227 protein-coding genes, 17 tRNA genes, 3 rRNA genes and 1 riboswitch (2 of these 248 only partly in view) are annotated in these 230,686 nt (G+C 45.2%); of the genes, 76 read left to right on the top strand and 171 right to left on the bottom strand.

All coding sequences use genetic code 11. From position 1 onward, the window contains the following. From THICY_RS04020 to uvrC, 20 genes are all read right to left on the bottom strand, one after another. Window positions 1-172, bottom strand: the 5' end (the start) of a protein-coding gene (locus THICY_RS04020) for a nitrate regulatory protein (protein ID WP_013835328.1). 1,058 nt of this gene lie to the left of the window's left edge; only the first 172 of its 1,230 coding nucleotides appear in the window; the start codon lies at window positions 170-172; its stop codon lies beyond the left edge, outside the window. 97 nt (window positions 173-269) lie between these two features. Continuing rightward, window positions 270-638: a YchJ family protein gene (locus tag THICY_RS04015; RefSeq protein WP_245534985.1), complete on the bottom strand. Its 369-nt coding sequence runs from the start codon at window positions 636-638 to the stop codon at window positions 270-272. Window positions 639-1,023: 385 nt separating this feature from the next. Continuing rightward, window positions 1,024-1,530 carry a hypothetical protein gene (locus tag THICY_RS04010; RefSeq protein ID WP_013835326.1) on the bottom strand — a complete coding sequence of 169 codons (507 nt, stop codon included), beginning with the start codon at window positions 1,528-1,530 and terminating at the stop codon, window positions 1,024-1,026. A gap of 22 nt (window positions 1,531-1,552) precedes the next feature. After that, a complete protein-coding gene (locus THICY_RS04005; protein WP_013835325.1) occupies window positions 1,553-2,950 on the bottom strand; it encodes a hypothetical protein in 1,398 nt (465 codons plus the stop codon). A 1-nt stretch (window position 2,951) separates the two neighbouring features. After that, complete coding sequence (locus tag THICY_RS04000) at window positions 2,952-3,314, bottom strand: hypothetical protein (RefSeq protein ID WP_013835324.1); 363 nt, start codon at window positions 3,312-3,314, stop codon at window positions 2,952-2,954. A 566-nt stretch (window positions 3,315-3,880) separates the two neighbouring features. After that, entirely contained in the window at window positions 3,881-4,258 is a 378-nt protein-coding gene (locus THICY_RS03995) for a hypothetical protein (protein ID WP_013835323.1), read from the bottom strand. A gap of 17 nt (window positions 4,259-4,275) precedes the next feature. Next, a complete protein-coding gene (locus THICY_RS03990) occupies window positions 4,276-4,479 on the bottom strand; it encodes a hypothetical protein (RefSeq protein WP_013835322.1) in 204 nt (67 codons plus the stop codon). A 35-nt stretch (window positions 4,480-4,514) separates the two neighbouring features. Further along, on the bottom strand, window positions 4,515-5,360 hold the full coding sequence (locus THICY_RS03985) for a hypothetical protein (RefSeq protein WP_013835321.1): 846 nt from the start codon (window positions 5,358-5,360) through the stop codon (window positions 4,515-4,517). 2 nt (window positions 5,361-5,362) lie between these two features. After that, window positions 5,363-5,668, bottom strand: coding sequence for a hypothetical protein (locus tag THICY_RS03980; protein WP_013835320.1), 306 nt, complete (start codon window positions 5,666-5,668; stop codon window positions 5,363-5,365). A gap of 171 nt (window positions 5,669-5,839) precedes the next feature. Next, a complete protein-coding gene (locus THICY_RS08750; RefSeq protein ID WP_013835318.1) occupies window positions 5,840-6,013 on the bottom strand; it encodes a hypothetical protein in 174 nt (57 codons plus the stop codon). Between the two features lie 15 nt (window positions 6,014-6,028). After that, window positions 6,029-6,232 carry a hypothetical protein gene (locus tag THICY_RS03970; RefSeq protein ID WP_013835317.1) on the bottom strand — a complete coding sequence of 68 codons (204 nt, stop codon included), beginning with the start codon at window positions 6,230-6,232 and terminating at the stop codon, window positions 6,029-6,031. Between the two features lie 75 nt (window positions 6,233-6,307). Beyond that, window positions 6,308-6,823 carry a helix-turn-helix domain-containing protein gene (locus THICY_RS03965; protein WP_013835316.1) on the bottom strand — a complete coding sequence of 172 codons (516 nt, stop codon included), beginning with the start codon at window positions 6,821-6,823 and terminating at the stop codon, window positions 6,308-6,310. Further along, window positions 6,823-7,932: a tyrosine-type recombinase/integrase gene (locus tag THICY_RS03960; protein ID WP_013835315.1), complete on the bottom strand. Its 1,110-nt coding sequence runs from the start codon at window positions 7,930-7,932 to the stop codon at window positions 6,823-6,825. Before THICY_RS03960 ends, THICY_RS03965 begins: the two co-directional genes overlap by 1 nt. A gap of 137 nt (window positions 7,933-8,069) precedes the next feature. Further along, window positions 8,070-8,156: transfer RNA gene (locus tag THICY_RS03955), tRNA-Leu, on the bottom strand. 43 nt (window positions 8,157-8,199) lie between these two features. Further along, window positions 8,200-8,273 (bottom strand) — tRNA-Cys (locus tag THICY_RS03950). Window positions 8,274-8,278: 5 nt separating this feature from the next. Next, window positions 8,279-8,354, bottom strand: a tRNA-Gly gene (locus THICY_RS03945). Between the two features lie 95 nt (window positions 8,355-8,449). Next, complete coding sequence (pgsA, locus tag THICY_RS03940; protein ID WP_013835314.1) at window positions 8,450-9,004, bottom strand: CDP-diacylglycerol--glycerol-3-phosphate 3-phosphatidyltransferase; 555 nt, start codon at window positions 9,002-9,004, stop codon at window positions 8,450-8,452. A gap of 84 nt (window positions 9,005-9,088) precedes the next feature. Continuing rightward, complete coding sequence (locus tag THICY_RS03935; RefSeq protein WP_013835313.1) at window positions 9,089-10,018, bottom strand: MOSC domain-containing protein; 930 nt, start codon at window positions 10,016-10,018, stop codon at window positions 9,089-9,091. Further along, window positions 10,006-10,578: a DUF1415 domain-containing protein gene (locus THICY_RS03930; RefSeq protein ID WP_013835312.1), complete on the bottom strand. Its 573-nt coding sequence runs from the start codon at window positions 10,576-10,578 to the stop codon at window positions 10,006-10,008. The genes THICY_RS03935 and THICY_RS03930 overlap by 13 nt, the downstream gene beginning before the upstream one ends. Beyond that, on the bottom strand, window positions 10,575-12,422 hold the full coding sequence (gene uvrC, locus THICY_RS03925; RefSeq protein WP_013835311.1) for an excinuclease ABC subunit UvrC: 1,848 nt from the start codon (window positions 12,420-12,422) through the stop codon (window positions 10,575-10,577). The genes THICY_RS03930 and uvrC overlap by 4 nt, the downstream gene beginning before the upstream one ends. Window positions 12,423-12,491: 69 nt before the next feature. Between uvrC and THICY_RS03920 the strand changes: the two genes are divergently transcribed. The 4 genes from THICY_RS03920 to THICY_RS03905 are packed head-to-tail and all read left to right on the top strand — an operon-like array spanning window position 12,492 to window position 16,567. Further along, on the top strand, window positions 12,492-13,490 hold the full coding sequence (locus THICY_RS03920) for a S49 family peptidase (protein ID WP_013835310.1): 999 nt from the start codon (window positions 12,492-12,494) through the stop codon (window positions 13,488-13,490). 37 nt (window positions 13,491-13,527) lie between these two features. Beyond that, a complete protein-coding gene (locus tag THICY_RS03915; protein WP_013835309.1) occupies window positions 13,528-13,812 on the top strand; it encodes a peptidylprolyl isomerase in 285 nt (94 codons plus the stop codon). 42 nt (window positions 13,813-13,854) lie between these two features. After that, window positions 13,855-16,038: a RelA/SpoT family protein gene (locus tag THICY_RS03910; RefSeq protein ID WP_013835308.1), complete on the top strand. Its 2,184-nt coding sequence runs from the start codon at window positions 13,855-13,857 to the stop codon at window positions 16,036-16,038. Then, on the top strand, window positions 16,025-16,567 hold the full coding sequence (locus THICY_RS03905) for a DUF2062 domain-containing protein (protein WP_013835307.1): 543 nt from the start codon (window positions 16,025-16,027) through the stop codon (window positions 16,565-16,567). The genes THICY_RS03910 and THICY_RS03905 overlap by 14 nt, the downstream gene beginning before the upstream one ends. On the opposite strand, the gene pgl is transcribed toward THICY_RS03905, so the two are convergent. The 20 genes from pgl to THICY_RS03805 form a co-directional block, all read right to left on the bottom strand. Then, complete coding sequence (pgl, locus tag THICY_RS03900) at window positions 16,534-17,238, bottom strand: 6-phosphogluconolactonase (protein WP_013835306.1); 705 nt, start codon at window positions 17,236-17,238, stop codon at window positions 16,534-16,536. The two genes, THICY_RS03905 and pgl, sit on opposite strands and share 34 nt — an antisense overlap. Next, window positions 17,222-18,721 carry a glucose-6-phosphate dehydrogenase gene (zwf, locus tag THICY_RS03895; RefSeq protein WP_013835305.1) on the bottom strand — a complete coding sequence of 500 codons (1,500 nt, stop codon included), beginning with the start codon at window positions 18,719-18,721 and terminating at the stop codon, window positions 17,222-17,224. Before zwf ends, pgl begins: the two co-directional genes overlap by 17 nt. A gap of 2 nt (window positions 18,722-18,723) precedes the next feature. Then, window positions 18,724-20,172 (bottom strand): decarboxylating NADP(+)-dependent phosphogluconate dehydrogenase, encoded by a 1,449-nt coding sequence (gene gnd / locus THICY_RS03890; protein WP_013835304.1) that lies wholly within the window; start codon window positions 20,170-20,172, stop codon window positions 18,724-18,726. A gap of 135 nt (window positions 20,173-20,307) precedes the next feature. Beyond that, window positions 20,308-20,383: transfer RNA gene (locus THICY_RS03885), tRNA-Glu, on the bottom strand. A gap of 53 nt (window positions 20,384-20,436) precedes the next feature. Further along, window positions 20,437-20,512: transfer RNA gene (locus tag THICY_RS03880), tRNA-Gly, on the bottom strand. Between the two features lie 2 nt (window positions 20,513-20,514). Next, window positions 20,515-20,590 (bottom strand) — tRNA-Glu (locus THICY_RS03875). A gap of 23 nt (window positions 20,591-20,613) precedes the next feature. Next, window positions 20,614-20,689: transfer RNA gene (locus tag THICY_RS03870), tRNA-Ala, on the bottom strand. 40 nt (window positions 20,690-20,729) lie between these two features. Further along, window positions 20,730-22,262 (bottom strand): ABC transporter substrate-binding protein, encoded by a 1,533-nt coding sequence (locus THICY_RS03865; RefSeq protein WP_013835303.1) that lies wholly within the window; start codon window positions 22,260-22,262, stop codon window positions 20,730-20,732. A gap of 11 nt (window positions 22,263-22,273) precedes the next feature. Beyond that, on the bottom strand, window positions 22,274-23,608 hold the full coding sequence (locus THICY_RS03860; RefSeq protein WP_013835302.1) for a TolC family outer membrane protein: 1,335 nt from the start codon (window positions 23,606-23,608) through the stop codon (window positions 22,274-22,276). A gap of 1 nt (window position 23,609) precedes the next feature. Beyond that, window positions 23,610-24,092, bottom strand: coding sequence for a CYTH domain-containing protein (locus THICY_RS03855; protein ID WP_013835301.1), 483 nt, complete (start codon window positions 24,090-24,092; stop codon window positions 23,610-23,612). Then, on the bottom strand, window positions 24,077-24,895 hold the full coding sequence (locus THICY_RS03850; RefSeq protein WP_013835300.1) for a 3'-5' exonuclease: 819 nt from the start codon (window positions 24,893-24,895) through the stop codon (window positions 24,077-24,079). Before THICY_RS03850 ends, THICY_RS03855 begins: the two co-directional genes overlap by 16 nt. 24 nt (window positions 24,896-24,919) lie before the next feature. After that, window positions 24,920-25,816 carry a cysteine synthase CysM gene (cysM, locus tag THICY_RS03845; protein WP_013835299.1) on the bottom strand — a complete coding sequence of 299 codons (897 nt, stop codon included), beginning with the start codon at window positions 25,814-25,816 and terminating at the stop codon, window positions 24,920-24,922. Between the two features lie 9 nt (window positions 25,817-25,825). Further along, window positions 25,826-26,752 (bottom strand): prenyltransferase, encoded by a 927-nt coding sequence (locus THICY_RS03840; RefSeq protein WP_013835298.1) that lies wholly within the window; start codon window positions 26,750-26,752, stop codon window positions 25,826-25,828. Beyond that, complete coding sequence (locus tag THICY_RS03835; protein WP_013835297.1) at window positions 26,739-27,578, bottom strand: hypothetical protein; 840 nt, start codon at window positions 27,576-27,578, stop codon at window positions 26,739-26,741. The genes THICY_RS03840 and THICY_RS03835 overlap by 14 nt, the downstream gene beginning before the upstream one ends. Window positions 27,579-27,584: 6 nt before the next feature. Continuing rightward, on the bottom strand, window positions 27,585-28,457 hold the full coding sequence (rluB, locus tag THICY_RS03830; protein WP_245534983.1) for a 23S rRNA pseudouridine(2605) synthase RluB: 873 nt from the start codon (window positions 28,455-28,457) through the stop codon (window positions 27,585-27,587). Between the two features lie 21 nt (window positions 28,458-28,478). After that, a complete protein-coding gene (gene scpB / locus THICY_RS03825) occupies window positions 28,479-29,081 on the bottom strand; it encodes an SMC-Scp complex subunit ScpB (protein ID WP_013835295.1) in 603 nt (200 codons plus the stop codon). After that, complete coding sequence (locus THICY_RS03820) at window positions 29,078-29,923, bottom strand: segregation and condensation protein A (protein ID WP_013835294.1); 846 nt, start codon at window positions 29,921-29,923, stop codon at window positions 29,078-29,080. The genes scpB and THICY_RS03820 overlap by 4 nt, the downstream gene beginning before the upstream one ends. 3 nt (window positions 29,924-29,926) lie before the next feature. Continuing rightward, window positions 29,927-30,589 carry a site-2 protease family protein gene (locus tag THICY_RS03815; protein ID WP_013835293.1) on the bottom strand — a complete coding sequence of 221 codons (663 nt, stop codon included), beginning with the start codon at window positions 30,587-30,589 and terminating at the stop codon, window positions 29,927-29,929. Then, window positions 30,586-31,209, bottom strand: a complete 624-nt coding sequence (locus tag THICY_RS03810; protein WP_013835292.1) for an L-threonylcarbamoyladenylate synthase — start codon at window positions 31,207-31,209, stop codon at window positions 30,586-30,588. Before THICY_RS03810 ends, THICY_RS03815 begins: the two co-directional genes overlap by 4 nt. Before the next feature lie 21 nt (window positions 31,210-31,230). Then, window positions 31,231-32,079 carry a PHP domain-containing protein gene (locus THICY_RS03805; protein WP_013835291.1) on the bottom strand — a complete coding sequence of 283 codons (849 nt, stop codon included), beginning with the start codon at window positions 32,077-32,079 and terminating at the stop codon, window positions 31,231-31,233. 97 nt (window positions 32,080-32,176) lie between these two features. Between THICY_RS03805 and THICY_RS03800 the strand changes: the two genes are divergently transcribed. From THICY_RS03800 to THICY_RS03780, 5 genes are read left to right on the top strand one after another with little or no spacing between them, the layout of a single operon-like run. Further along, the gene (locus tag THICY_RS03800) at window positions 32,177-32,764 is read left to right on the top strand and encodes a septation protein A (protein ID WP_013835290.1); all 588 of its coding nucleotides are present in this window, start codon (window positions 32,177-32,179) and stop codon (window positions 32,762-32,764) included. 29 nt (window positions 32,765-32,793) lie between these two features. Further along, the gene (locus THICY_RS03795; RefSeq protein ID WP_013835289.1) at window positions 32,794-33,084 is read left to right on the top strand and encodes a YciI family protein; all 291 of its coding nucleotides are present in this window, start codon (window positions 32,794-32,796) and stop codon (window positions 33,082-33,084) included. Next, entirely contained in the window at window positions 33,081-33,542 is a 462-nt protein-coding gene (gene lexA, locus THICY_RS03790) for a transcriptional repressor LexA (RefSeq protein ID WP_013835288.1), read from the top strand. The genes THICY_RS03795 and lexA overlap by 4 nt, the downstream gene beginning before the upstream one ends. Window positions 33,543-33,590: 48 nt before the next feature. Continuing rightward, a complete protein-coding gene (locus tag THICY_RS03785) occupies window positions 33,591-34,097 on the top strand; it encodes an asparaginase domain-containing protein (RefSeq protein WP_013835287.1) in 507 nt (168 codons plus the stop codon). Window positions 34,098-34,120: 23 nt separating this feature from the next. Further along, window positions 34,121-35,032, top strand: coding sequence for a DMT family transporter (locus tag THICY_RS03780; RefSeq protein ID WP_013835286.1), 912 nt, complete (start codon window positions 34,121-34,123; stop codon window positions 35,030-35,032). 107 nt (window positions 35,033-35,139) lie between these two features. Here the strand turns inward: THICY_RS03780 and yjgA are convergent, their stop codons facing one another. From yjgA to smc, 4 genes are read right to left on the bottom strand one after another with little or no spacing between them, the layout of a single operon-like run. Beyond that, a complete protein-coding gene (yjgA, locus tag THICY_RS03775; RefSeq protein WP_013835284.1) occupies window positions 35,140-35,685 on the bottom strand; it encodes a ribosome biogenesis factor YjgA in 546 nt (181 codons plus the stop codon). Further along, the gene (gene ligA, locus THICY_RS03770) at window positions 35,669-37,792 is read right to left on the bottom strand and encodes an NAD-dependent DNA ligase LigA (protein WP_013835283.1); all 2,124 of its coding nucleotides are present in this window, start codon (window positions 37,790-37,792) and stop codon (window positions 35,669-35,671) included. Before ligA ends, yjgA begins: the two co-directional genes overlap by 17 nt. Before the next feature lie 16 nt (window positions 37,793-37,808). Next, window positions 37,809-38,786: a cell division protein ZipA gene (locus tag THICY_RS03765; protein WP_013835282.1), complete on the bottom strand. Its 978-nt coding sequence runs from the start codon at window positions 38,784-38,786 to the stop codon at window positions 37,809-37,811. Then, a complete protein-coding gene (gene smc / locus THICY_RS03760; protein WP_013835281.1) occupies window positions 38,783-42,295 on the bottom strand; it encodes a chromosome segregation protein SMC in 3,513 nt (1,170 codons plus the stop codon). The genes THICY_RS03765 and smc overlap by 4 nt, the downstream gene beginning before the upstream one ends. Before the next feature lie 88 nt (window positions 42,296-42,383). Here smc and THICY_RS03755 point away from each other — a divergent pair, with 88 nt between their 5' ends. After that, on the top strand, window positions 42,384-43,682 hold the full coding sequence (locus tag THICY_RS03755; RefSeq protein WP_013835280.1) for an FGGY-family carbohydrate kinase: 1,299 nt from the start codon (window positions 42,384-42,386) through the stop codon (window positions 43,680-43,682). A gap of 12 nt (window positions 43,683-43,694) precedes the next feature. Next, a complete protein-coding gene (locus THICY_RS03750; protein WP_013835279.1) occupies window positions 43,695-44,045 on the top strand; it encodes a HopJ type III effector protein in 351 nt (116 codons plus the stop codon). A 93-nt stretch (window positions 44,046-44,138) separates the two neighbouring features. Here THICY_RS03750 and THICY_RS03745 read toward each other — a convergent pair whose 3' ends face one another. Both THICY_RS03745 and THICY_RS03740 read right to left on the bottom strand, forming a co-directional pair. Next, window positions 44,139-46,031, bottom strand: coding sequence for a SurA N-terminal domain-containing protein (locus THICY_RS03745; protein ID WP_013835278.1), 1,893 nt, complete (start codon window positions 46,029-46,031; stop codon window positions 44,139-44,141). A 36-nt stretch (window positions 46,032-46,067) separates the two neighbouring features. Next, window positions 46,068-46,847, bottom strand: a complete 780-nt coding sequence (locus THICY_RS03740; protein ID WP_013835277.1) for an HAD family hydrolase — start codon at window positions 46,845-46,847, stop codon at window positions 46,068-46,070. 228 nt (window positions 46,848-47,075) lie between these two features. Here THICY_RS03740 and dksA point away from each other — a divergent pair, with 228 nt between their 5' ends. From dksA to THICY_RS03720, 4 genes are read left to right on the top strand one after another with little or no spacing between them, the layout of a single operon-like run. Further along, the gene (dksA, locus tag THICY_RS03735) at window positions 47,076-47,504 is read left to right on the top strand and encodes an RNA polymerase-binding protein DksA (RefSeq protein WP_013835276.1); all 429 of its coding nucleotides are present in this window, start codon (window positions 47,076-47,078) and stop codon (window positions 47,502-47,504) included. Continuing rightward, a complete protein-coding gene (gene gluQRS, locus THICY_RS03730) occupies window positions 47,497-48,396 on the top strand; it encodes a tRNA glutamyl-Q(34) synthetase GluQRS (protein ID WP_013835275.1) in 900 nt (299 codons plus the stop codon). Before dksA ends, gluQRS begins: the two co-directional genes overlap by 8 nt. After that, complete coding sequence (locus THICY_RS03725) at window positions 48,393-50,015, top strand: bifunctional aminoglycoside phosphotransferase/ATP-binding protein (RefSeq protein WP_013835274.1); 1,623 nt, start codon at window positions 48,393-48,395, stop codon at window positions 50,013-50,015. The genes gluQRS and THICY_RS03725 overlap by 4 nt, the downstream gene beginning before the upstream one ends. Before the next feature lie 48 nt (window positions 50,016-50,063). Then, complete coding sequence (locus THICY_RS03720; protein ID WP_013835273.1) at window positions 50,064-51,869, top strand: single-stranded-DNA-specific exonuclease RecJ; 1,806 nt, start codon at window positions 50,064-50,066, stop codon at window positions 51,867-51,869. 27 nt (window positions 51,870-51,896) lie between these two features. On the opposite strand, the gene thrC is transcribed toward THICY_RS03720, so the two are convergent. From thrC to alaC, 4 genes are read right to left on the bottom strand one after another with little or no spacing between them, the layout of a single operon-like run. Beyond that, window positions 51,897-53,375 (bottom strand): threonine synthase, encoded by a 1,479-nt coding sequence (thrC, locus tag THICY_RS03715; RefSeq protein ID WP_013835272.1) that lies wholly within the window; start codon window positions 53,373-53,375, stop codon window positions 51,897-51,899. A 10-nt stretch (window positions 53,376-53,385) separates the two neighbouring features. After that, on the bottom strand, window positions 53,386-54,408 hold the full coding sequence (locus THICY_RS03710; RefSeq protein ID WP_013835271.1) for a phosphoglycerate mutase: 1,023 nt from the start codon (window positions 54,406-54,408) through the stop codon (window positions 53,386-53,388). A gap of 3 nt (window positions 54,409-54,411) precedes the next feature. Then, window positions 54,412-55,728, bottom strand: coding sequence for a homoserine dehydrogenase (locus THICY_RS03705; protein ID WP_013835270.1), 1,317 nt, complete (start codon window positions 55,726-55,728; stop codon window positions 54,412-54,414). A gap of 1 nt (window position 55,729) precedes the next feature. Then, a complete protein-coding gene (gene alaC / locus THICY_RS03700; RefSeq protein WP_013835269.1) occupies window positions 55,730-56,926 on the bottom strand; it encodes an alanine transaminase in 1,197 nt (398 codons plus the stop codon). Window positions 56,927-57,066: 140 nt separating this feature from the next. On the opposite strand from alaC, the gene THICY_RS03695 reads away from it, so the two are divergent. Further along, on the top strand, window positions 57,067-57,438 hold the full coding sequence (locus THICY_RS03695) for an Mth938-like domain-containing protein (protein ID WP_013835268.1): 372 nt from the start codon (window positions 57,067-57,069) through the stop codon (window positions 57,436-57,438). A gap of 22 nt (window positions 57,439-57,460) precedes the next feature. On the opposite strand, the gene THICY_RS03690 is transcribed toward THICY_RS03695, so the two are convergent. The 3 genes from THICY_RS03690 to surE are packed head-to-tail and all read right to left on the bottom strand — an operon-like array spanning window position 57,461 to window position 59,505. After that, complete coding sequence (locus tag THICY_RS03690) at window positions 57,461-58,039, bottom strand: YqaA family protein (RefSeq protein ID WP_013835267.1); 579 nt, start codon at window positions 58,037-58,039, stop codon at window positions 57,461-57,463. After that, window positions 58,036-58,749, bottom strand: coding sequence for a protein-L-isoaspartate(D-aspartate) O-methyltransferase (locus THICY_RS03685; RefSeq protein ID WP_013835266.1), 714 nt, complete (start codon window positions 58,747-58,749; stop codon window positions 58,036-58,038). The genes THICY_RS03690 and THICY_RS03685 overlap by 4 nt, the downstream gene beginning before the upstream one ends. A gap of 9 nt (window positions 58,750-58,758) precedes the next feature. Next, a complete protein-coding gene (gene surE, locus THICY_RS03680; RefSeq protein WP_013835265.1) occupies window positions 58,759-59,505 on the bottom strand; it encodes a 5'/3'-nucleotidase SurE in 747 nt (248 codons plus the stop codon). 56 nt (window positions 59,506-59,561) lie between these two features. Between surE and THICY_RS08590 the strand changes: the two genes are divergently transcribed. Continuing rightward, window positions 59,562-60,131 carry a Smr/MutS family protein gene (locus THICY_RS08590; protein ID WP_013835264.1) on the top strand — a complete coding sequence of 190 codons (570 nt, stop codon included), beginning with the start codon at window positions 59,562-59,564 and terminating at the stop codon, window positions 60,129-60,131. Here the strand turns inward: THICY_RS08590 and THICY_RS03670 are convergent. From THICY_RS03670 to THICY_RS03645, 6 genes are all read right to left on the bottom strand, one after another. Next, window positions 60,128-60,496, bottom strand: a complete 369-nt coding sequence (locus THICY_RS03670; protein ID WP_013835263.1) for an FtsB family cell division protein — start codon at window positions 60,494-60,496, stop codon at window positions 60,128-60,130. The genes THICY_RS08590 and THICY_RS03670 overlap by 4 nt on opposite strands. 12 nt (window positions 60,497-60,508) lie before the next feature. Beyond that, window positions 60,509-61,795, bottom strand: coding sequence for a phosphopyruvate hydratase (gene eno, locus THICY_RS03665; RefSeq protein WP_013835262.1), 1,287 nt, complete (start codon window positions 61,793-61,795; stop codon window positions 60,509-60,511). 59 nt (window positions 61,796-61,854) lie between these two features. After that, window positions 61,855-62,694 carry a 3-deoxy-8-phosphooctulonate synthase gene (kdsA, locus tag THICY_RS03660; RefSeq protein ID WP_013835261.1) on the bottom strand — a complete coding sequence of 280 codons (840 nt, stop codon included), beginning with the start codon at window positions 62,692-62,694 and terminating at the stop codon, window positions 61,855-61,857. Window positions 62,695-62,696: 2 nt separating this feature from the next. Continuing rightward, window positions 62,697-64,328, bottom strand: a complete 1,632-nt coding sequence (locus THICY_RS03655) for a CTP synthase (protein ID WP_013835260.1) — start codon at window positions 64,326-64,328, stop codon at window positions 62,697-62,699. Window positions 64,329-64,452: 124 nt separating this feature from the next. Further along, complete coding sequence (tilS, locus tag THICY_RS03650) at window positions 64,453-65,715, bottom strand: tRNA lysidine(34) synthetase TilS (RefSeq protein WP_013835259.1); 1,263 nt, start codon at window positions 65,713-65,715, stop codon at window positions 64,453-64,455. Then, a complete protein-coding gene (locus tag THICY_RS03645; protein WP_013835258.1) occupies window positions 65,696-66,652 on the bottom strand; it encodes an acetyl-CoA carboxylase carboxyltransferase subunit alpha in 957 nt (318 codons plus the stop codon). The genes tilS and THICY_RS03645 overlap by 20 nt, the downstream gene beginning before the upstream one ends. Window positions 66,653-66,771: 119 nt before the next feature. On the opposite strand from THICY_RS03645, the gene THICY_RS03640 reads away from it, so the two are divergent. Continuing rightward, the gene (locus THICY_RS03640) at window positions 66,772-67,521 is read left to right on the top strand and encodes a DUF481 domain-containing protein (RefSeq protein ID WP_013835257.1); all 750 of its coding nucleotides are present in this window, start codon (window positions 66,772-66,774) and stop codon (window positions 67,519-67,521) included. A gap of 58 nt (window positions 67,522-67,579) precedes the next feature. On the opposite strand, the gene ycaO is transcribed toward THICY_RS03640, so the two are convergent. After that, window positions 67,580-69,316, bottom strand: a complete 1,737-nt coding sequence (gene ycaO, locus THICY_RS03635) for a 30S ribosomal protein S12 methylthiotransferase accessory factor YcaO (RefSeq protein WP_013835256.1) — start codon at window positions 69,314-69,316, stop codon at window positions 67,580-67,582. 178 nt (window positions 69,317-69,494) lie between these two features. On the opposite strand from ycaO, the gene THICY_RS03630 reads away from it, so the two are divergent. Continuing rightward, window positions 69,495-69,785 carry a hypothetical protein gene (locus THICY_RS03630; protein ID WP_013835255.1) on the top strand — a complete coding sequence of 97 codons (291 nt, stop codon included), beginning with the start codon at window positions 69,495-69,497 and terminating at the stop codon, window positions 69,783-69,785. Here the strand turns inward: THICY_RS03630 and THICY_RS03625 are convergent. The 6 genes from THICY_RS03625 to THICY_RS03600 form a co-directional block, all read right to left on the bottom strand. Next, window positions 69,775-70,230, bottom strand: coding sequence for a YcgN family cysteine cluster protein (locus THICY_RS03625; RefSeq protein ID WP_013835254.1), 456 nt, complete (start codon window positions 70,228-70,230; stop codon window positions 69,775-69,777). The genes THICY_RS03630 and THICY_RS03625 overlap by 11 nt on opposite strands. Continuing rightward, window positions 70,230-70,907, bottom strand: coding sequence for a TIGR01621 family pseudouridine synthase (locus THICY_RS03620; RefSeq protein ID WP_013835253.1), 678 nt, complete (start codon window positions 70,905-70,907; stop codon window positions 70,230-70,232). The genes THICY_RS03625 and THICY_RS03620 overlap by 1 nt, the downstream gene beginning before the upstream one ends. Before the next feature lie 67 nt (window positions 70,908-70,974). Beyond that, entirely contained in the window at window positions 70,975-72,744 is a 1,770-nt protein-coding gene (gene lpdA, locus THICY_RS03615) for a dihydrolipoyl dehydrogenase (protein WP_013835252.1), read from the bottom strand. A 15-nt stretch (window positions 72,745-72,759) separates the two neighbouring features. Further along, window positions 72,760-74,106, bottom strand: a complete 1,347-nt coding sequence (gene aceF / locus THICY_RS03610; RefSeq protein WP_013835251.1) for a dihydrolipoyllysine-residue acetyltransferase — start codon at window positions 74,104-74,106, stop codon at window positions 72,760-72,762. 27 nt (window positions 74,107-74,133) lie between these two features. Further along, window positions 74,134-76,797 carry a pyruvate dehydrogenase (acetyl-transferring), homodimeric type gene (aceE, locus tag THICY_RS03605; RefSeq protein WP_013835250.1) on the bottom strand — a complete coding sequence of 888 codons (2,664 nt, stop codon included), beginning with the start codon at window positions 76,795-76,797 and terminating at the stop codon, window positions 74,134-74,136. A gap of 216 nt (window positions 76,798-77,013) precedes the next feature. Then, on the bottom strand, window positions 77,014-77,502 hold the full coding sequence (locus THICY_RS03600; protein WP_013835249.1) for an RNA pyrophosphohydrolase: 489 nt from the start codon (window positions 77,500-77,502) through the stop codon (window positions 77,014-77,016). Between the two features lie 142 nt (window positions 77,503-77,644). Between THICY_RS03600 and THICY_RS03595 the strand changes: the two genes are divergently transcribed. Beyond that, window positions 77,645-78,304 carry a histidinol-phosphatase gene (locus tag THICY_RS03595; RefSeq protein ID WP_013835248.1) on the top strand — a complete coding sequence of 220 codons (660 nt, stop codon included), beginning with the start codon at window positions 77,645-77,647 and terminating at the stop codon, window positions 78,302-78,304. Between the two features lie 9 nt (window positions 78,305-78,313). Here the strand turns inward: THICY_RS03595 and THICY_RS03590 are convergent, their stop codons facing one another. Beyond that, on the bottom strand, window positions 78,314-78,829 hold the full coding sequence (locus THICY_RS03590) for a flavodoxin (RefSeq protein ID WP_013835247.1): 516 nt from the start codon (window positions 78,827-78,829) through the stop codon (window positions 78,314-78,316). 181 nt (window positions 78,830-79,010) lie between these two features. After that, entirely contained in the window at window positions 79,011-79,616 is a 606-nt protein-coding gene (ampD, locus tag THICY_RS03585) for a 1,6-anhydro-N-acetylmuramyl-L-alanine amidase AmpD (RefSeq protein WP_013835246.1), read from the bottom strand. A gap of 59 nt (window positions 79,617-79,675) precedes the next feature. Here ampD and nadC point away from each other — a divergent pair, with 59 nt between their 5' ends. Then, window positions 79,676-80,527 (top strand): carboxylating nicotinate-nucleotide diphosphorylase, encoded by an 852-nt coding sequence (gene nadC / locus THICY_RS03580; RefSeq protein ID WP_013835245.1) that lies wholly within the window; start codon window positions 79,676-79,678, stop codon window positions 80,525-80,527. A gap of 8 nt (window positions 80,528-80,535) precedes the next feature. Here the strand turns inward: nadC and pgeF are convergent, their stop codons facing one another. Next, window positions 80,536-81,357, bottom strand: a complete 822-nt coding sequence (gene pgeF / locus THICY_RS03575) for a peptidoglycan editing factor PgeF (RefSeq protein ID WP_013835244.1) — start codon at window positions 81,355-81,357, stop codon at window positions 80,536-80,538. A gap of 26 nt (window positions 81,358-81,383) precedes the next feature. After that, window positions 81,384-82,457 (bottom strand): 23S rRNA pseudouridine(1911/1915/1917) synthase RluD, encoded by a 1,074-nt coding sequence (rluD, locus tag THICY_RS03570; protein WP_013835243.1) that lies wholly within the window; start codon window positions 82,455-82,457, stop codon window positions 81,384-81,386. A 71-nt stretch (window positions 82,458-82,528) separates the two neighbouring features. On the opposite strand from rluD, the gene THICY_RS03565 reads away from it, so the two are divergent. Next, window positions 82,529-83,257 (top strand): outer membrane protein assembly factor BamD, encoded by a 729-nt coding sequence (locus tag THICY_RS03565; protein WP_013835242.1) that lies wholly within the window; start codon window positions 82,529-82,531, stop codon window positions 83,255-83,257. Here THICY_RS03565 and THICY_RS03560 read toward each other — a convergent pair. From THICY_RS03560 to THICY_RS03550, 3 genes are read right to left on the bottom strand one after another with little or no spacing between them, the layout of a single operon-like run. Further along, window positions 83,247-84,164, bottom strand: a complete 918-nt coding sequence (locus THICY_RS03560) for a M23 family metallopeptidase (RefSeq protein WP_013835241.1) — start codon at window positions 84,162-84,164, stop codon at window positions 83,247-83,249. The genes THICY_RS03565 and THICY_RS03560 overlap by 11 nt on opposite strands. 6 nt (window positions 84,165-84,170) lie before the next feature. Next, entirely contained in the window at window positions 84,171-84,614 is a 444-nt protein-coding gene (gene rnhA / locus THICY_RS03555; RefSeq protein WP_013835240.1) for a ribonuclease HI, read from the bottom strand. A gap of 10 nt (window positions 84,615-84,624) precedes the next feature. Continuing rightward, window positions 84,625-85,437, bottom strand: coding sequence for a methyltransferase domain-containing protein (locus tag THICY_RS03550; protein ID WP_013835239.1), 813 nt, complete (start codon window positions 85,435-85,437; stop codon window positions 84,625-84,627). A 117-nt stretch (window positions 85,438-85,554) separates the two neighbouring features. On the opposite strand from THICY_RS03550, the gene gloB reads away from it, so the two are divergent. The 3 genes from gloB to THICY_RS03535 all read left to right on the top strand — a co-directional run bounded on the left by gloB (window position 85,555) and on the right by THICY_RS03535 (window position 90,301). Further along, complete coding sequence (gene gloB, locus THICY_RS03545; protein ID WP_013835238.1) at window positions 85,555-86,349, top strand: hydroxyacylglutathione hydrolase; 795 nt, start codon at window positions 85,555-85,557, stop codon at window positions 86,347-86,349. An 84-nt stretch (window positions 86,350-86,433) separates the two neighbouring features. Beyond that, window positions 86,434-88,239 carry a LysM peptidoglycan-binding domain-containing protein gene (locus THICY_RS03540; protein ID WP_013835237.1) on the top strand — a complete coding sequence of 602 codons (1,806 nt, stop codon included), beginning with the start codon at window positions 86,434-86,436 and terminating at the stop codon, window positions 88,237-88,239. Between the two features lie 67 nt (window positions 88,240-88,306). Beyond that, complete coding sequence (locus THICY_RS03535; protein ID WP_013835236.1) at window positions 88,307-90,301, top strand: lytic transglycosylase domain-containing protein; 1,995 nt, start codon at window positions 88,307-88,309, stop codon at window positions 90,299-90,301. Window positions 90,302-90,576: 275 nt separating this feature from the next. On the opposite strand, the gene cysS is transcribed toward THICY_RS03535, so the two are convergent. Both cysS and THICY_RS03525 read right to left on the bottom strand, forming a co-directional pair. Next, entirely contained in the window at window positions 90,577-91,953 is a 1,377-nt protein-coding gene (gene cysS / locus THICY_RS03530) for a cysteine--tRNA ligase (protein ID WP_013835235.1), read from the bottom strand. A 24-nt stretch (window positions 91,954-91,977) separates the two neighbouring features. Then, a complete protein-coding gene (locus THICY_RS03525; RefSeq protein ID WP_013835234.1) occupies window positions 91,978-93,645 on the bottom strand; it encodes a glutamine--tRNA ligase/YqeY domain fusion protein in 1,668 nt (555 codons plus the stop codon). Window positions 93,646-93,797: 152 nt separating this feature from the next. Between THICY_RS03525 and THICY_RS03520 the strand changes: the two genes are divergently transcribed. The 3 genes from THICY_RS03520 (at window position 93,798) to THICY_RS03510 (ending at window position 95,741) form a co-directional block, all read left to right on the top strand. Beyond that, window positions 93,798-94,370, top strand: a complete 573-nt coding sequence (locus THICY_RS03520) for a peptidylprolyl isomerase (RefSeq protein WP_013835233.1) — start codon at window positions 93,798-93,800, stop codon at window positions 94,368-94,370. A 78-nt stretch (window positions 94,371-94,448) separates the two neighbouring features. Further along, window positions 94,449-94,955, top strand: a complete 507-nt coding sequence (locus THICY_RS03515) for a peptidylprolyl isomerase (protein ID WP_013835232.1) — start codon at window positions 94,449-94,451, stop codon at window positions 94,953-94,955. Window positions 94,956-95,000: 45 nt separating this feature from the next. Then, the gene (locus THICY_RS03510) at window positions 95,001-95,741 is read left to right on the top strand and encodes a UDP-2,3-diacylglucosamine diphosphatase (RefSeq protein WP_157862715.1); all 741 of its coding nucleotides are present in this window, start codon (window positions 95,001-95,003) and stop codon (window positions 95,739-95,741) included. Here the strand turns inward: THICY_RS03510 and THICY_RS03505 are convergent. The 4 genes from THICY_RS03505 to THICY_RS03490 form a co-directional block, all read right to left on the bottom strand. Then, entirely contained in the window at window positions 95,738-96,994 is a 1,257-nt protein-coding gene (locus THICY_RS03505; RefSeq protein WP_013835230.1) for a dicarboxylate/amino acid:cation symporter, read from the bottom strand. The two genes, THICY_RS03510 and THICY_RS03505, sit on opposite strands and share 4 nt — an antisense overlap. Before the next feature lie 73 nt (window positions 96,995-97,067). Then, window positions 97,068-97,361, bottom strand: coding sequence for a rhodanese-like domain-containing protein (locus THICY_RS03500; protein ID WP_013835229.1), 294 nt, complete (start codon window positions 97,359-97,361; stop codon window positions 97,068-97,070). Window positions 97,362-97,368: 7 nt separating this feature from the next. Then, window positions 97,369-97,854 carry a phosphatidylglycerophosphatase A family protein gene (locus THICY_RS03495; protein WP_013835228.1) on the bottom strand — a complete coding sequence of 162 codons (486 nt, stop codon included), beginning with the start codon at window positions 97,852-97,854 and terminating at the stop codon, window positions 97,369-97,371. Between the two features lie 14 nt (window positions 97,855-97,868). Next, complete coding sequence (locus THICY_RS03490) at window positions 97,869-99,086, bottom strand: argininosuccinate synthase (RefSeq protein WP_013835227.1); 1,218 nt, start codon at window positions 99,084-99,086, stop codon at window positions 97,869-97,871. Between the two features lie 140 nt (window positions 99,087-99,226). Here THICY_RS03490 and asd point away from each other — a divergent pair, with 140 nt between their 5' ends. Continuing rightward, window positions 99,227-100,144, top strand: a complete 918-nt coding sequence (gene asd, locus THICY_RS03485; RefSeq protein WP_013835226.1) for an archaetidylserine decarboxylase — start codon at window positions 99,227-99,229, stop codon at window positions 100,142-100,144. A 1-nt stretch (window position 100,145) separates the two neighbouring features. Beyond that, a complete protein-coding gene (locus THICY_RS03480; RefSeq protein ID WP_013835225.1) occupies window positions 100,146-100,484 on the top strand; it encodes a P-II family nitrogen regulator in 339 nt (112 codons plus the stop codon). A 67-nt stretch (window positions 100,485-100,551) separates the two neighbouring features. Here THICY_RS03480 and ntrC read toward each other — a convergent pair whose 3' ends face one another. The 3 genes from ntrC to THICY_RS03465 are packed head-to-tail and all read right to left on the bottom strand — an operon-like array spanning window position 100,552 to window position 103,723. Next, window positions 100,552-102,000, bottom strand: coding sequence for a nitrogen regulation protein NR(I) (gene ntrC, locus THICY_RS03475; protein ID WP_013835224.1), 1,449 nt, complete (start codon window positions 101,998-102,000; stop codon window positions 100,552-100,554). Then, complete coding sequence (gene glnL / locus THICY_RS03470; RefSeq protein WP_013835223.1) at window positions 101,997-103,058, bottom strand: nitrogen regulation protein NR(II); 1,062 nt, start codon at window positions 103,056-103,058, stop codon at window positions 101,997-101,999. Before glnL ends, ntrC begins: the two co-directional genes overlap by 4 nt. Beyond that, the gene (locus THICY_RS03465; protein WP_013835222.1) at window positions 103,055-103,723 is read right to left on the bottom strand and encodes a metal-dependent transcriptional regulator; all 669 of its coding nucleotides are present in this window, start codon (window positions 103,721-103,723) and stop codon (window positions 103,055-103,057) included. Before THICY_RS03465 ends, glnL begins: the two co-directional genes overlap by 4 nt. 217 nt (window positions 103,724-103,940) lie before the next feature. Between THICY_RS03465 and THICY_RS03460 the strand changes: the two genes are divergently transcribed. The 4 genes from THICY_RS03460 to THICY_RS03445 are packed head-to-tail and all read left to right on the top strand — an operon-like array spanning window position 103,941 to window position 107,290. Further along, window positions 103,941-104,786 (top strand): metal ABC transporter solute-binding protein, Zn/Mn family, encoded by an 846-nt coding sequence (locus THICY_RS03460; RefSeq protein ID WP_245534982.1) that lies wholly within the window; start codon window positions 103,941-103,943, stop codon window positions 104,784-104,786. Further along, window positions 104,783-105,544, top strand: a complete 762-nt coding sequence (locus tag THICY_RS03455) for a metal ABC transporter ATP-binding protein (protein WP_013835220.1) — start codon at window positions 104,783-104,785, stop codon at window positions 105,542-105,544. The genes THICY_RS03460 and THICY_RS03455 overlap by 4 nt, the downstream gene beginning before the upstream one ends. Next, complete coding sequence (locus tag THICY_RS03450) at window positions 105,541-106,401, top strand: metal ABC transporter permease (RefSeq protein WP_013835219.1); 861 nt, start codon at window positions 105,541-105,543, stop codon at window positions 106,399-106,401. The genes THICY_RS03455 and THICY_RS03450 overlap by 4 nt, the downstream gene beginning before the upstream one ends. After that, window positions 106,394-107,290, top strand: a complete 897-nt coding sequence (locus THICY_RS03445) for a metal ABC transporter permease (protein WP_013835218.1) — start codon at window positions 106,394-106,396, stop codon at window positions 107,288-107,290. The genes THICY_RS03450 and THICY_RS03445 overlap by 8 nt, the downstream gene beginning before the upstream one ends. Before the next feature lies 1 nt (window position 107,291). Here THICY_RS03445 and THICY_RS03440 read toward each other — a convergent pair whose 3' ends face one another. After that, window positions 107,292-107,546, bottom strand: a complete 255-nt coding sequence (locus tag THICY_RS03440; protein WP_013835217.1) for a hypothetical protein — start codon at window positions 107,544-107,546, stop codon at window positions 107,292-107,294. Window positions 107,547-107,609: 63 nt separating this feature from the next. On the opposite strand from THICY_RS03440, the gene THICY_RS03435 reads away from it, so the two are divergent. Further along, window positions 107,610-108,398, top strand: coding sequence for a Rossmann-fold NAD(P)-binding domain-containing protein (locus THICY_RS03435; RefSeq protein WP_013835216.1), 789 nt, complete (start codon window positions 107,610-107,612; stop codon window positions 108,396-108,398). Between the two features lie 63 nt (window positions 108,399-108,461). On the opposite strand, the gene acnB is transcribed toward THICY_RS03435, so the two are convergent. Continuing rightward, the gene (acnB, locus tag THICY_RS03430) at window positions 108,462-111,035 is read right to left on the bottom strand and encodes a bifunctional aconitate hydratase 2/2-methylisocitrate dehydratase (RefSeq protein WP_013835215.1); all 2,574 of its coding nucleotides are present in this window, start codon (window positions 111,033-111,035) and stop codon (window positions 108,462-108,464) included. A 167-nt stretch (window positions 111,036-111,202) separates the two neighbouring features. On the opposite strand from acnB, the gene purB reads away from it, so the two are divergent. After that, on the top strand, window positions 111,203-112,624 hold the full coding sequence (gene purB, locus THICY_RS03425) for an adenylosuccinate lyase (RefSeq protein WP_013835214.1): 1,422 nt from the start codon (window positions 111,203-111,205) through the stop codon (window positions 112,622-112,624). 1 nt (window position 112,625) lies between these two features. Further along, window positions 112,626-113,843 carry a cupin domain-containing protein gene (locus tag THICY_RS03420; RefSeq protein WP_013835213.1) on the top strand — a complete coding sequence of 406 codons (1,218 nt, stop codon included), beginning with the start codon at window positions 112,626-112,628 and terminating at the stop codon, window positions 113,841-113,843. Between the two features lie 53 nt (window positions 113,844-113,896). Here THICY_RS03420 and THICY_RS03415 read toward each other — a convergent pair. The 8 genes from THICY_RS03415 to tig all read right to left on the bottom strand — a co-directional run bounded on the left by THICY_RS03415 (window position 113,897) and on the right by tig (window position 120,195). Next, window positions 113,897-113,973, bottom strand: a tRNA-Asp gene (locus tag THICY_RS03415). Between the two features lie 6 nt (window positions 113,974-113,979). After that, a tRNA-Val gene (locus THICY_RS03410) sits at window positions 113,980-114,055 on the bottom strand. 98 nt (window positions 114,056-114,153) lie between these two features. Further along, a tRNA-Asp gene (locus THICY_RS03405) sits at window positions 114,154-114,230 on the bottom strand. A gap of 6 nt (window positions 114,231-114,236) precedes the next feature. After that, window positions 114,237-114,312, bottom strand: a tRNA-Val gene (locus tag THICY_RS03400). A gap of 104 nt (window positions 114,313-114,416) precedes the next feature. Continuing rightward, complete coding sequence (lon, locus tag THICY_RS03395) at window positions 114,417-116,822, bottom strand: endopeptidase La (RefSeq protein ID WP_013835212.1); 2,406 nt, start codon at window positions 116,820-116,822, stop codon at window positions 114,417-114,419. A 14-nt stretch (window positions 116,823-116,836) separates the two neighbouring features. Further along, complete coding sequence (gene clpX, locus THICY_RS03390) at window positions 116,837-118,087, bottom strand: ATP-dependent Clp protease ATP-binding subunit ClpX (protein ID WP_013835211.1); 1,251 nt, start codon at window positions 118,085-118,087, stop codon at window positions 116,837-116,839. A gap of 17 nt (window positions 118,088-118,104) precedes the next feature. Beyond that, complete coding sequence (gene clpP / locus THICY_RS03385) at window positions 118,105-118,710, bottom strand: ATP-dependent Clp endopeptidase proteolytic subunit ClpP (RefSeq protein ID WP_013835210.1); 606 nt, start codon at window positions 118,708-118,710, stop codon at window positions 118,105-118,107. 171 nt (window positions 118,711-118,881) lie between these two features. Then, a complete protein-coding gene (tig, locus tag THICY_RS03380) occupies window positions 118,882-120,195 on the bottom strand; it encodes a trigger factor (protein ID WP_013835209.1) in 1,314 nt (437 codons plus the stop codon). Between the two features lie 320 nt (window positions 120,196-120,515). Here tig and THICY_RS03375 point away from each other — a divergent pair. Next, window positions 120,516-120,602 (top strand) — tRNA-Leu (locus THICY_RS03375). Window positions 120,603-120,629: 27 nt separating this feature from the next. After that, window positions 120,630-120,706, top strand: a tRNA-Val gene (locus THICY_RS03370). Between the two features lie 66 nt (window positions 120,707-120,772). Here the strand turns inward: THICY_RS03370 and THICY_RS03365 are convergent. Further along, window positions 120,773-121,210, bottom strand: a complete 438-nt coding sequence (locus tag THICY_RS03365) for a hypothetical protein (RefSeq protein WP_013835208.1) — start codon at window positions 121,208-121,210, stop codon at window positions 120,773-120,775. 143 nt (window positions 121,211-121,353) lie between these two features. Here THICY_RS03365 and THICY_RS03360 point away from each other — a divergent pair, with 143 nt between their 5' ends. Then, window positions 121,354-122,178, top strand: coding sequence for an ion transporter (locus THICY_RS03360; protein WP_013835207.1), 825 nt, complete (start codon window positions 121,354-121,356; stop codon window positions 122,176-122,178). Window positions 122,179-122,209: 31 nt separating this feature from the next. Here the strand turns inward: THICY_RS03360 and THICY_RS03355 are convergent, their stop codons facing one another. Further along, a complete protein-coding gene (locus THICY_RS03355) occupies window positions 122,210-123,802 on the bottom strand; it encodes an ABC-F family ATPase (RefSeq protein ID WP_013835206.1) in 1,593 nt (530 codons plus the stop codon). Window positions 123,803-123,899: 97 nt separating this feature from the next. Beyond that, window positions 123,900-124,328: a CopD family protein gene (locus THICY_RS03350; RefSeq protein WP_013835205.1), complete on the bottom strand. Its 429-nt coding sequence runs from the start codon at window positions 124,326-124,328 to the stop codon at window positions 123,900-123,902. A gap of 79 nt (window positions 124,329-124,407) precedes the next feature. Between THICY_RS03350 and THICY_RS03345 the strand changes: the two genes are divergently transcribed. After that, window positions 124,408-124,887 (top strand): FKBP-type peptidyl-prolyl cis-trans isomerase, encoded by a 480-nt coding sequence (locus THICY_RS03345; protein ID WP_013835204.1) that lies wholly within the window; start codon window positions 124,408-124,410, stop codon window positions 124,885-124,887. Window positions 124,888-124,919: 32 nt separating this feature from the next. On the opposite strand, the gene THICY_RS03340 is transcribed toward THICY_RS03345, so the two are convergent. The 24 genes from THICY_RS03340 to rlmE form a co-directional block, all read right to left on the bottom strand. After that, window positions 124,920-126,275, bottom strand: a complete 1,356-nt coding sequence (locus THICY_RS03340) for a phosphohexomutase domain-containing protein (protein WP_013835203.1) — start codon at window positions 126,273-126,275, stop codon at window positions 124,920-124,922. Window positions 126,276-126,422: 147 nt separating this feature from the next. Continuing rightward, window positions 126,423-126,499, bottom strand: a tRNA-Met gene (locus THICY_RS03335). A 62-nt stretch (window positions 126,500-126,561) separates the two neighbouring features. Next, window positions 126,562-126,915 (bottom strand): DUF2818 family protein, encoded by a 354-nt coding sequence (locus THICY_RS03330; RefSeq protein ID WP_013835202.1) that lies wholly within the window; start codon window positions 126,913-126,915, stop codon window positions 126,562-126,564. A gap of 80 nt (window positions 126,916-126,995) precedes the next feature. Beyond that, a complete protein-coding gene (nuoN, locus tag THICY_RS03325; RefSeq protein ID WP_013835201.1) occupies window positions 126,996-128,438 on the bottom strand; it encodes an NADH-quinone oxidoreductase subunit NuoN in 1,443 nt (480 codons plus the stop codon). A 29-nt stretch (window positions 128,439-128,467) separates the two neighbouring features. Next, the gene (locus THICY_RS03320) at window positions 128,468-129,985 is read right to left on the bottom strand and encodes an NADH-quinone oxidoreductase subunit M (protein ID WP_013835200.1); all 1,518 of its coding nucleotides are present in this window, start codon (window positions 129,983-129,985) and stop codon (window positions 128,468-128,470) included. Between the two features lie 30 nt (window positions 129,986-130,015). Next, a complete protein-coding gene (nuoL, locus tag THICY_RS03315; RefSeq protein ID WP_013835199.1) occupies window positions 130,016-131,998 on the bottom strand; it encodes an NADH-quinone oxidoreductase subunit L in 1,983 nt (660 codons plus the stop codon). A 3-nt stretch (window positions 131,999-132,001) separates the two neighbouring features. Continuing rightward, window positions 132,002-132,307: an NADH-quinone oxidoreductase subunit NuoK gene (gene nuoK / locus THICY_RS03310; protein ID WP_006459416.1), complete on the bottom strand. Its 306-nt coding sequence runs from the start codon at window positions 132,305-132,307 to the stop codon at window positions 132,002-132,004. A gap of 2 nt (window positions 132,308-132,309) precedes the next feature. Then, window positions 132,310-132,951 carry an NADH-quinone oxidoreductase subunit J gene (locus THICY_RS03305; RefSeq protein ID WP_013835198.1) on the bottom strand — a complete coding sequence of 214 codons (642 nt, stop codon included), beginning with the start codon at window positions 132,949-132,951 and terminating at the stop codon, window positions 132,310-132,312. Window positions 132,952-132,983: 32 nt separating this feature from the next. Continuing rightward, window positions 132,984-133,475, bottom strand: a complete 492-nt coding sequence (gene nuoI, locus THICY_RS03300; protein WP_013835197.1) for an NADH-quinone oxidoreductase subunit NuoI — start codon at window positions 133,473-133,475, stop codon at window positions 132,984-132,986. A gap of 12 nt (window positions 133,476-133,487) precedes the next feature. Then, the gene (gene nuoH, locus THICY_RS03295) at window positions 133,488-134,549 is read right to left on the bottom strand and encodes an NADH-quinone oxidoreductase subunit NuoH (RefSeq protein ID WP_013835196.1); all 1,062 of its coding nucleotides are present in this window, start codon (window positions 134,547-134,549) and stop codon (window positions 133,488-133,490) included. 15 nt (window positions 134,550-134,564) lie between these two features. After that, entirely contained in the window at window positions 134,565-136,679 is a 2,115-nt protein-coding gene (gene nuoG, locus THICY_RS03290) for an NADH-quinone oxidoreductase subunit NuoG (protein ID WP_013835195.1), read from the bottom strand. 33 nt (window positions 136,680-136,712) lie between these two features. Beyond that, window positions 136,713-137,996, bottom strand: a complete 1,284-nt coding sequence (gene nuoF / locus THICY_RS03285) for an NADH-quinone oxidoreductase subunit NuoF (RefSeq protein ID WP_013835194.1) — start codon at window positions 137,994-137,996, stop codon at window positions 136,713-136,715. 3 nt (window positions 137,997-137,999) lie between these two features. Further along, window positions 138,000-138,503, bottom strand: coding sequence for an NADH-quinone oxidoreductase subunit NuoE family protein (locus THICY_RS03280; RefSeq protein ID WP_013835193.1), 504 nt, complete (start codon window positions 138,501-138,503; stop codon window positions 138,000-138,002). After that, on the bottom strand, window positions 138,500-139,753 hold the full coding sequence (locus THICY_RS03275; RefSeq protein WP_013835192.1) for an NADH-quinone oxidoreductase subunit D: 1,254 nt from the start codon (window positions 139,751-139,753) through the stop codon (window positions 138,500-138,502). The genes THICY_RS03280 and THICY_RS03275 overlap by 4 nt, the downstream gene beginning before the upstream one ends. Before the next feature lie 17 nt (window positions 139,754-139,770). Further along, entirely contained in the window at window positions 139,771-140,424 is a 654-nt protein-coding gene (locus THICY_RS03270) for an NADH-quinone oxidoreductase subunit C (RefSeq protein ID WP_013835191.1), read from the bottom strand. A gap of 29 nt (window positions 140,425-140,453) precedes the next feature. Continuing rightward, window positions 140,454-140,930, bottom strand: a complete 477-nt coding sequence (locus tag THICY_RS03265) for a NuoB/complex I 20 kDa subunit family protein (RefSeq protein WP_006459425.1) — start codon at window positions 140,928-140,930, stop codon at window positions 140,454-140,456. Continuing rightward, window positions 140,921-141,277, bottom strand: coding sequence for an NADH-quinone oxidoreductase subunit A (locus THICY_RS03260; protein WP_013835190.1), 357 nt, complete (start codon window positions 141,275-141,277; stop codon window positions 140,921-140,923). Before THICY_RS03260 ends, THICY_RS03265 begins: the two co-directional genes overlap by 10 nt. A 48-nt stretch (window positions 141,278-141,325) precedes the next feature. Further along, window positions 141,326-141,410 (bottom strand) — tRNA-Leu (locus THICY_RS03255). A gap of 12 nt (window positions 141,411-141,422) precedes the next feature. Then, window positions 141,423-141,734, bottom strand: a complete 312-nt coding sequence (gene secG / locus THICY_RS03250; protein WP_013835189.1) for a preprotein translocase subunit SecG — start codon at window positions 141,732-141,734, stop codon at window positions 141,423-141,425. Beyond that, a complete protein-coding gene (gene tpiA, locus THICY_RS03245) occupies window positions 141,722-142,492 on the bottom strand; it encodes a triose-phosphate isomerase (RefSeq protein ID WP_013835188.1) in 771 nt (256 codons plus the stop codon). The genes secG and tpiA overlap by 13 nt, the downstream gene beginning before the upstream one ends. Window positions 142,493-142,560: 68 nt before the next feature. Beyond that, window positions 142,561-143,898: a phosphoglucosamine mutase gene (gene glmM, locus THICY_RS03240; RefSeq protein WP_013835187.1), complete on the bottom strand. Its 1,338-nt coding sequence runs from the start codon at window positions 143,896-143,898 to the stop codon at window positions 142,561-142,563. After that, the gene (folP, locus tag THICY_RS03235) at window positions 143,895-144,740 is read right to left on the bottom strand and encodes a dihydropteroate synthase (protein WP_013835186.1); all 846 of its coding nucleotides are present in this window, start codon (window positions 144,738-144,740) and stop codon (window positions 143,895-143,897) included. The genes glmM and folP overlap by 4 nt, the downstream gene beginning before the upstream one ends. A gap of 73 nt (window positions 144,741-144,813) precedes the next feature. After that, entirely contained in the window at window positions 144,814-146,784 is a 1,971-nt protein-coding gene (gene ftsH, locus THICY_RS03230; protein ID WP_013835185.1) for an ATP-dependent zinc metalloprotease FtsH, read from the bottom strand. 110 nt (window positions 146,785-146,894) lie between these two features. Next, a complete protein-coding gene (gene rlmE, locus THICY_RS03225) occupies window positions 146,895-147,512 on the bottom strand; it encodes a 23S rRNA (uridine(2552)-2'-O)-methyltransferase RlmE (protein WP_013835184.1) in 618 nt (205 codons plus the stop codon). Window positions 147,513-147,598: 86 nt separating this feature from the next. Here rlmE and yhbY point away from each other — a divergent pair, with 86 nt between their 5' ends. Continuing rightward, window positions 147,599-147,898 carry a ribosome assembly RNA-binding protein YhbY gene (gene yhbY / locus THICY_RS03220; RefSeq protein ID WP_013835183.1) on the top strand — a complete coding sequence of 100 codons (300 nt, stop codon included), beginning with the start codon at window positions 147,599-147,601 and terminating at the stop codon, window positions 147,896-147,898. 13 nt (window positions 147,899-147,911) lie between these two features. Here yhbY and THICY_RS03215 read toward each other — a convergent pair whose 3' ends face one another. The 14 genes from THICY_RS03215 to leuC form a co-directional block, all read right to left on the bottom strand. Next, a complete protein-coding gene (locus tag THICY_RS03215; RefSeq protein ID WP_013835182.1) occupies window positions 147,912-149,093 on the bottom strand; it encodes an O-succinylhomoserine sulfhydrylase in 1,182 nt (393 codons plus the stop codon). Continuing rightward, a complete protein-coding gene (gene purF, locus THICY_RS03210) occupies window positions 149,094-150,617 on the bottom strand; it encodes an amidophosphoribosyltransferase (RefSeq protein WP_013835181.1) in 1,524 nt (507 codons plus the stop codon). A gap of 69 nt (window positions 150,618-150,686) precedes the next feature. Then, on the bottom strand, window positions 150,687-151,262 hold the full coding sequence (locus tag THICY_RS03205) for an SPOR domain-containing protein (protein ID WP_013835180.1): 576 nt from the start codon (window positions 151,260-151,262) through the stop codon (window positions 150,687-150,689). Beyond that, a complete protein-coding gene (gene folC / locus THICY_RS03200) occupies window positions 151,255-152,583 on the bottom strand; it encodes a bifunctional tetrahydrofolate synthase/dihydrofolate synthase (protein WP_245534980.1) in 1,329 nt (442 codons plus the stop codon). Before folC ends, THICY_RS03205 begins: the two co-directional genes overlap by 8 nt. A gap of 3 nt (window positions 152,584-152,586) precedes the next feature. After that, window positions 152,587-153,438 carry an acetyl-CoA carboxylase, carboxyltransferase subunit beta gene (gene accD / locus THICY_RS03195; RefSeq protein WP_013835178.1) on the bottom strand — a complete coding sequence of 284 codons (852 nt, stop codon included), beginning with the start codon at window positions 153,436-153,438 and terminating at the stop codon, window positions 152,587-152,589. After that, the gene (trpA, locus tag THICY_RS03190; protein WP_013835177.1) at window positions 153,435-154,262 is read right to left on the bottom strand and encodes a tryptophan synthase subunit alpha; all 828 of its coding nucleotides are present in this window, start codon (window positions 154,260-154,262) and stop codon (window positions 153,435-153,437) included. The genes accD and trpA overlap by 4 nt, the downstream gene beginning before the upstream one ends. Before the next feature lie 10 nt (window positions 154,263-154,272). Continuing rightward, a complete protein-coding gene (gene trpB, locus THICY_RS03185) occupies window positions 154,273-155,496 on the bottom strand; it encodes a tryptophan synthase subunit beta (protein ID WP_013835176.1) in 1,224 nt (407 codons plus the stop codon). A 9-nt stretch (window positions 155,497-155,505) separates the two neighbouring features. Next, complete coding sequence (locus THICY_RS03180) at window positions 155,506-156,135, bottom strand: phosphoribosylanthranilate isomerase (RefSeq protein WP_013835175.1); 630 nt, start codon at window positions 156,133-156,135, stop codon at window positions 155,506-155,508. After that, a complete protein-coding gene (gene truA / locus THICY_RS03175; protein ID WP_013835174.1) occupies window positions 156,129-156,911 on the bottom strand; it encodes a tRNA pseudouridine(38-40) synthase TruA in 783 nt (260 codons plus the stop codon). The genes THICY_RS03180 and truA overlap by 7 nt, the downstream gene beginning before the upstream one ends. After that, window positions 156,911-157,930 carry an aspartate-semialdehyde dehydrogenase gene (locus THICY_RS03170; protein WP_013835173.1) on the bottom strand — a complete coding sequence of 340 codons (1,020 nt, stop codon included), beginning with the start codon at window positions 157,928-157,930 and terminating at the stop codon, window positions 156,911-156,913. Before THICY_RS03170 ends, truA begins: the two co-directional genes overlap by 1 nt. 93 nt (window positions 157,931-158,023) lie before the next feature. Beyond that, window positions 158,024-158,998, bottom strand: a complete 975-nt coding sequence (locus THICY_RS03165; RefSeq protein ID WP_013835172.1) for a M23 family metallopeptidase — start codon at window positions 158,996-158,998, stop codon at window positions 158,024-158,026. Between the two features lie 11 nt (window positions 158,999-159,009). Further along, window positions 159,010-160,083, bottom strand: a complete 1,074-nt coding sequence (leuB, locus tag THICY_RS03160) for a 3-isopropylmalate dehydrogenase (protein ID WP_013835171.1) — start codon at window positions 160,081-160,083, stop codon at window positions 159,010-159,012. Window positions 160,084-160,105: 22 nt separating this feature from the next. Further along, window positions 160,106-160,765, bottom strand: a complete 660-nt coding sequence (leuD, locus tag THICY_RS03155) for a 3-isopropylmalate dehydratase small subunit (RefSeq protein ID WP_013835170.1) — start codon at window positions 160,763-160,765, stop codon at window positions 160,106-160,108. A gap of 11 nt (window positions 160,766-160,776) precedes the next feature. Next, a complete protein-coding gene (leuC, locus tag THICY_RS03150; RefSeq protein WP_013835169.1) occupies window positions 160,777-162,192 on the bottom strand; it encodes a 3-isopropylmalate dehydratase large subunit in 1,416 nt (471 codons plus the stop codon). A gap of 139 nt (window positions 162,193-162,331) precedes the next feature. Between leuC and queE the strand changes: the two genes are divergently transcribed. Beyond that, window positions 162,332-162,970, top strand: coding sequence for a 7-carboxy-7-deazaguanine synthase (queE, locus tag THICY_RS03145; protein ID WP_041435321.1), 639 nt, complete (start codon window positions 162,332-162,334; stop codon window positions 162,968-162,970). Between the two features lie 27 nt (window positions 162,971-162,997). After that, window positions 162,998-163,591, top strand: a complete 594-nt coding sequence (locus tag THICY_RS03140) for a class I SAM-dependent methyltransferase (RefSeq protein ID WP_013835167.1) — start codon at window positions 162,998-163,000, stop codon at window positions 163,589-163,591. A 31-nt stretch (window positions 163,592-163,622) separates the two neighbouring features. Here THICY_RS03140 and parC read toward each other — a convergent pair whose 3' ends face one another. Further along, window positions 163,623-165,851, bottom strand: coding sequence for a DNA topoisomerase IV subunit A (gene parC / locus THICY_RS03135; RefSeq protein WP_013835166.1), 2,229 nt, complete (start codon window positions 165,849-165,851; stop codon window positions 163,623-163,625). Between the two features lie 4 nt (window positions 165,852-165,855). Next, window positions 165,856-166,137, bottom strand: a complete 282-nt coding sequence (locus THICY_RS03130; RefSeq protein WP_013835165.1) for a heavy-metal-associated domain-containing protein — start codon at window positions 166,135-166,137, stop codon at window positions 165,856-165,858. A gap of 230 nt (window positions 166,138-166,367) precedes the next feature. Here THICY_RS03130 and THICY_RS03125 point away from each other — a divergent pair, with 230 nt between their 5' ends. After that, window positions 166,368-166,949 carry a response regulator gene (locus THICY_RS03125; protein WP_013835164.1) on the top strand — a complete coding sequence of 194 codons (582 nt, stop codon included), beginning with the start codon at window positions 166,368-166,370 and terminating at the stop codon, window positions 166,947-166,949. 54 nt (window positions 166,950-167,003) lie between these two features. Here THICY_RS03125 and THICY_RS03120 read toward each other — a convergent pair whose 3' ends face one another. The 3 genes from THICY_RS03120 to ectA all read right to left on the bottom strand — a co-directional run bounded on the left by THICY_RS03120 (window position 167,004) and on the right by ectA (window position 169,270). After that, entirely contained in the window at window positions 167,004-167,396 is a 393-nt protein-coding gene (locus THICY_RS03120) for an ectoine synthase (RefSeq protein ID WP_013835163.1), read from the bottom strand. A gap of 23 nt (window positions 167,397-167,419) precedes the next feature. Then, entirely contained in the window at window positions 167,420-168,706 is a 1,287-nt protein-coding gene (gene ectB, locus THICY_RS03115) for a diaminobutyrate--2-oxoglutarate transaminase (RefSeq protein WP_013835162.1), read from the bottom strand. 75 nt (window positions 168,707-168,781) lie between these two features. Next, window positions 168,782-169,270: a diaminobutyrate acetyltransferase gene (gene ectA / locus THICY_RS03110; protein WP_013835161.1), complete on the bottom strand. Its 489-nt coding sequence runs from the start codon at window positions 169,268-169,270 to the stop codon at window positions 168,782-168,784. 251 nt (window positions 169,271-169,521) lie between these two features. Between ectA and hemA the strand changes: the two genes are divergently transcribed. From hemA to THICY_RS03090, 4 genes are read left to right on the top strand one after another with little or no spacing between them, the layout of a single operon-like run. After that, window positions 169,522-170,799 carry a glutamyl-tRNA reductase gene (gene hemA / locus THICY_RS03105; protein WP_013835160.1) on the top strand — a complete coding sequence of 426 codons (1,278 nt, stop codon included), beginning with the start codon at window positions 169,522-169,524 and terminating at the stop codon, window positions 170,797-170,799. Window positions 170,800-170,822: 23 nt separating this feature from the next. After that, window positions 170,823-171,911 carry a peptide chain release factor 1 gene (gene prfA / locus THICY_RS03100; RefSeq protein ID WP_013835159.1) on the top strand — a complete coding sequence of 363 codons (1,089 nt, stop codon included), beginning with the start codon at window positions 170,823-170,825 and terminating at the stop codon, window positions 171,909-171,911. Window positions 171,912-171,914: 3 nt separating this feature from the next. After that, window positions 171,915-172,784 carry a peptide chain release factor N(5)-glutamine methyltransferase gene (gene prmC, locus THICY_RS03095; protein ID WP_013835158.1) on the top strand — a complete coding sequence of 290 codons (870 nt, stop codon included), beginning with the start codon at window positions 171,915-171,917 and terminating at the stop codon, window positions 172,782-172,784. Between the two features lie 10 nt (window positions 172,785-172,794). Continuing rightward, window positions 172,795-173,553 (top strand): HesA/MoeB/ThiF family protein, encoded by a 759-nt coding sequence (locus THICY_RS03090; protein ID WP_013835157.1) that lies wholly within the window; start codon window positions 172,795-172,797, stop codon window positions 173,551-173,553. Between the two features lie 52 nt (window positions 173,554-173,605). Here THICY_RS03090 and rrf read toward each other — a convergent pair. The 7 genes from rrf to THICY_RS03055 all read right to left on the bottom strand — a co-directional run bounded on the left by rrf (window position 173,606) and on the right by THICY_RS03055 (window position 181,513). Then, window positions 173,606-173,721, bottom strand: a 5S ribosomal RNA gene (gene rrf, locus THICY_RS03085). A gap of 141 nt (window positions 173,722-173,862) precedes the next feature. After that, a 23S ribosomal RNA gene (locus tag THICY_RS03080) occupies window positions 173,863-176,824 on the bottom strand. A gap of 387 nt (window positions 176,825-177,211) precedes the next feature. Next, a tRNA-Ala gene (locus THICY_RS03075) sits at window positions 177,212-177,287 on the bottom strand. A gap of 3 nt (window positions 177,288-177,290) precedes the next feature. After that, window positions 177,291-177,367: transfer RNA gene (locus THICY_RS03070), tRNA-Ile, on the bottom strand. A 93-nt stretch (window positions 177,368-177,460) separates the two neighbouring features. Beyond that, window positions 177,461-179,000, bottom strand: a 16S ribosomal RNA gene (locus THICY_RS03065). The 16S, 23S and 5S rRNA genes sit together here with 2 tRNA genes alongside, the layout of an rRNA operon. Window positions 179,001-179,411: 411 nt before the next feature. Then, window positions 179,412-180,884 carry a ribonuclease G gene (gene rng / locus THICY_RS03060; RefSeq protein ID WP_013835156.1) on the bottom strand — a complete coding sequence of 491 codons (1,473 nt, stop codon included), beginning with the start codon at window positions 180,882-180,884 and terminating at the stop codon, window positions 179,412-179,414. Beyond that, window positions 180,881-181,513 carry a Maf family protein gene (locus THICY_RS03055; protein WP_013835155.1) on the bottom strand — a complete coding sequence of 211 codons (633 nt, stop codon included), beginning with the start codon at window positions 181,511-181,513 and terminating at the stop codon, window positions 180,881-180,883. The genes rng and THICY_RS03055 overlap by 4 nt, the downstream gene beginning before the upstream one ends. A 144-nt stretch (window positions 181,514-181,657) precedes the next feature. On the opposite strand from THICY_RS03055, the gene THICY_RS03050 reads away from it, so the two are divergent. Then, a complete protein-coding gene (locus THICY_RS03050) occupies window positions 181,658-183,373 on the top strand; it encodes a proline--tRNA ligase (RefSeq protein WP_013835154.1) in 1,716 nt (571 codons plus the stop codon). Between the two features lie 46 nt (window positions 183,374-183,419). On the opposite strand, the gene THICY_RS03045 is transcribed toward THICY_RS03050, so the two are convergent. The 7 genes from THICY_RS03045 to THICY_RS03015 are packed head-to-tail and all read right to left on the bottom strand — an operon-like array spanning window position 183,420 to window position 188,410. Next, a complete protein-coding gene (locus tag THICY_RS03045) occupies window positions 183,420-183,674 on the bottom strand; it encodes a hypothetical protein (protein ID WP_245534979.1) in 255 nt (84 codons plus the stop codon). Next, complete coding sequence (locus tag THICY_RS03040) at window positions 183,664-184,203, bottom strand: efflux RND transporter periplasmic adaptor subunit (RefSeq protein ID WP_013835152.1); 540 nt, start codon at window positions 184,201-184,203, stop codon at window positions 183,664-183,666. The genes THICY_RS03045 and THICY_RS03040 overlap by 11 nt, the downstream gene beginning before the upstream one ends. Beyond that, window positions 184,196-185,509 carry a TolC family protein gene (locus tag THICY_RS03035; protein WP_013835151.1) on the bottom strand — a complete coding sequence of 438 codons (1,314 nt, stop codon included), beginning with the start codon at window positions 185,507-185,509 and terminating at the stop codon, window positions 184,196-184,198. The genes THICY_RS03040 and THICY_RS03035 overlap by 8 nt, the downstream gene beginning before the upstream one ends. A gap of 11 nt (window positions 185,510-185,520) precedes the next feature. Continuing rightward, complete coding sequence (locus THICY_RS03030; protein ID WP_013835150.1) at window positions 185,521-186,033, bottom strand: thioredoxin family protein; 513 nt, start codon at window positions 186,031-186,033, stop codon at window positions 185,521-185,523. Window positions 186,034-186,043: 10 nt separating this feature from the next. Then, window positions 186,044-186,547, bottom strand: coding sequence for a TlpA family protein disulfide reductase (locus tag THICY_RS03025; RefSeq protein ID WP_013835149.1), 504 nt, complete (start codon window positions 186,545-186,547; stop codon window positions 186,044-186,046). A gap of 58 nt (window positions 186,548-186,605) precedes the next feature. After that, on the bottom strand, window positions 186,606-187,310 hold the full coding sequence (gene hda / locus THICY_RS03020) for a DnaA regulatory inactivator Hda (protein WP_013835148.1): 705 nt from the start codon (window positions 187,308-187,310) through the stop codon (window positions 186,606-186,608). A gap of 20 nt (window positions 187,311-187,330) precedes the next feature. Beyond that, window positions 187,331-188,410, bottom strand: a complete 1,080-nt coding sequence (locus THICY_RS03015) for a DUF2066 domain-containing protein (RefSeq protein ID WP_013835147.1) — start codon at window positions 188,408-188,410, stop codon at window positions 187,331-187,333. 115 nt (window positions 188,411-188,525) lie between these two features. Between THICY_RS03015 and purM the strand changes: the two genes are divergently transcribed. The 20 genes from purM to THICY_RS02920 all read left to right on the top strand — a co-directional run bounded on the left by purM (window position 188,526) and on the right by THICY_RS02920 (window position 204,964). Next, window positions 188,526-189,566, top strand: a complete 1,041-nt coding sequence (purM, locus tag THICY_RS03010; RefSeq protein WP_013835146.1) for a phosphoribosylformylglycinamidine cyclo-ligase — start codon at window positions 188,526-188,528, stop codon at window positions 189,564-189,566. A gap of 6 nt (window positions 189,567-189,572) precedes the next feature. Next, window positions 189,573-190,250: a phosphoribosylglycinamide formyltransferase gene (gene purN, locus THICY_RS03005; protein ID WP_013835145.1), complete on the top strand. Its 678-nt coding sequence runs from the start codon at window positions 189,573-189,575 to the stop codon at window positions 190,248-190,250. 3 nt (window positions 190,251-190,253) lie between these two features. After that, entirely contained in the window at window positions 190,254-191,000 is a 747-nt protein-coding gene (locus THICY_RS03000; protein WP_013835144.1) for a DUF3108 domain-containing protein, read from the top strand. Window positions 191,001-191,016: 16 nt separating this feature from the next. After that, complete coding sequence (gene dcd / locus THICY_RS02995) at window positions 191,017-191,631, top strand: dCTP deaminase (protein WP_013835143.1); 615 nt, start codon at window positions 191,017-191,019, stop codon at window positions 191,629-191,631. A 90-nt stretch (window positions 191,632-191,721) separates the two neighbouring features. Further along, a complete protein-coding gene (apbC, locus tag THICY_RS02990) occupies window positions 191,722-192,858 on the top strand; it encodes an iron-sulfur cluster carrier protein ApbC (RefSeq protein WP_013835142.1) in 1,137 nt (378 codons plus the stop codon). A 65-nt stretch (window positions 192,859-192,923) separates the two neighbouring features. Further along, window positions 192,924-194,972, top strand: coding sequence for a methionine--tRNA ligase (gene metG, locus THICY_RS02985; protein ID WP_013835141.1), 2,049 nt, complete (start codon window positions 192,924-192,926; stop codon window positions 194,970-194,972). 28 nt (window positions 194,973-195,000) lie between these two features. Further along, window positions 195,001-195,579, top strand: coding sequence for an electron transport complex subunit RsxA (rsxA, locus tag THICY_RS02980; RefSeq protein WP_013835140.1), 579 nt, complete (start codon window positions 195,001-195,003; stop codon window positions 195,577-195,579). Then, entirely contained in the window at window positions 195,576-196,154 is a 579-nt protein-coding gene (gene rsxB, locus THICY_RS02975; RefSeq protein ID WP_013835139.1) for an electron transport complex subunit RsxB, read from the top strand. The genes rsxA and rsxB overlap by 4 nt, the downstream gene beginning before the upstream one ends. Continuing rightward, entirely contained in the window at window positions 196,151-197,830 is a 1,680-nt protein-coding gene (gene rsxC, locus THICY_RS02970; RefSeq protein ID WP_013835138.1) for an electron transport complex subunit RsxC, read from the top strand. The genes rsxB and rsxC overlap by 4 nt, the downstream gene beginning before the upstream one ends. Further along, window positions 197,823-198,851, top strand: coding sequence for an RnfABCDGE type electron transport complex subunit D (locus THICY_RS02965; RefSeq protein ID WP_013835137.1), 1,029 nt, complete (start codon window positions 197,823-197,825; stop codon window positions 198,849-198,851). The genes rsxC and THICY_RS02965 overlap by 8 nt, the downstream gene beginning before the upstream one ends. Next, complete coding sequence (rsxG, locus tag THICY_RS02960; protein WP_013835136.1) at window positions 198,848-199,471, top strand: electron transport complex subunit RsxG; 624 nt, start codon at window positions 198,848-198,850, stop codon at window positions 199,469-199,471. Before THICY_RS02965 ends, rsxG begins: the two co-directional genes overlap by 4 nt. Next, on the top strand, window positions 199,464-200,180 hold the full coding sequence (locus tag THICY_RS02955; protein WP_013835135.1) for an electron transport complex subunit E: 717 nt from the start codon (window positions 199,464-199,466) through the stop codon (window positions 200,178-200,180). Before rsxG ends, THICY_RS02955 begins: the two co-directional genes overlap by 8 nt. After that, complete coding sequence (nth, locus tag THICY_RS02950; protein ID WP_013835134.1) at window positions 200,177-200,818, top strand: endonuclease III; 642 nt, start codon at window positions 200,177-200,179, stop codon at window positions 200,816-200,818. The genes THICY_RS02955 and nth overlap by 4 nt, the downstream gene beginning before the upstream one ends. Window positions 200,819-200,868: 50 nt before the next feature. Then, entirely contained in the window at window positions 200,869-201,297 is a 429-nt protein-coding gene (locus THICY_RS02945; protein WP_013835133.1) for a DUF1841 family protein, read from the top strand. Window positions 201,298-201,300: 3 nt separating this feature from the next. Beyond that, the gene (locus THICY_RS02940; protein WP_013835132.1) at window positions 201,301-201,528 is read left to right on the top strand and encodes a hypothetical protein; all 228 of its coding nucleotides are present in this window, start codon (window positions 201,301-201,303) and stop codon (window positions 201,526-201,528) included. Between the two features lie 20 nt (window positions 201,529-201,548). Beyond that, window positions 201,549-201,760: riboswitch (cobalamin riboswitch) on the top strand. 158 nt (window positions 201,761-201,918) lie between these two features. Further along, the gene (locus THICY_RS02935; protein WP_013835131.1) at window positions 201,919-203,775 is read left to right on the top strand and encodes a TonB-dependent receptor plug domain-containing protein; all 1,857 of its coding nucleotides are present in this window, start codon (window positions 201,919-201,921) and stop codon (window positions 203,773-203,775) included. Between the two features lie 103 nt (window positions 203,776-203,878). Further along, a complete protein-coding gene (locus tag THICY_RS02930; RefSeq protein WP_013835130.1) occupies window positions 203,879-204,133 on the top strand; it encodes a type II toxin-antitoxin system HicA family toxin in 255 nt (84 codons plus the stop codon). Further along, complete coding sequence (locus THICY_RS02925) at window positions 204,130-204,471, top strand: type II toxin-antitoxin system HicB family antitoxin (protein WP_013835129.1); 342 nt, start codon at window positions 204,130-204,132, stop codon at window positions 204,469-204,471. The genes THICY_RS02930 and THICY_RS02925 overlap by 4 nt, the downstream gene beginning before the upstream one ends. Window positions 204,472-204,495: 24 nt before the next feature. Next, on the top strand, window positions 204,496-204,687 hold the full coding sequence (locus THICY_RS08715; RefSeq protein WP_013835128.1) for a YaeQ family protein: 192 nt from the start codon (window positions 204,496-204,498) through the stop codon (window positions 204,685-204,687). A gap of 4 nt (window positions 204,688-204,691) precedes the next feature. After that, a complete protein-coding gene (locus THICY_RS02920) occupies window positions 204,692-204,964 on the top strand; it encodes a VF530 family protein (protein WP_013835127.1) in 273 nt (90 codons plus the stop codon). Between the two features lie 11 nt (window positions 204,965-204,975). Here the strand turns inward: THICY_RS02920 and THICY_RS02915 are convergent, their stop codons facing one another. Then, window positions 204,976-205,770 carry a M90 family metallopeptidase gene (locus tag THICY_RS02915; protein ID WP_013835126.1) on the bottom strand — a complete coding sequence of 265 codons (795 nt, stop codon included), beginning with the start codon at window positions 205,768-205,770 and terminating at the stop codon, window positions 204,976-204,978. A 129-nt stretch (window positions 205,771-205,899) separates the two neighbouring features. On the opposite strand from THICY_RS02915, the gene cobO reads away from it, so the two are divergent. The 3 genes from cobO to THICY_RS02900 are packed head-to-tail and all read left to right on the top strand — an operon-like array spanning window position 205,900 to window position 208,535. Beyond that, window positions 205,900-206,508 carry a cob(I)yrinic acid a,c-diamide adenosyltransferase gene (gene cobO / locus THICY_RS02910; RefSeq protein WP_013835125.1) on the top strand — a complete coding sequence of 203 codons (609 nt, stop codon included), beginning with the start codon at window positions 205,900-205,902 and terminating at the stop codon, window positions 206,506-206,508. Then, entirely contained in the window at window positions 206,508-207,446 is a 939-nt protein-coding gene (locus THICY_RS02905; protein ID WP_013835124.1) for a cobalamin-binding protein, read from the top strand. The genes cobO and THICY_RS02905 overlap by 1 nt, the downstream gene beginning before the upstream one ends. A gap of 9 nt (window positions 207,447-207,455) precedes the next feature. Beyond that, window positions 207,456-208,535: an ADP-ribosylglycohydrolase family protein gene (locus tag THICY_RS02900; RefSeq protein WP_013835123.1), complete on the top strand. Its 1,080-nt coding sequence runs from the start codon at window positions 207,456-207,458 to the stop codon at window positions 208,533-208,535. Here the strand turns inward: THICY_RS02900 and THICY_RS02895 are convergent. The 3 genes from THICY_RS02895 to THICY_RS02885 form a co-directional block, all read right to left on the bottom strand. Then, window positions 208,525-209,112, bottom strand: a complete 588-nt coding sequence (locus tag THICY_RS02895) for a DUF2058 family protein (protein ID WP_013835122.1) — start codon at window positions 209,110-209,112, stop codon at window positions 208,525-208,527. The two genes, THICY_RS02900 and THICY_RS02895, sit on opposite strands and share 11 nt — an antisense overlap. A gap of 3 nt (window positions 209,113-209,115) precedes the next feature. Next, complete coding sequence (locus THICY_RS02890) at window positions 209,116-209,403, bottom strand: DUF6172 family protein (protein ID WP_013835121.1); 288 nt, start codon at window positions 209,401-209,403, stop codon at window positions 209,116-209,118. Window positions 209,404-209,491: 88 nt separating this feature from the next. Then, complete coding sequence (locus THICY_RS02885; RefSeq protein WP_013835120.1) at window positions 209,492-209,974, bottom strand: tetratricopeptide repeat protein; 483 nt, start codon at window positions 209,972-209,974, stop codon at window positions 209,492-209,494. A 115-nt stretch (window positions 209,975-210,089) separates the two neighbouring features. On the opposite strand from THICY_RS02885, the gene THICY_RS02880 reads away from it, so the two are divergent. Then, complete coding sequence (locus THICY_RS02880; RefSeq protein ID WP_013835119.1) at window positions 210,090-211,616, top strand: phosphohexomutase domain-containing protein; 1,527 nt, start codon at window positions 210,090-210,092, stop codon at window positions 211,614-211,616. Between the two features lie 39 nt (window positions 211,617-211,655). Here THICY_RS02880 and THICY_RS02875 read toward each other — a convergent pair whose 3' ends face one another. From THICY_RS02875 to THICY_RS02860, 4 genes are all read right to left on the bottom strand, one after another. After that, on the bottom strand, window positions 211,656-211,943 hold the full coding sequence (locus THICY_RS02875; protein ID WP_013835118.1) for a hypothetical protein: 288 nt from the start codon (window positions 211,941-211,943) through the stop codon (window positions 211,656-211,658). A 62-nt stretch (window positions 211,944-212,005) separates the two neighbouring features. Then, window positions 212,006-215,959 carry an ATP-dependent RNA helicase HrpA gene (gene hrpA, locus THICY_RS02870; RefSeq protein WP_013835117.1) on the bottom strand — a complete coding sequence of 1,318 codons (3,954 nt, stop codon included), beginning with the start codon at window positions 215,957-215,959 and terminating at the stop codon, window positions 212,006-212,008. Between the two features lie 82 nt (window positions 215,960-216,041). Further along, window positions 216,042-216,578, bottom strand: coding sequence for a DUF3087 domain-containing protein (locus THICY_RS02865; RefSeq protein ID WP_013835116.1), 537 nt, complete (start codon window positions 216,576-216,578; stop codon window positions 216,042-216,044). A gap of 8 nt (window positions 216,579-216,586) precedes the next feature. Beyond that, window positions 216,587-217,012, bottom strand: a complete 426-nt coding sequence (locus THICY_RS02860; RefSeq protein WP_013835115.1) for an FKBP-type peptidyl-prolyl cis-trans isomerase — start codon at window positions 217,010-217,012, stop codon at window positions 216,587-216,589. Window positions 217,013-217,089: 77 nt separating this feature from the next. On the opposite strand from THICY_RS02860, the gene dnaQ reads away from it, so the two are divergent. Beyond that, window positions 217,090-217,794, top strand: a complete 705-nt coding sequence (gene dnaQ, locus THICY_RS02855) for a DNA polymerase III subunit epsilon (RefSeq protein ID WP_013835114.1) — start codon at window positions 217,090-217,092, stop codon at window positions 217,792-217,794. Window positions 217,795-217,897: 103 nt separating this feature from the next. Here dnaQ and THICY_RS02850 read toward each other — a convergent pair whose 3' ends face one another. The 6 genes from THICY_RS02850 to THICY_RS02825 form a co-directional block, all read right to left on the bottom strand. Continuing rightward, window positions 217,898-218,182, bottom strand: a complete 285-nt coding sequence (locus THICY_RS02850; RefSeq protein ID WP_013835113.1) for a hypothetical protein — start codon at window positions 218,180-218,182, stop codon at window positions 217,898-217,900. Window positions 218,183-218,185: 3 nt separating this feature from the next. Then, window positions 218,186-218,989: an HAD family hydrolase gene (locus THICY_RS02845; protein ID WP_013835112.1), complete on the bottom strand. Its 804-nt coding sequence runs from the start codon at window positions 218,987-218,989 to the stop codon at window positions 218,186-218,188. Then, window positions 218,982-220,391: a 5-methylcytosine restriction system specificity protein McrC gene (locus THICY_RS02840; RefSeq protein ID WP_013835111.1), complete on the bottom strand. Its 1,410-nt coding sequence runs from the start codon at window positions 220,389-220,391 to the stop codon at window positions 218,982-218,984. The genes THICY_RS02845 and THICY_RS02840 overlap by 8 nt, the downstream gene beginning before the upstream one ends. 2 nt (window positions 220,392-220,393) lie before the next feature. Next, on the bottom strand, window positions 220,394-222,067 hold the full coding sequence (locus THICY_RS08585) for an McrB family protein (RefSeq protein ID WP_013835110.1): 1,674 nt from the start codon (window positions 222,065-222,067) through the stop codon (window positions 220,394-220,396). 11 nt (window positions 222,068-222,078) lie between these two features. Continuing rightward, window positions 222,079-223,539 (bottom strand): DUF2779 domain-containing protein, encoded by a 1,461-nt coding sequence (locus THICY_RS02830; protein ID WP_013835109.1) that lies wholly within the window; start codon window positions 223,537-223,539, stop codon window positions 222,079-222,081. 123 nt (window positions 223,540-223,662) lie between these two features. After that, window positions 223,663-224,307, bottom strand: coding sequence for a HEPN domain-containing protein (locus THICY_RS02825; protein ID WP_013835108.1), 645 nt, complete (start codon window positions 224,305-224,307; stop codon window positions 223,663-223,665). A 457-nt stretch (window positions 224,308-224,764) separates the two neighbouring features. On the opposite strand from THICY_RS02825, the gene THICY_RS02820 reads away from it, so the two are divergent. After that, window positions 224,765-225,154 (top strand): hypothetical protein, encoded by a 390-nt coding sequence (locus tag THICY_RS02820; protein ID WP_013835107.1) that lies wholly within the window; start codon window positions 224,765-224,767, stop codon window positions 225,152-225,154. A 300-nt stretch (window positions 225,155-225,454) separates the two neighbouring features. Here THICY_RS02820 and THICY_RS02815 read toward each other — a convergent pair whose 3' ends face one another. The 5 genes from THICY_RS02815 to THICY_RS08580 all read right to left on the bottom strand — a co-directional run. Continuing rightward, window positions 225,455-226,159 (bottom strand): N-formylglutamate amidohydrolase, encoded by a 705-nt coding sequence (locus THICY_RS02815; RefSeq protein WP_013835106.1) that lies wholly within the window; start codon window positions 226,157-226,159, stop codon window positions 225,455-225,457. Further along, a complete protein-coding gene (locus THICY_RS02810; RefSeq protein ID WP_013835105.1) occupies window positions 226,156-226,809 on the bottom strand; it encodes a hypothetical protein in 654 nt (217 codons plus the stop codon). The genes THICY_RS02815 and THICY_RS02810 overlap by 4 nt, the downstream gene beginning before the upstream one ends. A 113-nt stretch (window positions 226,810-226,922) precedes the next feature. Further along, the gene (locus THICY_RS02805) at window positions 226,923-228,185 is read right to left on the bottom strand and encodes an ATP-binding protein (RefSeq protein ID WP_013835104.1); all 1,263 of its coding nucleotides are present in this window, start codon (window positions 228,183-228,185) and stop codon (window positions 226,923-226,925) included. Window positions 228,186-228,271: 86 nt separating this feature from the next. After that, window positions 228,272-230,485, bottom strand: coding sequence for an AAA family ATPase (locus tag THICY_RS02800; RefSeq protein ID WP_013835103.1), 2,214 nt, complete (start codon window positions 230,483-230,485; stop codon window positions 228,272-228,274). A 164-nt stretch (window positions 230,486-230,649) separates the two neighbouring features. Continuing rightward, on the bottom strand, window positions 230,650-230,686 hold the final stretch of the coding sequence (locus tag THICY_RS08580) for an RDD family protein (protein WP_013835102.1). Its footprint extends 1,283 nt past the window's final position; 37 of the gene's 1,320 nt are visible here — the last part of the coding sequence; its start codon lies off the right edge, out of view — the gene reads right to left on this strand; the stop codon is at window positions 230,650-230,652.

The raw sequence follows: 230,686 nt of genomic DNA, 5'->3' as shown, positions 1-230,686 counted from the left end.
TGTTTTGTGGATCAACCAACAGCAAACTGTTTGACCCTCTTTCGAGCTGAAGTGCGTGTACCAATTTACGCAATGGCCGAACGATTTCCATGCTCGAAAACAAAAAAGACAAGGCTAATTGTTGTGACGCCTGGGCACGAGTTAACAAGTTTTGTAGATTTTCTTGCAACATGGTTTTGGCCTGCTTAAAAGGGCTTATAGTAAATTATCAGTTAATAACAAGCAAAATTTATACCGTAATAGCCAAGACCATAGGAGCTATTAAAACTTTACAGCCCACAACATTTTTTAAATTTTTTACCCGAATCACAAAGACACGAATCATTGCGACCCAAGTTCATTTTATAGCGATTCACTTCACCCTTGTCATACAGCCACTGCCCTTGCGCATTTTGCACAAACTCACTGCGTTCATGCAGACAATACGGCACGCCCTGCTCTAAATGATAGGCTTTAAATTCGACCTGATGCCCCTGTGCACTCACAATTTCCAACCGACACCAAATTAACCCGCGCAACCAGGCCTGGGTGGCTTCATCCATCGGCTCAGGATTAGTTTCTGTTAAAGCCAAATAAGCAAAGTCCTTACGCTCAAACGCGGCATAGCGTGAACGCATTAACTCTTCAGGAGTGGTCACGGTGTTTTGCAGTTGAGTTTTGATTTGGTAGCACAAATGATGGAGAAATTTTAAGTTAGAGATAAACTAGAGTAATGATGGTGCCCAGGGCCGGAGTCGAACCGGCACGCCACTTCTGGCGAGGGATTTTAAGTTTGAGTTACACGCTAGCCTATGTAGCCGTAAGTAGGTGCATATTATATCAACACGCCCCACAATACAAGCATTCGCAAGGGATTTCTGTATAAATTAACTGCATACCAAGTGCATACTAGGTGCAAAAGTTTGCAATTTTTCGGCTTAATAAAATCAATAGGTTATAAAGGTGGGTGCATACAGACTGCATACAAATATTGATTATTTTTGATTAACCCCACTTATCAAAAAGCAGGGTTATAAGGCGGGATTACTTCCAGGTGTAAGGGTTGCTTACAGTTGATGAAATGTGAGCAAGTTTGTTTTTGATTAAGGCCATCTGTTCAAATGCTTTCTTAACAGGTGCATCATAGCCGCGTGTGGGATTAAACCCGCCGCCTTTAGCCGTGTTATGTGCAAGCCGCCATTGGTGTAACTTCTTCTCAAACTCAAAGCCCTTTTGCAATTGCTCAAAGTCACTGGCCACTTTATTAACAAAATCTATGTATTCCTTTTCCAGCTTCTTAGCTAGCTTGTAGGCTTTTTCGGCTTCGACTTGTTCGCGTTGGGCTTTGGCTTCTTCTTCCTGCTCTTTTGCGAGTTCAAGCTGTGCAGTAAGGCGGGATAATTTGCGCTCTGCCTGCTCGGTTTCTTGCTCGATAACATCAAGCTTTGATTCGTTTTGCAAGTTGGCCTGCCATTGGTCATTTAGCCCGGCTAGGTGTTCTTGTGTGTCTTCAATCTGTTCTTGAATTTGTGCAACTGATACCATGCTCATAATGGATTAAAACCTCTTATTTTTACCATTCGTTTAACGCGGCTAAGTCATAACCACGGCTCTTTTTAGTGTTGATGATAGCGCCTGCTATTGAGTTCACTAGGTCATCATGTGCGCCGGGTGCATGGTCTATGGAATCACGACCGCCCCGGCTGGTTTTACGCTCTAATGTCGTAAACTGGTTGATTATGTCGGGTAGGTCTAACAACTCCACCCGGCACGAATTAATTAAGGGTAAGGTGTCGCGGTATAGGTCGCTTCTAGGTCGGTCGCTTATTAGGTACTCAATACCGCTATTTCTAAATAATTCACGCGGGAATTCTCCACCGTAGCGGTCGCCTGTCACCGACTTAATGCGGTATAGGTGCAATAGTTCTGCAAAGTCTTTAACAACCGCATCAGGGCTAAACGGTGGCTTAACGGATCGCACCGCATCAAGCACAACCGTTTCATTCTCTCGGTGTGTGATGGCCAAAGTCCAGGCATCTTTTGAGCCGCCGCTTGGGTCTGTAAATGCTGAGTAATTAACGCCGTTTATCGGTGGCAACTCTAGGCGGTTCGGAACGGTGCAATTCTCGATTGATTCGCGGCTTATAAAGGTTTCTATGTCGGTTCTAAATTGGGCTAGGTACTCAGCTTTAGCCGCGCTTGGGTCGCGTTGCATGGCCTTTTCTATAAGCTTCTCTGATAGTGCCGGGTTCATGGTTCGGCTAGGTGCTTGAGCGACTAGGATTTCTTTATCATCTTGAGCAAAATAACGCTTGTAATGCTCCCATAATGCGCCGCGTCTGCTGTATGGGCTACTCAGTGCAATAAGCTTGCCGTTAAGCGTGGCCATTGCCGGGCGTAAGGCGTTTAAGACTTCAAAGTCTGGATTAGCTGAATCCTCTGATCTCCAAAAGGCGATTTCATCAGCAATGATACAAGGCACGGAATAACCACGAACAGACCTAAAGCTAGCCGTGCCAACTTCTATAGCACATCGGTTGCTTAACTCTATGCTTTCTTTATCCTCACGAATAATTAAGCTTTTAAGCATCGGGTTACCATTCAATAGGCCGCTAATGTATCTAAAAGCTGATCTGGCCTGCTTACGGTCAGCCGCAATGAGCATAACGGTTGCTATTTCACCCGGTGCTAGTTTCTCTTTATGGTTGTTAAATAGGGCTTCATAAATGGCTAGTAAGGCGCTTATATTGGTTTTGCCGCCACGTCTGCCAACAACTAGCCATAACTCATCATGTGGGGCATCTGGTAGGCTGTCGCGGCCTGTTAGTTGTTTGAATGTATCCGCTTCTTTATCGGTTAAAGGTAGGCCATAAAAACCGCTTAATAATGCTCTCCAGGCGTTCCAGGTGTCACCCGCAAAGGTTTCACCGAATAGCTGAGGGTCATTCATTAGGTCGCGAATTGTCACCATCTCAAGCGCCTTTAGACTTCGATTCTATAAAATCGTTTAGGGTTATTGCTTCTTGTTTTTTGCGCTCAATGCCTAGCATTCTGAATAGTCCGATTAATGTATTAACCGATTGAGCATATACGCCGGGGTCAAAATCTTTTCCGAGTGCCATGTCTTCTTCTTGTTTTTTCAAGTTGTACTCGATAAACAAAGCACGACTGCATAGGGCGCGTTGCTGATAACTCAGATTCTTAAAGCCGCCTAAATCGTCTGTTAGTTCCTTATAGCGTTCCTTTAAATCACGGGCTACCCCGGTTCGGCCGTCTAAGCCCTCTAACCAGTTCTCAGTAAATTTGATTGGTATGCGCTGGTAACTGCCGTGCATAAGCATTCCTAATAGGGTTATAAACTAGGTCTATTATACCTCTATCTAGCGACTAATCAACAACAAATAACTAATAAATTCAATGGCTTAAGTGTATTCTGTAGTATTCTGAAATAGTCTGTATTGCATACTAGATTGCATACAAGTTGCTTGAGGTGCATAAAATAAGGCTTACCAGGGGATTAAGTATCTTTTGCTTTTGGGTAGGGGTTTTTTTAGGTCGTGAATTTTGTATAAAATTTATACAACCGTTTTTACCTTGCTTTTAATGATGAATCAAGTTCTAAGCTATTGATTTGATTGGCTAATAATTTTATCAAGCCCATAATCTGTTGGTTTTGTCCAATTTAGGCATAACCTCACGCTGTCCAGTTTGGGCATAGTTCACTTATTCTGGTTAGCCATTTAGGTTTTACTGATAACACGCAAAACATTAAAGCTTAAACTTTTGGCATTTGAAAGGCTGAAACAATATTTAACTTCCATAGCTTTGTGGTAGCGGATAACAAAAAACCCCAATTAAGGGGCTTAGGTGTTCAGGCCTAGTGATTCTATGAGCTGAGTTGTCATAGTAAATTTTTTAGAATGTTATCCCAAGCCTTTTCTGAGCGTTCCTCTAGCCCGGCTTCCCAATCCTTAATCACCTTAAGGTCAAAATCTATTTTGCTTGGTATGTGCCAACTTTTCTGCCAATAGTTCATACCGCCCATAGTGCCCTCAATTAACTCTTTGCGCTCAATGAGCAGGCCATCTTTAACCATTGTTCTTAGTGTCCGGTAAAGGCTAACTATTTTGCTTTGAGAATTAGCACCATCTTTATATACAGATTCGTAAATACATGAAAAGGTGAATAGGCCTGTATTGCCAATCGTAAAAAATAAATGTTCCTTATCCGTGATAGACAGCAATTCAAGAATAGCCTTTTTTCGTTTTGTCATTCTCATATTGTTTAACCCCGCTTTTAAACATTAACAGTATTAGGCTGGCCTGTTTCTTCGTCTACTTTGCTCATGACGTATTGGCATAAATCCCATAAGACTTGAATTTCTTCTTCATACTGAAACTTTAGGCGGCCTAACTCGACCATATCCATGATCTCAAATACATCGTCTATGGCTTGCTCATTGGTAATATGGGTTTTTTCTATTGGCTGATACGTTTGCATATTAAATACCTCTCTGGTTGTGGTTCAGTTCGTTATTAAAAAGTTGCATCGAGAACACGATCATTAAATTGGTCTAGCGTTTCGCCTGGCTTGCGCTCAAAGTCATAACCGCCTAATTCATTTGTGATTTGAAAAGACTGTTCTCTTATTTCTTTATTAATAGGGCTTACAAGGGGTTCTATTAGACCTCTCTCTCTTAAGCCTCTAACCTCGGATTCATTCATAGCTTGAGGTAGAGTGTTTATAGTAGTTTGCGCGTTTTTTTGCGTTCCGTTTTCGTTCCGTTTTTGTTCCGTTTGCGTTCCGTTTTTGTTCCGTTTTTTGGGCTTCGGTATGCCAGCACCACGACCTTTTAAAGCTCCTGTATTAGTCCATAATTCCGATTGATTAATCGTTAATGGCTTGATGTCGCTTGATGAGATTTTTAAATACATTTCTTGCCTGCTAGTTTCTGAATGTTTGCCATGTTGGGCGTACTTAACCTTAGAAGCTTCAAATACAAGCCCTATGAGGTCTTTAGGTATGCCGTTGGCTTTGCGGTATCTATTAGGTTTATATTCGCCTGTAGCTAATCTGTGAAGCTTTGCAAGGTCTGATTCTGGTTTGATAAATGCTAGCTTGCGCCCTGTCTTTTCCTTAGTGAAGTGATCTATACGAAAATAGCTTTTTGCTTCTTCGCCTGTTTCTACATCAATAAAGGTCAATAAAAACGCATCTATTAGCCGCTTATCGTTCACCATAGGCTTTGCCATGCAAAAGCTGATTAACTCAAAGCGCCGGGATTGTGTAAGCTTGGGTTGGGTTTTGACGTATCCACCAGGCGCAATAGTTTCACCTGGTGGTAGGTCATCAAAAGCCGCCGGATCGTTCCAGCTATCCACAATTAAACCTTTTGGCCTTGTCGCGTTCTAAAATGCTCTAGGGCTTGCTTGGCAATCTCGATTTGAGATTCGTCTAAGCTGTACCAGGCTGGCTTTACTGTTACGCCGTCACGGTCTTTAATATTCCGTCTATCCGCGTAAATCTTCCAGCCTTGACGCTTAAAACTTCTAACCATGTCAGATGGATTAGAACAACCAACTACGCCCCTCAATTCTGCGGTTGATGGGTCGTTATTCAGCAGTGCTGAAATAAATCTATACTTGCGCTTGGTTGTGACGCTATGAATGAGGTTTTTATCCTGGCTCATTTCGTCACCTCCAATGATAGGCGCTTGATTGATCTAGTTAGTGATCTAAAGCGGTGGGATTGTTCAATAAATAAGCTTTTGAATGTGCTTAATTCTTGAGCAATGTTATAATTATCAAGCGTTGCTAGCTTTTCTTTGTCTTGGCGGACTGGTTTGGCGGTGGCGCTCTCATTAATTCGCATAATTACACCCTCCATTCTTTAATCTATCCAGATTTTCAGCAAATAGTTTTACACGTTGCAAGAAGTCTTTCTCAGGTTCTTCTTTATGCTTTCCTAAATGGTGATGAGAAACTTGAGCGCCGATAACGCGATTATCTGAGGTTTTAATGAGTTCAATATTCATAATCCACCCCCCCCCTTAATGGTTCAAGTACCAAGCCATAAAAGCTTGAGAATCAATAAGGCGGCTTTTGCCTTTAGTTTTAAAGACTGCACCGGTTTGGATTAGTTCGTCTTGGTTGCGGTCAATCATCATCTTTAAGCTTCGCGGCTTAATACCTAAGCGCTGGCTAAATGATTCTGCAAATTGTGAAATGGGTTGTAAGTTGTCTATGCTTGGCATGGTAGCCCCCTATACGTTTTCAGTAGTTTGAAATAGTGTTCAGGGGTGATATTACGGAGGGAAAAAGAAGTGCGCTTAGTGTGTTTCCTCTTTTATAATTTTAATGTGACTTCTTACTGTTTTTGCTGTGATACCTAACCGCGCGGCTATTGGCGCTGCTCTGTTACGCTCAGGCCTATCCTTAAAATCATTAAAAAATAATGCTCTTATTTTCTCACGCCTTATACTGGCTTCGTCTTTTTTATCCTTAGCCGTGCTTTTGCCGCCTTGTGATCTTGCTTTGGTTGTTGTGGTATAGGTCAAGCCTAGTTCGGCAATCTGTAGGCGCTTGCTCGCATCTTGATAAGCTAGTGATTCAGAATCGCTTTGATCTGAATAAAACCAAATAAGGATAAGCGCGGGTTCAGCATCTAACCAGTTTTCAGGCGGGTTACATTCTGCACCAGGTGAATAAATCCAGCTAACTAGGCCATCATCAATAAACGGCTTGACGCTAAAGCCTAGCAAGTCGTGAAACTCTAGCCCGGTGTCTTTTATGGCTTTTTTGATTAGCGTATGATTTTTGAGATAATCAAGCGTCTTATTATTCATCACATAGCCCCTTGTAAAAAATCAATGTCGCGGCTGGCCACGGTGTCAGTTATGCCTAAAGCGTGTGCATAGCGATTGGTCATCATTACGCTTTTATGGTTTAGCGTTGCTTTGATCTGCTCTAGCGTGTAGCCATCGGCTAGCATGGTGCTTGCGGTGGTGTGTCTTAAATCGTGTACGCGTAAATCCTCTGGCATTTTAGCCGCTCTTTTTGCTTCACGCCAATAGTGGTCAAAATTGGTCATAGGGCGGCGCGGGTCGGTTCTATGCTGAAATACCCAATGTGATACAGGCTGGCTCAGTTTCCATTGCTTGAGCATCGTTATTGCGCTTGGTGGTAACTTAATCGCGTGATCTGTACCGTTTTTAGTTCCGACTAGATTAATAATCCCCTCTTTTAAGTCCACATTTTCCCAGCGTAACCGGGCTATTTCATTTCGTCTTGAACCAGTCAGCAAAAGCATATAAACAAGCAAATATAAGCCGCTCCAGCCGCTTTCTTTGCAGGCCTGCAATAGTTGCACCTGTTCTGCTTTATCTAGGAACAGCATACGCCCTGCGCCCTCTTTACCGCGTGGCACGTCTTTGGTGGGATTAACCAAGCCATATTGCAAAAAGTCATCATGCGCGGCTAGGAATTTGAATAAAGATGAAAAGGCGGCTTGATAGCGGTTAGCGGTGCTTGGTGTTAATTTGCGCTCGCGTCTAATGCGTCTAATCTCTAACTCAAAGTCCAGGCGTGTGATCTCGTTAATTGGCTTGAGTAACAACTCAGAAAAGCGGCCTAACTGGACAGCATACTTATCCACGCTAGCGGTGTTTGATTCTCTAGCAAAAATATTAATACAGTCTTTTAATGTCGGTGTAATGTTTCGCGCTCGTTGCTGATCTATTTCGTCAATAATCATTTGAGCGGCTTTAGCTTTGCGGGTAGGATTTCCAGCGGAATCAGTTGCACCTAAATAGCTTAAATCATCTAGCCATTCTTGAGCGTCTGCTTTTGTATCAAATAATTTAGAATAGCGAATGCCTTTATACTGCTTTTGAGCATTAAAGCGAGTGGTGTGTTTTGATTTTCTCGGTGTAATAGTACCGTTTGAAGTCGTCATTTTTCTATCCCCAATTAAGGGCGGCTAAAAAACCAAGTGCATACTGGTTGCATACTTGCTTAATATCCGCGTTTTCTATGTGGTTTTGAACACTACTTCAAACTACTAGAATAACGTGATAAATCAATAACTTATAATGGTGCCCAGGGCCGGAATCGAACCGGCACGCCCTTTCAGGCGAGGGATTTTAAGTCCCTTGCGTCTACCAATTTCGCCACCTGGGCAGATGACTTGCTTTTAAAACGTTATTTGAAGCTGTTTTGGGTATGGAGGCTGAGCCCGGAATCGAACCGAGATCCACGGATTTGCAATCCGCTGTATAGCCATTCTACCACTCAGCCATATTTGGAGCGGGAAACGAGACTCGAACTCGCGACCCCAACCTTGGCAAGGTTGTGCTCTACCAACTGAGCTATTCCCGCGCTTCGGTGCGTATTATAGGGGCTGGCTATTAAAGGTCAAGCGTTATTTTGCAGCTTTATGTCAAAATTTGGACCACTTTTAACAAGCTATGGTTTTATTTTAATCTTGGCCAAGCAGCGATGCTATATTGCACGAAAGACCAAAGGGTTAATAAGGCGGCGATGATCAATAAACCAAACCCAATGGTACCCCAAGGTACGCCAAATAAGGTTCCGCCATAAATGAGCATGGCTAAGGCGACCAGCTGAAAGGTGGTTTTATATTTGCCAATAGTCGATACTGCCACCACATTACTCAGCTTTTGTTGCGCCATCCATTCACGCAATGCCGAAACCGCCACCTCACGCACAATAATCACAATCGCGGCTAGGGTAATCAATAAGTCCTGGTACTCCACCGCGACCATAACGAGTGCGACAGCAACTATGAGCTTGTCAGCTACGGGATCTAAAAACGCCCCAAAACGAGTGGTTGCATCTAAACGGCGCGCTAAGTAGCCATCGAGCCAATCGGTTAACGCAGCGATCACAAACACCAACATGGCAACCAATCGCGCGCCTTCAAATGGCAAGTAATAAATCAATACAAAGAGCGGAATTAACGCGACCCTAAGCCAGGTAATGCTCATGGGGAGATCTTGCAGTTTCATAGCGTGCTCAATTTACCTTTCTGTAATAAGCAAAATTTTAGCACCATCGCGGGCTAAACGCACTTAAGATTGCTGCTTTGAAAGCTACTCACGCAATTCTGCCCGGCTACCCACGTGAATAGGTTGTGGGTATAGTTTGGTTTGCGTTAATAGTGTGTGCCCTAGTAACAGGTTTTGACCAAAATAAATTTGCGGATCATTTCGGTCACCATGAACACCTTGGCGATATGTTTTTAAGGTGCGCGTAGGTTCTTGCTGAATCTGCCCCGTCCTGAGATTAATGCTCGGTATGACACAGCGCGAGCAGGGCTTTACAATATTAAACGACTGCAAATTGTCACCTTGAATAATTAATTGCCTGGCCTGGTCTTCGGCATAGGCATCACAACCACCTATCACCAAATTGGGGCGAAAACTGGCCATCGCAATTGATGCGGCATGTTTAGCGTGGCTAATGCGGTCATTTAAATCATCTAAACTCTCTTGGGATATTAATAGCAAGGGAAACCCATCACTAAACGCCACCTGCTGATAGTGTCCCTCGGCATCGAGTGAGGCATAATTCGGGTCAATGGGTCGTTGCATCGTATTAGGTTGCTCTACTAACCAAGTAGGTTGAGCTAAATATTTGCTAAACCATTGATGCGCTGAATCCTCCGCTAAGCAGGCATGGCAGGTGTCCTGCCAAATTTGTACCCTACGTAATGGTGAACTTGATCGCTGTTGTTGCGTCAACGGATTTACGATTAATTCGGGCATTCCCGGTGCCTTAACGCTTAAGGGCAGCAGGTCTGGTTTTACAGGTTGTGGCAGCGAGTGTTGCAACGCTACTTCGGTGACCTCTACCAAGGCTAACTTGTGATATTGCCTCTGGGTGAGCATGCGCCCTTTGGCATCAATGAGCATCCAACGACGGTCACCCACTAAACCCCGGCTATCTAACCAGGCCTGCTCCACCTGAAAACCCCGGCAGGATTTAATGGGATACCGCCAAATCTCGGTTATTTGAAGCATGCGAGTCTCAAGGTTTCCAGTTGTTGGTAGCCCATCGCGCGGGCCTTTGCCATATTAGTAGCCGGTATCGCCTCGGGATCAGGGTGATGGTCTAGGGCTTGACTGAGTTGGTCTTCGCGAAGAATGTGCAACATGGGGTAAGGTGACCGATTGGTAAAGTTGGCTGGATCTTGCTCGTCGGCATCGGCAAAACAATAATCTGGATGAAAACTGGCCACCTGATAAATACCTTCATACCCATCCATCACTAATAGCTGTTCCGCCATATCTACCAGATCTAAATAATCCCAAAACCCTTCAAAACCATAAGGCAACACCAGCAAAGTCGTAGCAATATCAGATTGCTGATCTAGGCGTTGCCATTCGACTTGTAAAGCGGCCAGAACGTCTTCGGTTTTACGGTGATCCGTTATAGCATAGTGAATGCGATTGGCATCAAATTCGCGCTGGGCAAAAGGACAAAAATTAAGCCCTATCACGATGGTTTGCAACCATTTTTGCGTGGCTTGTAGGATAGCCTGCTGTTCTACTGCGGGCATAGAGGTTGTTGTGTCGGTCATAATTCACCATGAAAAAAGTCATAAATTTTTTGCGCTAAACTCGGGCTAATGCCCTTTACTTTTGCAAGTTCCGAGGCCGCCGCATTTTTAACCTGCGCTAAACCACCAAAATGGGTCAGTAATAATTTGCGCGTTTTAGGACCAACGCCAGGAATGTCTTCGAGCTGCGAATGGGTTTGGGCTTTTTGGCGGCGTTGGCGATGGCCGGTAATCGCAAAGCGGTGCGCCTCATCGCGGATATGGTTTATCAGATGAAGCGCGATGTCATCTGGTTCTAAATCAATGCCATCAAGGTTATGCGGCGTATAAAGAATTTCTAGCCCAGCCTTGCGCCCTTCGCCTTTGGCGACCGACACCAGCGGCAACTGATCCAGTTCCAACTCACGCAACACCGCAATCGCCTGGGTTAACTGCCCTTTACCCCCATCCACAATCACCAAGTCGGGTAACGGTTGCTGTTCGGTTTTTAACCGCGTATATCGACGCGTTAAAGCTTGATGCATCGCAGCATAGTCATCGCCACCGGTAATACCGCTGACATTAAACTTGCGATAGGCTTGCGATGCAGGCACACCATCAACAAATACGACACAACTGGCGACGGTTTGTTCGCCCATGGTGTGGCTGATATCAAAGCATTCCATATATTTGGGCGGTTGGACGAGATTCAAGGCATCCTGCAAGGCCACGACCCTATCCCACTGACTGGCTTTTTGTGATAAATGCTGTTTTAAGGCCGATTCACCATTGCTTAATGCCAATTGCACCAAACCTTTCGATGTGGACTGCCCCGCTTGTTTGATGGTAACCGCTTGCTGTTTTTTCTGACTCAACCATTCTTGTAACCAGGCCTGGTCAGCAATCTCATGGCTAATCAAGAGCGTTTTAGGAATCGGATGACCCTCATAATGCTGTGAAATAAACGCACTCATCGTTTCAGCCAAATTGTTATCATCGGCATATTTAAATTTGGGGAAATAGTTTTCACCGCCCCACAAATGGCCGCCACGATACATCATCAACGTGACGCAGGCCTGGTGATTGCGCGCTTGCACCGCAATCACATCTAAATCTTGCGACCCTGGTTGATTAATCAGATGTTGACTTTGAATGGTGCGTAACGCCGAAATGCGATCACGTAACAAGGCGGCTTTTTCAAAGTCTAATGCATCCGAAGCCGCTTGCATCTGCTGACCCAGCTCTTCAATCACATCAAAACTTTTTCCTTCTAAAAACAGCAGCGTTAACCGAACGTCTTGGGCATAATCCTGTTGACTAACTAAGCCGACACAAGGGCCAGAGCATCGCTTGATTTGATATTGCAAACACGGACGCGAACGATGTTTAAAAACGCTTTCCGCACATTGACGCACCGGAAATATTTTTTGCAAGGATTGCAGGGTTTGATGCACTGCGCCGGCATTGGGAAAGGGGCCAAAATAACGTCCTACCCGGCGTTTAGCACCACGGTGAAAACTCAGTGCCGGATAATCTTTTCCTGTTGAAACAAAGAGATAGGGATAAGACTTATCATCACGAAATAACACGTTATAGCGTGGATTGAGGCGTTTAATTAAGGTGTTTTCTAAAATTAACGCTTCCGATTCGGTATCGGTAACCGTGACGCTAATACGTGCCACCTGCGCCACCATCGCCTGCGTTTTAATCGCATCATGATTTTTAACAAAATAACTCGACACACGGCGCTTAAGATTCTTGGCTTTACCGACATAAATCACCTCGTCTTGGTCATTATGCATTTGATAAACGCCCGGCCGCTCGGTTAAATTCGCTAAAAACGCGCTCACATCAAACTTTAATTGATCCTTAAATTGATCCGACATAGGCCTACTAAAACGGGTTAGAATACAGGCTTTGAATTATACGCCAGTCGCAAAAAATTTGAGGTAAGAATGGATTCTAATAACCCTTGGACAGAAAACAAGCCAGTTGAAAACCCTGGACAACCTGCCCAGTCAGCCACACTTTCAACTAACGCTTTAGACCGTTTAGCCAATGCGGCCGATGCTTATGTTAAGCAAGAAAAGTGGTCGCGCCGCTGGACCAATACGCTCAAAATTGCGGTGGTTCTCTACATTACAGTTTCGATTGTAATGCTGGTTGGATTTTTGAACGGGCCAGGCAAATCAACCAGCAGCGGTAGTCATGCCGCACTCGTATCGATTCAAGGTTCAATCATGCCCAATAGTCGCACCAGTGCCAGCACCATTAATCCTCTGCTACGCGATGCCTTCGAAGACCGCAATGCCGTCGCGGTGGTCATCCACATGAACTCACCCGGTGGCAGCCCGGTGCAGTCGGCATTGATTAATGATGAAATTACTCGCCTAAAAGAACTGCACAATAAACCGGTTTACGTGGTGGCAGAAGACTTATGTGCATCAGGTTGTTATTATATTGCTGCTGCTGCGGATCAAATCTTTGCCAACAAAGGGTCTATTATTGGCTCCATTGGGGTTCGCTTTGATAGTTTTGGCTTCACCGAACTTATGGATAAGTTGGGTGTTGAAAACCGCTCGATGACGGCCGGTGAGTTCAAAACTTTTATCAATCCCTTTGGTGAAGAAGATCCAGCGGCCAAGCAGTTTTTTAAAGATCGGGTACTTGAGCGCACTCACCAGCAATTTATTGAAGTCGTTCAACAGGGGCGTGGTGATCGCTTAAGTGATGACCCGCTGCTTTTCTCAGGCTTAGTTTGGCTCGGTGATGAAGCTGTTGAACTGGGCTTGATTGATGGTTTAGGCGATCTGGGCTTTGTCGTCCGCGATATCGTTGGTGTCAAACAAGTACGCCGTTATGAAGCACAAAAAGGGTTTGTGGAGCATCTCCTTGGTGATTTAGTCTCTGAAACCGCGTTACATTTATCCAATCATTTCATTGGTTTACGTTAATTTTTATTACAAAGTTTTAAATTGAAGGACAAATATTATGGCTAAGAAAGCAAGCGCAAGACATATTTTAGTAGCAAGTGAGCAAACGTGTATTGACTTGAAAAACCAAATTGAACAAGGTGCCGACTTTGCCGAATTAGCACGTGCCCATTCGCAGTGCCCATCCGGTCGTTCTGGCGGTGAATTAGGCGAATTTGGACCTGGCATGATGGTGCCTGAGTTTGATCGCGTCGTTTTTAGCGCCCCTGTCAATGAAGTTCAAGGCCCGGTGCAAACCCAGTTTGGCTATCATTTATTGGAAGTGACCTCACGCACTGAATAAGTGTGTCAACCGCAACTTTCAAGACAATACTAGGTATCCATCATGTCTCCTGAACAACTCGCCCAATCCTTATTTCCTAAAAGAGCACCGAGCGATTTTTCTGAGGCGATGTTGGATGCCTGTCAGTTGGCTTTGGAAGCCCAATCTTTGCCAATGATTCACAGTGTGTCAAGCCTAGACGCCTGCTCGGTTTTAACCCAGCTTAATCTTGATGACACCACTTACATTGCAACGCTCGCCAGTGACTCTAACCTTATTCCTTACTACACTCGTGAGGACTTAGCCAAGCGCTTTGACCCACAGAGCGTCAAACTGATTGAAGGTATTCGCCGCCTTAATCAATTTAAAGAATTCGATCCCAGCACTCACTCCGATGCTGTGCAAACCGAACGCTTACGCCAGATGCTATTAGCTATGACATCAGACATCCGCATGATGGTGGTAAAACTCGGCTATCGTGTTGCGCGGTTACGCGATTTAAAAAATGAACCTGAACCGGTACGCAAGCAAATTGCTGCTGAAACGCAACTTATATTTGCCCCCTTGGCTAACCGGTTAGGCATTGCACAGCTAAAGTGGGAACTTGAGGATCTTTCATTTCGATTTTTAGAGCCAAAGCTCTACAAAAAAATTGCCACCGAATTAGCTGATAAACGGGTTGAACGTGAAAACTATATTCAAAATCTCATTGCCTATTTAACTCAAATGCTGGCCGATGAGGGTATTGAAGCACGGGTTACTGGACGCCCCAAGCATATTTATAGTATTTGGAAAAAAATGAGTCGCAAAACCCAAAGCCTTGATAGTCTTTATGATTTGCGAGCTTTAAGGATTTATGTAAAAGATGTCACTGAATGCTATCGATGCCTTAGCCTTGTCCATGAAAAATGGAATTTTATTCGAGACGAATTTGATGACTATATCACCTCCCCAAAGGATAACGGCTATCAATCGATTCACACCGTAGTCATCGGCCCTGAAGGCAAAACCGTTGAAATTCAAATTCGTACTCAAGAAATGCATCAGCATGCCGAATATGGTATTGCGGCGCACTGGAAGTACAAAGAAGGCGGTAAGGGGTATGACGCGCGCCTAGAGGCCAGCATTAATTCGATGCGTCAATTGCTTGAGCACCGCGATGATGCCGAGGTGTTTGATGAAATTTCGACCGAGCTGCAAAGTCAACACATTTATGTGCTGACACCGACCAATCAAATTATTACCCTGCCGCAAGAAGCCACGGCATTGGATTTTGCCTATGCCATTCATACGGACCTCGGCCATGGTTGTCGTGGTGCGAAAATTAATGGCCATATTATCCCGCTCACTCAAGCCCTTAAAACCGGTGATCGTGTTGAAATTTTGGCACTGCGCAATGGTGAGCCGAATCGTAACTGGCTTAATCCTAATTTGGGTTACATTAAAACTTCACGTGCACGCACACGAATTCGCAGTTGGTTTAACCGGCGTAATAAAGAAGCCAATATAGAAGCTGGTGAACAACTCTATGCCCGCGAAGCAAAGCGACTCAATGCGAAACATTTACCGGTTAAAGAGTGTGCACACTATTTCGGTTTTGAACAGTTAAAAGATTTTTATGAGGCTTTAGGCAAAGGCCAACTTAACGAGCGCCAACTTCTTAATGCATTGCAAAAGTTGATTCAACCAGGCCTGCTTACTGTCCAAAAACCCCTGAATTTCGTTACCAGTAAACCACTCGATTTGGATCAAGCCATCGCTGATGGATCACGCGCCTATGTTGTCGGCGCACCAAATCTACGCACCCATTTAGCGCCTTGCTGTGTACCAAAGCCAGGGGATGACATCATTGGCTTTGTTACCCGTGGTCGAGGGGTTACCATACATCGTCAAGACTGTAATAACATTCTCAACTTGGCCGATTACGATCGGCAGCGCCTAATCGCCGTAAACTGGATAGGCCAAACCGAAGCACCACCCAGACTATTGCAACTCACTTTGCATATATTAGCTTTTGACCGTAAGGGATTATTACGCGACGTCATGTCAAAATTAGCCGATTTTGATGTAAACTTAATTCGTTCAAATACTTTTACCAATCAAGCAGAGGGTACTGTGGATATGGCACTTGATATTGAAGTGATTGAGCACGCTAACTTAGGTGCACTGCTTGATCAATTAGAAGCCATAACCAACATAGAAGAAGTGAGTATTGTTTCGCAGAAGGAGCAAAATGCGGTCGGTTAAATTTAGTATCATTAAGGGGATTCGTGCAGTTAAATACAGTGAGTGGATCAATCGCAAATTCCCCGGCATTAAACATAAAGATTTATGGCGCCCAAACCGTAATGCATTTGCTAAGGCTGGATTTGTCGGGGCTTTTTGTGCCTTTATTCCGGTGCCACTGCAAATGCCATTAGCGGCGATTATTGCCTACTTTGCCAAAGCCAATATTCCGTTTTCGGTTGCCCTTGCTTGGATTACTAATCCGGTCACCATGTGGCCAATTTGGACCTTTGGTTACCTTGTAGGCGCCTGGATACTTGGCATGCCTACCCTGCGTAATATTGAAGTTACCGAGGGCTTAGGCGTTTGGGGTTGGTTGATTGAAGTGTTCCCGCAAATTTGGCTGCCCTTGTGGTTTGGTAATATTTTTATGGGATTACTGGTGGGCAGTATTTTATACCTAGTGATTCGATTTATACCCATCCCCCACTTTAACAGAGATGACAATTCCAAACTTCAAGCACCCAAACAAGCTGACTCATCCAAATAGACCTTTGTGACCTCGCTACCAAGCGGGGCTACTATGGGTAACTCATCGCCAGCCAACCACTCCAAAATCGCAGGATTCTTTTCAGCACCGGTAATCAGTTTAATTATTTGCCTAGAGCGATTTAAACAGGCTAAGGTTAGAGTTAAACGTACCGGCGGAGGCTTTGGGGAATCAATAACTAGCGCCACATCGCCTGCCAGAATGCGCCAGGCCTGGTTGGGAAACAAACTGGCAGTATGGCCGTCCTCCCCCATACCAAGCAAGGTCATATCAAACACAAGACCGGCAACCTGTTGCTGATAATCAGCCAGTGCCTCAGCAACCGGCCAATGGGTCTGCATCAGGTGCAGGTTAGCTTCCGGTATCGACACCTCATTAAGCCAATGGCTAAACAAAGCGGTTGCATTTCGCTGGGTATCGCCAAGCGGTGCCACACGCTCATCACCCGTATAAATATGCCAGCGTGACCAGTCCTGCTCCGTTTGCGCTAGGAGTTGATAAATACGATTAGGCGTACGACCGCCTGCTGTCACTAAATGAAATGCGCCGCGTGCTTTAATGGCGATCTCTGAGGTGGTGACAATGTCGGCAACCGCTTGCTGGGCCAATAACTCGCTGTTTTTAAAAATACGCCATTCTTTGGGGTAAACAACCTCAGCGGGACTCGTCATTATCCGCCCCCTCTGGCTCTAAACTCACTCGCCAATGCTGCCCCGGCTGGTCAAACAGTTTAATCGCATCGCGAGGACCCCAGGTGCCCGACGGATAGGTATCAATATAACCGCGATCGGATGACCAGGCCTGCAACACCGGTTCGACCACCTTCCATGCCGCTTTAACCTCATCAAAACGCAAAAACAACGAGCGATCGCCCTTAATCACATCCAGCAACAGTTCTTCATAAGCATCATGTTGTTCTTCATCCTCTTGACGCATACTGGCATCAAGCGAGACTTGTCGGGTATTAATCTCTAACCCAGGTTGTTTGGCCATCATTTCAATCCGAATAGTTTCTTCTGGTTGAATCCCAAACACCAACCAGTTAGGCGCCATTTTTTTCACTTGAGATTCACGGAAAAACTGCTTTGGGGGTTGTTTAAAACAAATCGAAATAATGGTTTGGTTCTTGGGCATATTTTTACCGGTTTGCACATAAAATGGCACGCCCGCCCAGCGCCAGTTTTCAATATAAAGTTTTAATGCCGCATAGGTTTCGGTCACGCTATCGGTTGCGACACCGGGCTCTTCTAAATAAGCCGGCATCGCCTTTCCACTCACCTTACCTGCTGAATATTGCGCACGATAGGCTTGGGCATTCACCGCCGACTTGGCGATGGGGCGAATCGATTTCAGCAGTTTAACCTTTTCATTACGTAAGTCTTCCGCTTCCATTGAAGCCGGCGGCTCCATCGCAATAATCGCCAGTAATTGTAATAAATGACTCTGAATCATATCGCGCAACGCACCACTGCCATCATAATAGCCAGCTCGGGTACCTATCGGTTTGGCTTCCGCATGAGTAATTTGCACATGATCAATATAGTTGCGGTTCCAGAGCGGCTCCATCAACAAGTTAGCAAAGCGAAACACCATCAGGTTCTGTACCATACCCTTACCTAGATAATGGTCAATACGATACATTTGTTTTTCATCTAACCAACGATTTAGCTGAGTTTGTAAACTTTTAGCACTTTCGAGATCATAGCCAAAGGGTTTTTCTAATACCACTCGACGCCAACCATCGCGCTCATCGAGCAACTGTGCTTTGGACAAATGCTGCACTACCGGACTAAAATCTTTCGGACTAATAGACAAGTAAAAAGCCATGTTTTTTGGATAGTCATGCTGTTCGAAATAGGCAGCCATTTCACAAAACGATTGCGGCTCATTAATTTCAACTTTAATATAGTCTAAACGCGCGCTAAAACGCTCAAAAACGGCATTATCTAAGCCTTTTCGTGCTAAAGGCAATACCGCTTGCCGAGCCTGTTCAATCCAATCATTACGTTGCCAATCGCGGCGACCCAATGCCACAATCTTAACTCCTGGGTCTAAGCGACCTAGCACTTCTAAATGATAAAAAGCCGGAAATAATTTGGTGAGAGATAAATTACCGGTAGCACCAAAAATAACATAGGTACAAGAAACAGGCATCATTACACCTCATAGGTTGTGGAATGTGCCAAACCGCCGGAACCCACCCAGTCGGTGTGATGCCATTCACCACGTGGACGATCGGTACGCTCATAGGTGTGCGCCCCAAAATAATCCCGCTGAGCTTGAATCATATTCGCCGAGCCATTGGCCGTGCGATAGCCATCATAAAAGGCTAAAGCGGCTGATAAAGCGGGCATTGCGATACCGGCTTGTACGCCAAATACAATGGCTTGGCGCCAGTTCATTTCGGCCTGATTCAGTGCTGTTGCAAAAAATGGCGTGAGCATCAAAGAATCAAGTTCCGAATTTTGTTCATAGGCGTGTTTAATTTCACCTAAAAAACGACTGCGTATAATACAACCGCCACGCCACATTAAGGCAATGCCGCCATAGTTAAGTGGCCATTTGTAATCATTGGCAGCTTGCTTCATGAGCATATAGCCCTGAGTATAAGAAATAATCTTGCTGGCATATAAAGCATCATGAATCGCTTGCAACATAGCTTCACGCTCCACAGCAGGGGCTTGAGCATGACTGGTTAACACCTTTTGAGCGGTAATGCGTTGCGATTTTAACGCCGACAAACAACGCGCATAGACAGATTCGGTAATGAGAGTGAGTGGCACACCTAATTCTAGTGAATTAATGCCGGTCCATTTGCCGGTGCCTTTCTGCCCTGCCGCATCCAATACTTTATCAATCAAAGGTTCGCCATCGGTATCTTTAAATTTTAAAATATCAGCGGTAATTTCAATTAAATAGGAGTCGAGTACGCCGCTATTCCATTTGGCAAACACAGCCTGACATTCATCGGCGGAAAGTTTTAAACCATAGCGCATCAATTGATAGGCTTCTGCAATCAACTGCATATCTCCATATTCAATGCCGTTGTGGACCATTTTGACATAATGACCTGCACCTTCAGGACCCACCCAATCACAACAGGCTTCATCATCAACTTTGGCGGCTATAGCCTGAAAAATAGGTTTAACTAACGACCAGGCCTGCTCATGTCCACCGGGCATAATAGAAGGGCCAAAACGCGCGCCCTCTTCACCACCTGAAACTCCAGTACCAATAAAGTGAATATTTTTTTCTGCCAAGGCACGACTGCGACGCGTGGTATCCGTATAGAGCGAGTTACCGCCATCAATAATAACATCACCCGGGCTGAGTAACGGCACGAGCTGGGCAATAAAATCATCCACTACTTGACCGGCTTTGACCATCAACATCACTTTGCGTGGCACTTCGAGCTGTTGAACTAATTCTTCAAGACTATAGGCGGCCTGAATAGGCAAATCAGCGACACGTTTTGCCATAAACTCATCGGTTTTGGCTGCTGAACGGTTATAAACAGAGACTTTAAAACCATGATCTGCCATGTTTAAGACTAGATTTTGACCCATTACTGCTAAACCAATTAAACCAATATCACTTTGTTGCATGGTCTGACCCCAATAAATTTAGTTAATGTTCTTAAAATTTATCACAAGATTAACAGAGATTATGAGAATTGTGAGGCTGGAAAAGAAAATAGCCAAAAAAAAACCAGTTATGATTACACAACTGGTTTTAGATAGTGGCGTCCCGTAGGGGAGTCGAACCCCTGTTACCGCCGTGAAAGGGCAGTGTCCTAGGCCTCTAGACGAACGGGACTAATTTTTGATGTATGACACGGCTAAGGGCCTAGGAAGCCGTGTAACGAAATTTGGAGCGGGAAACGAGACTCGAACTCGCGACCCCAACCTTGGCAAGGTTGTGCTCTACCAACTGAGCTATTCCCGCAATGGCGTCCCGTAGGGGAGTCGAACCCCTGTTACCGCCGTGAAAGGGCAGTGTCCTAGGCCTCTAGACGAACGGGACTAATTTTATCGTCGCGAAGGTAATGGTGGAGCTAGGCGGGATCGAACCGCCGACCTCTACAATGCCATTGTAGCGCTCTCCCAGCTGAGCTATAGCCCCTCGCGTTGATGGGCGTATTATAAAGAGTCAGCGTCAAGGGTCAAGCACTTTTTGTAAAAATTTTTCTCACCTTTACTAACGAATCATAACGGCCATCGCTATGCAATTGATAACCTAGAATATTTTTTCCAGTTACAACATATTGATTCTCATACCACAGCGGAATCACCGGTAAATCCTCGGCTAAGTGCGCCTGTAAAGCACGATAATAATAGGCCTGACTTGCCATATTAGGACTCTGCCCTGCTTTGGTAATCAATTCATCGGCAATGGTGCTCTGATAACGACCCCGATTAGCACCATTCGGTGGTAAGGCGTGGGATGCAAATACATAATCAAAAATATCTGGACTTTTAATGCCCACCCAGGCCAAACTAAACAACTGGAATCGACCTTGAACAATATCACTGTAAAAGGTACCCCAATCATAGCTTTGAATCCGCAAATCAATGCCAATTTGGCGAAGCTGATCCTGATATAAAGTAGCAATACGAATGCGCGTTGGGTCACTGGAGGTTTTAAAACTTAGCGGCAATAGATTATTAACAGATAATCCCAGCATTTCTCGCAGCTGCGTAATATGCGCTGTGGCCTGGGTGGGATTATAGGCCACTCCTGTTAAGCCACTATGCCCTGCCCAGTGCTCGGGCGGTAACAAAGCACCTGCGAGGCGCGCTTGGCCTTTAAACATGGCATGAATAATAGTTTGTCGATCGACACCCATTGCAATAGCTTGCCGGAGTAACGGGTTTGCGAGTAATGGGTCACTCATATTCATACCAATATAGGCAAAGTTACTGCCCACCTGCCAACCTACCTTCAGAGCGGGATGTTGATCGCAATAAGCCACTAGTTCCGGAGATAAATCATTTTGAATTAGGTCTAATTCACCCCTAACTAATTTAAGCACCCTAACCAAGGCATCCGTAACCACAACAAACTCGACCTTAATACCATCTTCACGTTCAAGCATCACACCCTGCTCGCTGGCACTAATAAAACGCATTGGACCACTGCCAACCGGGTTTTGGCCAAAATTATGGCCACTGGCAATTAAATCGGCCGGCAAGATGCCCAAACTTAAGCGACTAACAAACAGTGGATCGGGTTGATGGAGCAAAAAACTGAGTTGGTGATCATTGTCTTGCTGAACCCGAGCAATGTTGCGCAAATTTCCTCGATGGGGCGAGCCAAAATCCGCATCCAAAATTCGTTGATAAGTGGCTACCACATCCTGTGCGGTTAAGGTTTGACCATTATGAAAGCGGGCTAAGGGTTGGCGGAGAGTAAACTGGTAGTGCGTCGATGAAATAAGATCCCAATCGGCTAAAGACGGCTGAGGTTTTGAACTGTCATCAAAATCAATCAATGCTTGATAAAGCAAGCGATTTAAACGACTGGATAATGCGTCCGTAGCACGACCTGGGTCTAGGGTGCGAGGACGTCCGGTAATCCCCATTTTTAGATGATTATCGGCACTGGCTTGCTGACAAGCCGTTAAACCAGTTATTAGGCCGCCAGCCCCCACTAGTTTAAGTAGGTCGCGGCGGCCAACACGAGAACGCAGTGTCATCGAGCTTGCCTTTAAGGGGCGGCAAGCAACAGATCAACCTGTGCCAAATCATCGGGGTGCAATTGACCTAAAACTTGTTTAAGGCGCAACTGCTCAAGAACTAAGGCCTGCATGGCCTGAGCCAGATTATTTTGCGCATTAAACAGATTGGCACGAGCCGTGACCACATCAATCAGATTCCGCAAGCCAACACGATAACCCTCTTCCGCGGCTTCTAAAAACGCTTCATTTGATTTAACGGCTTCTCGCAAGGCATTCACTCGTGCTTGGCCCCGTTCGAGATTACGTAAACTGACGCGCGTATCTAAACTGGCTTGCTCGCGAGCTTCGCGCACCGCGGTCATTGCTGTTTGCGAACGTAATCGTGCCTCATCAATTCGCGAACTGGTCAAACCACCTTGATAAAGAGGTAAGGTGGCATTAATGGATACCTCGGTGTTATCGCCGCTGCGACATAGCAAAGGATCACGATCACTGCCACCACATTCGGTGCGAGTGTGTGAAAGACTGAGGTTAACATCAAACCAACGATCCGCCTTGCGGGTAATAATACCCTGCTCTGCTAAACGCTGTTGCTCAGCGGCAATTTGCACAGCTAGATTTTGACTAAACTCATTAATTAAACCAGCCTGCTCAGCCTCACGAATCAATCTGGCATCGGGTTGAATGCTTTGTTCCAGCGGTAAGGTTTGAACTTGTAGTACGGGCTGTCCGGTTAAACGACGTAAGGCTTCTTGGCTGATATCAACATTATTTTTCGCTTCAATGCGATCCGCCATCGCTAAATCATAGGCCGATCGCGTTTGTAATACATCGGTACGACTCGCCAAACCCACTTCTAACGCGGCTTGCGCTCGCTCCCATTGAATTTTTTCGGCGGCTTCGCGTGATTGGGCAAAGCTCAAGGTTTGTTGTGCTAAAAGCAAATCAAAATAGGCTTGGCTCACCCGAGTCATTAGATTTTGAACAACAGTGTCATATTGCATTTGCGCCAAATTGGTTCGAATCGTCGCCTCGTCAAATAAACTAAATGCTTCCCGGTTAAACAGGGGCTGGTCTAAACGCAAGCCCAGCGTTTGGCGATTTTGATTTCGTTCGATATCCGGGTAAGCAAAGCCCGCCTGCGCATTAATTTTGGGCAGTAGTAGCGAGCGTGCTTGCACAAGCTGTTGCTGGTCTGCCTCTAATTCCGTGCGAGCCTGTGCCAAGGTCGAATCATGGATCGCGGCCATTTGATAAACTTCAAGCAGGCCTGGTGCCGAATAACTTGCGCCACTAAAAACTACCAATCCTGCAAAAGAAAGACCAGTAAGCCATTGATTTATTTTATTTTTAACCTGCTTCATGTTATTTCCATTGACTGTAAGGATTTTTAGATAAGCTAACATTATAGTATTTCAAATCGTCTGTCACCTCTGCTCCAATCCAATCGGGCAGATCAATAGGCGTATTTTCATCTGGTAGTTCCAGTTCCGCAATGATTAATCCGACGTTGTCACCAAAAAATTCATCAATCTCCCAAACCCCAGTAGTTGCCGGAACTAAATAACGTATTTTTTCAATAACCGGTCCAACTGTCAGATTTTTCAACATATTTTCAGCATCCGCTAGGTCAATTGAATATTCATACTCATCACGACTTAAGCCAATTTCTAGGCTCTTGATATTAATATTGGCTTGATCACCCTCTAAGCGAATGCGCACCGAACTTTTACAAGAAGTTTCCTCGATTGAATTTAGGTAACCTTGCACGAAGCGGGTCTGCTTTATTACTTGTTCACGCCAATAATCGGCAATCACCAAAAATTTACGCTCTATTTCTCTGGCCATGCCGATACCTTTATATCCTTCGAAGGTTGTATTGAGTGCCAGGCCTGGTAATAGGCCTGCCAATGAGAATGGGAAGACGACTTTAATAACTCGGCTAACTCGTCAATATTGGCTTGATAGGATGATGGATCTAACCAGCCACGCATAAGCTGAAAACGTAGATAAATTAAATAGGTATTAATCACATCTAATTCGCAATAATCGCGAATGCCTTGAATATCACCGGCTTGAAATTGTTCTAAAACACCCGCACCACTCAAGCCCATTTTGCCGGGTAAGCCGAGCAGTAACGCAATTTCATCCAATTTAGCGTTCGCCCGTGGCTGATAGCCAGCCATGACATCCATCAAATCAATATGAGCAAACTGGTAACGGCTGATGTAGTTGTGCCATTTGCGCTCGCGGTTAAAATCGCCCATGTCCCAATAGGCCTGTGCTTGAATGCCATGTTTTAGGGCACGATAATGCAGGACGGGCAAATCGAACCCACCGCCGTTCCAACTGACCAGCGTGGGTTGAAAACGCCCGATGCCATCAAAAAAACGTTGTAACAAGTTGGCTTCATCGTCTGCAACATCACCAATCGACCAAATTTTTACGCCCTCGGCTGTTTTTAAAACCGCCGATATAGCAACAACCTGATGAAGAAAATGCTTGGGAAAGTCATTTCCTGTTTCTATGCGCCGTTTTAAACTCAGTCCCGCTAGGGTGTCCTGATCGGATAAATCATGCCAATCATAAACCTGACGTGCGGCACTGATATCCGGTACAGTTTCGATATCAAATACTAGAACTGAACTCATAGGACGTTTCTCATCAATAGCTATTTAACTCGCAGGGAAGACATTGGTTGATAAATAACGATCACCACGATCACAAATAATACAAACCACCTTGGCATTCGGGGTCGCAGTAGCGACTTGTAACGCAACCGCCACGCAACCACCAGAGGAAATCCCGGCAAAAATGCCTTCTTTCGCTGCTAGTTGACGCGTTGTTTCTTCCGCTAAGTCTTGAGACATATCGAGAATCTGATCAACTTGCTCAGGTTTGTAGATCGCTGGCAAATAAGCCGCTGGCCATCGACGAATACCGGGAATGGATGCCCCCTCGGTCGGTTGCACACCCACTATCTGAATGCCCGAATTTTTCGATTTTAAATAGAGGGATGTTCCCACAATAGTACCGGTGGTTCCCATCGCACTGACAAAGTGAGTTAACTGACCATCGGTATCGCGCCAAATTTCAGGACCGGTGGTATTAAAATGGGCTAAATAATTGTCAGGGTTGGCAAACTGATTGAGCAAATGACCCTCACCTCGTTCGGCCATGGCCAGAGCAAGATCGCGCGCACCTTCCATGCCCTCTTCTTGGCTAACTAAAATCAATTTAGCACCATAGGCGGCCATGGATGCGCGTCGTTCAATGCTCATATTGGCCGGCATTATCAACACCATTTTGTAACCCATCATCGCAGCAACCATCGCGAGAGCAATGCCTGTGTTACCACTGGTGGCTTCAATAAGCGTATCACCAGGTTTAATGTCGCCACGAATCTGTGCTTGTAAAATCATATTATAAGCGGGGCGATCTTTTACCGACCCCGCGGGATTCTGGCCTTCCATTTTGGCCCACACCTCAGCACCGTTGGCTAGTTTCGCCATACGAGTAATGCTGACCAATGGCGTGTTGCCAATTAAATCGGTCATATTGTTTATTTTCATCTCGATTTCCTAGCCCAACCAGGCACTTATCACTAAACTCAGCGTTAACAATATAATAACGCCCAAAATCATTACGACATTTTGTCTTAAAACAACAATGGCATCAGGTGTTTGCGTAAAACCGGGCTGAAGTTTAGCCCAAATACCCAGCGCAGGTAAAAAGCCGACGAGTGCGATGATACTCAACACAGGCAAAGCCTGGAATATAATCAGTAACAACAACCAGGCCAGACTCACCCATATGGTGATTTTAAATACCCGCAGTGCCTGCCTATCACCTATCGCTAATGGCAAGGTGCGCCGCCCGACTTTTTGGTCGGCGACCTGGTCTGGAAATTGATTGAGTAATAACAAATTGTTAATTAATAAAAAAGGCAATAAGGTTACCGCGATTAACCAGACCGGATAAGCACCGGTTAAGGCAAATGCAATCCCCATCATCATAACAACACCTAATCCAAAACCAGGTGAAGACCAACCTAAGAACGGATGACGTGTCATCCAGGGGCTATAGCTGAAAATAACCAGCAAACCTAATAAACCGAGTGGAACGATGCGCCAATCCCATAACCAAACAATATAAAACCCGAACAAAATCACTGCGCCCAATGCACCTAATGCTACCCGTTCAACAAAATTAATAGCCTCGGGCTCTAACTGTAACGAACCACTACCGCCATTAAAAGGCGTACGCTGAGTGATATTATCTAGGCCAGCTCTAGCATCATAGACCTCATTAAACCAGTTCACAATAGCATGAACCAACAAGGCCGCAATCGTGACCAATAACGCTAGCCCTGATGACAAAGGGTATCCCGCCCAATATAAACATGCGATCGTCAGTGCTGTTAGCAACGCGGTCAAAATTAAAAAATTAGGTCTACTGGAATAGTATAAAACCGCCAGCCTTGTTTGTCTGATCTTAAGGTTGGCCATGGTCTAACCGGTAACTTTCGGTTCGCACTTTCCAGCCTGGTAACCATGACATCTCCTCATTGGGCGCTAAGGTTACTCGTCGCTCTAAAACATGATAAGACGCCTCCGCAAACAAGGCTAACTTATTAGTTTCGTTCATATTAGCTAGATTTTTATGGGCTGATAACATCTGCTCAAGCACATCAAACAGTCCCCAGCCTTGGCCTTGATAACGCTCCTGAGTCAAATCTCCCCAACCTTTAAAGTTGGTATAGTCAACCAGTGCATAGCGTCCGGCCGTAGTGGCCATTAAATCAATAAACAACTGCCAACGTGGCTCTTGGTCTGATAATCCTAAGCGCGTTTTGGCGAGATCAGCTCGTTGTTCAAAACGTTGTAAGATAAAAGCCATTTGCAATGGCTGACTGGCGAGCAACCAGGCTTGCAAAGTCTGTATTTTGTCATCTTGGGCTTGTTGTGCGGCAATAAAAGCGGATCGATTAGGCCAAGGCGCGTGCTCGGCCAACAACCACTCAGGCGTTGCAATCTGCTCGGCTACAAACGCAGCCATCGCCGGAAATGCCGCTTCGAAAGGAACCTCTACATCGGCAGGCAACCAAATAAAGTGACCTAAGCCAAGTGATGGAAAAGCCTCTCGACTGCTCCAAAAAACCTGCCATTCCGCACGGTTGGCCGTTTCGTTAAAACGTATCCGATTGGCGAGATCATTAAGTTCTTGCGTTGATAGGGCAGGTAATAGACTTATCGGAGCCGTTGTATCCTTAGCCGAAACAGGTTGTGCTAGCAGGCTGACTAAGCCAAGTGCGGCGATAAACTTTGGCAACATCCGTGTTTAACGCCGCCGTGATGTTGCGTATTTTGCGCTACGTTTAGCACGATCTACCATGATACGTTTTTGACGTTCAGCCGCTTCCGGACGATGACGCAGGTCAGGTCGTGCTTCTTCAGGCAACTCAACCGCTTTTAAAAGTTTATTAACCTGCATCCAGTTTAAGGCCTCAGTTTTACCTCTACGCAAACCTTTTGGCAGGCTAATATCGCCATAACGCACCCGAATCAAACGGCTGACCTTAACCCCCTGAGCTTCCCACAAGCGACGCACCTCACGATACTTGCCTTCACGTAAAATAACACGAAACCATTGATTTTGAGCTTCCTCATCCGACGGTAACTTACCCACATAATCAAACTTCGCCAGTCCGTCATCCAGTTGAACTCCGGTACGCAAACGCGCCAAGATCTCTTCAGTGACCTCGCCAAAAATTCGTACCGCATATTCGCGCTCTAATTCGTATGACGGATGCATCATCCGATTGGCTAGCTCGCCATTGTTGGTCAACAACAATAAACCACTGGTGTTCAGGTCTAGACGACCGATACTGATCCAACGACCGTGAATAATTTTTGGTAACTGGCTAAAGATCGAGTCTCGCCCCTGCTCATCTTGACGCGAGCAGACCAAACCATCGGGTTTATGGTACAAAATGACCTGCGTGGGTTGCTTTTCGAGTCGCTCGGCTTTGACTTTTTGTCCACGTACCGATAATTGAGATTGTTCATTAGCACGGTCACCTAATTTCGCGGTGCGACCATTAACTTGCACTAAGCCTTGTTCAATCAGTTGCTCAATTTGACGGCGCGAACCGTAACCCGCTCGCGCTAGGATTTTTTGTAGTTTTTCATCTGCCATGGCGTTTTTGCTCATGCATCCTTAGTTAATAAGTTATTAAACGTCGATTTTAGCATTTTCTACTATGGCTGAGGCATTCTCTAGCGATTGGCTTGCTTTAAAATCGTTTAAACGTTTGGTTAATTCATCATGTAATTGCTGTGCCGAGGCCAGGCCTAAATCCTGCACTAGCTTGTCGGTACTTACCCATAAATAGGGTAAGCCAGGCACTTGCTTTTGGCCCTGTTGTGCAATCCAACCCAAATCTTTAAGCTGTTGCATGCTACCACTGCTCACCTGCACGCCGCGAATCGCTTCAATTTCAGCACGAGTAATCGGTTGTTTAACAACAACAATCGCTAAAATTTCTAACGCAGCACGTGAAAGTTTTGGAGCCGATTGCGGCAAAAAATGCTGTAACCAAGCCTGCTGTTCTGGGATTAAAACCAATCTAACACCTGCGGCATTGATTTTTAATCGCAACCCCAATGGCAAAATGGCGGCTTCTAAATTAATCAACAAACCATCCAAATCAAAAGGCTGCTGTGTTGTTTCAGCCAAGTACTGAAGGAGGGTTGATGCTGGCAGAGGTTCGTCAGCGCTAATTAACAAGGTCATAAGCTGTGCTTGTAATTTTGGAATTGGCTTGGCTTGATTCATGCCGTAACACCCTCGACACTCAACCATTGGGTGCCATCATCTTGAAATAGCTGCACACGTCGCTGACGCCACAACTCTAGCAAGGCAATAAACGTTACCACCAGGCCTGGTTTGCCCTCCTGCGCCAACACAAGGTCAAGTATAGGAATTCGGCAATGAGCTTGCTCGGCTAAATAGGTTTCGATATAGGCCATTTTATGACTAATTAAAATCGTTTCTTCACCAACCTGGTGGGGTTTGACTAAGGCTTGACGCTGCAGCACCGCTTGTAGCCCTCGCCACAAATCCGCTAAAGCTATCGCCGGCACAGGTTGCTCGGTTTTGGCACCATGATCTTCATCTTCTTGCAACTCATCCCAGTTGGCTGCTAAGGAGACCGGATAGTCAGCCTGAGCTTGTACAACCTGCTCAGCTAGCCATTCCGCACTGTGTTGATAGGCTTGATAATCGAGCAGCTGTTGCATTAAAGCTTCTCGCGGATCGTCTTCTGGCTCGTCTTCCGCTTGCGGCGGTCGCGGTAATAATAACCGGGATTTAATTTCAGTTAACCAAGCCGCCATGTAGAGATAGTCGGCTGCCAGCTCCATATCCATCTCTTGCATCATGCCCAAATAAGCTTGATATTGTCGGGTAATTTCAACCACCGGAATATCGGCTATATCAAAACGGTTAACCTTAATAAGGTAGGATAATAGATCAAGTGGCCCCTCAAAGGCACTGAGTAAAACTGTTAGGGCTTTGTGCGGAATATAGAGATTTTTTGGCAGGCGTGTTACTGGCTCACCCTTGACCCAGGCTAGGGGCAGTTCAAGCTGAACCGGAATATTTTCGCCATCGCTCACGGCTTAAACTCCAATCAATCCAAGCATAAAACGATATGTCGCTTGATAAGGTCCACTGAGCAACCAGCTCACCACACCCAATACAACCAACCCAAGTAAAATAAATAAGCCAAAAGGTTCTAAGCGATTGTATTGCCAAGCCAGCGGCTTTGGTAAAACCGCTGATACCAGACGACTTCCATCGAGCGGTGGAATCGGCAGTAGATTTAAGAGCATTAAAATAATGTTAATGCTCAAGCCAGCGATACCCGAATAAATTAAAAATTGACCTACTTCGGGTTGATTACCCACTAGAATAAAGCCTAGTTTGAGGATCAGCGCCCATAGTACGGCCATCAATAAATTCGCGGCCGGACCCGCAATGGCAACCACAGCCATATCTCGTTCGGGCTTTTTAAAATTGCGGACACTTACTGGAACCGCCTTGGCCCAACCGAAAATAAAGCCACCTAAAAATAGCAAGACCGCAGGTACCAATAGGGTGCCAATCGGGTCGATATGTTTAATCGGGTTCAAGGTCACACGCCCAAGCATTCGCGCAGTTTTATCGCCTAGCTTTTCGGCCGCCCAACCATGCGCGGCTTCATGTAGGGTAATGGCAAAAATGACCGGTAAGGCCCATATGGCTAATAACTGCATAAAGTTGAGTTCATGCATTGCCATCATTCGTCAAACACTCCCTGACCCAATCGAACGAGCTGTGGCACATCATCGGTAAAATCGATAATGGTTGTTGGTTCATAACCTCCAAAACCACCATCAATAATCACATCTAATTGGGATTCTAGCGTTTCTTTAATCGACCAAGCATCGGCCATCGGCAAGCTATCACCGGGCAGAATTAAAGATACGGACATCAAAGGCTTATCAAAGTAACTTAATAGTGTTTGACAGACCTGATTGGGTGAAACACGCAAACCAATCGTTTTCCGTTTAGGGTTTTGAATTCGCCTTGGCACTTCACGGCTCGCCGGTAAAACAAAGGTATAAGGTCCTGGAAGATGTGCCTTTAAATAACGAAATTGCACATTACCAACCTTAGCATAATGAGACAGGTGACTTAAATCGGGACACATTAAGGTAAAGTCGTGTTTATCATCTAAACGTCGAAGCTGACGAATACGCTCAGCACCGTCTTTATTATCCAATAAACACCCTAGCGCATAACCCGATTCCGTTGGAAAAGCGACAATGCCACCCGCTTCCAATCGTTCTACGGCTTGGGCAAGCAATCGTGGCTGTGGATTTTCCGGATGAACTTCAATATATAAGCAAGGATTTGACATAGATTATCTTTTTAACTCGTTTTAATAACAGGCTTTAGTTAACCAGGCCTGCTGAATGGGGGTAACACCGGCAGGAAGCTGCGCCAAAGCCCCCAACTGGCGCCAAGTTTGTTCAGGCCCGTGGTAATCAGAACCGACAGAGGCCATTAATTGATGACGTTTAGCGCGGTCGGCCATACCGATGGCTTCAGAACTAGCGAATTTTTGAGTGACCACTTCCATACCAGTTCCTCCAGCCGCTTTAAAGTCGGTTAACAAGCCATTTAATTTACGACTGGTTAATTTATATTTACCTGGATGAGCCAATACCGCCTGTCCGCCCGCCTCATTAATAGCCGACACCACATCTTCCAAACTCGGCCAGTCGGCGGTCACAAAACCCGTACGACCTTGTTTTAAAAATTTGTCAAAAGCTTGATTAATTGAATTAACGTATTGGCGTGACATCAAAATTTGGGCGATGTGAGGTCGGCCAACCACGCGATCGGCAACCAATGTCGTTAATTCGTCTAGCATACAAGGATGGCCCCGTTGCTGTAACCGCTGATTAATCGCTTCAGCTCGTTGCCAACGAAGCGCTCGAATTCGCGTCAACAAAGCTTGTAAAGAGGCATTATTAACCGAAAAATTAAGCCCCACAATATGTACGGTACGATTTTGCCATAAGGCTGAAATTTCAACGCCACTAATTAACTCCAACCCTTGTGTATTGGCATAATCCACGACCTGTTGATAACCCGCGGTCGTGTCATGATCAGTAATGGCCAAGCACCCAATGGTTTTTTTAACCGCCAGATCAATGAGTTCTTGAGGGCTTAAGCTGCCATCAGAGGCTTGGGTGTGGCAATGAAAATCAACTTTAGTTGTCATAATCCTACAAACAATTCACTTTATTTAAGCTGTTATTATAACCAGTAAGCTTATAGAATAATGCACAACATTAATTAATCATGAGTTTCGCTCTGTAATGAAAATATTATTTGATCTGTTTCCCGTTATCTTATTTTTTATCGCCTACAAGATGTATGACATTTACATTGCAACTGGCGTTGCCATCGTCGCAACCATAATTCAAGTAGGCTACCTCTATGCGCGTTACCGCAAAGTAGAAAAAATCCACCTCATCACCCTTGCTTTAATTGTTGTATTAGGCGGTGCCACTATTCTGTTGCAAGATGAAGCCTTTATTGCTTGGAAACCGACCGTTGTTAACTGGGGCTTTGCCGCGGTATTTTTAGCCAGTCATTATATGTTTGGTAATAAACCGATTGTGCAGCGTATGATGGACAGTTTAATCCAAATGCCTGATCAGGTATGGGTAAGACTGAGCTATATGTGGATTGCATTTTTTGTCTTTAGTGGGGTTATCAACCTTTGGGTTTATTACAACTTCTCGTTAGATGCCTGGGTTAACTTTAAGCTGTTTGGCCTAATGGGATTAACCTTTGCCTTTATCCTGATTCAGGGCTTATATATCAGTCGCTATACACAACAAATTGACAGCGAAGAAACGACTGCCGAGGCAACTCAAACCGTCGATATTAAAAAAGACTAACTGACATTCACTTGCAAAAGGAACACCTAATGTTATTTGCGATCATGGCACAAGATGTTAACGACAGCCTAGCTAAACGCTTGGCGGCACGACCAGAGCACTTAGCACGTCTAGAAGCCCTCGATGCCCAAGGACGATTAGTCTTAGCTGGCCCTCACCCGCTTATGGACGGTCAAGAAGGTTTTAGTGGCAGTTTAATTGTGGCTGATTTTGATTCCTTTGAACAGGCATCGGCATGGGCAGATGCCGACCCTTATGTCGCCGCTGGTGCCTATGACAGCGTTGAGATTAAACCCTTTAAGCAGGTCTTTCCAAAATGAGTAAACTCGCCTATCTCATACCAAAACGCCAACAAAAACTGGCCTTTAATGACAATGCCGCTTTTGAACTGATCGACGAGGATTGGGTGGAAGTTCCACTGGTCGGTTGGACCTATGCTGGTGAACCCCGTCAAATGGAACTGGATTATGACACGGTCAGTATCCCAAAAAGCTTGGTTAAAAAAGAAACCTTTGCCTTGCGCGTTAAAGGTGACTCTATGATTGAAGAAGATATTTGTGATGGCGACATTGTGATCATTGAACGCTGCAACTCAGCAGAAAATGGAGAATCGGTGGTGGTGCGCATTAATCAAGAAGAAATCACCATGAAAAAACTGTTTATCGAGCAAGATGGTGTACGTTTACAGCCAGCAAATGCCGAGATGAAACCAATTTTTTTAAAGAATCAGGATATTGAAATCCTAGGAATTGTGCGCGGCATACTGCGCCCAACCTAACCTTAAAAAAACTACCCCCTTAACCTTTTTGCCCATGTGAGGGTATCTATGGCTCAGATCAGTATATTAGCTTGTGGCGGTACGCTAGATAAAGACTATGATCCCCTAACGGGTGAACTAGTGTTTGGTCACACCCATCTAATGGAGTTACTGAATCAAGCCAATCACACGCTTCATATTTCAGTGCAAGAAATCATGCTAAAAGACAGCCTGTTGATGGATGATGCTGACCGCGACCTTCTCTACCAGGCCTGCTCAAAAACACCTAACCAACAAATTGTGATTACCCACGGCACCGATACAATGCCCGAAACCGCAACTTATCTGGCTAATCGCGCAGCAAATTTGGCACAGAAAACCCTCATTTTAACCGGCGCGATGCGACCTTTTAAGTTGGGGCAATCTGATGCCAGCTTTAACTTAGGTGCGGCTCTGATGGCCGTACAACATCTTCCCGCAGACGTTTATATTGTCATGAATGGCCAGGTTTTTTCAGCCCATCAGGTGCAAAAAGATCGAAGCAGGGGCGTCTTTCTAGCCAACACTGAACATTAATTTCCTATTGGCCAACTGAGCTTATGTTCCCGATTAGTCTTGCGTATTTGGTGGTAATACTTATTTGGACCACCACACCTCTTGCCATTCAATGGAGTGGTGAGTCTGACTGGTTTTTTGGGGTAGCGGCCCGATTGATCCTAAGTGCGTTAATCATACTGCCAATGATTATTGTATTTAAACAACAACGCTTTGATCTCAGCTGGTCTGCGTTTAAGGTCTATGCAGCCGCGGCAATCGGCCTATTAGGTGGCATGACACCCGTCTATTGGGCTGCTCAAACCATGCCTTCCGGATGGATCGCCTTAATTTGGGGCATGAACCCAATAGTCACGGGTTTGCTCATTTATTTTATTCTTCGAACAGAACGCCTGACACCGGCAAAATGGCTTGGAATCGGTGTTAGCTTGATCGGTTTAATGGTGCTATTTGTACCTAATCTCGAATCGGTCTCAACACAGGATTTACTCCTTCAAGGCCTGATCGTAGCCTTAATTGGCGTCTTTTTTCATTCATTAAGTACGGTACTGGTCAAAAAAACCGCTCACAATCTGCCACCCCTGCACGTCGTTACCGGTGCCCTATGGATTACCAGTATCGTATTTTTAATCATTCACCCGACCGTATTGTTGGATTGGCCGCCTTTATCAACTCGGACAAGTTGGGCTCTGGGCTATTTAATTTTGGTCGGTTCTGTCATTGGCTTTGCGCTCTATTATTATGTGCTCAAGCACTTAGATGCGTTACGTTTAGGCATGATTCCGATGATTACGCCCGTATTTGCGGTCGCTTTGGGCGTTGCCGTTAATAACGAGCAACTGAGTTTGCCCGTTATCTTTGGCGCAATATTGATCTTAGCAGGCCTGCTATTGTTTGAGTTAGAGCGGTTTTACCGGCTAATCAAACGCCGCCAGCAAACGAACTCAATTGATTAAAAACGACCCGGACGTCGCGGGCTTTTCCCCATCGCTTTGAGGATTAATTGATTAATAAAACGCATAACAAAGCGGCGTAACATCATTTTTACAAAAGGATTATTCATTTACCACTCCAAGCCTCTAAGATATTGAAAAATCGCCCGTGCCGCCTTTGGTGGCTTATTTAATTCCGCTTCTTTTTGCGCATTACGAATATGCTGACGCAATAAGGTACGATCCGCTTGTGGGAAGTCCTCTAACAACGCTGTCAGCGCATCATCACCTTCGCTTAATAAACGATCACGCCAACGCTCCAATTTCTGAAAGTGCAGGTTTTGTTTTTTTGCTCGCTCTTCCGCTTCAATCAATCGTGCTCGAATATCAGCCAATTCATCTTCATGCTGGCGTAACCACTTACCTATAAATAAGCGTTGACGCTTGATGGCAGGCCCTGCCGTCATAGTTTTTAACAGCAGTACGGCTTCCAATAATTCGGCAGGTAGCTGCATTTTTTTGATCTGGCTGTCACTAAACTCCGCCAAAGATACGCCAATATCGGTAACTTCCTGGGCGGCTAATTTTATATCTGTACGACTGGTAAATTCTTCCTGCTCCCATTCTGGAATCGGTTTTTTACGATTTACCTTGCCCACATTACGGGGTCGAACCATCTGCTGCTCCTAAAATGCGCGTTAATTCATCGGCGGTTATCACTGGCACATCCAGTGCAATAGCCTTGGTTAGTTTAGAACCGGCTTTGTCGCCGGCAATTAAAAAATCGGTATTTTTTGAGACACTACTGGTCACTTTGGCCCCCATCTGCTCCAGCAACGCAGCTAAATCCGTTCGTGACTGGCCAACAAAACTGCCGGTAATAACGAGCGTCTTATTAGTAAAAAGAGTTTCCTTTTGCGGTTGGGTCTCAGCTGTCTGTTCCGTGCTATTAGTTGGCGGCTGCCCTTGAAGAGGCGGCCATTGAATACCCGCGTTTAATAAGCCGGCAATCACCTCGCGATTGTGAGTTTGCGCAAAAAATCGTTCTATTTGTTGGGCAACAACCGGCCCCACATCGGGAATGGCTAGCAACTGGTCAGCATCCGCAGCTAACAGCCCGTCAAGTTCACCAAAGTTTCTAGCCAAGTTTTTGGCAGTCACTTCGCCAACTTCGGGAATACCTAGCGCAAAAATAAATCGGGCTAAAGTTGTTTGTTTTGAGGCCGCAATCGCATCTAGAAGATTCTGCGCTGATTTTTCAGCCATGCGCTCCAGTTTGAGTAATTCATCAAGACTAAGCTGATAAAAATCATCCGGATGTGCCACTAATTTAGCCGCAATTAGTTGACTGATCACCTTGCCGCCTAAACCCTGTATATCCATGGCTTTGCGCGATACAAAGTGCTCTAAGGCCCGTTGCTGCTGGGCGGGACAATATAATCCGCCACTACAACGATAAACGGCTTTATCGGGGTCCTTAAAGACGGCAGACTCACAAACCGGACAAGTTGGTGGCATCTCGAATGTGCGGACATTACTAGGTCGTTGATCCACTAAAGGTCCGACCACTTCTGGAATGACATCACCAGCACGTCGAACAATCACCTTATCACCTATACGGATATCCTTGCGACGAATTTCATCCAAATTATGCAAGGTGGCATTAGCAACAATAACACCACCGACGGCAACTGGCGTTAGGCGAGCAACGGGGGTTAATGCGCCGGTACGCCCCACTTGAATATCAATACCCAATAAATCAGTCCAAACCTCCTGAGCTGGAAACTTACGCGCAATGGCCCAGCGCGGAAATTTGGCGGTAAATCCCAAGGTCGCCTGTGCCGATAAATCGGCTAATTTATAAACAATACCATCAATTTCATAGCCGAGATCAGCACGCTGTTCAGCCAACTCGGTATAGTAGGTTATCATCGCATCTAGGCCAATAACCGTCCGACCAAGCGGATTTACTGGAAACCCCCACTGGGCTAATAACGACATAACACCGGCATAGTGTGTTGGCAGATCAAAAGACGGACTAATCTCTCCCCAGCCATAGCAATAAAAATCAAGTTGACGTTGTGCTGTAACTTTAGGGTCTAGCTGACGCAAACTTCCGGCAGCGGCATTGCGAGGATTCGCAAAAGGTTTATCACCTTTTGCCGCCTGTTGTTCATTGAGCTGGGCTAAGGCGGACTTCGTCATAAAAACTTCACCGCGCACCTCTAACAGCGCAGGCCAATGGTCACCCTGTAACCTTTTAGGAATCGCAGCAATCGTGCGAGCATTATGAGTGACATCTTCTCCGGTTTCACCATCGCCGCGAGTAGCCGCAGTAACCAAACGCCCGGATTCATAACGTAAACTTAAAGCTAAGCCATCCAGCTTTGGTTCTGCAAAAAAATTGAGAGCATGGGATAACTGACTAACATCCGATATGATAGATGGGTGTTGCAATTGCAACAAACGGTCTAATGCGCGCTGATAAAAAGCCGCTAGATCCTGATCATCAAAACTATTGTCTAAAGACAACATCGGTAGACTATGTTTGACGGGTCTAAAGGCTTGGTTGGCATGAAACCCGACCTGTTGCGTGGGCGATTCACTGGTTACCCAATCAGGATGAAGAGCTTCTAACGCTAAAAGCTGCTGATAGATTAAATCGTACTGAGCGTCACTAATGATTGGTTGATCATCATGGTAGTAAGCCTGATTGTGCTGGCTAATTTCAGCACAAAGTTTCAGGTAGTCTTGATGGTTTAAAGCAGCGACAGCATCCTTCATTACAAAACTTTAACCATCAAATCCGAGTCGTTTCATAGTCAAGCGCACGCTCACGCATAGCCTGAAGATCGGTCTCACGAATCATCCGACGCTCCATGTCATACATACGGCCTCGTAAACTTTGTGAAACACGGCGAGCCGTAAGAATCAACTCATCCATAGCTCTAGGTGCTTTTATATGTGTTGGCAATTGTAAAATAATCGCAATACCGGCTGTGCTGGCTCCCTCTTCCCATTCCGCTGGGAAAATGCCGGGTTCAAAAATATTAGCAACACGAAGAACCGTTTTATTATTGACCTTTTTGACAAAAATACCGGCTTCAGCATTATAAATTAAACCATTAGTTTTTAGGACCTGATCAATCGCTTTGATAGAAAACTCGTCGGCAATTGATAATACAAGAATAGCAAAAGTTTCGGGTTCGCGATTATCAAGAGGCACTTCTAACTGACTGGCTGTCTCATTATATTGATGGCGTCCATCACGCGCTTCTGGCGAATAATAGCTTTCATCCGCTGGAAACATATCATCAATTTCAATAACCTTGTGCCTAGTTTGTTGTGCTGCAGTTTGTTCCGGCGTGAGTTGTGCCGCGTAAGAGGTAGCCGCATGATCTTGTTGTCGCTCTATTTCCTCTTCAAGTTGCAGCTTTTCTTGCATATAATTAAAGGCGTCATCTTCGTTAGCTGGGTTATTAATGATCTTATTATTGGTGGGGGCTTCATGGGTACTTTTAATGCTCGGAGTCATTGGTGCTTGTTGCGTTTCAGAACTATCAGCATTGGGTTTCATGCCTGAAGAACTATCGGTATCAGAAGCGCCAAAATCCACTTTAGCCCACTGTTTTTTTATGTCTAGTGAACGAGAAGATTTGTTTCTCGGAGCCCTCTCGCGTGACTTAACCTGACGAGATGAGCGTTTTTGACTAACAAAATAAATTGCAACCACGACAACGACGGCAAAAGCCAATAAAATCCACTGCATTTCATTCATGCGTCTTCTTCTCCTATCATTTCGACGGCCTTTGCTAAATCAACACTCACCAGTCGGGATACACCCGGCTCGTTCATACTTACACCTAGCAACTGGTGCGCCATCGCCATGGTGGTTTTGTTATGAGTAATAATAATGAATTGTACCTTCTCTGATAGGCTGCTGACTAGTCCACAGAAACGAATAACATTGGAATCATCTAAAGGCGCATCGACTTCATCAAGTATACAGAAGGGAGCGGGTCGTAATTGAAAGATTGCAAAGATCAAGGCTAATGCTGTGAGGGTCTTTTCGCCACCAGACAAAAGTTGAATCCGACTATTACGTTTACCCGGTGGTTGCGCCATCACCGTTAAGCCGTCCTCTAACGGATCTTCACTCGAATTTAGCCAACTTAGCGAGGCTTTGCCGCCTTTAAAGAGTTGCGGAAATAACGCCGAAAAACCCTCATTTACCTGATTAAAACAACTCAGTAGCTGTTCACGCCCTTGCCGATCTAACTGATCAATAACCTGTTCCAGTTCGTCAATCGACTCACTAATATCAGTTACGTTGGTGTTTAATTCATCTAATCGTGCCGCCACGTCATCCCGTTCGTCAATTGCAGTCATATTCACATTACCTAGGGATTGGAGCCGTTTTTTTGCTTCACGTAACTGAGTCTCCAACTGCGATAGAGATAGATTAGCGATTTCTGCTGGTTGCGTCATACTGGGTAACGCTAGACCTTCTTGTTGAATTTGATTACTTAGAAACTGGAGTTGCTGTTGCTGATTTGCTAGCGCCTGTTGCGTTGTGTCCAGTTGATGTTGGCAACTTTGATAGGCTTGCTGAGTTGTTTGCGCTGTTTGCTCTGCGACCTCAACCTCGGCTTCAGATTGCGCTAAAACCTGCTCTAATGCGGCTAAGGACTCAGCCATATCGACCAATTGTTGTTCCTGAGCAAGTAACTCTTCAGGTGGCAAAACCTCAGTTGGCAACACGGTTACATCTAATTGTGACAAGCCAGCCCTTGCCTGCTCCAACTGTTGTTGAGATTGGGTTTCTTGCTTGTGCAGTTGTGCCAGTTGTTGCTCGATAGAAGCTTTGTCGGTTAAGAGCTGTTTGAGTTGTACCTCTAGACGTTGTTGTTGCTGGAGTAATGGTGCTTGGGTCTGCTCTAGTTGTTGACACAAAACCTGTTGTTGATCAAAGTCTGCTTGAACTTGATCCAGTAATTCATAGTCTGCCTCTAGTTGCACATCCAGCTGGTCAAATTCTTGTTGCAAAGCCGCTATTTGTTCGGAGGATTGCTGGCGCTGCAATTCAAAACGTTGTTGCTGTTGAAGTAAAGATTGCTGGCGCTGTTGCTCTTTTATATGCTGTTGTTCGAGGATTTGATATTGATCTTGCCAAACCGGCAACTGGGCTTGCATAGCTTGCCAGGCCTGCTGCTGCTCTGCTAGTTCCGCATCTAATAGTTGCAGTTGTGTCTGAGCTTGATTGTAAGCCGCTTCTAATACGGGTAATTGTCGCGCTAATTCAGCTATTTCATCCGCTCGCGCCAAATAAATAGCCCCCTCACCTTCATAAGCGGCTTGCCAGGCCTGCGGGTAATAGAGATGCCCTTGTTGATCAATAATGACTTGTCCTGGCGCTAATAAAGACAGTTGCTCAGTGAGCGATAGCGCCAGATCACGCCGCTGGATAGTATTGGCTAACGAGCGTAACGCTTCCGGTGCCTGAATAACCTCGGCTAAACTTCCAGACACAGTTTTATCGAGTGATGCATTTGGCCAAAGCATAAAAGGAATAGACTCTGGCACAGATGATATATCGGTTAATAATTCAACTGGATTAGTCGATAACAACCAACCATGAATACGCGGCCCAAGCCATGCAGTGACTGCCTGCTGCCAAGCGGGATCAACATCCAGCTCATTTAATAACCATTGGTAGTCGCCTTCCAGAGCCTGTTCAGCAATCTGCGCTTGCGCTTTGTCCTGCCAGCTTTGCTGTAGACTGGCTAAGGCATCGTGTTGGGCTTGCATTGTCTGCCAGGCCTGCTGAGCCTCTTTTAAAGATTGTTGACCGTTTTTTTGAACCGTAAGTGCCGCTTGAACACCCGCAGACAGCGATGCAAGTTGCTCTTCTCCGATACGAATACGTTCCGCTAATGTCGCTAAAGCCTCATCAACGGTTGCTTGCTCATCCTCTTGCTGGTCGAGCGGATTATCTGCCAACCAGGCCTGCTGCTGTTCGGCTTGCGCCAGCTGACGTCCAAGCGCCTGCTTACGCCACTCCATCTCAGTGGTTTGCCGTTGTAGTTGCTGGAGGTGTTTATCGGCTTGATTTTTTTCGAATAGCAAATGGGCATGCTGGGATACCAGTTCTTCAAGCTGATCTGCTAGCTCGGCGAGCACATCCTGCTGGGAATCTATATCTAAGGCTAATTCACTGGCCAATTCCGTTAAAGCTATGCGGTTTTGCGCTAAGGCACTCAGCGAATCTGTCGCTTGTTGTTGCTGGTCTTGAAGGTGCTGGCGTAGTTGCTGATGTTGTTGTGACTGCTGATTTGAAAACTCATGCTGTTGCTGTAAGCGGCTAACCGCTTTATCCAATTGATGATAGGCTTGGGTTTGACTTTGCCAGGCCTGTAAATTGCTTTGTCGAGCCTGTTTCGCCGACACCCAAGTGATTTGTGCGTTATCCCAAGCCTGCTTTGCGGAACTAAAATCAGCTTGATAGCGTCGTAAATCATCACCCAAGTCCGCCAACTTATTTAGGGTTTGATACCATTTAGCTTGATATACCTGCCAGGTTAATCGCTTAATCTCGGCTTGCAGACTCTGAAAAACCTGAGCTTGCTCGGCTTGCTTAGCTAGGTGTTGATGCTGCTGTTCAAGCTCGTCTTGAAGTAAGCTAAGCTGGTTTAAATTCTCTTGTGCTTTATTCAATCGAGCTAGGGTTTCTTTACGTCGCTGACGATAACCCGCAATGCCAGCCACTTCTTCTATGTAATGACGTAAATCATCTGGCTTGGCCTCTATAATGCGACTAATCGATCCCTGACCGATCAATGCATAACTGCGTGGCCCTAATCCCGTACCATTAAATAAATCCAAAACATCGCGACGGCGGCAAGGTTGATTATTTAAATAGTAACGAGTGCCCTCTTCACGGTGATGAACCCGTTTAACCGCAATCTCGTTCAAATGACCAAATGGCCCTGCCAGCAGAGGTTCATTTGAGACCGATGTTTGCGCAGAATCACGTTCAAAAAACAACTCCACACTGCATTGACTCACCGGTGCGCGCTGATCACTGCCACTAAACAACACATCATTCATTTCGCCGCCGCGTAATTCACGTGCAGAACTTTCTCCCATAACCCAACGCACCGCATCCAGACTATTGGATTTACCACAGCCGTTGGGTCCGACTATCGCGGTCAATGCATGCCCCAACTGCAACTTGGTAGGCTCTACAAACGATTTAAAACCAACAATTTTGATCTGAGATAAGCGCATGGGTTATTAAAAAACAGACACGATTGAATTAATAATACTGGGATTATAATAGGCTTTTATATTTTGCATAGGTTTTTGAACTTATCTTATGACCCAACCACTTATCTTAGGCCTAGATATGGGCACATCGGGCTTTCGAGCCGATCTCGTTAGAGGCAAACAACGCATTTTTAGTGCGCAACAAGCCCGCATGAGTGAGCATGCAAGCCGCCTTGGTTGCAAACAAACTGAACAATCAAGCCAGGACTGGTTAAGCATGTTAGATGGCTTATTTGCACAGTTAACGGATTTTCTACCACAGGTGAATGCCCTGATTGCCGATGGAACCTCCAGCACACTTGTTGGGGTTGATGCCTATCAACGTGTTATCGAACCAGCGATTATGTACAATGATAGTCGTGCGCTTAAACAAGCCGCATCCTATCAAGCGCTGCTCGATCCGGACTCTCCCGCGCAAGGCGCCCAATCCAGTCTTGCTAAAGCCTTATGGTTGACAGAAAACACCTCTGCAACACAAATTTGGCATCAACTAGATTGGCTCTACGCCCATTTGTTAGCAGAACCCAACCAATTAACAAAAACCAAACAATCAACCTACTCTGATATCAACACCCAGCTAAAAATGGGCGTTGATCTCCAACACTTGTCTTGGCCAGATGCGATTCAAACTCTTGCTAAATGGCCACTCGCTCAACCAGTATTACCCGGCCAATTACTTGGCTCGACCAGTTTGACAGCACAAAAACGGTGGGACTTGCCAGCTAACTGCCAAATTTATGCAGGCACAACCGATAGTATCGCTAGCTTTCTAGCCACACCAGCGTCACAACCGGGCGACCTAGTCATTTCACTGGGGTCAACACTGGCTTTTAAACTCATCAGCAAGCAGCCCCATGCATCAGCACAGCATGGCATTTACAGTCATCGCCTAGGTGATACCTGGTTGGTTGGTGGGGCATCCAATGCGGGCGGCGCTGTTTATCAACAACGCTTTTTACCCGAAAAACTCAGCCAACTCAGTCAGCAACTCGCTGGCATCAGTAACCCGCAACTGGCTCGTTATCCTTTAACACAGGTCGGTGAGCGCTTTCCTATTGCGGACTCGCGGTTTCCCGCAAGTCGATTTGATGATTTAACGGATGAGATGGCTTTTATAAGTATCACCGAAGGTTTGGTCGCGCTAGAACAAGCCGCCTATGACCAATTCCATAAAATGGGCTTGCCGATTAAGCGTATCTTTAGCATCGGTGGCGGACTGCGTAACCAGGCCTGGCAATTACGTCGGATGGCACAATTTGGTGATACACTAGCGCCCTTACCAGACCCAGACGCTCCAACTAATACGGCTGCGTTTGGGGTAACCCGTTTAATTACTGACCATTTTTAAAAAGGAGTCGCTATGTCCATCCTATCGCCCGATGCTCTAATACAGAAACTAACACAAGGCCCGGTAGCCTTTAAAGACGTTATGGCAACGATTGATCACTATTACGACTTTACCCCTACGACCTTTAGCAACGGCTCACAACATAACGAAGCCGGTCAAAATAATGGCTCATGCAAAATATTTGCCTTCGCTAAGCGCCATGGTTTAAGCCAACAAGCAACGTTAAATGCGTTTGGCAATTTTTACACGCAGGATGTTCTGGGTCACCCAAGCGGTACCGATCATCAAAACATTCGTCAATTCATGCAGGTGGGTTGGGATGACGTAAAGTTTAGTGGTGAGCCATTAGCGCCAAAAGCTTAGTTTTGCGATTATTCGGCCATAAAAAAACCCCAATAATTGGAATATCCAACTATTGGGGTAATCCTAACTAGCACCTTGTAAAGGTGCGCGTAATTATCGCAAACTTAGGTAATTAGATTTCCGATCGATTTTAGCCGTTAGTCGCAAGCTCGCCATTAAGGACTCGACTTCTGCGGTTTGATAAGTTTCCAGTAAAATCTGCTCAACTTGCGCAAGTAAACGCGGGTTATCAGCTTGGTCACTGCGGCCAATTTCATTCACTCTAACCAAAACACTATCGCCAGTAACGAGTTGAACCTTATTCCAAGTAGGTTGGTCCGCAACAGGTTTAGCGGCAGCAAAGGCTGCCGCCGTAATTTGTGGCAAAATTTGCTGGTTTTCTCGTTCGATCCAACCTACCGGATGCCATTCAACGCCCTCGCCGATCAAGGTTTCTACGGCAACGCCCTCATTGATTTGTGCCAGTAATTGATCGGCACGCTCTGCCGAACGCGCGATACTAAACTCTCGAACCAACTGACGCTCGATATCGGCACGAACTTCCTCAAGTGGTTGTAAACGAGACGGTTGATGTTCCGCAATACGAACGACTACCGTTTCATTTGGGCCCACTTCAATGGGCGCCGAATTTAATCTTTGCTGTAGCACATCTTCAGAAAACGCCGCTTCCATAACGGTTCGACGCGAAGTGATCGTCTCACGCCCACCATCACGGGTGACCATCCGAGTGGTTGCCACAGTTAAATTTAACTGCTCAACAATCGGCTCCAGACTGTCTGGTTGCTCAAAAGCAATTTGTGTCATCTGCTCCAACAACTCAAAATAAACCCGCTCTGCCTGCTCTAGACGCACCTGAGCAACAACATCGTCGCGAATCTCATCTAAGCCTGGTAATTGCATGGGTTTAACATCGGTTAACTTAATCAAGTGAAAACCAAATTCAGTTTCTACCGGCTCACTTACTTCCCCCATCGCCAGATTAAATACCGCTTGGTCAAACTCATCAACCATCATGCCGGCTTCAAAGAAATCAAGATCACCGCCCTGACGAGCCGAACCTGGATCTTCTGAATAGGTCTGTGCAAGCTCTGCAAAATCTTCACCATCCGCTAGACGCTGTTTTAATTCAGCCAGCTTCGCCAGCGTTTCGTCACCACGATTCATCATCAAGATGTGACTGGCACGACGCTGTTCTGGTACCGCAAATAGGCGTTGATTTAGCTCAAAATAGTCAGCTACTTGACGTTCAGTCACCTCAACATCTTTAGCAATTTCGGCAAGTGACAAGGTCACATACGCAAGGGAAACTCGCTCAGGTTGAATATACTCATCCTCATTAGCCGCATAGAATTGTGCAATCTGCTCATCAGTGATAGCAACGTCTTTATTAAACACGCGCTGATCAACACGCACGTAATCTACGTGACGTGTTTGAGTTTGAAGATCTAGTAAAGCTTGTTTTTCAAATGGAAAAACAGGGGTGGAACTTGCGAGTAAATTTTGAAATTGACCCTCAAGTAAAAAATTGCGTTGATCACGTTCAAAGCTCGCTGGCGTAAAGCCATTACGGGCTAACAAGTCTTGATAAAGACGCTGAGAAAAAACCCCATCTTCATAAAATACATCGGCACCTTGAATAACAGCCGCTAATTGCGCATCTGATATGACCACTCGATTATCCAATGCCCACTGGCGAATCAAGGCACTTGTAATCAGGCTTTCTAGCACCTGCTCGCGCAACACTTCATCATCGACCACCTGATCAAACATATCGCCAAACTGCTGACGAAGTCGAATACGCTGGGTATTGTATACCTGCATAAATTCGGTCGCACTGATTTTTTCGCCATTGACTTCGGCAACGACTACGATTCGGTCGCCCGTTGCGTACTGGTCAATCCCCCATAACGCAAATGGAACAATCAACACAATTACAATTGCCCAAGCAACCCAACCCTGAACCTTTTCTCTTATTGCCAGTAACATGCAAACTCCCTGTTGCCTTGTTAGAAATCGTTTAATTTATGCCTGATGCAAATAGCGTAGTAAGCTGACATCAACATAGGTCGCATTCACATTTGAAGATACCCTGCCGCCCAACACCTTGAAGGGCTTTAAAGGTTCACCAAGTTGGTCTAATATCCACGCCGCGCCGGTAAAATCTTCATGCGCTGTGTAATCGTTGATGGTAATAAGTGTTTTCAATCGACTATCTAAAGCGGATTTTAAGCCATTGCGTGAATCTTCAAATGCCATTGACTCACTAGGATTTATTTTCATTTGCGCCATTGCCCAAAGATAAATATCGGGTGCCGGTTTTTTTGCCGGCACTATATCACCAGCTGCAATCACTTCAAACCATTTAATCGCATCACGCCCCAGGGTACTTTTTAGCAATGCCGTTACGTTTTCGGGCGTTGTCGTAGTTACTATCGCCAAACGCATCCCCGCGGTTAAGGATTCGTCTAATAAACGCTCAACACCGGGGCGAAGTGGAATTTTACCTTCCGCCATAAGCTGCATATAACGATCGGTTTTAGCCAGGTGCAAACCTTTTACAAAATTATCTAAGTCGGCTGGCGCACTAAACTGTTGATTAAATTCTGACAAGTAAAATTTAATCCGCTCTTTGCCACCGGTGACTTTTAAAAGTTTGCCATAAAGCGCCTCATCCCAGCTCCAATCCAGGCCAGAATCACTAAATGCTTGATTAAACGCAACGCGGTGACCCTCTTTTTCAGTATCGGCTAGGGTACCGTCAACGTCAAACAAGAGTGCAGATAATTTGGTTGCTGATGCCATAAAACACCTCATAAAATCAAATGCGCTAATGATAGCAAAAATAGCCGCTAAAAACCCAAATTTACTATCAAATGCTAGGCTATTAATCTATATTTAATCTTTTTATAACTTGTGCAAACCCAGTAAACCTGATATAAATCCCGTTTAATTTTTAGGGATTAAGGCTGTTTCCTGACTTAATCCGCTTTTTATAGTCGCTTTTCCTTGTGTATGTAGGAGTGCTCTAGCATGGAACTAAATAGTACATTTATTGAAGATTATCCAACTTATGTACCGGAACCCGGTGAAGAATATATGAGTACGCGTATGAAGGAGCATTTCAGACTAAAGCTTTTGGCTTGGAAAAAACAACTCATGGCGGAAGCTGAGTCCACTGTCAGCCATCTTCGTACGGATTCATCAACACCGGCTGATCCTAATGATCGCGCTACTCAAGAAGAAGAGTTTGCCCTAGAACTTCGTACTCGTGATCGTGAACGCAAATTGATTGCTAAAATTGACAAGTCCCTGAAAGACATTGAAACGGGCGACTATGGTTATTGCAAAATCAGTGGCGAAGAAATTGGCTTAGCTCGTATGGAAGCACGTCCAACGGCTACTTTAACGGTAGAAATGAAACGTCAACAAGAAATTCGCGAAAAACAAGGCGTTGCCTAATCCATTGTATGTAGGGCGGTTTGCGCCCTCGCCCTCTGGTCCACTTCATCTCGGTTCGCTAATTGCAGCGATCATTTCTTATTGCGATGCAAAACACCATCAAGGCCTCTGGCGATTGCGTATCGACGACCTTGATACCCCACGTGTGCAACCTAATGCCATAACCCAACAACTAGAACAATTAAAGGCATTTGGGCTTACTTGGGACGGTGATATCTATTATCAATCAGAGCACCTCGACGACTATCATAAGGCTTTAAAGCTATTACAAGCCAACCAGGCCTGCTATGCCTGTCATTGCACGCGGCAAATGATTCGTGATCGACAACAAGGGGACGTGACTTATGACAATTATTGCCGCAATAAAAAGCAGCCTTTTGATCTTAAACACGCTTGGCGCTTAAAGCTGCCGACGACATCTAATAGCTGGCATGACGCTTGGTGTGGTGCGCAACAGCCCCTTACGCCATCTGAAGACCCGGTTATTTGGCGACGCGATCAAATTTTTGGCTATCATCTTGCCTGTGCTTGGGATGAACTGGCAATGGGCATTACTCATGTTGTCCGCGGACAAGATTTATTAGCGGCCAGTTGGCCACAGCGCTGGTTACGTCAACAGTGGCAGACCAGCGCTCCCGCGCTGATTTTTAAACACCATCCCTTATTATTTGATCTAACAGGTACGAAATTGAGCAAGTCGGCTAACAGCCCAGCCGTGTGGCCCAATCAAGGTGCGCTATTTAAAATTGCGGAGATTTTTGGCGTGGCTTCACAGCTGAATGCTACAATGCCTGACAGTGAAATCTTAGCCGTCATTCAAGCTAATTGGACTCACATCACCGCGCACTACTTGACTCATAACAATAAAAACTCGATCACAACAGTAATATGACCTGCTCCCAAACTAACATCATACTTTGGCTATCTCAACCGGAAAACTATCCCGATCTCGTTGATCAGGTGCAACTGGTACAAACCCATATTTCCTGTGTTTTTTTGACGGGTCAATATGCCTATAAATTAAAAAAAGCCGTCACCTTTGAATTTTTAGATTTCAGTCAACTCGAACAACGAGCGCACTTCTGTCAATTGGAAATTGAGCTGAATCGGCGTAGTGCGCCAGAACTCTACCTTGAGCGAATCAGTGTTTATTGCAATCGACTAACCTATGAACTGAATATAGATCCAACCTGCGCACAACACCAGGATTGGCAAGTAGTGGATTATTTGGTCAAAATGCGTCAGTTTAACCCCGAGCAACTGCTAAGTCGCGAGATCAAAAACCACCCATTTGCTTTTAAACGCGTGACCCAACTGGCACAGCAAATAGCCCATTTTCACAGTCAAGCTGATCGATGCTATTCACCGGTTTTTTGGGGCTCTGCCGAATGCGTGTTGCAACCAATGCTGGCTAATTTTCCAAGTTTACAGGCTTTATTTACTCAGCTCATTGCGCAGCAAAAATTATCACAACACACACTTACACGTTTAAAACTGTTAGCGCAGCACACCTGTGCACAACACACACTTATTGCTCCTTTGCTAACTCAGCGCCAGGAACAAGGCTTTGTCCGGGCTTGTCATGGCGATTTGCACCTCGATAATATTACGATCTACAATAACCAGGTAATACTCTTCGATGGTATTGAGTTTAATGAGCAATTTCGCTTTATTGATGTCATCTCAGATTTGGCTTTTTTACTCACCGACCTAGATGCTAACCAGTGTCAATTAACCAGTAAACAACTACTCAATCAATATCTAATCGCAACAGGGGATTATGCCGCCCTAAGCCTATTAAACTTTTATCAAACCTATCGTGCGATGGTACGTGCCAAAATTACAGGTTTACGTTTTGAACAGCTTGACCCCAATACACGAGAGGCAAAAAATACGTTTGCACAGGTCATGGGCTATCTTGAACTGGCTGAATCCTATGCTTTCCCAGCGCAACAAGCACCTAAACTGATCGTAATGCAAGGTATATCAGGTAGCGGGAAAAGCTTTTTAGCCAATGAATTAGCCAAGCTAACTGGCGCCATCTGGATAAATTCAGACCGCGAGCGCAAACGTTGGTTTGGCATAGCGGCTACAGAGCGTATGTCTGGCGAACAGCACAAAAAACTGTATAGTTCTGAGGCCAATGAGGCGACCTATCAAAGCCTTTATGAGGCCTGCTCCGCCTCTCTGCAAGCAGGGCGTGATACTATTGTCGATGCCACCTTTCTAGCCAAGGCGAGCCGTCAGCGATTCCGTGACTTAGCAACGCGTTTTCAAGCCGACTATGCCATAGTATCACTGACCCCTAACCCGGATTTAGCCCAAACACGTATTACTGAACGCATTGCTCACCAACAGGATGCCTCAGACGCTACCATTGCAGTTATGCAACGCCAAATTGCTCATTTTGAAGCCCCTGATGCTGACGAACCGGCTTTTATTTTTGATCAGTCTGACCCGCGTAGCTCACAAACTTGGATAGATTTAGTGGCTTGGTTTAGTCGCGACTAGCGCTCGAGTTTGCTAGAATGGAGCCCTTTTGAATAACTGGCTGTTTCCATGACTATTGCCTACGCGCCAACTATCGCTATTCAACAACGTGCTTTTGATCAAGCCATCTATGAGCATGCGCTCGCTGAAGGTCACAGTCCACTGACTGCGCGATTGCTGGCCCAGCGGCTTAATCAACAGGATCTAGCGCAAAGCCAGCAACCCTTACTTAGCTTTTGGGTCAAGCCGCAACTCAAGCATTTACAACACCCTGCGGATTTAAAAAACATCGATCAGGCGGCACAGTTGATTGCACGCGCAATTCAATCCGATGGTTTAATTGTGCTGGCAACAGATTATGATACCGATGGTGTCACTTCGGCATGGATTGGCTATCACAGTCTAACCCAATATTTAGGCGTTGATCCTAATCGGGTCGTTTGTATTATTTCAAAACGTGCCGATGGTTACGGACTCACCCAAGAGCTCTGTGAGCGAATTGTGGCACTGGACCAACCGATTGACTTGGTGATTTCGGCCGACCAAGGCTCCAGCGATGAACCACAAATTGCCTATCTCGCCGAACGAGGGATTGCCGTATGTGTGACAGACCATCATCAAATTCCGGTGGCAGGTCCACCCACAAGTGCCGCCAGTATCGTTAATCCACAATTAGATGGCTGTGGTTATGACAAACAGATTTGTGGCTGTTTTGTGTTATTTTTAGTCATGTCCCATGTTAGACAAACGCTTATTTCGCAAGGCTTATTGGCGCCAGACTCACCAAATTTACGCCCACTACTTCATCAAGTAGCCTTAGGAACGATTGCAGATAGTGTGAGTTTAAAAAGCGTCAATAACCGGGCCGTGGTTAAAGCAGGTCTGCTACAAATGAATCAATTTATCCATCCGATATGGCAGGCTGTCCAGCAAGCACACCCCCAAAAACCCAATCAACTTACCGCCGAGTTTATTGCGTTTCAAATTGCCTCACGCATCAATGCAGCCTCTCGCGTAAACGATGTCCAAAATGCCTTTCGTTTTATTAATGCCAGTAATCTCGCTGAAGCGTTAGATGCCTTTGCACAGCTTGACCGTGATAACGCCATGCGCCAACAACAACAAACGGCCATGATGGCAGCGGCTATTGAACAAGCGCAAGCACAATTAGCCGATAATCCTTTTTGCATTGTCATTGCCTTAGAAGGCAACCCAGGAATTCAAGGTATTATCGCGGCACGCATTGGCGAACGCTATGGCCTCCCTTGTATTGCACTCACTCAACTCAACGATCAAGAATATGCCGGTAGTGGGCGCGCAATTGTTGAAGATGTCGATTTAATTACTGTGTTTAATGCCATTGATGAGCAACACCCGAACCTATTTATTAGCAAAGGGGGTCACAAAGCGGCCGTTGGCTGTCAAATTCCGCTCACAGCACTGACACTCTTTCGCAAAAAGATGAATCAACTCATTGCCGAGCAATTACATTTTCAGCGTCCGCGCCTAACGCTTCCTAGCGATGGTGAGTTGACTCCCGAACAGCTTAATCTAACCACATTAGCCGATATTGATGCACTGGAACCCTATGGCCGAGATTGGCCAAGCCCCCGTTTCAATGGTCATTTCAGTCTTGTTGGCTGGCGCTGCGTTGGCAAAGATGCTCAACACCTGAGTTTAAAACTACAAACTCAGGCGCAGGGCGAAATGCTCAATGCGATATTTTTTAATCCTGCCGACCGAGTTATTGAACAAATAATGAGTCTAAATGAGGGCAAAACACCAACAATTGAATGCCTGTATCAATTGCAATGCAACAGCTTTATGGGGCGCAGCCAACTTCAACTGCGTTTGGATTACCTGCGTCTGATCTAAGTAAGACGCAGGTCATATTTAGACAACCTAGGCTTCAAAAAAGCGCAAAATTTCCGCTTCAATTGCCGTTTTTTCAATGACATTATCCTGTACCTGTGGCTTGGTAAACAGCGCTGCAATCTGTTTAGGGATGCAGGCTTTACCTGTATCAGACATAACTTGTAAAGCTTCTTCATCATTGGATACGGCTTTATCAAAAATACTGGCCACAATAGTTGGAGAAAACTTCGTCCATTCTGCGGTTGAGTAAATAATCGATTTAATGGCTGAATTTGTTGCTTGTGTCGCATCCACTTTAAAGCTCGTCGCCGTGTGCGGATCCATTAAATAACCCTGCTCAAAGCGCTGCTTAATATAGTGCGCACCTTCGGCATCGGTACAATGGTCTGCCGCAAAAATCGCTTGCACCTGCTTAAGCTCATCGGCTGTCAGCTGATAATATTTGTCCTTATCGAGCGCCAACATTAACTCACGTGTACGATCAGCACCCAACATATCAAACAAAATACGCTCAATATTCGATGATTTTAAAATATCCATCGCTGGTGATTTGGTCGGTTGCACCTGAGCATTACGCAAATCATAAACCCCTTTGTTTATAAACTGCGTCAACACATTATTATCATTTGAAGCGATTAAAATCTTCTCGACCGGCAAACCCATTTTATAGGCGTAATAGCCGCCCAACGCATTACCAAAATTGCCACTGGGTACATTCAAATAAACCTTCTCGCCCAGCGAAATCTCACCCATTCTGACCAGTTCCAAGTAGCTATGAACATGATAGAGTGTCTGAAAAATAATCCTCCCAAAGTTCACCGAATTAGCCGCTGATACCGCAATGCCCTTTTGCTGCAAAGTTGCCTTAAATTCAGGCGATGTTAATAGGGTTTTCAATGCCGACTGGGCATCATCAAAATCGCCTTTAATGCCAATAACTTTGAGATTTTTACCCGCCTCGGTGACCATTTGTAAGCGCTGTACATCGGATGTGCCGCCTTCAGGATACATACACACTACCTGCACATTTGGCTTATCACGGAAAGTATCTAAGGCAGCTGGCCCGGTATCGCCGCTGGTTGCTGCCAAAATTAAAAACTGTTCGTCTCGGGCTTGTGCGACAGCCGATAATAAGGTTCCAAACGGCTGTAAAGCCATGTCCTTAAAAGCACGCGTTGGACCATGAAATAACTCACTGACAAAAATACGATCAGTAACCTTCACCACCGGCACGGGATGCTTTGGATCATCAAACTGATCATAAAGTGCTAAGGCGCGATCAATGACCACTTCAGGGATATCGACTTCAAACTTCATTAGGATGGCTTTAGCCAGCTTTTTGTAATCAGAATCTAAATGGGCTGCTAAGAACGCTTGATCTAATCTAGGCAACGACTTTGGTGAATATAAACCACCATAAGACGACATAGGGCTCAAAATCGCTTGCGAAAAAGTAAATTGCGGGGGGAAGTGTCCGTCATTACCACGGGTTTCAATAAAGTTCATGAGTAACCTACTATTTAATCATCTTAAACGGGATGTTGCGGCGCCAAAAGCGTTTTAAAAACCTTGGCTCCACTAACCAACCCATGCTGTAATCAAAATCTATATAGACTGAATGTAATTCATCATTCGTTAAGCCAGCCAAAATAGGGCTTAGCCAACTGTCCTCCAACCAAACCAAATAATCAGATATATGGCTAAATTGAGGTGGCGAGAGGTGAACAAGATGGTGACGACTTGTTGCCAAGTCTGCCTGTTGTAACCATGTCGCATAATCGGACACCGGCAGCATTTGATAGGCTTGAGTCAATTTTGCCAAACCCGTAAAGTAATTATGATCTGACCAAATTTGCATCTCATTTTTAGGTTGAATCTGATCAAAATTTAATTGACCTTCACCCCAAAACCACAAGCTGTTAATCTCTATCTGGCCCTCTGCTCGACGTCGTTCATTGACCGGATGTGCATGAAACAGCATCTGTGCTTCATTCATTAAGCGCCGCCAATAACCAGCACTGGCACCCGTTGGATACCGCCCCTGCATCGAGGCGAACTTTAAGCTGTCTAAAGTATCACTTTTAAAGTCAATCACCTGAGGCAAGCGTAAAAACCAGGCCTGGTCAGTCCCCTCTAATTGCAAACCCTCAGGCTCAAAATGACGGTTGAATGCAAACTTAAGTGCCTTGGCTTCATCAAGCGTCATAGCCAATTCTGTTTCCGGAATTAACACCAACGTATCCCGATCTGGGCGCAAATGAATGGGCGAAACCTTTAACCAAAAGTCCTGCTCATTAAAACCTAATACCTGGTAACTCGCCTCGGTAGCCGCAATGGCGGGCATCGCGGGCTGGTGCATTAAATAAGCCGCTTTGGCATAAAAATGCTTGGGCTTTTGAGGCACTAGGTTGCCTCTTGCTAAAAGCTTGCGCCAAGCGGCAACCCGCTGCTTAGGTAAGGCCGCAAGCCCTTCTGCCACGTCTTGAATCGAAATAGCTGGGTGTGTCCACAGGGTTAAAGCTTGAGATTGCCGAGTCATTAATTAAAAATCACTCATGCGAATTTTATTGATTTTTCCAAGCATCCCATCAAGTGCTTCCAACTTTGCGAGCGCTTGATTAAAAGTTGCCTCAAAAACCTTGTTGGTCGTAAAGGCTAATAAGGCTTGATTCGCTTGATTGTCATGGCTAATCGGTTCTTGATGCAAATGCTCAATACTAATATCGAAATCGGCTAGTGTTTGTGAAATAGCTGCCAACATGCCGGGATGATCTTCAACCAAACATCGCACATAGAAGCCTGTATGAATCGCATCAATATTTAAAATATTAGCCGATGTTTTTAGATCCGCCGTATAGCGCCCCAAAGGCGGTACAGAATGCTCAGCTCCGGCTTGCCACATACGTCCTAAATCATACAAGTCTGCCATCACCGCTGATGCGGTTGCCGCACCACCAGCACCTGGACCGTAAAGCATGGTGGCACCAACCTGGTCACCGTGAACTAACACCGCATTCATCACGCCATTAACTTCGGCTAATAAGACATCCTTAGGAACAAGCGTCGGATGGACCCGCAATGAATAACCACTGGGCTCTTTAGCCGCGATACCTAGGTGCTTAATTTCATAACCGAAAGCCTGTGCAAAGCGTACGTCATCTGCCGAAACTTGGCTAATACCTTCGGTGTAAACCCGTGAGAAAGCCAACTCAATACCAAAGGCTAGCGAGGCTAAAATCGTTAATTTGTGCGCGGCATCGATGCCCTCAACATCATAGGTTGGATCTGCTTCGGCATAGCCTAATTCTTGGGCTTTTGCTAAAACCTGCTCAAATACGGCGCCTGGTTTTTTCATATCAGTCAGAATGTAGTTACCTGTGCCATTGATGATACCCGCCAGCCAGTCTATATCATTCGCAATCAAACCTTCACGCAGTGCTTTAATAATGGGCACGCCGCCAGCAACCGCAGCTTCAAAATAAATTTGTACCCCTTGCTGCTCCGCTTGCGCAAACAATTCATTACCATAAAGAGCTAATAAGGCTTTATTGGCAGTGACAATGTGTTTACCATTACGAATGGCTAATTCGACTAAATCACGAGCTAGCGTTGTCCCTCCCATCAGCTCGACAATAACATCAATATCAGGATCCTGAACCAACTCAAACGGATCAGCCGTTAAGGCAATAGCGCCAGTATCAACCTGACGTGGACGCGATAAATCACGGACTGCAATTTTTTTAATTTCAAATGTTTGGGCAATTTTGCTGCGACTGCCTTGTGCTTGCGTCGCTAAAATTGACACTAACCCACTGGCAACCGTGCCAAGGCCTATAATCCCTAATCGAATCGGTTGCACTCTAAACTCCTTGAATTAAACCATCTTTTTTAAACATATCACGAATACCCCGAATGGCTTGACGCGTGCGTAATTCATTTTCAATTAGACCAAAACGGACATGACCGTCACCATAATCACCAAAACCAATACCTGGGGCAACGGCTACTTTCGCTTCAATGAGTAGTTTTTTAGAAAACTCAATAGAGCCCATTTCACGGTAAGCTTCTGGAATCGGTGCCCAAACAAACATGGTCGCTTTTGGTGGCTCTACCGGCCAACCAATAGCGTTAAGTCCATTACATAGTACATCGCGACGCACCCGGTACATTTCACAAATCTCTTGCACACAATCTTGCGGACCTTCTAATGCGGCAATTGCGGCAACTTGGATTGGGGTAAATGTGCCATAATCTAAATAGGATTTCATTCGTTTAAGTGCATTACACAATGTGGGATTACCCACCATAAAACCTACTCGCCAACCCGGCATATTGTAGCTTTTTGATAAAGTAAAGAATTCCACGGCTATGTCTTTGGCGCCTTCAACCTGCATAATAGAAGGGGCCACGTAGCCATCAAATGCGATATCGGCATAGGCTAAGTCATGTACAACCCAAATATTGTGTGCTTTGGCAATAGCAATTACGCGCTCAAAGAATTCTAACTCTACCGTCTGAGTGGTCGGATTACCTGGAAAGTTTAGTACCAACATTTTAGGCTTTGGCCAGGAGTCCTTAATGGCTTTTTCTAGTTCTTCGAAAAAATCGACATTCGGGGACATTTCTACATGGCGGATATCGGCACCCGCAATGACAAAACCGTAAGGATGAATGGGATAGGCTGGATTTGGCACCAATACCGTATCACCCTGATCGACTGTCGCCATCGCCAAATGGGCCAAACCTTCTTTTGAACCGATTGTAACGACGGCTTCCTTGTCGGCATCTATATCGACATCAAAACGCGTTTTATACCAGTTACAAATAGCCTTGCGTAAGCGTGGAATACCTTGAGAGACCGAGTAACGATGTGTACCCTCTCGCTGTACCACTTCGACCAACTTATCAACAATGTGTTTTGGGGTGTCTTGATCTGGGTTTCCCATCCCAAAATCGATAATATCCTCGCCACGACGACGGGCTTCAGCTTTGAGTTCACCAACGATGTTAAACACGTAGGGGGGAAGACGCTTAATTCTTTGAAATTCGCTAGTCACGAAATGGCCTTTTAAGGTTAATGCATTAATACGAGAGGTTTACACGACTTAAAATAAACACTAAATGATACAGAATCTACGAAATTCGTCAATTGATTCAAGGTAAAATCCCCTGAGGAATTTTCAGCAAGAGGAACAAGATGAAATTTACGGAACACTTAAACCCTGGCGTTAATTTAATTCGCAGCTACGAGCCCAATTGCGTGAGTGTCAATCAACAGCAACTTTGTCAAAGTTGCGTAATAAGCCAACATCATCTTTTAAGTGATTGGCCTGTTACCCAACTGAGCGATTTGGATGAAAGTGCCATGCAAATGCTTATCGAATTAAAACCAGAAGTATTGATTTTAGGCACCGGTGAACAGCAGATTTTTCCTTCCGCATCAGTCATGCAGTTTTTTATTCAACAAGGTATTAGCCTTGAGGTCATGAGTAATGATGCCGCTTGCCGTACCTATAACATTTTAACCACTGAAGACCGTGAGGTAGTTATTGCTTTGGTAATGAACTGAGGTATCTTCAATGTCACCTGGTTCATAAAAGTTTATACCCAATAAAGCCAAAGACTACTAACACAAATGCCCATCCTAACCATTCAACCCATTTGCGAATGTAAGGCTCCATTTTGGCACCACCCCACTTCATCAGACTGGCAACCAGAAAGAAACGGGCGCCGCGACCTATAATAGAAGCAATAACAAACGGGAGCAGCGCCATGCTGGTTGCGCCAGCCGTAATCGTAAACATTTTATAGGGCAGTGGACTGAATCCGGCCACAACAATAATCCAAATCCCATACTCGGCAAATAATTCGACAATGATATCGTAATAAGCTGCATAACCTACACGCTCAATGACTGGCCAAAACCAATCTAACAACCACATACCAATTAGGTAACCTAACAGGCCACCCAAAACTGAAAAAAGGGTTGTTAGCCATGCAAAATAGATCGCTTTTTCTGGCCTCGCTAGGCTCATTGGCATGAGCATAACATCTGGGGGGATGGGAAAAAAAGACGACTCAGCAAAACTCATTCCGGCTAAATAACGTGGAGCGTGACGATGACGCGACCAACTCAACACGAAATCATACAAGGGTCCAAATAATTTCATTCATAGAGTCCTGATAACAATGGAACAAACTGAGCAACACCCAGATCTGTTTCGGTACTTTGCCCTACCAAATCCTTTTCAATACCTATTAAGCGCTGTTCCTGAACACCAACAGGCAATACCAGTCGACCCCCAGGTGCCAACTGTTCTATTAAGGATGTGGGGATTTTTGGAGCCGATGCCGCACATAAAATAGCCGGATAGGGAGAATACAATGACCAACCTAATTCTCCATCAGCTAAGGCAAAACGAATCTGTTCATAACCTAATGCCAAAAGCCGCTGTTTGGCCAAAGATTGCAAGGGTTCAATTCTCTCCAAAGAATAAATATGCTGAGAAAACCACGCCAAAATAGCGGTTTGATAGCCTGACCCGGTACCAATTTCAAGAATTTTTTGATCCTTTAAAAAACCATCACGATTTAACCAGGAGGTCATTACAGCCACTGTTCTGGGATGTGATAGCGTTTGTCCATAGCCAATCGGCAGTGAACAATCTTCATACACCCGCTGCGCTAACGCCTCATCTACAAATAGGTGCCTTGGGGTGTGACGCATGGCTCTGAGAACCTCGCTCTCTAAACGCAGATGCGACTGCGCGACCAAACGCGCAATCATTTGATCGCGACGACGCTGAGAGGTTAAACCCAAACCCTGATAATGCTGGTAATAACCATTAGGGTAAAGCAAAGGTTCATTTAAAATGCTCATCGTTACTGATCAACTATTTAACCAATCAGCCAGTGGCTCTAGCATTCGATAGTGGGTGAGATCAATTTGTAAGGGTGTGATCGACACATAACCTCTCTCGACCGCATAAAAGTCGGTTCCCTGCCCCGCATCTGCGGCTTGACCGGCAGGACCAATCCAATGGATAAGCTTGCCACGCGGGTCACGAGAAGACACAACAGGCTCCGAGGCATGACGTTTTCCCAACCGAGTAATTTGGATACCACGAATTTGCTTAAACGGAATGTCTGGAACGTTGACATTTAATACCGTGTTACGATCCAGCTTAAGTGAATTCAACTTATTCAAGAGCACTCCAACGATTTGTGCTGCGGTATCATAATGCTGATGTCCACACAAAGACACGGCAATCGAAGGCAAACCAAGAAACCGTCCTTCGGTAGCCGCCGCGACAGTACCCGAATACAGGACATCATCACCCATATTTGCGCCTTCGTTAATACCCGACATGACCATGTCCGCTTGAAAATCCAACGCGCCATTAACTCCAAGATGCACACAGTCCGTGGGCGTGCCATCAACACTTAAAATTTTGGGAGCATAGTGATGTATCCGTAGCGGGTGCGCCAAAGTTAACGAATTACTCGCCGCGCTGCGATTGCGATCTGGCGCAATCATGACGCAATCGCGAATCTTGTCATGGTTGTTTAAAAAGTGGAATAATGTTTGAATACCAGGAGCCAAGTAACCGTCGTCGTTAGAAAGTAAGATACGCATGCGCTGTAATCCTTGCCTAAAAGGCGGTAAAAATATGAAGTCGTGAGAATTATAAAGTGTCTGACCTATCTAAAGAAGATAAATTACTGCTTGAACAAGCATTTGCTGGTGTCAAACCTATGAACTTAGCACAAAATCGTCAACCCAAGGCGGCAGCACCAAGCAAAACAAAACCCTGTCTGCGCTACAAATCTAATGAAAACCAGCCAATCCTTGACACAATATCCTCTGATGAAACTCGACAAATCAGCTACCTGCCTTCAGGACAAGTTAGCTGGTTTCACCCAAGCTTGCGGGCGCAAGAGATTAAAAAACTTCGTAACGGTCAGTTTAGCTGTTCGGACACACTGGATTTACATGGCTTTACCAAGAATGAAGCTACGCCAAGGTTATACCAGTTTTTAAACAACCACTATCAATTAGGTAACCGCTGTGTTCTTATCATTCATGGTAAAGGCTATAACTCTATTGCCGAGCCGATTATTAAAACCTGTGTCATCGACACACTAAGTAGCTATCCAGAATTATTAGCTTTTTGCTCGGCATTACCTAAACATGGTGGCGCGGGTGCCGTTTATGTACTTTTTAGGAAAAATGATACAACGCGTCTCCAAAACTCAATCTAATCATCAATCGGATTAAATGGCAGTGGTGACTCGATAGGCTGTTCGGGAATACTGAGTTGAGCGGGGGTATCGGGAATTAACTGCGGTCGTTCAATGAGAAATTGAATAAAAACTTCATCTTCTTGAATCATCCCTAAACGATAACGCGCTACCGTTTCTATGGCATGATGGCCTGAATATAAATTCTCTAAATGCTCACGTAATACCGCATTGACAGACTTTTGGTCCGCAACGTCTCGTTCAATTTCCGCAAGACGTGACTCTAGAAAAAGGCGCTCACCCCAGCCGCCTTTTGAAGACAATAAGCTAAATAACATCCAAAAAAGCGCCGCAACTAAAGCAAAATTTAGCCAAGCACGCTTCATTGGATGACAACCTCACTTAAGGTTATAGAAAGCGGATTTGCCCGGATAAACCGCACCACCTGCTTCATTCAAAGCTTCTTCAATGCGAATCAACTGATTATATTTTGCAATACGATCAGAACGCGACATAGAACCGGTTTTAATTTGACCTGCGCCAGTAGCAACAGCGATATCCGCAATGGTCGCATCTTCGGTTTCACCTGAACGATGCGAAATCACCGCCGTATAGCCCGCATCTTTAGCCATCTGAATCGCATTCATGGTTTCAGTTAAGGTACCGATTTGGTTAACCTTAATCAAAATCGAGTTAGCGATGCTCCTGTCGATGCCTTCTTTAAGAATCTTGGTATTGGTCACAAACAAGTCGTCACCTACTAACTGTACGGTTTTGCCTAAACGCTCAGTCTGCATTTTAAAACCGTCCCAGTCGCTTTCATCAAAGCCGTCTTCAATAGAAATAATCGGGTACTTAGCACACCAATCGGCATAAAAATCGACCATTTCAGCACTGGTTAAGGTGCGACCTTCTGAAGCTAATACGTAGTTACCGTCTTTGTAAAGCTCAGATGCCGCCACATCCAATGCAATCATAATATCTTTGCCTGGTACATAACCGGCTTTTTCAATCGCTTCAAGAATAACGGTAATGGCTTCTTCGTTCGATTTCAGGTCTGGCGCAAACCCCCCCTCATCACCCACTGCCGTGTTGTAACCCTTGTCATGCAAAACTTTTTTCAAGGTATGGAAGACTTCGGCCCCATAACGTAAAGCTTCTGACAAGCTTGGCGCACCAACCGGCATAATCATAAATTCTTGGAAATCAACACTATTATCTGCGTGTTCACCACCGTTGATAATATTCATCATCGGTACCGGCATACGGTAATCGTCATTTTTTAGGTATTCAAACAACGCTTGACCTTTGGAGATAGCGGCGGCTTTTGCGCAAGCCATCGATACCGCCAAAATCGCATTTGCACCTAAACGGGCTTTATTGTGAGTACCGTCTAAATCGATCATAATTTGATCAATCTTAGCTTGCTGTGTTGCATCTTGACCTACTAAAGCAGGAGCAATTTCATTTTTGATATTGTTTACCGCATTCATAACGCCTTTGCCCATGAACTGAGACTTGTCGCCATCACGCAGCTCGATTGCTTCACGCGAACCGGTAGAAGCACCTGATGGCGATGCCGCACGACCCATAGCGCCACAAGCTAAGATCACGTCCGCTTCTACAGTGGGGTTGCCACGTGAATCGATAATTTGGCGCGCTTTGATTTCTTTAATCAATGACATTTTTTAACCTTTTGAGTAACAAATAAAAAAACTTTTACACAATAAACACGATTATGAGATTAGCCCATCAAACCTTGTTCAACAAACCCATGTTGCTTAACAACATCGTCAAGTGCTTTTAGAACCGCTAACACGGGTTCTAGCTGATCCAGTGGCCACATATTTGGACCATCACTTTTTGCATTCGCTGGATCAGGATGGGTTTCCATAAAAATACCGGCAACACCAGCCGCAATTGCAGCACGAGCCAAAACGGGAACAAATTCACGTTGGCCTCCGGAAGTTGAGCCTTGACCACCAGGCTGTTGCACCGAATGAGTCGCATCAAAAACGACGGGACAACCGGTACGACGCATGGACGCCAAACCTCGCATATCTGAAATCAGCGTGTTGTAACCAAACGAAGTGCCGCGATCACAAATCATAATCTGCTCATTACCGACTTCGCGAGCTTTCGCAACCACCTGATCCATATCCCAAGGCGCTTGAAATTGACCTTTTTTGATATTAACGGGTAAACCCTGACGGCAAACATTTTGGATAAAATTAGTTTGACGAACCAAAAAAGCCGGCGTTTGCATCACATCAACAACGGATGCTACCTCAGCCAATGGAGTGTCTTCATGAACATCCGTTAACACCGGCACACCAATTTCATCTTTTACTTTTTGCAAAATACGCAGTCCTTCATCAATCCCTAAACCACGAAAACTAGCGGTTGATGAGCGATTAGCTTTGTCATAAGAGGATTTAAAAATAAATGGAATACCTAATCGGGTGGTTAACTCTTTAAGTTGCCCCGCTGTATCAATAGCCAACTGCTCTGATTCAATGACGCAAGGCCCTGCAATTAAAAAAAACGGTTGGTCGATCCCAACATGAAAGCCACAAAGTTGCATACTTATCCTTTTTGCTTGGCTGTAAGGGCCGCAGAAACAAAGGCACTAAATAACGGATGTCCATTGCGCGGCGTTGAGGTAAATTCCGGATGAAATTGGCAAGCCACAAACCACGGATGATCAGGAATCTCAATCGACTCGACTAAATTGCCATCGGCGGAGTGGGCTGAGAAAACCAGGCCTGCTGCTTCTAATCTGGCTACATAACCTTCATTCATTTCATAACGATGGCGGTGACGTTCACGGATAACCGACTTGCCATAAATGGAGGCCAATTTGGTACCTGCTTTCACATTACAATTTTGACCACCAAGCCGCATGGTTCCGCCTAAATCCGAAGCAGCTGAACGAGCAATGACGGCCCCTTTTTCATCCGTCCATTCGGTGATCAAAGCCACTACCGGATGCGGTGTTTGCGCATTAAGTTCGGTACTATGTGCCTTCTCCAAGCCAGCTACATGACGCGCATATTCAACGACCGCCATTTGCATACCCAAACAAATACCTAGATAAGGTTTGTGTGATTCACGGGCATATTTAATGGCTAAAATTTTACCTTCAACTCCGCGTTCACCAAAGCCACCGGGAACCAAAATAGCGTCCATTTTCTCCAGACATTCAATGCCTGTTCGCTCTAATTCTTCAGAATCCAGATAATGAATATTGACCTTGGTAGCTGAATGAATACCGGCATGAAGTAAGGCTTCGATTAACGACTTATAGGCCTCTGTCAGATCGACATATTTACCAACCATGGCAATATCTACTTGCTCTTCTGGATTTAATTGCGCCGCAACCACGCGATCCCAGTCACTTAAATCCAGGGCTTTTCCACCAGCCAATCCCAAGCGTTTTAGCACCAGCTCATCCATACCCTGCTCATGCAACATACGAGGTACTTGATAAATCGATTTAGCATCTACAGAGTTAATAACGGCACGTTCTTCTACATTGGTAAACAAAGCTATCTTATGTCGTTCAGCATCAGCTAGCGGAATTTCTGAACGACAAATTAATACATCTGGTTGAATACCAATAGAACGCAATTCTTTAACGGAGTGCTGTGTTGGCTTAGTTTTCACCTCACCCGCAACGGCAATATAGGGCAATAGGGTTAAATGCATGAACATCGCATTATCACGACCCACCTCGACGCCCATTTGACGAATCGCTTCTAAGAAAGGAAGTGATTCAATATCCCCCACAGTGCCACCGACTTCAACCAAGGCCACATCCGCATCACCAGCCGCTTGAAGAATACGATGTTTTATTTCATCGGTAATATGCGGGATAACTTGAACCGTTCCGCCTAGATAATCACCGCGACGTTCGCGACGAATAACCGTCTCGTAAACTTGTCCCGTTGAAAAAGAATTGGCGCGACTAAAATTACGCTGGACAAAGCGCTCGTAATGCCCCAAATCAAGATCTGTCTCGGCCCCATCATCGGTTACAAACACTTCACCATGTTGTAATGGGCTCATTGTGCCTGGATCAACATTAATATAGGGATCCATTTTTAACATGCTGACTCGAAGGCCGCGAGCCTCTAATAACGCACCCAGCGCCGCCGCCGCTATGCCCTTACCTAATGAAGAAACCACACCGCCGGTAACAAAAATATATTTGGTCATTACACACACTTTGTAAAAAACTTGAGGATGCAAGAAATGCTAATAAATCTGCAATGAATAAGTGCAAAAATTTTATAGCTTAGAATGGAAATGCATTTTAGCTTAAAAACCCTTAGGCTTCAATTTAATTCACACCCAACAGAAAACAACCGGCTTTTGAATCCACCACAGGCCATGCTTCACGCAACCAGGGTGCAACCCCTCTGCTTTGAAACCATTTTTTTAATGATACGCCACTAAAGTTGTCAATGGCCTGTCGATTTCGTAAGCGCAATGGAAAGACATAAAGATCCTCAAGCACATTAAGTTCAATAGGCCAATGCCCATTAACCCATTCCTGTAGTTGCTCATAGTCTGTTATTGGTATATCAAATACTGGAGCAATTGCCGGATAGTAGATACGACTTTGATATCGTTGCATCGGTAAACCCGCCACTAAAATCTGAGGATGCCGCTTTGGTTCCGCTTCAAACGCCTGTTGCTGAAACCATTCCCAATGTTGACGCCTTAAACTCAAAAAGTGATGGGTGTCAAACCACCGCGCAATTAATGACTGTTGACGTGGCCAACTCATGTTCAATAAATACGGCCAATCAAACGACAGCGCGTTCTGCGACCAGACCTGCCAATCTAAATTCTGATACTCGGTCAGTAAAGCTAAGGTTTGTTGTAATAATTGAGCGGTTTTTGCTATTGATGCTGTTGGATACTGATAACGCTTGGCAAGCACTGGCCAAAGTTCTGATCGCATAAAAACACGTTCATAATACGTGTCACTATTCATCGGATCCGTTACCCAGGTTAATTGATTTTCTGACGCATAATCACATAGGGCCTGCTGACTAACAGTTAGTAAGGGGCGTCCTAACCATTGCGACTTATCAGGAATATTGTTACTTACTGAGCGCAATGGCCGCAATGACGACATACCTGACAGACCTTGAATACCTGCCCCTTGAAATAACCTTGCTAATAAAGTTTCCGCTTGATCTTGTTGATGATGCGCGGTTAATAAGCAGGCCTGCTCAGAACAATGTAAAGCCAAAGCATGATAGCGCGCCCTTCTCGCACGCGCCTCTAAATTAGCACCCGCATCCAAACTAAGAACCAGTGTTTTATGTGGAATCTGCCATTGATTTGCCAATAGCTCGCAATTTTGCTGCCAGTCGTTGGCTAACGGACTTAGACCATGATTGACATGAACCGTTGAAAAATCATTTGGAAGATTATTAGCGGCGACATAATGCCTTAAAGCATGAACTAATACTGTCGAATCTAAACCACCGCTCCAGGCCACCAACAATGGCGGCGGGACATCAGTGGTCTGATTGAGTTGCTGAAAAAACTGCTGAAACGCCTGATTAAGCTCAGAGCTCAACGTTACCATAATCCATATAGCGCTGATAACGCTCTGCTAATAGGCTGTCCATCGGCATGGATTTTAAACGCGCCAACTCTTCAACAAGAAGGGTTTTTAGACTTGCGGCCGCATGCTGTGGCGCACGGTGTGCGCCCCCTAGCGGTTCTGTTACAATGGCATCGATCAAACCTAAAGATTTCAGACGCTGTGCGGTCACCCCTAAAGCCGCCGCCGCATCGGCTGCATATTCCGCACTTTTCCATAAAATAGACGCACAACCCTCTGGAGAAATAACCGAATAGGTACTGTACTGCATCATAATCGTTTTATCACCGACACCAATGGCCAATGCCCCACCAGAACCGCCTTCACCAATAACGGTACAAATAATTGGAACCCGCAATTCCGCCATCTCAATTAGGTTACGGGCTATTGCTTCACTTTGACCACGCTCCTCAGCATCAATACCAGGATAGGCGCCTGGGGTATCAATAAAAGTCAAAATAGGCATATTAAAACGCTCGGCCATTTTCATTAAACGCAACGCCTTACGATAGCCCTCAGGACGCGGCATACCAAAGTTACGCCGAATTTTTTCCTTAGTATCGCGCCCCTTTTGCTGCCCAATCACCATAACTGGCTGACCGTCTAGACGCGCTAAACCACCTACAATCGCTTTGTCATCTGCAAAAGCGCGATCACCATGAAGCTCTTCAAAGTCTGTCAGCATATTTTTAACATAGTCAAAAGTATAAGGACGTTGGGGATGACGTGCCAACTGTGAAATCTGCCAATCAGATAGGCTTTTAAAAATCGACTCGGTCAGTTCTTGGCTTTTGGTTTCTAATGATTTAATTTCTTGAATAAGGTCAAAATCTTGATTCCCCTCAAGGTGACGTAATTCATCAATCTTGGCTTCTAATTCAGCTATTGGCTGTTCAAAATCTAAAAAATCGAACTTCATGATTCCATCCCATTGCTTGTAATTTACCTATAGTACCAAATTTTTACAAATTTGACCTCATCGTTCAGCTTGCTATACTGCGTCACGAATTTAAACAGGACAAAATGATAGGAAATTTCATGATCAAATTTATGCCAAAAACACTTTTGACCGGCGTTATTAGTCTAGGGCTCGCAGCACCAATTGCGTCACACGCTCAAACCCCTTCTTTGGGTTGGAATGGTATGGGCGAAGCCGGCTTTAATAGCCGTACCGGCAACACGGTTAGTGAAAACTTAAATGCAAGATTACGTGTAAGCTATATCCAAGAAGTAACTGAATATAAAAGTTTATTAGAAGTACAATATCGCTCTGAAGACAACACCACAAACTCAGAGCGCTATGTGATTGACCTACAAGCCGATCGCTATTTTAATGCGGCGCGCGACTTTTATGCCTTTGTTAACACCCGTGGTGAACGTGATAAATTTGCCGACTTAGATTCGGACTTAAGTTTTGCAGTGGGTTTGGGTCGTCTACTCTACCGTACTGACGCAAGCCTACTAAAAGGTGAAGCGGGTATCGGTTATCAAACCGTAAAATTCATTGAAAAAGACGATAATTTTGATCAGGTAAACGGTCGTTTAAAACTAGATTTTGACCATAAATTTAATGAAACCTATAGCTTCGTCCAAGACCTACTCTACTTTGTCGGTCCAGAACAGTACAAACTAGAAACCAACACCGGTTTTCGTGCGGCACTTAATAGCAAATTTTCAGTGAGTGCGAGTTATAAATATCGTTATAACTCAAATCCTGGTGATGCGAAAAATGGTGATGCGAAAAAAACCGATGGCGAAACCAACTTATCGCTTATTTATCGCTTTTAATAACAAAGCCTTCCCCGCAATCTCAGGGGAAGGCTTGCTGTAATGCAATCATTTTCAACTAATAGCCAAATGCTAACTTAGCCTGCCGCGCCTTATCCAACACCTGCAACATTTGCTGATGACGCTGGCTTTTAAAGAACATCGCACGACCCAATGACAATCCCCAAAAAACCACATCGCCACTCAGATGCTGCTGAGCTTTTGCAACCTTATCTTGCCCAAACAAATTGTTAAGGCTGGCTTCATAGTGCCCAACATCCTTATCCTGCAACTTAAGTGCTAAACACAAATCCATTAACTCATATATGGGTTGCCAGCCAGCCGCACCGGCCGAAGCGTAAGCCTTAGCAATATATAATGAGTCGGCCGCCGCCTCATAATCCTGCAATGCCAACTCCGTCCAAAAACGTAAGTCAGCTATTTTTAATGCTGACCAGGCCTGGTTAGGATCAGGCATTAAGCCAATAAGCGATGCCACGCCTTGGTGATCACTAAAACCAACCTGATCAAGGACACTTAAAACGGCGGCATAATCACCCTGTTCGGCTTTAAATAACGCCTCACGCAATAAACGCCCGTCATTTTGATTCTTTAGCACCAGCTCATCCATAGGATAAACTTCTGACATACCTGGCACAATCAAACGCGTGGCGCAGAAATCGTGGTGCTGATAATCAGCACGATAGACCTTAAAGCCTAACGCGGTCACCTTAGCTAATAATTCAGACCATTGTTCTGCCGTAGTTTGCGCACCTTCCCAAGCACAAAATTCATAATCCGGCGTGCTGGCTAACATATGCAAATTAATGAGCCCCGACGAATCAATAAAATGATTTTCTAAATTTTCGGCCTCTGCCACCACAAACTGATCCAGCGTGGGCGTTTGAAATCCATCCAGATTTTGTAAGTGACGACCTTGCAAAGACTCCGTCAGCGTTCGTTCTAAAGCCACTTCAAATAAAGGATGCGCGCCAAAGGAGGCAAAACACTGACCGGTTTTGGGGTTAAATAAGGTGACATTCATCACTGGGAACTGCCCCCCTAAAGACGCATCACGTACCGATACCCCCAACCCCTGTATTTCTAAATCCGCAATCGCTTGGGCAATACTCGGGTACTGAGCAATTACGTCAGCTGGCACTTCCGGCAAGCAAATATTGTCTGTCAAAATTTTGTTTTTTACCCAACGCTCAAAAATTTCTGACAAGCCTTGCACCGCCGACTCTAACGGCGTGTTACCGGCAGATAAGCCATTACTGGCATAAAGGTTACTCAAAATATTCACTGGGAAAAAGACCCGTTCATTGCTAATTTGCTCTGTCATCGCAATCGCACGAATGAAAGGACTGGTATCATTAAAACTTAACAAATGTTGCGCGGTTAATTCTTGCTGCGGATCATAAAGCTGCCACAGCTCATCGCTAAGCGCCTGACGATAATCCGCCAATTCAAAATGACGATCATTGGGATAATAAAGCCAATCACCAAACAACTGTCCGTCGGCTTCTTCGCGCAAAGTCAAATAATAGTCTGAGAAAAAATAGTTGGTCGATAAACGTTCTAAATATTCACCCATGGCACTGGCCTGGGTCGCCTTACGACTCGCCCCTTTCCCATTGGTAAATAGCGCCGGACAGGCTTTATCGAATATATGTAGGGAATAAATATTTTCAGCAGGATTTAACCACTGCTGTTTATCTAAATCGATGCTTAACTGATCAAAAATGCCCTGCATTTTTAGCAGCGACGCTTCTAAGCTTGCATCCTTGCCTTTAATTCTTGTTTGTTCACTCAAGCCTGTATCCTCTTTTATTGGTCAATAAATTATTCTGTTATGTTTTTTTTTGAAATCATTTGTAACTTAGCGCTAGAATAAAGATGCAAGCCCAAATGTTTACATCTAGGATTATTACACTTAGTAACACACGATTTATTTGCTTTCAAACCCAACTTACGCGATTTTGGAGGATGATATGAAACGTGCTTTAACACTGATTGGTGCCAGTATCCTTCTGGCTAGTACTACCCAACTACACGCTCAAAGCGGTGATCCGCGTGCGGGTGAATCTTTACATAAAGAAGCTAACTGCTTGAGTTGTCATACCGCTAACCCTTACAGCACGGCTAAAACACCCAGTTTTGAACGTCTTATTGCCGCCGTAAGTTTTTGCAATGTTAACCTAAACACTGGCTGGTTTGAAGATGAGGTATTGGATGTAGCCACTTATCTTAATGAGAAATACTACAAGTACGTTATTGAATAACATAGTCTTCAGGATCAATTCCCGGTGCCGATAACACCACCGGGATACTTTGCAATCCATGATATTTCACCTGCTCCCTATCCCCAGCGTTTAGAGGGTGCCAATCTGGTAGCGGCTGGCCATAGTATCTTAAACGATAGGCACAGGTTTCTGGCAACCAGTCAAGTTTTGGTATCTTACTCATATCCAACTGAATACACTCGGGCACATACTTTCTCCGCTCACCATAATTACGGCACAAACCCGTTTTAAGATCCATTAACTGGCAAGCTACCCGGGTATTAACCAACTCACCGGTATCTTCATCAACTAATTTTATTAAACAACACAAACCACACCCATCACATAAGCTTTCCCATTGCTCATGATTTAAGTATCTTAGAGGCACATCTTGCCAATACCGAACCGTTTTTTCTGATGAAGATTGTTTGTGAGTTTGAGTCATTAAAAATACTGCCAAGGTTCTTGCCAAGCTTGATATTGTAAACGAAACGCAGCAGAGAGAAAACGTGTGCCAAAGCTTGGTGGACAAACGAAAGCATAATCTTGATTATCTAACTGAAAACGCAAACCAAACGCATGTAAATAACCTCGATCCTCCAGTGCGGCTTCGTCGCTGGCTTGATAGCGTTGATCACCGGCAATCGGCGAACCTAGACTTTTTAAGGCTACCCGAATCTGATGAGTTTTACCCGTGTGCGGCTTGACTAAAAATAAGCGTTCACTGGGAGCCAGTGAACAACTGGCAAATTGGGTAATCGCAGGATTAGTTTTTGATGCGAGTAAGCGATAGCTACCGCGGCGACTCGGTGCCATATCGCCTTTTATCCAACCTTGTTTCTTTTTTGGCTTATGAGTTGAAATCGCCAGATAATATTTTTCAATATCACGATTTTCAAACAACGGCTGAAAATGCCGAGCAACTTCAACACTTTTAGCTAAAACCACTAAACCTGACGTCATTTTATCTAAACGATGAACAGGATAAAGCTGATGATTAAGCTGTTGTTCTACACGCACCACCAGGCCTGGTTCGGTCTCGGAATGAAAGCTGATGCCTGCCGGTTTGTCTATTACAACAAACTGGGAATGCTCATAATGAATAGGAATCGGCTGTCGCATAAGCATTATCCAGCATAAGTTAAAACAAAAAACCCCGTCGTAACGGGGTTATAGACCAAAGTCGATACTATTTTTTCTTTTTAGGCGCAATCAAATCCGTAATCGTGCCTTCGGCCATTTCAGCGGCAAAGCCAAGCGTTTCACTCAGCGTAGGATGTGGATGAATGGTTAAACCAATATCCTGCATATCCGCACCCATTTCAATCGCCAACATGGCTTCAGCAATTAATTCACCTGCATTCGTTCCCACAATACCCGCACCCAACAAGCGATGGGTTTTGGCACAGAATAACGCTTTGGTTAAGCCTTCATCACGTCCAATACTTAAACTACGGCCAGAAGCCGCCCAAGGGAAAGCCCCTTTTTCGTACTCAACCCCTTCTGCTTTCAGCTGGTCTTCGGTTTTACCAGCCCAAGCCACTTCAGGATCGGTATAGGCCACTGATGGAATCCCCATCGGCGTAAAGGCACTAGGCAAGCCACAAATCACTTCGGCAGCCACTTTACCTTCATGAACCGCTTTGTGAGCCAACATCGGCTGACCAACAATATCACCAATAGCATAGATATGGGGAACATTGGTCTGTTGACGGTCATCAACCTCTATAAAGCTCCAATCATTAACTGCAACACCCGCTTTTTCGGCATCAATCAATTTGCCGTTGGGTGTTCGACCTACCGCCACTAAGACACGATCAAAAGTATCCTGCGTGGGACAATCTTTGCCTTCAAAAGACACCACAAGCCCACCAGGTTGCGCTTCAACATGGGTGACTTTTGACTTCAAAAAAACATTTTCGTAGCGCGCTTTAATACGCTTCAACAACGGACGGCTAATATCCTTATCCGCACCCGGAATAATGGTATCACCCAACTCAACAATGGTTACTTTTGAGCCTAAGGAATCATAAACCTGCGCCATTTCTAAGCCAATAATGCCACCGCCAATCACCAATAGACGTTTGGGGATTTCAGCCAATTCAAGCGCGTCAGTAGAATCCATAACACGAGGGTCGTCATGAGGAATGAAAGGAAGTTTAATAACCCGAGAACCCGCCGCAATCACCGCTTTTTCAAAAGCAATAGTTTGTTCGCTACCGTCATCGGCAGTCACCGTAATGCTATTGGCTGATGAGAACTTACCATAACCGGTAACAACCTCAACTTTACGCTGCTTAGCCAACGCGGCTAAACCACCGGTCAACTTCCCAATCACGCTATTTTTATAGCCCCGCATTTTATCCAGATCAATTTCAGGTTGGGCAAAACTAATGCCATGAGCGGTCATGTCTTTGGTCTCATTTAGAATGACCGACATATGCAATAAGGCTTTGGATGGAATACAGCCAACATTTAAGCAGACCCCTCCAATGACAGGGTAGCGCTCAATTAGGATAACTTTTTTACCCAAATCCGCCGCACGAAACGCCGCGGTGTAACCACCTGGACCACCACCCAAGACCACCACCTCTGCGGTTTTATCCGCAGGCGGTAAACTCTGAGCAGCAACGACTGATGACGCTAAGGACGCGGCAGTGGTTTGCTTTGGTCCTGCCGAGGCTACTGGAGCTTCAGCCAGCTTAGCAGGACTCTCATCAGCAATTTCCATTTGACCTATCACACTACCGGCTCGAACTTTCTCACCGACAATAACACTGACAGCCATAATCTTACCTGCAAAAGGCGAAGGCACTTCCATGGTGGCCTTGTCAGATTCTAAGGTTAGCAAAGAGTCATCTTGTACCACCTCATCACCAACCGCTACCAATACCTCAATAACATCAACATCCGCAAAATCACCAATATCGGGAACGCATATTTCAACAACTTGACTCATACAGGCTCCTTGCAATTACAGTAATAATTGGCGAATGTCCGCCAAATGTTGACCAATAAACTGAGTAAAGCGCACACCTTCCGCGCCATCAATAACCCGGTGATCATAGGAGACACTAAACGGCATTATTAGGCGGGGCTGGAAACTACTACCATCCCATACTGGCTGTATTTTCGCCTTAGAAACCCCCATAATGGCCACTTCTGGGGCATTCACTATTGGGGTAAACTGCGTGCCACCAATACCGCCCAAACTAGAAATACTGAAACAGCCACCGGATAAGTCTTTGGGTGATAATTTGCCATCACGCGCCTTGGCACTGAGTTCCATTAATTCACGCGATAATTCAAAAATCGATTTTTGATCAACATCGCGAACCACCGGAACAACTAAACCATTTGGTGTATCGACCGCAATTCCAATATTAAAATAGCCCTTGCGAAGCAGTTTTTGCCCGTCTGGCGACAGCGACGCATTGAAGTTCGGAAACGACTTTAATCCGGCAACGACCGCTTTCATAATAAACACCAGTGGTGTCAACTTAACACCGGCTTTTTCAGCTTGCGCCTTCATATCCTTGCGGAATTCTTCTAGCGAAGTAATGTCACACTCATCAAATTGAGTAACATGCGGAATATTTAACCAGGCCGTGGAGAGGTGTTTGCCGGAAATCTTTTTAATCCGACTTAGCTCAACTTCTTCTACCTCGCCAAACTGGGTAAAGTCAATCGTTGGGAGTACTGGAATACCACTACCCACAGTACCTGAGGTCGCCTGAGCACCACCAGCTTGCATAACCGACTTCACAAAGGCCTCAATATCCGTCTTTAAAATACGACCTTTACTACCGCTTCCCGATACTTGAGTTAACTCAACACCCAGCACCCGGGCAAAAGCCCGCACTGTCGGGGTGGCATGAAACACCGCACCACTCGATTGATGGTTAACGGGCTTTGGTGTATTGGACACCGAGCGAGCAATCGGCAGGCCGACGTTCGATGCATGAGTTTGTTCATGCAGCTTGGTCGGTGCTTGTTCCACAGCAGCTGGCGCCGCCGCAATTTCCGCAACCGTTGGCGTTTGCTGCTCAGTTGAAGCATCATTCGGCGCTGCAACGGCCGCATCAGAAACCTCAAGGTCGCAAATATAAGACCCCTTAGCCACCTTATCGCCAACCTTCACTTGCAGATTAGAGACTTTACCGGCGTAGGTTGCAGGCACTTCCATTGTCGCCTTATCCGATTCCAGCGTCAGCACTGAATCATCCAGTTGAATCTGGTCACCGTCATTAATTAACACTTCAATAACATCAACGCTGTCAAAATCGCCGATGTCAGGTACTAATAACTGTATTTTTGCCATATTAATGTCCTTAACTATCCGCGTGAATTAAGCGTGAATTGGGAAGCTCTTTTCAGCATCCAATCCATACTGTGTCATTGCTTTTTCTAATGTATCCGCAGTAACCTTGCCTTGAACTTTTAACGCTTTTAGGGCTTCAAGCACGATGTAATAACGATTCACTTCAAAGAATTTACGTAACTGCTCACGTGTATCAGAACGGCCAAAACCATCGGTACCCAATACATGATAATCACCCGGCACATATTCACGAATGCGGTTGGCATAATCACGAATATAGTCGGTTGCCGCAATAAATGGCCCTTCAGCACCTGCTAATACTTCGGTCACATAAGATACTTTTGGCTCGGCTGTTGGATGCAGGGTATTCCAACGCGTAACTTCCATACCCTCACGGCGCAATAGGTTAAAGCTGGGCACACCCCAAATGTCTGCTGCTACACCCCAATCGGCTTCGAGCATTTCAGCTGCGGCAATCACTTCACGGAAAATGGTGCCAGAGCCCATTAACTGAACGCGATGTTTTGCCTTCTTGGCAGTCGATTTTTTGAAAGGATAAATACCTTTTAAGATGCCTTCTTCAACGCCTTCCGGCATCGCAGGATGGCTATAGTTTTCATTCATAGCAGTGATGTAATAAAACACATCTTCTTTGTCAGTTAACATCCGACGCATACCATCCTGAATAATAACCGCCATTTCGTAGCCAAAAGTCGGGTCATAGCTCAAACAGTTAGGAATTGCATCAAACATTACCAGGTTATGACCATCTTGATGTTGTAAACCTTCACCTTCTAGCGTTGTACGCCCTGCTGTGCCGCCAATCAAGAAACCACGTGCACGCGAATCACCGGCGGCCCAGGCCAAATCACCAATGCGCTGAAAACCAAACATCGAGTAATAGATGTAGAACGGAATCATCGCCACGCCATAGTTGGCATAAGCGGTTGCCGCCGAAATCCAAGATGACATCGCACCCGCTTCGTTAATGCCTTCTTCAAGCACCTGACCGTTGGATGATTCTTTGTACCACATTAGCTGGTCATGATCGACCGGCTCATAAAGTTGCCCTGCTGGGTCATAAATACCAATCTGCCTAAATAAGCCTTCCATACCAAAGGTACGAGCTTCATCAGGAATAATCGGCACGATGCGTTTACCCAACTCTTTATCACGCAGAATAATAGACAAAATGCGCACAAAAGCCATGGTAGAAGACATTTCACGATCGGCCGTGCCTTCTAGCAGCATTTTAAATGCCGCTAAATCAGGCACAGGCAAGCTTTCAGCTACATCCTGGCGCAATGGAAGCGCACCACCGAGTTCCTGACGGCGCGCTCGCACATATTCCATAATCGGACTGTCATCGGCTGGACGATAAAAAGGCACACTATTTTCAAGTTGCTCATCGGAAATTGGCACCGAAAAACGATCACGGAAATATTTCAAGCCGTCGATATCAAGTTTTTTCTGTTGATGCGCACTGTTAGCGGCCTCACCAAACTCACCCATGCCATAGCCCTTAACCGTTTTCGCTAAAATAACAGATGGCTGATTTTTAGTTTCGGTTGCTCGCTTATAAGCATTATAAATTTTGCGTGGCGAGTGTCCTCCGCGGGTTAAACGGAAAATTTCATCATCGGTCATATCCTTGACCAATGCGGCTGTTTCTGGATACTTGCCAAAGAAATGCTCACGAACATAAGCACCACTTTTTGCTTTGTAGGCCTGGTATTCACCATCAACCACTTCGCCCATCCGCTCAATCAGCTTACCAGTAACATCCTTCGCCAGTAATGTGTCCCAACCGGTACCCCATAGCACTTTGATTACATTCCAACCCGCGCCACGGAACATACCTTCGAGTTCTTGAATAATTTTGCCGTTACCACGTACTGGTCCATCTAACCGCTGTAGGTTACAGTTGACCACAAAAATAAGATTATCCAGATGTTCGCGTTGGGCTAACTGAATAGCACCGCGTGATTCGGGCTCGTCCATCTCTCCATCACCCAAAAACGCCCAGACTTTACGACCCTCGGTTTTAGCCAATCCGCGCTTTTCCATATATTTCATAAAACGGGCCTGGTAAATCGCCATTAAAGGACCAAGACCCATGGATACGGTGGGAAATTGCCAAAAATCGGGCATGAGCCAAGGATGTGGATATGAGGACAATCCATTGCCATCGACTTCTTGACGGAAATTATTGAGTTGATCCTCTTCTAAACGCCCCTCCATAAAAGCACGCGCATACATACCAGGTGCTGTGTGTCCCTGAAAAAACACCATATCACCACCAACCGGATGGTCAGCGCCTTTAAAGAAATGGTTCATACCCACTTCATACAAGGTGCAACTGGATGCGTAAGACGCAATATGACCACCAACGCTGGTTGCTTTATTCGCTTTTACAACCATCGCCATGGCATTCCAACGCAAAATAGCGCGAATACGACGTTCAATACTTAAATCACCGGGGTAATTAGCTTGCTCTTCTTGGGCAATGGTATTGATGTAGGGAGTATTTGCAGAATAAGGAATGTCGATGCCGTGAACACGGGCTTTTTCGATTAAGGTTGCGATTAAATGCTGCGCTTTCTCAGCGCCTTCAAATTCAACAACAGCCTCTAAAGCATCGAGCCATTCTTGCGTTTCTTGCGTATCTTGATCAATGAATTGATCACTCATAGTTTGTCACCTCTTGGGTTAAGCAACCACGCACCTTGGGTTAAATGTGGTGCGTGAAATAAACAGAGGACTTATCAGGTGAGCATGTTAATTTCACCCATAAGCCTCTAACCTGAAAATTTTATGGCGGTCATCATACCATTTTTTTGCACTAAAAAGATAGCTAGGTTAAGACCCAATTATAAGAATACGATGCAAGTCATTGATTTTATAGAACTAACGCTGAATCCAGAAAGCATTTAAGGCAGGCTCAAGCTCAGAAAGTGCTTGTTGATAAACGGATTGTTTAAAATTGACCACCTGTTGCACAGGCAACCAATAATCGACCCAAAGCCAATCTTCAAACTCGGGAGATGGATGAACTGATAAATTGATGGCCGATTCGTCAGCCTCGAGTCCAAGCAAAAACCAGATTTGCTTTTGACCAATACAGACTGGATGACTGTGTTGTCGAATTAAATGGCGAGGCAAGTTATAATGCAACCAATCCTGTGTCTTTGCCAAAACACGCACATCAGAAGGACTTAAACCAACCTCTTCTTTTAATTCTCGAAAAGCCGCTTGCTGTGGCGTTTCATATTCACGTATCCCACCTTGTGGGAACTGCCAAGCGTCTTGTTGAATCCGCTTACCCCAAAATAGTTTTCCGTGTTTATTTACGATTATAATACCAACATTAGGTCGGTACCCATTGGAATCTATCACCAGATCGTCCTTCAACCGCAACCTGTGCGTCTGTGTAATTATAATTTTTTAATAATGACCAACTTTACGCGTTTTTTCAATTGCTAAACAGGTTTTATTTCAGGCTATTAAAAATTTCAATTGATTTTAAAAGGACATAACTTTGAGCAAACTCACAATTTTCGACCTTGATAACACCCTAATTGGTGGCGATAGTGACCACCTATGGGGCGAATTTTTAATTGCTCAAGGGCTTGTTGATGCAAGCACGCATCGCGCTCAAAACGATGCGTTCTATCAGCAATACCAACAAGGGAATTTAGATATCCTAGCCTATCAACACTTTGTATTAAAGCCCTTAATAGCTTTTAGTCAAACGGAGTTAGCGCAACTGCATGAACGCTTTATGGCTGAGTTTATTGAGCCGATTATGTTACCTAAAGCGATAGATTTAGTTGCTCAGCATCGAGACCAAGGGCACACACTGCTCATTATTACCGCAACCAATGAATTTATTACCCAACCCATAGCGCAGCGTTTAGGCATTGCACATTTAATCGGTACCAAACCCGATATAAAAAATGGTCGATTTACAGGGGAAGTTGCCGGAATACCTTCATTTCAAGAGGGCAAAATATTACGGCTTAAAGATTGGCTGAGATCGCAAGAACCGCAATTAGAGTTAAGTCATTTTTATTCAGACTCTCATAATGACTTACCATTACTAAAACGGGTGCCTAATCCTGTCGCCGTTGATCCAGATGAATGTTTGCGCCAGTATGCTGAAACACATAACTGGCCTATTTTGAGCTTACGCGGTTAAGTCATCGCATTAAAGCGCCATTTCCTCTTTGATTTGGGCAACCCAGTCTTTGACGCGCTGTTCCGTTAATTCGGCTTGCTGATCTTCATCAATAGCCAAGCCGACAAAGAATTCACCATCATCTGTGGCTGCTTTCGACTCATCATATTCATAACCTTCTGTCGACCAATAACCCGCTGGCGAGCCGCCGTTTTGCAATACCACATCGTGCATCATGCCCACGGCATCAACAAAATATTCCGCATAATCGGCTTGATCGCCCAGACCAAAACAGGCGACTGTTTTATCGGTAAAATCAATCGCACAAAAATCTTCCCAAAAATCATCCCAACTGCTTTGACGCTCACCGTAGTACCAGGTTGGCTGACCTAGAATTAATTTTGTATAACCCTCAAAATCACTGGCTTTGGCACTGGCAATATCGTAAATATCGACGTGATCAGCGCCTAGTTCGTTTTTTATCATGTCGGCAACGCGCTCTGTATTGCCAGTATCTGTACCATAAAAAAGACCAATTTTTTCCATTCAAAGAACCCTTATTCAAACGTCATTGAAACTGTTAAAACATGCAAAGAATTAAAAGCAGGCAAACAACTAAGTGGGTGTAATAATAGCACAGCCACAAAACTGCGCCAATTGAGTGTATTTATCCCAGATGATGAAAAAAACTGATTCTCATATCGACAACAAAGACTGTTTAAGACTTTCAATCAAACATTAAATTGCGTTGTGTTAATCGCGCCAAACTAGTCCAGTTAAAATAAGGACCTGGGTCGGTCTTTCGTCCTGGTGCAATATGTTGATGACCCACAATAACCAAAGGAATTGGCTGTCCGTGTGTTAGCAATACCTGCTCAAGATCGGCAATCAGGTCTGCCAAGACGTTATACTGAATCGCCGTGTACGGCTGATCGTCAGAGCCTTCCAGCTCCACACCGATTGAAAAACGATTACATTGCGACTCACCCAGATAGCTTGAAGCCCCCGCATGCCAGGCTTGATCAAAAATATTGACAAACTGATCCAACTGACCGCTGCGCTGAATCAAAAAATGCGCCGAAACGCGAAGCTCTGCGACATCTGCTAGACCTGCCGCCTGCAAAGGTGGTTTCTCACCCAAAAACAGCGCATGCACTAATCCAGTATCAAACTGATTACGCGGCAAGCTTACACCATGAACCACCAACAATCGAATATCGGTTGGCTCAGGTCGTGGTGAAAAATGCGGACTCGGATAGTGCTTAGCATCTGGCAACCACCCTGTTGATCTTGTATTGGGATTAACTGTTATGTCGTCAATTGGCTTGTTCATGGTTTGTTATAATACCTACTTTTAATTTTATATAACTTGGTTAAGAGAGTAATGGCGCAATGAAGAAATTAGACTACCATCAGGATTTAGTCAATAACGTACGCCAAGCACTGACTGAAGACCTTCGTCAAGGCGATTTAACGGCTAACTTAATTGCGGCAGATGCCCAGCTTCACGCCAAAGTTATCTGCCGAGAATCGGCTGTGCTCTGTGGCCAGGCCTGGTTTAACGAAGTGTTTCATCAACTTGACCCTGAAATTTCGATTCACTGGTTAGCAAAAGATAGCGATCGACTCGCACCCAACCAAACACTTTGTGAAGTGCGCGGTAATGCTCGTGCCTTATTAACCGGCGAACGTACCGCCTTAAATTTCTTACAAACCCTTTCCGCAACTGCCACCATTACGGCACAGTATGTTGCGGCTATGGGTAGTATGGGTAATACTAAGACGCAACTGCTCGATACCCGTAAAACCTTACCAGGCCTGCGTTTAGCCCAAAAGTATGCCGTGTTTTGTGGTGGCGGCTGCAATCATCGCCAAGGTCTTTATGATGCGATTTTAATCAAAGAAAACCACATTCATGCCTGCGGCGGCATCAGTGCTGCGATTAAACAGGCTCAAACTCAACAACCCGGTATTAGCATTGAAGTAGAAACAGAAAGCCTCGCTGAAGTTGCAGAAGCCTTAACAGCTGGTGCTGATATCATTATGCTCGATAATTTCAGTCGCGAAGACATTCAAGCCGCAGTAACGCTAAACCAAGGCCAAGCGAAACTGGAAGTGTCTGGTAATGTAGAGCTAGCTCAACTCGCTGAACTTGCTCAGTTAGGTGTTGACTATATTTCCACAGGTGCCATCACCAAGCACATTCAAGCCATTGATTTGTCGATGCGTTTTAACGAAGCGTAACCAGCAAGTTACTGCGGATCAATCCAAATACAAGTGACCATTCGGCCAGTGGTCGCTTGTCGGCGGTAGGAATAAAATGCTTGTGTCTGCTCATAAGTACACAGACCACTTTGGTCAATGCTAGAAACGCCAGCGGATTTCAAAACCCATGCTGCCATACTAGGCAAGTCCGCTAACCAGTGACTGGGATTATCTGGATTGATTTTAAAATAGTCTTGCCAAGCTGCTTCACGCGTTAAAAAATCAGCTCTAAAATCGCCTGTGACCTCAAAATTATCCTGCAAGATTGAAGGACCAATCCAGGCACAATAATCAGCTGGCTGGCCAGGTAACGCTTGTAAAGTCTGCTCTAAAATACCATCTAACAAACCTTTCCAACCAGCGTGTACGGCGGCTACTATCGGCGTATGACGATGACAGAACAACACCGGCATACAATCTGCGGTCAGCGTTGTCATTACCAGGCCTGGTTGGCTGGTCCACATGGCATCTGCCACAGGAGCCGATACTAATGCATCAGCATCAGCATCAGCTCGAGTATTCATTGTTACAAAATCATCCGGTGCCTGTAAAACGGTTGTGGTGTGCTGCTGCGCCATCCAAAACCAATCTAAATCCTTGCCAATAGCCTGACTCAGCAAGGCTCGGTTCTGCACTACAGCGGCAGGATCATCACCAACATGATCTGCTAGATTTAAACTCGCATAATCACCTTGGCTAACGCCGCCCGTACGCATCGTCGTAAAGGCGCGCACCCATTCCGGTGCCGTCCAGTTAGGATGGTGCAACGACAGATCAGACAAAACTTGATTTGGTAAATGTTCTGACATAAGCAATCCTTTAATCCCTGCTATCGCTAATATTCTTCTGGAATATCAGCGTCAGTGACCCACTCAACTTCAACGTCATAATCATAATCCACTTCATCATAAGCATTGTTCCGGTTGGCAATAAAGTCAACCTGATCATCGCGCAGAATATCAATTAGCAAACCCATATCATCGGGAATCGGTGCCTTCCACTTCATCGTTTTTCCCGTAACCGGGTGGGTTAAGCTCAATACCCCGGCATGTAATGCTTGTCGTTTAAAGCCTTTTAAAATGTCGATAAACTCAGGCATCATTTGTTTGGGGATGCGCAACTTGGAACCATACAAGGGATCACCTACTAATGGGAAACCCAAATGCGACATATGCACACGAATTTGGTGAGTTCGTCCAGTTTCTAAGCTGACTTTAACATGAGTGTGCGCGCGAAACTTTTCTGCCACACGGTAATGGCTGACCGCTGGTTTACCACCAGCCACACGCACCGCCATTTTCTTGCGATCCTGAATATGACGGCCAATGGGTTTATTAATCGTCCCGCCGGCAATCATATTCCCCACCACAATTGCATCATAGACTCGTTCAACATCATGACGTTGCAACTGATCAACAAGGTGGTGTTGTGCTTGCAAGGTTTTTGCCACCACCATCAAGCCGGTAGTGTCTTTATCCAGACGATGCACAATTCCAGCGCGAGGTACCTGACGCAGTCCTGGTGCGTAAGCCAATAAGCCGTTTAATAACGTACCGTCAGGATTGCCGGCACCAGGATGAACAACCAGCCTTGCGGGTTTATTGATCACCAAAATTGCGGCATCTTCATAGACAATATCCAAATCCATTGATTGAGCAATTTGGTGGGTTTCGTCCTCTTCCAAAGGGGTAACACAAACCAGCTCCCCGCCCAGCAAGGTGTGGCGAGGCTTGGTAATGACAACGCCATCAACCGTTACAAACCCTTCTTTCAACCAGCCCTGCAAACGACTCCGTGAATAGTTGGTAAAAGCCTTCGCTATCGTAGCATCCAGGCGAGCACCCATATCCTGATGTTCGACACGAAAACTCAGGGTTGTATTAGAGTTAGAGGTAAGCTGGTTATTCAAAACAGATCCTTAAGGCTAAATTGTTTATGATAAAATCGAAAATATTTACTGACTATTCTAACCGAGAAATTATGTTAAAAACTTTTCGCCTTGTTGTTATTCTGTTTGGCCTGGTCACAATTACCGGTTGTTCTAATCTGATTCAAAAACCCGAGTCGCAATGGACGGTTGAAGAATTTTATGACCGCGCTAAATCCGAATTTGATAATGGCCAGTGGAAATCGGCCATTGAATTTTATGAAAAGCTGAAAGCTAACTTCCCTTATGGCGATTATGCCGAGCAAGCCTATTTAGAGCTGGCTTATGCTTACTACCGCTACGATGAACCTTTGTCAGCTATCCGCGAACTCGATGAATTCATTCGTCTCTATCCGCGCCATCCTCAGCTACCCTATGCCTACTTTTTAAAAGCATTATCGGCCGATTCGATTAACCGCAGCTGGCTAGACCGTTTTATTACTGATCCTGCCAACCGCGACATTCAATCAACCCAGCAAGCGTTACGCGCTTACCAAGAGGTTATCCAACGCTTTCCAAATACCGATTATGCGATTGCCGCACAACAACGGCTAGTGATTATCACCAACCGTTTAGCTCGTCGTGATTTACAAGTGGCGCAGTTTTATTACGAACGCCAAGCTTATCTAGCCGCCGCTACACGTGCCCAACGTGTTATTGAGGAGTTTCCAAACTCACAAAGTAGTCGTGATGCTTTGGTGATGTTACGCAAAGCCCATCAAAAAATGGGCTTAGATGAAACGGCCGTGGATATCCAGCAAGTCATTGAACTTAATCGTTAAAAATCACTCTATTACCAATAACTTGATCGCCGCATTGTAACCGACGCGGCAAATCAAACGCCTCTTCTGGGTCTACCCGAATATCCATCCAGCTCATCCCCCAATGTAAATGGGGTCCAGTCGCACGTCCAGTCGCACCCATCGTAGCAATCAGCTGACCTTGTTCTACCTGATCACCGACCTGAACATAGATTTCTTCCAAATGTAAAAAATCAGAACGTAACCCAAAACCATGGTCAACAAACACCGTACCACCACTTAGTTCCATATCGGCAACCAGCGTTACTTCACCAGCTGCGGGGGCTAATATCGGTGTTCCAGTTGAATTGGCTATATCCACACCAAAATGCGGCCTTCTTGGCTCTCCATTCAAAATACGCTGACTTCCCCAAACACCGGTAATGGTGCCCTCTGCTGGCCAAATAAAGGGGGTCATGAAATCCGTACGATCGAGCATAATTTCACGAGCAGCACGAGCCATAGCAATATCGCGGCGAATACGTTCCTGAGCTTCAGGGTCCGGTGTTACAAAACGTTGCGGTAATCCATCAATCCGCTGTACCAAATAATCTTTGTTAGTTAAGTCTATTTCAATGGTGAAACTAGCTTGATCCGATGGTTTCACATTTACTTGAATCAGGGACGATTGATCACGACCAAAACCAATTAAGGCTTGCCCATTTGCATCCGCTTGCCACTCACGCTGTCCCCACTGCAATTGACTTAGGGGCGGCACTGTTATCAACGCCCAGCCCCCTTGTATCAAACGCCCCTCAACTAGCGCCTGCTCCTGGATGGGATTGGCACTTGATGCAAGAAGATTGTTGCTGAGTTGCAAGCTCACTATCATCACAAGAACGCTTATAAAACTTAGTTTTACACGGCGGGGTGCTGTTAATTTATGCATATTGTTTTATCCTAAAAGTTCTGCAATGGCTTGATTAGCCAGTTGATCGACCCGTTCATTTTCAGGGTGGCCACTATGACCCTTTACCCAACACCATTCCACCTGATGTGAAACCAGCGCCAAATCTAAGCGCTGCCATAAATCTTGGTTTTTAACCGGCTTATTGGCCGCGGTCTTCCAGCCTTTTTTCTTCCAACCGGCAAGCCATTGCGTGACACCATTCTTAACATATTGAGAGTCGGTGGTAATTTTGACATGACACGGACGAGTTAGCGTTTCAAACGCCATAATCGCGGCCATTAATTCCATACGATTATTGGTCGTTTCAGGCTCACTGCCATAAAGCTCTTTTTCTTTTTCACCATAACGCAATAAAACCCCCCAGCCACCAGGGCCAGGATTACCTTTACATCCGCCATCGGTAAATGCTTCAACCTGATTAGACGCCACAGACTATCCTTTATTTAGATTTTGAATTCGAGGGGCTTGAACTATGGCGAGATTGAGCTACTGCCGGATTCGCGCCACTAACCCACTCGGTAAATTGATGCGCTTTTCGAGGTTGTAAAGGCACCCATTGTTGTTTTTTTGCAACCACAATGTAGCTTTGCGCCAACGAAAGGCCCAATTTTGAAAACGGACGCCCTAAACGATGAACATAACGATAAAAAGGTCTAATCTTGTCTGTTATTTTACTTTCAAAACAACGACTTGAAGAATACTCCTTAACTATAATCTCATAACCTAGCAAGCGCAACCAATCAACCAGACGCTCCATTTTAATAATATGTGCGGCTCGCCACCGTGATTTATCCCGTCCTAGTCGCTGCCGTAACACTAAACAGCTCATCGGGTTAAAGCCAGTAATAACCAGATGACCATCGGCACGTATTAATTCATCAACATACCGAATAAACCGATAGGGATCGATCGTTGATTCGAGCGTATGGGGCAATAAGATTAAATCTAAACTACTTGCGGCAAAGGGTTGCGCCATTAAATTAGCCAGCACTATACGCTCAGTAATTGCTTCAGAGCGTGTTAAGGTTTCATCAACCAAAATATGGTTTTTTATCCGCGACGTTGCCAGTAGACTGGCGTGACTTACACGCCCCATCTGAACCAAATAATAACCAAATAATGTGTTCAAATGCTCATCGAGCAACGCACGTTCCAAGGTTAGCGCCTGTTTACCAAACGGTGTTTTAAACCAACGTAATAAATAGCGTTGAAAACCTACATGAGATTCGATGTCACGTAACTCTAACGACATAGACCACCTTTCGGTTGCATTCTAAACAACCACATTACTTTTATTGATTAAGCTCAAAGGATATCCAAGACGTTATAAGCCGAGTATAATCTTTGCAAAAGCTTAAGGAGTCACCTAATGATAGTTCACAGCTTAACCGCGTTTAATGATAACTATATCTGGCTGATTGAACAACCTCAGCATACATGGGTTATTGACCCAGGTGACGCAAAACCAGTTCTTCAATGGTTAGCACAACATCAACGCCAGCTCAGTGGTATTTTAATTACCCACCATCATGCCGATCATATTGGTGGCGTCAACAGCCTTTTAGAGCACCACCCCGCAGCACAAGTTTATGCGCCGTCATCATTACAAAAAGTGCCTGTAACCCACCCAATTAAGGATGGCGACATCATCACCTTATCAGACTCAAGCTTTAGGGTTATTGCTACTCCTGGACACACCCTCGATCATCTATGTTTTGTTGGGCAAGATGCACTCTTTTGTGGCGATACACTATTTACCGGAGGTTGTGGTCGCGTTTTTGAAGGCACAGCTGATCAAATGGCTCACTCCCTCGCGACTATTAAAACCCTTCCTGCGCACCTAAAGGTATATTGTGGCCATGAATATAGTCTGGCCAACCTAAATTTTGCTATTCGAGTTGAATCCAACAACCCCATTCTGCAACAACGCCATTATAAAGTGAATAAAGCTTACAAATCACAGCATCCGCTAGCGGTTACAGCATTGCAACTTGAACTCGACACCAACCCTTTTTTAAGAACGGATTCACCCGATGTTGCCACCATAATTGAACAACGCCTGCAAAAACCCATTAAAACTGTCACAATTGGCCAGAAATTTGCTTGTTTAAGAGAATGGAAAGATGAACTGGATGCTACTGGCGTGTTAGAGCAAACGATTTAAGCATTAGATTTCTTGGCATATTATTAGCCACACCTAAAAAAACAGTTTACAATAGGCAAAAATTATTAACTTGATGAATTTCTTATGTATAAACTCAAATTAACCTTACTAAGTCTCAGTGTTACCCTGCTGCTGTCAGGTTGCCAGACCCTTAAATCCCCTAGTCAAAATAGCAATACAGCAGACGCAGATGCAAAAGGTTCATCAACTTCGATCAGCTCAGCTAGCTCACAACGTCGGATATCCAGTGCCGAATCCCACATTGATGCTATCTTACAAGAACGCACACGGCCTTTTGATTTAAACGATAAACGCCCAGACCTGCCGCTCGATAACCTATGGGATCAAATTGCACATAGTTTTGATCTTATTTACGAACATCAACCTCATTATCAAGAATATTTGAATTTTTACATAAACAGCCCAAGACACTTTGAACGCGTATCTGAGCGAGCACAACCCTATTTATATTTAATCTACGATGCCATTAACGAACGCGAAATGCCCATGGAATTAGCACTACTTCCTGTCATAGAAAGTGCCTTTGTTCCTTATGCCAGATCAAATATGAGTGCGGTGGGTTTGTGGCAGTTTATTCCAAGTACCGGAAGAAACCATAACCTAGATCAAAACTGGTGGTTTGACGGTAGACAGGATATTTATTTAAGTACACAAGCAGCACTCAACTACCTAGAAAGGCTATATAACCTAAACGATCAAGATTGGCTTTTAGCTTTAGCATCTTATAATGCTGGTTTCGGTCGAGTAACGCAGGCAAAGGCACGTCTTGAACGCGAGCGTCCAGGTACTGAGCCAACCTACTGGAACATTCGTCCTTATCTTCCGCCCGAAACGCGTAACTATGTGCCACAGCTATTGGCCGTTAGTTACTTACACAAGTACCATCGAGACTATGAACTCCCAATTATTCCGGTTGCCAATGAACCCTATTTAACTCGCATTGAATTGGAGAGACAGTTTAGCTTGCAACAAGCGGCTGACCTTGCTGAGATTGATGTTGATTTACTCAATCATCTAAACCCTGGTTATTTAAAGCATGTGTCGCCACCCAATGGTCCTCATTCATTACTCTTACCCATTGAGCATGCCAGTCGCTTTCAAGCATCTCTAACTCAGGCACATAATCTTTACGATATCCGCTGGCAAAATCATCGGGTTGTCGCAGGCGATACTCTTGGTCAAATAGCACAACGCTATGGAACATCCGTAGCCGAAATTCGTCGCTTAAATAATCTGTCCAACAATACGATTCGCATAGGTCGCACGCTTACGATTCCTATACCCGCTGAAGCCGGTTCAACATTACTCGCTTCAAACAATGCAGCACCTAGACCAGGGTTAAACATCGCTAACACCGCCAGTTCTCGTGCCGAACAACCAACTCAAACACACCAAGTACGATCTGGCCAATCCTTATGGACTATTGCCCGTGATTACCGCGTATCCATTGCCGACCTAGCGGCTTGGAATGACCTTGACCCAAAACGACCCCTTCAAGTCGGTCAAATACTTGCTATTGCAACCCCAACTGCCGTTACGACTTCTGTCACTGCAACACATCGTCAAATCCAACACCGGGTTCAAGCAGGAGAAAGCCTATGGCAAATCGCTCAGCGATACGCCGTCAGTGTTAATGAACTTAGGCGTTGGAACAGGCTTGGTCAAAATTCGGTAATAAGACCAAGACAAACCCTTGAGTTGCATTTACCAAATGCGACTACTGAATATGTAGTAAAGAAAGGCGACACACTCTGGGATATAGCACGCGCCTTTAATGTGAATACCCGTGATATTCAGCGTCAAAACGGTCTTAACCCACGCGGTTTTTTGCATCCAGGCCAGGTGTTGATGATTTCGCCCGGTAGTTAAATTGCTGAAGGTCAAACTAGGTTTTCTATTTGCAATAATTTGGGTTGGTGCTACCTCTCTGATCGCCATGGTTGCTCCTGTATCTGCCAACCAGTCAATAGATGAAAAGGTCTTTTTCCAAGCCAAACCGACCAACATACAACTAAAAGCTGATTTTGAGTCTTGGTGGGCCGCATCCAAAGCAAGGAATCTGGAACAAATAGTAGCATTCAATCAGCAATTTCATGGGCACCCACTCTTCCCGATGGGCAACTATTTAACCCTACTAGAAAATCTTGATAGCGCAAATCAACAAGCTATTGTCGAATTTATTAAAATAAACCCAAAATTAGGTCTTAGCGCTCGACTTCAGCAACGCTATCTTGAAAGCTTGGCAAATCAGCAGGCTTGGTCAAATATCTTAGATACTCAGCTAACACCTTCAAATCAACAACAGCAATGCCTTGCAAAACAATCGTTATTAGCTAACCAGGCTAACCAACAGATTCCTTTGAATGACTGGCAAAATTTTTGGTTAACGAACCTTAATTTGCATAGCAGTTGTCGAGAAATTGAACGCCATCTTCATCAACAAGGCATCATTGATACCGATGCATTAATTGCCCGACTGCGTCTATTATTTGCACAACAACGCCACGACCAAATCCCCAGTGTTATTCACTTAATACCTAGCCAACATAAAAACTGGAGCCAGGCTTGGTTAAATTTGGTTCAACAACCTAATCAGATTGGCAATTTTGATTTAAACCTTATTCCAGAACCCCTTCAAGCAGATGTTGCTTACACCGGTTTACTCGCTTTGAGCCGACGTGATCCAGAAACTGTTTTATCTCTTAAGAAAAAACCTCCTTTTAATCGCCTTCTTAGCCATGAGCAAATTGTAAATCTGCAGCGTGAAGCAGGATTGCATCTGACATATCGCTATGATGAACAAGGCTGGCAAGCCCTTAACCAGTTAGGACGTAATGACTTAGATGAAGCCACACTCATATGGAAAGCTCGTTTTACGATACGTTATAACAAATGGGTTGAACTGGAGCGATTAACCGCTGAAATGCCAGAAACGCTTGCCAATCAGTCTCAATGGCGATACTGGCGTGCTAGGGCCTTAGCTGAGCTTGGCGATAAAGCATATTTACCTCTTTATGAACAACTGGCCACAGAACGTCATTATTACGGCTTTTTAGCCGCAGACCAGTTGGGAAAACCCTATTCTATTAATCGTTCTAACGACTTTGCAGTACAAACTACCGAACAGCGCGCTTTAGAGCTCATAGATCAATACCCAAGCTTACAGCTAATTTCAGCCTTAGTAGAAATTGAATGGCGTATCAATGCACACCGAGAATGGCACCACCTACTTAATATCGCTGACCCCGATGACTTTGCCGACCTCGCCGCCATGGCACATACTTGGGAGCTCCATCACTTAGCTATTACCACCCTAGGACAAATTCAAGCATGGGACGCATTAGATAAACGCTTTCCGACACCCTACTCAGAATTAATAACACACGAAGCAGAGCGTCACAGGCTTCCGGCGAGTCTTATTTACAGCATTATGCGACGTGAAAGTGCTTTTTACCCGCATGCGCGTTCGCCAGCAGGTGCTCAGGGTTTAATGCAGCTTATGCCGGCTACAGCACGTGAAACCGCGCAAAAACAAGGTATAACTCGCTTCAACCCTAATGATGTTTTCAACATCGAGATTAACATTCCATTAGGTAGCGCATATTTAGGGGAACTCATTAACCGCTATGACCATCCTGTTCTTGCGATTGCAGCCTATAATGCAGGGCCATCGCGTGTCAATCAATGGGTCGCAAACTTAAACGAAATGGATAATTTTGAAGCGGATCAATGGATCGATACCCTACCATTCATGGAAACGCGACGTTATGTACGTCAAGTTCTCGAACATAAAATGGTTTATGATTTTATGTTGAGAACAAGCCACCATGCGACTGTCACGGATCACAGTCAGGCTGATTGGCTCCCGCCACTGCGTCTCTCGGTCTTAATGCGTCCAATTAAACAAACGACTAATTTAGCCACTCAATAGCCAAACCATTCAATAGTCAAACCCGATCCGTATGCCTTGTGTTTCCACCAATAAGTTTTAAAAATAATGGTGTTTTAGCAAAAAAAAACCAGGCACTGGGCCTGGCTAAAAAATTATCAAAAGATAACTAAAGGAGGATACTCATGAAGAAACATGAATAGCCCTCATTTTAATAAATGCTAATCTAGCTGTCAATTATTTTTATGCCAATATAAGCTAAATCTATATAACCCCATTTATGGCATGGTTTTGTAATATGGGCTTGTAAGATGGATTTAGGCTCTACGCCAACTGGTGCCTTCTTTACTGTCCAGCAACTCGACCCCTTTTGCCAACAAGTCATCACGAATCTCATCGGAACGCGCCCAGTTTTTATCCGCACGTGCCTGCGTGCGCTCGACAATTAATGCCTCAATCGCTTCATCGCTTAACCCATCCGGCTGACCAACCTGGCTTTTAAAGAAAAACTCAGGGGTTTCTGTTAATAAGCCTAAACGATTCGCCAGACTTTGTAACAAACCCACCAGCTCGGGTTGTTGCGTTTTATTGACCTCTTTAACCAATTCAAACAATACCGCCATTGCTTGCGGGGTGTTGAAATCATCATCCATCGCGTCATTAAACTTTGCTTCAAACTCAGTGCCTACCGCTACCAGGCCTGGTTGGATTGTCGCTGCTTCTAATGCGGTGTATAAACGCGCTAAATTGGTTTTAGCAATATCAAGGTTTTCAATCGTGTAGTTCAACGGGCTGCGATAATGACTCGATAACAAGAAATAACGAATCACTTCTGGGTGATAGTCTTTTAGCACTTCACGAATCGTGAAAAAGTTATTCAGCGACTTGGACATTTTTTCGTTATCAACACGCACAAAGCCGACATGCATCCAGGTATTAACATAATGCTCGCCATGCGCACATTCCGATTGCGCGATTTCGTTTTCATGGTGAGGAAACTGCAAATCCATCCCGCCACCATGAATATCCAAACGTTCACCGATACACGAGCCGGACATGGCCGAACATTCAATATGCCAACCAGGCCTGCCTTGCCCCCAAGCCGAATCCCAAGCGGGTTCGTTTGCTTTGGAGGCTTTCCATAGTACAAAATCCATGGGATCCTGCTTATTAGGATTCACCTCTACCCGTGCGCCGGCTTCCAGTTCGTCTTGCTTTTTACCCGACAAACGGCCATAGGATTCAAAGGACTTCACTTTAAAATACACATCACCATTCGTTGCGGCATAGGCATGCCCCTTTTCAATTAGGGTGTTAACCAACTGCTGAATTTCAGGGATAAAGTCGGTCGCTTTTGGCTCAATGTCTGGGCGCAAAATATTCAACGCGGTTTCATCTTCATGCATGGCGGTGATAAAACGTTCGGTTAAGCTTTGCACCGATTCTTGGTTTTCGAGTGCGCGTTTAATAATCTTATCGTCAATATCGGTGATATTGCGCACATACTTAACCTCAAGTCCTCGTGCGCGCATATGACGCACCACCGTATCAAACACAACCATCACCCGCGCATGACCGATATGACAATAGTCGTACACCGTTACTCCGCAAACATACATACCAACCTTGCCGGGCACAATGGGTTTAAAGACTTCTTTCTGACGCGTTTCGGTGTTGTATATGTGTAAAGCCATAGCATTCTCATCAATAGTTTGTGATTAAATCGAAGCGTTTTCGCTCCAGGTATCGCGTAAGCCAACCGTGCGGTTAAACACCAGGCCTGGTAATCGGTTATCACGACAGAAATAACCTTCGCGCTCAAACTGATAGGCCAATTCTTTTTGCGCATCGACCAGGCCTGGTTCGACAAAACCTTTTTTAATCACCAACGAATCCGGATTTAATACCGCTGCAAAATCCTCGGCCTTACCTGGGTTAGGCACGCTAAACAAACGGTCATACAAATAAAACTCCGCCGTTACCGCTTTGCTGGCTTCAACCCAATGAATCACCCCTTTAACTTTACGACCATCCACCGGATTTTTGCCCAGGGTTTCAGGATCATAACTGCAATAAATCGTTTTTAACTCACCGTTTTCATCGTTTTCAAACCGCTCGGCTTTAATGATATAGGCATTTCGTAAACGCACTTCCTTGCCCAATACCAAGCGTTTGAAATGCTTATTTGCTTCTGCACGGAAATCATCACGATCAATATAGACTTCACGGCTAAAGAAAATTTCGCGTTTACCCATCGCCTCGTTTTGCGGATGTACCGGTGCTTGAATCGGTTCCACTTGGCCTTCAGGGTAGTTTTCAATCACCACTTTAACAGGGTTAAGCACCGCCATAGAACGCGGTGCGTTCACATTCAAATCATCACGCACGGCGGCTTCAAGAATCGACATTTCAGTAAAGCTATCGACTTTGCTAATCCCAATCCGCTCGGCAAAATCGCGCAAAGATGCGGGGGTGTAACCACGACGGCGTAAACCAGAGATCGTCGGCATCCGCGGGTCATCCCAGCCCGACACCAATTTCTCATCCACCAACTGATGCAGCTTACGCTTCGACATCACGGTGTATTCAAGATTTAGGCGCGAAAACTCATACTGACGCGGTAGGGTCGCATTCGGCAAGGTGATATTGTCCAAAATCCAGTCATAGAGACGACGATTATCCTGAAACTCCAGCGTACAGAGCGAGTGCGTCACCCCTTCAATCGCATCGGAAATACAATGCGCAAAATCGTACATCGGGTAGATACACCAGGCATCGGCGGTTTGATGATGGTGCTGAAATCGCACCCGATACAAAATCGGGTCACGCATACACATAATCGATGAGCTCATATCAATCTTGGCGCGCAACACACACTCGCCTTCTTTGAAGTCACCGGCACGCATTTTTTGCAACAAGTCACGGTTTTCCGCCGCCGGGGTGTCCCGATAAGGACTGGGCTTACCGACTTCGGTCAAGGTGCCACGATATTCACGTTGCTGTTCCATATCCAAAAAGCACACGTAGGCCAAACCCTTGTCCACCAGTTCTAAGGCATACTGATAAAACTGTTCAAAATAACGCGAGCTATAACGAATCTCGCCCGACCACTCAAAACCTAACCACTTTACATCACGCTGGATCGACTCGACATATTCCATGTCTTCTTTGGCGGGATTGGTGTCATCAAAACGCAAGTTGCACTGCCCGTTATAATCGAGCGCTAATCCAAAGTTCAAACAAATAGACTTAGCATGACCGATATGTAAATAGCCATTCGGCTCCGGCGGGAAGCGGGTTTGAATCTGTTGATGCAATCCCGATGCTAAATCTTCATCAATAATAGAACGAATAAAGTGAGTGGCACGCGCTGGTGTATCGGTCATCCGCTTGAGCTCCTGAGCATGATATCGCTGAATCAAAAGTAATACGGCTATTATACACAGAGTTAAAAACAGCTACAGGCGGTTACACGCTTTTACAAACGATGATAAAATACAGATAATTTCTATAGTTAAAAAAATAGCGAGGCTACGCCATGTTACGACGCGCTTTTATTACCGCAGCCATGTCTGCAACACTGGCATTTAGCACCAGTGTGAAAGCGGATAATCCCCGCGTATTGGTTGAAACCAATGCCGGCAGTATGATTATTGAACTTTACCCCAATGAAGCACCACTGACTGTTACTAACTTTTTAGAATATGTTAATTCAGGCTATTACGATGGCACGATTTTTCATCGCGTCATTGACAACTTCATGATTCAGGGTGGCGGCTTAGATGATCAAATGCGCCGCAAACCTACCCGCGATCCGATTCAAAATGAAGCTGATAATGGTCTGCAAAATCGTATTGGTACCATCGCTATGGCGCGCACCAATGATCCACATTCAGCCACCTCACAATTTTTTATCAATGTCGCTAACAACAGTTCACTAGATTTCCGTGAAAAAACACCTCGTGCTTGGGGGTATACCGTATTTGGCCGCGTGGTTGATGGCATGCGTACGGTCAACCAAATTCGCACTCAACCAACGACCAACCGGAATGGCTATCAAGATGTGCCGATTAACCCGGTTATTATCGAGCGCGTTAGTCAAATTCAATAGGCTAAAAGTTGTGCAAGCTATCACCAATTGATTTAGCATAGGCGATCAAAAATTTAACCCCTGCTAGGATTAACCAAAATGATGAATGTTGTAACTTTTGAAACTACGATTGGTAGCATTAAAATTAAAGTAAACCATGAGTTGGCACCCATTTCAGCACAAAACTTTATTGACTATGCCGAGTCCGGCTTTTATAACGGTACGATTTTTCATCGTATTATTCCGGATTTTGTGGTGCAAGGTGGTGGTCTGGACGCAGAGATGAACCAGAAAAAAACCCAACCCGCCATTGAAAATGAAGCGGACAATGGCCTAATAAACAAACGGGGCACCTTGTCTATGGCTCGCACGCAAGCGCCACATTCAGCTACTTCACAGTTCTTTATTAACCTTAAAGACAATGATTTCTTAGATCATCGCTCACCCGATTTACATGGCTGGGGCTATGCGGTGTTTGCCGAAGTCATTGAAGGCATGGACATTGTTGACAAAATGGCCCAAGCGAAAACGGGCAATCGTATGGGACATAGCGATGTTCCAGTTGACGATATCTACATCGAAAACACCCTAGTGTCGGAAGCTTAAACTCTGCCGTCAGCAATCGATATTACCGGCCATCGCACCCTTGTGGTGGCCGACATCCACTTGATACCCGCCACGGAATCTGACCAACTCGCTCCGCCTCATCCCATCAATCAAGCTTTTCTTGCCTTTCTAACTGGACCTGCAAAAGCAGCGGATCAATTGATTATTATGGGCGACCTGTTTGAAGTTTGGCTCGGTGACGATATTAGTATGGCGTTTTATCAGCGTGAAATTGACGCCATAGCGCAACTGAGTCGTCAGGGCACGGATATATACATCGGTTTAGGTAATCGAGATTTTTTAATTGGGAATGACTTGCTAAAAGCCTGTCAAGCAAAAGGGTTATTTGACGATATCATTGCACTTGAACACAAACAGCAGCCCGCTATTTTATTAATGCATGGTGACAGCCTATGCACTAATGACAAAGCTTATCAACGGATGCGTTTTTGGCTCCAGCAGACCTGGATTAAAGGGTTATTGCGACGCTTGCCGAAAATCTGGCGACTAAAACTTGCCCAGCAATTACGCGAAAAATCCACTACGGCTAATCAACACAAAACCTGGGATATTATGGATGTAAGTGACGAAGCACTCAAACAACTTTGGCAAAAATTTCCAGATTCACCGTATCTAATTCACGGCCATACACATCGGCCTGGACACCACTATTACGCCACTAAAAAACAACGTTGGGTGCTGGGCGACTGGCAAGCGGATGGTGCCAGCTATGTCACCATCGATCACGGGCAGCCTAGCTTATCCCGATTTAATTACCCAATCTAATTACCGCTGATGGGGTAAGAGACTGCTTCCCCTTCAAGGTTGGCAATGACCACAGCTCCAACAGAATCACTAAAGATATTAACTGACGTTCGCATCATATCCAAAAGTCGATCGACTACTAATAGCAAACCCAATGCCTCTAAGGGCAGTCCAACTGCTAATAAAATAACACTAATAGCCACCAAGCTCGCAGACGGAATGCCGGCAACGCCAATCGATGTAGCCAAAGCCAACACGACAACCAGCACTTGCTGAGCAAAGCTTAACTCCACCCCAAATAATTGCGCAATAAACAACACCGCCACGCATTCAAAGAGTGCGGTACCATCCATATTGACGGTGGCACCCAAGGGCAACACAAAACTACTCACACGATTTGAAACCCCTACCCGCTGTTCGATATTTGCTAATGTAACTGGCAAGGTCGAGGCTGAAGAGCTGGTTGAAAAAGCTGTCAAGAGTGCCGGTGCCATCGCACGATAATGCTGCCAAGGTGAACGAACGCCACCTACAAAGCGTAAGATTAATGGCATTACAATTAAAAAATGGGTCGCTAGCGCCAGTACCACGGTGACAAAAAACCAAGCCAAAGAACCAAATTGCTCAAAACCCGTTCGAGCTACAGCGGCCGCCACTAAGCCAAACACGCCATAGGGTGCAAACTTCATAACCCACTGGGTAATTAACATCATGACATCAAACAAGCCTTGCCAAAAGTTTTGCATGGTGTCACGACCAGGGCCACTAATCCTTGATAAAAAGAAGCCAAAAACAATACTAAAGAAGATTAAACCCAGCATTTGCATTTCGACCGCAGCGGCAAAAATATTATCTGGCACCATCCGTAAAAAGATTTCAACCAGATCACCACTACCTCGCCCCTCAACAGCCATCATAATTTGAGCGTTGGCTTCTAGCTGTGGTGGCTCGGCATCAGATATACCTGGTTTGATTAAATTGACCAAACTCAAACCAATCACCACAGCAATAAAACCTGTGGTCAGATAATAGCCGATTGTTTTTAACCCCATTCGACCAAAACCACCTTGACCACCCAGATTAGTGACACCCAAAATAATCGCCGATACCACAAGTGGAATAACAATCATCTTTAACGCATTCAAAAACAAGGTGCCGATAAAATCAAAAACAGCTAAGGCGGATATACCAAAAACCTGACCCGTTGTACCAGATAGAGTACCGGCAATGGCGGCCAGTACGAGTGCGATGAGAATTTGTATGGGTAGCGCCATGGTAGCTCCTTGATTGCCCAAATGTACTATTGGATTTAACGCGGGGCAGAATGATTAAACGATTGAGATTACATTACCCTGCGCACTGATTCCAAGCCATAAACGAACCTAAGTTAAAAACCTGTTTAAAGCCATTGTCTTTTAAATATTGTGTCGCCATTTGTGAGCGGGCACCGGAATGACAAAATAATATTACCGGCAACTCTGGATTGAGTTCTTTTAAAGAGCGTTCTGCAAACTCATACAAAGGCATATTCACCGCTTCCGCAATCGCATTCATACGCAATTCATTCGGCTCACGCACGTCAACTAACTGACCCTGCGCTTCTTTCACCAGACGCTTCGCATCTATACATGTAATAAACATTTTTAATTTAATTTACCATCAAAAAAATTAACCAAATCGATGCAAGCGCCATTAAAGCGGCCACCACATCGTCCACCATAATACCCAAGCCACCCGCCACATGGCGATCTAACCAACCAATCGGCCAAGGCTTGATAATATCAAATAATCGAAACAGCACGAATGCCGCTAACCACCATAACCAGGTCTGGTCAGGCAGAAGCAACAAAACCAACCAAATACCGACAAACTCATCCCATACAATACCACTATGATCATGGACCCCTACTAGCTCAGCGGCGCGACCACAAATCCAACTTCCAGCCACTAAGCCCAGCCCAAAAACCAACCAAGCAACCACTGGCGCGTATTGGATCAACGGAATGAACAACAACCAGCCGAGCAGGGTTCCCCAAGTGCCCGGGGCTTTAGGCGCAAGACCAGACCCAAAACCAAAACCCAGCATTAAAGCTGGGTGTTGTTTCAGCTGTGACCAGCTTGGCGACAATGCCAACTCAGCTACCGAGTTTATTTTGAAGCACGTTTACGCGCGGCAATACGCAGGCGCAAAGCGTTCAATTTAATAAAGCCTTCAGCATCTTTCTGATTGTATGCGCCCTTGTCGTCTTCAAAGGTGGCAATCGACTCATCAAACAAACTGTCTGACTCTGATTTACGCCCAACAACAATTACGTTGCCTTTGTATAATTTTAAACGCACCACACCATTTACTACCTTTTGTGAATGGTCAATGGCCGCTTGGAGCATTTCACGCTCTGGGCTAAACCAGAAACCGTTATAAACCAATTTGGCATAACGTGGCATCATTTCATCTTTTAAATGCGCCGCTTCACGGTCTAACGTAATCGATTCAATCGCACGATGGGCTTTTAGCATAATCGTACCCGCTGGGGTTTCGTAACAGCCACGCGACTTCATACCAACAAAGCGGTTTTCAACCAAGTCATCACGACCGATACCATTCGCACCGCCGATTTTGTTTAACTCCGCCATAATCGTCGCTGGTGACATGGCTTGACCATTTAACGCCACGATATCGCCCTTCTCATAGGTCAATTCAATATAAGTCGGCTCACTCGGTGCATTTTCAGGAGAAACAGACCAGCGCCACATGCTGTCTTCAGGTTCTGCCCAAGGATCCTCCAACACGCCGCCTTCATACGAAATATGCAACAGATTTGCATCCATTGAGTAAGGTGACTTTTTGCCTTTTTTGTTTTCAATCGCAATATTATGCTGTTCAGCATAGGCCATGAGTTTTTCACGCGAAGTTAAATCCCATTCACGCCAAGGCGCGATAACATGAACATCCGGCATCAAAGCATAGGCACCCAACTCAAAACGCACCTGATCATTGCCCTTACCCGTTGCACCGTGCGAAATCGCATCCGCACTCACAGATTTCGCAATTTCAACCAAACGCTTAGCAATCAAAGGACGCGCAATTGATGTGCCTAGTAAATATTCGCCTTCATAAATAGCATTCGCGCGAAACATCGGAAACACAAAATCACGCGCAAACTCTTCGCGTAAATCTTCAATAAAAATTTCTTTAATTCCCATTGCCTGTGCCTTAGCACGCGCCGGTTCTACTTCTTCACCTTGGCCAATATCTGCGGTAAAGGTTACCACTTCACATTGATATTCATCTTGCAACCATTTGGCAATAATGGAAGTATCTAAACCACCGGAATACGCTAATACAACTTTTTTAATATCTGACATTATCTATCCTTTAAAAAAATAACTCATACAATGGTACATTCGTACTTAATGCATGACTCAACCCTATAAATTTTTGTGATTATACCTTAAAATTAGCCAGTTATTGAGCCCAACCCACCTTGCGCAACAGGAAATTAACCATGCTTGATTATGTTAAAGTTGTCCCGCAGTACATGATTCCGCAACATATGCTTTCAAACATGATGCACTGGTTTATGCATATAGAGCAACCCTGGATTAAACGCCAAACCATTCAGGCACTGACTAAACTCTACAATATCGATCTCGACGATGCCATAAAGCAAGAACCTGAGGATTACCGCCACTTTAATGCTTTTTTTACCCGAGCACTCAAACCGGAGGCGCGCCCTATCGCTGAAGGCGAACAGGTTTGGGTTAGCCCTGTTGATGGTGTAATTAGCCAAAGTGCGCGCTTACAAGGCAATCAAATGGTGCAAGCGAAATGCCATGATTACTCAATCGAGGCGCTATTAGGTGGCGATATCGAATACGCCAAACGCTACCATAACGGTCAGTTTGCGGTTATTTACTTATCACCTCGTGACTACCACCGCATCCATCTACCCAAAAGTGCACAACTGATTTCGATGACGTATGTTCCTGGTGATTTATTTGCAGTTAACCCCGCCACAGTTCGACTTGTGCCCGGCCTGTTTGCTCGTAATGAACGCCTTGTGTTACGATTTGAGTCAGACGAAGGACCCTATGCACTTGTTATGGTGGGTGCCATTTTTGTAGGCAGTATGGAAACGGTATTTGAAGGTAAAATTACGCCACATTATGGCGCAACCCTTCAGCATTGGGACTATACTGATCAAAACCTTCATTTTAACAAGGGTGATGAAATCGGACGCTTCAATATGGGCTCGACTGTGGTACTGGTTACACCCGAAGGTGTCTTTGATGAACTGGCAGAGCAACCCTCACGTTTCATAAAAATGGGCTCGGCATTTTCAGCTGATACTGTTACACCCGATCCTTCTGAAAACCAGCCAACGGATAATGACCAAGATGAACATGCCATAGGAGGCATCTAAGATGAAACAAATTACCGCCATCATTAAACCCTTCAAACTTGACGATGTTCGCGACGCTTTGCACGATATTGGTATTCATGGCATGACAGTGACAGAAGTAAAAGGTTATGGTCGCCAAAAAGGTCACACAGAAATGTACCGTGGTGCGGAATATGTCGTTGATTTTTTACCGAAATTAAAACTAGAAATTGCGACTGATGATGAGCAAGTCGACAGTGCTATTGAAGTAATCGTTGCCGCCGCTCAAACCGGCAAAATTGGTGATGGTAAGATTTTTGTTACCAGTATCGAACAAACTGTTCGAATTCGTACTGGAGAAACCGGTCCCGCCGCACTTTAAATAATAAACATCTCGCGCTTAGAGCAGCCCAGTTTTCCAACTGCTCTAAGTCAAACAAGCTTACTAACTACTCCAACCCTAAAGCCTGACTCTTCCGGGTTAAGGTATTTCGCCCCCACCCTAACAACTTTGCCGCATTCTGCCGATGAAATTGACTCGCTTGCAATGCCGATTCTATCAAAACCCGTTCAAACATAGGCTCAGCTGTTGTATGCAAACCTTCTTGACCTGATGCCAAAAATTGATCGGCCCATTGGCGCAACAACACCGGCCAATCTTCGTGATCATCACCTGACACCACTTGCGCAGGACCTTGGCGAAATTCTAACGGCAAATCTTCCATACGCACCAGTTTATCTGGCGCCATAATGGTCAACCAAGTACACAAACTGCGTAATTGTCTAACATTACCTGGCCAAGGCAAGCGTGACAAAAAGTTTTCAACCTCTTTATCAAAATGCTTTTCTTCTAACCCAAGCCCTTTGGCTTCTTTTGCCATATAAAATTTTAGCAACAGCGGTATATCTTCGGCACGTTCACGTAACGCAGGAATTTTAATACGAATGATATTTAGTCGGTAGAGTAAATCTTCACGGAAGCGACCTTCACGCACCAGTTGCTCCATATTTTGATGAGTTGCAGCGACAATACGCACCTTGGCATGAATGGGATTACGACCACCGACCCGGTAAAAACTGCCATCATTTAGTACCCGCAGTAGACGGGTCTGTAAATCAACCGGCATATCGCCAATTTCATCTAAAAACAAGGTACCGCCATTGGCCTGCTCAAAACGACCGATACGCTGCGAATGAGCGCCGGTAAAAGCGCCTTTTTCATGTCCAAATAACTCAGATTCAAGCAGCTCTCTTGGAATGGCTGCGGTGTTTAAAGCCACAAAAGGTTGATCGGCGCGAGGACTCAGCTCATGCAAAGCCTGGGCAATCAACTCCTTACCCGTACCGGTTTCACCCGTAATGAGCACGGTGACATCCAGTTGCGAAACACGACCAATAATCCGAAACACCTCCTGCATCGCCGGTGCACCACCGATGATATTTAGCGGTTGTTTATTTGAGCTAACGGCTCGCTGCTTGACTACCCGACCGCCAGACAACTGTCGCTTAATAGCTCGTTCAATTAAGGTAATAGCCTCATCAATATCAAAGGGTTTGGGTAAATACTCAAACGCTTTACTTTGATATGATCGCACCGCTGTCGTTAAATCCGCATGCGCGGTCATGATAATGACCGGAATGCCGGCATCAACATCATGCACTGCCTCCATAAACGTCATCCCATCCATATCAGGCATACGAATGTCCGTTACGATAACAGTGGGGGGCGCACTTTTTATATGCTTTAAAGCTAGTCCAGGTGAGTCAAATAGTTTTACTCGATAAGGTTTTTCCTCAAGAGCTGCTTCCAGCACCCAACGGATCGAGGCATCATCATCAACAATCCATACAGTTGCCTGATCATTGCTGCTGGTCGGTTGTTGCGTAATCTCAGTCATTCTTGCCCTCTCTCAAACGGTAAATAGACATGAAATATTGTTTGTCCAGGTTCACTTTCTGCCACAATCAACCCGCCATGCTTTCTAACAATATTTTGTGCAACAGGTAACCCTAGTCCCGTTCCCTCTTTTTTACTACTAACCATCGGGTAAAAAATTGAATCAAAAACCTCTTTAGGAATACCGTTACCTTCATCGTGAATACTCACAACAGCTACCAGAGGAAATGTTTGGGTACCTAGGGTGAATTTACGCTCAACGCGAGTTCGAATGGTAATTAAGCCTTGTAAACCGTCCATTGCCTGCACAGCATTACGCAACAAATTCATCAGAGCTTGCACCATCGCTTCGCTATCCATCAAAATTTCAGGGATGGATGGATCATAATCCAACATTAATTCAACACCAACTGGAAACTCCGGTTTAACCACTGTAATCACGTGACGGATAACTTCATGAATGTTTTCCGGAGTTTTAATCGCAGACTGTTTAGGACCGAGCATTGAATCAACCAAATTTCGTAGGCGAATCACTTCCTTAGCGATAACATCTAAAAAGGTTTGCGACCGAGTGTCCTCTTGTAAACGCTTTTGTAATAACTGTGTCGCACCATAAATACCTGCCAAGGGATTTTTGACCTCATGAGCCAAGGTTTTAACCAATAAATTACCCGCTTCATATTGGTGCCAACGCTCGTCCTCTTCGACAATACGATGATGCCGCTCAGTATTAAACAGCTCGATTAACCAGCCATGCCTGCCCACTAATTCATAATTAGATAGAGTAGCACTCACACGGATACGGGTTAAATCCGGTAGCTGTAATTGATATTCATGCACGGTTAAACGTTGTTCACCAAAATTAGACAAGTCATCAAACAAACCAGGTAATAGCACCTGCCAAGGTGAGCCGACAATACGACGAGTACTCACCTGCAATAATTCACCTGCCGACATATTGATATAGCCAACTTTCTGCTGACCATCAACCCAAATAACGGCTGTCGCTAAACCATCAATTAACTCTTGCCAGTAGACTGAAGCATTCGACTCGGTCATACTGTCAACTCAACTAGTAAGGCCTGAGCCAAGCGATAATCTAATGCGTGTAGTTGATCATCAATTTGCAACATGATCGGACCTTTAAAAGGTGCTTTCGATTTCACTAACAGGTATTCACCCATTGCAAGACCAATACTCGTCAGGTAACGCAACTCTTCTGGAGAACGATTTTTGATACGAGCTAATTTCACTTGCTCACCTTCAGGCACATCAACAAGCGGCTTTACAGCCTGCTCGCTCATAATGCCATCTTGGTCAGGGATCGGCGAGCCGTGTGGGTCGTGCGTGGGTCGGCCAAGTGCTTCCCACATAGCATCCACTAACTTGTCAGATACCGCGTGTTCAAGTACCTCAGCTTCTTCATCGACCTCATCCCAAGCATAATGCAAGCGTTCAACCAAATACTGTTCGATGACCCGATGTCGCCGAATCATCTGCAAGGCTACCTGACGACCCGACCCCGTGAGCTCAACTCCATAATAAGGCTCGTAACTTACAAAACCCTGTTCAGAAAGTTTTTTGATCATATTAGATACAGATGCTTGTGCAACATTTAATCTGGCAGCAATAGCGGACGTATGCACACCTTTTTCGGGTTGATTAGGGTCTTCCAGCTTGTAAATACACTTTAAATAATCTTCAATGGCTTTAGAGGCCGACATAGCTCTTTCTCAATTACAGTAAGTATTATTATTTTGCCCTAATTTGACGCAAAAATCCCCATCTTAGACAATAATTTTTTCATAACCCTCAGCTAGACCCGAAAAAGAATTTAGGCTAGACTAATTTATGTTTTTTACATCTAATAGGATTACGAACATTTTTATCTATCAGTACCGTCCAACATTTGCCGGTTTGCTCATAATTTTGGCTATGGCTATGTCATCAATAACACAAGCCAAACCCCTAGTCGTAAGCAGTACCACCATGATTACTGATTTGGTTAACCAGATCGGTGGTGAGTCGGTGCAGTCGAAAGGTTTAATGGGACCTGGCATTGACCCGCACTATTATCGTGCTACCTTTAATGACATGCGCCTACTGCGTCGTGCCGATTTGGTGTTTTATAATGGCCTTGGACTAGAAGGACGCATGAGCCCTGTCTTTTATAATCTGCAAGCTCTAAAACCCACATATCCCCTAGGTGAAATGCTTGACCCTAATCAATTGCTTCATAGTGATGGCGCAATCGACCCACACATTTGGTTAAGCATTCCAATTTGGCTTGAAGTGGCGCACCATGTAACTGACAAACTCAGCTATCATTTCCCCGCACATCAAGCTGATTTTCAACAAAATTTTGCCAAACTGACCACCAAACTCACCACTCTTCACCAATGGGTTTTAGATGAAATAGCACTGTTACCAAAAGCACAGCGTAAACTTGTAACCGCCCACGATGCGTTTGGCTATTACGGACAAACTTACGGCATTGAAGTATTTGCCATTCAAGGGCTTAATACCGAAGTGGAATTTGGTTTAGCGGCATTACAGCGGGTTAAAGATCTGGTAGTAACCTATCAAATCCCAGCGGTTTTTGCCGAAAGCACCCTACCCAACCGGTCGATTAATGCCCTAATACAAGGATTAGCCGCCGAAGGTTATCAATTAAAACTCGGGGGTGAATTACTCTCGGATGCACTCGCCCCACCGGGCGAGCCGGGCGACACCTATAGCACAATGATTGAACATAATACACGCACAATTATTAAAGCCTTACGATGAGTACACACACTAACACCACCCTAATAACCCTTGAAGACTTTGGCGTCACGCTGAATCAGAAAACCATTCTTCAGCCAATGTCCTTAGAATTATCGAGCCAACAAAAAATTGCTATTATTGGACCAAATGGCGCTGGTAAATCAACGCTACTAAAAGCAATAATGGGTTTAATACCGAGTCAAGGTTCTGCTAAATTTTGGGGGCAGCAACTTGAAAAAAACCAGCAGCGGATTGCTTATGTCCCACAACGTGAAGAAGTGGATTGGAACTTTCCGATTAACACCTATGACTTAGTCCTGATGGGTCGGCAAGGTCATTTAAGGTTTTGGCAACGCCCTTCTAAACAAGATCATGCGCTGGTTGCAGAAAATATAGAACGTGTAGGACTCACCCACCTTATCAAAGAACCGATTAACCATTTATCCGGCGGTCAAAAGCAACGATTATTTATCGCTCGAGCGCTCTGCCAACAAGCGGATTTATTACTGATGGATGAGCCCTTTGCCGGTGTTGATCAAACCAGTGAAACGATAATTTTTAAACTGTTTGATGAGCTGATTGCACAAGGTAAAACTCTCATTTGCGTTCATCATGATCTCGCTCGCATTCCCGCGCATTTCGATTGGGTTGTACAACTCAACCAAGGTCTAATCAGCAGTGGCACAGTGTCGGACAGCTTTACCTCGGCCAACTTATCCAAAACCTTCCCCAATTTTTGGCCAAGGTTCACTCAACCTCATGAGCCATCGACACCATGAGTGACATGCTCGTTAATGCCAACCTAATTTGGGTGATGCTAGGAACATTTCTGTTAGGTATTACCGCCGCAGCCATTGGCGGCCTAGCGGTACTCCGAGCTCGTGCGTTAATTGGTGACGTTCTCGCCCATGCCGCTATTCCTGGCGTCATGTTCGGCGTTATTCTTATCGGCAGTTTATCCCCTTTGCTGGTGGTAGGATTTGCCTTATTAACCGGCTTGATCGCGTATCATCTGATTCATAGCCTCACACTGCACACCAAGCTCCGCTCAGATACCGCAATGGCTATTATCCTAGCGACTTTCTTTGCATTGGGGATGTTGTTACTATCCTATATCCAGGCGCAACATTGGCCAAACACGGCCGGCTTAGACCGCATTCTATTTGGCCAAGCCGCCGCAATTACTCGCGCCGAACTCATCCAACTCTTGGTTCTTTCACTGGTCACCTTGATCTATCTGATAATATTTTTCCCGCGGCTAAAATTGGTGTTATTCAACCCAAGTTATGCTAAAAGCCTAGGAATTCATGTAGCACGCGAAGAGTTCATTTTTGCATTAGTGCTGGTGATGGTAGTGGTAGTGGGAATGCATATCGTGGGTGCAATTCTAATGGCTGGCGCACTCTTAATTCCCATCACTATTATGCGTCTATGGCCGCTCGGCTTGGGCTTAATGCTAAGCTTTGCCGCCAGCCTAGCCGCCATTGCGGCTGTTGCTAGTAGCCTGCTGTCACTTTGGGTAGAACAAAGCCCAACGGGACCCTGGATGATTGTTATCCTCGGGCTATTTTTTATGCTCTCTTGGCTCGCGCATCAGCTTTATCAACGCTTAAACCCGACATCTCGCCATGTATGAGCTGTGGATTATTATCACCGCTATCCTAACGGCCCTAAGTTGTGCGTTGGTTGGTAGTCTGCTTATTTTGCGCCGTATGGCCATGCTTGGTGATGCTATAAGTCATTCGGTGCTATTAGGTATTGTCATCAGCTATCTACTCTTCGACACCTTGGCACTACCGGCTTTGCTATTCGGTGCCTTATTAGCAGGCCTGGTAACGGCGTGGTTAAGCACCGCTATTAGTCAACGCTCCATTATCCAACCTGATGCCAGCCTAGGTTTGGTATTTATTTGGATGTTTGCGCTAGCACTGGTGCTAATAGCGCTATTTGCAGACCGTGTACATTTAGACCACCATCATATTGTGTTTGGCGAAATGGCATTCCTACCCTTCGAGCGCTGGCGTTGGATGGACCTAGATCTTGGACCACGCGCATTTTGGATAGCACTGAGTTTATTTATCGTAAACCTATGCATTTTATTGGTCGCGTTTGAACGCTTCCGACTCACCACCTTTGCACCGAGTTTTGCTTTAAGCCTGGGAATTAGTGTCGGATTTTGGCACTACTTACTGGTAAGCATGGTGTCTGTCACCGCGGTAGCGGCGTTTGACCTAATGGGTTCGATTTTGGTAGTAGCTTTTCTGGTTATTCCAGGTGCCACGGCCTATTTGATAAGTCAGCAGCTTAAAACGCTATTAGTGCTTGCTAGTATCTATGCCATTAGTGCTGTCTTACTAGGTTTTGGACTGGCTTGGTGGTTAGATACAGCTCTGTCTGCTGCGATGGCTTTTATGAGCGGAATGCTGTTTGTGGCGACATTGATAATACAAGGCTTACACCATCGCTATTTTTTAACGCCAATAAATGTTCAGCGCCAACAAAACCAAAACGACAAGAAGGCTTGACCTAACGCATCATTTGCGCCTGAATGACCTCAATACTGGGAAAACTGAATACATACATCACCGCAAATACCACCAAAAACACCAACCGCAAAGCACCGGTTAAACGCAACACGGGATGCGCCACAATAATAAACGCAACCGCACTCACCAGTGCGCTCCAAGCCAGCAGACTGACCGCAATCAGGCTGGCAAACGCGCCCAGTCCCATCATGTAGTAATGCCAGGTAAATTTCGGTTTTGGGGTATGGCTCGACATTGTAACTCCGCAAATAGATGTTTAAACTAGCGCCTATTGTAAAACATTCATTAAGGAGCCAGTATGAATAACCACCCCCTGCAGGACATTTTTGTAATTGGACTGGGTGAACTTGGCAGTGTTTTTGCTCGTGGCGCATTAAAACTTGGCTATCGTGTTACCCCGGTCTTACGTCACTCTGATTTGCAAGCGCTGGCCAACTCGGCTCAACCCAAAGCGGTCATTGTCTGTGTTGGTGAACAGGATTTAGCCCAAACACTCAACCAGTTACCAACCGCTTGGCATGATAAGCTGGTATTGATTCAAAACGAACTGTTACCGAAAGACTTTCAGCATCTCGCCATTGCGCCAACGGTCATCTCCGTCTGGTTCGAAAAGAAAAAAGGTATGGATAGCAAGCTAGTTCAAGCCTCACCCGTTTATGGTCCATTAGCAGGCCTGGTCACCCAGTTATTAGCGAGTCTTGATCTAGCCGCCTATCCACTCACTAATGCCACAGAGCTGGAATACCAATTAGCGCTGAAAAATGTCTATATATTAACCACCAATATCGCAGGCTTGGTCGTCGGCGGTGATGTCGCTGGACTTGCCCAACAACACCCCGCCCTATTAGCCGAGGTTGTTGCTGATGTTATGCAATTACAGCAAGCTCAAATCAACCAAACCCTCGTGACTGATCAAGTCATGCAAGACCTACTAACCGCGTTTGATGGCGACCCAACCCACAAATGCATGGGACGCTCGGCGCCAGCACGTTTAGCTAGAGCCTTGCAACAAGCAAATGCGCTTGGTCTTGCAGTACCGACTTTGCGAAAAATCACAACGCAAACTCAAGCTCAAACCCAAGCCTAGAACAGTTTTACAAGGCCACAAAAAACCCCGACTTAATCTGAGCCGGGGTTTTTTGTTAGATTATTAAGCGACGGCCACCGCAATGTCAGCCAACTTTTCGGGTGACTTAATCTCATAATCCGCCATCTCATCAAACTGTAAATAACGGTAGATATCATCAGCCATGGTATCGAGCTTACCTACCTGCGCCAAATACTCTTCAACGGTTGGAATTTTACCGGTTGCCGCAATTACCGCGGCCAATTCGGCAGAACCAAGATACACATTGGCGCCATTACCAAGACGGTTCGGGAAGTTACGCGTTGAGGTAGAGAACACGGTTGCCCCATCCGCCACACGAGCCTGGTTACCCATACACAAAGAACAACCGGGCATTTCCGTACGCGCGCCTGAACGACCAAAAATACTGTAATAACCTTCCTCAATCAGCTGACGCTCATCCATCTTGGTAGGTGGTGCAATCCATAACTTAGTCGGAACTGCCCCTTTTAGAGTTTCTAAAACTTTACCGGCGGCACGGTAATGACCAATATTAGTCATACAGGAGCCAATAAAGACCTCATCAATCTGATCCCCAGCGACCGCAGACAAGGGCTTCACATCATCCGGATCATTCGGGCAAGCTACAATCGGTTCTAAAATTGTGTTCAAATCAATCTCAATAATCTCGGCGTACTCGGCATCCGCATCGGCTTCAAGCAATACCGGATTATCAATCCAGGCTTGCATTTCATCACGACGACGCAATAAGGTGCGCGCATCGCTGTAACCATTTTCCACCATCCATTCAATTAAGCGAATATTCGATTTTAAGAACTCAATAATCGGCTCTTGGCCTAACTTGACCACACAACCATTGGCCGAACGCTCAGCCGAGGCATCGGACAATTCAAAGGCTTGCTCGACTTTTAAACTCGGCAAGCCTTCAATTTCGAGTACACGACCGTTAAAGACATTTTTCTTACCTTTCTTCTCAACCGTCAACAAGCCTTGTTGAATCGCTTGATAAGGAATCGCATTCACCAAGTCACGCAGGGTAATTCCCGGCTGCATCTCGCCCTTAAAACGTACCAGAACCGATTCTGGCATATTCAATGGCATCACCCCAAGGGTTGCGCCAAATGCCACCAGGCCTGATCCGGCTGGGAAGGAAATCCCAATCGGGAAACGGGTATGCGAGTCGCCACCTGTACCCACCGTATCTGGTAATAGCATCCTGTTTAACCAAGAGTGAATAACCCCATCCCCAGGACGCAAAGACACACCACCGCGGCTAGTCATGAAGTCCGGCAAACTGTGCTGAAGTTTAATATCCACAGGTTTTGGATAGGCCGCCGTATGACAGAAAGATTGCAACACAAAATCGGCGCTAAAGCCCAAACAGGCCAACTCTTTCATTTCGTCACGCGTCATCGCACCGGTGGTATCTTGTGAACCGACTGTGGTCATGTGCGGTTCGCAATAAGTACCTGGACGAACCCCTTTTACCCCACAAGCCTGCCCGACCATTTTTTGGGCCAGAGTGTAACCCTTGGTTGAGGTATCTTCATCAGTGGGACGAATAAATAAATCGCTTGGCGCCAAGCCCATCGCCCGGCGTGATTTATCGGTTAAGCCGCGGCCGATAATCAACGGCACACGCCCACCAGCGCGCACTTCATCAGGCATGGTCATCGGTTCGAGCTTGAACTCACTAATGACCTCACCAGCTTCGTTGGTGATTTTACCGGCATAAGGATGAATCGTAATCACATCACCCATATTCAATTGAGTAACATCACACTCAATCGGTAATGAACCCGAGTCTTCGGCGGTGTTGAAGAAAATCGGCGCGATTTTGCCGCCCAATACCACACCACCTTGACGCTTGTTAGGCACATAGGGAATATCATCGCCAAACCACCACATCACCGAATTCATCGCCGATTTCCGTGATGAGCCGGTACCCACCACATCACCAACATAGGCAACCGGATGGCCTTTCGCTTTCAACTGGTCAATTAAAGCCGGTACATCGTCCATGCGTGCTGCCAACATTTCTTTGGCATGCAATGGAATATCCGGGCGCGACCAAGCGGCTGTCGCCGGTGATAAGTCATCGGTGTTGGTTTCGCCATCTACCTTAAAGACGGTAACGGTAATCTGTTCCGGCATTTTGGGTTTCGCAGTAAACCATTCGCCCGCACACCAGGCATCGACGACTTTTTTTGCATTGGCATTGGTGTCAGATTTTGCAATCACATCATGATAGGCATCATAAACCAATAGGGTTTTTGATAAGGCTGCCACGGCATTATCAGCGACTTCCGTAATCGAGCTGTCTAATAACTCAATCAGCGGCTGGACGTTATAACCGCCCAACATGGTGCCTAATAAAAAGGTGGCATGGGCTGGCGACAGTACTGGTAAAGTAACGCGCTGATGGGCAACATCCGCCAGAAAACTGGCTTTCACATAAGCGGCTTCATCAACACCCGGGGGTACACGGTGAGTTAACAGCTCCAATAACCCATCAACATCACCACTATCAGCCTTCAACAATTCAATTAAATCGGCGGTTTGTTTGGCATCCAGAGGAAGAGCTGGAATACTTTCTGCGGCACGTTCTGCAACATGATTTTGATAGGCTTCTAACATGATGTTCTCCAAGTTTAAGGCGCCAGCATAACTATTGTCTTTTACCCAGCTTAAAACAGCCGATTCCCAGACAGTTAGCGCGCTTCGCCAAGTCACGATAAATAAATTTAATATATAATATCACGATTTAATCATCATTTTTTTATCGAACTCGCAAGGAATCTGCTATGTCAAACGCATCTAATATCACCCTAGCCCTCTCTGAACTGACTGCCATCTCGCCGATTGATGGTCGTTATGGCGCACGTTTAAATGGCTTAAAAACCGTTTTCAGTGAATATGGCTTAATCAAAAACCGGGTGCGTGTTGAAGTAGCCTGGTTAATGATGCTTGCCAACCACCCTGCGATTCCAGAAGTACCTAGTTTCAGCGCTTCAGCAAAAGCTCATTTACAGTTATTGGTTAACGAATTCACCCTCGATATGGCACAACGCGTCAAAGAGATCGAGCGCACCACCAATCATGATGTGAAAGCGGTTGAATACCTAATTAAAGAACACATGGCAAGCCATGAAGAACTCGCCGCAGTGAGTGAATTTGTTCACTTTGCCTGCACTTCTGAAGATATTAATAACCTGGCTTATGCCCTAATGCTTAAAGAAGCGCGCGAGCAACACCTAGTGCCACAAATGCAACAGGTTATCGACGAAGTAGCTCGCCAAGCCATTGCGATGGCCGATATTCCCATGTTATCGCGTACCCACGGGCAACCCGCTTCACCAACCACCGTCGGTAAAGAATTTGCCAATGTTGCCTATCGCTTACAGCGTCAGACCAAACAACTGATGCAAGTACAGATTATGGGTAAAATTAATGGTGCCACCGGCAATTACAATGCGCATTTATCAGCCTATCCAGATATCAATTGGTATGAACTGAGCGAACAATTTGTTAACAGCCTTGGCTTGGCATGGAATCCCTACACCATTCAAATCGAACCCCACGATTACATTGCCGAGTATTTTCATGCGTTAAGTCGCTTCAATACCATTTTGATCGACTTTGATCGTGATGTATGGGGCTATATTGCATTAGGCTTCTTCAAACAAAAAACCGTGGCCGGTGAAATTGGTTCTTCTACCATGCCACACAAGGTTAACCCGATTGATTTTGAAAACTCGGAAGGTAATCTAGGTTTAGCCAATGCCATCTTTGAACATTTAGCGCAAAAACTACCGATTTCACGCTGGCAGCGCGATCTAACCGACTCGACCGTACTGCGAAACCTCGGCGTGGGAGTGGCCCATACGAGCATTGCAATCAGCGCAAGCCTAAAAGGTTTAAGTAAGCTGGAAGTGAATGAAGCCAAACTGGCTCAAGACCTAGACGAAAACTGGGAAGTTTTGGCCGAGGCGATCCAAACCGTGATGCGACGCTATGGCATTGAACAGCCTTATGAAAAACTCAAAGAACTGACTCGCGGGCGTCGTGTTAACTCGCAAATTATGCAAGAGTTTGTAGACCGCCTAGAACTGCCGGCTGATGCCAAAAAAGCCCTGCGTGATATGACACCGGCTAGCTATATTGGTAATGCGGCTCGTCAGGCCGAAACCATTGAATTAGCACTTAGTATTCTTAAAGGTCGCTAGGATGATCCATTTTGGACAGATTGACCAGGCCTGCTTTCTAAGCGAATACTGGCAAAAAAAACCCTTGTTAATTAAACAAGCCTTACCTAACTTCATTAGTCCTTTAGCGCCGGAAGAGTTAGCAGGCCTGGCGCTGGAAGACGGCATTGAAAGCCGCCTGGTCATTCAACAAGGAACTGAGGATTATCAATTACGCCATGGTCCCTTCACTGAACAAGACTTTATGCAATTGCCAGAACAAAACTGGACCTTGTTAGTGCAAGGGATGGATAAACTTATTCCAGAAATCCACCAACTACTGACGGAGTTTGATTTTATCCCGCGCTGGCGCCTCGATGATGTGATGATCAGTTATGCCAGCGAAGGTGGCAATGTTGGCCCGCACTATGACCACTACGATGTGTTCTTGTTGCAAGCGGCAGGCACTCGTCGTTGGCAAATCACCTCCCAAAACTGTCAACCAGAAAACTATTTACCCAATATCGCTTTGCGTTTATTGCAGGAGTTTAAGGTTGAAGATGAATGGGTACTAGAACCGGGCGACATCCTGTATTTACCACCGAAATGGGGACACCACGGTGTGGCTATGGACAGCGAATGCATGACTTTCTCGATTGGTTATCGCAGCTACAAAGCCCAAGAATTGTGGGATAGTTTTGGTGACTACCTTGCAGAACAATCATCTGGACTCGCACAAGCTATTTATCAAGATCCTAACTGGCAAAACACCAGGCCTGGAGAAGTGCCTGATAGCGCATGGCAACACGCCCAACAACAGCTGCTTGCGCTCGCACAAGACGACCAAGCTATGCAAGCCTGGTTCGGTCGTTTTGCCACTCAACTGGATGAACAATCACATCAACAACTGCCCGACCCTCTCAGCAAAGACGAACAAGCTGATTTAACTCGCTTTCAACAAGCCCTAGCACAAGCGGAACGTCTCGAGCGTGATCCGGTATGTCGCTTTGCGTATAGTCGTCAAGCCGCCACAGGCGTTATCACTTTGTATATTAATGGCACTGCCTGGCCAGTCAGTGCTGAGATTGGTGCTGGGGTGATTATGGAGTTAGCTAATCAACCCTTTTATAATCAAGAGCTACTGGCACGCTGGGCTAAGCAACGACCTGTAACACAACTGCTTTATGAGCTATGGTGTTTGCAGTACGTGATCTTTCCTGATGAAGATGAGCAAGCGGAATGTTTTGAGGGTGAGGGTTAAAGTCAGACATAAAAAAACGCGCTGGTTCCATTGAACCAGCGCGTTTCAAAATATGGCGGAGCGGACGGGGCTCGAACCCGCGACCCCCGGCGTGACAGGCCGGTATTCTAACCAACTGAACTACCGCTCCAAAATTTGGTGGGTGCTGAGGGGTTCGAACCCCCGACCCTCGCCTTGTAAGGGCGATGCTCTCCCAGCTGAGCTAAGCACCCGAATTTGAATATTGAGATTACCACTCAACTATATGACGAATAACTATTGAAACTTGTCGTCGTATCAATAAAAAAGCTAGCAATGCTAGCTTTAAATATGGCGGAGCGGACGGGGCTCGAACCCGCGACCCCCGGCGTGACAGGCCGGTATTCTAACCAACTGAACTACCGCTCCAAAATTTGGTGGGTGCTGAGGGGTTCGAACCCCCGACCCTCGCCTTGTAAGGGCGATGCTCTCCCAGCTGAGCTAAGCACCCGTTTTCCGCGTGGTTAGTCGCGTTAAACAATGCGCGTATTATAAGGCGCTCAGGGGGATTGTCAACCAATATAAAACTAAATTTAGTAAATTTTTAATCCAGCCTTAATGGTGATTAGTCTTCACCGAAGAATCCACTGTTTCTTTACTTACCACCGATTCAGCTGAAACCAAATTCTCCTCTAAAGGTGTCGGTGGACAAGCCAGCGACTCTGCTACAACCTCTTCAATCCACTGCACCGGTTTGATACTCAACGCATCGGTAATATCGGCAGGAATCTCATCCAGATCTCGCACATTATCAATCGGAATCAAGACTCGCTTAATCCCGCCACGTAATGCTGCCAACAGCTTCTCTTTAAGGCCACCGATGGGCAACACCTCACCTCGCAACGTAATCTCACCAGTCATGGCAATATCCGCACGAACAGGAATATGTGTTAAGGCTGAGATAATTGCAGTACAAACCGCTATACCAGCACTTGGACCATCTTTTTTAATCGCACCTTCCGGAAAATGCAAATGCAAATCCTGAGTTTCATAAAAGTTAGCAGCCAAACCATAATCCTTATACCGCGAACGTATGACACTCATCGCCGCACGAACGGATTCGGTCATTACGCTACCCAGCTGACCGGTTGTTTCAAGCTTACCCTTGCCCGTCATGGCTGTAGCTTCGATGCGCAATAAGTCGCCGCCTACTCGTGTCCAAGCCAAACCGGTCACTTGACCAATACGATCCTGCTCTGACGCCAGACCAAAACGGAACTTCGCTACACCTAGGTAATCAGCCAAATTGGCCTTATCAACCGTGATGTGTTTTTGCTTCTCCGTCAAGATCGCTTTCACAACCTTGCGACAAATCTTAGCAATAGCCCGATCTAAAGAACGAACACCCGCTTCACGGGTATAGGTTTGAATCATCGAAACGACAGCGTCTTCGGTAATAGTCAGTTCTGTGGCTTTTAGACCATGATCTTTTAACTGACGAGGAATTAAGTGATCCAAGGCAATGCGGATTTTTTCTAATTCCGTATAACCCGCAAGATTAATAACCTCCATCCGATCCATCAATGCTTCTGGAATATCCATCGAGTTCGATGTCGCGACAAACATAACCTCTGACAAGTCATAATCGACTTCAAGGTAATGATCACTGAAATGGTTGTTTTGTTCAGGATCAAGCACCTCCAACAAAGCACTTGCCGGATCACCGCGCATATCGCGGCTCATCTTATCAACCTCATCCAACAAAAATAGTGGGTTTTTTGTTTTAATACTGGCCATTTTTTGGATGATTTTACCGGGCAAAGCGCCAATATAAGTACGACGATGTCCTCGAATCTCAGCCTCATCACGCACCCCACCAAGGGCAACACGCACGTATTCACGATTAGTGGCTTCGGCGATTGAACGAGCCAGTGTGGTTTTACCGACACCTGGCGGACCAACCAGACACAAAATCGGTCCTTTTAGTTTTTTCACTCGTTGTTGAACCGCTAAATACTCAATGATTCGCTCTTTAACACGTTCAAGGCCAAAGTGCTGTTCATCCAATATCGCCTGAGATTTAACCAAATCCTTCGATACTCGCGTACGTTTTGACCAAGGCAAACTCACCAACCAGTCTAAATAGTTACGAATAACATTTGCTTCCGCTGATTGTGCCTGCATTTGGCGTAATTTTTTAAATTCTGACTTAGCGCGCTTCTCGACGGCCTCCGGCATATTAGCGGCAACAATTTTCGCTTCAATACCGTTTTGAGGATCTTCATCGTCTTGATTCAACTCTTTGTGAATCGCCTTCAATTTTTCATTCAAATAGTATTCGCGCTGGGTACGATCTATCTGCTTTTTCACCCGCATGTTAATACGTTTTTCTGACTCGATAATATCAATATCTTCTTCAATAAACCCTAACATTGCTTCAAGACGATCATTGATTGATACTTGGCTAAGTAACTGCTGTTTTTTAACGATGTTTAAACTTAAACTGACCGCCATCAAATCAACCAACTTAGCCGCATCTTTTGCTTTTTCGATACTCTCACGCACTTCTGCGGGTAGCTTCTTTTTAATTTCAGCAAGATGAAAAAAGCGCTCGATTAAAACGGCTTTTAATGGATTGGTATCAGTATTTGGCCCAACATCTTCAGGCAAAGCCGAAATATCAGCTTCTAAAAACTCACCTTCATTGTGAAGCTGGTCTAAATTAAACCGATGCATTCCTTCAACTAAAACCTTAACAGTGCCATCAGGTAGCTTCAAAGTCTGAAGAATAGTGGCTAATGTACCCACCTCGTATAAATCACTGCGCGAAGGTTGGTCTTGATCAGGATTTTTCTGGGCAATTAAAAACAATTGCCTATCACGCTTCAAAGCTTCATAAACTGCATTAATTGATTTCTCGCGGCCAACAAATAATGGCATCACAGAACCCGGAAAAACCACCACATCACGCAATGGCATAATCAAAACACGCTTCGATTCCTTTGGTGCTAAGTGTTCCATGTTTGTCCCTTTTATTATTTATTCACTGTTTTAGCCGCTTCTTCGTACACTAAAATCGGTGGCTTTTTACCCTGTACAACGGCTTTGTTAATAACCACTTTGTGAACATCATTCATGCCAGGTAGTTCATACATGGTATCAAGCAGAATCTTTTCCATAATAGAACGCAATCCACGTGCTCCCGTTTTACGGGTAAGCGCCAAGTTAGCAATTTCTTGTAATGCATCTTTACGAATTTCCAACTCAACCCCTTCTAGGGCAAACATTTTATGGAACTGCTTAACTAAAGCATTCTTTGGCTCTGTCAAAATTTGAATAAGCGCTTTTTCATCAAGCTCAGTAAGCGATGCAATAACAGGTAAACGGCCTACAAATTCAGGAATCAAACCATAGCGGTTTAAATCTTGCGGTTCTATATTTTCAAATAACTGACTAAACGCCGCTTTTTTTGAAGGATCTTTTACTTCTGCAGAAAACCCAATTCCGGTATTTTGTTGCATCCGCTGCTCAATAACCCTATCAAGACCCTCAAAAGCGCCACCAACAATAAAGAGTATTTTTGATGTATCAACATAAATCATTTCTTGATTAGGATGTTTACGACCACCCTGTGGTGGAACAGCCGCTTGCGTACCCTCAATTAACTTCAACAAAGCTTGCTGAACCCCTTCGCCTGAAACATCGCGAGTGATCGATGGGTTTTCTGATTTACGGGTGATTTTGTCAATTTCATCAATATAAATAATACCGCGCTCGGCTTTCTGGGGATCGTTATCACAACGCTGTAATAATTTTAAAACAATTGATTCAACATCCTCACCAACATAACCGGCTTCAGTTAAGGTTGTGGCATCGGCAATCGCAAAAGGCACATCCAATAAGCGCGCCAAGGTTTGTGCCAATAGCGTTTTACCCGAACCGGTCGGGCCAATCAACAAGATATTACTTTTTGATAATTCAACATCATCTTGAGATTGCCCATGCTGTAAGCGTTTGTAGTGATTATAAACAGCCACAGACAAAACTTTTTTCGCTAGCTGCTGTCCAATAACATAATCATCCAAAATGCCACTAATTTCACGGGGGGTAGGTAACTTTTCCAAATCAAATGTAGCAGCCGCAGGCTCGCCAAATTCTTCATGCAAAATATCGTTACACAACTCAACACATTCATCACAAATGTACACCGATGGACCAGCAATTAATTTTTTGACCTCATCCTGGCTTTTGCCACAAAAAGAGCAATACAAAGTTTTTTCAGACATGACTTCTCCTTTTGGGGTTAACCGCGCTTAGCAAGGACTTGATCAATTAAGCCATAGTCTTTTGCTTTTTCGGCGCTCATAAAATTATCACGGTCAGTGTCTTGCTCAATAACCTCTATCGGTTGACCGGTATTTTCACTAAGCGCCTTATTCAGTTTATCTTTTATATATAAAATTTCACGCGCATGAATTTCAAAATCACTAGCCTGACCTTGGAAACCGCCCAAAGGCTGGTGAATCATCACTCGAGAATTAGGCAAAGCAAAACGCTTACCCTTGGCTCCGGCCGCTAACAAAAATGAGCCCATGCTCGCCGCCTGACCCAAACACATAGTCGAAACATCCGGCTTGATAAAACGCATAGTGTCGTAAATTGCCATACCCGCCGTAACGCTGCCGCCAGGTGAATTAATATATAAATGAATATCTTTCTCTGGATTTTCAGACTCTAAAAATAACATCTGAGCCACAATAAGGTTAGCCATATGATCCTCGACTGGACCGACCAAGAAAATCACCCGTTCTTTTAATAAGCGAGAATAAATATCAAACGCACGCTCACCGCGACTGGTTTGCTCCACCACCATTGGCACTAAGGCATTCATAATATTCGAGTGATCCATTTACCTTCCTTCAAACTGTTAAAAACAACCCATCTAACTGGTCTCTATACGTATCCTAAACTATATTAGCCGTAAGAGCCTACAAAAAAAACAGCCCCGGAGTCTTTTGCGCAAAAGAATCACGGGGCTGAATAAAATTCGTCCCCTCCAACAAACGGGAGGGACAGAACATTAGGCTTGCTGACTCACAATCTCATCAAATGCCTTAGTCACTTTAGTTACTTTCGCCTGAGCAAGGATATGTTTCGCCGCATTCGACTCTACAATAATCGCCTTAACTTCGCTCAAACGCTCAGGATTTTGATCATACCATTCTCTGATTTCAGCTGGGTCTTCGTAAGCAGACGCCTGATCAGCAATAAACTCATCCAATTGCTCAGGTGAGGCTTCAATCGCGTTTGCTTTCACTAGATCAGAAATAACTAAGCCTAACTTAACACGACGCTCGGCATCAGGGTTAAACATATCAGCGGTCAAGCCTGGCATTTGGTTTTTTGGCATGCCCTGCTGTTCCAAACGCTCCATATACTGTTCTAGCATTGACTGCGCTTCTTGCAAAACTAACGCTTTCGGAATCGCTAATTCCGTTGCTTTTTCAAGGGCATCAAACGCTGCCTGACGGTTTTTAACATCCAAAGTGCGCTTCAATTCACGCTCCATGTTGTCACGAACCTCTGCGCGTAAACCTTCAACTGTACCGGCTTCGACTCCAAATGACTTAATGAATTCTTCATCTAGTTCAGGCATTTGCTTAGTTTGAACAGAATGGACGGTGATATCAAACTGTGCGGTTTTACCCTTTAGGTGCTCAGCGGGGTACTGCTCTGGGAAGGTCACATCAATGGTTTTTTGCTCACCTTTTTTCATGCCCAAAATGCCGTCTTCAAAACCGGGGATCATGCGACCACTGCCTAGCTCTAAAGGAACGTTCTCGGCTTTACCGCCATCGAACTCAACGCCGTCAACCTTACCGACGAAATCAATAATAACCTGCTCACCTTTGTTGGCTTTCTTAGCGGCACCGGCTGGCTTCCAAGCCGAACGCTGCGCTTGTAAACGACCAATCATGGCATCAACATCCGCTTCAGTGACTTCACTACTAACCTCCTCAAGCTCAAGACCTTTCAAATCTGGCAGAGTTACTTCTGGGAACACTTCAAACTTAGCAGTAAATTCAATCTTACCTTCGTTCATATCAACGTTTTCAAACTCTGGGTAACCAGCCACGTTTACAGATTGCTCGCCCGCTGCTTTAAAAAACGCATCATAAAGCGTTTCACCCAGCATTTCTTGACGAACCTGGCCGGAGTAACGCTTTTTCACCATCGCTAAAGGCACTTTACCTGGACGGAAGCCATCCATTTTTACCGTGCGACGCACTTCGGCAAGACGTTTTTCAACCTTGGCATCGAACTCATCCGATGGAAAGGTCACGGTCATTTTATATTCAAGGCCTTGTTCAGGTTTTTCGACAGATACTTGCATACTCACTACCAATTGTTAATTCTGGGTTAAATAAAAATACTTAAAACTTAAGCGCTAAAATTATACAGACACCTTTAAAAACAACAAGCAAAAATTAATATTTGAACTGAAACCAGGCTTGGTATGCCAAGAACAACCAAGCTTCCAACCAAACCAACCCGCCATTCATCAGCAAAAACACAAGCCATTTGTAACTAGTCGTTTAATCATAAATTCTTTTAAATAGCGATAAAGAAACAAGTTAAAAGTATTTTGAATAATTCGTGGAGAATTGTTGACAAGGCATACGGGCGTCCCTATAATTCGCCACGCAATCACATGCCAGTGTGGTGAAATTGGTAGACACGCCGGATTCAAAATCCGGTGCCTTTAAAAGCGTGGCGGTTCGAGTCCGCCCACTGGTACCATACAAGTTTCGTATAGCTTTCAAATATACGACCGTAGCTCAGTTGGTTAGAGCACCACCTTGACATGGTGGGGGTCGGTGGTTCGAATCCACTCGGTCGTACCAAATTCTTTTGAAGTCAACAACCAGCAGCAAAAACAATAAATTCCGTTTGTAATTTTGTATCCCACCCTACTCAACACGTCGAGCATTAATCACTAGGCGAGTATTACGAGTATTCACGTGAGCCGAATGGCCATCAGGTTGGTCAAAGCGATCGGCAGAAGCACGCAAAATTCCGCCATATCGACGAGCTTCACGCATGATCTCGTTAGGCGTTGTGGCACGTTCTGCAAAATAAAAAGTGGTTGATAACAAATCAACAAACACATAAATTTGATCACGAGCCGCTTCTTCCCCCAGCACCAGAATACCCATTTGGCCAATCTCACCGGTTTTTACCTGCAGAGTTTGTGGGGCTAAAGTTAATTGCTGACGCAAATGGGTTAAGGTTCCCTGCTCAATCACGAATTGATAAGTGGAATCATTGTGGGCCTTGGCAATAGACAGGCTCATTAGCATCATCCAACTCACCATTACCACACTCAATAGCACTTTTAATGACTGCATCACAACCGATCCTCAATTTATTTAATGATTTGTTTTGTAATTTTTTATCATAACACTAGCATCAATGCGCAACATCTCTATAATTTGTAAAAAAATTAGCACACACATTAAATCTAACTTAATCAAAGGAAACGCAACAGATCATGACGCAGACCGCTGGCTCACTCACCCTTCGTATTCAACAGATTGTTGAAGCAAAATGGTTTGGTAACTTTATCATTGGGGTCATCCTATTCAATGCTGCTATTTTAGGCATTCAAACGTCAAAAAGTCTCTCTAATGACGTAATTAACGCGCTCGATTGGTTAGACACCCTGTGCCTATCGATTTTTGTCGTCGAAATCTTGATGAAACTCTTTGTCTATCGCCTACAGTTTTTCCGCAATGGTTGGAACAACTTCGATTTCATTATTGTCGGTATTGCATTAATTCCAGGCTCAGGCAGTCTCGAAGTTCTGCGCGCCTTACGTATTTTGCGTTTATTGCGCCTGGTGAATGCGGTACCCAGCATGCGCCGCGTGGTCAGTGGTATGTTACGCGCCATTCCTGGTGCGGTATCAGTAGCAGGCCTGCTGGCAATCCTGTTCTATATTGGTGCGGTTATGAGCACCAACCTATTTGGTGATTCCTTCCCAGAATGGTTTGGCACTATGGGCGCCAGTATGTACACACTATTCCAAATTATGACCTTCGAATCTTGGTCAATGGGGATTGTGCGTCCTGTTATGGAAGTCTATCCGCAATCCTGGTTATTCTTTATCCCCTTCATCATCGTGACCTCTTTTACCGTGCTGAACTTATTTATCGGGATTATCATTGATGCTATGAATGAAGCGAAAGAAGAGGAAACCAATGCCGCGGCACACGACCTACAGAACTACGAAAATATCAACTACATTCGTGCTGAAATGGATGAACTGAAACAGCAAATTAAAACCCTGGTTGACTCACAAAACAATAAATCTTAAGCAAATCCTAAGCAAGCACCAGGGCTGGTTATTACACCCATCCCTTGTGCGCTAAATAAGCGTCATAATTATCATTAAAATCTTCCACGCCGTCTGCAGACATCGCCCACAAGCGCTGCGCCAAAGATGATACAAACTCGCGGTCATGACTAACAAAAATGACTGTGCCTGGGTACTCCTCTAGCGCCATATTTAAGGATTCAATTGACTCCATATCCATGTGGTTGGTTGGCTCATCCATTAATAGTACGTTAGGTTTTTCCATCATCAACTTACCAAACAGCATCCGACCTTTCTCACCACCAGACAGTACCTTCACCGATTTATCAATGTCTTTTTGCGAGAACAGCATCCGACCTAACATCGCGCGCACCGCCTGCTCGTCATCACCCGGTTTTTTCCACTGGCTCATCCAGTCAAACAAAGTCATGTCGATAGCAAACTCATGGGCATGATCTTGCGCGTAATAGCCAATACTGGCATTCTCAGCCCACTTAACCTGACCCGCATCCAATTCAATATCTCCAACTAACGCGCGCAATAAGGTGGTCTTACCAATGCCGTTCGGACCGATAATCGCAATTTTTTCGCCCGCTTCTACCAAGGCACTAAAGCGCTTAAAAATAGGCGCTTTGTCGAAGGTTTTACTGATATTGTCGGCTTCAACCGCTAAGCGGAACAACTTTTTCTCTTGCTCAAAGCGTATAAACGGATTCATACGACTGGATGGTTTGACCTCAGCCAGCTCAATTTTATCAATCTGCTTCGCACGCGAGGTCGCTTGTTTAGCCTTAGAGGCATTAGCCGAAAACCGGCTGACGAAGGTTTTTAACTCCGCAATCTGTGCTTTCTTTTTCGCATTATCAGATAACAGCTGTTCGCGCGCCTGGGTTGATGCCAGCATATACTCATCATAGTTGCCCGGATAAATACGAATTTCGCCATAGTCGACATCCGCCATGTGAGTACAAACGCTATTTAAAAAGTGGCGGTCATGAGAAATAATAATCATCGTGCTGTTACGCGCGTTGAGGATATTTTCTAGCCAGCGAATGGTGTTGATATCCAAGTTGTTGGTTGGCTCATCCAGTAACAAAATATCTGGATTCGAAAACAGTGCCTGCGCCAACAAAACGCGCAACTTCCAGCCCGGTGCTACTGCGGACATTGGGCCATAATGCAAATCAACCGGAATCTCTAACCCAAGCAATAACTCACCAGCGCGAGCATCAGCGGTATAGCCATCCATCTCGCCAAAGGCGACCTCAAGCTCAGCAACTTTTAAGCCGTCCTCTTCCGACATTTCTGGCAAACCATAAATACGGTCCCGCTCTTTTTTTATCTCCCAAAGCTCAGCATGGCCCATAATCACGGTGTCAATAACACTAAAACTTTCATAGGCAAATTGATCCTGGCGCAGTTTACCTAGGCGTTCGTTTGGGTCGAGCATCACCTGACCCCCGGTTGGCTCTAAATCACCACCGAGGATTTTCATAAAGGTTGATTTACCACAACCATTCGCGCCAATTAGGCCATAACGGTTGCCACCGCCAAACTTAATGGAAATGTTTTCAAATAAGGGTTTTTCACCAAACTGCATGGTGATATTCGCGGTAGAGATCAAATCATTCGTCCTGTTACATCAAAGAATAAACGCGCATTCTACTCTTTTTAACTGCCCAGTGCGAACATGGGCGTACTTCCATGCTGAAGCTTTTAAACTAAAAAGGCTTAAACACCACCATGACCAATAAACCAAAGGTTAACAGTAGCGGAATCTCATTAGCCCAACGATAATAAATACCCGTATGATCTAACTGCCCTGCCTGCATTTCAATCACCCGCTTTCTCGCCCAAAAATGATAAGCAATCAGCAGCGCCACCAGTAATAATTTCACATGTAGCCAGCCACCACTAAAACCAAAGCCCAACCACAACCAAACCCCAGTAATTAAGGTTAACACCATCATAATGGTCATAAAGTTCCACAGTTTGCGCCCCATAATCGCTAAACGGGATACCTGCTGACCTGCCCCCTGCCCATCAACAAAATGAACAAAAATGCGCGGCAAGTAAAAAATCCCGGCCATCCAAGACATCATAAATAACAAATGCAATACTTTTAACCATAGATAGCCACTATCCCACATACCCGATCCTTTTTGATTAATTACCTGTAAAAGGTTATTATGAAGACCAATATTTTAGCCTAAAACGAAAAGGACACCCATGAAAGTTGCTGCAGACCACGTTGTACAAATCGAATACACGCTCACCAATGCTGAAGGCACTGTTCTTGATAAATCTAATGGTCAACCACTCGCCTACTTACACGGTCATCACAACCTAATTCCTGGTCTTGAAGCCGAATTAAGTGACAAAGAGATCGGCGCTAAGTTCACGGCAACTATTGCCGCCGCAGAAGCCTATGGTGAAGTCGAGCCGATGCTTATTCAACAGGTTCCACGCGATTTATTTGAAGGTGTCGATAGCCTGGAAGTTGGCATGCGTTTTGAAGCACAATCCGATCAAGGTATGCAGTCTGTAGTGATCAAGGCTATTGATGGCGACATGATTATGGTCGATGCCAACCACCCATTAGCTGGTCAAGATTTAACCTTTGATATCGAAATCATGAACATTCGCAGCGCAACAGCCGAAGAACTCGACCATGGCCATGCGCATGGTGACGGTGGTGTACAGCATTAAGCTCATAACTTAAGCCACCTAATAAAATAAACTTACCTGTTATCAATTAAATCTTCAATTTCCGCAACTTTTTGCCACACCAAGTTGCGGTCACCACGGCTTTCAACATTTAAACGCAAGAGAGGCTCGGTGTTCGAGGTGCGAATATTTAACCGCCAATCTCCAAAATCAAGCCCTAAGCCATCGGTATTATCCTGCAACGTGTTTAGGTCAGCAAAATGCGCCTGTACTCGAGCTAATACACTCGGCACATCGGCAACGGTGTAATTTAACTCACCACTGCAAGGATAAGCAGCAACACGCTCGGCCACTAACGCACTTAAGGGTTTGCCCGACACCGACATCAACTGGGTAATCAGCAACCACGGAATCATCCCCGAATCGCAATAAAAAAAGTCTTTAAAGTAATGATGTGCCGACATTTCGCCCCCATACACCGCATCTTCTAAACGCATCCGCTCTTTAATAAACGCATGCCCAGTTTTAGACTGAATCGGCACCCCGCCAGCTTGTGTAACCTGTTCAATCGTGTTCCAAGTTAAGCGCGGATCATAAATAATCTTGCCTCCAGGGTATTTAGCCAACAAGGTTTCGGCTAACAAGCCAACCAAATAGTAACCCTCAACAAATTCACCGGTCTCATCAAATAAAAAACAACGATCAAAGTCACCATCCCAAGCAATGCCAAGATCGGCATGATGCTCGCGCACCGCTTGCGCGGTAAGATCACGCATAGTCGGTAATAGCGGATTGGGCACGCCATTAGGAAAATTTCCATCTGGGTTATCGTTTACAAACACACACTCAAACGGCAAGTGAGCGGCAATCTGTTTGATGACGGCACCCGCGGCACCATTGCCACAATCCAGCACCACTTTTGTCGGCTTTAAGCTGGCAACATCAACATAACCCATTAAATGGTTTATGTAGCGCTCCTTACTCAAGCAAGGTGTGAGCAGTCCTGGTTTTGCTGCCAAACCTCCCAACTCATCCGCCAAAATCCGCTCGGCAAAGCGGTTTAAACCCGAATCACGGGAAATCGGCTGTGCGTCTTTAGACACCAACTTCATGCCGTTATAGCCTTTCGGATTATGACTCGCCGTCACCATAATGCCGCCATCGGCGTCTAAATCCGCGGTATTAAAATAAACTTCCTCGGTGCCGCACAAGCCCAAACACAGCACATCAGCGCCGGCGTCTGTAAATCCACGAACCAAAGCATCGGCTAAACCTTTACTCTCTAAACGGATGTCATAACCTAACACTACCCGCTTGGCCTGTAATTCATCAATAAACACTCGGCCGAGTTTATACGCCAACGTTTCGTTTACCTCTTCAGGTACCTTGCCTCGAATATCATAGGCTTTAAAGGCAGATAAGTTGTTCACACGCACCTCTTTATATAAGCTAAAGCAAAAACAACTACTATATTTATATTTGACTACACTTTAGTGACATATTGCTAAAATTATATTTATAAAAATTAGGTAATAAAAAAGCCGGTATTTCTTTTGAAATACCGGCTTTCTATGATTTGGTAGCGGGGGCAGGATTTGAACCTACGACCTTTGGGTTATGAGCCCAACGAGCTACCAGACTGCTCCACCCCGCGTTAATTGATGTGCGTATTATAGGGTATGAGACTGAGATTGCAACCCTTATTTAACAATTTACTCAGGATTGTTTTTCCACTTGCTTGCGTGCTGCCTTTTGATGCTTTTCTAGGTACATTTTAAAGTTGAAACGATAGATAAAACCTGGGAATGCAAAAATCATAAATAAGAACAAATTAACGACATAGAACTCCCATTCCTGCGCAGCAATATTTCCCATCGCGGCGAACTCGATCATATAGGCGAAAGCACCCATGACAAAGAAAAGTACCAGCCACTCAATGATATATATGGGAATAGTCTTTTCCTGCTTTAACGGAATCACTAGGAATAAACGCTGGGTAAACAGAAACGGCAGATTGGCGATCACAATCGCCAAAAATAATAGTATGACCACAGACTGCTCTAAACTCATTGGACTCTGTCCCCTTTCATGTCTAGTTTATTTTATTAAAAAGGCGCCATTTAGGCGCCCTTCACTTTCAGAGTAACCTACTAACCTAGTAGGCTATTGTAAGCGACTCCCATCAATAATGCTGGCATTAAACCTAACAATAAAAGTGAAACTGAATAAGCACTAACACCAATAGCCACATCACGAGACGCTACAGGCAGTGGACTCGAATCTTCATTGGTATCAAAGTACATGACTTTTACCACTTTGAGATAGTAGAAAGCACCAACGACCGCAGTAACCACACCAACCAGCGCAAGCCACAAGAAACCAGCGGTAATAACTTCTTCTAGCACCACAAGTTTGGCATAAAAACCAATGAATGGTGGAATACCCGCCATCGAGAACATGACGATTAACATCATAGCCGCTAACCAAGGATTGCGCTGATTTAAACCTTTAAAATCGGCAATCTCTTCAAATTGATTACCAGTACGTGCAAGGGCAATGATCAAACCAAAGGCTGCGACACTGCTAATGGCATACACCAGCACATAGAACATAGCCGCTGAATAACCTTCAGGGGTTGCCGCAATAAAGCCCATCAACAAGAAACCGATATGCGAAATACCGGAATACGCCAGTAGACGCTTAAAGTTGGTTTGCATTAGAGCAATTAAAGTACCGATAACCATAGACAGTACCGAAAGAATAATTAGCAGCTGTTGCCAATCAACCACCAGGCCTGGTAAGCCATCCACCAATAAACGGTACACAATCGCAAATGCCGCAATTTTAGGTGCCGATGCGATAAACAAGGTCACAGCGGTGGGTGAACCTTGGTAAACATCGGGCACCCACATATGGAATGGCACGGCACCCAGCTTAAAGCCCAAGCCAATCACAATAAATACAACACCAAAGGCTAGAACTGTCGCACTGGCCTCTCCCGCTGCAATCACATTCTTCACTTCTGGAATGGTTAAAGTACCAGTCGCGCCATAGATCATTGATAAACCATAAAGCAGCAAGCCAGTAGCCATCGCACCTAATACAAAATACTTTAATGCGGCCTCGGTAGCAGCTGAGGAATCACGCTGCATGGCGATCATCGCATACATGGCAAGTGACATAATTTCCAAACCTACAAACAGAGTAATGAAGTTGTAGGAAGACACCATCACAAACATACCTAGGATGGCGAATAAACCGAGCGTAAAGAACTCACCTTTATAGAAATTATTCATGCGCATATAGTCACGCGAGAACAAGAACACCCCGATGGAAACCAATAGAATAAAGAGCTTGAGCACATCCCCAAAAGCATCCCGAATGAAACTCTCGTGGAAGGTGACTTGAGTTTCGGTCGTGAAACTCATAAGGATGAGAATACCGACGATCACCAGTGAAATCTGCGATGCCCAATAGGTGGCATTAGGGTGTTTTTTTGACCACACTGTATCGGCAATCAAAATAAACGAGGCCAAGGCCAGAAGCACCATTTCAGGGATGGCGGGACTAAATGCTGGAATTTCAAAATGCATAGTTACGTTACCTAATCTTAGTGTTCTGTTTAGTAAAGTTTACTGGTGGTTGCTTGTATCAGTAGGTTATCTACCGAGGCATGCATCACTTCAAGTAATGGGTTTGGCCACACACCTAAAAGTATAATCACAAAAGCTAAAGTGGCCATAATCGCGAACTCACGACGATTAAGGTCTTGTAGTTGTGCTACATTGTCGTTAGCAATCTTGCCAAATACCACGCGTTTAATCATCCATAAAGTGTAGGCCGCTCCTACAATTAGAGTGGTTGCAGCTAAAACGCCAAACCAAACATTGGCTTTAAACGCACTGAGGATAACCATGAATTCACCAACGAAGCCTGAAGTACCTGGTAAGCCCGCATTAGCCATTGCAAACAATACTGCAAAGAAGGCAAACCAGGGCATGGTATTAACCACTCCACCATAGGCACTAATATCACGAGTGTGCATACGATCATATAGCACGCCAATCGCTAAGAACATAGCACCTGAAATAAAACCATGGGAAATCATTTGCACCATCGCACCTTCCATACCTAGTGCGGCACCTTGCGTATCCCCCGTTTTAGCAACAATGGAATATACCAAGAACATACCTAGGGTTACAAAGCCCATATGTGCAATCGACGAATAAGCCACCAGTTTTTTCATATCGCTCTGGATTAAGGCTATGAACCCAATATACACAATAGCAATTAAAGATAGCAGAATGATCAACCAATCCAATGTAGCCGCCGCATCAGGCGTTATCGGCAAACTAAAGCGCACAAAGCCATAGCCGCCCATTTTTAACATAATAGCCGCTAGAATGACTGAACCAGCGGTTGGTGCTTCAACGTGGGCATCCGGCAACCAGGTATGTACTGGGAACATAGGAATTTTGACCGCAAAAGCCACCAAGAAGGCCAAGAAAATTAGAATTTGTGCGGTAATACCTAATGGCATCGCGTGGAAGTCGAGAATTGAAAAGCTGCCAATTTGAAAATACATGTACAAAAAAGCAATCAGCATAAACACTGATCCAAGGAAGGTATAAATGAAAAACTTCATAGTGGCATAGACACGACGTGGGCCGCCCCAAATACCAATTACGATAAACATCGGGATCAGAACCGCTTCCCAGAATACATAATAAAGCACGGCGTCAAGAGATGTAAATACACCAATCATGATGCCTTGCATAATCATAAAGGCACCCATGTACTGCTCAACTCGATTCTTAATAACCGTCCATGCGGATGCAATCACCAGTACCTGCGTAAATGTGGTTAGTAACACCAATGGCATTGATAAACCATCAACACCTAAAAAGTAATAGATGTTGTACTGGGGTATCCATTCCACACGTTCGACAAACTGCATTTGCGCTGTTGCCATGTCAAACGCAAAATATAAAGGTAAGGATAAGATAAAAGTAAGCACAGCTGCGCCAAGTGAAAACCACTTGGCAAAGTTTGGATTATTCCGTCCTGCAAACAGGACAATAAGCCCTGCTATGATCGGAAGCCAAATCAGCGTGCTAAGAATTGGGTAGCCTAAAGACATGAATACGTTTTCCTTTTCTTATTCTTATACTTACCAAAGTGCCCAGATCAATAACCCAAGCAGGCCAAAGATCATGACAAAGGCGTAATGATACATGTATCCGGTTTGTGATTCACGTGACATACTAGCAAGATTCGCGATTTGCTTCACAGTGCCATTCACCATGCCAGAATCAATAATCTTGGTATCAATCGATTTCCAGCAGAAATGGCCAAGTTTTTTAGAACCTTGAGTAAAGACCAAGTCATTAAACCGATCAAAGCCATAGGCGTTTTCTAGTACACCCTTTGCACGCGGCAAGCTGGCCGCGATTTTCGCTGGAATATCTGGACGTTTTAGGTAGAAGAACCAAGCCAAGGCGACACCTGCTAAAGCTAACCATACCGGCACCGACATAAAGCCGTGCAGGATAAAGCCCACGACAGAATCAAAATACTGATCGTGAACTCGGCTTAAAACATCATTTTGTGCCAGCACAAAGATAGAATCCGAGAAGTAGCTGCCATTCAGAATAGACTCGACCATAAACAACCCGAGTAATACCGAAGGAATAGCTAATAAAATTAACGGAATCGTAACCACTTTTGGCGACTCGTGGATTTTATGGGTACGAACATACTCGCTTTCTTGTCCGTGGAAGACTAAGAAGAACATTCTGAAACTATAGAATGCCGTGACGAAAACACCCATAAGCAGTAGCGCATAAGCGAAACCTGAGCCGGCTATATTACTTTCCCCAACGGCCAGTAAGATCGAGTCTTTCGAGAAGAAGCCGGCGAAACCTGGGAAGCCGATTAGTGCTAACGAACCGATCAACAACGCAACATAGGTAACAGGCATGTGCTTACGCAAGCCACCCATTTGACGAATATCTTGAATGTGATGCATCGCAATAATTACCGAACCAGCCGCCAAGAACAATAGTGCCTTGAAGAAAGCATGGGTTAGTACGTGGAACATGGATGCGGCATAAGCAGAGGCACCCAAGGCCGCGGTCATATAGCCAAGCTGTGACAAAGTTGAATAGGCAACAACGCGCTTGATATCGTTTTGAATAATACCTAGTAAGCCCATCATAAAAGCAGTCAATGCGCCAACAATCAAGATGAACTGCAATGCGGCTTCTGACATTTCATAGGCTGGCGACAAACGCGCAACCATAAAGATACCCGCCGTCACCATAGTCGCAGCATGGATCAAAGCTGAAATCGGCGTTGGGCCCTCCATAGACTCTGGTAGCCAAACATGCAATGGCATCTGGGCTGATTTACCCATCGCACCGATAAACAGCAAGATAACCATCACCGTGATAACTGACCATTCTACTCCTGGGATAAATTGCACCATGGTGTGTTCATGCTCAGCGAGCTTGTCGAAGAATTCTTGATAATCCATGGTATTGAAATAAACAAATACCATTGCGATACCGAGGATAAAGCCAAAATCACCGACACGGTTCACTAAGAAGGCTTTAAGGTTGGCGACAATGGCCGATTCGCGTTTCATGTAGAAACCAATCAATAAATAAGACACCAAGCCCACAGCTTCCCAACCGAAGAATAGCTGTAGGAAGTTGTTGGCCATAACCAATGACAACATCGAAAAGGTAAATAGTGATAGGTAGCTGAAGAAACGCTGATAATAGGGATTATCGTGGGCATAATCTTCATCGTGATCCATATAGCCAATGGTATAAATATGCACCATCAAGGATACAAAGGTAACCACCAACATCATAGTCGCACTGAGCTTATCTATTAAAAAGCCGATTTCAAAACGGATACCATCACTGACCATCCAGGTATAAAGTGCCGCATTATAGGGGTCTGCACCTTGGAGGATGTAAAGATAGAACACATAAACCGACAAGATCGTTGATACAGCAACCGAGCCAATAGTCACACTTTGCGCACCAATACGACCCACTTGGCGGCCAAGCAGACCTGCTACAGCGGCACCAAATAACGGCGCCAACAGGATAATGGTTAGAATTAGATGTAAATGTTGTTCCATGCCTTACCCCTTTAATGAACCCAGGTCGTCAACATTGATGCTGTTTCGATTTCGAAACACTAGGACGATAATGGCAAGGCCAATCGCAGCTTCAGCCGCTGCTACGGTTAGAATGAAAAATACGAAAATTTGCCCCGAAATATCATTTAAGAAGTAGGAGAAGGCAATCAAGTTAGTATTGACAGCAAGCAACATTAACTCGATGGCCATCAACAAAATAATGACGTTTTTCCGGTTTAAAAAAATACCTGCTAGGCTTAACGTAAATAAAATGGCACTAAACACCAAATAATCGGACAATGCGACCATCTTTATTCATCCCCTTCTTGTTTTTTTGCAACAGGTTTTTCTTTAACAGCGCTCATCTTGACCATTTCAAAACGCTCTTTCGGATTAACGCGGACTTGTTTATCAATATTTTGATACTTGACTTCATGTGGTAGACGACGACGAATAGTCAGTGCGATTGCCGCTACAATACCGACCAGTAAGAGCACAGCAGCAAGAATAAATGCATAAGCATGTACGGTGTAAAGCTGTAAGCCCAGTGCTTGGGTATTGCTGTAATCAGCGGCAAAACGTACTGGCTCGCCGGTTTTATCTAAGCCAAACTGATGCGGGCCTAACACCATGTACATCATTGCAAAAATAGCCACTGCCGCTAACACACCAATAGGTAGATAACGAGTAAAACCTTCCTTAAGCTGAACAAGATTGATGTCTAACATCATAACCACAAACAGGAATAACACCATGACCGCGCCGGCATAAACGAGTATTAACACGATACCCAGAAATTCGGCTTGCATCATAATCCATACACCCGCAGTGGCAATGAACGCCAGCACCAGCCACAACGCCGCTTTAACGGGGTTATTTACCGATATCATCATTATGGATGACAGCACCGCTATCCCAGCAAGCACATAAAAAATTAACTGTTCAAATGTCATATTATTGTTTTCCTATTCCTCACCAGGCCTGCTTAACGGTATTTCGCATCAGCTTGACGGTCTGCCGCAATCTGCGCTTCGTGTTTATCACCAAAAGCCAGTAATTTGTCTTTGGTCATAATGTTTTCGCCACGTTCCTGAAAGTCGTATTCAAATACGCGGGTTTCAACAACGGCATCTACTGGACATGCCTCTTCACAGAAGCCACAGTAAATACACTTAAACATGTCAATGTCATAACGGGTTGTTCGACGAGTACCATCATCACGCTGCTCGGCCTCGATAGTAATCGCGTTAGCAGGGCATACGGCTTCACACAATTTACAAGCAATACAACGCTCTTCGCCATTGGCATAACGACGCAGGGCATGATGGCCACGAAACCGTGGCGACAAAGGGGTCTTTTCTTCGGGGTAACGCACGGTAATTTTTTTCTTAAAGAAATACTTACCTGTTAGCGCCAAGCCTTTTAGTAATTCAGTTAACCCAAAGGTTTTAACTTGATGTTTTAAGAATGCAATCATGGCTACCCCCTATTAATTGAACCATGGACCGATGCTGAAGTAGTGCATGATAGCCACTACAAACACCCAGACAATTGTCAATGGAATTAAGACTTTCCAGCCTAGACGCATCAATTGATCATAACGATAGCGTGGAAAAGTCGCACGGAACCACAAGAAACAAAATAATAAAAATGCAACCTTCAGGAATAACCAAATAAAGCCAGGTATCCATGCGGTTAATGGGTCTAGCAACCAGATACCTTCAAAAGGCGAATACCAGCCACCAAGGAACATAATGGCAGTCATAAAGGCAATCAAAACCATCATGGCATATTCGGCCAACATAAAGACACCAAAGCCCATTGATGAATATTCGACGTGGAAACCGGCCACAATTTCAGCCTCGCCCTCAACCACATCAAATGGGGTGCGGTTGGTCTCAGCTAATCCCGAAATAAAATACACGGCTAACATGGGTAATAACGGAATCCAGTACCAGTTCCAGAAGCCGCCCTGCTGACCATGTACGATTTCAGTTAGGTTCATTGTGCCAGCAACCATTAATACAGTTACTAATGCAAAACCCATCGCAATTTCGTAGGAAACCTTTTGCGCTGAGGCACGCAAGGCACCCAAAAATGCATATTTGGAGTTAGACGCCCAACCAGCAATGATCACACCATAAACAACAATGGAGCTAACAGCCAACACATACATAACCCCGACATTAATGTCTGAAACCACGACGCCGTCATCAAAAGGAATCACTGCCCAAGCGGCCACTACCGGTGCAAGCGCCAATACCGGTGCAATCAAAAATAGATACAAATTTGCTTGATGCGGGCGAATGAATTCTTTCATGATCAATTTCAGGGCATCCGCAAAAGGTTGCAAAATACCATAGGGACCAACACGGTTGGGACCCATACGAACCTGCATAAAACCAATAACCTTACGTTCTGCGAGGGTTAAAAAGGCAACAGCAATCATAATTGGCACAATTACTACCATCACCTGAATGACGAGCGTAATAAGTATGGCCAACCAGTCGTACAAAAAAAGACTTAGCCAGTTTTGAAGCGCATTAAACATGTAGTTGTCCTTTTATTAGATTGTACGAACCGTTGCTTGCGCATCCGGTGTCGCCTGCAAAGCTGGTGCACGACGCACTAAGCTATCAATCGCATAACAACCCATATGAGCCTGGGTTAGGTTCATTGCGTTATCGGGCTTACTTAATGCTAAATCTTGATAATTAACCGTCACAGCGGGTTTTGCTGTGGCCTGCCACTCATTTAAGACATCCTGACTGGATACATAGTCAAAACCATTGAGCTGAGTTAAGTTACCTAATACACGCAAAATTTTCCATAGCGGTTTAGATTCACCGGTCGCATTTGCAACGATCTTGAAACTCTGTAGATCACCTTGCAGGTTAATGTACGAACCACAATTTTCTGCAAACACAGCCATCGGTAGTTGGATGGTGGCATAATCCGTTGCCGTTGCACTGGTAAAAGCACTGACATGAATCCATGCCTCGGCTTGCTTGAGCATTGCTAAAGCCGCATTAGCATCAATAGCATCGGCTTCAGGTTCAACACCAAGAGTGACAACCAATTTTTTGTTAGCAAGACGCTCTGCTAAGTTATCGGCTTGATTGGCTTGCAGATCACCAAGAATACGGTGCGCGCCCTGGGTATTAGCAAACATCGCTAAATCGGCAACCTGGGTTTCTGTCAACTCAGCAAGCATACTGGCCATTTTTAATAGACTGGAATAGTCTTTATCCGATTGCGCCATTTGACCCAACATAATTAAACCATCTTTGGCGGCAATCAATTGTTCAACGGTCTGCTTGGCATCTGCTGAAACAGTAATATCAGCAATTTCAGCCGGTACCGCCCGCCCCTTAATCTCACAAGCCACCTTAACTAGGACTGCTAAGCCATTGAAAAGTGAAGGGTTAATCATGTCGGGCTTCATAGTAATATTTTGGTCTAACTGATCCGTAGCTAAACAACTAATTCGAGCACCCGCAAGCTGCGCTTTACGCAAACGGTTATTGAGTAGCGGTAACTCTTTGCGCAAATAACAACCCACTAACAAGGCTGCATCCAATTGTTCGATACTCGCAAATGGACGATTAAGCCCTTGGTTAAGACCCAATTTATCGGCACGGAAATCTTGCTGTTTGAGACGATACTCAATCTGACTCATACCCAATTGCGTAAATAACTGACGTGCAAGATGCAACTCTTCAAGAGTCGCATTGGGCGATATCAATACAACAACATCGTTAGACTGATTTTTGTACTGGCTTAATAGATCGGCGGTTTTCTCAAGCGCGGTTTCCCACTCAAGCGCTTGCCACTCACCTTGCTCTTTCGACATAGGTTGTAGTAACCGATCTTGGTGCACTAAGGCCTCATAGGAAAAACGATCACGATCCGAAATCCATGTTTCATTAACAGCCTCATTTTCTTTAGGTACCACTCGCATAACTTCGCCGTTACGAGTATGCACGAAAATATTAGAGCCTATGGAATCGTGCGGTGCAATTGTCGGCGTTGACTTCATTTCCCAGGAACGCGCTTTATAGCGATAAGGCTTTGAGGTTAGAGCACCTACCGGGCATAAATCAATCATGTTGCCAGAAAGTTCGGATGAAATGGATTTTTCAATGTAAGTCCCAATTTCCAACCACTCGGAACGACCAGTGGCTCCTAATTCCTTAAGACCAGCAATTTCCTGACCGAAGCGAACACAGCGCGTACAGTGAATACAACGGGTCATATCAGTTTGGATAAGCGAACCGACGTTGCGATCACCAACGATACGCTTGCCTTCTGAATAACGTGACACATCGTCACCATAATCCATAGCAACGTCTTGTAATTCACACTCACCACCCTGATCACATATTGGGCAATCTAATGGGTGGTTAATGAGTAGAAATTCCATAACGGCTTTTTGTGCCGCAACGGCTTTGGGTGACTTGGTATTCACCTTCATTCCATCAGTAACAGGCGTTGCACAGGCTGGCACGGCTTTCGGTGCACCTTCTACTTCTACCAGACACATACGACAGTTAGCTGCAATTGACAACTTTTTGTGATAACAGAAACGGGGAATCGAAACTTTCGCGCCATCTGCCACATCGATGAGCATATCGCCTTCGCGTGCGTTGACAATTTGACCGTTGATTTCAATTTTAATCATAGTACTTAACCTATTAGTGAGTCTGACCCTGGATTACGCACGGTCGAAAATACTGCAACCGTGATCAATGTAATGATGAAATTCATGTTCGTAATGTTTCAAGAAACTGGCAACAGGAATTGCCGCAGCATCACCCAATCCACAAATCACTCGTCCCATAATCTTGCCGGAGACGTCTTTTAATGTTTCGATATCTTCCGGACGCCCTTTGCCCTGAACAATTCTATGTACCATACGATACATCCAACCAGTCCCTTCACGACATGGCGTACATTGACCACAGGATTCGTCATAGTAGAACCACGTCAAACGCTCAAGCGCTTTAACCATATCGGTGTGATCATCCATAATAATGACCGAACCAGCGCCCAAAAAAGATCCCGCTTTTGCAATCGAATCATAGTCCATAGTCATTGCTAATGCATTCTCAGCCGGTAAAACGGCTGTTGATGAACCACCCGGAATAACGGCTTTGAGTTGACGCCCTTTCCACATACCACCAGCTTCAGCTAACAGGTCTTTGAAAGGCGTTCCCATTGGAATTTCATAGTTACCTGGCTTGTTAATGTGACCAGACATCGAGAAGAGTTTGGTACCACCGGCATTCGCAACACCGATGTCTCGGAACCATTCACCACCTTTTGCTAAAATCATCGGAATCGATGCAAGGGTTTCCGTATTATTTATTGTTGTAGGTTTGCCATACAAACCATAACTTGCAGGAAATGGTGGCTTAAAGCGAGGTTGACCCTTTTTACCTTCAATAGACTCGATCAAGGCCGTTTCTTCACCACAGATATAAGCCCCAGCGCCTAAGTGCGTGTGTAAATCAAAACTGTGCCCAGAGCCAAGAATATTTTCGCCCAGCAGGCCTGCTGCTCTGGCTTGCTCAACGGCACCCGTAAAACGCTTATAGGGTTCCCAAAACTCGCCACGTATGTAGTTATAGCCAGCATTCGCACCAATAACATAACCAGCAATCATCATGCCTTCGATTAACTGGTGGGGGTTATAACGCATGATATCGCGATCTTTAAAGGTACCTGGCTCACTTTCATCTGAATTACACAACAAATACTTAGGCCCCGGAGCATGACGATTCATGAAGCTCCATTTCAATCCAGTTGGAAAGCCCGCACCACCACGGCCACGTAGGTTAGAGGTTTTTACTTCGTCGATAATTTCTTGTGGCGATAACTCGCCGGCTAACACGCGTTTCCAAACTTCATAACCGCCCTGGGCAATATAAACATCAATATCCCAAGAGCGATCTAAATGGTTATTTCTGTAACAACATTGGTTTAGCTCAATACTCATCACTTACTCCAAATTGTCCAAGATTTCATCAACCCGTGCTTCGGTTAAATCTTCATAGAACACCTGACCAATCTGCATCATGGGTGCACCACCACACGCCCCTAAGCATTCAACTTTCTTAATTGAAAATTTGCCATCAGGTGTTACTTCGCCGACTTTAACGTTCAATTTCTTTTCGAGATAACTCAACAACTCGTCAGAACCGCGGAGCATGCACGAGATGTTCGTGCACAAACAAATTTTGTGTTTACCAACTGGCTTATGCTCAAAATTAGAATAGAAGGTCGCAACTTCGTATACCGAAATAGGCGTCATTTCTAAATACTCAGCAACTTGATCCATTAACTCTTTGGTTAAATGACCACCCTGAGTTTCCTGAATAATCCGTAGAGCCGCAATGACGGCGGATTGCTTTTGATCATCAGGGTAACGTGCTAACCAACGGTCAATTCGTGTTTTGACTTCGCCTTGAATGACATTATTCGCTACTACTTGGCTTTGGCTCATCGGTCAATTTCTCCAAATACAATATCTTGGGTGCCGATGATGGTTACAACATCGGCAATCATGTGGCCCTTGGCCATTTCATCGAGTGCCGCAAGATGCGGGAAACCCGGTGCCCGGATTTTTAAGCGATAAGGTTTATTGGCGCCGTCTGACACCAAGTACACCCCAAACTCTCCTTTCGGATGCTCAACAGCACTGTAAACCTCACCGGGTGGCGTTATAAAGCCTTCGGTAAAGAGTTTAAAGTGGTGAATCAATGCTTCCATATTAGATTTGGCGTCAACGCGTGAGGGAGGTGTTACTTTATGGTTATCGGCAATGACCGGACCTGGATTGGCTTTGAGCCATTGCACACATTGTTTAATAATTTTGTTAGATTCGCGCATTTCAGCAACACGAACCAAATATCGGTCATAGCTATCACCGGTTTTGCCGACAGGAATGTCGAAATCCAGACGGTCATAGACTTCATAGGGTTGTTTTTTACGTAAGTCCCACGCAATACCTGAGCCGCGCAACATCGGTCCAGAGAAGCCAAGTTGCAAGGCACGCTCTGGTGATACGATACCGATATCAACGGTACGCTGCTTCCAAATACGATTATCAGTCAATAAAGTCTCATATTCATCAACATAACCTGGAAAACGCTCCGTAAAGGCTTCAATAAAGTCTAATAAACTGCCTTCGCGAGTTTCATTCAGCTTGTTAAGATCTTTACCTTTGTGCCATGGTGATTCAGAGTATTTGGACATAGTATCTGGTAAATCTCGGTACACGCCGCCTGGGCGATAGTAGGTGGCGTGCATACGCGTGCCCGATACCGCTTCATAACAATCCATAAGGTCTTCACGTTCGCGAAAAGCATAAAGGAATACTGTCATGGCACCGATATCTAAGGCATGAGCCCCAAGCCACATTAAGTGATTAAGAATACGGGTAATTTCGTCAAACATGACACGGATATATTGTGCACGTTCCGGCACTTTAACACCGAGAAGTTTTTCAATAGCCAATACATAACCATGTTCATTGACCATCATAGACACATAATCGAGACGATCCATGTAACCAATTGATTGGTTATAGGGCTTATACTCAGCCAATTTTTCAGTTCCACGGTGCAATAAACCAATATGTGGATCAGAACGAACAATCGTTTCACCATCCAACTCAAGGACAAGACGTAACACACCATGCGCTGATGGATGCTGGGGGCCAAAGTTCAGGGTATAGTTTTTAATTTCAGGCATGATCAATTCCCTTGCATTTAATGGCGAATAACCCGCGGAACGTTAACACGGTTTTCAATAGAAACCGGCTCATATACCACTCTCCCTTTTTCACTGTCGTAGCGCATTTCAACATGGCCAACCAAAGGAAAGTCTTTACGTAAAGGGTGACCCACAAACCCGTAATCTGTCAAAATACGGCGTAAATCAGGGTGACCAATAAAAATAATTCCAAATAAATCAAACGCTTCACGTTCAAACCAGTTGGCAACATTCCAAATATCACTGACTGTATCAAACATAGGTTGTGCTGAGTCAACAGCATAAGTTTTGACACGAAGACGTAAATTAGAGGTTATTGAAAGCAGGTGATAAACCACACAGAAACGATTAGGAGCATCTAAACCTTCTGTCTCATGGATAGGTTCAAAATCAAACACACCACGACTGAAACCCGTATTAACCGCCTGATCAGACTCCCAGTTTGTTTGGCCAAACGACAGATAGTCAACACCACACAAATCCATCAACATCTCGAAGCCAAACTCGTCGCGCAAGCGCAACATCACAGCACGAAGATTCTCTGGTGAAACCGTAAGACTTAACTCATCATACTCATGCTTAAGTTCGTTAAAATGACCGGATAAATTTTGTTCAATGCGCATTTGCAAATCGTGAACGGATTGTTTCATAAGCTTACCTAAGATGTGTGCTTGGATTGCTAGCGTGCAATCGTATTAGTCTTACGGATTTTCTTTTGCAGTTGCAAAATACCGTATAACAAAGCCTCTGCAGTCGGCGGACAACCTGGCACATAAACATCCACCGGCACGATGCGGTCGCATCCTCTGACTACAGAGTATGAATAATGATAATAACCGCCACCATTGGCGCAAGATCCCATGGAAATAACCCAGCGTGGCTCAGCCATTTGGTCATAAACCTTGCGCAAAGCAGGTGCCATTTTGTTAACCAGCGTACCAGCTACTATCATCACGTCCGATTGTCGCGGACTAGGTCTAAAAATGATTCCAAAACGGTCTAGGTCATAACGCGAAGCACCGGCATGCATCATTTCGACAGCACAGCAAGCCAAGCCAAAGGTCATTGGCCATAACGAGCCGGTTCTTGCCCAGTTGATTAACTTGTCAGCAGAGGTGGTAACCACCCCTTCTTTTAAAACGCCTTCTATTCCCATTCCAAGGCCCCCTTTCTCCATTCATAGATAAAGCCTACGACTAAAAGCGTTAAAAACACACCCATTGAAAAAAGACCAAATAAGCCAATGTCATCTAGAACAATAGCCCATGGGAATAAGAAAGCGATTTCGAGATCAAATATTATAAAAAGAATTGCTACAAGGTAGAATCGCACATCAAACTTCATGCGTGAATCTTCAAAGGCTTCAAAACCACACTCATATGGTGAGTTTTTTTCGGCATCTGGCTTATTTGGCGCTAACACAAAACTCATCACTAGTGGACCAATCCCAAAAAGAATCCCTATGACCGCAAATACCAGTATAGGTAAATAATTTTCTAGCATAGGTTTTTCACCTCTTCTAGTTTATATGAAAGGCGTTAGCCTAAAAAATGGTGCCGATGGCCGGACTCGAACCGGCACAGCTTGCGCCACTACCCCCTCAAGATAGCGTGTCTACCAATTTCACCACATCGGCGTATATATTGATTTAGTCTGGAACTACTGGACCACGGTTTACAGGCCGCTCAGCAGGCGCCGATTGTTCAGTTACCACGCTTTGGTAACCCTTAGCTTGTTTACTTGCAATGTAAGCAAGCGACAAACTGGTGATAAAAAACAAGGTGGCTAACAACGCGGTCATTCTGGATAAGAAGGTCGCACTCCCACGGCTACCAAACACCGACTGCGAAGAACCGCCAAAGTTAGCCCCAGCGTCAGCACCCTTACCGTGCTGTAACAGAACAAGCACTACCAAACTGAATGCAAGGACAATGTGTACTGCAAGAACTATTTCAAACATGATTGCGAAGCCGCCTTACAAATTGCTAAAAAATCCATCGGATCAAGTGACGCACCGCCAATTAACCCACCATCAATATCGGGTTGAGCAAACAAAGCAGCGGCATTATCCGGTTTTACACTACCGCCATACTGAATCACTACCTGCTGTGCAACTGCTGTATCATGTTGTGCAAGAAGGTTACGTATAAACGCATGTACCGCTTGGGCTTGCTCAGGGCTTGCTGTCTTACCGGTACCAATCGCCCAAATAGGCTCATAGGCAATTACAATATTAGCAAATGCTGCAATACCAACCTTTTCAATAACAGCTATAAGCTGTGTTTTAACCACATGTTCTGTTTGGTCGCTTTCGCGCTCTTCTAGAGTTTCACCAATACATAAAATAGGTGTTAGGTTTTTATCGAGCACAATCGCAACCTTGTCGGCTACCTGACGATCGGTTTCGCAATAAAACGCACGACGTTCTGAGTGACCAACAATCGCATAGGGCACACCCATATCAACAAGCATATCAACAGACACTTCACCAGTGTAGGCGCCAAAACCTGCTTGATCGCATACATTTTGCACACCAACTTTTACACTACTTGAAGTGAGCTGTGATTGTACAGCACTTACATATAGACTTGGGGGACAAACCGCTATATTTACATTATTCAACGCCTCAGCTTGCTGTGTAAACTGCCCCAAGTGGTCTTGAATCATAGCTTTGGAGCCATGCATCTTCCAATTTCCTGCAACAAATGGGATTCTCACGCATCCATCTCCAATTTAAAGGTCGCATAATATTACTGGCTTTATTGTTAAATTACAATCTTGACAACTTATGAAAAACCCTTTTCTACCCATTTTGCGAGCAATTTTGCGTGTTCTTCAACCCGTTTAGCATCTTGCCCTTCCACCATAACCCTAACCAGTGGCTCAGTCCCTGATGCCCGAATTAATAACCGCGCTTCGTGCTGATGGTTTTTTTCAAACTCAGCAATAGCTTGAAGTAATGGCGGATAAGTTTCTGGATCATAATGCCGAGTCACTTTAACATTAATCATATGCATGGGAAATTTGGTTAATCCATGTAATAAATTCTCCCAACCACCTTGCTCACAATAAATACTTAAAAACTGCAGTGCCGCAATGATGCCGTCACCTGTTGATGATTTATCTAAACACAGAATATGCCCCGACCCTTCAGCACCTAAGCTAAGATTCTGCGCCTTGAGCGTTGCCATAACATATCGATCACCTACAGCCGCACGATGAAGCTTTTTACCAATTGCAGCCAATGCTTGCTCAATGCCCAGGTTAGTCATTAATGTACCCACTACTGCCCGCTCATTGGGGTATTTATGTCGAGCAAGCAAATACAAAATATCATCGCCATCTACGATACGACCCTTATCCGTGACGAGCATTAGACGATCACCATCTCCATCAAGCGCAATACCTATATTTGCGCCACTTCTTTGCACTTTTTCAATCAGCACATCCAGGTGAGTAGCACCACACTCTTGATTGATATTTAAACCATTCGGCTCTACGCCTATACGACTTACCTTAGCCCCAAGCTCTTCAAACACCGCCGGTGCTATGTGATAAGTCGCACCATGCGCACAGTCGACAACTAGGTGCAAACCATCTAGAGCACCTTGGCCATCAAAGGTACTTTTACAAAACTCAATATAGCGTCCGGGTGCATCATTAACGCGCTGAGCCTTCCCTAAAGTTGCAAGATGATCTGCTTGCTCAGGATGCACCATAGGCTGATCAAATGCGGTCTCAATGGCTAGCTCAAGTTCGTCCGACACTTTTAAACCTTGTGCATCAAAAAACTTAATACCGTTGTCATAGTGCGGATTATGAGAGGCGCTAATGACAATACCAAGATCGGCTCTGAATGTACGAGTCAAATAAGCAATGGCAGGTGTGGGCATTGGGCCAAGTAGTAAAACATCAATCCCTGCATAAATTAATCCTGCTTCTAACGCCGACTCAAACATATAACCAGAGATTCGGGTATCCTTGCCGATTAATACACGACTTGCTCCCTGCGCCTTCAGAACCTGACCAGTTGCCCAACCTAGTTTTAACATCTGGTCCGGCGTCATTAAACCCTGACCAACCTGATTTCTTATACCATCAGTTCCGAAATATCGTTTTTTCATCTTTTACCTTTTTCTGCAAACCACGGCGTCAACGCCTCTATCAATTGCCACGCCTGCCTAGTTTCCACTACATCATGTACACGAATAATTCTCGCCCCCTGCGCTAGTGCAAGAACAGCCGCTACAACGCTAGGTAGAAGCCGCTGCTCAACCGGCAAATCATTAAGCAATGCACCTAACATTGATTTACGTGACACGCCCACTAAAATCGGATGCCCAAGCGCCAGTAACTTATTGAGATCACGAAAGAGCGCAGTATTGTGCTCAAGCGTTTTACCAAAGCCAAATCCGGGATCTAGGCAAATACGCTCTGATGCAATACCTTGTTGACGACACGCATGAACACGTTCCGCTAAAAAACGCACCACATCACTAACTACATCATCATAGCGTGGGGATTGCTGCATGGTTGCTGATTCACCCTGCTTATGCATCAAACAGATCGCAGCACTTGAATGCTCGCTTAACACAGATAGCGCATCACCTTCCTGCAGAGCATTCACATCATTAATCATATCAACACCCAATGAGAGTGCTTGGCGCATCACTTCGGACTTATAGGTATCAACAGAAATATAACAGTCAGTGTATTGCCGCGCCATCTCAATAGCCGGTAAAACGCGTGACAATTCCTCATCAAGACTTACAGCTTGGGCACCAGGCCTGGTAGACTCTCCACCAATATCAATGATATCAACCTGCTGTTCGACACATAGAGCAAGCTGTCTCTTGAGCTGCTCTTGGTGCATTAATTGACCACCATCACTAAATGAGTCAGGGGTGACATTAACAATCGCCATTAACATCGGCTTAGGTGCATTGAGTGCATTAACTAACGACATAAGGATTACTCACCAATAAAAAAACCCTCCACAAGGAGGGTGATTTTAACGCATTAAATGATAAAAAAATTAATTACGAGTGCTTTGGCTGCCCTTCAACATCCGTCGCATCATCAGCGGAAGCATCCAAGGTATCATCAAGGTTTGCTTCTGCAACCTCTTCCACATCACTAGACGGCCTTGCTTCACTAGGCGCTTGCGTATCATCAGACTCTGTCCAATCCGCCGGCTTACCAGGCTCGCGCCCCTCCATAATATTCTTAATTTGCTCCGCATCAATCGTTTCATATTGCATCAAAGCATCAGCCATAATATCTAATTTTTCTTTGTGCTCAGCAAGAATACGCTGCGAGCGCTGGTAGTTTTCATCAATAACGCGACGAACTTCAGCGTCAATTAGTTTTGCTGTTTCATCCGAAACTGCAGTCGTACGACTAGAACTACCTAAGAACCCATGCTGCTCTTCTTCTTCATAAAGCAACGGACCCAACTTATCAGAGAGACCCCATTTCATTACCATGCTTCTTGCTAGCTTGGTCGCACGTTCGATGTCATTGGAGGCACCGGTAGTCACCGCATCGGCACCAAATACCATCTCTTCGGCAATACGACCACCATATAAGCTTGACAGCTGACTTTCCAATTTACGTTTCGAATAACTCCAAGAGTCCTCTAAAGGTAGATACATGGTGACACCTAATGCACGACCCCTTGGGATAATTGACACTTTATATACAGGATCATGCTCAGGAACGATATAACCAATAATGGCATGTCCAGCTTCATGGTATGCCGTTAAGCGTTTCTCAGCTTCACTCATAACCATAGACCGGCGTTCTACACCCATCAAAATTTTATCTTTAGCTTTTTCAAAATGCCCCTGAGTAACCATACGGTCACCTAAACGAGCCGCAAACAAAGCGGCCTCGTTGACGAGGTTAGCAAGGTCAGCACCTGAGAAACCTGGTGTACCACGCGCAATAAGTGCTGGTTTAACATCTTCAGCAACTGGTACTTTGCGCATATGCACCTTTAGGATCTGTTCGCGACCACGCACATCAGGTAAACCAACGGTTACTTGACGGTCAAAGCGACCTGGACGCAGCAAGGCGGGATCCAAGACATCTGGACGGTTTGTCGCGGCAATAACAATAATACCTTCATGACCTTCAAAACCATCCATTTCAACCAACATTTGATTAAGGGTTTGCTCTCGTTCATCATTGCCACCACCCATACCAACACCTCGGCTACGGCCAACAGCATCAATCTCATCAATAAAAATAATACAAGGCGCATGGGCTTTTGCTTGCTCAAACATATCACGAACACGAGAAGCACCCACACCAACAAACATTTCAACGAAATCCGAACCTGAAATAGTAAAGAACGGAACTTTTGCTTCCCCTGCAATAGCCTTGGCTAACAAAGTTTTACCGGTGCCTGGTGGACCTACCATCAATACGCCACGAGGAATTTGACCGCCAAGGTTCTGATATTTGGTGGGATCTCTTAAGAAATCAACCAGTTCGGCAACTTCTTCTTTCGCCTCGTCAGCACCCGCCACGTCATTAAAACTAACCTTAACTTGGTCTTCAGAAAGCATACGCGCCTTGCTCTTACCAAAAGACATTGGTCCGCCTTTACCACCAAGTCCCCCACCCATTGAGCGCATGAAGAAAATCCATAGGGCAATCAATAACAACATTGGGAACCAAGAAATAAAAATCTGTAATAACAGGCTTTGTTTTTCTGGTGGCTGCGAACTAACTGTTACGCGATTCTGAAGTAGATCTCCCATTAAACCAGGATCGCCAGGATTATAGGTGGTGAAAGCTTCGCCATTATTGTAGACACCACGAATAGTTGCCCCTTCGATATTGACACGGCTAATTTGACCTTCGCGCACCTGATCAATAAACTGAGAATAATCCAGTCGCGTATTGTTTTGTTGTGTATTGCCTCCAAAATGGTTAAACACAGACATCAATACCAACGCCACTGCCGCCCAAATTAAAATGTTTTTTAACATATCGTTTTTCATTAACAACTTCCTTAAGTGGCCACCATTAGGCTATCAGAAACTTCTTCAATTTTAATCATAGCATGAGCATGCACACCCCGCAAAAACTAAAGGGTGTAAACTTAGCGCAATTATCGCTTTTTCAGTCCTAATAAATAGATTTCACTACTTCGGGCGCGTGATGCCTGCGGCTTTCTGGTTATGACCTTACAATAGTCTTGACGCATTGTAGCCAACAATTGCTCATAACCCTCGCCCTGAAATACTTTCATAAGGACGTTACCACCAGGTTTCAATACACGACTAGCTAAATCAAGGGTTAATTCGACTAAATACATCGCACGAGGAATATCGACGCCCTTGTTACCACTAAAGTTAGGCGCCATATCCGACATGACTAAGTCCACAGGTCTTTTATTAATTAAATCGAGTAGCTTTTCAAAAACACTTTCCTCGGTGAAATCACCTTGTAAAAACCTAACTCCAGCATAAGATTCAACGGGTAAGATATCCAAAGCCAGTACTTCACCTGCATGGCTGACTTGCTGTGCGGCATACTGCGACCAACCTCCCGGTGCTGCCCCTAAATCTATAACTAGCATATCGGGTTTTATTAACTGATCTTTTTCATTTATCTCTTTCAATTTGTAAATGGCACGTGACCGCCAGCCCTCTTTTTGCGCTTGTAAAACATAAGGGTCGTCAAAGTGTTCTTGCAACCAACGTGAACTCGATTTTGATCTAGCCATGAAATTCCTATTTGCAATATCAATTTAGATTAAGATTTTTAGGGCGATTTACTATAAGATAACGACAATTTTATGGAAGGTAACTTATGACATCACTCACCAAAACACAACTTAAATATCTTAAAGGACTGGGGCATCACCTCAATCCGGTCATTCTTGTCGGTGCGCAGGGCATTTCTGACAACCTGCTTGCGGAACTTGATAAGGCGTTAAGTCACCATGAGCTGATTAAAATAAAAATCGCCCATGATGATCGGGATAGCCGCCGCGCCATGAACGATGAGATTTTGAAAGCCAGTAAAGCAGTTCTAGTGAGCGCAATAGGCAAGACTTTTATTTTGTATCGCACTAACCCCAAAGCCCCTAAAGTAGCATTACCGCGCTAATTACTAGCGCGATTTAAACGAGTAGCGCGTCCAGACCACGTGATAAATCGGCCTTGATATCTTCAATGTCTTCTAAGCCCACTGAAATTCGCACAAGATTATCAGTAATGCCGGTTGCTAAACGCTGTGCTGGCTCAACACGACAATGTGTGGTTGTTGATGGGTGCGTAATACTGGTTTTTACATCACCTAGGTTGGCTGTAATCGATAAAAACTTTGTCGCATCAATAATGGACCAGGCTGCTGCTTGATCCCCCTTAACTCGAAAACTAAGTAAACCACCGCCACCGGATTGTTGACGCATCGCTAATTCATGCTGAGGATGCGATTTTAGACCCGGATAAAATACCTGCTCGACCGCAGGATGCTCACTTAGCCATTCCGCTAAAGCTTGTGCGGCAGCACTATGTGCTTTCATTCTTAGTGCTAGGGTTTCAAGTCCTTTTAAAAAGACCCAAGCGTTAAATGGACTCATGCTCGGTCCTGCCGTGCGAATCACGCCACGAACGGTCTCACCCACAGCTTCATGACTACCCACGACGGCCCCCCCCAAACACCGCCCCTGTCCATCCAAAAACTTAGTTGCTGAATGAATTATGATATCAGCGCCTAAACTGAGTGGCCGTTGAAGTATCGGCGTACAAAAACAATTATCAACCACTAATAGGGCATCATGTTGTTTTGCCAGACCTGATAAATAACCAATATCAGCAACCTCTGTCAGTGGGTTTGAGGGGGTTTCTAAAAACAACATTTTCGTATTTGGCTGGACAGCATCCGCCCAGCCCTGCTGGTCTGTTTGTGCTACAAAGGTGACTTCAATACCAAAGTTGGCGAGGTATTTGGTAAACAATACTTTGGTGGTACCAAAAATGCTACTTGAAGACAGCAAATGGTCGCCAGATTTTAGTAAGCCCATACAGCAGGCTAAAATCGCCGACATCCCCGATGCCGTAGCCACACAAGCTTGACCACCCTCAAGCACCGCTAATTTATTTTCAAAGGTTCTAACTGTTGGATTAGTGAAACGAGAATACACATTACCCGGAGCTTCGCCACTGAATCTCTGCGCGGCTTCTTGAGCACTTTGATACACAAAGCTAGATGTAGGAAAAATGGCTTCCGAATTTTCTTGCTCATGTGTACGCTCATATCCCATACGAATAGCCAGGGTATCTAGGGACCAGTCTTCCATTTATTCTCCTTGATTGTGCAATCCAACTACTTCGGGGGTCGGTGTTTGTTGTTGCTCTTTTGCACTATCGTTACGGCTTTTATCAATCGATGCCAAATACTCAGAGGTAATATCGCCAGTCACATAAACACCACTAAAACAGGAGGTGTCAAAAGATGAAATCAACTCACTGCCCGCCCCTACCGCTTCAATCAAATCATCTAAATCTTGGTAAATCAGTTTATCGGCGCCGATAAAGTCCGCAACCTCTTCTGTTGTGCGGTTGTTAGCGACCAGTTCCGAAGCAGATGGCATATCAATACCGTAGACGTATGGATAGCGAACTGCTGGAGCTGCCGATGCAAAATAAACATTTTTAGCACCAGCATCACGTGCCATTTGAACTATCTCGCCCGAAGTAGTACCGCGTACAATAGAATCATCTACAAGTAATACATTCTTTCCCTCAAACTCTAAGCCAATGGCGTTGAGCTTTTGGCGAACCGACTTTTTACGTTGCGTTTGCCCGGGCATAATGAAAGTACGACCGATATAACGGTTTTTAATAAAACCCTCACGATATGGTACGTTTAACATAGCTGCCAGCTGCAGTGCAGACGTACGACTGGTATCTGGAATCGGCATCACCACATCAATATCATGCCCCTGCCATTCACGCTGAATCTTTTCGGCCAGCTTTTCGCCCATACGCAACCGCGACTTATAAACGGAGATATCGTCAATCATTGAATCCGGACGCGCAAAATACACAAACTCGAAAATACATGGTGAGTAAACCGGTTTATCGTGACATTGTTCAAAAAAAATGTCGCCCTCTGGTGTTACCACAACTGCCTCACCCGGCGCGACATCGCGGTAACGGGTAAAACCTAAACCATCCAACGCGACGCTTTCAGAGGCAATCATGTAATCGGTTGTGCCAGCCGCGTTGGTACGCTTACCAACAATCAAAGGACGTAATGCATATGGATCACGGAAGGCAAACAGGCCAACACCCGAAACGATACCTATCGCCGCGTAACCGCCCCGAACGCGCTTATGCACACTCCGAACCGCATTAAAAATATCTTTCTGATCAACGAATAATTTCTTTTGGTTCATTAACTCATGTGCAAAAACATTTAACAGTACTTCAGAGTCTGAGTTGGTATTGAGATGACGCAAATCCTGTTGATAAATCTCTTGGCTTAACTGCTCCGCATTGGTAAGGTTGCCATTATGACCAAGAACAATGCCATAGGGTGAGTTGACATAAAAAGGTTGCGCTTCAGAGCTTGATGACGAACCCGCCGTTGGGTAGCGAACATGACCTAAACCGGTACTGCCATGTAAATCACGCATATGGCGCGTGCGGAACACATCTTTAACTAAACCATTTTCTTTGCGCTGGTAAAAACGCCCGCCTTGATGGGTTACAATTCCGGCCGCATCTTGACCACGATGTTGCAAAATTGTCAGCGCATCGTAAATCTCTTGGTTTACGGGTGCGCCCAATGCTGAAACTATTCCAACTACTCCACACATTTGCTCTGCTCACTTACTGGTAAGTTAAAAATTATGCCGTGCATTCTACCTGATTATACTCGTGTCGCATTACTGATTTGTTCGATCTAAGATGATCGATTCCACCCGCAACTCAACATCCAATATCGCTTTAATTCGCTCTGCTTGTTCCCGCGTATCATAAGGACCTACTCTGACCGTATAAAAGCGACCCGAAGAGGTCGTAAAATTGCCAATCGATACGGGATAAGCGGGCTGAAGTCTCTGCTCTAATCTGAGTGCATTATCTGGGTTTTGGTAGCTAATAAGACGAACATAAAAACCGGGCTGTGTTTCTGCGGGCACGGCTGGGTTCTCAAGCTGTGCCGTTGGTGCTGACGAGGTACTTGTAGAACGAGACGGGGTTTGTGTCTTATTAGTTGAATTAGCAGAACTAGCCGGTGATGTTGAAGATGATTCGGAAGACGAAGTGACTCGACTCGTATCTTGAGATACCACTAAACGGTCGAAATCAATATCACCTAAATCATCAACCGCGGATTTTGATCCTGAGAAAATAAACTGTGGGTAATCAACCGGATTGGCGTACCACTGCGGAACCAACCAGATTAATGCGCTCAACCAAATTACCGCACCAGTCAAACGATGCTTAGTTAACTTATCCATGCTGCTCCAGCTCCGTCATAATGGCTCCGACGGTTATAAAAGAACCAAATACCACTACTCGATCAACAGCAACCGCTTGTGCTAGCTCGATGGCTTGTTTCGCAGAATCAGCGATTTGACTGGTCGTAATGTCGCTAAGGTGTTGCTGCATAATTACTGGATCTGTGGCGCGATCCTCAGGACGGAGATCTAGCAAAATCCATTGTGCAACGTGCGGCGCCACCTTGTTTATCATACCCACAATATCCTTGTCCGCCAGTGCCGAAAATATTGCCACAGGTTTTGTAGTATGTTTTGCATTATCTTGTTGCAACCAAACGGCCAATTGTTCAGCGGCCTGCGGATTGTGCGCTACGTCTAATAACCAGTCCTGCTGACCAAGTTGTAATCGTTGAAGACGTCCAGGGTGTTTAACCTGCTCAAGACCAATTTTGATAGCATCACAACTCACCTCAAAATCTGTTTGTGCATCAAGCCACGCCAACACGCCCGCCGCGTTTTGTAATTGAAAATCACCCAATAATGCGGGTAAAGGCAGAAATTCTAATACCTGCCCTGCTGCTTGCGACGGCTCCTTGGAGGATGAATAAAAAAACCAACCAGCATCCGCTCTATGGTAGCTGTAATTCTGACCTAAACAACGAAGCGACACCTCTAATTGTTGCGCATGATCTAGTAATGACTGCGGGGGTTGAGGATCAGAGCAAACGCACAATTGATGTGGGCGCATAACACCGGCTTTTTCAAAGCCAATTGCTTCACGGTTATCACCTAAAAAAGCTTGATGGTCGAGGTCGATCGCCGTAATAATACAGCTAGTGTTATCCACCGCATTGACAGCATCTAAACGCCCCCCTAAACCGACCTCAAGAATGACTAAATCTAAAGGCTGTTGATGGAAAAACCAAATTGCGGCCAGCGTGGTAAATTCAAAAAAGCTCAGTGAAACAGCTCCACGTGCCTTTTCAACAGCAACAAAAGCATCTATCCACTGCGCATCACTCAATGACTTGCCATTGATTTGCGACCGCTCATTAAATCGTACTAAATGGGGTGAGGTATAACAGCCGACCTGATAACCTGCCGCCTGCATGATAGCGCTCACAAGTGCCACATTCGACCCCTTACCATTGGTACCTGCAATGACTAGACGGTGGGTTTGGGGTTTAAGGCTAACAATATCGAGCTTATGAGCAACTTGGCTAACACGCGCAAGCCCCATATCAATGGGCTTGGCATGCAGATGCATTAAATAGTCCAGCCACTGCGTCAAAGAGTATTGCACATTCGGTAAGGGAGTAGCGGCAACAGCAGGCATCATAACCTAACGATCAAGCAACATTCTAGCTTGAGAAGCGATGGTTTTAGCCAATTTATGTCGATGCACAATTTGGTCAATCGCACCATGCTCCAATAAAAACTCACTACGTTGAAAACCTTCCGGCAGGGTCTCACGAACCGTTTGTTCGATGACGCGAGGACCTGCAAAGCCAATTAGCGCTTTAGGCTCACCGATATTGATATCTCCTAACATTGCAAAACTGGCAGAAACACCGCCCATTGTAGGGTCAGTTAGCACTGAAAAGTACGGCAACTTTTCTTCACGTAATTTGCCCAAGGCCGCACTGGTTTTAGCCATTTGCATTAAAGAAAATAACGCTTCTTGCATGCGCGCGCCACCACTCGCTGAAAAACAGACAAGCGGTGCACGCCGTTTAATGGCCTCTTCCACAGCCATCACAAACTTGTGACCAACCACCGAACCCATTGAACCACCCATAAACTGGAACTCGAACGAAGCAGCAACGACATCAAGACCGTCAATTTGACCGACTTGAACAATCAAAGCATCCTTTTCACCCGTGGTTTTTTGGGCTTGCGTGAAGCGATCCTTATATTTTTTCTGATCTTTAAAGCGTAACGCATCGACCGGGCCAATTTGAGCACCAATTTCAGTTACTGGACTGTTGTCGTCAAAAAAATAGGACAAACGTTTACGACCGGATACCCGCATGTGATGGTCACATTTCGGACAAACCTGTTGATTACGGTCAACTTCACTCCTATACAACACACTCTCACACTTTGAACATTTCACCCAGAGCCCCTCAGGTACCGACTTTTTACGCTCAGTTACTTGTTTAATACTGGGCAGAATTTTTTCAAACCAACTCATAGCACATCCCCTCTGTCTGCGGCATCAATCGCCTGGCGGAACTCAACCATTTTTGGCGTTAACACCGCTTTTATCTGGACCAGGCCGGCAGTCTGATTTTGCTCAATAATACTTACCAATGCGGAACCAATAATGACCCCAGCGCCATGCTGAGCCATCTTGTAAGCCGCTTGACCGTCACGAACGCCAAACCCAATACCCACTGGCAAGTTAATAACTTCTTTAAGCGCCTTCACATGAGTCTCCACATCGCCAACATCTGCCTGCCCAACGCCAGTCACACCTTTCAATGACACATAATAAACAAAACCTTTACCCTGCTCTGCAATCGCACCTAGTCTCGAAGCCGGAGTTGTCGGCGACACTAAGAAAATACAAGATAAACCCTGACTTGCCATAGTGTCATGATAACCGACACTTTCTTCGGGTGGCATATCTACCGTCAAAATACCGTCTAATCCAGCCTTTACCGCAGAAGTTGCAAACTCTGCCTCACCCATCGCCTCGACAGGGTTTAGGTAGCCCATTAAAATCACTGGGGTATTATTATCCTGCTCACGAAACTTAGCCACCATCGCTAGCACATCACGCAAGGTCACCCGATGCGCTAATGCACGTTCGACGGCTTTTTGAATAGTAGGACCATCGGCAAGCGGATCAGAAAAAGGCACACCCAATTCCAATAGATCAGCACCCTGTTCAACCAAATAGTGCATTAAATCGACCGTCATATCGGGATGCGGATCACCCGCTGTTAAATAGGGAATAAGCGCGGTTTTTTGCTGTGCTTGCAGAGACGCAAAGCGTGCTTCAATTCGATTCACAAACAATCCTTTAAAATTCAAAACCTTCAACCTTAGCGATAGTGTTCATATCCTTATCACCCCGGCCAGATAAATTAATAATAATACGCTGTGTTTTAGGTAAGGTAGGCGCAAGCTTGATTGCATAGGCTAAAGCGTGACTTGTTTCGAGTGCCGAAATAATACCCTCCATTCGGGTCACATCGCGCCACCCCGCCATGGCTTCGTCGTCAGTTACTGCAAAAAACTCAGCGCGCCCAATATCTTTTAACCAGGCCAGCTCTGGACCCACGCCAGGATAATCCAGACCAGCTGAAATCGAGTGGGTGCCCATAATTTGACCTGCTTCATCTTGCATTAAATAAGTGCGATTACCATGAAGAACGCCAGGGGTACCCTTGCAAAGTGGAGCCGCGTGACGCCCAGTTTCTAAACCGTCACCACCCGCCTCAACACCAATAATCCGCACTGATTCATCGGGTAAAAACGCATGAAACAAGCCCATCGCATTGGAACCACCGCCGACACAGGCCATGACAATATCAGGCAATACGCCCTCTTGATCTAACATTTGCTGACGGGCTTCTTGACCAATAATTGCCTGAAAATCTCGAACCATCATTGGATAGGGATGAGGACCCGCCACGGTCCCAATAATATAGAAGGTATCATCAACATTAGTCACCCAGTCACGCATGGCTTCGTTAAGTGCATCTTTTAAAGTTCTAGTGCCTGACTCTACTGGCACCACCGTCGCACCCAACATTTTCATGCGCGCTACGTTTGGAGCTTGACGAACAACATCGTCAGCACCCATGTAGACAACACACTCCAAGCCAAGGCGTGCAGCAACTGTCGCACTCGCAACACCATGCTGACCGGCGCCTGTTTCCGCAATGATTCGCGTTTTTCCCAAACGTTTCGCAAGTAAAGCTTGACCAATGGTGTTATTAATCTTGTGGGCGCCGGTATGATTAAGGTCTTCTCGTTTAAGGTAGATTTGCGCACCGCCTAGGTGCTCAGACCAACGTTTCGCATGATATAGCGGCGTTGGTCTACCAATATAGTTTTGATAATCATTTAAGAGCTCGGCTCTAAACACCGGATCATCTTTAACAGCGGCATACTGATCGCGCAAGGCTTCCAATGGCGCCATTAATGTTTCCGGTGCAAAAATCCCACCATAGGGACCAAAATGGCCTTGACTGTCAGGATATTGTGAAAAATCAATTTGTTGTTCTGACGACTTACTCACCCACCACTCCTAAACGATTAAATTACTAATAAATTGTTGCATTTTTTCGGCCGATTTTACACCCTTACTGGCTTCAATACCGCCACTCACATCCACGCCAAAAACTCCTGTTTGTGCGATAGCCTTGCCCACATTGTTGGCGTCTAAACCGCCCGCAAGAATAATCGGTTTATCAACCTGTTGTTTGCTTGGAAGCCAATTCCAATTAAAAGTTTCACCCGTTCCGCCAGGAGTACCGGGTTTATAGGTATCGACTAAAAACGCTCGAGCATCACTGTATTCTCGATTTAATGCTGTCCAATTTAAGTCAGGCTTCATCGCCATCGCCTTAATATAAGGCCGATTGAATTGGCGACAAAACTCGCCGGATTCGTCTCCATGAAATTGCAGTAAATCAATAGGCACAGTGGCAAGTACGGTATCGACCTCATCTGGTGTTGGATTTACAAATAAGGCGGTACTGGTCACAAAAGCCGGCAACACAGATGCTATCTCTCGTGCCTGCTTAATAGTAACAGATCGGGGACTGGGTGGATAAAACACCAACCCAATCGCATCTACACCCAGGTCTGCTGCTAGCTGTGCATCGACAATGCGGGTAATGCCACAAAACTTTACCCGTGTTCTCGTTGTTACCATAACACCTCATTAACCGCTAATTGCGGTAAAGAAAAAGACTCCGGATAAAAAGCTTTAACGAAATATAAGCCTTCTGCAGGAGCAGTCGCATAGGCTTGAGTTCGATCTTTCAAAGCCAATAACTCACCTGCCCAGCTTATGGGCTTGTCTCCACGGCCAATTTGCATGAGTGTGCCGGCAATATTTCTGACCATATGATGCACAAATGCATTGGCTTTAATATCAATATGGACAAAATCCTCTCGCCGACTCACACACAATAACTGAATGTTTCGTTGTCCATGCTGAGCCTGACATTGTGCCGCACGGAATGAGCTAAAATCCTGTTCACCCAAAAGTGCCTGGCCTGCAATATTCATTGCCTTTGCATCTAAGGGATGACGCTCCCAGTAGGTTCGACCATAAAGCAAAGCACTTGGTTGCGCACGATTATAAATCACATAACGATACTGACGAGCTTGGGCACTAAACCGTGCATGAAAGCCCTCATCAACTTGATGCGCCCAAGTCACGCGTATATCTCTGGGGAGTTGTGTATTTGCCCCCTGCACCCAAGCTGAATGTGGCCGAATGGACTGGGTATCAAAATGAACCACTTGCCCCAACCCATGCACTCCCGCATCAGTACGACCAGCGCAATGGACGTCTATTGTCTCTTGAGCAATGGTGGACAGCGCCTTTTCTAGTTGGCCTTGCACAGAATCACAATGACCTTGGCGTTGCCAACCACAATAGGCAGTCCCCACATATTCAATACCCAAGGCCCAACGATGCATTACAGATGGTGCGCTATCAATAGTTCTGCAATTTGTACCGTATTGGTAGCGGCACCTTTACGCACGTTATCGGCAACTACCCAAAGATTAATGCCTTTTTCACAAGAGATGTCTTCACGAATACGCCCAACATAAACTGGATTGGTATCTGCCGCATCGGATACTGCGGTTGGATAACCACCATCCTTATGTTCGTCGATTACCACAACACCTTCGGTCTTAATCAATAATTCACGGACTTGTGCTGCCGAAATCTTCGCTTTGGTTTCGATATGAATAGCTTCACTATGCCCATAAAATACTGGAACACGAACAGCTGTTGGGTTTACCAGTACCGTCTCATCCGCTAAGATTTTCTTAGTTTCCCAAACCATTTTCATCTCTTCTTTAGTGTAGCCATTATCCATAAAGACATCTATTTGCGGAATGCAATTAAACGCAATTTGCTTTGGATAAACCTCAGGCTTAATAGGCTTTAAATTCAACAAATTTGCAGTTTGTGTAACAAGTTCTTCAATCGCCTCTTTACCGGTTCCCGACACCGCTTGATAGGTGGCGACATTAATGCGCTCAATACCAACCGCATCATAAATAGGCTTTAACGCAACCATCATCTGAATAGTTGAGCAGTTAGGATTTGCTATAATTCCACGAGTTTTATAACCCGCTACCGCACCTGGATTCACTTCAGGAACAACCAACGGAATATCATCGTCATAACGAAATTGCGAGGTATTGTCGACCACAACACAGCCCGCTGCTGCAGCTTTGGGGGCGTAAACGGCTGAAATACTAGCTCCAGGAGAAAACAAGCCAATTTGAGCCTTGCTAAAATCAAAGGTCTCCAAATCTTCTACCGTATGCCATTGTCCATTAAATTCAATTCGCTTACCCGCTGAGCGCGCACTCGCCAGCAAATAGAGATCTCCAATGGGAAAACTACGCTCTTCAAGCACTTTTAATATCGTTTCACCTACGGCGCCGGTTGCCCCAACAACGGCAACATTATATTTTTTCATTTAAGATCCTTTTCATCATCTATTTCTGGTGGGTTTAGGGGTGTTATGCAATTGCTATTACCTAAAAAACGTCCACCCTTATCAGGTCGTCGTTTAATTTGAGGAGCTCTTCGCAAACTCTACCCCCTTCTGCGATAATAGTCTTTCCATTTTTTGAACCTGTTGATGCACTGCCTGAACTAAAGAAACCCACGGTACCCCCTCAATTTCTTCAAAAATATCTTCATAATTTTCAATACTCCACTGCACAAAGGGTGCTGGATCTAACTTTCTTTGAATAAATGTGACTTCGTAATGCAAATGTGGCCCTGTCGAAACTCCAGTATTACCGATAGCCCCGATCAACTCACCATTACGCACATATTGGCCAGGTCGGACATCTAACCTATCAAGATGCGCATAGTAAGTTCTAAATCCAAAAGCATGGCTTAGAATGATTAAATTCCCATAACCCGTTCCCTTGCTATAACCGGCATATTCTACAATACCATCCGCCGTAGCAATGACGCCGTCACCACGACTGCCGCGATAATCAATACCTGAGTGAAACTCTCGAGTACCTCTGACTGGATGAGTGCGCCAGCCATAACCGCTTGAAACACCTTGAAATTCAATCACCGGCCGGCCAGTTGGCAAAGCTTGCAGCAAAAATTGTTTTTCAAGTGCGCTAAGCTGTAATAACTTAACACGCTCCTCAATGTTTGCATCGTCATGCTCTGCATGAGAGCCGACCAAATCTTCCAAACTTCGTAGGGTCTCATCCAAAAACACGACTTGGCGCTCAGTAACATTAAGTTGTTCAAGCAGATATTTTTTTTCGGCTACAATCCGCTCGCGCTGCGTTTGATACTGCTCTATCTTAGCCAGGAACGCGGACTCTGATTGGTATTGTAAATACTTTAATTGGCTATATTGCTGGTAGGTCCAAATAAAACTGAGCATGACCATCAGCACAACCCCTAAAGATAGCGCCGTAATCAATAATACAAACTTTTTTACAAAAGCCGATATTGAGTAATGCCTAGCACCTCGAACATCGGAAATGGTAATACTGATTCGATTTTTCATTAAATCTCGACTTACAACTCTTCGACGACAGCATCACCCATTTCAGAGGTTGATACGCGGGTCATACCTACAGAAAAAATATCACCTGTACGCAGGCCCTTGTCCAATACAGCACTTACCGCTTGCTCAACTCTAACCGCCAAATCCTCACGACCTAAGCTATAGCGGATCATCATCGCTGCTGATAAGATTGTTGCCAATGGATTGGCCAAGTCTTGACCAGCAATATCCGGAGCAGAACCATGGCTTGGCTCGTACATACCTTTGTTATTTGCATCAAGCGAAGCAGACGGCAACATACCAATTGAGCCCGTTAACATGGACGCCTCGTCAGATAGAATATCGCCAAACATGTTACCGGTGACAATAACATCGAACTGTTTTGGGTTACGCACCAACTGCATCGCGGCATTATCAACATACATGTGCGACAGCTCGACTTCCGGGTACTCTTTTGCCAAATCCGTCATGACTTCACGCCATAGTTCGGTTACTTCTAACACATTGGCTTTATCCACGGAGCAGACTTTCTTGTTACGCTTCATCGCCGCTTGGAATGCCACGTGACCAATCCGCTTAATTTCCGATTCAGAATACACATAAGTATTAAAGCCTTGGCGCTCGCCGTTTTCCAAGACACGAATTCCACGAGGTTGACCAAAATAAATACCGCCGGTTAATTCACGAACAATCAAAATATCCAAGCCACTAACAACCTCTGGCTTTAGTGTTGAAGCATCAGCCAACTGTGGGTAAAGCATAGCAGGACGCAGGTTCGCAAATAACTTTAAATTCGAACGTATTCCTAGCAAGCCTTTTTCTGGTCGCACCGCAATATCTAATGACTCCCACTGATAGCCGCCTACAGCACCCAACAGGATAGCATCGGCACCTAAAGCCGCCTCTAGAGTGGCCTCTGGCAAGGGATGACCGTGTACATCATAAGCCGCTCCACCCACCAAACCTTCGGTCATATTAATATCAAGATTGTATTTGTCATTCAGTACGTCTAGTACTTTCACAGCTTGCGCCACAATCTCTGGACCAATGCCATCACCTGGCAACAATAAGACCTGCTTTGTCATAAAAAACCTCTAAAAAAATAAATTAAGATAAATTGGGGGTCACAAATAACCAAGGGGCTTGTTGCTGGCGCTTGGCTTCATATTGGGCGATATCATCGCGATGTACCAGAGTTAATCCAATGTCATCGAGACCATTCAACAAGCAATGTTTACGGAAACTATCTACCTCGAACGCTAATTTTTGACCGCTTGGCGTCGTAATCGTTTGACTTGCAAGATCCACGTCAAGCTTATAGCATTCTTGTTCGGCTACTTCGGTAAATAACTGATCGACTTGTTGATCACTGAGGGTAATCGGCAAGATGCCATTTTTAAAGCTATTGTTAAAAAAGATATCTGCAAAACTTGGCGCAATAATAACATCAAAGCCATAATCCTTTAGCGCCCAAGGTGCGTGTTCACGACTGGAACCACAACCGAAGTTTTCACGCGCCAATAGAATTTTGGCACCTTTGTATCGAGGTTGGTTCAATACAAAATCGGGATTAATCGGACGTGCCGAACTATCCTGCTCGGGCTGACCAACGTCTAAATAGCGCCACTCATCGAATAAATTAGGGCCAAAGCCACTGCGTTTAATCGACTTTAAGAATTGTTTTGGAATAATTGCATCGGTATCAACGTTGGCGCGATCTAAGGGCGCTACGATAGCAGTTATGTGGGTAAACTGGGTTAAACTCATCTCTTTTTCTCCTAAACCAACTCTCTGACATCGACGAAGCGACCAGCAACCGCAGCCGCAGCCGCCATGATTGGACTGACGAGGTGAGTACGACCACCGGCACCCTGACGACCCTCGAAGTTACGATTAGAGGTTGAGGCACAATGCTTTTTAGCGGGCAGACGATCGGCATTCATAGCCAAACACATCGAACAACCAGGGTTGCGCCATTCAAAACCGGCATCCATAAAAATCTTATCCAAGCCCTCTGCTTCTGCTTGCTGCTTAACCAGGCCTGACCCTGGAACAACCAAGGCTTGTTCGATATTAGCAGCAACTTTTTTGCCATTGACGATAGCCGCTGCCGCACGTAAATCCTCTATACGAGAATTTGTACACGAGCCGATGAAAACGTAATCAAGCTGAATATCTTTTATCGGAATATTTGCAGAAAGTCCCATATACTCAAGAGCCCGACGCATACTATTCGATTTAACCGGGTCGGCTTCTATAGCAGGGTCGGGTACGTTATCGTTAACACCAACCACCATTTCAGGTGACGTACCCCAAGAAACCTGGGGCTGAATAGCAGAACCGTCTAAAACAACAACCTTATCAAAGTGCGCGCCCTCATCAGAATGCAACGTTTGCCAGTGCTTTACAGCCGCATCCCAATGCGCACCGGTGGGTGAAAATGGGCGACCTTTAACATACTCGATCGTTTTCTCATCAACGGCAACCAGGCCTGCTCGCGCACCCGCTTCAATGGACATATTACAAATACTCATACGCCCTTCGATCGACATATCACGTAATACTTGGCCACCAAACTCGATGGTATACCCCGTTCCGCCAGCCGTACCAATTTCACCAATAATCGCCAAAACCACATCTTTGGCCCCTACGCCGGGTTGCAACTGACCATCAACACGAATCAACATATTTTTGTTTTTCTTTTGAATCAAACACTGCGTTGCTAAAACATGTTCAACTTCTGAGGTTCCAATGCCGTGAGCTAAGGCGCCCAGTGCACCATGAGTCGAGGTATGGGAATCGCCACACACAATGGTCATACCTGGAAGCGTAGCGCCGTTTTCGGGTCCAACCACGTGCACAATCCCTTGGCGGATGTGACCCATACCAAACTCAGTGATACCAAACTCTTGCGTATTGCGATGTAAAGTTTGCACTTGAATACGCGAAATAGGGTCAACAATCCCTGCCGCACCACCTTCAACTGGTGTAGTGGGCACGTTATGATCAGCAGTAGCGAGGTTGGCACTAATGCGCCAAGGCGTACGACCCGCCAGTCGTAAACCTTCAAAGGCTTGAGGCGATGTCACCTCGTGTAACAACTGACGATCGATATAGATTAATGCTGTACCGTCTTCTTCTTGGCGGACAACATGCTCGTCCCATAACTTATCGTAAAGTGTTTTTGCAGACATGACCTTTCCTACTAATCTTGACTTTCGCGATCTAACGCCGCATCAAATATGGCTAAAAATTAACTATTTATTATAACATTTTGTGATTTCAGCAAAAGATTAAAATATAATCCAGGCCTTAATGACTTGGGCTAATACCATGAGCTACCAAATTAAAGAAGCATTTTACACACTCCAAGGGGAAGGCTTTCATGCCGGTCGTCCGGCCATTTTTTGCCGCTTTACTCAATGCAATTTATGGACTGGACGAGAAACAGATCGCGCACAGGCCATTTGCCAGTTTTGTGATACCGATTTTATTGGTACTGATGGACAAAACGGCGGACGCTTTGATACCGCCACCCACCTGGTTGAGCATTTGTTAGGTCTGTGGCCAAAAACCGCCAAAACACATCCATTTGTGGTGTTAACCGGTGGTGAACCGTTACTTCAAGCTGATCAAAGCCTGGTAGATACTTTTCACCAATTTAATTTTGAAATTGCTCTAGAGACCAACGGCACTAAACAAGCACCTGAGCAGATTGACTGGATTTGTGTCAGTCCCAAAGCCAATGCACCCTGGCTACTGACTGAAGGTGATGAACTAAAATTAGTCTTCCCGCAAAAAAATCTAATGCCGGATCAAATAAACCAAGCGCATCAATTTAAGCATTACTATTTGCAACCTATGGATGGACCTAAAGTCGCCGAGCATACCGAGATGGCGGTGCAATACTGCTTACAACACCCTCAATGGCGACTTAGCTTACAAACACACAAGATACTTGGCATCGACTAGCCATATTTGTAAAAGAAAGGAACACCTATGGACTGGAATGAGAAATATCTAGGCAAAGACTATTTTTACGGCACTGAACCAAATGATTTTTTACATGCCATAGCCAACACTTGGGCAACACCAAAAAAAATTCTGTGCATTGCAGAGGGAGAAGGTCGAAATGCGGTTTTTCTTGCCCGACTTGGCCACCAAGTAAGCGCAATCGATAGCTCCAGTGTGGCGCGTGAAAAAGCCTTAGCACTTGCCGAAGCAAACAATCTTCAAATCGACTACCAACTGGCCGACCTTAATGAGTTTGATTTTGGTACTGAACAATGGGATGCCATCGTTAGCATCTTTTGCCATTTACCAGCCGCTTTGCGTCAAAAAGTACACCAAGACGTGGAAGCAGGCCTGGTAACTGGTGGACTGTTTTTATTAGAAGCCTACAGCCCAAGACAACTGAAATATACTAGTGGCGGTCCAAAAGACCTGGGGTTACTTTACGAACTCGACAGCCTAAAAAAAGATTTCAAAACGATGCTATGGCAACAAAATCAAGAGATCATAAGAACCATTCAGGAAGGGACTGGCCATTCTGGCCCAAGCAGTGTCGTGCAGTTATTAGGACAAAAACAGTAAATTCGTCACCAGTCACTTTACAAACAAAGTATCACAAAACGGCTTTTATAAAGGATACTTCTTTCAATGTGCGGGGCAAGCTGAGACCCCGTGCCGCCCTTTTAGCAAAGGCCTCCTCTACTTGTGCAGGACCAAACGTTTTTGTATAGTCGTTTGCAATCAAGGCAAGCTTTGCTCTTTGGTCAAAAACCATTGCCGCCACCAAGCTATGCTCTTTAGGCAATTGAATCAGCTTATTACCCTTGCCTTTATTAAGGCGAGGTAGTTCACCTTCACTAAACACCAACAACCTAGGTTCATTAGATACAACCGCAACTCGACCACCCGCACACACCTTACTAACGGCAACTAGCTCAACACCCTCATCAAGATTAAACACGACTTTACCTGATTTGGTTTTTGACAAGAGCTGGTCAAATGGCACCACAAAACCATAGCCATTAGCGGCTGCCAAAAACACTTCTTCACTCGAGTCCGCAACAACCATAGCTACTATCTTAGCCCCAGACGTTAAACTAAAACGACCACTTAATGGCTCACCATGACTCCTTGCCGAGGGCAACGAATGACAAGCGGCGGCATAAGCCCGCCCAGTTGAATCAAAGAACACAGCGGTTTGACGTGAATTGGCCTGACATTGCATCAAGAAACGATCACCTGACTTATAGGCCAATCCCTCACCCTCAACATCACTGCCTTTTGCCGCTCGAATCCAGCCATTTGCAGACAATACTAAGGTTAGTGCTTCTGAAGGTAATAGGTCTTGCTCACTCAGAGCTGTTGCTATAGACGCCTCTGCAAGCGGGGAACGGCGAGCATCGCCGTGTAATTGCGCATCCGCTTGCAATTCTTTTTTAAGCAAGTTTTTAAGCCGCCGTTCACTTCCCAGAATACCCTCTAACTGATCACGCTCCGCCGCAAGCTCGACCTGTTCTCCAGTAATCTTCATCTCTTCCAGCTTAGCTAAGTGACGCAGTTTGAGTTCTAGAATTGCTTCCGCTTGTATGTCGCTTAGTCTAAACTGTTGAATCAACTCTGCCTTTGGGTGATCATATTCACGAATAATGGCAATAACTTCATCGATATTCAAAAAAGCGATTAGAAGGCCATCTAATATATGCAAGCGAGCGAGGATTTTATCTAAACGGTACTGCAAACGTCGCCGGAGAGTCTCTGTTCGGTAAGTCAACCACTCCGACAAGATACCTTTTAAGGTTTTAACTTGGGGTCGCCCATTTAAACCTATAACATTCAAATTCACCCGGTAAGATTTTTCTAAATCTGTAGTTGCGCAAAGATGCAAAAACAGCGCGTCCACATCAACACGTTTCGAACGCAGCTCTACAACTAAGCGCGTTGGCGACTCATGGTCAGATTCATCTCGCAAATCAACAATCATCGGCAGTTTTTTGGCCCGCATCTGATTGGCGATTTGCTCCAAGACTTTGGCGCCTGAAACCTGAAACGGTAAAGCATCAATAACAAGATTTACATCATCTTCAATGAGAAAGTTAGCACGCTGGCGCAATGAGCCTTGCCCTTGCAAATAGATATTAGCTATATCTTCAGTAGGTGTAATAATGTGTGCTGCATTGGGGTAATCCGGCCCCGGAATAAAGTCCAAAAGTTCGCGGTCTGACAAGCTGGGCTTATCAAGAAGCGCGATACAACCGGCCACCAATTCATTCAAGTTGTGTGGCGGAATATCTGTCGCCATACCCACAGCAATACCCGATGTGCCATTTAATAAAATGTGTGGAACCCGCGCGGGTAAAACCAGAGGCTCATCTAATGAGCCATCAAAATTTGGTACCCAGTCAACTGTGCCTTGACCCAATTCACGCAACAGCAAATCAGAAAAAGCTGATAGCTTTGACTCGGTGTAACGCATAGCTGCAAACGACTTAGGATCATCAATCGAACCCCAGTTGCCTTGACCATCAACTAAAGGATATCGAAAAGAAAAGTCCTGAGCCATCAATACCATAGCTTCGTAGCAGGCACTGTCACCATGAGGATGAAATTTACCCAAAACATCACCTACAGTTCTTGCTGATTTCTTATACTTTGCCGTCGACTTTAAACCCAGTTCAGACATGGCATAAATAATGCGCCGCTGAACTGGTTTTAGACCATCACAAATGCTAGGTAAAGCTCTGTCTAAAATGACATACATGGCGTAATCGAGATAAGCTTTTTCGGTAAAGTAGGCAACACTTTGCTGTTCAATGCCTTCATAGTTAATAGTTTGTTGCGTCACCCAGTTACTCCTTTGTCATCTTACCAATAGCGCAACTGACAAAAGATTTTGCCTTTGCACCCGCAGCTGCAATTCCATCGACACTACCCACCTCTGGATACCCTAACTTGATTAGCTGGGTTAACACTTGTTCATTGATGCCTAGCCCAGTGGCTTGATAGCGAACAAGGCCGAGCTCCAGGTCCACCCTGACATCACTAACCCCTTCAATACCCTGCAGTTTTTTAGTAACCTGATTTACACATCCACTACATTTAAGATTCATTATGTTGTGCACATACTCCATAAACACCTCTTCAGCGCTCTTAATACAATCTAATTATTAGTTACATAGTGAAAGATAACACTTTTAAAGCCAAAAATCTCAGCAAAACCAATGAAATCTAAACAAAAAGGAAACTATTCACTTTGGATTACGCAAGGGCAATTTTTGAGAATTTTTAATATTTTTTTGATAAAATAATACTTAATTGATTTTAAGTTTAATTTTTCCAAAATACAGAACTGAGGACATTTATGGCTACTAAAAATTCAAAGTACGTTACAACAACTGAAGCCTGCGAATTAATAGGTGTTTCCAAAACAGTTATTAAACGCCTCGCTGATGAAGGGGTCTTACAGATATGGAAAACACCTGGTGGTCATCGTCGTTTATTACGCTCATCAGTTGATGAGTATATTATGAAAAATGGTCGTGAGCGGGCAAATGAAGATGATGGCGTGCTTAAAGTGCTGGTAGTTGATGATGACCAAATCTCAATTGACTTAATTAAGTCAATGGCTAATGCACTGGGCTTCCCTATGAAGGTTTTGACCGCCAACGATGGCTATGAGGGATTGATTAATGCTGGCCGCTATAAACCTGAAATTATTTTTTCGGACCTAAATATGCCCCAAATGGATGGCTATAGTATGGTCCAAGCGATGCGAAACTTCGAAACGACCAAAGATTCAACAATTATCGTACTAACCGCTTACAAACCTGAAGAGATAAACCGCGAAAAGCTACCTGCAAATATTACTGTGATGCATAAGCCTGTCCAGCCAGACATCCTAAAACAATTCTTAACTTACGAGTATAATTTAAAGAAAAGTTAATCTTAATTGACAAAAAAGCCCCTAACTCGGGGCTTTTACTTCTCATGACGGATTTTATTCTGTAATTAACGGATAAACACCCTTATCATCATGAACTTCCCTGCCAGTAATCGGTGGATTAAACACACAAACCATACGCATATCTTCAGTAGCACGCAAATAGTGGCGCTCGTGACCATCCAAGGCATATAAAATACCATCTTCAATCTGAGTCGTAACCCCCGTTTCTAGGTCTTCAATTTCACCACGCCCAGCGACGCAGTACACAGCTTCTAAATGATTCGCATAATGAATGTAAGTTTCAGTGCCAGCAAATATGGTCGTATCATGCATTGAAAAACCCATACCATCCTTTGCTAATAATAAACGGCGACTTACCCAGTGACCATTCTCGGCGTTTACATCTCGTTCCGTACCAATAACATCTTGCAATCGTTTAATTTTCAAAACTATCTCCTAACTTTGTTCAACTATGCGGCACACGGGGTCCTACCCGTTTTCTCAAAAACAGCAACAGCTGCTAAAATGGCATCTGTTAAGATTTCAAAACCCTCATTCAATTCTGTCTCACTAATGACCAATGGTCCTAAAAATTTCAACACTTGATCACTTGCGCCTGCTGTTTCCATCATCAGACCACGCTGAAAAGCTTGTTTAGAGACCTCATTACAAAACCCTTCAACTAAAGACTCCAGCCCCCAAATCATACCTAAACCACGTACATCGGTAATCCAACCTGGGAAGCGAGCCTGAAAGTCCTTAAATGCCGCCTCGACCTGCTTGCCTTTGGCACGAATGGAACGACTAAAATCATCATTGCGCCATAGCTCTAATGCTGCTGCACCAGCTATAAACGCATAACTATTGCCTCTAAAGGTGCCCGTGTGCTCACCCGGCGACCAAACATCAACGCTAGGTTTCATGAGTACGATCGACATAGGCATACCTGTGCCAATCGACTTAGATAACGTAATAATATCCGGCATGATTCCCGCTCTTTCAAATGAGAAGTAGTCACCCGTTCGACCGTTACCAACTTGAATTTCATCCATAATCAGCAGGATATCCATCTCTTTACATAGAGCGGATAACTTTTGTAACCATCCAACACTGGCAACATTAATACCACCCTCACCCTGAATAGACTCCACAATAACCGCCGCAGGAAGCTCATAACCCGAGCTTCCATCGCCCAAGTAGTGGCGTAGCATATCGACACTATCCATGTCATGGTCAAAGTAATTGTCATATGGCATTTTATTTACGTTGCGTGGTACGTCGTAATAATCGCCGTGGTAGAACTCATTACCTGTCACCGCAAGAGCGCCTAAACTGTGACCATGATAAGCATTAGTAAAGGCAATTACGTTCGAGCGTTTCTTCATTTTGCGCGCAAGTTTTAATGCGGTTTCAACGCCATTGGCACCCGTCGGTCCAACAAACTGAATTTTATAGTCCATCTTACGGGGCTTGAGGATAATCGACTGAAATGCCGAAATAAAGTCATGCTTTGCCACCGTGGCTTTATCAAGCGCGTTGGTAATACCATTGCGTTGAATATAGGTAATCAGTGCTTGGTTAATAAGCGGATGATTATGGCCATAGTTTAATGAACCTGCTCCACCAAAAAAGTCGATGTAACGCTTGCCTTCAACGTCAACAATCGTTGCGCTAGTCGCTGTATCAAAGACAGCTGGGAATGAGCGTATATAACCACGCACATTAGATTCATATTGCTCAAATAAAGAAATATCCATGTTGTTTTCTCTCGCTAATTTAAAAATGTTAAAACGGTTATGCGACTTCTTGACACCCGAAAAGATATCGCCTATTTAGGTTGGTAGTTCAATAATGACGTAAGGCTCTGGATCATGAGACAAGCCTAGGTGTTGAGTGGTCAAATAATCCTTGGAGTTCAATTGCGCATTCAAGGAATCCGAAAAACTCTCAAACAAGGCATTTGAAGCGCAGTTGTGAGGTGATATTGTGCAGACGACTTGATTAATTGAATCAAACCACACCTGCTCAGTTAAATGCTGGAGTAGCTTTTTAGCCAACCCCTGACCGCGCGCTTCTTCAGCAACTGCAATCTGCCATATAAAAAGGGTAGTAGGGTCTTTAGGTAAACGGTAAGCCGTTACAAAACCAATCGGGGTTTGTTTGTCATCAACGGCAATAGCGCAAGTTTCAGAGAAATGATCCGCTAACAGGAAATACAGATAATCAGAATTGACATCAAGAGTACCGGATGCTTTGACAAGGTTTGCCAAGCCAGTTCCATCACTAAGTTGTGTAGGTCTAATCGTAATGTTCATAAACATTTACGTTTCATCGACACATTGTTGTTACGCAATGTGGACCGCTAAAAAAACGCCTCCTGTAAAAATAAATTATTGATTTGTAGCTACTTTTTTACCCTAACATAAAAAAACAACCAATTGCAAGCGACAACTTCACAGCCTATTTGCAAAATAAAAGACGCATTTGCATGATAAAGCCATGGCTTTACTTTGAGAAAATTTGCAAAATCGGCTACTATTACGCCTTTATTTAAAACTGAATTAACAACGGCATGAACCTATTTGCATTGGGCGTGAACCATGAAACGGCACCTGTTGACATCCGAGAGATAGTCTCGTTTTCAGCCGATAAGGTCTTTAATGCCCTGCAAGAGCTTAAGCAACAGCAATTAGTCACCGAAAGCGTGATCTTATCGACATGTAACAGAACGGAAATTTATTTTACGGTTGAAGAGTCGGAAGCCGAACCTGTTATCGCTTGGCTACATCAGTTTTTTGCTTTACAGACCGACCAGTTAGCGCCCTACCTATACCTGTATCGAGATTTAGTCGCTGTTCAGCACATTATGCGCGTTGCGAGTGGTTTAAATTCTCTAGTGTTGGGTGAGCCACAGATTTTTGGTCAGTTAAAAGATGCTTATAATTTGGCCCACAAATCTTCGAGCATTCACCATACACTGGGAAATCTCTTTCAAGCCGTATTCCGTGCCACTAAACAAGTTAGAACTGATACTGCTATTGGTAATAGTCCTGTATCTGTTGCGTTCGCAGCTGTATCACTGGCAAAACAATTTTTTGGTGAACTGTCACAACAAACAGCATTGCTAATTGGTGCTGGTGAAACCATAGAATTGGTAGCACGCCATTTGCATGAATCTAATGCTCGTCGAATTGTGATTGCTAACAGGACATTCAGTCGTGCTCATGCCCTTGCAGAATCACTAAATGGCTACGCCATTGAACTGGACGAACTGGACGGTCATCTACACGAAGCTGATATTATCATTGCATCCACCGGTAGCCCATCAACCTTAGTCGCCTATGAGAGTGTGGCGAAGGCTTTAAAAAAGCGCCGCAATCGTCCCATGTTTATTGTTGATATTGCTGTCCCGCGAGACGTTGATAGTCGGGTAAATAAATTCGATGATGTTTACCTTTATACGGTAGACGACTTAACCGATATTATTGAGCAAAATAAACGATCCCGTAAAGATGCCGCTGCCGCGGCTGAAGATATAATTCAACTTCACGCTGAACGCTTCATGTGCCAACAACAAGCGATTCAGTGTGTAAATCCACTGATTCGCAGTTATCGAATGCAAGCAGAAACTTATAAAAACCAACTCCTTGATCAAGCTTTACACGAACTCGACCTAGGCCACAATCCAAAACGTATTTTGCATAAATTTGCCCATCAATTAACCAATAAGTTAACCCACAATCCAAGCTATCAATTAAATAAAGCGGGTGAAATGGGTGACCAAGATATTATTGACTTCGCTGAAAGACTGCTCATAAACACATCGAATGATGACAAGTCCGCTCATTAATTTTAAGAAAGTATATTGATTACATGAAAGATTCCATTCAACGCAAACTCCAAGCACTTGTAGAACGACTCGAGGAAGTCGGTGTCTTGTTATCAGACCCTCAAGTTGTTAACAATCAAACCGAATTCCGCAACTTATCTAAAGAACATGCACAACTCGAACCAGTGGTTACCAGTTACCAGGCCTACCTTCATGCCGAATCAGATCTACAGGAAGCGCGGGATATGATTGCATCTGGCGATCGCGAACTCAAAGAAATGGCGCAAGAAGAGTATCCTGCGTTAGAGCAACAGCTTGAGACCCTCGAAATAGCCTTACAAAAAATGCTACTTCCTCGTGATCCAAATGATGATGCCAATATCTTTCTTGAAATCCGTGCAGGTACCGGTGGTGATGAGGCCGCAATTTTTGCCGGTGATCTATTTAAGATGTACGCACGTTATGCTGAAACTCAACGCTGGCAGATTGAAATTATCAATACTAGCGATGGCGAGCATGGTGGCTATAAAGAAATCATCGCCCGCATTATTGGCGATGGTGCTTATTCAAAATTAAAGTTTGAATCAGGTGCACATCGTGTCCAACGTGTGCCCGCCACCGAAACTCAAGGCCGTGTCCACACGTCAGCAGCCACTATAGCGATAATGCCTGAAGCGGCAGATGTTGAGCAAGTCGAGCTCAATCCAGCCGACCTAAAAGTCGATACCTTTCGTGCTTCTGGTGCCGGCGGACAGCATGTTAACAAAACAGACTCAGCTATCCGAATTACACACCTTCCTACGGGCACTATTGTGGAGTGTCAGGATGAACGTTCACAGCATAAAAACCGTGCTAGGGCTATGTCACTTCTAGCCGCACGAATTATGGATGCCAAACGTCAAGCACATAACCAAGAAATTGCCCAAACGCGTAAATCACTAGTTGGGTCTGGTGACAGATCAGAGCGTATTAGAACCTACAACTACCCTCAAGGGCGGGTAACTGATCATCGTATCAACCTCACCCTATATAAACTAGATGATGTGATGAATGGCGGCTTGGCTCAAGTCATCGACCCATTAATACATGAATATCAGGCTGAACAATTGGCCGAACTTAGTAATCAAGACTAGCCAATGAGTGCTCATCAACACACAGATGAGCTATCAATAAACCAAGCATTGGCTTGGGGCTACGCGCAACTGATAGCAAATAAGCACATTTCTTCTGACGAGGCCAGGTTTGAAGCACAACATCTTTTATGTGAAGTGCTTAAAGTCAATCGTGCTCACATCTTAACCTGGCCCGAAAATCGTTTAACCCAACCAGCGCAATCCCATTATGAAAGCCTCATCAAGGAACGTAAAGCGGGTAAACCAGTTGCATACATTCTAGGCTATCGTGAATTTTGGGGGTTGAAATTAGGCGTTACAGCTGAAACCCTCATACCCCGTCCTGACACCGAAATTCTTGTTACTGAAGCTCTAAAACGAATAACACCTAAATCTAAACAACTTATTGATTTAGGAACAGGCAGCGGAGCTATTGCTATTGCATTAGCAAAAGAAAACCCCAAGCTTATTGTAATCGCCACTGATGTTCACTACCCCACGTTAACAGTTGCAAAAAATAATGCAAATCTTCACCAGGTAAAGGTTAGTTTTATCCAATGTCATTGGCTTGAAGCGTTTGAAACATTACCTAAATTCGATATGATTGTTAGCAACCCACCCTATATTGAAACTGAAGACCAATATTTACAGCAAGGTGACCTTAGATATGAGCCTATTCGGGCGCTAGCCTCAGGAGATGATGGCCTCGATGCCATAAAACAGATTATTCAAGAGAGCTATCCAAAATTGCAATCAAAGGGGTGGCTATTACTAGAGCATGGGTATAATCAAGCCGAAGCAGTAAGAAGCCTTCTAGCTCAGGAGGGGTTCTGCCACATTGAAACTATAAAAGATTTTGCACAGCATGACCGCGTCTCTTTGGGACAAAAATAATGGAAACAATATGATCCAAGAACTCAATGATGAACAACTTGAACGCTATGGCCGCCATATTCTATTAGATGAAATTGGTTATGAAGGTCAATTACTCCTTGCTCAAAAACGTGTTGCTATTATTGGACTTGGCGGCCTTGGATCACCAGTAGCACTCTATTTAGCATCGGCCGGCATTGGTCAGCTCACACTCATTGACTTTGATCAGGTTGATCTGTCAAACCTTCAGCGACAATTGATTCATAATCAACAACGAGTCGGTCAAAACAAAGCGATTTCTGCACAACAAAGTGTCGAACTTCTTAATAAAAACGTCAAAACTGAAACAATTACCACAAAACTCACTGATGATGAATTACTAAAAATCACCAAACAACATGACCTGGTTTTAGATTGTTCTGATAACTTTGAAACGAGATATCAACTCAATCGGATTTGTCATAAATGCCAAATTCCTTTAGTTTCAGGTGCCGCTATTCGATGGGAAGGACAAGTCACTACTTATGACTTTAGAAAAAACAAGCAACCCTGCTATCAATGCCTATTTCCACTCAAAAGCAACCAAGGCTCCATACAAGAGTCTTGCTCGCAAAATGGTGTCATTGCACCATTATTAGGAATAATCGGCTCTATACAAGCCCTAGAGGCTATCAAATGCCTTCTAGAATTACCAACACTTGCTGGTAAATTAACTATTATTGATGGACTGACAATGGAATTGCGTCAATTCAACATCACACAAGATCTCAGTTGTCCAGTCTGCAGCTGAAACTAAAAATAGGCAAAAAAAAACCCCTCATTAGAGGGGTTTAGGATGTGGAGCTTGGCGATGACCTACTCTCGCATGGGGAGACCCCACACTACCATCGGCGCTGGAACGTTTCACTTCTGAGTTCGAGAAGGGATCAGGTGGTTCCATTCCGCTATGGTCGCCAAGCAATTCGGCTTTGCCTGATGTGTCGCCACACCCGGCTAAAATTCTTTGTTTAGGAATCGATCTCTTCCTGTTCTTTACTTAGATAACTTGATCTTGCGGCTTTCTCAAGCTCACACATCAGTTAAGTCACTTTTGAGTTGTATAGTTAAGCCTCACGAGTAATTAGTACAAGTTAGCTTCACACATTACTGCGCTTCCACACCTTGCCTATCAACGTCCTGGTCTTGAACGGCTCTTTAGAAGACTTAAAGTCTAGGGAGAACTCATCTTGGGGCAAGTTTCCCGCTTAGATGCTTTCAGCGGTTATCTTTCCCGAACGTAGCTACCCAGCAGTGCCCTTGGCAGGACAACTGGAACACCAGCGGTTCGTCCACTCCGGTCCTCTCGTACTAGGAGCAGCCCCCCTCAATTCTCCAACGCCCACGGCAGATAGGGACCGAACTGTCTCACGACGTTCTAAACCCAGCTCGCGTACCACTTTAAATGGCGAACAGCCATACCCTTGGGACCGACTTCAGCCCCAGGATGTGATGAGCCGACATCGAGGTGCCAAACACCGCCGTCGATATGAACTCTTGGGCGGTATCAGCCTGTTATCCCCGGAGTACCTTTTATCCGTTGAGCGATGGCCCTTCCACACAGAACCACCGGATCACTAGAACCTGCTTTCGCACCTGCTCGACGTGTCTGTCTCGCAGTCAAGCACCCTTTTACTCTTGCGCTCATTGCACGATGTCCGACCGTGCTGAGGGTACCTTCGCGCTCCTCCGTTACTCTTTAGGAGGAGACCGCCCCAGTCAAACTACCCACCATACACTGTCCCTGACCAGGATTCACTGGCCGAGGTTAGAACCTCAATACGATCAGGGTGGTATTTCAAGGATGGCTCCACCCGAACTAGCGTCCGAGCTTCAAAGCCTCCCACCTATCCTACACAGATAGTATCAAAGTCCAGTGCAAAGCTATAGTAAAGGTTCACGGGGTCTTTCCGTCTAGCCGCGGGTACACGGCATCTTGACCGCGATTTCAATTTCGCTGAGTCTCGGGTGGAGACAGTGTGGCCATCGTTACGCCATTCGTGCAGGTCGGAACTTACCCGACAAGGAATTTCGCTACCTTAGGACCGTTATAGTTACGGCCGCCGTTTACCGGGGCTTCGATCAAGAGCTTCGCTTTACAGCTAACCCCATCAATTAACCTTCCGGCACCGGGCAGGCGTCACACCGTATACGTCATCTTTCGATTTTGCACAGTGCTGTGTTTTTAATAAACAGTCGCAGCCACCTGGTCTCTGCAACCCTCAAAAGCTTACAGCGCAAGGCCTTCACCTTCAAGGGCACACCTTCTCCCGAAGTTACGGTGTTATTTTGCCTAGTTCCTTCACCCGAGTTCTCTCAAGCGCCTTGGAATTCTCATCCTGCCCACCTGTGTTGGTTTGGGGTACGGTTTCTTATAACCTGAAGCTTAGAAGATTTTCTTGGAAGCAGGGCATCAACCACTTCGTCCTAATGGACTCGTCATCAGTTCTCGGCATTAAAGACCCGGATTTACCTAAGCCTTCTGCCTACCGCCTTAAACAAGGACAACCATCGCCTTGCTGGCCTAGCCTTCTCCGTCCCTCCATCGCAGTTATAAAAAGTACAGGAATATTAACCTGTTTCCCATCGACTACGCCTTTCGGCCTCGCCTTAGGAGCCGACTAACCCTACGTCGATTAGCGTTGCGTAGGAAACCTTGGGCTTTCGGCGAGGGCGTTTTTCACGCCCTTTATCGCTACTTATGTCAGCATACGCACTCGTGATATCTCCAGCATGCCTGACAGCACACCTTCACAGACTTACACGACGCTCCCCTACCATGCCTTACGGCATCCGCAATTTCGGTACACGACTTAGCCCCGTTAAATCTTCGGCGCAGGCCGACTCGATCAGTGAGCTATTACGCTTTCTTTAAAGGATGGCTGCTTCTAAGCCAACCTCCTGACTGTCTAAGCCTTCCCACATCCTTTCCCACTGAGCCGTGTTTAGGGACCTTAATTGGCGGTCTGGGTTGTTTCCCTCTTGACAACGGACGTTAGCACCCGCTGTCTGTCTCCCATGATTGCACTTGTTGGTATTCGGAGTTTGCAATGGGCTGCTAAGCCTTGACGGCCCGCTAGACCATAACAGTGCTCTACCCCCAACAGTGAGACATGAGGCACTACCTAAATAGTTTTCGGGGAGAACCAGCTATCTCCGAGCTTGATTAGCCTTTCACTCCGATCCACAGCTCATCCCCTAATTTTTCAACATTAGTGGGTTCGGACCTCCAGTTGATGTTACTCAACCTTCATCCTGGCCATGGATAGATCGCCCGGTTTCGGGTCTACTGCATGCTACTATCGCCCATTTAAGACTCGGTTTCCCTACGGCTCCCTTATTCAGTTAACCTCGCAACACACAGTAAGTCGCTGACCCATTATACAAAAGGTACGCAGTCACCCCATCACTAAGCTACCTCTGCTTGTTTTTTTGGTTTAGCTCGCTTCGCTCACTTAACACTTACAAGTAAAGATAATCACATGACTACTTTTAAAGTAGCTTAGTGATGGGGCTCCCACTGCTTGTACGTACACGGTTTCAGGTTCTATTTCACTCCCCTCCTGGGGTTCTTTTCGCCTTTCCCTCACGGTACTGGTTCACTATCGGTCGGTAGAGAGTATTTAGCCTTGGAGGGTGGTCCCCCCATGTTCAGACAGGATTTCACGTGTCCCGTCCTACTCGATTTCACAAGAATAAAGCTTTCGCATACAGGACTATCACCTCGTATCGTCGCACTTTCCAGAGCGTTCTGCTAACTTAGTCCTTGCTTAAGGGCTGGTCCCCGTTCGCTCGCCGCTACTTAGGGAATCTCGGTTGATTTCTTTTCCTCCGGGTACTTAGATGTTTCAGTTCCCCGGGTTAGCCTCCCATTAAGGGATATCCTCGAAAGGATGGGTTTTCCCATTCAGACATCTCCGGGTCAAAGGTTATTTGCCACCTCACCGGAGCTTTTCGCAGGCTATCACGTCTTTCATCGCCTTCTACCGCCTAGGCATCCACCGTGTACGCTTAATCACTTAACTATACAACTCAAAAATAACTTATTAGTAAACTAACTCGTTGACCTTGACCTTTTGTGTTGAATTCCTATCTCTAAAAACTCAATCAAGGCACCCTCTTTGAGTGCACAACGCAATTAAGATTCTTCGCTGACATGTTCGCTTGAGATTGCTCATCAAGATACATGTTACCTAAGTTTGGTGAGCATGATTGGAGGTCACACTCACCGGGTTAATGCCGTCTCATCAACGCGCACTAACCTTCTCTTTTGAAGAGATCTTTTCCTAATTTTTAAAGAACTTCGACTTCATGTCACTACAAAAGACTTTCATCTTCTCTAATAACAATAAAAACCGCTCATAGTTTCTTAGCTAATTTTCATCAACCAAAACACCATGAGCGGTGTTTATTGGTGGAGTTAGGCGGGATCGAACCGCCGACCTCCTGCGTGCAAGGCAGGCGCTCTCCCAGCTGAGCTATAACCCCATGTGGTGGGTCTGGGTGGATTCGAACCACCGACCTCACCCTTATCAGGGGTGCGCTCTAACCAACTGAGCTACAGACCCAGGTCCTCTTTAACCTGAGCGCACCCAGGCCGTTCTTTCGTAATTCAGAGACAATTTATGTGAAAGCGCCTAAACTTACTGCCGCTTCGTCTTAAAGGAGGTGATCCAGCCCCACCTTCCGATAGGGCTACCTTGTTACGACTTCACCCCAGTCATGAATCACACCGTGGTAACCGTCCTCCCGAAGGTTAGACTAGCTACTTCTGGTGCAACCCACTCCCATGGTGTGACGGGCGGTGTGTACAAGGCCCGGGAACGTATTCACCGCAACATTCTGATTTGCGATTACTAGCGATTCCGACTTCATGGAGTCGAGTTGCAGACTCCAATCCGGACTACGATCGGTTTTTTCAGATTCGCACCACCTCGCGGCTTCGCAACTGTTTGTACCGACCATTGTAGCACGTGTGTAGCCCATCCCATAAGGGCCATGATGACTTGACGTCGTCCCCGCCTTCCTCCGGTTTATCACCGGCAGTCTCATTAGAGTTCTCAACTAAATGGTAGCAACTAATGATAAGGGTTGCGCTCGTTGCGGGACTTAACCCAACATCTCACGACACGAGCTGACGACAGCCATGCAGCACCTGTCTCACAGTTCCCGAAGGCACCAATCTATCTCTAGAAAGTTCTGTGGATGTCAAGGGATGGTAAGGTTCTTCGCGTTGCATCGAATTAAACCACATGCTCCACCGCTTGTGCGGGCCCCCGTCAATTCCTTTGAGTTTTAATCTTGCGACCGTACTCCCCAGGCGGTCAACTTATCGCGTTAGCTGCGCTACTAATCTTTTTAATAAGACCAACAGCTAGTTGACATCGTTTAGGGCGTGGACTACCGGGGTATCTAATCCCGTTTGCTCCCCACGCTTTCGCACCTCAGCGTCAGTTTTAGTCCAGGAAGGCGCCTTCGCCACTGATGTTCCTTCTGATATCTACGCATTTCACTGCTACTCCAGAAATTCCCCTTCCCTCTACTAAACTCTAGACTGCCAGTTTCAATCGCCGTTCCTAGGTTGAGCCCAGGGCTTTCACAACTGACTTAACAATCCGCCTACGCGCGCTTTACGCCCAGTAATTCCGAATAACGCTTGCACCCTCTGTATTACCGCGGCTGCTGGCACAGAGTTAGCCGGTGCTTTTTCTGTGAGTAACGTCACAGCAATCAGGTATTAACTAACTGCCTTTCCTCCTCACTAAAAGTGCTTTACAACCCTCGGGCCTTCTTCACACACGCGGCATGGCTGGATCAGGGTTGCCCCCATTGTCCAATATTCCCCACTGCTGCCTCCCGTAGGAGTCTGGGCCGTGTCTCAGTCCCAGTGTGGCTGATCATCCTCTCAAACCAGCTATAGATCGTCGCCTTGGTGAGCCATTACCTCACCAACTAGCTAATCTAACATGGGCTCATCCTTTGGCGATAGCTTACAAGTAGAGGCCACCTTTCATCCGTAGATCTCATTCGGTATTAACGTACGTTTCCATACGGTATCCCCAACCAAAGGGCAGATTCCCATGCCTTACTCACCCGTCCGCCACTCGTCAGCAGGAGCAAGCTCCCCTGTTACCGTCCGACTTGCATGTGTTAGGCCTGCCGCCAGCGTTCATTCTGAGCCAGGATCAAACTCTTCAGTTTAATCTTGAACATTTTTATAACACTCGGAATTGACAAAGAAACATGGAAGAGTTACCTCTACCTATACTTACATTGTCGTTTCGAGTTAATTTTTGCGGTCAGCTCATCTAGACACTTCCACATAAATTATCTCTGAATTACCTGATTTTTAAAGAACGTCTTATTCGTTTTCCAGCACAACAATTTGTTGTTTGGAAGCCCGCTATTATATCCAGGCCCGCGCTTTAGTGTCAATATTTATTTTCAAAATCTTTTCACTCAAACCGCTTGTTTCTTCCCTTCTTGGCGCATCGCTTCGAAGTGAGGCGTATTCTACAGACTCCCAACTTCCTTGCAAGTCTTTTTTAGAGTTTTTTCGTTTTATTTTTAATCAACAACCTTTTCAATTGTTATCCACAGTTTTATACACACTTACATCATAACCACATCAAAATATTCGGGTGGATAACTGCTTTCTGCTTGAAACTTGATAGTTTTTCCCAAAAAAGCCTCCAATGCGGCAACAGCATCTGACTCTTCATCAAGGATTCTACCCACAACGCTCTCAGCTGCTATTACACGATAACGCTCGGCATTAAACGACTTATCCATACGAGTAATCTCTCGAAAAATTTCATAACCAACCGTCTCAGCTGTCTTAACAACCCCGCGCCCATGGCACATAGGACAAGGTTCGCATAGTGTCCGCTCAAGTGATTCGCGTGTTCGCTTTCGCGTCATTTCAATCAGACCCAGTCGAGATATTTCACTGATAGTTGTTTTGACTCTATCTAGAGTTAATGCTTTCTGCAAGCTTTCATAAACATGGCGCTTATGCTCATCATCCTCCATGTCAATGAGATCGAGAATAATAATACCGCCCAGATTACGTAAACGCACTTGTCGCGCTATTGCTTGCGTTGCTTCAAGATTAGTACGATAGATCGTTTCCTCTAGATTCTTATGCCCAACAAAGCCCCCGGTATTAACATCAATTGTAGTCATCGCTTCAGTTTGATCAATAATCAGATAACCACCTGATTTGAGCATGACTTTTTTTTCTAATGCCGTTTGAATCTCTTCTTCTATATTATATAAGTCGAAAATAGGGCGATCACCCTTGTAGTGCCCAATCTTATCTGTCACCTCTAAAGAGTACATCTTGGCAAAAACTTTCATCTTCTGAAAGGTTTCCGCTGAATCGACACGAATTTTTTCAATTCCATCATTGGGAACATCTCGTAGGATGCGCAAATAAAGTGGCAAGTCTTCATAAAGTAGACGCGGTTTTTTTGACTCGCCCACCTTTTGACTCGCTTGCTCCCATAATTTTTGCAGAAATAACACATCAGCACGCAGCTCATGAAAGTCAGCACCTTCTGCCACCGTTCTAACGATAAAACCACCCGACGATGACGAGGCTTCAGGAATTAACTTTATAACTTCACGGAGGCGTTCGCGCTCAACCGAGGCATCAATTTTTTGCGAAACACCAATACCTTGCTCATCTGGCATATATACCAGCAATCGTGATGCAATGGATACCTGCATGGTCACACGTGCACCCTTGGTGCCGAGCGGATCTTTTACCACTTGCACTAACACACGCTGACCCTCAAATAAAAGGCGACCTATATCTTCAGGGTCCTCCGGACTGCGTTGACTAATCAAACCCTGGGTAACATCGGACACATGCAAAAATGCTGCACGCGCCAAGCCAATATCGACAAATGCAGCCTGCATACCAGGCAATACACGGTCGATCCGCCCTAGGTAAATATTACCCACCAAGCCGCGCTTTTTATTGCGCTCAACCCAAATTTCCTGCAGAACGCCATTTTCCAACCATGCCACACGAGTTTCATTTGGCGTAATGTTAACTAGGACTTTTTGTTCATCATTCATGATTTTTGTTCTTTATTATTTAATGAAGTAGGTTGGAGCACTGTAAAGCCTAATTCTGCTAACAATGCTGAGGTTTCATAGAGCGGCAAACCCATGACACCTGAATAACTGCCGTCAATATGACATATAAACTGCGCGGCCTTACCTTGAATGGCATAACCACCCGCCTTACCCCGCCACTCATCGGTGGCTAGATAATTGTCTATTTGCTGACTGTCTAAATTTGCAAAACTCACCATGGTTTCACTTAAATCAGATAACACCTCACCCTGATGAACAATCGCAACAGCAGACAAAACCTTATGAGAAGATCCAGCCAGCTTATGCAAAAAATCTTTCGCTTGTTGATGGTTTCTAGGCTTTCCAAACACATCCCCATCCTGCATAACCAGTGTATCCGCGCCAACCACCCAGATATCATGACCCGAAACCTTGTTGTAGCCTGCCAAGGCTTTTTCAATGGCCATACGCATCACAAAAGAACGCGGTGATTCTTTGGGCAACGCCACTTCCTCAACTGGTGCCTCTACAACCGTAACAGCAAGCCCCAACTGCTCCAACAAAGCTAACCGCCGCGGTGAACCAGAGGCTAAAAACAGCTGCGAGCCTGACAATATAGATGATGGCATAGTCAGCGTCCTTTATAGAGTTAATAAAAACACTGCCATTTTACCCAAAACAACTTTGACATAAACCCAAACTCACAATTAGCGCAGTTTTAACTTTATTCACTATGCTAGAATCATCATTTTTAATTCGCACAGCAAAACACCATGAAAACATCCCAACTACTTTTAGCTACCACACGCGAAACACCAGCCGATGCCGAAGTCATTAGCCATCAACTTATGATTCGCGCCGGCATGATCCGTCGCTTAGCCGGTGGCCTATATACCTGGCTACCATTGGGTGTACGAGTACTTCGAAATGTCGAACAAATTATTCGCGATGAAATGAATCAAGCTGGCGCTCAAGAAGTGCTAATGCCCGTGGTACAACCGGCGGAACTTTGGCAAGAATCAGGGCGCTGGCAACAATACGGTCCCGAGTTACTCCGTATTAACGATCGTCATCAACGGGATTTTTGCCTTGGTCCAACGCACGAAGAAGTGATTACCGACCTTGTCCGCAAGGAAGTTAGAAGTTACAAACAGCTACCGGCTAATTACTACCAAATTCAGACCAAGTTTCGTGATGAAATCCGGCCACGTTTTGGCGTCATGCGTTCTCGCGAATTTATTATGAAGGATGCCTATTCATTTCACCTTAATCGCGAGTGTTTGGAGCAAACCTATCAAATTATGTATGCCGCCTACCATCGTATTTTTGAACGCATCGGTCTTGATTTCCGTGCTGTACAAGCGGACACCGGCTCAATTGGCGGTGATGGCTCACATGAGTTTCATGTTTTGGCTGATTCTGGTGAAGATGCGATTGCCTTTTCAACTCTTAGCGACTTTGCGGCCAACGTGGAACTGGCGGAAGCGGTAGCACCGAGCAAGCCACGCCCGAGCCCATCACAACCACTAACGGAAGTTGCCACCCCGAATATCCATAGCATTGAAGAAGTCTGTCAATTTTTAGCCGTATCAGCTAACCAAACGCTAAAAACACTGTTAGTTTTGGGCGCCAATGCTGAAAACCCCGTTGTAGCCTTAGTATTACGGGGCGACCATGAAGTGAATGACATCAAGGCTGAAAAACACCCCTTAGTTGCTAGCCCACTTACCTTTGCAACAGCCGAACAAATTACGCAGGTTTGTGGTTGCGATGCAGGCTCTATTGGCCCCGTTGGCTTAAGTATTCCGCTGATTGTTGACCGCTCGGCAGCACATTGTGCCGACTTTGTTTGTGGCGCAAATAAAACCGGGTACCATCTAACCGGCGTGAACTGGGATCGCGATGTAGCAGCAGGCCTGGTTGCGGATATTCGCAATGTTGTTGAAGGTGATCCAAGCCCTGATGGACAGGGCGTTATTCAAATTAAACGCGGTATAGAAGTCGGCCATATTTTTCAATTAGGCGACAAATATTCCAAAGCGCTAAACGCCAACGTTCTAAATGAAAACAGCCGGGCACAGATTCTAGAAATGGGTTGTTATGGTATTGGGGTAACGCGAGTTGTGGCGGCGGCTATCGAACAGAACCATGATGACAAAGGCATTATTTGGCCTGATGCGATTGCGCCCTTCCAAGTTTGTATTGTGCCCATGCAAATGCATAAATCACCCCGAGTTGCGAAAGCCGTAGAACAACTCTATAGCGACTTGCAACAACAAGGTATTAGCGTGTTGTTAGATGATCGCAACGAGCGACCCGGCGTGATGTTTAATGACATGGAACTCATTGGCATTCCGCACCGCATCGTGATTGGAGAACGCGGTTTAGATCAACAGTTGATTGAGTACAAGCATCGTCGTGATGCCGAGCCACAAAATATTGCTGAAAAAGATTTCATGACATTTTTGATGGCTCAAATTGGCAAATAAACCCAACTACCCGAACAAACCCGCTGCATAGTGATTGTTTAAATGATTATTTAAAATGCGGGTCCTTACCAAATAAAGCCGTAGCTTCAGCATCTGGCATCCAGCCAATGCGGCTACGGACCTTCAAAGACTGATAATTTCTCACTATCGGCATAATGGTTAAAACACCAATCATCCGTTGCGACCAAGTCCAACCAATAGCGGAAGGATAACGTGACCACCATTGATTATTTACCCCGAAATGCTGGGTTTTAAAAATCAAATGCACCGCTAAACGCCAATACTGCAACTTATTCAACACCAACCTCCAATTCGAATAACAGCTGATTTTCTTTAAATACTGTCGATCCTTGCTGGACCGCTAAGGATTTTATAACACCGTTTCTTGGGGCTCTAATATGATAGTAATCTAACCAGGCCTGGTGCGCAGCAAGATTTGCTTCCGCCAAGGCTAAATTGGCCTTAGCCACCGCAAAATCGCGCTGTGCTTGCTGGTAAGGTCGTTGGGCAATAACGGTACGATCAAATAAGTCTTCAATATTGGCCATCTCAATTTCAGCGTCAGCAAATATCGCAGCGGCGCTATTACGTTCAGCCTCTAAAGCCTTTAAGCGAGCCTTAAAGATTCGGTCATCAATAACCATAATGACCTCACCTTGTGAAACTTGCGCATCCTCTTGCTTCAAAACCTGCATCACTTGTCCAGACACGAGCGCGCCTATTTTTAAAGTTTGCGTTTGAGCTTGGGCTGGCATGACCATTGCCAACTGCAGCAGCACTAAAAACACGGCGGCAACGCCAAGGTAAACGTTATTGGTCGATCTAATCATTTGCCGACTCCCTCATCAATCCATCAAAATTTAATAATTCATCAGCACCAAGCAGAAGATTTAATTGTGCCCATAACAGTATTTGCCGGAATCGGAACGCGAGCTGATCATAATCAGCTTGCGAAATTTCGACCATCGCATTGCCAAAATCAGTCTGCAACTCATTTTCGTACATAGCTCGTGCAAAATCTAAATTTACGCTGGCAAAATTCTGTTTAGCTACCAAAGCTTGTTCTTCAACCCCGAGCAAACTTAATTCAAAATACAACTGAGTTAAGTGATTACGTAAACGCTGCGCTTCAAATTCAACCTCAGCTTGTGCTATGGCTGCTTTTGACATAGCTTTTTCAACACCGGCACGAGTTAGACCGCGATCATAAAGCGGTACCTCAATACCTATACTCGCCTCCCAGCGACCTTCTCGCATGCGCGGATAGCTTGATAATTGCCCCACTTTTGCATCAGCATTTATCATTGGCTTACTACCCAATCTAGCAAAATCGACCCGCTGTTGTTCTGCCGCCGCATTCAATGCCAAAGCGCGTAACAATGGATTATTTTCTTCTAAACGTTGCTGGTAAACATCCAAACTATCAAGCTGTGCCGGCAAGCGGATTTCACTTGGAACATCCACGCGCGGAACCACTGTAGCACCAAGCCCTAACGCATTACCTAATTGCATTCTTGCTTGACGCATCATTAACTGCGCTTGCTGACGCGCTAAAAAAGCAGCCTGATAATCGCGCTGAGATTCACGTAATTTTCGCTCCGATACGCGCTCCAGTGCGAAGTCTTCCTCTACTTTATCCAAAGTCACAAAGGCAATCGCCATGGCTTCGTTTTGCACTCGATAATTTAAGTCAGCAAGCATAATATTGAAAACCCCCTGCATCAGCTCAAAACGATAGTGCAAAGTATGATAATGAAAAAGCTGTTCATTAGCAGAGGACGCCGTCGACAGCGCCGCTAATTGCGCTTGCGTACGACCAAAATCATAAATAGGCGCCGTCAATTGCAGCGCGGCTAAATTATAATCTTGGCGCTCATCCAAAAACTCACGCTGACCAAGGCGGCCAATAAAAGCCAAATTAACACCCTGCTGTGCAATCACGGCTGATTGTTCTGCTTGATTAAATTGTTGAAGCGCTTGCTGACGTACTAGACCTGGGTTGGCGATTATCGACCAACTCATGGCATCATCTAGCGTAAAAGGGTTCGGTAAGGTTTCAGCATAAAGTTTTGTTGGAACCAGTGCAGGAACAAGTAAGGTAATGGTCAATAAAGGCCTTATCAGACGCTTCTTCATCAAACAAGCCCTCAAGACGCTTCTTGCTGACGTCTAAAACGGTTAAAGTTCATCTCTTGATGATGACCCTCAACCACAAAACGGCCAAATAACAAAAACTCGTCTTTAGTCCGGGTCGGACCGGTGAAACGAGCCACTGGCTCACCATTCAAATCGAAAATGATCATAACGGGCGTTGCTCTAACGCGGTATTGACGCTCAGCCATCTCTTTTTCGGTGTCAAACTCTCGACCATCAAAGTTGGTGACTGGGTTAGAACCTTCAATATCAAACCGATAGACCTTAAAGTGCTCATGGAAGTATTCGATAACATCCGGTTCTTGCAAGATCGTTTCTTTCATACGGTGACAAAAAGGGCAATCATCCATCTCAAAGAAAACAAATACACCCTGCTTTCCCTCTTCACGTGCTAAATCTAATTCTTCTTGATAATTGCCAAAACTGTGGTCAAAAAAATCAGCGGCTTTTAAGGGTAAGCTCACTGCAAACAAAAACATAACAGCACTAATGAGGCGAGTAGGCATCGTTTATCTCCTAAGGGTTGCGACGCTCAAATTCAGCAATAAAGTTTTCCAATAGCTCCGCATCCACTAAGCCAGCGCGCCCTGCAACTATCTGACCGCTAGGCGCAACCATATAAGTGCTTGGCAATCCTCGCAGTGGACCAAACGGCGTCTGATTCGCGTTTAAATCAATTTCTTTAAATCTTACAATAGGAAACGTTATCATTAACTCCTCAGTAAACGTATTGATTTTTTCTATAGGTATATTTTCATAATTAACCCCCAATACAATGGCCTTTGAATCCTTATGCTGTTCATGAAATAATGTTAAATCGGGCATTTCTTTTATGCAAGGTGGACACCAGGTAGCCCATAGATTTACAACCACCCATTGGCCACGAAAATCAGACAACATCACGGTATTGCCTTCCATATCAACAAATTCAACATCCATAGGCTCGGCCAAGGCTTGACCACTGATTGCCAGCAGACCTGCTAACATCCAATTGCGACTCTGCTTCAAAAACAATTTCATAGTAAATTCCACAATAAACTCCAAGATTAATTTTTGGCGATTTAAACACGCGCCAACCTTAACGCGATAACACCAGTTTTGCAAAAGGCAAGGTCAAACGGCGCTGTTCCGCAAGCGTGGCTTGCTCTAACATTTGCAATACGGCTAACAACTCTTCCAAACTGGTTGAAAAACGCTTAATAATAAAATTCGCCACATCCTTGGGCAACTCAAACCCTCTAATCATCGCATGTCGCTGTAAAGCTAACACCAGATCATCTATCTCAGTAAGCGGTTGCAATTCAACCGGTAACAAACTAAACATAGCATCACGCAACTCCGACACTGACATAGGCCATAAAGCCATTGGCATACGTCCGGACAAAATCAGCGGATGACCAAGCGCACGAGACTTAGACTGCAAATCTTGCAGTGCGACTTGCCAAGCGGGTAAATGCACAACATGATCAACATCATCCAGACAAATCAAATCCATAACCTCCAAGCCTTTTAATACGTCAGGAATTAGAGGCAATTGCTTCTCTTTCAGGGGGAAATAGACGCTACGCCCACCCCTTAATGAAACGGCACGGCAAGCCGCTTGCAATAAGTGGGTTTTTCCCACGGCCGCTTGTCCAAAAAAATATACCCCTTGGCTTAAACCACTCGCACCTACTGACTGCAACTGACTAAGTGTTAGCGCAACTGACGCATCAGGAGCTACAAAGGTTTCAAAACAGGCCGTATCAGGTAAATTAATTTTAAGGGGAAGTTGTATTAACATTAAGAATTAGTTACGCAAATTTAGTTGGAATAATTATATTGATAACGGACATAGCCTAACGCTAAATCATCAACCATCAAAGTAAGTGGCACCGCCATTTCGATGGCACGAATAGCTGTTCTGGCATCACCGCGATAGCGAACAGCAAAACTGGCCGCACGCCCATCAATCTGAATCAAGCGCACCTGCTCAAAAATAAGCCGATTTCCCACTAACACCCGTTCAAACTCGGTCAGTAACTCTGCGTTAGGAATCTCATCCACTTCCACCCAAAGCTCTGTTACCAAATCTAATGTGGCGTAGTAACGGGCCGACTCCTCACGCAGTACACGCTCAAAAACTTCATAAACCAACTCATGAAACGCTTCTCCTAAAGCCACTTGCTCCCACAACAGATCACCACTCTCCAATTCATAAAACTGGCCACGAACCTGCACAATGTCTCCAACCACCTGAGCGGACAATGTTAGCAAATGACTTTTCGATTCAAATTCACGCTGCAAATCACGAATCTGTTCTTCAGACAATTTGGCTGGAACGGGTACTAGATTATTGGCTCGATAAGCCATTAAGTTTGCAAGATAGTGCTGAGACAAACCAATCGCATTAGGGTATGGCCTAAAGTCGAGATCAGGCCGAAACCCAAAACCTTCTTGAGAAAATTCAGCACGCAACCCGCGCTGCAACCAATCACCCACCACTAATATTTGAGGCCGCTGCACTTGTGGCCAAATAGGAATCTCGGCTTGTTGTAACTGATTGATGACACGGGTACTGTTAAATTCGACGCGCACGTCTTGCCCTAGCACCACACCCTCAATCTGACGGTTAACCAATTGATAGTTTCTAACAGACGCACGGGCCTGAGAAATGAGTTGGCGAGCCACTGGATGCATCACAACGTCAGGGTTACCAGTTAATCGCACTAACAGAGTCTCAGTAGCCCGAGCAAAATAACTATCAAGCTGCCCTTGCTCAAAATTCGCAACCTCAACATCAACGGTAAAAAAACCATCGTCGGCTTTTAATGGCGTCACAATCAATGCAACCAGGACAAGGAACAACCCAGCTGGCCATGTCTTATTCCGTAAACTTCTCATACGTCTCTCAAAAAATTTAGTTACAATATGATAATGTTTTTAAGCTAAAGCGTGCGGCTGATTTACAGGATTCTGTCGCAATCTTCCACTAACTAAAAGTTTCTATATCTATATTATGTCTACTAAACCATCACTCAGTTACAAAGATGCCGGTGTTGATATTGACGCAGGCGACGCCCTTGTTCAAGCCATTAAACCTATTGCCAAAGCTACAGCTAGACCTGAGGTCATGGCATCTCTTGGTGGTTTTGGGGCTTTGTTTGAACTCCCCATTCATAAATATAAAAATCCCGTTTTAGTTTCAGGCACAGATGGCGTAGGCACTAAGCTGCGCCTAGCGATTGATAGCGAAAAACACGATCAAGTCGGTATTGACCTGGTCGCTATGTGTGTCAATGACTTAATCGTTCAAGGGGCCGAGCCGCTATTCTTTTTAGACTACTACGCAACAGGCAAATTGGATATTCATGTTGCCAAAAGCGTTATTAATGGTATTGGCGAAGGTTGTCAACAAGCCGGCTGTGCATTGATTGGTGGCGAGACCGCTGAAATGCCAGGCATGTACCCAGTAGGTGACTACGATCTAGCTGGCTTTTGTGTTGGCATCGTTGAGAAAGATCAATTAATTGATGGTACGAAAGTTCAGGCTGGCGATAAACTCATTGGTATCGCCTCATCTGGCCCTCACTCCAATGGGTATTCGTTGATACGTAAAATTATTGAAGTCAGTGGTGCTAATCTTAACCAAGAATTAGCCGGACAAAAACTGATCGATGCACTTATGGCGCCTACAAAAATTTACGTCAAGTCCCTGCTGGAGCTTTTCAAAACGATTGATGTTCATGCGTTATCCCACATTACGGGTGGTGGTTTAATTGAAAACTTACCACGGGTTATGCCTGAACATACCTGTGCTCACATCGACAGCCAGGCCTGGCAGCGTCCTGCCGTATTTGATTGGTTGCAAGAACAAGGTAATGTTGACACTATAGAAATGCACCGCACTTTTAATTGTGGCATTGGCATGGTGGTCGTTGTAGCTGCTGACCAAGCAGACGTGGCACTTGCAAAACTCACAGAACTTGGTGAGCAATCTTGGTTAATTGGCGAGATGATGCAGTCAGAATCAACAGAACCGCACGTTGTGTTGCGATAGGTTTTCATGGCGTTTCAAATTGTCGTTCTAGTTTCAGGATTCGGCTCCAACCTGCAAGCACTCATTGAGGCTTCCCGAGCTAGCTCATCGGTATTTAGCATTCAAGCGGTTATAAGTAACCGCAATGACGCCTATGCCCTTGAACGTGCACAAGCAGCAAACATTCCAACCTTCGTAATAACTGCAACAGCGGGGCAAACAAGAGAAAACTACGATCAGATCCTAAGCCAACATTTAAAGTCATTCAATCCAGACCTGATTGTCATGGCAGGTTTTATGCGGATTTTATCGGCAAGCTTTACTGAGCAATGGCACCACAAATTAATCAACATACACCCCTCATTACTACCTAAATATCCGGGGCTTAACACCCATCAACGCGCCATCGAGGCCGGTGATGATCGACACGGAATTAGTGTTCACTACGTGAATGCGGAAGTGGATGGCGGGACAATTATTGCTCAAGCAGACCTGGCCATTGAATCCAATGATACCCCCCAAAAAATTGCGCAGCGTGTTCACCAACTTGAACATCAATTATTGCCAAAAGTTGTTATGGCAATCGCAAGAGGTGAAATCTGCTATTCCAAAGCCGATGGGCTTGTTTATCATCATGGCCATTGTATTACTCATCCACTCGCGATGACCGACTTAATTTCTTCGTCAACAACGGAGTTTGCCTAACCTATGTTTAAAACTGGTTGGATATCATCACGACTTACCCTAGCAGGCCTAGCAGTACTGACCGCCGGGATAAGTCCGGCTGTGTCGGCAGCAAATAGCTTATCACCCGTCTTTGACGCCGAGTTTTCCATTAGAGTGATGGGGTTCAACGTAGGCACCGCAACTCAAAAACTAACCTGCCAAGCCAGCAACTGTACGCTCGAAACGCGAGCCGTACCCGATCGCTGGGCGCGTCGCTTAGCCAATGAAGAAACGCATGAGAAAATTCAACTGCGCCTGCATGACCAGGGGCAACTGCAATGGTTGAGCTACCAAAAAACCATGCAGCGTTACCGGGGTAATACTACACCTCAAACTACCCAGTTTCTTTGGGACGAAAAACAAGACCTCATTATAAACCCGGATCGTGACCTAACCTGGCCAGCAAGTGCTGATGCCTTTGACATGATATCCATTATTTATGCCCTAAGACAACAGCTTCGAGCGGGCATTGTAAATACAAACCTATTACTACAAGAAGACCGGCGTCAAACCCGTATTCATTTTATTCAAGCTAATCAACAAAAATCTGTTCACACCCAATTCCGAAGCAATCTAAATGCACGCTATTACGAGTGGGCATCCGAAGATGTCCAAGTAAAACTCTGGTTACTGGACGACTATGCTTTTTTTCCAGGTCGTATAGAATTAACCCATCATGACAGTGGTCGTAACGTCATTTTAAGTCTTCGTTCCGCCCCCTCTTTTTAATTGGATATAACTCACCATGAAACTTTCTGACCAAGATATTGTAAGTTCACTCAAACAAGGTCGCATTGGCATTGAGCCTGCCCCCGCAGCCAACAAAATAAAAGGCATTAGCGTCGACCTGCGTTTAGACAACCGTTTTCGGGTATTCAACGATCATACAGCACCCTATATCGACTTGAGCGGACCGCGTGAAGAAGTGCAAACTTTACTTGATAAGGTAATGGGCAACGAAATAGTCATCGAGTCCGATCAAGCTTTTTTCTTGCACCCAGGTGAACTTGCTCTTGCCTCCACCTTTGAATCTATCCGTATTCCCGATGATCTAGTTGGATGGCTCGATGGCCGCTCTAGTTTGGCACGCCTGGGTTTAATGGTCCACGTCACGGCTCATCGCATTGATCCAGGCTGGGAAGGACAAATTGTGTTAGAAATTTTTAATAGTGGCAAACTGCCCTTAGCACTTAGACCTGGGATGGATATTTGCGCTATTAACTTTGAAACCCTCTCTAGTCCTAGCACCACACCCTACAACAAGCGTGCGGATGCCAAGTACCGCAATCAAACTGGGCCAACAGCGAGTCGTATTAACCACGACCAACCCGACGAACGACAGCTCGACCTTCTGAGTTAACCGCCTTTCGACGCAATCAAACTTGGTCACCCAGCTAATTCCTGATAAGATTAGTCGGGAATTATTTTAAGGCGTAAGTTAGAGGCTATCATGGGTATTATCAGCAAACTATTTGGCAAAGACACCTTGCAAACGCTTGATGAGGCACAACAACAGATATTTGAACAGGCAGTGGGACAACTGACTTTCCCGTTGCTGAAGCAAACACTCATCAAAACCAAAGCCATTGAAAACCTGCGTCTAGAAAATGGCTGTTTATCCTTTGACCTGATTTGGCCGTTTGCAGCCAAACAGCTTCACGCACAGTTAAATCAACAAATTGAACAAGCCGTAGCCGCAATTCCCGGGGTAACCAAACTGAGCATTCAGCCCATTACCCGTATCCAAGCCTATCAAACACAGCCAAGTGTTGCCGCACTCCCTGGCATCAAAAACATTATTGCTATCGCCTCTGGGAAAGGAGGGGTCGGTAAATCAACAACCAGTGTCAATTTAGCTCTAGCATTACAAAATCAAGGCGCTAACGTCGGTATTTTAGATGCCGATATCTACGGCCCCAGTATTCCCACACTCCTAAAACTTGAGGGCAAACCCCAAACCAGCGATGGTAAAAGTATGGAGCCGATGCAGGCCTACGGCTTACAAGCTATGTCCATTGGTTGTTTAATTGAAGAAGATACCCCCATGATTTGGCGCGGACCCATTGTGACCCAAACCCTTACCCAACTGCTCAAAGAAACCCGTTGGCAAGAACTGGATTTTTTGGTAATTGACCTCCCACCAGGTACCGGTGATGTCCAATTAACTCTGGCGCAACAAATTCCGGTAACTGGTGCGGTTATTGTTACCACACCACAAGACCTGGCGTTGATTGATGCTAAAAAAGCCATCAAAATGTTTGAAAAAGTGAATATCCCCGTGCTCGGATTAATCGAAAATATGAGTACCCACATTTGCAGTCAATGTGGTCATGAAGAAGCTATCTTTGGCGACGCCGGCGGGGTCAAATTAGCCGAAAACTATAAGATTGATCTACTCGGACAACTGCCCTTAAACATCAATATTCGCTTACAAGCCGATGCCGGCTGCCCTACTGTAGCCCATGCACCCAATGATGAATTAGCACAGCGCTACATTACGATTGCTCACAAACTCGGTGCTCAGTTATCGCAACAACGCAAAAATTACAGCCACGCTTTTCCAAACATCGTGGTACAAAACAGCTAACTTAGCAAAGCCCTCTAAAACCCTTTATAATTTAGGGTTTTGAATTTAATAAAACGGATCATGTGATGTCTCAGGTCAGAAAAATTTTAATTACCAGTGCGCTCCCCTATGCCAATGGCCCTATTCACTTAGGTCATTTGGTGGAATATATCCAAACAGACATCTGGTCACGCTTTCAAAAACAACGTGGAAACAACTGTATTTATGTTTGTGCCGATGATGCCCATGGAACCCCGATTATGCTGCGTGCCCAATCCGAAGGTATTAGCCCAGAACAGCTTATTGCGCGCGTGTCCGAAGAACACCAACGTGACTTCGCCGGTTTTCATATTAATTTTGACCAATACCACAGCACCCATTCAGACGAAAACCGTCATTATTCCAGCTATATCTACAATCAGCTGAAAGCCAACAATCACATTAGCCGCAAAACCATTAAGCAAGCTTTCGACCCGGAAAAAAACATGTTTTTGCCCGACCGCTTTATCAAAGGTACCTGCCCGAAATGTGGTGCGGACGACCAATACGGCGATAACTGCGAAGTCTGTGGTGCGACATATAGCCCAACCGAGCTGAAAAACCCGAAATCCGTGGTATCAGGCGCGACACCGATTGAAAAAGACAGCGAACACCTGTTTTTTGAACTCGGCCATTTTGAGCCGATGCTTAAAGACTGGACCCAAGGCGGTCATTTGCAAACCCAAATTTCCAACAAGCTCAATGAATGGTTTGAGTCCGGCTTACAAAAATGGGACATCAGCCGTGATGCGCCCTACTTTGGTTTTGAAATTCCCGGTGAAGAGAATAAATTCTTCTATGTGTGGTTGGATGCCCCGATTGGTTATTTGGCGTCATTTAAAAAATATTGCGACCAGCACGGCATCAACTTTGATGACTACTGGGCAAAAGATTCAGACGCTGAGCTGTATCATTTTATCGGCAAGGACATCGTGTATTTCCATGCACTATTCTTCCCAGCGATGCTAGCCGGTGCGGGCTTTAGAACGCCTTCGGCGATTTTCGCGCATGGTTTTTTGACCGTCGATGGCGCCAAGATGTCCAAGTCGCGCGGCACTTTTATTATGGCCAGCACCTATTTAAAACACTTAAACCCAGAGTACCTGCGTTATTACTTCGCCACCAAACTCAATAGCCGTATTGATGACCTCGATTTAAATCTGGATGACTTTGTGCAGCGAGTAAATTCCGATTTAATTGGCAAGGTCGTCAATATTGCCAGCCGTTGTGCCGGTTTTGTTAGTAAACGCTTTGATGGCAAGCTTAACCAGGCCTGGTCAGCCGAAGCCGAGGCGTTATTCCAGCAGTTTGCCGAGCAAAGTGACGCGATTGCCCAACTCTATGAAAAACGCGAATACGCTCAGGCGATGCGGGACATTATGGCGTTGGCCGATAAAGCCAATGAATACATTGCCGACACGGCCCCTTGGGTGCTTGCGAAAGAGGACGGCAAGAAAGCCGAACTCCACGAGTCGGTGAGTTTGGGCTTAAACCTGTTCCGCGTCCTGATGATTTATTTAGCTCCAGTGCTACCCGAAACGGCTGGCAAAGCCCGCGAATTCTTTAACGAGGATGCCTGGAATTGGACATCTGCGAATACACCATTAAAAGGTCATTCCATCCAAGCTTACCAAGCCCTATTGACGCGTTTAGATATGACACAGGTAGAAAAAATGTTAGACGACTCCAAACAAACTTTACAAGCCACTCCAACGATACCAGCACAAATGACAGCGCCAATGACTGAAACCAAATTTGACCCGGTTGCCCCTGAAATCAGCATTGAAGACTTTGCTAAAATTGATTTCCGTATCGCTAAAATCGTCAATGCCGAAGCAGTGCCTGAAGCCAATAAACTGCTAAAACTGACACTCAACATTGGCTTAGGTGAACGCCAGGTGTTTGCTGGGATTAAATCCGCCTATGAACCGGAGCAACTGATTGGTAAACTCACTGTTATGGTAGCTAACCTTGCGCCGCGTAAAATGCGCTTTGGCATGTCTGAAGGTATGGTACTTGCTGCTGGCCCAGGCGGTAAAGATTTATTCATTCTCAATCCGGATGACGGTGCACAACCCGGCATGCGCGTTAAATAACGCCTAACACGAGGCAAGTGAGAGCTCTATGGCAGATTATGTCATTATTTTAATTAGCACGGTGTTGGTCAATAACTTCGTCCTGGTCAAGTTTCTTGGCCTATGCCCCTTTATGGGCGTATCGAAAAAAACCGATGCCGCGCTGGGTATGGGGCTCGCAACCACCTTTGTGCTAACACTCTCATCTGTTTTAAGCTATCTGCTTTACACCTATTTACTCGTGCCCTTCGAATTAGAATACCTGCGCACCATTGGTTTCATTCTAGCCATTGCAACTGTGGTTGGCTTTACTGAAATGGCGATTCACAAAACCAGTCCCGTACTATACCAAGTGCTTGGTATTTATTTACCCTTGATCACCACCAATTGTGCGGTGCTTGGTGTCGCGCTTCTTAATATTGGCGAAGATAATAATTTTATGCAATCGGCGATCTTTGGCATGGGCGCCGCCATCGGCTTTACGCTGGTTATGGTGTTGTTTGCATCGTTACGCGAACGCATCGACGCCGGTGATGTGCCAACGCCTTTTAAAGGCGCGCCGATCGCACTCATAACCGCTGGTTTAATGTCACTCGCCTTTATGGGCTTTGGAGGGATGTTGCCATGAGCGCTTGGTTAGGCATTCTGCTTTTTCTAGCACTAGCGCTGGCTTTCGGTCTGCTACTTGGCTATGCCGCTGTACGCTTTAAAGTTGACGGTGACCCTGTCGCCGAAATGATCGACCAAAAACTCCCACAAACCCAATGTGGCCAATGTGGCTACCCCGGCTGTAAACCTTATGCCGAAGCCTTAGCCAAGGGCGAAGCCGAAGTGAACTTGTGTATTCCCGGTGGTGAACCCACCATGCTCGAAATCGCCGAACTGCTTAAACTAGATCCCAAGCCGATGGCCGCCGATGCAACGGCTCCGAAGGAACCCATGGTCGCCTTGATTGATGAGGACTTATGCATCGGCTGCGTACTTTGCATTAAAGCCTGCCCAGTGGACGCGATTTTAGGCGCAACCAAAATGATGCATACCGTTATTGCCAAAGAATGTACCGGCTGCGAACTCTGTATTCCGGTATGCCCGGTAGACTGTATCAGCATGGTGACAGAGGATGTCACCAGCCGCAATTGGAAATGGCCACAGCCGAATGCAGTTGCGCGAATCCCTATTGAACTCAAGGCAACTGAATCATGAGTTGGCGCACGCTTAGCCTGCAGCTTGCTAACAAGCTTAGCCATTATCTACCCATAGCCAAGAACTGGTTATATCGATTTCATGGTGGCATTTTTCTTGATTACCACAAAGATTTAGCACTTCGCCAGCCACTGCGCCAAGGCTATATGCCTAAAAAACTCATACTACCTTTACAGCAACACATGGGCGAACCGGCAACCCCATGCGTTGAGGTCGGCGCTCGCGTGCTCAAATACCAAGTCATTGCTCAAGCCGATATCCCACGCAGTGTACCCTTACATGCCCCAACATCGGGCACAGTTACAGCTATTGGTCCTCAACCCCTACCCCATGCTTCTGGACTGACAGAAACGGCCATTGTCATTGTCCCTGATGGACTCGATGAAGCCCACCCTAGCCCTTTAAAGCAAGAGCAACTACCACAACGCCCTGGTGACGATCCTATTGCCCAATTTAAAGCCACCATTCTAAATGCCGGTGTCGTTGGCATGGGGGGAGCAGGCTTCCCGAGTTACGCCAAACTGCCTGATCAACCAGGCCTGGTTAAACACCTTATCATCAATGGTGCCGAATGTGAGCCCTTTATTACCTGTGATGACATGCTGATGCAAACTCACCCTGACGAGATTTTAGCCGGCGCAACAGCCATCGCTCAGGCCTTTCAAATCCCATCGGTTATTTTTGCTATAGAAACCAACAAGCCCAATGCCATTAAAGCCGTGCAGCAAGCAAGCTCAAACTATCCTAATGTGCAACTGGCGGAAGTAGCGACGGTTTATCCGATGGGTGGCCAAAAACAACTAATTCAAGAACTTCTCGATACCGAAATTCCACATAACAAACATGCTATTGATATGGGCATTGTGATGATGAATGTGGCAACCTTACGTGCTATTCATCACGCTATTAATTTGGGTTTACCTTCCGTCTCACGTTTTGTGACAGTGTCCGGCCATGGCCTTAATGAACCCTTTAATATTGAAACCTTCATTGGTACCCCATTTGATGAGCTAGCGCTCTTAGCCAAACCCATAAAAGCACTTAACTACCCCTTGATTATGGGTGGTCCCATGATGGGCGTTCGCCTAGTAAATAACCATGTACCCGTGGTTAAAACCACCAACTGTATTTTGGCCAACCCACCCGAGCCAACTCACCAGGCGATGGCTTGTATTCGATGTGGCGAATGTGCCGAAGTTTGCCCAGTTAACCTACTTCCTCAACAACTCTATTGGCACGCCAAAGCCCAAGAGTTTGACAAAGCCCAAGACTATAAACTTTTTGATTGCATTGAATGTGGCTGCTGCGCTTATGTTTGCCCCAGCCATATTCCATTGGTACAGTATTATCGGAATGCAAAAGCTGAAATTCGCGACCAACAAGCCCAGGCCAAGTTAGCCGAACAAGCCAAGCAACGTCATGAGGCCCGTTTAGCCCGACTCGAACGTGATAAAGCGGAGCGTGAAGCCAAACTGGCTGAAAAAAAGGCCGCCGTCAAAGCGCAAGCAGCGGCACAACAAACCGAAATAGCCGCAAAAGCGGCAACCACAGACGCGCCGGCACCAACAATGAGCGCTCGAGAAAAAGCCATGGCGGCTGCCAAAGCCAGACAAGTCGCCACGGCCAAAGCCAAAGCCATGGCAAAAAAAGCGCAACAGGGATCATCCGATGCATAACATTTTTACCAGCTCTCCATTTGCGCACAATAACAGCTCTGTTCAAAAAGTGATGCTACAGGTGCAGCTTGCGGCACTTCCCGCGCTCGTTGTGCACCTGCTACTCTTTGGTTATGGCATTGTCATACAATGGGTGCTTGCCGTTGCCACCGCCTTATTAGTCGAATATGTGATGCTAAAAATGCGCGGACGCCCGCTACTACCCAATATGATCGACTTTAGTGCCCTGATTACCGTGACCGGTTTAGTGTTTTGTATTCCACCAGAGTCACCTTGGTGGGTCGTGGTATCTGGCAGTGCCTTTGCCTTAGTTTTTGGCAAACACCTCTATGGTGGCTTAGGCTACAATCCTTTTAACCCCGCGATGCTAGGTTATGCCTTCTTACTGCTATCCTTTCCTGCTCAAATGACGCAATGGACGCTACCAACTGAGTTAACAGGCTTGCATCGCCCATTTTGGGAAACCTTCCAAGTCATCTTCTTTGGGATAACCCAGGAACCTTACATCTACACGGGTGCGACCCCCCTCAGTTTAATGCGTTCGGGGCTGCACGAAGGTGTCTCAGCCGTCAATGTCATGATGAGTCCGGTACTTGGCAGCGGCTGGTTTGGACTAAACGCCTGGGCCTGGGTTAATATCGCCTTTTTTGTGGGCGGACTCTACCTATTGCTGACGCGAACCATACGCTGGCAATACCCAGTCGGCTTTTTGGGCGCACTCATAATCACCGCCTGGTTTTTTCACACCTTAAATCCTGATGTTTATGCACCGGTTAGCTTCCACCTACTAGCCGGCGGCACCATGTTAGCGGCGTTTTTCATTATTACGGATCCAGTAAGTTCGAGCACCACACCCTATGGTCGTTTGCTTTATGCCGCCGGTATTGGGGTATTAGTCTATGTAATCCGCAACTGGGGGACCTTCCCAGATGGGATTGCTTTTGCGATATTATTAATGAATATTGCCGTACCGCTTATTGATCGCTATACCCAACCCAGAGTAGTAGGACACAGCCGATGACATCTTCGCCCCTTTCATCCACCATGCTAAGAGCAGCAGGCCTGCTAGGCCTCTTTGTGGTCGTTAGTGTGAGCATTCTAGTGGCAGTTAACAATTTCACCCAACCCAAAATCGTTGAAGTCGAACGTCAAGTTATGCTCAACACGCTCAACCAGGTTATGCCGACGCAGTATTACAACAACAATTTAATTGAAGATATAACCTGGATAACCGCCCCCGAGGCGCTAGGCACTCACCGACCTATGCCCATCTATCGCGCTCGTGTTGATGGCGAACCAGCAGGCCTGGTGATAGAAACCATCGCACCCGATGGCTATAGCGGTAACATTCATATCCTGGTTGGTGTTTTTGCCGATGGCCGCATTGCCGGAGTACGCGTTTTAAGTCATCGCGAGACCCCCGGTTTAGGTGATAAAATCGAACTGCGCAAAGACAACTGGATTTTGAGTTTTGATGGCCGTGAACTCACCGCCGCTAATGCCGGAAGCTGGGCCCTTAGACGAGATCGTGGCGATTTTGAACAATTTACCGGCGCCACGATTACCCCTCGCGCGGTGGTTAACGCTGTTAAAAACACCCTTGCGTATGTCAACCAAGAAGGAGCTCGACTCTATGAGTAGTTCAATGGTGAGTGCTTGGCAACAAAAATGGGCAGACTACCAAGACATTGCCCAAAAAGGCCTGTGGAACAACAATCAAGCGCTCGTTGCGCTGCTCGGACTTTGCCCCTTATTAGCGGTCACCAATAACACCGTAAACGGCTTGGGATTGGGGCTGGCAACGATGGCCGTCCTGCTAACCTCCAATATCCTAGTATCCTTAATTCGAGACTATGTGCCCACTGAAATTCGTATCCCGGTATTTATTGCCATCATCGCCTGTGCGGTGACCGTTATTGATATGCTGATGCACGCCTACTTTTACACCCTACATGGCATTTTAGGCATTTTTATTCCACTGATTGTAACCAACTGCGCAATACTTGCTCGTGCCGAAGCATTTGCCTCCAAAAACCCGGTCGATAAATCCATTGTCGATGCGCTATTTATTGGTGTAGGCTTTACCCTCGTACTCATCGTTTTAGGCGCCATCCGCGAACTGATCGGCAACGGCACATTGTTTGACCAGGCCTGGTTACTATTTGGCGATACTGCCCAAAACTGGGTTATCTACTTACCCGAAAACTTCAATCCTGTCATGCTAGCCATTCTGCCACCGGGTGCCTTTATTGCCCTTGGACTCTTAATCGCGCTTAAAAACCTGGTCGATCAAAAAGTTAGAAAACCAAGCCTGGCTAACATTGCCGTTGAACTCAAACCCGCCAAATGAATAAACTGAAACGCCAACAAATTTTTGACACGCTGGCTCAAGCCATACCCGAACCGGTGACTGAGCTCAATTATGCAACGCCCTTTGAGCTGCTGATTGCCGTCATCCTGTCGGCGCAAGCAACCGACAAAGGCGTCAATATCGCCACCGCTAAACTTTTTCCGGTCGCCAATACCCCTCAAGCCATTTACGACCTCGGTGTTGACGGTCTAAAACACTACATCAAAACCATTGGACTGTTTAACTCAAAAGCCGAAAACATTATCAAAGCCTGCAAGATGTTAGTTGAGCTCCACAACAGCGAAGTACCCCAAACTCGTGAAGAACTGGAAGCCTTACCCGGCGTGGGTCGCAAAACGGCTAATGTCGTACTCAACACCGCCTTTGGACAAATTGCAATGGCTGTAGATACCCATATTTTTCGGGTATCTAATCGCACCAAAATCGCACCCGGTAAAGATGTACTAGAGGTCGAAAAAAAACTATTAAAGTTCACCCCCAAAGAACACCTGATGGATGCCCATCACTTGTTAATCCTGCACGGTCGCTACACCTGTGTAGCTCGTAAACCCCGTTGCGGCAGCTGTGTCATTTTCGACTGGTGTGAACTTAAAGACAAACATAACTATGTCAATTAAGACGGCCACCCTAGCCGACCTGCGGGTGTCATCAAAAGGTAATCTTAACTATGTATACTTCAGAACGTGACAAACTGCGCCAACACTATGTTGATATTTGGCACAAAGCGCGCCATAACCAACCGCTAGACGCATTAGAACAACAGATTGCGCAGGTAATTGAACAGCATCCGGAATACCACAAAATGCTGCAAAACCAGCATCACATTCAAAACGAATACCTACCCGAAATGGGCGAAACCAATCCGTTTTTACATATGGGTATGCACCTGGGCATTCGTGAACAAGTAGCAACTGATCGACCCAAAGGAATTGCACATGTTCACAAGGTGTTAAGCCTAAAGCTCGGCAGTATATTAGACGCTGAACACAAAATGATGGACTGCCTAGCCGAAGCGTTGTGGAACAGTCAAAAATACCAACAAGCCCCTGACGAAGCCGCCTACCAGGCCTGCTTAAACAAACTCATAGAAGGATAAACCATGTTACTTAATCCCATGAAACGTGCTTTACGCAATAGCGCATTGCTTAGCCTCGCCGTCGGCTTGGTCATGCTTTGGCAAGACAATGGCCTGATGGAATCTGGCTTAACCGCCCTATTTACCTTTATGATTATTACCCCTGCGTTTTGGTTTTCCTACCAACTCGCCAACAAATTGGCCAAAAAAATGGCCAACAATCACACCAACCCACCCGAAAACAAAGATTGATTAAATTCCCCAACCCTCTATAATCAGGTTCACCTAAAGGTGCGCGGTTTAAAGACTGCGTTAAACGGGAAGAGTCGTGCGATGCCCCGCATCTAATCGAACGCTGCCCCCGCAACGGTGATGGAGAAGACCTTTAACAAACCACTGATTCAGCCAGGTGCAAGCCACTGAATTGGGAAGGTAAAGGAAAATGCTCCTCAGCCCGGATACCGGCCTTAGGTATTGAAGCTTGCTTCAAACTAACCTATTGCGGTGGGCAATACGGGGCCTTGTAAAATTTCGTGTTAACACCCGAAACACCTAAAGCATCCTGCGCTTTGTTGCCTGGCTTTGGGTTAAGTCCGTTTTGCCTTCGTTCATAATTTTTAATATGAATTGAAGGAATTTTCCATGTTACACAACTCAAAAACTTTTACCCTCAAACCCCTGATTGCGGCACTCGCCTTCGCACCAGGCCTGGTTATTGCCGACAATCAACTCTCACAAATTGTGGTGACGGCTAATAATACCGAACAAACCCAACGCTCTGTGACCGCCAATATGCACGTTATTACGCGAGAAGAGATTGAGGTTAAGCAATACCAAACCCTAACCGATGCACTGGTCTCAGTTCCAGGTGTTAGTTTTGGCGTTAATGGTGGGCGCGGCCATGCTGCAAACGTTTACATACGAGGTTCAAACAGAGTATTAGTTCTACTTAATGGCACACCACTCAATGACCCTTCCAGTATTGCGAATACTGTGAATTTTGAAAGCCTGCAGTTAGATGACATTGAACGAATTGAAATTGTAAGAGGTGCTCAGTCTGCGATTTGGGGTGCAAATGCTGCTGCAGGGGTAATCAACATCATTACCCAAAAAGCAACAAGACAGGGTTCAGCAAGAGTTGGCTTAACCCTAGGTGATAATGGATACAGTCAACTCAGCACAGCACTAAAACTTGTTGGAGAAGATGTCGATGCCTCTTATCACTTTAACAATACCAAAACGGATGGGTTCACCCAACTCAAGCCGTTTAAAGCAAATCAAAATAACTTTGAACGTGATGGTTATGAACAAACGGATATCTCACTTGCCATCGGATTAAATCCAACTCAACGGCAGCGAATTGAGACGTTTGTTAAACAAACTATTATGGATGCCGATTTTGATTCACAATTTGCTCCTGACAAACCCAATGACAGTGACTCAAATCGTCAAGTTAAATCCACTATCCGACAACTCAGCTATCAACTTAGACACAATCTTTTTGAACTAACCTCACAGGTCAGTGAAACTGAGATTGAACGCACAGAAGGCGTCGGCTTTAACTATCTGGGCAAGCAAGATCAAAAATCATTACAAATACAAAGTCATTATCGTCAAGACGATTCAACGCAGATTTCTATAGTTCAAAGTAATACATCCAGTGACCAAAATGATATTACAGTTAACAACACCGCACTTAACCTCTTTAATCAAAACCAATTTGGCAAGCTCACGCTAAACCAAGCACTACGTTATGATCAATTTAATGAGTTCAAGAATAAAACGACAGGTCGACTAGGTGCAGCTTATGCGATTAATCAGCATACAAAACTAAGTAGCAATATGGGTACGGCCTACACCGCTCCAAGCTTATATCAACTTTCTTACGGTAGTACGAAAGACCTAAAGCCTGAAGAAACCAGGGACTGGGATATTCGCATAGAAACTTATGGCTTTGGTATCAGCTATTTTAATAGTGAAATTCATGACATGATTGAATATGAGGCTATCGGAAATTGGGGAGATCCGGATTATGATGACTACTTTTACAATTTAGCTGGTAAAAGCAAGTTCTCGGGTTGGGAAATCGACTATTCACGCAACTTAAATCCCATAAATACGCTTTTATCACTGCAATATAGCCAGTTAAAAGCTAAAGACGATCAAGGAAAAACCTTAGCGAGAAGACCTGAACAATCAGCCTCGATTGATTTGCGTTTTTATGGTCTAAAAGACACACAAGTCAACTGGCATACCCGCTATATAGGCACTAAATACGACTACCGTAACGACGGAACACAACAAATCGGGCGCTATTTCATCAGTGATCTAAGCGTGAATTATACTGTTAATAACCATATCTCACTTCATGCAAAGGTTAAAAACCTATTTGATGAAGACTATACCGATGCCGTTGAAAACGCGACAGGTTCAACGCCCGATATTGTTTATGCCAATGGCGGGCGCCAGTTCTTTATCGGCATTCGCGCTCAACTTTAACGCTAACCAGGCCTGGTCATTCGATCAGGCTTTTTCCATTCAGCCTAAATTCAACGCCCCATCGAATGATTGCACTTTAAAATAAAAATGCTATCATAATTTTATGAATAACAAACACCATAAAACACTCACTACGCTTTTTAACGATCCGGTTAACGGCAATATCGAATGGTCAAAGATCGAGAGTTTGCTAGTTGCAGTGGGGTGTCAGGTGATTAAAGGAACCGGGTCATCGGTGACATTTGAAAAAGACGGTAAACGCGCTTACTTTCATCGCCCTCACCCACAAAAAGAAGCCCTTAAATACCGCGTGAAATTAGTACGCGAGTTTTTACTAAAACTGGGAGTTCAACCATGAAAAACACCATGACATACAAAGGTTACAGCGCAAGTATGGAGTTCGACCCGGACGATAAAATCATTGTCGGTCGCGTGCTAAATATTGATGACATTATTAGCTTTCATGCCGAATCCGTTGTCGAATTTGAACAAGTGTTTCAGCAGTCAATTGATGATTACTTGCAAGCCTGTGAGCAGCTTCAGCAAGCACCTGAAAAACCGGCCAGTGGCAAACTCATGTTGCGCATCTCACCGCAAGTCCATGCCTCCGCCCTTAAAGCCGCGCAACAAAACGGTCAAAGCATGAATAAATGGGTGGAAAGTGTGCTTACAAAAACGCTCCATTCGCAACACTAAATACCCTTAAAACAGGACCCTAACGTGGCGTTAAAACCAACCATTTACAAATTCACTATTGCATTGTCGGATATGAACCGCCATATCTTTCAAACTCTTAACGTAACACTGGCGCAACATCCCTCTGAAAACATAGAGCGTATGATGATGCGGGTACTGGCCTACTGTTTGAATGTCGATACCGATCCCAATAAAAAACTCGACTGCAGGAATTAGCCAAATGAACAACCAAACTAACAACCAAACTAACAACCAAGTTAATAATCCACTACATGGCGTGACGCTTGAGAAAATGCTGGGCGCACTCGTTGACTACTATGGCTGGATTGGTCTGGGCAGTCAAATTCGTATCAACTGCTTTAACAAAGACCCCTCGATTAAGTCTAGTCTTAAATTCTTAAGAAAAACGCCTTGGGCTCGCACGCAAGTTGAGCAGCTCTATCTTGATTCCGTTAACAAGCCCAATTTTGTGCAACCCAACCTAGCCAAGTAACGCTTATCGCCTTATTGAACAACAGCAAGTGTTTTTCGAGCGAGTGGGTCTTGGCGATAAAATAGGCTGAGTTGATGGTAAACCGCTGGAAAAGCCTCAGCTAGCTGATCCGGCGCCATAAAGAAAACCTCCGAACAAACCGCAAAAAACTCAGCCGGTTCGGTCGCCGCATAGGCATCTATTGCTGGAACACCACCCCGTTCTACCTGTAACTGCAAGTTTTCAAAGGCTTGGCTAAACGCCAGCGTCCAATCTTCGCGCTTCATCAATGGGTGAAGCGGTGGCATCCCATTAGCCGCACCATTTTGCATATCCAATTTGTGCGCAAACTCGTGTATCACCAGATTGTGACCAAGGTCCGGCTGACTGACATCATCAACAAAACCCTGCCAATCTAAGACCACCGGGCCGCGTAACCAGGCTTCACCGCCTAACACACGTTGCTGATGCGATACAATGCCAGCCTCATCCATGTCATCGCTTGTCACCATAAACGCATCTGGATAAAGGATAATATCTCGCCATCCCTGGTAATAATCGAGATCCAATTCTAGAATCAACAGGCAAGCATGGGCGGCAATTTTAATCGGCATGAGCTCGTTTAGCTCTAAACCCTGTACCGCACGGAAACGTTTCTGCTGTATAAACAAGGTGGTCAGTTCGCGTAAATAGGCTTTTTGCACCGAACTTAATCCGCAAAATAACGCATCCTCACGCATCAGCCGACGCCAAATCAACCGTTTAATCGGAAAGCGTTTTAACAGCCGTTTTATTCGCCAGTGTTTAAAAGCCAGCAGTATATTCATTTCAAACTCCAACTAAACGGCTTCACATTATGCCATAGGCGTTGAATTCCACGCTTTAATCCCATTTTTCTTAACAGCTTAGCGCAACTTTTTGTACACTGTGTACTCTCATTTTACGGCGAAAACTCTATGCATTCCGATGATAAAAAAACCGAATACCACAACATTCGTATGGCGCGTAAAAAAGCACAGATTGATGCCGCGATTGCCCGTGCTGACCAAAAAAAAGGTTTGCTACTGGTGATTACCGGCAACGGCAAGGGTAAATCCACCTCGGCATTTGGAATGGTGGCACGCGCCTTAGGCCATGGCATGAAAGTCGGCGTGTGTCAGTTTATTAAAAGTCGCACCGATACCGGCGAAGAAGCGTTTTTTAGTCAACTCCCAAATTGCGAATGGCATGTTCTTGGCGATGGCTTTACCTGGGATACTCAAGACCGCGAACAGGACATTGCCACATCCAAACGTGGCTGGCAGGTCGCCATGAAAATGCTTACCGATCCCAGTTATGATCTGGTGGTGCTGGATGAACTGACCTATCTACTCAGTTACGATTATTTAGATAAGGACGAGGTCTTAAACGGCCTGAGCCAGAAGCCTGAGATGCAACATGTGGTCGTCACCGGTCGTTCGGCGATAGCGCCATTGCGTGAACTCGCCGATACGGTTTCTGACATCAAAGATGAAAAACACGCCTATAAAGCGGGGATTCAAGCACAAAAAGGCATCGACTTGTAATGGCTGTAATGGATGTAACGCCACCAGCCAAGCTGAGTAATGCTTATAAACTGCGATTGCTGGCAGCAGGTCTGCTACTGGTTGCTCTGGTTAGCCTAACTAGTTTTAGTACCACCGCTGCCGCCCAAATAGACGCGGAGATCACCGCAGAGCGACCCATTACCCGAATCATTTCACTCGCGCCCAGTTTAACCGAATTGATTTATTCCGCAGGAGCTGGTGATTACTTAGTCGGTGCGGTCAGTTATTCAGACTACCCCCCCGAAGCACAGCGTATCCCACGCGTAGGCGATTTTAATGCCTTAAATATTGAACGCATTATTAAACTCAAGCCGGACCTTATTTTATCCTGGCAATCCGGTACCTCAGCACGCGATACTCAGCGGCTAAAGCAACTCGGTTTACCCCTGCTGATTCACGACACGCAACAACTCGACGACATTCCCAAGCTGATTGCCGAAATTGGCCAACTCACCGGACAACAGGATACGGCCAATACAGAAACAGAGCGCCTAAGATACCAGCTGAACACACTGCGTCAAAAATACGAGCATGCTTCAGCCGTGAGCGTTTTTTATCAAGTTTGGCATCAACCGCTTATCACGGTTAATGGCGCACAATTTATGGGGCAAGCGATTGCCATTTGCGGTGGCGTCAATATTTTTGCTGATCAAATGGCACTGGCACCGCACGTCAGCCGCGAAGCGGTCATTAACGAAAATCCCGATGTCATTCTACTGGGCGGAAAAACCGCTAATCAGCAGGCCTGGTTATCGCAATGGCAAACCTTGCCATTTTTAGCCGCCAGCCAAAATCAACACATTTATTTGCTCGATAGCGATCAATATCAACGCCCAACCGCACGACTGATTGATAGCCTCGACGCACTTTGCCAGCTTATCGACCACGCACGCCAACCCACTCATGCCAACCCCTAGGAGCGCACAATGAATAAGCTCGACCTTGCAAAAGCCCGCAGTGGTTTACAAGCACTATTTATCGGTGATGCCCTTGCCATGCCGGCACATTGGTTTTACCGCATCTTTGATATTGAACAGGCCTTTAACGGTGGCATCACCCAATTTGAAGCCGCACCATCGCATCATCCATCGTCGATTATGTCACTCCACTCAACGGCGGCAGGTGGGCGTAAAACCGCCCAAAAACAACCACAGACCAGCATTGTCGGTGATGTAATTTTAAAAGGAAAAGCCGCCTACTGGGATGTACCCTATCAGCACTATCATCAAGGGATGCAAGCCGGAGAAAATACCCTCAATGCGCATTGCGCTCGGCTGCTAATGCGCTGTCTGGCACAGCATCAAAGACACTATAATCCGCAAGCCTTTTTAGCCGATTACATTGCCTTTATGACGGCAGATCCACCCCAACACCCGGACACCTATGCCGAATCCTATCATCGTGGTTTTTTTGCCAACTATATCCAGGGCATTCCCGCTGAACAATGTGGCGCCATCACCCACGATACCGCATCGATTGGCGGCTTAGTCACCCTTGCGCCACTGGTTATCGCGGCCCATTTACAAGGCGCCGACCTTACTACTATCCAACAGCAAGTTAAACAACATTTGTATTTCACCCATCCGGATGCGGCGTTAGCCAAGGTCGCTAATAACTATACGACCCTGATTTTGGCACTCTGGCACAGCCCAAACCTAGAAGATGCCCGCCAACAGATCGAACGCACGGCACAAGCGTCGGGCTTTAATCTTACCAATCTCATCGCAAAGGACCCTGATGATCGCCAAGTCATTGGCCAACTCTTCTCACCGGCTTGCTACATTAGTGATTCTTGGCCAGCCGTTTTATATTTAGCGCATAAATATGCTGAAGACCCCATAGCAGGCCTGCTGGCCAACGCCAATGTGGGTGGCGATAACGCCCATCGCGGATCGGTATTAGGGGTGTTATTGGGATTGATAAACCCCAATAAATTTGATGCGTGGTTTGAACAGCTGGTTGAACGGTCAGCGATTGCAGCAGAAATTAACGCACTTACCAACTAAGATCATCAGGTATCGCAAACTTGGCGTAATAATCGCGATCTTCCGCCGATAAACCATCATCCGCGAAAGAATCGGCCGCCAACGGAATCAATACCTGATCATCGCGTTGGTTAATTTTATCCACCATATCGGCTGACACCAGCAAATGACCGCCCTTCCAGCGCACAATGCGAATACTGCCCGCAACCAGGCCGGCATGTGTTTTCGCATTCACCGCCACCGATTTCACCTGGGCACCATCGGCGAAGTTGAACAGTTGATCACCGGTCGTGTTTTTTAAACTGTGCACCGCCAAAATTTGCTTGAGCTCCGCTTGTTTCGCCTTCTGCGCCTGCTGTTGTTGGCGCTCGGCATTCAGCTGGCGATCCTTTTCCGCTTTTTGCGCTGCGGCATCGGCTGCCAATTGAGCGGCTGTCTTGGTCTCTGTGTGGGCCACTGTTGGATCAGCCACAGCGTTTTTGCCGCCTTGTTGTTGCTGTTGTTTAGTTTGTTGATATTTTTCTTTTTTGGCTTGCTTGGCTTTGTGTTCGTTCACCAGCCCAGCTTTTTTCATTTGATCCAATAACGATCCCGCCATAACTTATCCTTTGGTACTGCGATGTCCCGGTTTCGCGATTATTTCAATATAACAACTGGTCCAACCCGTTGCTTCGGCCTGATCTAGTGCCGCATTCATTTCCGCCAAATGCAACGGCTTAGCACTGGCTTCGTCGGCACCAAAACGGCAGGCAAAATCCCAAAAATCGACGTCATTCGGCAAGGCTTTCGCACGCTCACGTTTTAAATATTTTTTCAGTTCATTTTTAATCGCATCCACCAAACGGGCGGGCGCTTTTTTCTCGTGGGTTAACGCAAAGGTTTTTTTCATAATAGACTCAAAGTAGCAAAAAATTTAAGGGTTACACGCATTGATAACACTAAGCGCAGATTATAAAGCCTTTTATACCTATTACCTATTAATCCATAGCCAATCGGTTCAAATGACCACAACCTTCCGAACACAGGTTATGGCACGCCGTTTGATACCAGTATTTTGCCGTATCTAATGCCACCGGCGTGCCCAATCCCTGCTCATACATTTCACCCAAATGACTTTGCGCCACTCCATAACGCTGGCGAGCCGCATGCTGATACCAAACCAAAGCTTTTGCGTAATCGACCTCGCGACCCTCACCAAATCGATAAATCTTGCCCAATGCAAACTGGGCAAACACATTACCCTGCTCGGCCATAGGCAAAAACAATCGGTACGCCGTCGCGTAATCCTCCGTTGCATAAGCCTGACTCGCGGCATAAAAGTTATCAGGCAGCAAGGTTGCGGACGGATTGGTTTGGTTGATCTGGGTGTCTTGACTAGCATACACCAGCGGTAAAACAGCCACTGTACTGGCTAGCATCAATAGCAGCATAACGAATGTCATAGCAAATCGCATCATCATTTTGAATGCCCTGTTTTTAATCTCTCATAAAGGTTAATGAACCCAATAATAGTGATATAACGACCACTTAGAACAGTATACTTAAAACACACGCATTCAACAAAAAGGTCACCTGATGGAACAGAGCGCATGGTATCGATTACAAAACGGTTCGGACATTCGCGGTATCGCCCTAAAAGGTGTAGCGAATGAGTCGGTAAATTTAACCGTCGAACAGGCTAACGCTATTGGCCAAGCCTTTGCACACTGGTTATCCACCAAACTGGCAAAGCCAACATCACAACTCAAGGTATCTATAGGCCGAGATAGTCGTTTATCGGGACCCGATTTAGCCCAGGGGTTAGCAACAGGCTTAATGGTCTCGGGTGTGCAGGTTACCGATTTTGGCCTAGCCTCTACCCCGGCGATGTTTATGTCCACGATTCAATCTGCAACAGCGCTAGGTCACGATGATGTCTTTGACGGCGCGGTGATGATTACCGCCAGTCACCTGCCCTTCAACCGCAATGGTTTTAAGTTCTTTACCGCGTTGGGTGGCTTGGATAAACCCGATATTCAGAACCTACTTACCCTTGCCGCCCAATTGCCTGACCAGGCCTGCAAACAGCCGGTAAAAACCCTCGATTATATGTCGGTCTATGCCTCGGGCTTAGTGAATAAGGTGCGTCAAGCGATTAATCACGCTAACCATTACCAACAACCCCTTAAAGGATTAAAAATTATTGTCGATGCCGGTAATGGCGCGGGGGGCTTTTTTGTAGACAAGGTATTACAGCCACTAGGTGCGGATACGCAAGGTAGCCAATTTTTAGAGCCCAATGGTCGCTTTCCTAATCATGTTCCCAACCCAGAAGATAGTGATGCTATGGCCTCTATTTGTGCGGCTGTGCGCCATCATCAAGCGGATTTAGGCATTATTTTTGATACCGATGTCGATCGCAGTGCCGCCGTTGATGCCACAGGTCAAGCCATCAACCGCAATCGTTTAATTGCGCTGCTGGCCGCGATTTTACTCAAAACGCATCCAGGGGCAACCATTGTTACCGACTCGGTAACCTCAGACGGCTTAACCGATTTTATTGAGCAACAGTTGCAAGGTAAACACCACCGCTTTAAGCGGGGTTACAAAAATGTCATTAATGAAGCCATTCGCTTAAACAAGGAAGGCATTTTGACGCCGCTTGCCATTGAAACATCTGGACACGCGGCCTTAAAAGATAACTATTTTCTAGATGATGGCGCTTATGTCATCACGCTATTATTGATTGAATTAGCCAAAACGAAAATGCAACAAAAAACCCTAGGCTCGCTCATTGAGTCGCTAAAAGAACCCCATGAAGACCAAGAGTTACGCTTTTCCATCAAGGACACAGACTTTAAAACCTATGGCGAACAGGTATTAGCAGCACTAACCCGGTTTGTATCAACCCAAACGGACTGGCAAGCGGTACCTAATAATTATGAAGGTATTCGGGTAGCCTGCCTTGGGGAAAACGAACAGGGCTGGTTTTTGCTCAGATTATCACTGCACGACCCCGTTTTAGCGCTGAACATGGAATCCAATGTGGCAGGCGGGGTTGATATCATACTGGCACGGCTGATGGCGTTTATGGCAGGGTTTAGCGCGTTAGAACTCAAATAGTTTTTCCAAAACGTGTTACCTACAGTTGTAGCTTGTGCTTCACTGGTTATAGTCTGGAACTTGCTCATCCATCATCGGTGGCTGAGGACGCGCACTAGTACCCGGCAATGTCATACTGTCTGTAGTGCCACTAAATGCCGCAGGCATTTCGCCTTCTACGCGGTTATCTAAGCTTGGCATTGAAGGCTCCGCGGGTTTTTTCACTTCACGTGTGTCAACGGCTTTCGCAGCATCAGAACTGGTATCAGAACCGCAACCGACGATCAGTAATGAAGAACCAGAAATGGTAACGGCAAACAAGGCCGCAAATAATTTGTTTAATCGCATCAATCTCTCCCTAAATTGGTTTCAAATCCTAACCTAACATAAAGTGGATTAAGTCGCCATAGTTAAAGTGCGGCTAGGGCTTTTTCGATACGGGCAATCGACACGGTTTGCAGGGTTTTCATCGGTTGAGAAAATAGCGAAATCCGCAGTTCTTCCAATTGCCAGCGCAGGTCAATAAAGCTCGCTGGTGGATGCGCGCCATAACGGTTCGCTAAGTCATGATACTGGTTTAATACCGCAACCATTTGCCGTTGGGTTTGCTGGTCTTTTTGCGGATCTAAATCCAGTTTTTCGAGTCGCACCTCAAGGGCTTTTAAATAACGCGGGATTTGTTTGAGCCAAGTATCCGGTGTGTCCAGCACAAAATTTAAATGCACTAAACCATCTAGTTGGGTTTTGATATCATCCAGCGACGCCAACCAACGCGGATTGACCTTGCCTTTGATCTGTTTTGCCAGCCGTTGATGACCGGTTAAAATCTCAGTTACCAGGCCTGCTAAGGCTTGCGCTTCGGCGACCCAGTTGGCTTTAAGGGTGTCGAGCGCATCATCAAACTGCGCCTGTTGGCGAATCGCTTGCGGCTCAGGCACTAAACGGCGCAAGGCTTTTTCCATAATGTGCTCGGTTAAATGCGCACAGGAGCCATAGGGCGCAAAACACAAGCAGGCCTGCTTAAGGTTGAGGTGTTTTTGCAAATATTTCACCTTGTCTTGCAACGACAGTTTTAACAAGGTCCAAACGCCATAGCCATGATGCTTTTTAGCCTGGCGTTCATCACCACTGCGGGTTAAAAACACCTGCCCCTGCTCGACCAACAGGCCTGGATAGGCTTGTAATTGCTTACCCTGTGATTTGATGGTTTCATGGTCAGCCAGGTTGCCAAAGTGCCATTCGGTCACCGGCTGTTTTTTCTCGCCCCCGCTCTGCTGAATTTTGGCTTCGACCAGATGGTGATAACGCAGTTTCAGCTCGGCCAAATCAGCCGACTCGGCAATCAGCTTGCCCTTGTCATCCAGCAGTTGATACCAAGGTAATAGATGAGCTGGCAAGCTGACCGCATTAAAGTCCTCAACGCCAATTTTATGGTTGGCACCGCGATTCAAGGCCTGCAACAACTGCGGCACAAACTCGCCCTGCTCGGCACTAATCTGTTGCGCGATGCGTTCGGCGACCGCCGGAGCGGGCACAAACTGCTTGCGAAGTTGTTTAGGCAAGGCTTTGATATAGCAGGTAATTTTCTCTTTAATAAACCCAGGCGTCAGCCATTCAAATTGGCTTTCATTCACCAGGTTCAGACCGGCCAATGGAATTTTAAACACTACGCCATCTTGTTGTTTACCCGGTTCAAAACGGTAGTCTAGTTGCAATGGAATCCGTTGACTGAGCTGGATTTGATCGGGAAAATCGCGCTCATACTGGCTGTCTAAATCCTGCTTTAATAAATCCGACTCGGTAAGCAGCAATGCGGCTTGCTGTTTTTTATCGGCTTTTTTCAGCCAGCTTTCTAATGCCGGTTGGTTATAAATGTGTTCCGGAATTCGCGCGGCATAAAAATCCTGCAACACCTGCTGTTCAACCAGCAAGTCGGGGCGACGCAGTTTACTTTCATAGCGTTCGATATTTTCAATCAGCTTGAGATTATGCTGATAAAAAGCCGCGCGAGTATTCAGCTCCTGCTGTGCCAAGGCCCGAATAAAAATGCCACGCGCATCTTTGGGATTAATCGGGCCGTAATTACAGACACGACGACTGACAATCGGTAAGCCATAGAGGGTAATGGATTCATAGGCACCGACCTGACCGGTTTTTTTCTGCCAATGCGGGTCAGCATAACTGCGCTTGATTAAATGCGGCGCACAATCCTCGACCCAATTCACATCAATCTCCGCACTGGTGCGCGCATAGAGTTTTGTGGTTTCAACCATCTCCGCCGACATCAGCCATTTTGGCTTGCGTTTAAACAGCACCGAACTCGGATGAATAAACAGCTTGGTGCCGCGTGCACCCAGGTAACCCTGCGCGTCGTCACGCATCATAATCTGCCCGAGCAGGCCTGCTAATAATGAGCGGTGCACATTAATGCTATGCAAGTCACTGAGTCGTTCGATGGTTTGGCCGTTTTCAGTAACCTCTTCATACAGATGCAGCTCACCGACTTTTAAGCCAATCGACTTGAGGCTGACTTTCAACTGGTGAAATAAATCATGCCATTCGCGTAAACGTAAATACGACAGATAATTGGTTTTACAGAGTTTACGCAGTTTGCTTTGACTCAGATGGCGGGCTTGGTATTCATAAAAGCGCCACAGATTAAGGAAAAACAAAAAGTCCGAACACGGGTCTTCCCATTGCTTGTGTTTGGCACGCGCCGCTTGCATAGTTTGTTCGTTGATGTCGCGAGGGTCTTGGATGCTAATCGCGGCGGCAATAATCAACACCTCGGCTAATACATTGTTTTTTTCCGCCTCCAACACCATTTTGGCAATGCGTGGTTCCAGCGGCAAACGCGCCAAATCGCGTCCAGCGGGGGTGAGGTGTTTTTTATCATCCAGTGCACCAATTTCAATCAGTTGGCGATAACCGTCATTGACCGCTTTTTCTTCCGGCGGCTCAATAAACGGAAAGGTCTGCACCTTGCCGAGTTTCAGCTGGGTCATATTCAATAACACGGAGGATAACGAGGTGCGGTGAATTTCTGGGTCAGTAAAAGCAGACCTGGCGTTAAAGTCATCTTCAGAATATAACCTAATGCAAATACCATCGGCGACACGGCCACAACGCCCTTTGCGCTGATTGGCCGAGGCTTGAGAAATCCGTTCAATCGGCAACCGTTGCACTTTCGAGCGCACGCTATAACGGCTAATGCGAACCAGGCCTGGGTCAATCACATAACGAATGCCCGGCACGGTTAAAGAGGTTTCGGCCACGTTAGTTGAAAGAATAATGCGGCGTTTGGGCGAAGTTTGAAACACCTTGTTTTGCTCGGCCATCGACAAGCGCGCATAGAGCGGAATCACGTCGGTATTTTTTAGATTTTGCTTGCGCAGTGCCTCGGCGGTTTCTTTAATATCACGCTCACCGATTTGAAACACCAACACATCGCCAAACGGATCGTGCGCTGCCAATTCATCCAACGCTTCGATAATGCCATTGGTTAAATCCTGTTCGATGACCGTGCCATCATCCATTGCCACCTGACCCAACGGACGATAACGCACCTCGACCGGATAGGTACGGCCGGAAACTTCAACAATCGGTACCGCAAGACTAGGTTGGCCGGGCTGACCCGGTTGTTTAAAATGTTCGGCAAAGCGCTGGGTATCTATGGTTGCCGAGGTGATAATGACTTTAAGATCTGGGCGCTTAGGCAAAAGCTGTTTCAGTATGCCTAGCAAGAAATCAATATTGACGCTGCGCTCGTGGGCTTCGTCAATAATAATCGTGTCGTATTGACTGAGAAAACGGTCGTTTTGGATTTCTGCCAACAAAATCCCGTCCGTCATCACCTTGATTAAACTGGTTTCATGTACCTGATCGTGAAAACGCACTTGGTAACCCACCAACTCACCCAGACTCGAACCCAATTCTTCGGCTAAACGTTCCGCCACACTACGCGCGGCTAAACGTCGTGGCTGGGTACAACCAATACGCCCCATCACACCGCGTCCGGCTTCTAAACACAATTTGGGGATTTGAGTGGTTTTGCCCGAGCCGGTTTCGCCGGCAATCACCACCACTTGGTGATTTTTGATCAGCTGCAACAGCTCATCACGTCGCCCCACTACTGGCAAGGCGGAATCGTAATCAATGGTCGGCACCAAGGCTTTGCGTGCTTGCACCTTATCTAAAGACCTTTGCAAACGCTCACACCAAGCCAGCCAGGCCTGGTCATTCGCCAAGTCGCGTTTTTGCAAGTCGAGTTGTTGCAAGTCGCGTTTTAAACGAAATTGATCACGGCTTTGCGCTTGCGCAATCAATGAATAAAGCTCGGCTGGGTTTATAGGAAATGAGGACATGGAATTTTTGAGGGTCTCATCATGAATTATAAATTTGGGCAACCACTGACCGATGGGTTAGCAGCTGTTAAGGTGCTTGGAATTAGTCATTAATTGATTTAGATTCGCCCACCACGGCTTTAAGTTTGGCCAGCTCAAAAGTTGTTTGTTCGGTATCCAAGCCCAGTTCTTGCATTTTGCCTGCTAACTGCTCTTTTTCAGCTTTAAGATCAATCAACCCACTGGTGTTTTGCTCCAGCGTATACATTTGGGTCACCCCTAGATGATAAAAACGCAGGATTTTCATGGCTTCTACATCACCCGCTTCCACCTTCTCTTGGAGTTGACGCATCGCATTGGTAATGTGCATTAAGCTACGTTTTAGCTGCCAGCCATACATGGCTTCAGCCATCCACGGCTTGTCTTTAAAAAACTTAGCAGTAATCCAAAACACCAATGCCAAGCCGATTAATGCGCCGATAATTTGCAGGGTTAATGGGTTGTGCGGATTATCAAATAAACTGTAAAACCCGTAGGAGGTGCTAAATCCGACCACAATAAATAACGCCATTATCCGAATAGTCGCATTACGGGTGTTGGTCCGATAGACCTTCGGATCCATATCTTGAATCTGAAACATACCGACTCCTATTCTACTGAAACGACTTCAACCTTGTAATTTAGGCGCTTGCCAGCCAAAGGGTGATTCCCATCTAAAAACACCTTATCGCCAGAAATTTTGGTAATACGGAAGTTAACAATTTCACCGTCAGGATCTTCGGTCTGCACCACGCTCCCTTCAACCAACTCTACTGTATCATCAAAATTTTCAGGCCCAGCAATAACAATTAAATCATCCCGGCCAGTGCCATAAGCCAGCTCTGGTTCAATGGTCGTTTTGCCGACAAAACCCGGCTCCTCGCCATCCATAAAGTCCTCTAAACCTTCAATAATTTCTTCTTCGCCATGGATGTAAACCACTGGTTCCACTTCAAAGGTTGAGTCTAATAACTCCCCTTTTTCGTCCCGTAATTCATAATGAAATGTGACTTTCGCGCCATTTTTGATTCGCATATTGATTCCTTTGTATCCAAAATAATTAAAGTAAGCGTGCTAAAATTAGCGTTATTTTACTCGATTTGGAAACCCCTATGCGCCAGATTATCCTCGACACAGAAACCACCGGTATCGACCCTAAAAAAGGCCACCGCATTATTGAAATTGGTGCGGTGGAAGTGATTGATCGCCGCGTTACCGGTAGCTACTATCATCAGTATATTCATCCAGAACGAGAGGTCGAAAAAGAAGCCATTAACGTGCATGGCATCACCAATGAATTTTTAAAAGACAAACCGGTATTTAGCGCAATTGTTGACGAATTTATGGCATTTGTAACAGGCGCCGAACTAATCATTCACAACGCGCCCTTCGATGTTGGCTTCATTAACCACGAACTCAACCTGTTAAAACCGAATACTCGGGGCATTATTGAAGACTACTGTAAAATCACCGATACCCTTAAAATGGCGCGGCGAATGTATCCCGGTCAACGCGCATCATTAGATGCCTTGTGCAAACGCTTAATGGTTGATAACAGTAACCGCACCCTGCATGGCGCGTTGTTAGATGCCGAAATCTTAGCTGATGTCTATTTATTGATGACCGGCGGCCAAGTTAGCCTTAGCCTTAAAAATCAACAAGACGCCGCTAGCGCAGCCGCACAGACGCGGCTCACAAACCCTGCCGAGGCCCAAACCCAACTACGCATTATCACCCCGTCTGACGAAGAGCTGGCCGCACACCGTGACTATTTGACCCAGCTGGCCAAAGAAACTAATACGGAGATTCGCTGGTAATCCCTAAATCCCCAAGACTTTGATATGACTACCCTGCGCGCTGGCAATCACATCTATCCGCAGTAGCATTTGATCTTTAAGTTCTTGCACATGCGAGAAGATATTAAATTCTCAAGCGCATGCCCCCATTGAAAAGGGCGGAGTTTGATTGATCACCGTTATTTATTATTTCCGCCACGCTTGCCAAAGGCGGGCTGCAGCTATACTCTTTTAAAGCGTTAAAAGTACGCTCTGCATCAGCATCCAACTTCTCAATGATGTAAATCGCGTGTTTTATGTCATGGAGATTTTGATTGTGAATATCATCTAAACGAAACGTTAAGATACTCTTAGGTTTTAATGACTTTGCGATTTGGCAATTACTGATCAGAATGTCTATATAGTCCATCCTTTATCCTTTGTTACTCATCCGATTTATAAGGATTTTGATGCATTGGTCAATATTGCTATCTTGGCGATAATTGGCAGGCGCAACCAAGTTGACCCGACCCTCATCTAACAAGTGGTTTACATGGCAGGCTTGATGTGTTTGGGGGTTGTAAACCGCAATTGAGTGCCCGCCGTAATCCTTAAGCAATCGCATGGACGGAATATCGGTTTCGCCATCTCCGATAAACACCATATTGGTAAAAGGCACAGGGCGTTCTTCGGGTGGTACGTACTTGTTTATTTTGGAGTTGTCATAGACTTCCAAACTACCTTTACTAATGCGAAATAAGTATTGTGTTTTCGTGGTGTAATTAACGGCAAGCGCAGGCCAAATTGCGACATCATGGTGGTCGTACATAAAACCGGAGGCATAGATTTTGGTGAAGTACTTGGCTATCGGCGTACCGGCAATCATTTCGCGCAAACCCGATGACACGATAAAATGCTGCACTTCAATGCCCCGCGCTTTGCCATAGGCATTGATGCGCTCAAACCAGTCCTCTACCCCTTCAAAAAACCGAATCTTGGCACCAAATTTTTCAAAATCGGCTTTACGAATTTGAACACGCTTATATTGCGCCTCATGCACCATCAACTGCATATAGGCCAATATTTGGTCTGCTTCCTGTTGTTTCGCCAGCTCACCCGCTTGCTGCCAAAAACTTGGCACATCCACACCCAATGCTGGAATAAAGTCATACTCCTGCATATTGCCGGGCGCTAAAGTGCCATCAAAGTCATACACGATTACAAAGGGTTTAGTCATTCCAAGCATCCTCTAGGCGTTGCTTCAAGCGTGCTATAAAAGCCCGCTCAGCGCATATTAAATCAGCAATTTGATTTTCTGATTTACCTGTTTCTACCACATCCGAACTATTTAATGTTTGCGGTATTTCAATACCATCAACACAAAACCAGGCCTGGTGCTCATTAAGCAGTTGGGATGAAAAACACTTGTTGGAATCATACGGTTTTGACAAAGGGTAAAGCAAGCCGCCGCCGATAAACTCAATGCCAGGTTGTGATTGGTAGTAGCTCATATAAGTATGGATTTGAAAAAAGTCCGACCGATCAACATCACCCATGCCGTTTTGATTCGTACCTTTATAGTTCATACGTTTGTATTTAGTATCAAAAACCGCCACCTTATTGCCCTTTCGCATCACAATGTCGGGAATAATATGGCGTGAATAAAACTGGTTTTTATACAGCTTAATTTTGGGTGAATCGACCGACCAATCGGGGAAGTTTTTTTGCAATAGTGATTTAACATACAGCTCAAAGAGTTCAGCTACATTCACTAAAAATCCATAACTTTTTGATTTTTCGCTTCTTGCTGGCTTAACTGATTGCTGTTCTATTATCAGCTTAGCCAAGCTTAATACTTGCTTGTAAGGGGCAAAGATTGGATTACTCAACGCCTTTGAGCTCAATGCATTGGCCATGGTTTCTTTTTGCAATTTTTTCGGATTAAGCTGGCGCAATGCTGTTGATACATGGCGAATATTTTGTGCCGCTTGCTTGTATTCATTAAACACCCGCTTTACAGCAATATTCAAGACAGAAATGATGGCTTCATCCACCGCCCGCACTCGCTGCTGAGAAGATAGCTTACCCTTGTAGGGCATATCACGCTTAATCATGCCCGCTATATAAACCCTACCTTTTAAGCCGGCTTCATGATGGTGTTTAATCTGATAAACCTTCGGCAGCCCAAGTAAAAAAGCTTTTTCCAGCTTTTGGATAAACAGGGTATAGAGTAAAAATCGCGCATAGTCGATTGGTGTGGTTTGAGCGCCATCAATATCCGCCAAGTAAACATTATTCACAGCCTGTAACATACGCTGTAAAAATGGTTCTGAAAACCGAGATTTAATCTCGATTGAATGACCCTTGGTTTGTATATAACCGACATAATTTCCTGATTGAATATGCCAGTTAGGCTCTTGCTCTTGAGACGGTATCGCTTTTTGGCGAATTGATAAAATCAAATCGTCATCGTCATATTTATCTTCATTCTGCCTGAATGATAATAGACGACAATTTGGCAGTTGGCGAAATGTGCCAACGTCCAAAAAAAAGTCCAATTTTTTTTGTGCCGATGATTTAAATCCATCGGGATTGGACATACCGGAAAGAAAATTATCGACAACTGATAGCGTTGCCATTATTAACCCTCGCCTACAAATTTACTTCTTGCCTCTTTTAACTTTTGGGCAATATCTTTGGCGGAAAATTCTGAGCGCAAATATTCTTCAATTAATGGTGACAAATGACGATCGAATAATTTTTCTTTTGCAGCCTTCGTTACTTGCTCCCCCTTCCCCTTAACCTCAACCTTCATAAAATAGGCATGACCTATCTCATAAGAACGCCCCAACTCCAAGTCGTCAGCAATAAATTTGTTTAACTTTTTACAGGAGTCTATATATCTCTCGGTATCGATGTTTTTTAGTTCTTCGCACTCAGCAAGTACATCCTCATCGAAACCTTTATAAATCCAAGTGAATCGCCGACGTAAGGCAAAATCGAAGGTATCCACACTCCGGTCAATATCATTCATCGTGCCAATAAAAACAATGTTCGATGGGATACCAAACAGATGACTCCCTGATTTATCGGTGTAAACCGCATCATCGGGGCTTTCAATAAGATAGCTGTTTTGGGTAGAAAGGGTTAAGCCTTTAATCAAATGACCTTGTTCATCAAAATCGATACGCTTATCGTCTTCTAAACAAGACAAAACCTCACCAAATACAGCGGATAAATCGGCTCGATTGACTTCATCAACGATGAAGTAATATTTTGGCGGCTCAGTTTTTTGATTTTTTGATGCCTTTCTAAATTCAATAAGTGCTTTGGTGGCTTTAATACAAAACGCTTTAAATACCCCGTTTCTCAACTTTAACTCAACATTGTTGCCCGCTAACTTAGGCTTTAGCCCGTCAATGAAGTCCTCATAGCTAAAACTTGGATGAAATTGAACCATTTCATAACAACCACCTTCAACGGCTATTTTCTGCTTAACACTTTCAACCACAGAAAAGGTTTTACCTGTGCCTGGCGCACCATAAAAAATAGTGTTTTTAGCGAAAGGAACTTGGTTTCCAAAGTAGTGCCATAAAAATGCACCTAACTTCTGTGTATGTGTAAAGTCAAGTTTTTCGATTTCTAAAATTTCTTTTAATTTATTTAAAATGGGAACTGTGATTTTTATCTTATCCAACCGTTCTTCAACATCCTGTTTAAGTGTTGTACTAGAGTCACTAGATTGCTCATCTAAAAACTGTGCAATCGAAAGGATTACATCTTTACTATATATTGGAAGTAACTGATCGGGATTATAAAGATAAGCTACCTTTCGGCAGAAACTTATCTGAAGATCGCCCTTATCGAAACTTTCTAAATCTTCACTCTTTGAAAGGGATACCAATTTAGGTTTAATTTGATCATTAAAATACTCCTCCGCTTCTTTTTGTTTGAGAAACTTGTCTTTAGGTTCATTTTTTATAGTTACGCTACGATACCCCGATTCTGCTTTATTTTGCCACTCTTTGGGATTACTCTTAAACACTTTCGGAGTATTTTCGTGATTAACTTTATAAACCCCATAAGCATATGAACTTGCTGTTCGGAATTTTCCACACTTATCTGTTCCCCTCTCAATCCACCAAGTTAAATATTTAGTATCATCACTTTCAGACAAAATGTTTGTATACTTTTCCAAAGTCAAATTTTCTAAATTTTCTTTTTTAAATTCTGCTATTGCTTTAAATTCATTAAATTGTTCACAACTGTCTTGAATATTTTTAAACTGTTCGTACAATTCTTTTATATTAGTCATTTTCTATTTTCCTAAATCTTATGTAAACTTTGATAAATCCTCACCATCGCCAAGGTATCCAATCGGCAATAGTCCAATAGGGCTTGGCGGATAGTGTCACGGTGATCCGGGTCCTTTAAACGACTCAGATTAGCAAAAGCATCCATCGCCATACCGCCGTTTTGGATGTCGAGTTGTTTGTAGTCGAGTTCTGGATCGTTGGGGAACATCGCTGGCAATAGCGATTTAATCGAGAAACTGCCGTTAAAATCCGGGTGGTAATAACCAAGGTTTCTAAACGGTACAATCAGGTCTTTAAAACGCGGAATCAGCTCTAGCAGGCCTGGTTTATAGTCTTTAAAATCGCGCGCTAGCTCTTTAATTCGACTGATTTCAAAGCTTTGGTTAAACGCGATAATACTGCCCTGCTCACCTAAGTCTTGAATCATTTGTACCACCAGGTCTGGTCGTGGGTCACTAAATTCATCACCAAGATATTCTTTATGGATTAGCTCACCATTTTCGTGCAGGATATGCAGTGAATATTGAAATGGCATTTGCATAAAGGGCTTTTGACCGTCAAAACGGGGAATAGCCTCCATAAAGGTTTCAAAGTCAAAAAAGTGTAGCGGATAAGTTAAATCGTCCACAAAGTCCTTGACGATCTGCGGCTGAATTAATGGCTGACCGCTACTAGCAGTTTCAACTTGAATGCGTTGCACCGAACTAAGTGGTTCGGTGGATGGGATGTCGGTATACTGCACAATACCTCGATGGTATAAATCAAACTTTTTCGCCGCGTTCATGCGATAAAGGTTAAACACGGAAACGTCTGGCACGTCTTGCCAGCAATGGCTTTTAAAGTCGCAACTATGTGGATCATCGCAATGAGTGCCAATTAAAATTTGCGGTTCATCGGCTTTTAACATGGCCTCCATTTCCGCTAGATATTCGGGCACGCCATCCACTAATGTCAGCACGTTCGCGGTAATGTCATCTATCGTAAAAAGTTGCTGAATATCCAACTCGCCTTGTCGAATGTATTGATTGTTAAGGTGAACGATATGAATACGCCCAAGCGTTAAAACCTCTGACAGCGCAACCCATTGCACAGCGGCATCGTTATAGTGATAACCTTTAACACTAGTCGAGGATTTAACTTCATACACATCCCAAACATCGCCGTTTTTAACCAGAATATCAGCCATCGCAAAAATGCCATTTTGCTTGAAGGCCGCTTCATAGATCACCTCAACACCATCCGCTATTAGTTGGCGAGTTTGTTCAATCATGTCATCAAAGCTCTGCGGGTCGAACTTAATCTCAACCCCACCGGGAAAAAGCTGGCAAGCTAAATCGCCGACTGTATTACCTGTATCAAATAAGGCTTGTTCTTCTGCATCGGGTTTTGCTCGCAATTCAGGACGATGTTTTAATAACCAAAGGGACTTATGGCATTGTAAACCGCGAATATATTGAGATTTTGAGAGCATCAGAGCATCCTTTTTTGTACTAACTTTGTAAATCACCCATACGGATTGATTATTGCTCTGCTCATAAGCGGCAATCGTGGTCAATCAGGGTAATGCACGGGCACCCCCGTACAACTGGAGAGATTATCTAACAACGGGATAAGTCAACGCACCAAAATCAACATTACCCGCATCGAGCATAATATCAATCATTAAGGGGACAAAAAGCTGCATGAGCTGACGTCCGTCTTTTACTTGCTGTCGATTAACCTCAGAATTCCAAGTGGCGCCCCCGTGTATCAATTGATTGCGCAATACATACAGGCGATCAAAGACAATTGATAACACCGCTGGAGTATCATTTTGCATGAGCTTAATCAATGCATCTCTTTTACTGGACTCAAATCTTTTTTTCCATTCCTCCGAACTATCATGCTCGCGTAGCGCTTTCCAAAAGGGCTCAAAAATAAACTTATTTTCGATTAAGGTTCGCACCTGGTTTGAGAAGGATTTGAAGAAAAGTTGATAAATACGATGCGAGCTATCAAGCGTCACAAGTTTGTTAAAAAACTTGTTTAAACTCTCGCGCTCACTACGCTGATGCCCTAGCTCTTCGGCATAGGCTGCATTAAAAGCGATCCAAAGAAAAATGAACTGAGCATCATCGTCATCAGTTTCTTGCTCCGATCGAGCCAACCACTTCAAAGCACGATGAAGCCGAATATTGGTAGTCTCCGGTAGCCTTTCTTGCTGTGCTTTATGTTTTCGTTTTAGCTCTGCATATTCCATTGTATTAATCCAAGGCAAGAGATTTATTGTTTAATTTAGTCTAACACTAGCGCATTAGACTTAACACTATCAAGTAATCACATTGCCTTATTTAATAGTCGAAAATTTGCCCAGCTTATTCCTAACTTTAATTTACAGGCTTATATTGATGACGGTTATTTTGGCTGTCTTATAGATAAAAAATAAGACCATAACAGTCAGAATTTCAATGACGCCAGAAACCGTTGCGCACTTTGAAAAAACGGTCACTAATACCAAAAAACTTCGTTGCTGGAAAGGTAGCTTTAGTCACGAAATGATCGTTCTACTTCTAAAAAACTTATCCAAGGTGACAAAAACGATATTATGAATACGACACACCGTGTCGCGACGTATGGCTAGTTTGCTAGTAAATATAAAATATAACTCTAAAATAATTACTTAACAAATCGCAAACACACCAAAAAGGCTAAGTAACATGTCTACTAAAACTACACTCGCATCCTTTAACGCTTTCGCGCAATACATTCAATCGCTTTCCAGCGGCATAATTCAGACTCTTGAAGAGTCAATTTTTGGTCTAAACCTAAACCACAATTTCATAAATTATCGCGATCTGCAGGTCAAACCGTTCATTGAACATGATATTGACGGCTCAATTTCTGCTATCCTCATTGAGCTAAATTTTGTTGCCGACAAATACATTGATGAAACACTTGATGATGTATTAACTGAAGATTTTGGCGATATTTTAGAATCTACAATCGATTTAAATGAACCTGCTATAAAACAGCTGTGCAAAGAGCTGGAAGACGACGATTTGTTCGCCTGGGTACAACCTATTATTTTCGTAAGCTACGAAACCTAACACTATTGCATAGTGTGCTCCTGTGTGTTGTTTTGGCCTCTTATGAGGCCTTTTTTATTCTTAAACTTTTATCTTCAAACTCTTTAATTCGCTTAATGTCGGATGTTTCCAGACCTGAATATTTTGATTTCCACTTGTATTTAATCGCGCATCCGATTCTTTAAAGATGACGATGAATTGGGTTTCAGTAAATCGTGATTTTTGACCGCTTATCGCTGTCTCATTTTAGGGGAAGTGGACAGGCCATCATGGTTTTATCATTACTAAAATCCAAATCATCCACAATAACCTCCTCGTATCCTATAGACCGTGACCATCACCCTGCTCGTATGCCGCAATCGCAGCCAATAGTCGATCCAGCGTTTGTTTGAGTCGGTCATAACCGGAGCTGGGGTGGTTATCTTCCGTCAAATACGTTCGCTTGTTGATTTCCACCATAATCGTTTCAAACCCTGGGTCTTGTATCGGCTCGACCGCATAGGCATAGGGGAAATTAATCGCAACGCTGTATCCTGCCTCACGCAAAATCTGTTCTGTTAAAGTGATCAAAGCCGGTGATGTGGTCGTTTCATTAGTACCGATGTTAATATCCGGTAGCACCTCTTCCGGCTCGCTTACTTGGTGATGGCTAAAACTATGGCAATCGATCAGCACACACTGCCCTTGCTTATACAGCTGTGACCAGCAGGCCTGCTGCAAGCGTCGATGCCATTGCTGATAGAGGTCATAAACGTGAGCAACAGCCTCCTCGTTGCGCGCTCGATACACTTGCCCCCAGGGAGTTTGGGTATAAAAAATCCCCATACCTTTGGCTTCTAGGGGGTCATCGGCGAGGCGCTCCATATCGGCATAAAACCGGGAATACGGAAACACAAATCGTTGCGCACCCGCGTGCTCAAATAACTCATCGGTAAACCAGTCGGTATGCCGCTCTAAATGCAACACGGGTAAATCAGGGTAATGCACGGGCATCGCTGTACTGCTGTGCGGAATGTGTAAAATCATTCTGGCTCCTTCTGATGCTCTTGAACCACGCTAGCACAGTCAAAAACCCTAACGCTGCCGTCCACATGATGATAGTGATAGCTCATAATCTTGCCCCAAAACGCCAGCACCCCGGCGTGCTCTTTATAGTGCGCTGCAATGCGTTGTTGCAGATTGGGTATCATCACTTGACTATCGGGGTGAAAATCCTCAAAAGCCACTTCAAATTTGCGTTGTGCATTGAGCATGGCCAAAGCAAACAAGGGCGGTCGATGTTGAGGTGTCACCACATAATCGGTTGTCACCATTACATAGGGCGTGGATTGCTTATAGGCTTTTATACCTCGATCGATCCAATCCAACACGTCATTCACCAACTGGGACGACATGCCTAGTGGTTTTACCAGTGCTAACAGCAAACCACGACTGCCCATGGTCAAATCGTAATGACCTTTTACCAAACCCAAATAGGGTTGATCGAGGATATAGCTATTGAGATGCGTGGATAGGATGGCTGGTTGTTGGTAACCGAGCTTTTTCGCCAAATGGGCTAAATCCGTTTGAGCGAGTGCCGCTTTTAATGCGGCATTAAGCTCAGCGACACCCTGATAATCATGGCGCCAATTCGCCGGACTTGTTTGTGAAACAGCTGTGGATTCAATCAATGGCATACAGGCTAGGTCCTTTATCCGTGAGTCGGATTACGATCATGTTTGATAGTTATACACGGACCCGCGTTTTTGGAATAGGCTTAACCCGTTATGTTGCGACAGAGAATGTCGGATTAGTTGCAATCCAATAGCAGTTGATCAATGGTGAGCATTTCCACATCCTCCAATCCTGCAAGCGGTTCGCTATCAAAGGTAATCAACTTGCACTGTTCATTCGTTTGCCTAAAGTGTTTAAACGCATTTAACTCACGTTGCCGAGTTTTATCGTTATCGATTTCATAAGCCACTTGGTACAGCGTTTGTTGGCTGTAAAAATCGACTTCAACCTGGTCTTTGCGGTAACACAAATTTGGATCGCGCTGACAGAGGTAACAAAAAACCAAATTCTCCAGTGCTTGACCAAATCCCGGACTCTGTTTAGGCGCAACCTGCAAAAAACCGTTATCAAGCGTATAGAGTTTTTTCATCGATTTAATACGCTCTTTGGGCTTGTTGTGAAAGTTGTCGATGCGCTGAAACAAAAACACATCTTCAAAATAGCCAATGTATTCTTTGATGCTTTTATCACTCATCTCAAACGTCTGCGCCAGCGTTGTGTAGTTCAACACATGGGTGGTTTGGCTCAGCAGATAATAAAACAACCGCTCCACCACTTCGGCTTGGCGGATTTTAAAGCGCGGCACTATGTCACGGTAAATGATGTTTTTGGCATAACTGTTGAGTAGGTCTTTTTTAATAATCGGGTCGGCTATTTCCATCACTTCAAAAAAGCCACCCCATTGCAAATAGTCTTGTTTTGCAATCGCAATCTGAATGCGATTATTTAAACGCTCAATTTCATTGGCATGGGCAATGCCTTTGTAATGCAAAAACTCGCTGAACGAGAAGGTATTAAGGTGAATGGTCAGTGTTCGTCCCGTCAACAGCGTGTTGATTTCAGACGACAGCATCGAGGAGTTAGAACCGGTGATAATGAACTTAATATCCGCCGTTTCATATTTGGACTTGATAAACACCTGCCAGTTGTCAAAAAACTGGATTTCATCAAAAATCACCACTATTCGACCGATCGGATTACATAGGGTCAGATAGGTATCCAGTACTTTTTGTAGATAACTTGGGTCATGGCGATACTCTAAAAACAGAGGCTGTTCAAGATTAACGAACAGAATATTGGTCGGGTTCATGCCCTCGTCAATCAAATGCTTAATCGCCATTTTCGCCAAAGTGCTTTTGCCACAACGTCGAATACCGGTAATGGTAATAACCTGCTTCAAAGGCAAATAACTCACCAGCTTGCTAAAGGCTTCACGATAAGCATAGGTTTTAGGTGGATTTGACCAATGCGGATTCTGCTCAACCAATAGCTCTTTCATGCGTAGTTCCGTGTTTTATATAACTATATAGAAGTATAGTTCTTAATTTTTGAAAATCAAGCCATAAAACCAAGCATCCCTTCTTTCTAAGCCGAATGGCGTTGTTTAAGTTCGGTTAAAAACCCAATGCCCACCGATTTTTGATAACCGGGTTTAAAGCGGCACTCCTCTTCTAATGCTTCAAACACCAGACCTGGTTCTAGGTCTTGATAACCCAAACTCAACTTGCGTTTCACCGCCGCGAAGTCACCCGGGGTTAAGATTTGCAACTGAGCAAGCTGAGCTTTTAAGGCACAACGGGCATGACTATCTAACGGATGCTCAGCCAATAACTGCTCAAACAAACACCAGGCCTGGTCAGCCTTCAAGGGTTTAAACTCCAATTTGACATCAAAGCGGCGCATCGCTGCGGCATCTAAATCTTTTATTAAGTTGGTCGAGGCGATAAACACACCCTCAAACGCTTCCATTTGAGTCAGCATTTCATTCACTTGGGTCACCTCCCAACTGCGATGGGCTTTTTCACGCGACTGCAAAAAACTATCCGCCTCATCTATTTGCAACACCGCACCCTCTTTTTTCGCTTCCTTAAACGCCGCAGCGATGTTTTGCTCGGCCTCTCCTACATAGGGTGATAACAAGTCCGAGGCTCGTTTGATAATCAGCGGTTTATCCAGCTGTTCCGCAATGTAATGCCCAAACGCGGTTTTGCCCGTACCCGGCAGACCATATAAACACAAGCGCCCTTGTTGTCGAGTTTGAATCCCAGCGACTAAGCGGTTTAAATCGAGATCGGTGTTTAGATAGTCCAACGAATAACTTAAGCTATTGCACGATGAGTTGATCAGCAATTCGGACTTGCCTTGTGCTTGCAAGGTGGCATTGATCAGCTTTTCAATCTTGCGCTCTAGCAACAAAGGTTCGGCATCGGCCGGATGCACACATTTGGCGACCTTCACCGCCCGTTCGATTACTGCTGGCACCAGGCTTTGTTGTTTAGCCAGTTTGTTGATCCACGCCTCGCGCACCGGCAAGCCTTTGAGCAGGTTTTGCAAAATAGTTTTGCGCACCAAGGCGGGCGGGCTATTAATCTCCACCACCATATCAAAACGGCGCAAGTAGGCTTTATCAATCTGCTTAATCGAATTGGTGATCCAAAAGGTGGGCACCGGATTGGTTTCGAGCAGTTTGTTCACCCCCGCCTTGTTCATATTTTGGGCGCGAGCTGGCAGTAACCAGGCGAAGGCGTCATTAGGAAAGACATCTTCAACTTCATCAAACAACACGCAGGCATCCTGTTGGGTTGCGAGTGCGGCCTGGGCGAGTTTGTACACGGACACCCGTTTTGACCCGACAAGCTCATCGCCATCGATATCCTCATGGTTCACTTCATAAAGCGTGCGATTAAGTGCAGAAACCACCGCCTTAACCCATTGCGTCTTACCTGTGCCAGGTTCGCCATACACCAACACATTCACCCCCGGTTGACCTTTTTGGCTAGTGAGATAGCCCACTAAGGTGTCCGATACCTCGGCGAGATGCGGGTAATCGGAGAGGCTCAGCTCGGCGTTGGCACAACTGCCAAAGTAGCGACTTAATAAAGCCATCGGTTGTTGACGTTCACTAATCATCAGCTCGGCAAAGCCATCTAACAGCTCCAATCTGCGAGACACTTCACCGCCGTTATGCTTATCCATCCGCATTAATCCCGAACGGTGCAAACGCCCTTGTTTTGAGATGGCTTGATGCGCCTCTTGGGTATCACAGTTGAGTATCCGCGCGAGTATTTGAATATACTGGCGACCATTGACATCACCGAGTAATTCAAAAAAACTTTCCAAGGATTTTTCGCTGTTAATCAGCGTATAAAACCCTAACAACTGGACTTCAATGGCGTTTAAATCCAACAACTTTGCCATCGCGCGCAGGTTATCGCCCAGAACCCCAATCCAAGTCGGCTGTGCGGACTCTAAACCTTCTAACCACTGACGCGCGGGTTTTTCAACCAAACGCAAGCCATCAACCAATTGCAAATCATCAATCTCAGTAAGCTGGTCTATCTGCTGACGTTGAAATCCAATCAAGATCAACATACGTGACAATGGCATTTCACGATAGCGTTCAACATTGAGCATCGCCCGATAACAACGCGCGTCGGTTAAAACTCGAACACACCACAGCGCCATTAAAGCCGCTTGATCTTCACTGTCTAACAAGTGGTCAGATACTTGTGCGGGTACCAGACTTGGTAAGGCTGTTTCTAATAGGGATAGTAAGGCATTAGGACTGGTGCGCGGCATGAAACGTCTCCTTTGAACAATGGAAGACGTAATATAAAGCAAAGCCAGGCCTGCTCCTAGCGAGAACAGGCCTGGTAGCGACAGGATTTGTCAGGGTATATTTTTAAGATAAATCGAAAAAATGACAGAAAAAATCAGTTATTTACCACCATTTTCCCAAAAAACTACCGAAGACCAGCTTGATTCTTCGAAACAAGCCTT

This window comes from Thiomicrospira cyclica ALM1 (assembly GCF_000214825.1).
Lineage (GTDB): Bacteria > Pseudomonadota > Gammaproteobacteria > Thiomicrospirales > Thiomicrospiraceae > Thiomicrospira > Thiomicrospira cyclica.
Note: the sequence above shows the minus strand (reverse complement) of the source record. Positions and strands in the feature narration are given on the sequence as shown.

Excerpts from the sequence above, each read along its gene's own strand:
- THICY_RS04000 (WP_013835324.1), bottom strand. The coding sequence starts at position 3,314 with ATGCACGGCAGTTACCAGCGCATACCAATCAAATTTACTGAGAACTGG.
- purB (WP_013835214.1), top strand. The coding sequence starts at position 111,203 with ATGTCAAACGCATCTAATATCACCCTAGCCCTCTCTGAACTGACTGCC.
- THICY_RS03550 (WP_013835239.1), bottom strand. The coding sequence starts at position 85,437 with ATGTCGTTAGAGTTACGTGACATCGAATCTCATGTAGGTTTTCAACGC.
- nuoL (WP_013835199.1), bottom strand. The coding sequence starts at position 131,998 with ATGGAACAACATTTACATCTAATTCTAACCATTATCCTGTTGGCGCCG.
- pgeF (WP_013835244.1), bottom strand. The coding sequence starts at position 81,357 with ATGTCAGAACATTTACCAAATCAAGTTTTGTCTGATCTGTCGTTGCAC.
- THICY_RS02875 (WP_013835118.1), bottom strand. The coding sequence starts at position 211,943 with ATGCGATTAAACAAATTATTTGCGGCCTTGTTTGCCGTTACCATTTCT.
- THICY_RS03805 (WP_013835291.1), bottom strand. The coding sequence starts at position 32,079 with ATGACAACTAAAGTTGATTTTCATTGCCACACCCAAGCCTCTGATGGC.
- leuC (WP_013835169.1), bottom strand. The coding sequence starts at position 162,192 with ATGTCTGCAAAAACACTTTACGATAAGTTATGGGACGAGCATGTTGTC.
- THICY_RS03850 (WP_013835300.1), bottom strand. The coding sequence starts at position 24,895 with ATGAGTTCAGTTCTAGTATTTGATATCGAAACTGTACCGGATATCAGT.
- THICY_RS02925 (WP_013835129.1), top strand. The coding sequence starts at position 204,130 with ATGAAAAACACCATGACATACAAAGGTTACAGCGCAAGTATGGAGTTC.
- THICY_RS03915 (WP_013835309.1), top strand. The coding sequence starts at position 13,528 with ATGGCTAAGAAAGCAAGCGCAAGACATATTTTAGTAGCAAGTGAGCAA.
- THICY_RS03130 (WP_013835165.1), bottom strand. The coding sequence starts at position 166,137 with ATGGAGTATGTGCACAACATAATGAATCTTAAATGTAGTGGATGTGTA.
- THICY_RS03995 (WP_013835323.1), bottom strand. The coding sequence starts at position 4,258 with ATGAGAATGACAAAACGAAAAAAGGCTATTCTTGAATTGCTGTCTATC.
- THICY_RS03655 (WP_013835260.1), bottom strand. The coding sequence starts at position 64,328 with ATGACCAAATATATTTTTGTTACCGGCGGTGTGGTTTCTTCATTAGGT.
- purN (WP_013835145.1), top strand. The coding sequence starts at position 189,573 with ATGGCGTTTCAAATTGTCGTTCTAGTTTCAGGATTCGGCTCCAACCTG.
- rsxB (WP_013835139.1), top strand. The coding sequence starts at position 195,576 with ATGAGCGCTTGGTTAGGCATTCTGCTTTTTCTAGCACTAGCGCTGGCT.
- glmM (WP_013835187.1), bottom strand. The coding sequence starts at position 143,898 with ATGAAAAAACGATATTTCGGAACTGATGGTATAAGAAATCAGGTTGGT.
- ectB (WP_013835162.1), bottom strand. The coding sequence starts at position 168,706 with ATGGATATTTCTTTATTTGAGCAATATGAATCTAATGTGCGTGGTTAT.
- THICY_RS03365 (WP_013835208.1), bottom strand. The coding sequence starts at position 121,210 with ATGCAGTCATTAAAAGTGCTATTGAGTGTGGTAATGGTGAGTTGGATG.
- THICY_RS03345 (WP_013835204.1), top strand. The coding sequence starts at position 124,408 with ATGAAAGTTGCTGCAGACCACGTTGTACAAATCGAATACACGCTCACC.
- THICY_RS03505 (WP_013835230.1), bottom strand. The coding sequence starts at position 96,994 with ATGGCGCTACCCATACAAATTCTCATCGCACTCGTACTGGCCGCCATT.
- THICY_RS03275 (WP_013835192.1), bottom strand. The coding sequence starts at position 139,753 with ATGCCTGAAATTAAAAACTATACCCTGAACTTTGGCCCCCAGCATCCA.
- THICY_RS02880 (WP_013835119.1), top strand. The coding sequence starts at position 210,090 with ATGGAACAGAGCGCATGGTATCGATTACAAAACGGTTCGGACATTCGC.
- prmC (WP_013835158.1), top strand. The coding sequence starts at position 171,915 with ATGAGTGCTCATCAACACACAGATGAGCTATCAATAAACCAAGCATTG.
- thrC (WP_013835272.1), bottom strand. The coding sequence starts at position 53,375 with ATGAACTTTATTGAAACCCGTGGTAATGACGGACACTTCCCCCCGCAA.
- THICY_RS02900 (WP_013835123.1), top strand. The coding sequence starts at position 207,456 with ATGAATAAGCTCGACCTTGCAAAAGCCCGCAGTGGTTTACAAGCACTA.
- THICY_RS03445 (WP_013835218.1), top strand. The coding sequence starts at position 106,394 with ATGTATGAGCTGTGGATTATTATCACCGCTATCCTAACGGCCCTAAGT.
- THICY_RS02890 (WP_013835121.1), bottom strand. The coding sequence starts at position 209,403 with ATGAAAAAAACCTTTGCGTTAACCCACGAGAAAAAAGCGCCCGCCCGT.
- asd (WP_013835226.1), top strand. The coding sequence starts at position 99,227 with ATGCTTGATTATGTTAAAGTTGTCCCGCAGTACATGATTCCGCAACAT.
- THICY_RS02905 (WP_013835124.1), top strand. The coding sequence starts at position 206,508 with ATGGCTGTAATGGATGTAACGCCACCAGCCAAGCTGAGTAATGCTTAT.
- THICY_RS03670 (WP_013835263.1), bottom strand. The coding sequence starts at position 60,496 with ATGAAGCGTGCTTGGCTAAATTTTGCTTTAGTTGCGGCGCTTTTTTGG.
- THICY_RS03125 (WP_013835164.1), top strand. The coding sequence starts at position 166,368 with ATGGCTACTAAAAATTCAAAGTACGTTACAACAACTGAAGCCTGCGAA.
- THICY_RS03420 (WP_013835213.1), top strand. The coding sequence starts at position 112,626 with ATGATCCATTTTGGACAGATTGACCAGGCCTGCTTTCTAAGCGAATAC.
- THICY_RS03685 (WP_013835266.1), bottom strand. The coding sequence starts at position 58,749 with ATGAGCATTTTAAATGAACCTTTGCTTTACCCTAATGGTTATTACCAG.
- THICY_RS02920 (WP_013835127.1), top strand. The coding sequence starts at position 204,692 with ATGAACAACCAAACTAACAACCAAACTAACAACCAAGTTAATAATCCA.
- THICY_RS03040 (WP_013835152.1), bottom strand. The coding sequence starts at position 184,203 with ATGATTAGATCGACCAATAACGTTTACCTTGGCGTTGCCGCCGTGTTT.
- nuoN (WP_013835201.1), bottom strand. The coding sequence starts at position 128,438 with ATGCATTTTGAAATTCCAGCATTTAGTCCCGCCATCCCTGAAATGGTG.
- THICY_RS03320 (WP_013835200.1), bottom strand. The coding sequence starts at position 129,985 with ATGTCTTTAGGCTACCCAATTCTTAGCACGCTGATTTGGCTTCCGATC.
- THICY_RS03590 (WP_013835247.1), bottom strand. The coding sequence starts at position 78,829 with ATGGAAAAAATTGGTCTTTTTTATGGTACAGATACTGGCAATACAGAG.
- ligA (WP_013835283.1), bottom strand. The coding sequence starts at position 37,792 with ATGAAGGATGCTGTCGCTGCTTTAAACCATCAAGACTACCTGAAACTT.
- nuoF (WP_013835194.1), bottom strand. The coding sequence starts at position 137,996 with ATGAGTATTGAGCTAAACCAATGTTGTTACAGAAATAACCATTTAGAT.
- THICY_RS03810 (WP_013835292.1), bottom strand. The coding sequence starts at position 31,209 with ATGTCAAATCCTTGCTTATATATTGAAGTTCATCCGGAAAATCCACAG.
- THICY_RS03780 (WP_013835286.1), top strand. The coding sequence starts at position 34,121 with ATGTTCCCGATTAGTCTTGCGTATTTGGTGGTAATACTTATTTGGACC.
- THICY_RS02915 (WP_013835126.1), bottom strand. The coding sequence starts at position 205,770 with ATGAATATACTGCTGGCTTTTAAACACTGGCGAATAAAACGGCTGTTA.
- THICY_RS03440 (WP_013835217.1), bottom strand. The coding sequence starts at position 107,546 with ATGTCGAGCCATACCCCAAAACCGAAATTTACCTGGCATTACTACATG.
- hda (WP_013835148.1), bottom strand. The coding sequence starts at position 187,310 with ATGTTAATACAACTTCCCCTTAAAATTAATTTACCTGATACGGCCTGT.
- THICY_RS02845 (WP_013835112.1), bottom strand. The coding sequence starts at position 218,989 with ATGACTAAACCCTTTGTAATCGTGTATGACTTTGATGGCACTTTAGCG.
- THICY_RS03500 (WP_013835229.1), bottom strand. The coding sequence starts at position 97,361 with ATGTTTATTACATGTATAGATGCGAAGCGTCTGGTGAAAGAAGCGCAG.
- THICY_RS03305 (WP_013835198.1), bottom strand. The coding sequence starts at position 132,951 with ATGACATTTGAACAGTTAATTTTTTATGTGCTTGCTGGGATAGCGGTG.
- ampD (WP_013835246.1), bottom strand. The coding sequence starts at position 79,616 with ATGAACAAGCCAATTGACGACATAACAGTTAATCCCAATACAAGATCA.
- acnB (WP_013835215.1), bottom strand. The coding sequence starts at position 111,035 with ATGTTAGAAGCCTATCAAAATCATGTTGCAGAACGTGCCGCAGAAAGT.
- THICY_RS03205 (WP_013835180.1), bottom strand. The coding sequence starts at position 151,262 with ATGGATAAGTTAACTAAGCATCGTTTGACTGGTGCGGTAATTTGGTTG.
- THICY_RS02815 (WP_013835106.1), bottom strand. The coding sequence starts at position 226,159 with ATGATTTTACACATTCCGCACAGCAGTACAGCGATGCCCGTGCATTAC.
- dnaQ (WP_013835114.1), top strand. The coding sequence starts at position 217,090 with ATGCGCCAGATTATCCTCGACACAGAAACCACCGGTATCGACCCTAAA.
- yjgA (WP_013835284.1), bottom strand. The coding sequence starts at position 35,685 with ATGGTTCGACCCCGTAATGTGGGCAAGGTAAATCGTAAAAAACCGATT.
- THICY_RS02800 (WP_013835103.1), bottom strand. The coding sequence starts at position 230,485 with ATGCCGCGCACCAGTCCTAATGCCTTACTATCCCTATTAGAAACAGCC.
- cobO (WP_013835125.1), top strand. The coding sequence starts at position 205,900 with ATGCATTCCGATGATAAAAAAACCGAATACCACAACATTCGTATGGCG.
- THICY_RS03050 (WP_013835154.1), top strand. The coding sequence starts at position 181,658 with ATGAAAACATCCCAACTACTTTTAGCTACCACACGCGAAACACCAGCC.
- THICY_RS03170 (WP_013835173.1), bottom strand. The coding sequence starts at position 157,930 with ATGAAAAAATATAATGTTGCCGTTGTTGGGGCAACCGGCGCCGTAGGT.
- THICY_RS03800 (WP_013835290.1), top strand. The coding sequence starts at position 32,177 with ATGAAAATATTATTTGATCTGTTTCCCGTTATCTTATTTTTTATCGCC.
- lexA (WP_013835288.1), top strand. The coding sequence starts at position 33,081 with ATGAGTAAACTCGCCTATCTCATACCAAAACGCCAACAAAAACTGGCC.
- clpP (WP_013835210.1), bottom strand. The coding sequence starts at position 118,710 with ATGGATCACTCGAATATTATGAATGCCTTAGTGCCAATGGTGGTGGAG.
- THICY_RS03965 (WP_013835316.1), bottom strand. The coding sequence starts at position 6,823 with ATGAATAATAAGACGCTTGATTATCTCAAAAATCATACGCTAATCAAA.
- yhbY (WP_013835183.1), top strand. The coding sequence starts at position 147,599 with ATGACATCACTCACCAAAACACAACTTAAATATCTTAAAGGACTGGGG.
- apbC (WP_013835142.1), top strand. The coding sequence starts at position 191,722 with ATGGGTATTATCAGCAAACTATTTGGCAAAGACACCTTGCAAACGCTT.
- THICY_RS03565 (WP_013835242.1), top strand. The coding sequence starts at position 82,529 with ATGTTAAAAACTTTTCGCCTTGTTGTTATTCTGTTTGGCCTGGTCACA.
- lpdA (WP_013835252.1), bottom strand. The coding sequence starts at position 72,744 with ATGAGTCAAGTTGTTGAAATATGCGTTCCCGATATTGGTGATTTTGCG.
- tig (WP_013835209.1), bottom strand. The coding sequence starts at position 120,195 with ATGCAAGTATCTGTCGAAAAACCTGAACAAGGCCTTGAATATAAAATG.
- THICY_RS03920 (WP_013835310.1), top strand. The coding sequence starts at position 12,492 with ATGGATTCTAATAACCCTTGGACAGAAAACAAGCCAGTTGAAAACCCT.
- THICY_RS03840 (WP_013835298.1), bottom strand. The coding sequence starts at position 26,752 with ATGGCCAACCTTAAGATCAGACAAACAAGGCTGGCGGTTTTATACTAT.
- folC (WP_245534980.1), bottom strand. The coding sequence starts at position 152,583 with ATGATGCCTGCTGTTGCCGCTACTCCCTTACCGAATGTGCAATACTCT.
- THICY_RS03450 (WP_013835219.1), top strand. The coding sequence starts at position 105,541 with ATGAGTGACATGCTCGTTAATGCCAACCTAATTTGGGTGATGCTAGGA.
- prfA (WP_013835159.1), top strand. The coding sequence starts at position 170,823 with ATGAAAGATTCCATTCAACGCAAACTCCAAGCACTTGTAGAACGACTC.
- THICY_RS03460 (WP_245534982.1), top strand. The coding sequence starts at position 103,941 with ATGTCATCAATAACACAAGCCAAACCCCTAGTCGTAAGCAGTACCACC.
- THICY_RS03765 (WP_013835282.1), bottom strand. The coding sequence starts at position 38,786 with ATGAATGAAATGCAGTGGATTTTATTGGCTTTTGCCGTCGTTGTCGTG.
- rlmE (WP_013835184.1), bottom strand. The coding sequence starts at position 147,512 with ATGGCTAGATCAAAATCGAGTTCACGTTGGTTGCAAGAACACTTTGAC.
- THICY_RS03865 (WP_013835303.1), bottom strand. The coding sequence starts at position 22,262 with ATGACACTGCGTTCTCGTGTTGGCCGCCGCGACCTACTTAAACTAGTG.
- THICY_RS03090 (WP_013835157.1), top strand. The coding sequence starts at position 172,795 with ATGATCCAAGAACTCAATGATGAACAACTTGAACGCTATGGCCGCCAT.
- pgl (WP_013835306.1), bottom strand. The coding sequence starts at position 17,238 with ATGACGAGTCCCGCTGAGGTTGTTTACCCCAAAGAATGGCGTATTTTT.
- THICY_RS03270 (WP_013835191.1), bottom strand. The coding sequence starts at position 140,424 with ATGAAACAATCCGTTCACGATTTGCAAATGCGCATTGAACAAAATTTA.
- THICY_RS03215 (WP_013835182.1), bottom strand. The coding sequence starts at position 149,093 with ATGGAAGACTGGTCCCTAGATACCCTGGCTATTCGTATGGGATATGAG.
- THICY_RS03935 (WP_013835313.1), bottom strand. The coding sequence starts at position 10,018 with ATGCTTCAAATAACCGAGATTTGGCGGTATCCCATTAAATCCTGCCGG.
- THICY_RS03625 (WP_013835254.1), bottom strand. The coding sequence starts at position 70,230 with ATGACTCAAACTCACAAACAATCTTCATCAGAAAAAACGGTTCGGTAT.
- THICY_RS03720 (WP_013835273.1), top strand. The coding sequence starts at position 50,064 with ATGACTATTGCCTACGCGCCAACTATCGCTATTCAACAACGTGCTTTT.
- queE (WP_041435321.1), top strand. The coding sequence starts at position 162,332 with ATGAGCTACCAAATTAAAGAAGCATTTTACACACTCCAAGGGGAAGGC.
- THICY_RS03750 (WP_013835279.1), top strand. The coding sequence starts at position 43,695 with ATGTCCATCCTATCGCCCGATGCTCTAATACAGAAACTAACACAAGGC.
- THICY_RS03025 (WP_013835149.1), bottom strand. The coding sequence starts at position 186,547 with ATGAAATTGTTTTTGAAGCAGAGTCGCAATTGGATGTTAGCAGGTCTG.
- THICY_RS03465 (WP_013835222.1), bottom strand. The coding sequence starts at position 103,723 with ATGTCGGCCTCTAAAGCCATTGAAGATTATTTAAAGTGTATTTACAAG.
- THICY_RS02940 (WP_013835132.1), top strand. The coding sequence starts at position 201,301 with ATGTTACTTAATCCCATGAAACGTGCTTTACGCAATAGCGCATTGCTT.
- THICY_RS03165 (WP_013835172.1), bottom strand. The coding sequence starts at position 158,998 with ATGAAAAATCGAATCAGTATTACCATTTCCGATGTTCGAGGTGCTAGG.
- THICY_RS02805 (WP_013835104.1), bottom strand. The coding sequence starts at position 228,185 with ATGAAAGAGCTATTGGTTGAGCAGAATCCGCATTGGTCAAATCCACCT.
- folP (WP_013835186.1), bottom strand. The coding sequence starts at position 144,740 with ATGTCGTTAGTTAATGCACTCAATGCACCTAAGCCGATGTTAATGGCG.
- THICY_RS04010 (WP_013835326.1), bottom strand. The coding sequence starts at position 1,530 with ATGAGCATGGTATCAGTTGCACAAATTCAAGAACAGATTGAAGACACA.
- THICY_RS02810 (WP_013835105.1), bottom strand. The coding sequence starts at position 226,809 with ATGCCATTGATTGAATCCACAGCTGTTTCACAAACAAGTCCGGCGAAT.
- nuoI (WP_013835197.1), bottom strand. The coding sequence starts at position 133,475 with ATGATTGCATTCTTAAAACATCAAGTTAAAACCTTTGGGTTAACTGAA.
- THICY_RS03435 (WP_013835216.1), top strand. The coding sequence starts at position 107,610 with ATGAATAACCACCCCCTGCAGGACATTTTTGTAATTGGACTGGGTGAA.
- THICY_RS02840 (WP_013835111.1), bottom strand. The coding sequence starts at position 220,391 with ATGGCAACGCTATCAGTTGTCGATAATTTTCTTTCCGGTATGTCCAAT.
- THICY_RS03540 (WP_013835237.1), top strand. The coding sequence starts at position 86,434 with ATGTATAAACTCAAATTAACCTTACTAAGTCTCAGTGTTACCCTGCTG.
- hrpA (WP_013835117.1), bottom strand. The coding sequence starts at position 215,959 with ATGTCCTCATTTCCTATAAACCCAGCCGAGCTTTATTCATTGATTGCG.
- surE (WP_013835265.1), bottom strand. The coding sequence starts at position 59,505 with ATGCGTATCTTACTTTCTAACGACGACGGTTACTTGGCTCCTGGTATT.
- lon (WP_013835212.1), bottom strand. The coding sequence starts at position 116,822 with ATGGAACACTTAGCACCAAAGGAATCGAAGCGTGTTTTGATTATGCCA.
- THICY_RS03695 (WP_013835268.1), top strand. The coding sequence starts at position 57,067 with ATGAAATTTACGGAACACTTAAACCCTGGCGTTAATTTAATTCGCAGC.
- THICY_RS03960 (WP_013835315.1), bottom strand. The coding sequence starts at position 7,932 with ATGACGACTTCAAACGGTACTATTACACCGAGAAAATCAAAACACACC.
- THICY_RS02955 (WP_013835135.1), top strand. The coding sequence starts at position 199,464 with ATGAGTAGTTCAATGGTGAGTGCTTGGCAACAAAAATGGGCAGACTAC.
- THICY_RS03905 (WP_013835307.1), top strand. The coding sequence starts at position 16,025 with ATGCGGTCGGTTAAATTTAGTATCATTAAGGGGATTCGTGCAGTTAAA.
- THICY_RS03785 (WP_013835287.1), top strand. The coding sequence starts at position 33,591 with ATGGCTCAGATCAGTATATTAGCTTGTGGCGGTACGCTAGATAAAGAC.
- THICY_RS03860 (WP_013835302.1), bottom strand. The coding sequence starts at position 23,608 with ATGAAGCAGGTTAAAAATAAAATAAATCAATGGCTTACTGGTCTTTCT.
- THICY_RS02865 (WP_013835116.1), bottom strand. The coding sequence starts at position 216,578 with ATGTTTCAGATTCAAGATATGGATCCGAAGGTCTATCGGACCAACACC.
- THICY_RS02820 (WP_013835107.1), top strand. The coding sequence starts at position 224,765 with ATGTCTACTAAAACTACACTCGCATCCTTTAACGCTTTCGCGCAATAC.
- smc (WP_013835281.1), bottom strand. The coding sequence starts at position 42,295 with ATGCGCTTATCTCAGATCAAAATTGTTGGTTTTAAATCGTTTGTAGAG.
- aceE (WP_013835250.1), bottom strand. The coding sequence starts at position 76,797 with ATGAGTGATCAATTCATTGATCAAGATACGCAAGAAACGCAAGAATGG.
- THICY_RS03815 (WP_013835293.1), bottom strand. The coding sequence starts at position 30,589 with ATGATGGCAATGCATGAACTCAACTTTATGCAGTTATTAGCCATATGG.
- THICY_RS03360 (WP_013835207.1), top strand. The coding sequence starts at position 121,354 with ATGACGCAGACCGCTGGCTCACTCACCCTTCGTATTCAACAGATTGTT.
- THICY_RS03055 (WP_013835155.1), bottom strand. The coding sequence starts at position 181,513 with ATGCCATCATCTATATTGTCAGGCTCGCAGCTGTTTTTAGCCTCTGGT.
- purF (WP_013835181.1), bottom strand. The coding sequence starts at position 150,617 with ATGTGTGGAGTAGTTGGAATAGTTTCAGCATTGGGCGCACCCGTAAAC.
- THICY_RS03745 (WP_013835278.1), bottom strand. The coding sequence starts at position 46,031 with ATGTTACTGGCAATAAGAGAAAAGGTTCAGGGTTGGGTTGCTTGGGCA.
- leuB (WP_013835171.1), bottom strand. The coding sequence starts at position 160,083 with ATGACAAAGCAGGTCTTATTGTTGCCAGGTGATGGCATTGGTCCAGAG.
- gloB (WP_013835238.1), top strand. The coding sequence starts at position 85,555 with ATGATAGTTCACAGCTTAACCGCGTTTAATGATAACTATATCTGGCTG.
- THICY_RS03265 (WP_006459425.1), bottom strand. The coding sequence starts at position 140,930 with ATGGGAATAGAAGGCGTTTTAAAAGAAGGGGTGGTTACCACCTCTGCT.
- THICY_RS03015 (WP_013835147.1), bottom strand. The coding sequence starts at position 188,410 with ATGAGAAGTTTACGGAATAAGACATGGCCAGCTGGGTTGTTCCTTGTC.
- THICY_RS03755 (WP_013835280.1), top strand. The coding sequence starts at position 42,384 with ATGACCCAACCACTTATCTTAGGCCTAGATATGGGCACATCGGGCTTT.
- THICY_RS03535 (WP_013835236.1), top strand. The coding sequence starts at position 88,307 with ATGGTTGCTCCTGTATCTGCCAACCAGTCAATAGATGAAAAGGTCTTT.
- THICY_RS03835 (WP_013835297.1), bottom strand. The coding sequence starts at position 27,578 with ATGTTGCCAAAGTTTATCGCCGCACTTGGCTTAGTCAGCCTGCTAGCA.
- rsxG (WP_013835136.1), top strand. The coding sequence starts at position 198,848 with ATGACATCTTCGCCCCTTTCATCCACCATGCTAAGAGCAGCAGGCCTG.
- accD (WP_013835178.1), bottom strand. The coding sequence starts at position 153,438 with ATGAGTTGGTTTGAAAAAATTCTGCCCAGTATTAAACAAGTAACTGAG.
- THICY_RS03980 (WP_013835320.1), bottom strand. The coding sequence starts at position 5,668 with ATGAGCCAGGATAAAAACCTCATTCATAGCGTCACAACCAAGCGCAAG.
- rsxC (WP_013835138.1), top strand. The coding sequence starts at position 196,151 with ATGAGTTGGCGCACGCTTAGCCTGCAGCTTGCTAACAAGCTTAGCCAT.
- eno (WP_013835262.1), bottom strand. The coding sequence starts at position 61,795 with ATGTCATTGATTAAAGAAATCAAAGCGCGCCAAATTATCGATTCACGT.
- metG (WP_013835141.1), top strand. The coding sequence starts at position 192,924 with ATGTCTCAGGTCAGAAAAATTTTAATTACCAGTGCGCTCCCCTATGCC.
- THICY_RS02945 (WP_013835133.1), top strand. The coding sequence starts at position 200,869 with ATGTATACTTCAGAACGTGACAAACTGCGCCAACACTATGTTGATATT.
- tilS (WP_013835259.1), bottom strand. The coding sequence starts at position 65,715 with ATGGTAACGTTGAGCTCTGAGCTTAATCAGGCGTTTCAGCAGTTTTTT.
- purM (WP_013835146.1), top strand. The coding sequence starts at position 188,526 with ATGTCTACTAAACCATCACTCAGTTACAAAGATGCCGGTGTTGATATT.
- nuoH (WP_013835196.1), bottom strand. The coding sequence starts at position 134,549 with ATGTTTAATGCGCTTCAAAACTGGCTAAGTCTTTTTTTGTACGACTGG.
- THICY_RS03480 (WP_013835225.1), top strand. The coding sequence starts at position 100,146 with ATGAAACAAATTACCGCCATCATTAAACCCTTCAAACTTGACGATGTT.
- THICY_RS03000 (WP_013835144.1), top strand. The coding sequence starts at position 190,254 with ATGTTTAAAACTGGTTGGATATCATCACGACTTACCCTAGCAGGCCTA.
- THICY_RS03795 (WP_013835289.1), top strand. The coding sequence starts at position 32,794 with ATGTTATTTGCGATCATGGCACAAGATGTTAACGACAGCCTAGCTAAA.
- THICY_RS03330 (WP_013835202.1), bottom strand. The coding sequence starts at position 126,915 with ATGAGTTTAGAGCAGTCTGTGGTCATACTATTATTTTTGGCGATTGTG.
- THICY_RS08750 (WP_013835318.1), bottom strand. The coding sequence starts at position 6,013 with ATGAATATTGAACTCATTAAAACCTCAGATAATCGCGTTATCGGCGCT.
- THICY_RS03990 (WP_013835322.1), bottom strand. The coding sequence starts at position 4,479 with ATGCAAACGTATCAGCCAATAGAAAAAACCCATATTACCAATGAGCAA.
- ectA (WP_013835161.1), bottom strand. The coding sequence starts at position 169,270 with ATGTTTATGAACATTACGATTAGACCTACACAACTTAGTGATGGAACT.
- THICY_RS03910 (WP_013835308.1), top strand. The coding sequence starts at position 13,855 with ATGTCTCCTGAACAACTCGCCCAATCCTTATTTCCTAAAAGAGCACCG.
- secG (WP_013835189.1), bottom strand. The coding sequence starts at position 141,734 with ATGTTTGAAATAGTTCTTGCAGTACACATTGTCCTTGCATTCAGTTTG.
- rsxA (WP_013835140.1), top strand. The coding sequence starts at position 195,001 with ATGGCAGATTATGTCATTATTTTAATTAGCACGGTGTTGGTCAATAAC.
- THICY_RS02825 (WP_013835108.1), bottom strand. The coding sequence starts at position 224,307 with ATGGAATATGCAGAGCTAAAACGAAAACATAAAGCACAGCAAGAAAGG.
- THICY_RS02930 (WP_013835130.1), top strand. The coding sequence starts at position 203,879 with ATGAATAACAAACACCATAAAACACTCACTACGCTTTTTAACGATCCG.
- THICY_RS08585 (WP_013835110.1), bottom strand. The coding sequence starts at position 222,067 with ATGACTAATATAAAAGAATTGTACGAACAGTTTAAAAATATTCAAGAC.
- THICY_RS03490 (WP_013835227.1), bottom strand. The coding sequence starts at position 99,086 with ATGTCAGATATTAAAAAAGTTGTATTAGCGTATTCCGGTGGTTTAGAT.
- THICY_RS03560 (WP_013835241.1), bottom strand. The coding sequence starts at position 84,164 with ATGCATAAATTAACAGCACCCCGCCGTGTAAAACTAAGTTTTATAAGC.
- aceF (WP_013835251.1), bottom strand. The coding sequence starts at position 74,106 with ATGGCAAAAATACAGTTATTAGTACCTGACATCGGCGATTTTGACAGC.
- THICY_RS02885 (WP_013835120.1), bottom strand. The coding sequence starts at position 209,974 with ATGATGATGCGATTTGCTATGACATTCGTTATGCTGCTATTGATGCTA.
- hemA (WP_013835160.1), top strand. The coding sequence starts at position 169,522 with ATGAACCTATTTGCATTGGGCGTGAACCATGAAACGGCACCTGTTGAC.
- nth (WP_013835134.1), top strand. The coding sequence starts at position 200,177 with ATGAATAAACTGAAACGCCAACAAATTTTTGACACGCTGGCTCAAGCC.
- rng (WP_013835156.1), bottom strand. The coding sequence starts at position 180,884 with ATGAATGATGAACAAAAAGTCCTAGTTAACATTACGCCAAATGAAACT.
- dcd (WP_013835143.1), top strand. The coding sequence starts at position 191,017 with ATGAAACTTTCTGACCAAGATATTGTAAGTTCACTCAAACAAGGTCGC.
- THICY_RS03260 (WP_013835190.1), bottom strand. The coding sequence starts at position 141,277 with ATGCTAGAAAATTATTTACCTATACTGGTATTTGCGGTCATAGGGATT.
- THICY_RS03855 (WP_013835301.1), bottom strand. The coding sequence starts at position 24,092 with ATGGCCAGAGAAATAGAGCGTAAATTTTTGGTGATTGCCGATTATTGG.
- THICY_RS03030 (WP_013835150.1), bottom strand. The coding sequence starts at position 186,033 with ATGCCTACTCGCCTCATTAGTGCTGTTATGTTTTTGTTTGCAGTGAGC.
- THICY_RS02860 (WP_013835115.1), bottom strand. The coding sequence starts at position 217,012 with ATGCGAATCAAAAATGGCGCGAAAGTCACATTTCATTATGAATTACGG.
- THICY_RS03520 (WP_013835233.1), top strand. The coding sequence starts at position 93,798 with ATGTTACGACGCGCTTTTATTACCGCAGCCATGTCTGCAACACTGGCA.
- rluB (WP_245534983.1), bottom strand. The coding sequence starts at position 28,457 with ATGAGCAAAAACGCCATGGCAGATGAAAAACTACAAAAAATCCTAGCG.
- dksA (WP_013835276.1), top strand. The coding sequence starts at position 47,076 with ATGGAACTAAATAGTACATTTATTGAAGATTATCCAACTTATGTACCG.
- THICY_RS02895 (WP_013835122.1), bottom strand. The coding sequence starts at position 209,112 with ATGGCGGGATCGTTATTGGATCAAATGAAAAAAGCTGGGCTGGTGAAC.
- pgsA (WP_013835314.1), bottom strand. The coding sequence starts at position 9,004 with ATGAAACTGCAAGATCTCCCCATGAGCATTACCTGGCTTAGGGTCGCG.
- THICY_RS03525 (WP_013835234.1), bottom strand. The coding sequence starts at position 93,645 with ATGACCGATACACCAGCGCGTGCCACTCACTTTATTCGTTCTATTATT.
- THICY_RS03180 (WP_013835175.1), bottom strand. The coding sequence starts at position 156,135 with ATGGTAACAACGAGAACACGGGTAAAGTTTTGTGGCATTACCCGCATT.
- nuoK (WP_006459416.1), bottom strand. The coding sequence starts at position 132,307 with ATGGTCGCATTGTCCGATTATTTGGTGTTTAGTGCCATTTTATTTACG.
- THICY_RS03645 (WP_013835258.1), bottom strand. The coding sequence starts at position 66,652 with ATGAAGTTCGATTTTTTAGATTTTGAACAGCCAATAGCTGAATTAGAA.
- ftsH (WP_013835185.1), bottom strand. The coding sequence starts at position 146,784 with ATGAAAAACGATATGTTAAAAAACATTTTAATTTGGGCGGCAGTGGCG.
- THICY_RS03140 (WP_013835167.1), top strand. The coding sequence starts at position 162,998 with ATGGACTGGAATGAGAAATATCTAGGCAAAGACTATTTTTACGGCACT.
- THICY_RS03725 (WP_013835274.1), top strand. The coding sequence starts at position 48,393 with ATGACCTGCTCCCAAACTAACATCATACTTTGGCTATCTCAACCGGAA.
- THICY_RS03455 (WP_013835220.1), top strand. The coding sequence starts at position 104,783 with ATGAGTACACACACTAACACCACCCTAATAACCCTTGAAGACTTTGGC.
- THICY_RS02935 (WP_013835131.1), top strand. The coding sequence starts at position 201,919 with ATGTTACACAACTCAAAAACTTTTACCCTCAAACCCCTGATTGCGGCA.
- THICY_RS03035 (WP_013835151.1), bottom strand. The coding sequence starts at position 185,509 with ATGAAGAAGCGTCTGATAAGGCCTTTATTGACCATTACCTTACTTGTT.
- cysS (WP_013835235.1), bottom strand. The coding sequence starts at position 91,953 with ATGGCTTTACACATATACAACACCGAAACGCGTCAGAAAGAAGTCTTT.
- kdsA (WP_013835261.1), bottom strand. The coding sequence starts at position 62,694 with ATGCAACTTTGTGGCTTTCATGTTGGGATCGACCAACCGTTTTTTTTA.
- leuD (WP_013835170.1), bottom strand. The coding sequence starts at position 160,765 with ATGAGTTTAACCCAGTTTACCCACATAACTGCTATCGTAGCGCCCTTA.
- cysM (WP_013835299.1), bottom strand. The coding sequence starts at position 25,816 with ATGAAAATAAACAATATGACCGATTTAATTGGCAACACGCCATTGGTC.
- nuoG (WP_013835195.1), bottom strand. The coding sequence starts at position 136,679 with ATGATTAAAATTGAAATCAACGGTCAAATTGTCAACGCACGCGAAGGC.
- THICY_RS03515 (WP_013835232.1), top strand. The coding sequence starts at position 94,449 with ATGATGAATGTTGTAACTTTTGAAACTACGATTGGTAGCATTAAAATT.
- clpX (WP_013835211.1), bottom strand. The coding sequence starts at position 118,087 with ATGTCTGAAAAAACTTTGTATTGCTCTTTTTGTGGCAAAAGCCAGGAT.
- zwf (WP_013835305.1), bottom strand. The coding sequence starts at position 18,721 with ATGCCTGTTTCTTGTACCTATGTTATTTTTGGTGCTACCGGTAATTTA.
- ntrC (WP_013835224.1), bottom strand. The coding sequence starts at position 102,000 with ATGACTGAGATTACGCAACAACCGACCAGCAGCAATGATCAGGCAACT.
- THICY_RS03280 (WP_013835193.1), bottom strand. The coding sequence starts at position 138,503 with ATGAGCCAAAGCCAAGTAGTAGCGAATAATGTCATTCAAGGCGAAGTC.
- THICY_RS03640 (WP_013835257.1), top strand. The coding sequence starts at position 66,772 with ATGATCAAATTTATGCCAAAAACACTTTTGACCGGCGTTATTAGTCTA.
- glnL (WP_013835223.1), bottom strand. The coding sequence starts at position 103,058 with ATGACCGAGTCGAATGCTTCAGTCTACTGGCAAGAGTTAATTGATGGT.
- THICY_RS02965 (WP_013835137.1), top strand. The coding sequence starts at position 197,823 with ATGCATAACATTTTTACCAGCTCTCCATTTGCGCACAATAACAGCTCT.
- THICY_RS03620 (WP_013835253.1), bottom strand. The coding sequence starts at position 70,907 with ATGCGACAGCCGATTCCTATTCATTATGAGCATTCCCAGTTTGTTGTA.
- uvrC (WP_013835311.1), bottom strand. The coding sequence starts at position 12,422 with ATGTCGGATCAATTTAAGGATCAATTAAAGTTTGATGTGAGCGCGTTT.
- THICY_RS02850 (WP_013835113.1), bottom strand. The coding sequence starts at position 218,182 with ATGGACTATATAGACATTCTGATCAGTAATTGCCAAATCGCAAAGTCA.
- THICY_RS03740 (WP_013835277.1), bottom strand. The coding sequence starts at position 46,847 with ATGGCATCAGCAACCAAATTATCTGCACTCTTGTTTGACGTTGACGGT.
- THICY_RS03690 (WP_013835267.1), bottom strand. The coding sequence starts at position 58,039 with ATGAAATTATTTGGACCCTTGTATGATTTCGTGTTGAGTTGGTCGCGT.
- truA (WP_013835174.1), bottom strand. The coding sequence starts at position 156,911 with ATGCATCGTTGGGCCTTGGGTATTGAATATGTGGGGACTGCCTATTGT.
- scpB (WP_013835295.1), bottom strand. The coding sequence starts at position 29,081 with ATGAATCAAGCCAAGCCAATTCCAAAATTACAAGCACAGCTTATGACC.
- THICY_RS03350 (WP_013835205.1), bottom strand. The coding sequence starts at position 124,328 with ATGTGGGATAGTGGCTATCTATGGTTAAAAGTATTGCATTTGTTATTT.
- THICY_RS03970 (WP_013835317.1), bottom strand. The coding sequence starts at position 6,232 with ATGCCAAGCATAGACAACTTACAACCCATTTCACAATTTGCAGAATCA.
- THICY_RS03710 (WP_013835271.1), bottom strand. The coding sequence starts at position 54,408 with ATGACTCGGCAATCTCAAGCTTTAACCCTGTGGACACACCCAGCTATT.
- THICY_RS04005 (WP_013835325.1), bottom strand. The coding sequence starts at position 2,950 with ATGGTGACAATTCGCGACCTAATGAATGACCCTCAGCTATTCGGTGAA.
- THICY_RS03930 (WP_013835312.1), bottom strand. The coding sequence starts at position 10,578 with ATGACCGACACAACAACCTCTATGCCCGCAGTAGAACAGCAGGCTATC.
- THICY_RS02830 (WP_013835109.1), bottom strand. The coding sequence starts at position 223,539 with ATGCTCTCAAAATCTCAATATATTCGCGGTTTACAATGCCATAAGTCC.
- THICY_RS03630 (WP_013835255.1), top strand. The coding sequence starts at position 69,495 with ATGAAACGTGCTTTAACACTGATTGGTGCCAGTATCCTTCTGGCTAGT.
- nadC (WP_013835245.1), top strand. The coding sequence starts at position 79,676 with ATGAAGAAATTAGACTACCATCAGGATTTAGTCAATAACGTACGCCAA.
- gnd (WP_013835304.1), bottom strand. The coding sequence starts at position 20,172 with ATGCAACAAAGTGATATTGGTTTAATTGGTTTAGCAGTAATGGGTCAA.